Genomic DNA, 229,967 nt, shown 5'->3' with positions numbered 1-229,967 from the left:
GATAAACCAGCCAATGAAGAGAAAGCTTCCGAAAAGCAAAAAGAAAATCCTCCAAAAGCTGAGACTGACCAAGAAACGGATAAGGAAGAAGAATCAAGAAAAGATAAAGAGCCAGACGAGGAAATAGAACCAAAAGAAGAAAAGAAAGAAGACCAGGGTTCAGATTCTGGTGAAGATGAATCTGATGAAGAAGGAAATGAAGAGAATATAGATAAACAAGAAACGGAATCTGCTGTTGAAGAGTAAAAAAAGCCGCCTTTTAAGGCGGCTTTTTCTATGGACTAAAAAGTAACGTTGTCTTCTAATTTATCCCCTTGAGACTCATAACCCTGCATGTACTTAATGCGTCGCTGGGCAGAGGTTTCATTTACCTGCTCATCAGCATGATAAGAAGAGCGTACCATTGGACCGGCTTCACAGTGCCTGAAGCCTTTTTCCATGGCAATTTTCCTAAGTTCTTCAAATTCATCCGGGTGGTAATAGCGCTCGACGTTTAAGTGCTTCTTCGTTGGCTGTAAATATTGTCCGATTGTCATGATATCTACATTGTGGGCTAAAAGGTCATCCATAGCCTGAATGATTTCTTCTTTGGTTTCACCAAGACCGACCATAATGCTTGATTTTGTCGGTGTATTTGGACGGATTTCCTTCACTCGGCGCAGAAGCTCTAAGGAGCGGTCATACATAGCACGGGCCCGGACTTTTTTCGTTAAGCGTCTGACCGTCTCAATGTTGTGGTTGAAAATGTCAGGCTCACCTGACATCAGCGTATGAAGGCTTTCGTAATCTCCCTTCATATCAGACGGCAGGATTTCTACCGTACAGCCTGGTACACGGCGGCGGATGGCTTTCACTGTTTCTGCGAAAACAGCGGCTCCTCCGTCTTTTAAGTCATCGCGGGCTACAGCCGTAACAACCACGTGTTTAAGACCCATAATCTCGACGGACTCGGCGACTCGTTCCGGCTCGCCCCAATCCAGTTCGTTTGGCAGACCTGTTTTAACTGCGCAGAAGCGGCATCCACGCGTGCAAGTATCCCCAAGGATCATGAAAGTCGCTGTTTTACGTTCACTCCAGCATTCGTGAATGTTGGGACAGCGTGCTTCCTCACATACGGTATTCAGTTTCTTTTCGCGCATTAATTTTTTTAAACCTGTGTAGGATTTATTCGTATTGATTTTAATTTTGAGCCAATCCGGTTTTCTTATGTACTCGTCTTTTTTAGCCAATTCGCTCACTCCTTTTTTTATCTGGAAAAGTTCCACTCATCAGTCGCATATTTATTCTGTGCCAAACCTTCTACTTCAGCCCACTGCTCGTCTGTTAATTGAAAAGGTTTAAGTTCAATATTGAGGCCTTTTTCAAATCCGTTTTTAAACGCGGCTTTTGTATCTTCAAAACTGACAGGAGTCTCTAAAATATGGTTAATGGAAACGGCCTTGTCGCCAAAAGCTTCACGGGCCCGCTGCTTAATACGTTCATTCTTATATATAAACATATCAAAAAGCTTCGATTCGTCAACATTGATCGGGATCGAACCGTGCTGGAGGATAACCCCTTTTTTCCTTGTCTGTGCGCTTCCAGCCGCTTTTTTTTCATCGACAATTAATTCATACCAGGAAGGTTCCTCAAAACAGACGGCTGAACCGGTTGTCCCTAACTTTTCTTCAGGGATCGCAAAGTCTGCAGGGATATTCAATTCTTTAAAGCCTTCTAGCAAGCCCTGGGAGATGACGAGGTATGCTTCTTTAACGGAGGCAGGCATATCAGGGTGGGATTCGGAAACGATGACGCTGTAGGTTAATTCATCGTCATGCAGTACAGCTCTTCCTCCTGTCTGCCTTCTTACGAGCTGATATCCATTTCGATTTACTGCTTCAAGGTCAATTTTTCCCTTCACTTTTTGAAAATAGCCGACGGAAAGTCCAGCGGGTTTCCATCCATAGAAACGCAGGACAGGGGGGATCTTTCCTTCACTGTGCCAATTCATAAGAGCTTCATCTAAAGCCATGTTCAAAGCAGGTGTCAGATGCCCTGAATCGACAAAGTACCATCTTTCCATTATTTTGACCTTCTTTCCATTTGTAATCCTTTATCGAATTAAAATTCAAGACAATTCTAACAAGGGATATACCCCCTGTCAAAGCGAGTTCTATACATTTTTCGGAGATCTATCCATTTCTTGCGCTAATTTGCGCGATGCCGCAAAAATAGCTGGAAGAGTCAGTACCGGGTACCGGGAGAAGAAAAAGAGCCAGAACCACCGATTTATCTCCCTGTACCTGGTACCGAAACAGTGGGAATGATTTTAAATTTGTCCGCATAGGATTTATTAAACTTGCGAGTTACGACGGGGAGGTCGTTGAGTGGATATTATTAGAAGAATTCAAGACTACCGAGTACAAGAAGAGGAACTGAAGTGGGAAGGAACATTTAGGGATTATTTAGATTTGTTGAAAGAGAAACCGTACTTGGCCCAGTCTGCTCACTCTCGTGTTTATAATATGATCACGGAAGCTGGAGTAAAAGAGGGCTCTCATCATAAGAAGTATTCATTTTTTGATGAGGATATTTATGGATTAGATGAGGCGATGGAGCGCTTAGTGGAAGAGTATTTTCATCCGGCTGCCCGCCGATTAGATGTAAGAAAAAGAATCTTGCTCCTGATGGGTCCTGTCAGCGGCGGTAAATCAACACTCGTAAATCTGCTTAAACGTGGACTTGAGAAATATTCGCTGACGGATAAGGGTGCCGTTTTTGCGATCAAAGGTTGTCCGATGCATGAGGATCCGCTTCACATGATTCCACATCACCTGCGCGATGAGTTTCAGGAAGAGTATGGCATCCGTATAGAAGGAAGTCTATCACCTCTGAACACAATGAGGCTGGAACAGGATTATGGCGGGCGAATTGAAGATGTTCTTGTAGAACGAGTATTTTTCTCAGAAGATAAGCGGACAGGTATTGGAACATTTAGTCCTTCGGATCCTAAGTCTCAAGATATTGCTGATTTAACTGGTTCTATCGACTTCTCGACTATTGCTCAGTTCGGTTCAGAGTCTGACCCAAGAGCATATCGTTTTGATGGGGAACTGAATAAAGCTAACCGAGGGATAATGGAGTTTCAGGAGATTTTAAAATGTGATGAGAAGTTCCTCTGGCATTTATTGAGTTTAACGCAGGAAGGTAACTTTAAAGCTGGACGATTTGCTTTGATTTCAGCCGATGAATTGATTATTGCCCATACAAACGAAGCGGAGTACCGCTCCTTTATTGCTAATAAAAAGAATGAAGCCCTGCACTCCCGGATGATTGTCATGCCAATTCCATACAACTTAAAAGTAACAGAAGAAGAGAAAATCTATGAAAAAATGATTCGTGAGAGTGATATCCGTGATGTGCACATCGCACCTCATACCTTGAGAGTCGCTGCTATGTTTACGATTTTAACCCGTTTAAAAGAGTCGAAGAAAGCTTCTATTGATATTTTGAAGAAGATGTATTTATATGATGGGCAGGAGGTTGAAGGTTTTAGTGATGTGGATGTAGAGGAACTTCGCAAAGAGTTCTCGGATGAGGGAATGAGCGGCATTGACCCTCGTTATGTGATTAACCGAATTTCTTCTACAATAATTAAAAAAGAAATGAGTTCGATTAACGCTTTAGATGTTCTACGTTCATTAAAAGATGGGCTGGATAGTCACGCTTCAATTTCAAAAGAAGATAAGGAGCGATACTTGGAGTTTATTTCAGTAGCACGGAAACAATATGATGATTTAGCGAAGAAGGAAGTTCAGAAAGCATTTGTTTATTCCTATGAAGAGTCTGCACGCACGCTTATGGATAATTATCTTGATAACGTTGAGGCATATTGCAATAAGACGAAGCTTCGCGATCCATTAACGGGAGAGGAAATGAATCCAGATGAGCGCCTCATGCGTTCGATTGAAGAGCAGATCGGCGTTTCTGAAAATGCGAAGAAGGCGTTCCGCGAGGAGATTCTCATCAGGATTTCAGCGTATGCACGCAAAGGCAAGAAGTTCGACTATCAATCCCATGAGCGCTTAAGAGAAGCTATCCAGAAGAAACTGTTTGCTGATCTTAAGGATATCGTGAAAATTACCACTTCCACGAAGACGCCGGATGAACAGCAGCTTAAGAAGATTAATGAAGTCGTCGCTACATTAGTTGATGAGCATGGATACAATTCTACTTCCGCGAATGAGCTTTTGAAATATGTAGGAAGCCTTTTAAATCGATAATCAACTGTGGAGTGTCAGCCAAAGTGGCTGGCACTCCATTTATGGTATACTGGGCAAAAAAAAGGGTAGGTGAATCTAATGAGTAAACGTTATTATGCGATTATCGATATAGGTTCAAATACGATGCGGCTTGTGATCTATTTAAGAGATAAGGGAGGCCGTTTGCGTGAAGTTGAAAATGTAAAAGCTGTGGCCCGGTTGAGTACATACTTACAAGAGGACCGAACGCTCTCTGAGCAGGGTGTGGCAAAAATGCTTACTATTTTAACGAGCTTTCAGCATGTTCTGGATACATATCAATTGGAAGAGACCATCTGTGTAGCTACCGCAGCTATCAGACAGGCTGAAAATCAAGAAGAAATTATAAAAGAAGTGTTCGTACAGACTGATTTTGATATGAGAATTCTATCGGAAGAGGAGGAAGCGTATTATGGCTATTTAGCTGTTGTAAATTCTACGTCCCTCGAAGAAGGAGTAACTGTTGATATTGGCGGTGGAAGTACAGAAGTTACCTATTTTAAAGACCGCCGTCTCATTCATTCTCATAGCTTTCCTTTCGGTGCAATTACGCTTAAACAGCGTTTCTTTACAGATGAACTGCCTACGGAAAAAGAGTATGAAGAGCTGCGTCAGTATTTAAAAGAGGCGTTTATGTCGCTTGAGTGGCTAAACAAGAAAAAAGTCCCTCTAATTGGGATTGGAGGCGGCGCGAGAAATGTCGCACAGATTGATCAGAATATGAAAGAGTATCCATTAGCTGGTCTTCATCAGTATAAAATGACAGATAGTGACTTAGCATTTATTAAAAATTATTTGTTCACTCTTCCGATCGATAAGCTGCAAAAGGTCGAAGGGTTATCGAAAGACCGCTCTGATATTATATTGCCGGCGATTGAGGTGTTCCATTCCCTGTATGAAACTGTTCATGCTGACGGGTTTATCCTTAGCCGTAAAGGCTTACGAGACGGCGTCTTTTATGAGCAATTGACACGTGGGATGGGAACACACTTATTTCCTAATGTTTTAGAAGAAAGTGTGCAGGAACTTGTCAAAGATTATGACCTCAACACAAAACAGATTTCTCATGTCCACCATTTAGCCTACAAGTTATTTAATCAGCTTTATGATAAAGGAATCGGTGATTTTTCAAAATCTGATTGGAAAGATATTAAAAGAGCCAGCTATGTCTACAACTTAGGCCAATATATCGATGATGAATCGAGTGCTCAGCATACCTTTTATTTATTAGCCAATCGAACGATTGACGGTCTTATGCATATTGACCGTTTGAAGCTGGCATTAATGGCTTCGTTTAAAAATAAAACAATTTTCAAGCAGTTCCTCCGCCCTTATAAAGACTGGTGGGTAAAAAGCGAACAGAAAAAAATCCGGTTGTTTGGCGCCTTTATTAAATTTTGCTATAGCCTTGACAGTACGAGGAGAAGTGCTGTTAAAGATATAAGAATTGAAACAGACGATGATACCCTGTATATGGAGCTGATCTGTTCTAAAGACTATCTGCCTGAAGAATACCAAAGTGAAAAACAGAAAAAGCATCTGGAAAAAACCCTGAAAAAGAGGATAGAACTCTCTTTTTCAAATGTCGAAAATTAACGAAAAATCAACAAAAGAAGTATAGACTCTTAATATGGAAGTAGTAAGTTGGAGATAGCCATCCCTGTCAAAAAGGAAGTGTGTCATGACAAATGTAGAAGGTATTTCTAATTTAGATGACCCTGAATTTTTTATTAACCGAGAGTTAAGCTGGCTTGCCTTTAATGAACGAGTATTGGAGGAAGCGAAGGATCTAAACACACCCTTATTAGAAAGGTTTAAATTTTTAGCGATCTTTTCTTCCAATCTCGATGAATTTTTTATGGTTCGTGTGGCAGGACTGAAGGATCAGGTGAAAGCCGGATACAATAAGCCGGAAAATAAATCTGGCCTTACACCGAAGCAGCAGCTGCACCACATAGCAAAAAACAATCATGAGTTGGTGCATAGACAATATGAGACGTATCAGGAAATGAAGCCCCTGTTAGAAAATGAAAATATTTCGATTATCTCCATCGCTCAATTATCTGAGGAACAGTTATTTGAGCTGGAGGAGTACTTTATTAACGAAGTTTTTCCTGTATTAACGCCTTTGGCGGTGGATACTCACAGGCCTTTTCCCATTTTGTTAAGTAAAACTATTAATCTGGCAGTTGTTTTAGCACACAGCGATCCTCAGAACATGCTGGAAAGAACGGCTATAGTCCAAGTACCATCTGTTCTTCCTCGCTTTGTTCAAGTCTCTCATCCTATTATCCATTGTTATATCCTCTTAGAAGAAATTATCAGTTATTTTATCGATAAATTATTTAGAGGCTACAGAGTGAAGTCAATTACAGAATTTAGAATTACCCGCAATGCGGATATGACCATCGATGAAGAAGATGCACGTGATTTATTAAAAGCAATCGAGAAAGAATTAAAAAAACGAAAGTGGGGGGCCGCCGTCCGTTTAGAGGTGAGAAATAGAAATTGCGATGAGAAAATGGTGCAATTTCTATTAAAAGAGCTTGAGATTTATGAAGATGATATCTATAGGACAGACGGACCTTTAGATTTAACCTGTCTATTTAATTTTTATGAAAAATTAGCAGAGCGGAAAGAAGAACTGAGTTATGAACAATTAATCCCCCAGCCCCTGCAGGACGTTGAAGAAGGTGAGGATATCTTTGAAGCCGCCTTAAAAAAGGATATTTTCCTTCATCATCCTTATGAATCCTTTGAGCCGGTTGTAGAATTTATTACAGAAGCGGCTGCAGATCCGAACGTATTGGCTATTAAACAAACGCTTTATCGGGTAAGCGGGGGATCCCCGATTATGGCAGGACTCAAATTAGCAGCGGAGAACGGGAAGCAAGTTACCGTTTTAGTGGAATTAAAGGCTCGGTTTGATGAAGAAAATAACCTCCAATGGGCCAGGGAATTAGAAAAGGCTGGCTGTCATGTGATTTATGGGATCCCTCACTTAAAGACACACAGCAAGATTACTTTAATTGTAAGAAAAAAGGGAAATTATATTGAGCGTTTCGTTCATCTAGGAACAGGGAACTATAACGACCAGACAGCTAAGCAGTATACAGATATGGGGATCATTACTACTCATGAGGAATTTGGAGTGGACGCTACGAACTTCTTCAATGCACTAAGCGGGTATACCGAACAGCCGGAATATTATCACTTATCTATGGCTCCTTCTGATTTGAGAAACGATTATATTCTTAAAATAGAAGAAGAGATTGCTTTTCATAAGCAGGAAGGTAACGGAAGAATTGTAGCCAAGATGAATTCCCTGACGGACAAATCCATCATTAAGAAGTTCTATGAAGCTTCAAAAGCCGGCGTCCGAATCGAATTGATTGTCCGGGGAATCTGCTGTTTAAAACCGGGAATTAAAGGAGTAAGTGAGAATATTCGTGTTACTAGTATAGTAGGGAGGTTTCTGGAACACAGCCGTATTTTTTATTTTTATCATAATGGAACGGAGAAACTCTATTTATCATCTGCTGACCTAATGACTAGAAACATGGTCAAACGGGTGGAATTGTTATTTCCAGTCCTTGATCAGAGAATAAAAAAGAGAATACTAGGTATATTAAACATTATGCTGGATGATAATGTTAAAGCCAGAGCACTCAGCCAAGAAGGGGTCTATTCATATATTGAAAGAAATTCTGACGAGGAAGTAATAGACAGCCAAATGAAATTGTTTGATCAAGCTTACAAAGTTCTTGAGGATGACGAATAAATTTAGAAAATTGCAAAAGGCGTACCATCTGGTGCGTCTTTCTTGTTATAATTAAAAAGAATTAGAGCTTAAGAAAAAAAGGGATAAATGTTGAATTAAGGAGCGTAACAACTCTATAATAGTAAGTGTGTTTGCAAACGTTTACGTTCCAGCATTAGACAAACAACTACTTGGAGGTATTTCACGTGGCTAATCAAGGTGCCAACGAAAGATTTTGGGAAGAGTTTCACGGCCCTAATATGGGTTACATTGAAGAACAGTACGAATTATACGTAAAAGATCCAGAGTCCGTCGATGCTACTTTAAAAGAGGTGTTCGACCAGCATGGAGCTCCTGAATGGATGAGTGCGTCTGCTTCAGCTTCCGTAAATGGAGAAGCACAAGCTGCATCTGTAGATATAGTGAAAGTCACCTCAGCATTAAAACTTGTTGAGGCTATTCGTCGTCACGGTCATCTAGACGCTAAAATTTATGCAGTCGGAAGTAATGAAAGAGGTCCGACAAATATGCTGGAAATCTCCAGATACGGCTTAACAGAAAGCGATCTGGAAAAAATCCCGGCCGAATGGGTATGGGATAATAAAAAACTGAATTTCAAAAATGCTCTTCAGGTCGTCCGCTACTTAAAGGAAACTTATGCGGGAACGATCTCATTTGAATATGATCACGTAAGCCATGAGAATGAAAGACAATGGCTTCAAAATAGAATAGACACAGCCGAATTTCAGGTTGAATTAAGTAATGACCAAAAGAAACAATTACTTAGAAGACTAGTAGATGTAGAAGGGTTTGAAAACTTTTTAGCTAAAACCTTTGTCGGACAAAAGCGTTTCTCTATTGAAGGATTGGACGTTATGGTGCCAATGCTTGACCATATCGTGCAGGAAGCTTCAGGAGATCGAATTGGCCACATAATGATGGGCATGGCCCACAGGGGAAGATTGAATGTGCTGGCCCACGTGCTCGGCAAGCCCTATGACCGGATTTTCTCTGAGTTCCACCATGCACCGGACAAAGAGCTTGTTCCTTCTGAAGGTTCTACCGGGATTAACTATGGCTGGACCGGAGACGTAAAGTATCACTTCGGTGCCCGCAGAGAGATCGGCAATGGTGAAGAACAGTCTACGAAAATTACATTGAGCCATAACCCATCTCACCTTGAGTTCGTTAACCCTGTTGTCCAGGGCTTCACAAGAGCCGCTCAGGATGACCGCTCAGAGCCAGGTTATTCCCAACTAGATGAGGAAAAAGCGTTCGGTATTTTAGTTCATGGAGACGCTGCGTTCATCGGTGAAGGAGTTGTAGCTGAATCCCTTAATATGAAAGACCTTCCAGGATATCGTACAGGCGGAACAATTCATATCATCGCTAATAACTTGGTTGGTTTTACTACAAACCGTAAAGACGGACGATCGACCCGTTATGCAAGTGACCTTGCGAAAGGGTATGAAATTCCGATTATCCATGTCAATGCAGATGACCCGATTGCCTGCTTATCAGCGATATCTTTTGCTTATCAGTATAGAAAGAAATTCAAAAAAGATTTCGTTATCGACCTCGTTGGTTACCGTCGTTTTGGACATAACGAAATGGACGAGCCTCGTGCAACCCAGCCTAAGCTTTACAAAGAAATCGATGAGCATGAAACAGCTCCTTACGTCTTTGAAAAGCGGCTGATTGAGCAGAATGTGATCAAAGAGGGAACTCTTAAAGATATGTTTAAAGAGGTAGAATCCAACCTTCGAGATATATATAACAATATGAATGAAAATGAAGCAATAGAGGCGGAAGTGAAAGACCGCCCTGGCGCCGTTGAGCGTCCGCTCGATGAAATTGTTACTGCAATTGATTTAGAGCGTTTGAGAAAGCTGAACAAGGAGCTTTTAAAGCGCCCTGAAGGCTTCAACGGATTTAAAAAGCTCGAGCGAATTTTACAGAAACGAAGCAGCATGCTCGAGGACGGTAATAAAGTAGACTGGGCGACAGCGGAAGCCCTGGCTTTTGCATCCATCATTGAAGAGGGGAGGCCTATTCGTATTACCGGACAGGACACTGAGCGGGGTACTTTCGCCCACCGTCACTTAGTTTTGCATGATGTTGAGACTGGTGAAACATATTGCCCATTACATGGTATCGAACAGGCCAATGCCTCGTTTGATATTTACAACAGTCCGCTATCTGAAGCAGGTGTGCTTGGTTTTGAATACGGATACAGCGTACAGGCTCCGGACTCCTTGGTCATCTGGGAAGCTCAGTTTGGGGATTTCGCCAATGCAGGACAGGTTATCTTCGACCAGTTCGTTGCAGCTGGGAGAGCCAAATGGGGAGAGAAATCGAATATTGTATTCCTTCTTCCTCACGGCTATGAAGGACAAGGACCTGAGCACTCCAGTGCACGCCTTGAACGATTCCTGCAGATGGGTGCAGAAAATAACTGGACCGTTGCAAATGTCACATCATCTGCCCAATACTTTCATCTTCTAAGACGGCAAGCGGCGATCAGCAACCAAGAAGAAGCGAGACCGCTTGTATTGATGACACCTAAGAGCCTCTTAAGAAATCAAAGAGTAGCTTCAGAAGGCGATAAATTTAGTGAATTGAACTTCCAGCCGATCTTAAGACAGCTCGGCTTAACGAAGACAAAGAAAAAAGATAAAGAGAAAGTAACCTCCTTATTACTAGGTACAGGGAAAATTATGGTAGAGATTGAAGATGTGGTAGAAAAAGCGAAAGATCAATCTTTTGAAACCATTGATGCAGTACGTATTGAACAAATTTATCCGTTCCCTACACAGAGCTTAAAAGAAATCTTAAAAGAATACCCTAACCTGGAGGAGCTTGTCTGGGTACAGGAAGAACCTCAAAATATGGGAAGCTGGTACTTTGTTGAGGGAATTCTTCACAAGCTGTTAGAAAAAGGACAAATTCACCGTTATGTTGGCAGACCGCATCGTGCCTCTCCTTCAGTTGGTGAACCAAACATCCACAAAACCGAGCAGAAACGAATCATTAACGAAGCGCTACAGTTGTCTAAAGGAGGAAATCAATAATGAAGGAAATTAAGGTCCCTGAATTAGCGGAATCCATCACAGAAGGTACGATTGCCGAATGGCTTGTTAAAAAAGGTGATCAAGTAGAAAAGGGTGACCCAATCCTTGAGCTTGAAACAGATAAAGTAAATGTTGAAGTAAATGCGGATGCCAGCGGCGTTCTTGCGGAAATTTTAAAAGAAGCCGGTGACGATGTAGAAGTAGGCGACGTCATCGCTAAAGTAGATGAAAATGGTGAAGCCGGCGGATCTTCTGATGAAGAAGAAAGCAAGGAAGAAGAGAAAACGGAAGAAAAATCCGCTGAAAAAGCAGAAGAAAAGCAGGCAGATACAACAGAAGAAACGAAAGAAGAGAAAAGCTCTTCTTCACAAAAAGAGAACAAAGGCGATGTGATCGCAACACCTGCGGCCCGCAAGCGCGCCCGTGAGCTTGGAATCGATCTTAGTGAAATCTCAGCGAGAGATCCGCTCGGCCGTATTCGTCCAGAAGACGTAGAATCAGCTGCTAAAGGCGGAGGCCAGAAAGAAGAGAATAAGGAAGCTCCAAAACAAGAGAAGAAGGCGAGCAAACAGGAATCTTCAGAAAAAGTTGAGTTTGACAAGCCGGTAGAACGAATTAAGATGTCCCGTCGCCGTCAGACAATCGCTAAACGCTTAGTGGAAGCTCAGCAAAACTCTGCGATGCTGACTACTTTTAATGAAGTAGATATGACAAATGTGATGAAGCTTAGAAGCGAACGTAAAGAAGCTTTCCAGAAGAAGCATGAGGTGAAGCTTGGCTTTATGTCCTTCTTTACGAAAGCAGCTGTAGGAGCCTTAAAAGAGTTTCCTCTCATCAATGCAGAGATTCAAGGAAACGAAATTATTAAGAAGAAATTCTATGACATTGGTATGGCTGTGTCTACGGATGAAGGACTTGTGGTGCCAGTCGTCCGCGATGCCGACCGTTTAGACTTTGCGGGAATTGAAAAAGTAATCATGGATGTTGCACAAAAAGCACGTAACAAAGAGCTTTCCTTAGAGGATCTGCAAGGTGGATCGTTCACCATTACAAATGGCGGAATTTTTGGATCTATGCTGTCTACACCGATCTTAAATTCTCCGCAAGTCGGTATTCTTGGACTGCATAACATTGAGAAGCGTGCGAAAGTTATGCCGGATGATACGATCCAGGCTCGTCCAATGATGTATATTGCTTTATCTTACGACCACAGAATTGTTGATGGAAAAGAAGCCGTCCAATTCCTGCGCCGTATTAAAGAAATGATTGAAGACCCGTATGATCTTCTTTTAGAAGGATAATTGATTTAGCCCCTGCTTTTACAGCAGGGGCTTTTGTTTGCAGATAAATCTCTTTACGAAAGCTGCTGATAAAGTAGTCGTTTTTCTTTTTGTACTGCTAAATTTGGCTTTCTTGTTTGTGAGGGTAAAGAGAGAAGTTTATAAAGAGGAGAACGCGCGCGCCAGAGCTCCACTTACCATAGTTTTCACTTATTACAAGTGAATAGTCAAATAATTCTTAATAAAATACAAGTCATATTCCATTTAGCCTCATCCATTAGCCTTGTCCTGCATATGATAGAGTAATCCACAAGCAGGAGGGGGAAATTGTGATGAATGAAAAGAAGAACTTTGTCATTGCTGAAGACGACTGGTCCCTCCATCGAAAAGGCTATGATGATCAGAGGCGACATCAGGAAAAAGTAAAAGACGCCATGAATAAACAGCTTCCTGACTTGATTACTGAAGAGAACATTGTCATGTCAAATGGAAAACGTGTTGTAAAGATACCTATTCGGTCACTTGATGAATATAAGATCAGGTATAATTATGAGAAAAACAAACATGCCGGCCAAGGCGATGGAGACAGTCAGGTGGGGGATGTCGTCGGTCAGTCTCAGGAAGCCCAGAAGAAACCTGGGCAGGGAGAAGGAGCCGGGGACCAGGCAGGAGAAGATTATTACGAAGCAGAGGTTTCACTAGCTGAATTGGAAGAGGCCCTCTTTAAAGAGCTTACACTTCCTAATCTTGCAGAAAAAGAAAAAGATACAATCATTCACGAAGACATAGAGTTTACAGACATTCGCAAAACAGGACTTGTTGGCAATATTGATAAGAAGAGAACGATGCTGGAAGCTTTCAAACGAAATGCATTAGCAGGAGAATCATCTTTCTCTCCGATCTATCCAGAGGATATCCGATTTAAAGCATGGACAGATCGAGTGAAGCCGGAATCTAAAGCAGTTGTTATCGCAATGATGGATACGAGTGGATCAATGGGACAATGGGAAAAATATATGGCCCGCAGTTTCTTCTTTTGGATGAATCGTTTTCTTCAAAAGAATTATGAAACCGTAGAAATTGAGTTTGTAGCACACCATACGCAGGCAAAAGTAGTTTCAGAGCATGACTTTTTCTCGAAAGGGGAGAGCGGCGGAACGATTTGTTCTTCAGCCTATAAAAAAGCAATTGATCTGATTGAAGCGAAGTATTCGCCCGACCGCTATAATATTTACCCATTCCACTTCTCAGATGGAGATAACTTAACGTCTGACAATAAAAGATGTGTCTCCTTAATTCATCAGCTTATGGAAGTATCGCAGATGTTCGGGTATGGCGAAGTGAACCAATATAATCGATCCTCAAGTCTAATGCAGGCTTATAAATCGATTGATCATCCGAAATTCAGATACCATGTATTAAGGAAAAAAGCAGACGTATTTTTTGCAATGAAACACTTCTTTAGCGAAGAAACTGAAAATCAGCTCGTCTGACAAAGATAAACCAAGGGATCTTCCTTGGTTTATTTTTGTATTTAGAAATCTTAAGCTTAATTTCTTTTAGGGGAGGGAAGATAACCTAAGTAATTGCCAAAAAGTACATATAAAGGAGTTTCATATATGATTCACGAGATTCTTGAGTCGAATCAGTTTATTACGCTCATCGCTCTGCTGTTAATTATGAGTGTAATTGTAACTAAATTTTCTTCAAGACTAGGAGTTCCTTCGCTTTCCCTATTTATTGGTGTGGGGATGCTGGTAGGGAGTGATGGTCTTAACTTTCTTTCATTCAATAACGCGGAAGTTGCCCAAATGGTAGGTATTTTAGCTCTAATTGTTATTTTATTTGAGGGTGGTATGCAGACAAAATGGTCGGCCATTCGGCCTGTTGCAGCACCGTCCGTTACGCTTGCCACGCTCGGAGTGGTACTGACCAGCGGGATCGTCGGGATAGCAGCAAAGTTTATACTGGATCTGCCGTGGGTTGAAGCCTTTCTATTGGGCTCTATTGTTGGGTCTACCGACGCTGCCGCTGTCTTTGCTGTATTAAAGGGCAAAAACATCCGCAACAAACTCGAAGCCACTCTGGAAGCTGAATCAGGATCCAACGATCCAATGGCAGTATTTTTAACGATCAGCTTTATTCAAGTCATAACGGCTGATGAGACAAATATATGGGGTATGATCGGTTCCTTCTTTTGGCAAATGGGAGGAGGGCTTGTGATCGGGCTGCTCCTCGGCTATGGAGCCAGCTTTGCACTAAACAGAATCAACCTGGACTCCAGCGGGTTATATCCGATTTTTGCGCTTGGGTTTGCCTTTTTAACCTATGGGGCAAGCTCGCTTATTCAGGCCAGCGGGCTGCTCGCTGTCTATGTGGCTGCTGTACTGATAGGAAATGCCGAACTGGCTTACCGTTATTCCATATTACGATTCCACGAAGGGTTTGGCTGGATGGCGCAAATCTTAATGTTCATATTATTAGGTTTATTTGTCTATCCTTCTGAAGTGTTCGCCCTGCCGGTAATCATGGATGGACTTTTAATTTCGTTTGTATTAATCGTCATTGCGCGGCCGGTCGCAACGTTTTTGAGTCTCTTATTCTTTAAATTTGACTGGAAAGAAAAAACATTCCTGTCCTGGGCTGGTCTGCGTGGGGCTGTGCCGATTGTGCTCGCTATTTTTCCTTTACTCGCTGGAATAGAGCAAAGCCCCTTAATCTTTAATATCGTATTTTTTATTGTCCTTGTCTCTACAGTGGTACAGGGCTCCACTATTACCAGGGTAGCTGAACGCTTTAACCTTGTATCCGAGAAAAGCACAAACCCTATTCATTCACTGGAATTAATTTCGATGGGGAAAACCAATGTAGAAATGATGGAATATGAAATAACTGAAAGAAATTATGTCGTCGGACAATCACTGGAACATCTTGAATTGCCGGATAAGGCGTTGATCAGTGCGATCATTCGCGGGGGAGATGTCATTACTCCCTATGGTCAGTCAACGATTCAAGCGGGAGATACGCTTTATATTATGGTTTCCAAGCGTGTGAAAAAAGAAGTAATAGAGTTATTAGAGGCAGGAACGGAGTATAACAAGGTGGAAAAGACAGCTGAAAATGAAAAAAACCGAGCTTGAAGCAGCTCGGCTTTTTTCATAGCAGCTATGATATTTGTGGTCAATCGTTATGATATGAAGAATACACTATTAATTATAGAATAATCTCTCGCCATTTGTAAAGGCTTTATCCGGAAAATATGTATTTTTTACTAGTAACTGGCCCACTTTTGAAAAGGTTTACCAGCCTTGCATTGTCGTTCCCATCAATATCATATACAATTAGATACACACAAGAAAGGGGCTGGGTCAGGTGAAGAGGAAAATAGGGTTTATAGGATGCGGCCAAATGGGCCAGGCCATGATACATGGCATGATACAATCGGAAGTTCTTAAGGCGGATCAAATCTCGGCAACGGCGTTAACCGATGAGACGATTGATTACGTTGCGGAAGAGTATGGAATAGAGATCACAAATGATAATAAAAAAGTAGCAGCGGAAAGTGATATTTTATTTCTCGCTGTTAAGCCATATATTTATCAAGGGGTAGTTTCAGAAATAAAGTCAGCTGTACGGGAAGAAACGATTGTCGTAACGGTAGCTGCCGGCATTACGCTCGAAACGATGAAAAACGCTTTTGGATTTAATGTAAAAGTGATACGGTCTATGCCAAATACTCCTGCTCTTGTAGGGGCAGGCATGAGCGTGCTGAGCCCTAATGAATATGTTACAGCAGATGACTTAGCAATTGTTAGGGAATTGTTCGAGAGCTTTGGCGAAACAGAAGTAGTGGCAGAGGGATTAATGGATGCTGTTCCAGCCGTAAGCGGTTCGGCGCCTGCTTTTGTCTACATGTTTATTGAAGCGATGGCTGATGGGGCCGTCCAGCAGGGCATGCCTCGCGATAAGGCGTATAAACTGGCAGCTCAGACCGTCCATGGAGCGGCTAAAATGGTTCTTGAAACCGGAAGGCATCCAGGTGAATTAAAGGACGCGGTTTGTACACCGGCCGGGACAACCATCGCAGGGGTGACGATGCTGGAGCAGACGGGAATGCGAAGCTCCATTATTCAGGCGATGAATGCCAGTACGCAGAGGGCAAAAGATCTTTCGAGCGGTAAAAAATAGGGGGGGACGTTTGAAGAATGCAAGCACCTACACAGAGAATTTCAGTACGGGCCCGCTCCCTATGGAGAGTCTATGGCATTATTTCAACGATTGTCATAGCCATTTTTGCTATAGGTATCGGAGTGCTTACATATATCTTCAACTGGACGTTATGGCCTGTCATTATTATTTCCACCCTGCTTTTACTAGAAGGTATTGTAAACATTGGAATCCTACCTTCTATCCGGTGGAAAAGGTGGAGGTATGAAGTAAGAGACCAGGAAATCGAGCTTCAGCACGGATTGTTTATTATTAAAAGGACACTGGTCCCAATGGTCCGAGTCCAGCATGTAGATACGGAGCATGGTCCTCTGCTGAGAAAATACCGGCTGGCCACAATCAGCATATCTACAGCGGCCACCACCCATAAGGTGCCGGCGCTGGATGAACAGGAAGCGGAAGAATTAAGACTCTCGATTTCTTCTTTAGCAAGGGTGGCAGAAGAAGATGTTTGAGCCGAAACGTCTCCATCCTGTTTCTGCGTTCATCCATTTTATTAAAGGATTAAAAGATGCAATTCTTCCATTAGCGGCACTGTTGTTTCTTAACCGCAGCCCGGAGGAAGGATTTTTGGGCATGCTTCCATTTATTATTGGCGGTACGCTGCTGCTGTTTATTTTAATATCGGGGATTTTCCGCTGGCTGAGGTTTACTTATCGGATTGAAGAAGGAGAACTGCGGATCGAGCATGGGTTGTTTTTAAAAAAGAAACGGTACATACCTATTGAACGTATTCAGAGTCTGGATTTTTCCGAGAGTGTTTTTCACAGGCCGTTTAAATTAGTGAAAGTGACGGTAGAAACAGCCGGTTCATCGGATCCCCAAAAGTCAGAAGCTGAGCTGACAGCTATAGAGGTAACAGAAGCAAGGAATCTTGAACTGTTGATCGAGCAGCATAAGCGCGGCGAAGAAGAGGGCGAGACTTCTCCTGCTTCCGAGCGAAAGCTTGTCTACCAAATGAGCATGCGTGACATTGTCGTTATGGCTCTTACTTCAGGAGGAGCCGGCGTCGTAATCTCCGGGGTGCTCGTTTTTCTTTCGCAGGGACTTGAGTTCATTCCTGTTGGTGCGATCTATGAAGAAGTCATTGACTGGCTGCAGTTCGGGTTTCTAATAATTGCTGTCGGAATTCTTCTCGTATTGCTTGTTGCTTACGGTATATCGGTTGTCCTGACGATTTTGCGCTATGCTGATTTTTCAGTTTACTTAGAGAATGGAGATCTAATTATTACGAGAGGTTTATTGGAAAAGAGGCAAGTGACAATCCCTTTAAATCGGATTCAAGGATTAAGGATTGACGAAAACATAATCCGTGAGCCGTTCGGCTTTGCTACAGTGACGATCATCAGCGCGGGAGGTTCCCTTCAAGGGGGTCAAGAGCATTCGATGCGTGTCCTTCCTCTAATCAAGCGCTCAAAAGTCGATCAGGCTGTCAGGTCGATCATTCCTGAATATGAAGTGGATATTCCTATACACCACCCGCCGAAACGTTCAATCATCCGATATATATTAAGGTTTACGTGGTTCTTTACAGCTGTATCGATTCCTGTGAGTATTCTGTTTTATCCTCTTGGTTTGCTTTCGCTAGTGGTTATCTTTATCTTCGCCATTCTTGGGTATAATTCTTATCGTCATGCCGGATGGAGCTTAGGCGATCATCAGCTTCTGCTCGTAACAAGGTTTATCGTCAAGCAGACCTACGTCATGAAAAAACACCGGATTCAATCGATGACAAAGGACCAGACGATTTTTCAAAAGAAAGCAGATTTAGCTTCCATAGATGCAACGATGAAATCAGGAGTCGGAGGAGCCAGTGCCCGTGTCTTCTATCTAAAAGAGGAAGATACAAACCAAATCTATAACTGGTACAGTCATTCCAGAGAAAAATGATCCTTTTGTATAAAAAAGGATCATTTTTTTAGGGTTAAATATAAAATCCGAACATTTTAATTAAACTATTGAAATTTGTTCGTGAAAATAATATTATAGTAAATGTTGGTTAAATCAATCGGAAAGACAGGTGTTTCTTTTGTTAAAAAGATTTCGGCTCAGTGAAAATAATACAAGTGTTCGAACAGAACTCATTGCAGGGTTAACGACATTTTTAACGATGGTATATATTGTAGTTGTAAACCCGGCCATCCTTTCCGAAGCGGGACTGCCATTTGAACAGGTTTTCATGGCGACGGTACTCGCTGCTATTATTGGAACATTAATTATGGCTCTGGCAGCTAACTATCCTATTGCAATTGCTCCTGGGATGGGGATGAACGCCTATTTTGTTACAGAAGTTATACAGCAGGATGTCAGTTATTCGGTAATCCTCGGTACTGTATTTATTGCAGGTATATTATTTGTGATACTAAGCTTAACGAGCTTGCGTGAAATATTGATTACGGCTATCCCTCCTTCTTTGAAATATGGAATAACCGCTGGAATAGGCTTGTTTATTGCTTTTCTTGGTCTTCGAATGTCAGGGATTATTGTGGGTAGTGAAGCTACCTTGGTCACACTGGGTGATTTAACGGCACCAGGTACCTTCTTAACTATTATCGGTTTGTTTGTGACATTAATTTTAATTGCAAGAAGAGTGACAGGTGCCTTGTTTATAGGGATGATGGTCACAGCAGTAATTGGCATGTTTACCGGACAGCTTTCCTTTGATAATGGTGTTGTGTCTACACCGCCTGCCCCGGTATTCTGGGATATTGATATCGCTGGTGTCTTCAGCAATGGACTTTATACGGTTATATTTGCATTTTTACTTGTAACGATTTTTGATACAACGGGTACGATGATTGGCGTAGCCGAGCAGGCTGGCTTTATCCGAAAGGATGGAAGCCTTCCGAGAGCCCGCGCCGCACTAATGGCAGATGCTACAGCAACGACTGCCGGTGCTATGTTCGGTACAAGTCCGTCCTCGGCTTATATTGAGTCTTCCTCCGGAGTTGCTGCAGGAGGAAGAACAGGATTGACTACTGTTGTGGTGGCTGGATTGTTCATTTTATCTATTTTCTTTTCACCGCTTGTAGGTGCTGTATCAGGGCTTCCTGCCATCACAGCTCCGGTCCTGATGATCGTAGGCTGTTTTATGATGGAAGGACTTGCGAAGGTGAATTGGAAAACATTTGATGATGCGTTTCCTGCTTTTATTATTATTTTGACAATGCCCCTGACTTCAAGTATTGCAACTGGAATAGCGCTTGGGTTCATTACGTATCCTCTTATGAAGCTGTTCAGCGGAAAAGGAAAAGATGTTCACTGGATTCTTTACTTATTTGGAGCTATCTTTATCATTCAAATGATTTTCTTCCCAGGGCATTAAATACAAAGCCGCCGAGTTCCTGTCAGCGGCTGAGGCTGTCGAGTTATCTCGGCAGCTTTTTTTTGTTTCTTTGTTTTACTAGTAAAGGGCAGCACTTGCTAAATGGGGAAGAGGAATTTTCGGTTACAGGCAATTCCTTGGAAACGAATTCCGCAGAAGGCTTTAACAAAAAGAAGGAGGAAGTTCGATTATACGGATTAACTTCGGCACGTCGTGTGCGAACATCGACCGATCCCGCATCCGCGTATAAGCGAGGGAGAATCACGCCAAGTGAGCTTAACTTCTTATAATCCTTTTATAAGGAATTTCTTCTAAATGAATAAAATACCAAAATTAACTCACTCTAAGTATGGGTGATAACAATGGGATTCTTTAAAGATTTATTCCAAACTAAAAAAAGCCAGGACCGTCAAACAGTAGAAAGTGCAGAAGAGCCTCAGACACCGGCCTCAAGAAAGATGTCGGCTAACATTGACTATATACTTAACAGCTTTAAGAGAACACAGGATTTAAAGGTCCGTGTCTTAAATAAAGGCGAAGCCGCTTTAATGTTCATTGAAACATTAACGGATCAGGGAAAAATTCAAGAAATGATATTTACCCCTTTAGAAACTGGTAAATTCGATTCCATAAATGAAATACCTAACTCGAAAATAACTACGAATATAGATGAAGCAATAAACAGCCTTTTGAAAGGCCATGCGATTTTTTTGGAAGATGGCAGTGATGAGATTTCTCTGTTTAATGTTACGTCCGTCTTTAATCGTTCGGTACGAGAACCTGAAAATGAAAAGGTTGTCCGAGGATCTCACGATGGTTTTGTAGAGAATGTAATGATTAACGTCAACCTTGTGAGAAAGCGAATCGAACATAAGGATTTAGTCGTGAAGTTTTACAAAGTAGGTAAAAAAACCAATACGAATATGGCTGTTATGTATATGGATGGGATTGCTGATCCTGTAATTGTTCAGAAAATGGAAGAGAGAATAAGAGCTGTTAAAGTAGATAAAATTCAAAGTCCCGGGTATATGGAAGAGTTTATTGAAGACTCGCCCATCTCTCCGTTCCCGCAAATGCTGAACACTGAACGGCCTGATAAGGTAGTAGCCAATCTAATGGAAGGAAGAATTGCGCTTATGTCCGAGGGCAGTCCGACGGCTCTGATTGCTCCTTCTACCTTTTTTATGTTTTACCAGTCGCCGGATGATTACAACATGCGCTGGTATAACGGTACTTTTGTTCGGTTGATTCGTTTTTCCAGCTTTTTGATTGCTGTTGGACTTCCTGCTTTATATATTGCGATCGTCAGTTTTCACTTTGAAGTTATCCCTGATGATCTCATAACACCAGTAAAATCATCGATCAATGAAATCGCATATCCCCCGATAGTTGAGGCGCTTGTCATGGTTGTCATTATTGAGTTAATCAGGGAGGCGGGGATTCGGCTGCCTTCCCCTGTCGGCCAGACGATTGGTATTGTAGGTGGTCTCGTTATTGGAGATGCGGTTGTGCGGGCAGGATTAGTATCTAACATCATGATCATTGTTGTAGCATTAACTGCTATTTCTTCATTTGTAGTTCCCTCTAATGAGTTGAGCACGACCTTAAGGCTGTTAACCTTTCCATTAATATTGTTATCGGGAACGCTCGGATTTGTTGGCTTAGTTCTAGGGTTTATGTTTATTGCCATTCATTTAGCAAAGCTGGAGTCCTTTGGGGTGCCTTATTTTTCTCCTGTTTCTCCGCTTTCATTTAGAGATTTAAAAGATACATTTATCAGATTTCCTGTGTTTCTAATGAAAAAGAGGCCAAAAGATGCTCATCCGATGACAGAAACTGCTGTTGAGAGTGGGAGGGAGTGGAAGAAGGATGGAAAATCAGACCAATAGAATATCCAGGCGTCAGTTCTTCTTCATCATCATCCAGACGCAAATTGGAGTGGGTGTCCTCACCATGCCGTTTGAGCTTCATACAGCAGCCAAGCAGGATGGCTGGATGTCTTTGCTGGCAGCAGGGATCATTATTCAAATCATCTTGATCCTTTTTTGGCTGCTGGCCAAAAGACATTCTGAACTTGATTACTTTCAAATTCAGGAAACCGTGCTTTCAAAGTGGATAGGTAAGTTTTTCTCTGTTTTTTATATTATCTATTTTATTGGAGTCGGTGTGTTAATTCTTATTATGTATGGCCGAATGATCAGTTTGTGGGTATTGCCAAATACCCCTTTTTGGGTTTTATCCGGAATGATGGTGTTTGTAAGTCTATATATCGTCTGCTGCCGATTTATCGTACTGGCCAGAGTTTATACAATGTTTTCATTTTTATTAATTTTCATGATTTTCTTTATCTTTTACACTGTAAAAGATATTCAGTACATCTATCTGTTCCCCATGGGGCAGACCGGCTTTAAAAAGATATTGATGGGTATCGACCACGGGATTATAGCCTTGCTTGGGTTTATTGTTTCACTCATGATTTATTCCCAAGTAGAGGGAAAAGCTAAAGATAAGCTGAAAACGATTATTTACGCGCATTGGGCAGTTACGCTATTTTATCTAGCCGTCGTTCTTGTTACTTTTACTGTCTTTAGTACAGCAGAAATGGCACTTGTGTCTGAACCTGTTCTTTATATGTTAAAGTCCTATCAGTTTCCCGTTCTGGCACGTGTTGATTTGTTTTTTATTGCGTTATGGATGGTATTTGTAGCGACCTCTTACTCCTCCTACTTATATATGTCAACTTTAGGAATGAGACGGCTTATCAATAAAAACAAACCAAAGCTGTATATGTTTATTATCGCAATTTTAACATTTATCACCTCACTTTCTATCGGCTATGATGTGACAAAACTGAACGTTTTCAGTACCTATGTGGCGAAATCCGGTTATGTTTTCTCGGTGGGTCTGCCAATCCTAGTATTAATCGTCAGCTTGCTGCGTAAAAAGACTAAGAAGGAGGGAGCAGCGTGAAGAAAGTATTCTTAATTATGGTAAGTTCTTTGCTCCTCCTGACAGGCTGCTGGGATCAGCGCCAGTTTAAAAATGTAAAGCTCGTGTTGTCAGCAGGCTTTGACGCTGGAGAGGACGGGCAGATTATTCAAACCGTTTCTATTCCTACCGTAAGAGGGGGAGAATCTGGCACCCATATGGAAGCGATTCAAACTTTAACTACACAAGCGCCAACACCGTTAGCAGCATCTGACAAAATGGACCGTATGGTAGAGAATACATTAAACCCGGCTAAAATTCAGGTTTACCTTTTAGGTGAAGAGCTGGCAAAGCAGAGCATGTATCCGGTACTTGACGCTGTTTATCGAAACCCAAGCAGTAACTTAAATGCCCATCTTGTAGTCGTAGAAGGCGAAGCGAAAGAGGCTGTTGAATTTAAATCAACAGGAATTACAAAAATCAGCGAATATATCAGCGGGATTATAAGTGCTTCTGCTTATGTTACACATTCCTCCGGAGAAAACTTACAAATGCTATGTGCAGAATTAGTAGAGCCGGGTCAGGATTTTCTCGTACCTTTAATTAAAGTAGATTCAGAGAATGGAGTCGTTAAGTTTAGTGGTTTAGGCCTCATGTATGACGATCGTTATACAGGAGAAAAAATAGAGGCAGATAATGCGACAATGCTCATGCTGCTGCTTGGAAATAAAGGAAATGTAGCACGTATGACAAAAAAAGTCGGGGAATATGAAAAGGAACCGATTCTGGATTACGTTACATTTAATGTGATAAATATGGACCGTAAGATGAAAGTTCGTCCAAAAGGGGAGCAGATCGACGTTGATGTAAATTTGAAATTAGATGTAAGAGTAACGGAATACCCTCATGATCACCTCGTTGATGAGAAGGTTATAGACGAATTAAGCAAAAAGCTTTCGAAAGCACTTACGAAGGACTCCGAGGAGATTATGGCCAAGCTTCAAGAATCCAATAGTGATGTCTTTGGAATAGGAAGAAGAATCAAGGCTTTTCATCCAGATCTTTGGGGAAAATTAGATTGGACCGAAAAATACAAAGAGGTTAATTTCAATCCAAATGTTGAAGTCACGATCCAGCAGCATGGAATCGTTAACTAATAAAAAATTGCTAAAAGATGAAACCTTTTGTTGGGGTGAATCGTCTAAAATGTAGGAGTGCTTTAAAGCGTTAGAGAATGTCATTTTTCTGACGCTTTAGAAGGCTCTCATGAGAAAGCTGGCAACCCTGAAATGGGCTGCGTTTTTCAAACGATATACCTCCCCTTAGGTATAGAGCACCCTTCGTCTGACCACCGAAGGGTGTATTTTTTTGGGAGGAATGCGTCTTGAAATCAAGACATTTCTTTTATTATAATAGTTTGTGAGCCTTTGTTGCTAAATTGACTGATTTAAAAGAATATTCATTCTTTCGTAATTATATTGCAAGACGTCTGACAACCTGTTAAAATCCGTAGTAGCAAGACATAATGAAAGCATTTTCACAAAAATGGTTTCAAGACGACTTTTAACTTTTTAGAGGGGGAGAAGAAACGTGGATATATTGTTAGGCCTTTTGGCGGTTGTTGTTATCCTCGGTATCGCGTTTGTCATGTCTAATGACAGAAAGAACATTAATTATTTCGGTATTGGTGTTATGTTGTTAGCTCAGCTTGTCACAACGTTTATTATGTTTAAAACACAGATTGGCGCCACGATCATTAATGCTATTTCATGGGGATTTAATAAACTGATCGAATATGGTTCAGAAGGGGTTTCCTTTGTTTTAGGCGGCTTTGTTTTTGAAGAAGGCGGAGCTGGAGTTTTCTTCTTTAATGTTCTTTTGTTAATTATTTTCTTTGCAACGATTTTATCTGTTCTTACTTATCTTAAAATATTACCTTTTATCATCAAATATGTTGGACTAGGTCTTTCCTATATTACAAGGCTTCCAAAAGTCGAATCGTTTAACGCAGTTAACAGTATCTTTTTCGGACAGTCCGAAGCGATTATCGCGATTAAGTCCCAGTTCAAACAATTAAATAATAACCGTTTATATATTGTCAGTGCTTCGGCTATGGGGTCCGTATCTGCTTCAATTGTAGGAGCATATATTGGAATCCTTCCAGCTGATTATGTATTAGTAGCTCTTCCATTAAATATGTTTAGTGCTCTTATTGTTGCGTCTCTTATCGCGCCGGTACGAGTACCTAAAGAAGAAGACCATGTTGATATTCAAGATGTTTCTAATGCAAAAAGCTTTTTTGAAGCGATGGGGAACGGGGCTCTTGACGGTGGTAAAATCGCCCTGATTGTAGCCGCTATGCTTATTGCTTTTATCGCTTCCTTAGAATTAGTAAATGCTGCTTTCGCCGGCTTGTTTAACGGGCTGACCCTTCAGCAGACACTTGGTTATATTATTTCTCCAATTGCTATTCTAATGGGGATCCCGGCTGCAGAAGTTATTGATGCCGGAGCAATTATGGGTACGAAGATTGTAACGAACGAATTTGTCGCTATGCTTGAATTTCAGGGCATGCTGGATTCCGTTTCAGAGAAAACAGTTGGTATTGTTACAGTATTCTTAACAAGCTTTGCTAACTTCTCTTCTATTGGTATTATTGCAGGTACAGTTCAGGGAATTGATTCAGAAAAAGGTGCAAAAGTATCCGGATTCGGTATGAAGCTTCTAATTGGTGCTACACTTGCTTCCATGCTTTCCGGTACTATGGCTGGACTTTTCTTATAAAAATAAGCGTCTGAGGAATTTTCCTCAGGCGTTTTTTGTATTGTCTAAAATTCCAAGCTGTGGATATATATGTTTAAAAGAGAGACATCCAGCTCCAGCACCCAGACACTCGCGTCATAAGCAATCCGCCCTGCTAAAAGGGAAGGACACCTTCCTCCGGTCGTTTTGCTTATGCGTTTCGTGTCTGCCAGGGCGCTTTTAGCTTTTGTTATATTCAAATTTTTGGAAATCTCAACAGGGAGAATAATTTAAATAATTAGGGAGATTTAGGACATTCTATCGAGAGAAGAACTAAATGAGGTGTAAGAATGTGAACGAGACTTCCGAAAATAAAGTCAGCCGCTGGTGTTTGATCAGTATGGCTTCAATTCCGCTTGTCATGACACTGGGAAATTCAATGTTAATTCCTGTCCTCCCGATCTTTGAGAAAAAAGTCGGAATTACTTCTTTTCAATCAAGTATGATTATTACCAGCTACTCGCTGGCTGCCATCTTTCTTATTCCGGTAGCCGGATACTTATCGGATCGGTTTGGAAGAAAGATTGTCATCCTTCCGAGTTTAATCCTTGCATTAATTGGAGGACTGATTGCCGGCTATGCCTCGTGGAAACTATCCTCTCCGTTTAACTGGATCATGATTGGCCGAGTGCTGCAAGGCGTTGGAGCTGCGGGAGCTACCCCGATCATCCTTCCTTTAGTTGGCGATCTATATAAAGATGATGATGAAAAAACAAGCTCGTGTTTAGGGATAATTGAAACATCGAATACGTTTGGAAAAGTCCTCAGCCCGATTCTAGGAGCTGCTTTTGCTGCGTTTTTATGGTTTCTCCCGTTTTTTTCGATTTCATTTTTCAGTTTAATATCCATTATTCTGGTGTTCTTTTTTATAAAAGCTCCCAAGCAGAAAGAAGAACCGCAAAAGTTTAAAGCCTTTGTCCAGAAAACGAAGAAGATTTTTAAAAACGAAGGAAAATGGCTTTATACGGTGTTTATTCTTGGAGTTTATTTAATGCTAATCTTATTTGGAGTGCTTTTTTTCTTATCGGATATTTTGGAGAAGACGCACAACCTGCTTGGGGTTAAAAAAGGATTTATATTAGCGATTCCGCTTTTTGCGTTATGCACGGCTTCCTTTATCACCGGAAAATTGATAAAAGGGAATTTGAAGACGATGAAGAGACTTACAGTCATCAGTCTGCTTCTGATCGCAGGGAGTATTGTCTTTACCGGTTATTTAAAAGAACAGCTGTGGCTGCTCTTAGCGGTTACGAGTGTAACAGGGGTGGGTATCGGCATCGTTCTGCCTATTTTAGATGCAATGATTACAGAAGGTATAGAAAAGGAAGAGCGCGGCACGATCAGTTCTTTTTACAGCTCTTCAAGGTTCATTGGTGTTGCTTTAGGGCCGCCTGCCATGTCGCTCGTTATGAAAAACTATTTAAACATCAGTTATATTGCAGCAGGGATTGTTTCTATTCTTTTACTGATTCTTGTCATAATGCTCATTCACCCTGAAACGAAGGAAACAAAAGCCAAAGCTGAGGAAAGTCCGGCGTAAGGTTCGCCGGGTTTAAGTCTCCTTATTTAAGGCAATAAACTTTGTAGACTTAAAGTAAAGGAGATGTCGATATGGCAAGCGATTATCCACTATATATTGACGGTGAATGGGTAAAGACAGACGAGACACTGGAAGTATTAAATAAATACACACAAGAGACTTATGTAAACGTTTCAAAAGCATCGGAAAACGATGTAGACCAGGCCATTGCTGCGGCTGAAAGTGCGTATAAAAATGATGCATTGTCCCCTTACGACCGCTATGAAATTTTAAAAAGAGTAAGCGAACTTTTGATGGAAAGAAAAGAAGAAATAGCGGATATCATTACAATTGAAGCCGGCAAGCCTTTAAAACAGGCCCGTAATGAGGTGGACCGTGCGGCGCAGACGATCGAAATCTCAGCAGAAGAAGCAAAAAGGATTTCTGGGGAAGGGATTCCTGTAGAGGCTGCTCCTGGATCTGAAAATCGTATGGCTTTTACAATCCGCGTCCCAGTTGGAGTCGTCGGGGCAATTAGTCCTTTTAACTTCCCAATAAACTTAGTGACACACAAAGTTGGTCCTGCGATTGCATCAGGGAATGCGGTTGTGTTGAAACCTGCGAGCAACACTCCCGTATCTTCTCTGAAACTGGCAGAGCTTTTTCACGAAGCCGGGCTTCCTAAAGGACTTCTGAATGTCGTTGTCGGATCCGGCTCTACCGTCGGTAATCAAATGATGCAGGATTCAAGGATCCGGCTGTACACGTTTACCGGCAGTACAGAAATCGGTTTAAAACTAAAGCAGGATACGGGATTAAATAAGCTGATTCTCGAACTAGGCAACAACTCGCCGGTCATTATCGACGAGGAGGCGGACATTAAAGCAGCTGCTAAAAATACGGCGGCAAAAAGTTTCGCATTTGCCGGACAGACATGTATTTCCGTGCAGCGTATTTATGTACATGAAGCCGTCCAGCAGGAGTTCCAGGATTATTTCATTCAGGCGGTCAAAGAACTAAAAGTCGGGGACCCGGCTGACCCGCAAACAGATGTTGGACCAATGATAAGTGAAGAAGAAGCCAAGCGGGCGGAAAGCTGGATACAGGAAGCGAAGGATTCCGGGGCGGAAGTGATTTATGGAGGGACAAGAAAAGGTTCTGTGCTGGAGCCGACGGTCCTTACTGGTGCTACAGAAGAAATGAAAGTTGTATGTGAAGAAGTTTTCGCACCTATTGTTACCCTCCTGCCTTTCTCTGATATCAAGCAGTGTATTGATGAAGTTAACGCTTCTCCATACGGGCTGCAGGGAGGTATCTTCACCCAGAATATAGATACCGCCTTTTACGCGGCCAAAAAAGTTGAAGTAGGAGGATTTATGGTCAATGATGCTTCCCAGTACCGTGTGGATTTAATGCCATATGGCGGAGTGAAAAACAGCGGATGGGGTAAAGAAGGACCGAAGTACTCCATTGAGGAAATGACAGAAGAACGATTAATCGTCATGAATTTAAACAAATAATAATCCTTGCTTAAGCGTGTAGAGAATCTACACGTTTTTTCTTTACACTTGGACGCGAATACCAGTTTCCACACCCCCGCATCGTGTGGGGGCGTTCCACCAGAAATACTTCGTTGATTTACATCGTAGAAAAAGACATGGTGTGCCGAACTTAAGTTAAACTTCCGCCTTTTTACGAGACGCATTGGCGAAACCTGTGCTTTGGGGTCTTGGATCGTCCGTTTGTCTTGCAGGAGCCTTGCAGTATTCGCTTTAGGACATCACAGGCAGCCCAACAACTCTTTTCTAGCACGCTATTTCTAGCTTAGTGAAGAAGCAAGGACATTTAAGCCCTTGCTTTTTCCTGTGCTGTTATTTGGTTTTTCTGAAGCAAAACCATCCGGATTAACAGAGTAATAGCTCCGGCGGTCAGGCCGATAATTAAACTCATCCAGTAGCCGTATGGTCCAAGACTTGTATAATTTGCTAACAGGTAGCCGCTTGGAAGCCCGATCACCCAGTAAGAAACAAAAGCCATGAGAAGGGTTATATTTACATCTTTATAACCTCTTAAAATGCCTTGCAGCGGAGCTCCAAACCCATCAGAGAGCTGGAAGAAGATCGCAAAATAGATAAAGCTTGTTGTCAGTTCAATGACCCGCTCGTTAGAACTGTATAAACGGGCCACGGACTCATCAAAGATAAATAAGGTCAATCCGGCAGCCACAGAGGCTCCTGCAGCAAGGAGAATGCCCATATAAGAATAAGTTCTGGCATCCCTATATCTTCTGCCGCCAACTTCAAAACCCACGACAATCGTTAACGTAAAAGCGATGCTTAAGGGGACCATATAAAGCAGTGAAGCGAAGTTTATCGCTGCCTGGTGGGCAGCGAGCGTATAGGTATCGTACGCAGTCATAAAGAAAGTCACGGCAGAGAAAATGCTTGTCTCAAAAAAAATTGCAAAACCGATCGGAATCCCGATTTTTAATTGCTCCGCCCAGCTTTTTAAGGAAGGAGTTATCCAATTTGAGAAAATTCTGTAGTGACGAAGCGGATAGAGCTTATGAATAACGAAAACTGTAATTCCACAGGCCACCCAGTATGTAAGAGCTGTCGCTAATCCTGCTCCAATACCGCCTAATGCAGGAAATCCCCATTTTCCGAAAATCAACACATAATTAAATAAAATATTGGTAGGCAGCGTCAGCAGAATAATAATCATTGATATTTTAGTTTGGCCAAGATCATCAATAAACGAACGCAGCAGATTAAAGATGAAAAGTGGAATGATCCCAAGACCCAGGCTCACTAAATAATATTTAGCAACGAAGCGCACGCGTTCCTCAAGAGAAAACAGATTCAGTACAGGGTCAAGCAGAAAATATCCAATCATACCGATGATGACTGCTATGATAACGGATAAGTAAACTCCCTGTTTGACGCTTTTGGAAATGTCTTTTTCGTTCTTGGCTCCTTTAAGCTGTGAGACAATCGGTGAAATTGCCATCATTATTCCATTTAGTCCCGTGAATACAGGAAGCCATATGTTTGAGCCGATCGCTGCACCAGCCAGTTCATCGGGACCTGCTTGTCCAGACATAATGGTATCGAAAAAGTTCATTGCATACATTCCGATTTGTGTAATTAAGATAGGAATTAAGATAATCATAAATAATTTAATTTTTTCTCGTAATGTATGTGTTTCGTACATAAACGTGCTCCTTTTTGATACAATTCCTTTAGGACATACACGACTTGTTCTAATTTTATTACCGGAACTGGATTTTAAAAATGTGAAAGCTCGCGTCCTGTCCTGTGGACAGACGCATATGAGAAAGGACGTTGAAAATTGAGTAATAAACGAATTTTATTTACAGGAGGCGGAACGGCAGGACACGTAATAGTCAATCTCGCCTTAATTCCTGAATTTCAAAAACAAGGGTATGAAATAGATTATATTGGTTCTTACGAAGGAATTGAAAGAAATTTGATCGAGCAGCTGGACGGAGTGAACTATCACGGGATCTCCACAGGTAAGCTGAGGCGGTATATGTCTAAGGAAAATTTTAAAGATCCTTTTAAGGTGCTGAAGGGACTTTATCAGTCCTTAAATATTATCCGCAAAAGAAAGCCTCAGGTGATTTTTTCAAAAGGAGGGTTCGTTTCCGTGCCGGTCGTGGCAGCGGCTAAGCTGAAAAAAGTGCCGGCTATTATTCACGAATCCGATTATACTCCTGGACTGGCGAACAAGCTATCCTTTCCTTTTGCGCAAAAAGTGCTGGCGACATTTCCGGAGACGATGCAGCATCTTCCGGAATCTAAGGGAAAGTATATCGGCGCAATCGTTCGTGAGGAACTTTTTGAAGGGAATCGCTTAAAGGGACTTGAACTGTGCAAATTTAATCATACTAAGCCTGTTATCCTCGTCATGGGAGGCAGCACGGGGTCTAAAAAGGTGAATGATGCTGTTCGGGATAATTTAGATGCCCTGTTACAAGAAGTACAGATCATTCATATCTGTGGAAAAGGGCATAAGGATCCATCGGTCAGCCGCCCTGGGTATGTACAGTTCGAATACGTCAGTGATGAATTAAAAGATCTCCTGGCTGCAAGCAACTACGTTATCTCACGCGCGGGTTCAAATGCGATTTTTGAGTTTTTAGCGTTAAGAAAACCGATGCTTCTTATCCCGCTGTCAAAGCAAGTGAGCCGCGGGGACCAAATTCTGAATGCCAACTCGTTTGTTAAGCAAGGGTTCGCCCATAAGCTTGAAGAGGAAGAGCTGAATTCAGAGAGTTTATTAAGGGAAGTCCGCCGCTTAATGGATCAGCGTGAGGAACTGTTAAACAACATGCAGAAATATGAAAATAAAAAAACAAAAGAAGAAGTCATTCAGATCATTCAGCAAGCGGAAAAATAAAGAGAAGTCCTGCGATTAATTTTGCAGGACTTCTCTTTATTTACCGGAGAGTTGTTCATCAGCCTTTATCATTCGAAATAAAGAAAGAATGCGATATAATAATTGTATCTTTACTAATTTAAGACAGGGGCTGTGTTATGAAAACTAAAATGTGCCGGTATTGTTATAAACCGATACGTGACCGGGATGAGCTTGTTACCGCGTCCAGCTGGTTTCGTATTCGTCCCTTTCACTATCGCTGCTTTGAACTAGTGGAACAGGATATGCGGACGATCGCCGGGACGTGGACACCGGTAAATGGACGTGCCGGGATGGGAACGGTGATCGTAATGGTGTTATTATCTATATGGATGCTTACAACCACTACTTTAGGAGCTATCGGTGATTTAATTGGCGTATTGGCCTTATACCCAGTGTTACTCCGTGTGGTTTCATTTCTAATATTCGAACGGCCGCTTCCTAAATATATAGAAAATAAAAGAAACGACCATTATTAAACATTTGGTGATGCTGTTTCAGCCAATTAATAAAAACGAGAGGAAGGATACCTTTGACTGAAATACCTTCAATAGAATTACATAATGGAGTAAAAATCCCTCAGCTGGGATTAGGCGTTTATAAAGTTGAAAAAGGTGCAGAAACTTACCAAACCGTTTCTTCCGCTTTAGAAGCAGGATATCGCCATATTGATACTGCTTCTTTCTACGATAATGAAAAAGAAGTTGGAGAGGCAATTAAGGACAGCGGCATCCGCAGGGAAGACCTGTTTGTAACGACTAAAGTCTGGAATGACGAGCAGGGGTATAAAGCAACATTAGAAGCATTTGAGCGCAGTCTACATAAGCTTCAGCTCAATTATGTCGATCTTTATTTGATTCACTGGCCCGTTCCCGGGTTTCAGGAGACGTGGAAGGCTCTTGAGAAGCTTTATAAAGAAGGCCGGGTAAGAGCGATAGGCGTGAGTAACTTTATGCAGCGCCATCTGGAAACTTTATTAGAGAATGCCTCTATAATTCCTATGGTCAACCAGGTCGAGTTTCATCCGGAGTTATATCTTAGTGAACTGCTACATTACTGTAATGATAAACAGATTCAGCTGCAAGCCTGGTCACCGTTAGCCCGCGGATCCTATCTCGATCACGAAACTTTAGCGTCTATAGGAAATAAATATGGAAAAACCCCGGCTCAGGTGATCCTTCGCTGGGACATTCAGCACGGAATCGTCACGATTCCAAAATCAACCCATAAAGACAGACAAATCGAGAATAAGAGGATATTTGATTTTGAGCTGACGCAGGAAGATATGGAGAGGATTAACCGTATGAATAAAAACAACCGCGTCGGTTCAGACCCTAACAAACTCTATTAAGTGTAAATGGCGTCCAGTCTAATGACTGGGCTTTTTTTTAATCTTTTTGAGAAGGGCGGGATGCATTCCTTTCCTCCTCTTTCAAAATTAAAATAAAAGGCAGGAAAACGACCACTATGATAAAGGCAAATAAAATTAATTTGGCTAGAGCATTAAATAAGAAAAAGATAGACAAAAAAAAGAAAAGCAGTAGAAGTAATGGAACTATATAGGCATACAGCATTATTCAGCCTCCTTTATCTTTAGGGTTTCCAAATCGAATAAAATTTATGGGATAGTGAAGAATAATAACCGAATCTTATTGGAAATGCTGACCGGCTGAGGAGATCTCATAATGTGGAAGAAGAAAAAAACACAGAAACGTGAGGAATATATTAAGCAAGAAGAATCAAGAGCTGAAGAGAATCTTCAAGAGCTTTTCTTTGCCATGAAAAAATCAAGTGATTTTAAAACGTATAAAGTTGGATCATCTAATTATCAAATTTCTTATATTAATACCCTGATAGACCATCAACTTCTTAACCACTCCATTTTACCTATCCTTAAATCTAATAAACTGTTCACTTTGGAAGAAGCAAAAGATTATATTCCCGTGCAGCAGCTGAGCATTACAGATGATGTAAAAGAAATAAGAAGAAAAATTATGACAGGACATATAGTTGTTCAGACTGATGAATCCAATGAACAAGTGCTGGTAATTTTCGCGGGAAGAACCGAAGGAAGAGATGTGTCCATACCTGAAGTAGAATTCAGTGTCGTTGGTCCAAAAGAAGCGTTCGTTGAATCTATTGACCAAAACACTCGTTTAATTAGAAAAAGGCTTCCCCTGCCTCAGCTTACCCTTAAAGAATTAAAAGTGGGAAAGATGACGCAGACAAGAATAGGCATTATTTTTTTGGAAGAAATTGCGAGTCAAGAGAATGTGGATACTGTAATTCAGAGAATCGAGGATATTCAATATGACCAAATAATAGACAGTTCTTTTATTACACAGATTATCTCCGACAACTCTCATTCTCCTTTTCCGCAGCTTCTTGATACAGAGAGGCCGGACAGGGTAGTGGAAGGTCTGGTGGAGGGTAAAATTGGGATAATTGTGGATGGATCTCCACACGTCCTTACTTGCCCGACGACGATTGTAGAATTTTTCTCTGCATCGGACGATTATTTCCTTCCATGGCATTTAGCTACAGTATTTCGCTTGATTCGATTGTTTGCCGTCCTATTCTCAGTTTTAAGCACTCCTTTATATGTAGCAATTCTCACCTATCATCATGAAATGATACCGGAAGAGCTGATGACAACAATTGTAGCCTCTAGAGCAGATATTCCTTTTCCGCCTATTCTTGAAGTAATTATATTAGAGATTGCCATAGAACTATTAAGGGAAGCCGGAGCCCGTCTGCCGACAAAAATTGGTCAGACCATAGGTATTGTAGGTGGTATTGTAATTGGAACTGCTGCTGTGGATGCCGGCCTAACAAGTAATGTTCTTCTCATAATCGTAGCACTAGCGGCATTAGCTTCCTTTACCACTCCAGTTTATCAAATTGGTAATACGATTCGGTTAATTCGTTTTCCATTTTTACTGGGGGCTCAATTATGGGGGTTAGTGGGCATAGCAATGGTTATGGCTTTTTACATTGGGCATTTAATCAAACTGAAGTCAATCGGACGTCCATTCTTTGCGCCGATCTATCCTTTAAGATTTCGTGACTTAAGAGATGCATTTATTCGGTTACCCTTTAGCAGGCAGTCTGAAAGGCCCGTTCAAACCCGCCCTCAGAAGTTCAAGCGTTTTAATCAATCCCAGTCTGTAGAGAAGAGGGATATCGATGAATAAAATTGCTAGAACAAAGGCGAAGCTGCCTGTTTCTGAAAATTTTCTCATCACCCCGATGTTTGTATTCTTTATTATCCATGCTATGCAAGTCGGTGTGGGTATACTTGGTTTTGAATCTTATATCGCCCGGTTTTCAGGGTTTGATTCTTGGATCTCGATATTAATTGCAGGAGGGTTCACCCAGATCCTGCTATGGATGATTTATCAGCTTTTACAGGATAGTGAGGGGGACATTGTTTCTATTCACCGAATAGTCTTCGGTAAATATGTTGGCTCTTTTCTTAGTTTATTTTTTAGTCTTTACTTTTTGCTGCTTGGTTTAACTGTATTAAGAACATTTATAGAAGTGATTCAAGTATGGGTGTTTCCCAGCCTTCGAATAGAAATTTTTGCTTTAATATTTATCCTGCTCGTCTATTATTTAGTAGTTGGCGGGTTTCGATTGGTAACAGGTATGTGTTTAATCAGCACAATATTGACGCTTCCTTTACTCTTGCTGAAGTTTTTTCCTATCGAAGTGGGAGTTACTGATTATCTTTTTCCTGTTATTGATCACAGTATTTTAGATTTACTAAAATCGGCGAAAGCGTCTGTATTAGGGTTTTTGGGGATAGAACTGCTTTTAATTTTTTATCCATTCATTAAAAAACCAGAGGAATCCAAGAAATGGGCCCATTTTGCTGTTTTTTATACAGTGCTCATATATTTAGCAACAGCACTCGTCTCTTTTCTTTATTACAGTGAGGAGCAGTTAAAGCATATCACATGGGGAACGATTTCTTTATGGAAAATTGTCCATTTTCCATTTATAGAACGTTTCGAGTATATAGGTATTGCATTATGGGTTTATGTCATTGTTCCTAATATTTGTCTTGCTTTATGGGGGGCCAGCCGCATACCTAAGAGAATGTTTGCGACAAGTCAGAAAGCGTTTATTTTGGCTTTTTGTTTTCTCCTATATATGTCCACCTTGTATATTGATAACCGGGAGGGTGTTGAGAAATTAAACGACATCGCAAATGCAGTTGGTTTTTATGTGCTTCTTTATATTCCTGTGCTATTTCTGCTTATGAAAACCGTTGGGAAATGGAGGAAGAGGAGAAATGCATAAGCTGTCTATCGTTCTAGCGGCAATTGGAATCCTGTTTCTAATGGCAGGCTGTACGGACGTCCAAAGTATAGAAGATCGCGCTATTGTACAAATATCTGGCTATGATTATAAAGATGAAGAGAACATCGTGGGTACAGTGGCGATCCCTCAGTATGGAATGGAGGAAAGCCGAAATCTTGAAGAGCTTACGCTGTCTGTAGAAGCTGGTTCTTTAAATGAGTTTGATTCTAAAATAGAAAGGGAGTCATCTAAACCTCTTTCTATGGGGAAGTTGACGGTTACTTTATTTAATAAAGAATTAACTGCTAAAAACACTATGAAAGATTTTATGGATGTTTTAAGCAGAGATCCAAGAATCGGAAGGAATATATATTTGGCCATAGCAGAAGACAGTGCTAAAGAAATGATAGAAGGGAAGTACAGTCAAAATGTAACAACAGCCAGATACATTAAAGGATTAATTGAGAACAATGCAAAGCGTAATTTCCCAGAGACAAATTTGCACCATTATCTTTATGCTTATTATGGGGAAGGTCTTGATGGGTTTCTCCCTGTTCTCTCTAGGGAAAATGGTCATATCCTTTATTCAGGCATCGCTGTACTTAAAAAAGGAAAGCTTGTTCAAATTATACCGGAATCTGAGGCTTTAACCTTTAAGATTTTAAGAGAAAAGGTTAGAGAAGGCCGGGAAAATATTGAATATAAAAATGGTAAAGTAGGAATTCAAGTTACTAATTCAGATGTTAAATATAAATTAGAAGGCAGTTCCGCAGATCCCCAGTTTACCGTTAATGTTAATATGGACGCATTTATAAATGAAATGAAAAAGCTTGACATTGACAGTAATAAAACCCCCAAATTAGTACACGATGTAGAAAAGAAATTTGAAGAACACTTTGAAGAAAAAATGAACAAGCTTATATTGGAATTTAAAGAAAATAGGACAGACCCCTTAGGGCTCGGATCGATTTATCAAAACCGTACAAGAAAAGCGAACATGGAAAAATGGAATGAAAATTACGCAAGCGTGCCTGTTAAGGTCAATGTAAATATCGAATTGACAGGAACAGGAATATCTTATTAAAAAACCAGCCAGTCTTAAAGACAGGCTGGTTTTTTACATGAATAGTTAACTGGTGAAATGAAAGTATGAGCTTATTAGTAAAAGGGCATTTTAATAATAAAGAACGTCTGATCGGAGGCAATCTAATGAGTCTGCAATTAGTAGAGGTTCACGTACCGCCTTCACACCTAAAGGAATTTCAGAAACAATTAAAAAAGTTTACCTTCCAAACCTACTGGGTGGAAAAGGAAATCGACGGCAGAACCTTGTATCGCATCTTGCTTAAAACAGACAATGTAGAAGAAATTCTTAACGATTTAGAAGAAGTATCAAACATTGTGGATGGTTTTGAGACACTACTTCTGCCTGTTCGTGCCTACTTCTCAAAAGGTTCAAAGGAGAAGCAGAAAGAAGAAGAGAAAGCAAAGCTTCAAAGAGCCAGCCGACATGAGTTATTAACTGCGGTAAAAAAGAATAGTAAGATATCCTGGAATTATTCGCTCTTAATAATTTTATCAGCGATTGTGGCAACGGTTGGGTTTATAAAAGATAGTGAGGCAGTGGTTATTGGAGCTATGGTGATTGCTCCCATGATTGGACCTGTTATCGCAATTGCTTTTACTTCGGTACTGGGAGACTATAAACTTCTGAGCAAGTCGGCTGTTACTTCTATTGCCGGTGTAGCGGCAGTGGTCTTAATATCCATCATTTTTGCTGCTTTTACACAGTTAGAACTTAAAACCGACCAGTATGTAAGCCGGACAAAAGTAGAAGTGATGGATATTATTCTAGGGATTGCTTCTGGTTCGGCTGGAGCTCTAGCTTTTTTAAATCGGCTATCAGGAAACCTCGTAGGAGTGATGGTAGCAGTAGCATTACTTCCTCCAAGTGTAGCTCTGGGCCTATCATTAGGAAATGGGGATTGGATGGCTGCATATGGAGCTTTTTTGCTGGTGACGGTTAATATAATGTCGATTCTTTTAGCTGCTGTAATTATTTTTTCTATTACAGGCATTCGCCCGGTTTTGTGGAAAGAAGTTCAAAAAGCCAATGTGTCCCGCCCTTTATCCATTACTTTTGTGTTAACGATTATTGGTATATTAGCGGTCTTAATCATAATTAGCGGAGGCCGGTTTACTTTGTGAAGAAAAAAACAATTGATAAAATTTTCCGGTAACTATATAATAAATAATCATTAAGAAAAGGAGGTCACGACGATGAAAAAAGTAACTTTGACTCAAAAAAACAATTTTATATGTGTCGTGACCTTTAGGCTGTTTTAACAGCGTTTTAAAATTTTTACAAAAGGGTCACGTGTGTCCGTGACTCCATATGTTTGTTTGTATTTGAAGCATACGTCGAGTGACGTATGCTTTTTTGGTGTTTTGCGGTGAAACCGCTTCACATAAAAATTTTCAGGAGGAAGATAAGATGGAAAAAACAGTGAATTTGTGCAGGACTAAGAAAGAAGATTGGAAGGAAAGCGGCTAGCTGACATTTGCAGAAAGGATTTGGTAACGTGTTTAGTGTTTTATGGAAGTTAAACTGGTTTTTCAAGGAATATTGGAAAAGTTATACCTTTGCGATAGTGGCGCTCATTATCGTGAGTGCAATTGATTTAATACCTCCTAAACTGGTAGGTATGGCGATTGATGAGATTCAGTACAATACAATAACAATAGAACGGCTTGGAGAAATCCTCCTTATATACGGAGGAATTATTGTGTTGAGCTATACGCTGTCTTACTTATGGGATTACACCTTATTCAGCGGGGCAGCGACGCTGGAGCGGCGGATGCGGTCGAACTTAATGAACCACTTTTTAAAAATGACTCCGGGATTTTTTAACCGTAATAAAACCGGGGACTTGATGGCCCGCAGTACCAATGACCTCAAGGCACTTACGATGACGGCAGGTTTTGGAATTCTGACTTTAGTGGATTCTACGGTTTTTATGATTATGATTATTGCAATGATGGGATTTACTATCAGCTTTAAATTGACCTTGGCAGCTCTTTTGCCTCTGCCGATTATGGCTTATGTGATGAACCGGTATGGAAAAGTCATTCACACACGTTTTATGGAAGCCCAGCACTCATTTGGCGAACTCAACAACAACGTTCTTGAATCGGTGCGGGGTGTCCGGGTCATTCGGGCATATGTGCAGGAAGCCCATGACGAAAAGGCTTTTAATCGTATGACTCACGATGTCTACAACAAAAACGTAAAGGTCGCAAAAGTGGATGCCTTATTTGAACCGACGATTACGATCCTGGTCGGGATTTCTTATACGATCGGCCTCGGGTACGGCACATCACTAGTCTTCCAAAATGTAATTACATTAGGTGAGCTCGTGTCTTTCAATGTTTATTTAGGTATGCTGATATGGCCTATGTTTGCGGTCGGTGAACTGATCAATGTTTTGCAGCGGGGAAATGCTTCGCTTGATCGAGTAAATGAAACATTAGAGGAGCAGCCTGACATTTTAGCGCCAAAAGCTCCAAAATCCGTAGAACATCCAAAGTGGATTGAATTCAATAATGTAACCTTTAAATACCCGGAAGCTGAAGGGTGTGCACTTAGAAATGTGAATCTCACCGTTAAACAGGGGCAGACCATAGGGATTGTTGGAAAAACCGGTGCAGGGAAAACGACACTGCTTCGTCAGCTGTTGAGAGAGTATCCAAGTTTCAAAGGAACAGTAGCGATCAATGGTGTGGATTTAAATGATATTGCTCTTGAAGACTCAAGGAGCTGGATTGGATATGTTCCACAAGACCAGGTGCTGTTTTCAAAAACGATAAGGGAAAATATCCAGTTTGGAAAAAATCAAGCATCTGATGAAGAGATTTATAGAGTGATGGAACTCGCTCATTTTCTGGAGGATATTAAAAACCTTCCGCGAGGGCTCGATACCCTGGTTGGAGAAAGTGGAGTTACTCTATCCGGAGGGCAAAAGCAGCGAGTCGCTATCGCCCGGGCCTTCATTATGAATCCAAAGATTTTACTGCTGGATGATGCAATGTCGGCTGTCGATGGAAAAACGGAAGCTAACATTCTCGACCACTTAAGAAAAGAAAGAAAAGGAAAAACGACGTTCATTGCTGCCCACCGGTTATCTGCGGTTACCCATGCAGACCATATTATCGTTCTTGATCAGGGGCGCATCATTCAAGAAGGAACACACGAAGAACTGATTAAGAAAAAAGGGTGGTATAAAGAGCAGTACGAACATCAGCAATTGGAAACTAAGGAGGTGGAAGAATAATGAGACCCCCTTCTACAGAAAAAAGATTATTAAATTATGCACTTACATTTAAGAAGAAAATCTTTATCGGCCTCATCTGCGTTTTATTAGCTGTGGGGTTGGAACTTACAGGTCCATTTATCGCGAAAAGGCTGATAGATGAGCATGTGGTAGGCATAGAGAATCAGTGGTATGAAGTCTCGAAGGAGACGGATTATACCGTCTCTTACAATGATTCTCTGTACGTACGGGCCGACCGAATGGGTGGAAATCAAGAAGTGTTATCCACCGCTACGATCCTGCAGACGGGGAGAGACTACTATTTCATCGATAGTGAGGTGCCAGTAAACGGAAGCCGCTCAGTTGAGAGAAATCTTATAACGATCAATACTCCAGATGCTGAAACAACGGTAGAGGCAGAGAAACTTAACTTAAATGAGCTTTATCGTTTCTTTGTTCCTGAGCAGCGGTCGATCTACTGGCTTTTGGTTTTGTATTCTGCACTGCTGATACTGGCAGCTATGTTCAGCTACTTTCATACATTCATTTTGCAAAAAACATCGAACCGGATCATCCGTAAGATGAGGGATGATTTATTTGCACATATTCAGAGGCTGCCGATCAACTATTTTGTAAATCAGCCGGCAGGCAAAATTGTCGCACGGGTCACCAATGACACAGAAGCGATTCGTGAGCTCTATGTAAAGGTGCTTACGACGTTTGTAACGAGCATTGTTTATATGACAGGGATTTATGCAGCCTTGTTCTTGCTTGATGTGAGGCTCGCACTCTTTTGTGTGATTCTTATCCCTGTGATCTGGGTATGGATGAAAGCTTATAAGCATTGGGGAGGAAAATATAACACGGTCGTCAGGTCGGCTGTCAGCGATATGAACGGAAACATCAACGAATCGATACAGGGAATGTCCGTCATTCAAGCCTTTCGACAAGAAGAGCAAGTATCGAAGGACTTTGAGCAGTTAAATTCCAAGCATTTTATTTATCAGCGAAAACTGGTCAGGCTGAGTGCGTTAACCTCTTTTAATTTAGTCAATGTCCTGAGGAATTTGGCATTTGTGGCCTTTATTTGGTATTTCGGCTCTGGAACGATTGGGGCGGAAGGACTAGTAACTGCCGGGGTCCTATATGCATTCGTCGATTATTTAAATCGATTATTTCAGCCCGTAACGGATCTCGTTAATCAGCTGCCTCAACTGGAGCAGGCGCGAGTTGCTGCAGGCCGGGTTTTTGATTTGATGGACGAAAAAGGGGAAAAAGTTAATAATCAAAAACTCCCGCGTTACAAAGGCCATATTAAATTCGATGAGGTTTCTTTTTCCTATGAGGAAGAAGATTATATTTTAAAGAATTTGAACTTCGTAGTGAAACCTGGTGAAACCGCTGCTTTTGTCGGCCATACCGGATCTGGAAAAAGTTCGGTTATGAACCTTTTGTTTCGGTTTTACGATCCGCAAAAGGGAAGCATTACGATCGATGACCAGCCAATAACAGAATTATCAAGGCAGCAGGTGCGCAGCCATATTGGCATCGTCCTGCAGGATCCGTTTATCTTTTCAGGTACGATCTTGTCGAATGTTACAATGAACGATGAGAACATTTCCCGGGAAATGGCGGTCAAAGCACTAAAAGCTGTAGGAGCTGACCAATTTATTGAAAAGCTGCCGCAGAAATATGACTCCCCTCTAAAAGAAAAAGGCAGCTCGCTGTCGATGGGTGAGCGTCAGCTGATTTCATTTGCGAGAGCGTTAGCGTTTAATCCGGCGATCTTAATTCTTGATGAAGCGACGGCAAACATTGATACGGAGACTGAACAGCTTATTCAAAAAGCGCTTGAAGTTTTGAAAAAGGGGAGAACTACTTTGGTGATCGCTCACCGTTTATCTACGATCCAGCAGGCCGATCAAATCATGGTATTAGATCAGGGTACAATAATAGAAAAAGGAAATCATGCGGAACTTATGGAGATGGAAGGCAAGTATTATCAGATGTATCAAATGCAGCAGGGAGCGGTAAAACAGCCTGCTGTTTAGGTAAGGGGCGGCTTTAAAGTGACGAACGAGGATAACGATAAACGGGATATCATTGATGAAGATTTATATGAGGACATTGATGATGAGAAAATGTATGAACTTGTACAGGAAGAACGAAGAAAAGCGTTGGAAGAAGCGCGGAGGAAAAAAGAAAATCAGAAACCGAAACGCCCTTTTCCGAAGTGGGTCTTCTATTTGATCGCAAGTATGATGGCAATTAACGTCATTGCTGTACTGCCGAATACTTTCTCTATTCCGGCTGTCGATTTTCTTGTTACGTCTGCGAAGCTCTCTGCTGATAAGGAGATTAAACAATACAAAAAGGCGGTCGTAGTCGTAGAAGCGGGCCAAAGTAATGGCACAGGTTTTTCCATTGATTCAAATGGCACGATTTTGACGAACCACCATGTGATCGAAGGAGAAAAACAGATTTCCGTCGGTTTCCCGGATGATGGATTGTTTAAGGCAGAAGTGGTGGAAACCTATCCTTCCATTGATTTGGCGGTATTAAAAATAGAGGGAGAAGCCCTTCCTTTTCTTGAGCTTGCGGACGAAACGAGCTTTCAAGCAGAAGAAGAATTCTTATTTATAGGCAATCCATTAAGATTTACCGGGATTGCTAATCAAGGGGAAATTCTAAAGTATACTGATCTGGACAGCTGGGAGGATCCTGTTCTTATGCTTGATGCCCCGATTTATCGTGGAAACTCCGGCAGTCCTGTGATCAATAGTGAGGGAAAAGTGATCGGTGTTGTCTTCGCAACTCTTCATGATGATGAGGAAGGCAGAGTCGGGCTAGCGGTTCCGATTGAGTATTTTCATCAATCCAGTTAAAAAACCCCTTTTTCGCAAATTGAGCGAAAAAGGGGTTTTTTTTATACTTCAAAGGGTTCGTCGCCTTAACACCGGTATCGGATGAAAGTTTAAGATCTCTGCTAAATTAACTAAGTTTGTACTTGTTTGTACAATTTGTTCGTTCGATGGATCTCCCTCGGTGCAGATAGCGCTGGACTGAGGAGGAATGGTAAAACCAAGCATCCCCAATGAGTATAAAATAGACTGGGCTGCTGATCTTGAACCGCCGTCTCCATGGTCCGAAACGATAACGCCTCCGACTTTATTATAAAAGAGCTGCTGACCTTTCTTATCTTTCATGTCATAGTAGCCTTGAAGCCTTTCAATGATTAAAGTGGCAATACTGCTTTGTTCCCCTAAAGCAATCGGGGTCGCAAATAAAACGATGTCAGCCTTCCGAATGCTTTCGAAAATAAAAGGCCAGTCATCATCACCATCTAAGCTGCTCGTTATTCCAAACGTAATTTGAAAGTCCCTTAAGTGAATCCGTTCCACGTCTACTTTCTCCTGCTGGAAAACAGCTGCCGCCTGATCGAGCAAATTTTCTGTCTCTGTCTCCTGGCATCCTTTTTCCAGACTGCAGTTGAGTAGTAAGGCCTTCATCTCTTTCACCTCCCATTTAACTACAAGTGCCGTATAAAAGAGATTTAACCTTTTCCGAAAAAAATAAACGTATTCTGCATATATAGGTTATTTGAACTAGTTAAATTCCGTTAGTTAAAGGTTCAGATAACCTGAAAATTTTATAGGTCTTTTGAACTGTGTTTTGAAATCATTATTTAACAAAATGTAAATCCCATGTGGTGGTATTTGGATGACTTATTCAGTAAACTTATCTTGCTCGATACAATATTAAACCCATACCTATCTATATAGTTGGTGTTTACAGCTTCAGTTTTATATGGTTGATACGAAATTGTAATCTAATTGAAATTATTTTTTAAAAAAACGCCCAAAGAAAATATCTCTTAATCGAAATAATATGATGGCTGGAGGTGGTAAAGGTTGATGAATCGTCTGTTACAAAGAAGAAACACCTCCCTTGACGATCAAGTCGCTGCTGCTAAGCAGGGGGACGACGAAGCTAAAAATGAAATCTTAAAACAGTATCAACCTTTTATCGCCAAAAGCGTTTCTGAAGTGTGTAAACGCTATATAGACCCTGCAAAAGATGATGAATTCAGTATTGGATTACTGGCTTTTAACGAAGCCATCCATGCATATTCGTGTGACAAAGGAAGTTCGTTTTTATCGTTCGCGAAGCTTGTCATTAAACGCAAGGTGATCGATTATATCCGCAATGAGCAGAAGAGCCTGAAGGTCATATCATTAGATGATGATTATGTCGACGAAGAACAGATGGAAAACCCTTTAGAGGTTCAGGCGGCCAAAGACCGCTATGCTCTTGAGACAGAAGCCTGGTACCGGAAAGAAGAGATCATCGAATTTCAGGCAGAGCTTCAAAAGTATAATCTCAACTTCCATGAACTGACGGAATCCTCTCCAAAACATGTGGATGCCCGTGAGTCGGCCATTGAAGTCGCCCGAATCGTTTATAATAACGAAGGTTTACGACAGCAGGTCCTGGAAAAAGGACGTCTTCCTATGAAAGATTTAGTCAAGCGTGTGAACGTAAGTAAAAAAACGCTGGAGCGAAACCGTAAATTCATCATTGCTATGGTTCTCATTTTGTCAGGGGATTATGTTTACCTCAAAGAGTACTTGAAAGGGGTGGGTATGTGAGAAAAGGTATTGTTTTGGAGCAGACAAAAAAGTTTACCATCGTGATGGCCGACGACGGTTCCTTCCTAAAAGCCAAGCGCTTAAAAAACGCAGATATAGGCATGGAGGTACATTTTCAGGCTTACGAGCCGGGGTCATCAATTGGAAAATTCATGCTCATCCACCGTATGAAGATCGCTGCCGTGACCATAGCTCTATTACTGACATTATTTCCGGTTTATCTTTGGCACGAAGGCAATAAAACATATGCCTTGGTAAATGTGGATATTAATCCTAGTGTAGAACTTAAAGTAAATGAAAAAATGAAAGTCCTGGCCATTAATCCACTGAATGAAGATGCGAAAGAAATGATTGCAAGCCTCGAGGATTGGAAAATGAGCCCGGCCTCTGAAGTGGCCCTTCAAATGATTAACTTCAGCCGCGAAGAAGGTTTTCTAAACAGTGATCACCAGGTTCTTATAGGTGTTAGTTACCTCGAAGGGGACAGTGAATTAAATTTTTCCGATCAGATCGAAAACTATATAGGCGAAAAAATGCAGGACCTTTTATTAGCTTCTTATACAGTTCCTGAGGCAGTCAGGCTTCAGGCGGAAGAAGAAGGTTCATCTGTTAATGAGCTTATGGCCCGCAAAATTAAAGATGAGGAAAATCAGGAAGAAGAAACTCAACCAGCATCTGTTTCTATCGAAGATGATGATAAAGCAATTATTCAATCTTTTTATAATGAAAATGAGTCATCCAAAGAAAATGATGTCGAAAAGGTCGATATTCCTGATGAAAGTTCGAGCAAATTGGAAGAGACCCCCGTGGTGCCGATTCCTGCTCAGCCGAAAAAATCGCCGCATAACGGTCAGGCAGATGAAAAAAAGAATAAAGAATCTCATAAACACCGGTCAGAAGTCTTAAAGGAGAAGGACAAACAGCCTCCTTCTCATGCTTCTTCTCATGCCAATGGAAAGCCGCTTAAAGATAAGAACGATCATCGCAATGAAAAAGCTTCCGATAAAGATAATCCATCACTACCCAAAAACGCTCCCCCTGAGAAAAAAAAACCGAATAAAGAAAAGCATAAAGATCACCCGTCAAATAACGGTCACAAGAATGACAAAGACAACAAGGGGAACGATAAAGGCAGCTACGACGGTCGTGCCAATAAAGGAAATAAAGATTATAAAGCCAAGCCGAATAATAATAAGCACGAAAAGCACCCGCATAAGTAAGCAGCTTATCAGGGTGTTTTTTTATGGATAAAATAGTGAATAAGTATAGAATGAGACATGGAGGTGTTATTTAATGAAAAGAAATTTCATAGGGGTTAGGAATGAGCATTTAGACGCATGTCCTAAGTCTCCTAATTGTGTTTCAACTCAAACCGATCAGAAAGAAAAACAGCTGGAACCTCTCCCTTTTATTAAAACTTTTGAGGAAACGAAACAAATTGTTAAAAAAGTTATTGATACAATGGACAGGACAGTGATTAAAGAGGAAACAGAAGATTACCTCCAAGCTGTCAGTACTTCGAAATTTTTTCGATTCAAAGATGATATAGAGTTTTATTTTGACCATAAAGCCGGGCTTGTCCATTTTCGCTCTGGATCACGCGCAGGATATTATGACTTTAATGTTAATCGCAGGAGAATGGAAGAATTCTCGGTAAAGTATCTCCAGCATAAGGAGAGTAAAACTGCCGATGAATTATGACTATCAGTTAATCGTAATAGGCGGGGGATCCGGAGGTCTTACGACAGCAGCAGGAGCGGCCAGCTTCGGTGCATCGACTGCCCTCATTGAACAAAAAGGGAACTTGGGAGGAGACTGTCTCCATTATGGATGTGTTCCTTCAAAAGCACTGATACAAGCTGCAGAGGAAGCACACATTGCCCGCAAAAACCCCGGTTTAACTAGTACCGACTTCGATGAGCTTTTCAAAAAAGCGATGCAGCGAGTCCAGGATGGCGTAAATGAAGTCCAGTCTCACGATTCCAAAGAGCGATTCATTCAGTTCGGTATTGATATTTATGAAAGTAAGGCAAAATTTATCGATCCGCATACCATTCAATGTGGAGAGCGGACGATAACAGGCAAAAGAATCGTAATAGCTTCAGGTTCATCACCAGTGATCCCTCAGATAGAAGGCATCGAAGAAATAGAATACTTAACGAATGAAACAATCTTCTCTTTAACAAAGCGGCCTGAATCATTAATTGTCGTCGGAGGAGGGGTTGTTGGAATTGAACTGGCCCAGGCAATGGACCGCTTAGGGGTGAAAGTTACCGTTATCGAAAGGTCTTCGGTGGTATTGGATAAGGAAGATGAAGAGATTGCCCGTCTTGTTCAGAATGAACTCAAAAAAGAAATGATGATTCACACCAATTCAAGGGTTGATCGCGTCGAATCTATTGATGGTAACGTCAAAGTCCGCTTTAACGAAGATAATCAGCCTAAAAGTATAGTGGCACAGCATGTGCTGTTTGCTGTTGGCCGAAAAGCCAATATTGAAAGCATGGGTGTACAAAATGCCGGGATAGAGACGAACAACGGTGCTATTGCTGTGGACAAACAGTTAAGGACTTCCCAGAAACATATATATGCTGTTGGAGACTGCAACGGCTCTATGCCTTTTACACATGCTGCCGGCATGGAAGGGAAAATAGCCGTCTCGAATGCCGTTCTTGGACTAACACGAAAAGTTTCCTATGAAAAAGTGCCTTGGGTCGTCTATTGCTCACCGGAAATATATCATTTAGGCAAAACCGAACAGGAAGCAAGAGACCAATATGGTGAAAGCTTTTTAACCTTTAAAGTTAAGCTTGATGAAAATGATCGGTTTATAGCCGAAAGAAACAACTCCGGCTTAGTAAAAGTATTGACGACAGAAAAAGGTAAAATCATTGGAGCGCATGCTGCAGGACCGGGAGCCGGAGAATGGATGCAGGAAATTGGGACACTCATGGCTCTGAACAAGAAATTCCAGTCATTATCAAATGTCGTGCATCCCTATCCTGCCCGAAATAATATCGTGGTACAAGCAGCGGATTTATATTGGCGCAAAAAACTTTTTAACAGCAAGTGGAATGGTTTAATTTCCTGGTATGTCAAAAAGCTTCGTTAAGATAGACAGATGTTCAGATCATTCTGTACGATAGTAACATCACAGAGTTTAGTACAATTACAGAAAGGAATTATGCAATGTCTAAGCTTGATTTGTCTCAATTCGAGAAAAAAATGATTGTACGAAATACACAGGAACGCGATATTGATCAGATATTTAAGCTTCAGGAAGCCTGCTTTCCTAATATGGAGCCGTGGAAACGGGAACATTTAGAGAGCCACTTGCGCCATTTTCCACAAGGACAGTTTGTCGTGGAATTTGATGGCCAAATCATCGGCAGCTGCTCAAGTTTAATTGTCAATTTCGATGAATATGATGATAAACATACATGGGATGATATTACGGATGAAGGCTATATTACAAACCATGACCCCGACGGCTATAACTTGTATGGAATAGAAGTAATGGTTCACCCGGAATTCAGAGGTATGAAAATTGGCCGTCGTCTTTATGAGGCACGTAAAGACCTGGCCAGAGAATATAATTTAAAAAGTGTAATCATCGGCGGAAGAATACCGAATTACCATAAGTATGAAAAGGATATGTCGCCAAGAGAGTATGTAGAAGAAGTAAGAAGTCAGAACATCTACGACCCTGTGTTAACTTTTCAAATTATGAACGGCTTTACGGTTATGCGGATTAACCCTAATTATTTGCCGGACGATAAAATGTCTTCTAAATATGCAACGCTTATGGAGTGGAACAATATCGACTACCGGGCTCGTACGAAGCGGCATTTTAAGACGAGCCATCCTGTAAGAATTATGGTTATTCAGTATATGATGAAAACGATCGACTCTTTTGAAGAATTCAGCCGCCAGTGTGAGTACTATGTTGATGTGGCCGCAGATTACGGCTCTGACTTTGCCGTCTTCCCGGAAATTTTTACAACGCAGCTGATGTCATTTCTAGAGGAGAAAGTGCCTTCAAAAGCGGTAAGACGTTTATCCGAGTATACAGAAGAATATATTGAAATGTTCACTCACTTAGCGGTAAAATACAATGTGAATATTGTCGGAGGCTCTCATTTTGTTGAAGAAAATGAAAAGATCTACAATATATCATACTTATTTAGAAGAGATGGAACGATTGAAAAACAATATAAAATCCACGTAACTCCAAATGAGCGAACATGGTGGGGGATTCAGCCAGGGGATGCTGTCAAAGTATTTGATACGGATTGCGGAAAAATTGCAATCCAGATCTGCTATGACATCCAATTTCCTGAATTAGCCCGCTACGCGGTTGATCAGGGCGCCAACATTATCTTTGTTCCATTCTGTACAGATGACCGTCAAGGCTATCTGCGAGTCCGTTACTGTGCCCAGGCTCGTGCCGTTGAAAACCAGGTGTATACGGTAATCGCAGGAACCGTAGGGAACTTAACACAAGTGGAAAATATGGATATCCAGTATGCACAGTCTGGAATTTTTACACCGTCTGACTTTGAATTTGCACGTGACGGGATCGTAGGAGAGTGTAATGCCAATGTGGAAACGGTAGTTGTCGGCGATGTAGACCTCGAGATTCTCCGCAGGCAGCGCAAGTCCGGAACCGTAAGGCAGCTGCGAGACCGAAGACGCGACTTATTTGATTTACATTACAAAGTAAACACGGAATATAAACCGGAAAGAACTTAAGAAAAACAATCGTGTTCCCATGGGTGATTTTCAGGATGACTATACCATGAGACGTCTGTTTAAAAAACGGACGATTCGAGACCCCGAAGTGTGTTTTGCGCGAGGAGGCTCCTATGAAAGTGAAGTTCGATTAATGTCGGCACGTCATGTGCCAACATCGAAGAGCCTGCATCGTGTGAGCCCGTGGGATAGTTCTCCTGCGGAGGGTTTCTGAAAACTAAAAATCACCCGTAAATCTACGGGTGATTTCTTAATTATACATACAGCTCAGTGTTTGTCGTAGCATGAGCATGGTCGATATAGTGTAATAAGCTTTCATGACTTAGATACAGCTCGGACTCTCTGGTTGAGTAATGGTAAGCATGGAGGAAAGACTCAATCTTTTTTGCGAGAAACTGGTCCCGCGTCCGGACCATTAGGACTAGCAAGTCGTCCCATTGGCCCCAGATCATAAAGTGAAGAGCCTTTTCATAATCATCAGGGTACATACATTCACTTCCTTTAAACAAGGAGTGTTTTTATTATCTCCCGTGAGGGTAACAAAGAAACAGAGAGTTCCTCACATTATTGGAAAAATCGACATTTAGTTGATTCTTTAGGAATCCGCCAGCTCAAAAAAACACAGTTCTCATGAGCTAAATGAATACAGCAGCAGGTAAGGGAGGTAGAAGTTTCAGTCATGACAGAAAGACAGTGGTTTTTGGGGAATATAGGAGGCATTTCCTTATTCGGAACATTTTTACTGCTAAGTTTTTTAACATTTGGAAACAGAGTCATCATTCTAATGACAGAGACCATCGGTTTTCTTACGCTGACTTTAGCTGGGATCACTCTTTATTACATAAGAAATCATAAGAAGTGGCTGATGATTTCAATCATCGCTTTTTTAACGCCATGGCTTATCTTTTCCATTGGGTATGAAATCGGAATAACAGAAAGCACGAACTCATATTGGATATGGTTTGTTTTATTTTACCTTGGAACCATTGCCGCGTTTGTTCTAATGAAGAAAAGCTACCTGAAAATTGAAGGGCTGTATAAATTATTTCCGGTCTTTTTTATATTTTTTAATTCCATGTTATTTATATACATGGCCGTTTTAAATTTTTGGTGGTTTCTTCCCGTCTAGACCTCTTATAAAAAAGAGGTCTTTTTTTATGCTTATTACCAAATCGCATATTTCAGGCTTCCTTACACATACTACGGTTATAAAATAGAAGGAGGGAGTTTCAATTATGAAATGGAAGTTAATAACGGCGGCTTTACTGGCATCATTATCACTTGTCGCTTGTCAAGCCGAGCAGGAAGCCGGCGATAATAACAATGCAAATTATGACGGAGTAGAAAATACTCGTTTTGAACGTACAAGTGAGCAGGATAACAGGGAAGCCCCGCAAAACAATCAGTATGACAATGATCGAGGGATGCAGCACAATACGAACTATAACGTGGAAGAAGAACTCGCAAATAAGATTGCTGAAAATGTTAAAGGAGTTGACAAAGCCTACGTTCTAAAAACGCGCGATAATGCATACGTGGCAGCTGTTTTAGATAATCAGAATGGGGGTTCTGAAGAACTGCCAGACGATGTAGAAAAGCAAATTACAGATCTTGTGAAGAAATCAGATCAGGATATTAATAATGTCTACATCTCTACTAACCCTGATTTTGTGGATTTAACTAAAAACTATGCAAGTGACGTCGAAAACGGTGAACCTGTTCAAGGTTTTTTTCGCGAATTTGGAACGATGGTAGACCGAATTTTCCCGGATCGGGAATAATAATAAGTCAGGATTCTCTTAAGTGAGAACCCTGACTTTATTTATGGATATGAGGATTTACGAGAAAGAGGTTCATTTACTCCTTTATTTTTCATATAAATAACTATGAATTTAAAGGAGGGGGCAACTTGAGGGCGCAGGACCACACAAAATTGCAAAAGGCCATTGAAGAAATTACAGAGATAGCTGACGGCTTTGGACTGGACTTTTACCCGATGCATTATGAAGTTTGTCCGGATGATATTATATATACTTTTGGTGCTTATGGAATGCCGACAAGATTTTCGCATTGGAGCTTTGGAAAGCAGTATTACAAAATGAAGCTTCAATATGATTTAGGCTTAAGTAAAATTTATGAGTTAGTCATTAATTCGAATCCTTGCTACGCTTTTCTTCTGAATTCAAATACCTTGATTCAGAATAAATTGATTGTCGCTCACGTACTGGCTCACTGTGACTTTTTCAAAAATAATGCCCGCTTTCAAAATACAAAGCGGGATATGGTAGAAAGCATGGCGGCCACCGCCGAGCGGATTGCCAGCTACGAGAAAAAATACGGCAAAGAAGAAGTAGAATCCTTTCTTGATGCAGTACTCGCTATTCAAGAGCATATCGATCCGTCTCTTGTCAGGCCAAAGCTTTCCTGGCAGTCCGATCAGCAGGAAGAGGGGAGTCCGAAAAAACGCAGAACGCCTTATGATGATCTTTGGAGGATTGGGGAATCACCGGATGCGCCTGAATTTAAAAAAACGAGAAAGATCCCGCCGCAGCCGGAAAAAGATCTGCTGCTGTTTATTGAACAATTCAGCCGTGAACTCGAAGACTGGCAGTGCGATATTTTAACGATGATGCGTGAAGAAATGCTGTATTTCTGGCCGCAGCTTGAGACGAAGATCATGAACGAAGGCTGGGCGTCTTACTGGCATGCACGGATCATCAGGGAATTAGACTTAACGAGTGATGAAGTGATTGATTTTGCTAAGTTAAACGCGAGTGTCGTGCAGCCGTCCAAAACGCAGTTAAACCCTTATTACTTAGGCTTGAAAATATTTGAAGATATTGAAGAGCGTTATGATAATCCAACAGAAGAAATGATCCGTCATGGCATTAAGCCGGGGTCGGGGCGGGAAAAAATGTTTGAAGTCCGTGAAGTTGAGTCCGATCAAAGTTTTATCCGGAATTATTTAACGAAAGAACTTGTGCGCCGCGAGGACCTTTATTTATTCCAGAAACAGGGGCAGAAATATAAAATTACCGATAAAGACCATGAAGCTGTTCGAGATCAGCTCGTAACGATGAGAGTAAATGGAGGATTCCCGTATATCACAGTAGAAGATGGCGACTACATGAAGAGCGGCGAGCTTTATTTAAAACATCACTTTGAAGATGTAGAGCTTGACCTGAAATATTTAGAGAAGACGCTGCCGTATATTTATCAGCTGTGGGGCCGTCCGGTTCATATGGAAACAAGGGTAGAAGACAGAGACGTCGCTTTTAGCTATTCAGGAAAAAAAGTTCAGAAGAAATACTTGTAGACTAAGGTCACCCTCTGGGCAAACATCCTATATTCGCTGATTTCTATTATGCCGGTTTATTTTTTGGTAAACTAGTCGTAATATAGAGTAACCTAGAGGAGGCTGTTAGCGATGAGTATATATGATTACTTATTAACCCACGAAGATTTTGTCCATAAAGATGAGTTAAAGTATCCTTTTGAAGAACGCGGGCTTCAGTTTGGCGATGGTATTTACGAAGTGATTCGCGTGTATAAAGGAAAATATTATTTAATTACTGAGCACGTTGAGCGCCTGTTTCGTTCAGCGGAAGCAATAAAAATTGAGATGCCTTTTTCAAAAGAAGAAGTGTACCAGCGGCTCGGTGAGTTATTAGAAAAGAATAGCGTTCAATCGGACGCAAAAGTCTATCTCCAAATTACAAGAGGCTCTGCTCCAAGAGACCATGCGTTTCCAACAGGAACGAAAGCGAACCTTTATGCATATGCGCAGGATCTGCCTCGTAAAACGGAATTGATGAGAAGCGGCGTTAAAGCTGTGACGAAACCGGACGTCCGCTGGGACTGGTGTTACATTAAGAGCTTAAACCTGCTTCCAAATGTGATGGCAAAGCAGGAAGCAAGTGAAGCCGGTTGTTTTGAAGCCATTTTACACAAGGATGGGGAAGTGACCGAGTGCAGTTCCTCCAATGCCTACCTCGTTAGAAATGGAAAAGTTTACACACATCCGGCGAAGAAGAATATTCTGCATGGCTGTGTGCGAATGAGAGTAGAGCAGTTCTGCAAAGACGAAGGGATTCCATTTATTGAGGAATCGTTCCAGGTTGAAGATATCCAATATGCGGATGAGCTCTTCCTATCCAGCAGTACTGCTGAGGTCATGCCAATTATCGAAGTTGATGGGATGAAGGTGGGCAGCGGCGAGCCTGGTGAAGTCACCCGCAAAATGCAGGAGAAGTATGAAGCTGATGCAGGTATTGAAGCGTCTATTTTCGCCAAGTAGAGGAAGCTGATCGTTCTATGCTATAATAGCTCTGTTTCAATAGAACAGGAGGGCTGTTATGACAAAAATACATTTGGAAATGGATCAAAACCAGTATCAAAAACTCGTTGAAGCTGTGTTTTTAGGTACTTGGATGGTCAATTCCACAAAACTTGAGCTCGACGAAGATTTTGAAGAAATAAGAGAGCTCGTACTCTCTAAGTATAAAGAAGCAGGGCTGGAAGATAAGGTATCTTATCTTGAGGCGTTTGGGATCCATGATTTAGAAAAGGATTATGAAAAGCAGCTGTTTCAAGATTACGTCGATGAATACGAAGAACACAGTTTTTGGGATATGCTGATCGAAAAGTTATCGGAGAAAAAGCTGAAAGAGGAATATGGTACTATTCCAACTCCTTTATCTGACGAAATGATTGAGCGCCGCCTTCAAATCGAAGAAAAGATTGCGCAGGTGCTTGAGGAAAAAGGGTTAACCCATTTAGATTTTAATAAGTAGAAATATGAGGGTATGTGTCTAATGACGCATACCCTCTGTATTTGATTGACATTTTATTATGTGAAAATTATGATAATAACAAGAGGACAATTTACTATAACTTAAATATATAAATTTGTTTTAAAATCCATGGATTTAAGGTAAAATAATGATTACCTGAGTGTGTGAACTTTCTTCACATTTATGGAAGCTCGTTTGATTTGAATTGTACATAACTATGGCGAATTTAGATCGAACGATTCAATAAAAAATTAATAGGGAGGAATTATCATGTTCAATAAGAAAGGGTTTTTAGTTTCTGCATTGTTGTTAGCGCTTTCTCTTTTTCTCATTGCTTGCGGCGGCGGAACAGCTGACAATGACGGCGGAGAAGAGGCTGAAGGAGAGGGTGATGGCCAGCAGTTTATCCAAATTCTAACTGGTGGTACAGAAGGAACTTACTATCCTCTAGGTGGTACTTTCGCCCAGGTTATTAATGATAATGTAGATAGTGTAGAAGCAAACGCTACCTCTACCGGTGCTTCCGTAGAAAATATGAATTCCATTAGTTCAGGAGATGGAGAAATTGCTTTTACTCAAACAGACATCGCTTCTTATGCAGCTGAAGGAGAGGTAATGTTTGATGAAGCAAATGAAGATTTTTCAGCTATTGGAACTTTATATCCAGAAACCATTCAAATTGTAACTACTAAAGATAGTGGAATTGAAAGCGTAGAAGACCTTGAAGGGAAAACAGTTTCTGTTGGAGCTCCGGGATCCGGTACAAATGCCAACGCTGATAATATTTTAGAAGTTCATGGGCTTGATATTAATGAAGATATAACAGCTCGTGACTTGGACTTTGGCGATTCTACAACAGGTATTCAAGATGGTACGATTGATGCAGCTTTCATCACATCTGGTACCCCTACTGGAGCCGTGGAAAGCTTAGCAGCTTCTATTGATGTAAACATCGTTCCAATCGAACCTGAAAAAGCTCAGGAATTGATGGATCAATACAGCTATTATTCTGAAGATGAGGTTCCTGAAGGGACTTATGGTTTAGAATCTGCCGTGCCAACAGTAGCCGTACAAGCTATGTTGGTTGCCCATAATGACCTTAGTGAAGATTTAGTGTATGAAATGACAAAAGCGATTTTCGATAACACCGATCAAATTTCGCACGCTAAAGGAGAAGAAATCTCTGCCGATACTGCTCTTGAAGGGGTAGGCATTGATATCCATCCTGGTGCACAGAAATATTTTGATGAGGCAGGCGTAAGTGCCGAGTAATGCAATTTAATTAGAGTCTTACGGGACTGTCCCGGGATTGATTTCACTTATGTAGTGGATGGTAATGCCGGGGGAGTCCCTTCTCATGTAACGGCCTCTAATAAAGCCTATGAAAATAAATAAAACATAGGGTGGATGAGGATGAAACTTTCTAGAATAGGTATATATATACTGGGCCCATCCGTGTTTGCTATTCTCCTGTTTTGGGGGTTCTACCCCTATCAGTCGGTCATTTCCTTCGAGGTATTGGATGAACAAGAGGAAAAAACTTATTTGAAAATACCGGAAGGAGACCATTTTCAGCTTACATTTACACACTCTGTCCATCTTTCTGATGTAATTGAAGAATATAAGCTCAAGAATGACCGTTTATATCCTGTTCAGCTTATCTATGAAGATACTGCTGTAGGTATGCCTTCAAACGGGCAGGAAGGAGAAACATTCACCGTAAAAGATGGGAAGTATTATATCACGGAGTTGCAGGGTTTCCATGAATCGATAACTTTATCAGTCGGACAAGTAAGGGCCAATCATACGATTCTTTATAATGATGAATCTTATTTATTAAAGGATTTTGTAGGAGCTGGATCTGTCATTAAGATCAAGCCAGGTCATGAGTCGAATTGGAACTTGATGAGAGGAGTGACTTTTAATGAGTGAAGAAAATCACAACATTTCAACAGAAAAACAGCAAGAAATTATGGAGAAATATGACCCAGACGCCGGGGGAAGGCAGCTAACAGGCTGGATAGGCAGAATTGCATTTATCGGACTGCTTGTATTTTCATTATTCCAACTCTATTCTTCCACTATAGCTAACCCTCCTGCTCAAATTCTTCGTTCGGTACACGTTGGGTTTGGTTTGGTGCTCATTTTCTTGTTATATCCAGCAACAAAGAAAAATAGAGCGAAGGGAAAAGTAGCTTGGTATGATTTTATTCTTATCGCACTTAGCTTTTTTGTAGGAACTTACTGGTTATTTAATTATGAGCAAATCGTTCGAAGTGCAGGGTCTTTAACCACTTTAGACTTTTATGTAGGGGTACTGGCGGTCCTTCTAGTTTTAGAAGCCACACGCCGCGCCGTAGGGGTTCCAATTACTGTAATTGCAGCTGCGTTTCTCGCTTACGCTTATTGGGGAAGGCAGATGCCGGGATTTCTCGTCCATCGAGGTGTTGATCTGGATAATATTGTTCAATCCATGTTCTTTACAACGGAAGGTATTTTAGGTACACCTATTGCCGTATCAGCGACATTTATTTTCCTATTCTTATTATTTGGAGCCTTCCTCGTTAAAACAGGGGTTGGGCAATATTTTAATGATTTAGCGGTTACATTGGCAGGAAAGCGTACAGGAGGCCCCGCTAAAGTAGCCATCTTCTCTAGTGCTCTGCAAGGCACCATTAGCGGAAGCTCGGTAGCCAACGTTGTAACTTCTGGTGCCTTTACCATTCCTATGATGAAAAAGTTAGGCTATCGAAGAGAGTTTGCGGGGGGAGTCGAGGCTGCTGCCTCTACAGGCGGTCAGTTGATGCCTCCAATTATGGGTGCCGCAGCGTTTCTGATGATTGAATTTATTGGAATCGACTACTGGTCGATTGCGAAAGCAGCCCTCATTCCAGCCATTTTATATTTTACCGGGATATGGATTATGACCCACTTTGAAGCTAAAAGAACGGGCTTAAGCGGATTAAAGGATGAGGAAATGCCTGATCGCAAAGAAGTCTTTAAGAAGCTTTATCTTCTATTGCCGATCGTTGCCATTATTCTGTTCCTAAGCAGTGGAATTAGCGTTATGCGTGCGGCTTTATATGGTATTTTAACAACAATATTAGTAGGCCTTTTAAGAAAAGAAAAGTTCCGTAAACTTTATATTGTAGCTTTTGGCGGAGGATTTTTAGGTCATGCTATTTACAGTAGTTTTACGGCAGGATTCAGTGTAGTCTCTTCTTTAATCTTCGCCACAATTGTTACAATAGTAGTAAGCTATTTATTCGATGGAAATTTTGTTGAATCTATTGAGGCTTTAGTGGACGGTGCGCGAACAGCGCTTGGAGTTGTAGCGGCAACTGCGGCAGCTGGTATTATTGTGGGAGTTGTAACTACTACGGGTCTTGGTTTAAAACTGGCAAACAGCCTGGTTACTTTAGCCAATGGTCAAATTTTGTTAACCCTCTTCTTTACGATGGTTGCAGCGATTATCTTAGGAATGGGTTCACCGACTACTGCGAACTACGTTATTACATCTACAATTGCGGCACCCGCGGTTATTTTACTTGGTGTTCCTGATTTAGCTGCCCACTTATTCGTATTCTACTTTGGTATTATTGCGGATATTACGCCACCTGTGGCATTGGCTGCTTTCGCTGCTTCAGGCGTTGCTTCATCAGAACCGATACGAACCGGTCTGAACGCCGCCAAGCTCGCTATCGCTGCCTTTATTATTCCATACATGTTTGTTCTAGAACCTCAGCTGCTTATGATCGATGTAAGTGCTCCAGAGCTTGTATGGATTCTAATAACAGCGATTTCGGGTATGATTGCAATAGGTGCAGGGCTTGTCGGCTATTGGTATCGAAAAGTGGAATGGTATGAACGTATACCTGCAGTCATAGGGGGGGTATCATTAATTTACCCTACAACTATGAGTGATATAGCAGGGGTTACCATTTTTGTCATCTTATTAGGTATGCAATTCCTATTTAAGAGAGATAAAATTGGCGTTCCGGTTTATAAAGCAAAACCAAAATCATCAGCTGAAGCTTAACATAAACAAAGCGTGATCCTTATAATGGATCACGCTTTACTTCTTTGCTGCGAGGATTCATGCCATAAATAGGCTATCGGCCGAGCCAAGCTATAGGACAATTGAATAAATGGCCCTAGTCCTAAAGCGACAATCAGAGTACCTATGCCAACAGGCGCTCCCAATAGGAATCCGATCAAAGCAAGAACAGATTCTGTAAAAATCCGGACACTGCTTTTAGACTGCTTGGATCGTTTGTTCATGATCATCATAAAATGATCGAGTGGGATCCTCGGAAATGGTGTACGCAAATACACAGCAATTCCTACTGCCATCGTTATTAATCCAAGAGAAAATATTCCCCATTGCGAATACCAGGCATCATACTGAGCGTCTCCGAGTAAATCATAGAGAAAATAATCCACCGTTAGTCCGCGAATCAAAATGGGAATTAAAGATTCGTATTGTGGTCTTTTGTGTTCTAATTTAGCATTAACAAGCAGTAATATCACAAAGGCAATAATCAGGATTGTTCCTACACTCAACGGCGTGTGCATAGAGAGACCTACAGCGACGCTGTCCCCGGGTCCCACCCCTAAGCCGGACCGAATGACTAAGGCAATTCCGAGGCTCGAGAGGACAAGCCCGAAAGTGAAAATAATAAATAAGTATAGATATTTCATGGCTGACTCCTTCATGGCGTTGACTATAACCATCATCATATACGTTCGCTTTTTTAATGTAAAGTATCCTTAGGATTTGATGTTTTTGTATAATCTATGAAGGGAACTAGAATAATCTCAATAAAGGAGGATGCAAATAGGATGAAATATGCTATCATAACCGGCGATTCCCGTGGAATAGGGGAAGCAATTGCCGGTCAGTTTATAAAAAAAGGTATACATGTCATAGGGGTTTCAAGAAACAGCAATTCCGAACTAGAACAGTCCGCAAAAAGCCAGGGGGTCTCTTATACACACGTCCGCTGCGATTTAAGCAATGAAAGCGAGCTTATGGATGGAATTGAACAAGTTATGAACCTCGCCACAAAGAATGAAGCCGATAAAATATATTTAGTCAATAACGCCGGTGTGATTGAACCTATCAATCCAGTTGGAAGCCTTGAGGCATCAGCTGTCACCCGGCATTTGCAAATTAATGTGAACGCACCAATTCTGCTTGTGGACAGACTGCTTAAGGAGGCTAATCAAAACGATATAACGGCTGTAATTGTGAACATTACATCAGGAGCTGCCGAAAAAACTGTGCACGGCTGGAGTGTATACAGCAGTGGCAAAGCAGCGATTAACCGCTTTACCGAAACTGCGTCTTATGAACAGGAGAAAGCAGGGAATAAGCATACCATTATAGCTTTCAGTCCAGGGGTTGTGGATACAGATATGCAAGGAGAGATTCGGTCATCCCGTGAAGAAGATTTTGCAGATGTAGAAAATTTTAAGAAGCTGAAGGAAGAAGGCGGGCTGAGGTCTCCTGAAACGGTCGCTCAAGTCCTGTTGAAACTTTTAGATTCACCTGAAACTATTCAAAGCGGGCAAGTATACAAACTCTATGATTTAGTGGAAGATTAATAAGACCCTCTCTGTCTCAGCAGAGAGGGCTTTGTTTATATTGTCTGATAACATTGGAGGGCAGCAGGAGGAATATAGTGAAATAATCGAGAAGTTATAAAGGAGCAGACAGTAAAGGAGATGTTAGTATTGGTTTTCCCGTTTTTTGACGGTCATAATGATACAATATTAAAGCTTTATATGAATAAAGACATGGATTTTTTTAAAGAGTCCAATCAGGGACATCTGGATGAAGCAAGAGCGAAAAGAGCAGGATTTTCCGGAGGTTTCTTCGCTATTTTCCCGCCTCCACATGCAGATTTGTCCGTTCCTAATCCTGAAGAACATTTAACTGAAAAAGGGTACGATGCTCCGTTAGCAGAGCCTGCGGATCATGAGGCCTGTCTAAAAGTCACCAACGATATGGTCGAGCTTTTATATAGCATAGAGGCTCAATCGAACGAGCGTCTTAATATTGTAAAAAACATTACAGAACTGCGGAAGACCTTGAAGAATGAGCAGATGGCCGCCATTTTACACTTCGAAGGAGCCGAAGCGATTAAGCCGGATCTATCCAATCTGGAAAGCTTTTATAAAAAAGGTCTCCGCTCAATTGGCCTTGTATGGAGCCGTCCAAACAGTTTTGCGCAGGGTGTTCCTTATCGTTTTCCATCCACGCCTGATATCGGGTCGGGTTTAAGTGAAGCTGGTGTGAATTTAGTGAAGAAATGCAATAATCTTGGAATCATGCTTGATACTTCTCACTTAAATGAAAATGGGTTCTGGGATGTGGTAAAGCATTCTGATGCTCCAATTGTTGCCACACACTCCAACGCTCATTCGCTCTGTCCAATTTCACGTAACCTTACCGATGAGCAGCTTGAAGCTGTAAGGGAGTCCAATGGAGTAGTCGGCATCACGTACAGTGTTAATATGCTGCGCACTGATGGCAAAATGAATCAGAAGACCTCTCTGGATGAGGTCGCAGCTCATATCCGTTATATAACTGACACTATCGGGATTGACCACGTGGCTCTAGGTTCGGATTTTGACGGCACGACATTGCCTTACGATATGAAGGATGTCACAGGTGTTCCAAAAGTATTTGAACTCTTAAAGGAGCAAGGATTTTCGGAAGAAGATTTAAAGAAGGTTGCGCAGGATAACTGGATTAGAGTCCTTAATGAAACATGGAAATCATAAAGAAAAGGGATGGTCTCTTCATTCATTTATCGGAATAGGGCAGTGTCATTTATGTAGAGAAACCTCGTGCTTTTAAAAGGACCAACTTCCTTTCAAAGGATAAGATGCAGCGAAGGGCTCCGGGAAACGGATCGCTTTCCATGGGCGTACGGTGAGCTTCCTTAAGGCTTCGCCTTTTAGGGATCTCACCCTGTACGTTCCTCCCATAGGAGTCTCCCCGTTTCCCTTCGCCCTTTAATAATAAGTTTTTCTCTCTCGTTCTATTAGCTCTCTTCCCGGGGTCTACACTCTTAAGGATACAGGGTACCTGATGAAAGGTTAGCTGATTCCTCTTCTCGCATGAGGAGGGTTCCATTCACCTTTTTCTTGTAATGGGAAGGGAAGCACCGAGACTCCTGCGGGAGACGCAAGACTGCCAAGCCTCCACAGGGCTTAAAAGCCCGAGGAGGCTTGCCGTCTTCCCCGTGGAAAGCGAGGTGGTTCCCGGTCCATTCATCCCCTTTTATGGCCAATGGAATCCTGCCTGCCACACTAGCTTTAACAGGAAACTCCATGAGAAAAAGCTGTTGAGACTTTCTCGACAGCCTGAGCGATTGTCTAAACAGAGACAATCGCTTTTATTTAGGAGACGGCTTCTTTTGCTTCTTTATTATTTCTTATGAACATATACAGAGAAGCTCCGAAAATAGTAAAGTAGCCTACGATACTGAGCCAGTCTGGTACCTGCCCGAATAAAAAAATACTGATCAAAGCGGAGTAAACGACAGTTGAATAAAAGAAAATAGATATCTCGCGGGCAGGCGCAAATTTATAGGCCATCGTCAAACCAAATTGTCCAATCGTTGCAAAAGCGCCGGCCGACAGTAAATAAATCCACTGGCTGGATGACATGGGCTCATAAAATGCAATTGTAAAAGGGGTTAAAGAAACCGTCGTAAAAAAAGAAAAATAAAAGACAATCGTATAAAATTTTTCTTTATCCCCTAATACTCTCAGCAGGGTGTAAGCGCCGGCAGCGAAAACAGCGGAAAAGAACCCGGCCAGATAGGGTACCAAATCAATTGAAAACTGCGGTTTAATAATAAATAAAGTTCCAATAAAGGCAATAATAATAGAAATGACTTGATACGGGCGTGCTTTCTCTTTTAGAAATATCGCCGAAAAAATAATTAATAGAAAAGGGCTTAACTTATTTAACATATCCGCATCTGACAAAACGAGATGGTCAATCGCGTAAAAGAATAAGACCATTCCAACAGTCCCAAGCGCAGAGCGGGAGAGGAGAAGACCTTGATTTTCTTTTTTTCCAAACAGCCTCTCTTTATGGTAAATCACTAATATAAAAGCAATGACAGCGGACACTGCGTTACGAAACAACGTTTTCTGTACGGTAGGAACATCTCCGGACAGCTTAACGAAGCCAGCCATCATAGAAAATCCAAACGCAGAAATTAATAATAAAATAATTCCTTTATTACGGTTGCTCATCATACTTCCTCCAATAAGGTTATCTTTTGCAAAATCACCTGTACTATCCTAATACAAAAGGCTGGAGGATGAAAGAGAAAGGCACCAGGTTTGACGTAAAAACTTTAATTCTATACGCTTAAGGGAAATGAGGTGAAGAAATGATTTGTTCCCAGCCGATTGTGTGGACGGTGCGAAAAATTGAAAGTAATCAGCAGAAGTATATAGAAAAGGAGTCGGTTATCGAGCTGCATGACGATGTAGTGATCACTCCTACAGAGCGATTTGATCTTCACGAGGTTCATGATGCTTCCTATCGCTCACTGACGGGTTCATTTGGTTTTTTCTATTTACACACGATCCGCGGCGTTTTTTCCTATCGTGTGAAAGTCTCTCCTTCTCAATGGATATCGGAATTTAAAAAAGTACAGATTAAATAAAGGTCAGCCCGAAAATAAACGGGCTGACCTTTTTATCTGTCTAATAAAGTATAAAAATATTTAGCTGTTAATTTATTAAGTAAGACATGACTGGCAAAGGTGAGAACTATTAATATGACCAGCAGTGTAAACGTAGTACTCCACAGTCCTTGAATAAGATCTGTTCTCCAAATGATGAGAACGGCCAGGCCGAAGATGGCAACTTCGATAAATAAGGAGAGGAAACCGATCAGCCGCCCTTTAAAGACCTCCCGCTCATCCGTCCACTTTAAGTGAGGAGTGTAAAGGTCTAAAGCCGTACCGGTGATTGTTGTAATCCAATTAATCACTAGGGACAGAAGCATCCAGATTAGCGTTAAGACTATAGGGATTTTTATAAAAATTAAGCCGACGATCCCAATGAGTATCAAGGACAGGAGGTTAATAGTAAAGGCAGCCAGTAATTTACTCGTCATCACGGTTCGTGCCGGAATCGGCATGTATAAGTGGTTAAACCAGCTCTTTCCATCTCTTGATACAGACGATATCGAAGCCGGGCTTATTCCCAGGGCAAACACGGTAAAACCTGTCATAATCAGCATCAATTTTTTCTCATCCGTCTGTTCAACAAGGGCTCCCATGTTTTCGCCTGTATTCCCTGTATCAAACAGGAAAATGATAATAAACAGTACTGGAAACACAAGGGATTGAACGACAATTTGAGTAAAAAAAGTAGGGGTTCGAAAGATAATCCTCATCTCCCGAAGCCAGCTTATCCACAAGACGGAATGCTGCTTTACCTGTTTGAGAACCTTTTCTTCATTAAAAGTCTTTTTCGCCCCCCCGGATAATCCAAGTACTCCTTTAAAATAAAGCTTCTGTCCGGCAGTTAAATAAATTACAAAAGCCGTGGCAGTTATCGCAAGGGTTATAAGCAGCGAGCCTGCCCCAGCCCAGGCAGCTTGTGAAACTAAACTGATCGAACTAAAGTAAGCAGTCGGAAAAAGGGCTGCTGTCATTTGCAGAAGTCCGTTTTCATCATTTAACAGACGAGCCAGCTCTTCTCCGGTTTCCACAGGGGACGTGTTCAGGCGCAGAACAATATTTAAACCAATAATAAAAATAAACATGAATAAACCGGCAAAAATTTTCATCCGGTCTTTATTTTTGGAAATGTTAAGGAACCTCATAAAAAACATGATAACAATAGAAGTTACTACAAAAGGCAGAACTGGCGCACTCAGCCATAAAATAAATGCGTATATATAATAAAGGAATCCTGCTTCGCTATGAAGGCCAAAAATAACCAGGGCTGGAGCGAGCAGAATCAGATTCGTAATATAAAGGGTTAAAAAAGGAGCCGCCGATTTACCGACCATGATTTGGTAAGGATGAAAAGGTAAACTGATAAACGACTCAATGTCTTCTGCAAAATAAAACGAGCTCAAAATCGATCCGATACTTACAAAAATAAAAAGTATGAAGACGAGCATAAAGAGTAAACCAACAATAAAGCTTTCATTTCCTGAAGGGGCAAGCCCGTTATACATTCCTCCAATCATGCTGTCCATGGAATAAAAGATAAGCGCAGAAAAAGGAATCGCGAAAATAATCAGGAAACCATAAACAGCGATCTCACTTTTGCTTTTGCCTGCTAAGGAAAATTGCATTTTTAGCATAATGCGAATTAAATTCCACGACCTACTCATTTTGCGTCAGCTCCAGGAAGACTTTTTCGAGGTTCTCATCGTTCTTGAACTCCTGTTTCATTTCAGACATCTGACCATGGAATTCAATCTGCCCGCGGTTAATGATCGCTACTTCATCACAAAGCTGTTCGACCACTTCAAGCACGTGGGTGGAAAAGAAAACAACGTTGCCTTTATCCGCATGTTCCCGCATCAGGTTTTTTAAAGTATACGAAGACTTCGGGTCTAATCCCGTCAACGGCTCATCCAGAATCCAAATGTCCGGCTCGTGCAAAAGAACGCCGCATACTACGATTTTCTGCCGCATGCCGTGAGAATAAGTCTGAATATAATCGTTCAGTGACTCATAAATGTCAAAGACCTTCGTATAACGTTCAATTCTTTCCTGCCGCACATCTGCAGGAACCCTATACACATCAGCAATAAAATTTAAGTATTCGATTCCTTTTAAGCGTAAGAAAACATCTGAACGATCAGGCACATAGCCAATCATCTGTTTTGCTTTTAAAGGGTCTTTCATTATGTCAAAACCATTAATAGTGATCGTACCTTTTTCAACAGGCAGAATACCTGTCATCATTTTAATAGTAGTTGATTTGCCGGCGCCGTTTGGACCAAGAAAGCCGAAGATTTTGCCGTTCTCAACTGTAAGGGTCAAATCATCTACTGCTTTCTTGCCGGGGAATTCCTTTGTAATATGGTTAATGTCAATCATAAGATTCTCGCTCCCTTCCCTTTTACCTACGAATGAACGAAGAATCCGTTTCAGTTCTCATCTGTAAAATATTCCATCCAGTGCTCATCCATGTAGCGGTCGGCAATTTTTACAGCTCGGTGCTCTGTGCCATAAATGGAAAAACCGGTGGATTTGTAAAGCAGAAGGGCGGGCTGATTATCGGTAACAACAGCGAGCTGAAGTACTTTGATTTCACGTGCTTTAGCTGTTTTTATACATTCTTCAATTAACAATTGAGCGACTTTGTTCCGGCGGTGGGAAGGGGTGACGTATACACCAACGATCGAGGCTTTATGTTTATACTTAGGGTGGGATTCAAACAGCAGAGTCGCGTTCCCGACCAATCTTTCATCTGCAAAACAGCCAATTGTTTTAGCCTGGCTGCCCACGAGCCGATTTGCTGTGGATTCAATTGGGTTAGGGCGCTGTTTTTCTTGCTCATAAGTTGTTATAAAAGCGTCTGGACTGTTAAGCAGTGCTTCGAGACGGAGTTCACGATACGCTTTCGCATCTTTTCCAGTAAGTATTCTAAAGTTCATCTATTTTCCCCCTTAATTGTACTTATGTTATCTGATCCTTATGATAAAGTAAATAATAAGAAACTTAATGAAAAAGGTGAATATATATGACTGAAAAAGAAAAAATGTTAGCAGGGGAACTCTATAAAGCATGGGATGAAGAACTCGTATTAGATAGAAACAGGGCAAGTCAGCTGCTTCATACATATAATTTATCGAAAGTAACGGATACCTGCCCGAGGGAGCAGCTATTAAAGGATATCCTAGGCTCAACAGGGGAAGATGCATATATTGAACCATCTTTCCAATGTGATTATGGATATAATATTCATGTAGGAGATAAGTTTTTCGCAAATTACAACTGTGTCATGCTGGATGTCTGCTCAATTACGATTGGTGACCGCGTCATGTTTGGGCCCGGCGTTCACCTCTATACAGCCACTCATCCCCTGGATAAAGAACTGCGTGCAACTGGATTAGAAGCAGGAAAGCCCATTACCATAGGGGATGATGTATGGATTGGAGGAAGTGCTGTCATTAATCCAGGCATCACGATCGGAGATGGGGCTGTGATTGGTTCAGGGGCTGTAGTAACAAAAGATGTGCCTGCCGGAGTATTTGCGGGCGGTAATCCTGCAAAAATTATAAAAGAAATTTAATGGCCTGCGGTAGTTTTCCGGCGGTTTTTTCGTTATGATACTAAGGGACTAAGTTTGAAGAGAGGGATCGGATCTATGATTAAAAGAAAGAGCAAGCGCGAAATAGAATTAATGCACGAGGCTGGTAAATTGCTGGCTGGCGTCCATAAAGAGCTGCGGACTTTTATTAAGCCTGGGGTAACTACCATGGAGGTTGAAAAATTCGTGGAGAGCTATTTGGAGAAGCACGGAGCTACAGGTGAACAGAAGGGCTATCAGGGCTATGAGTTTACAACCTGTGCGTCTATTAATGATGAAATCTGCCATGGCTTCCCTAGAGATGAAAAATTAAAGGAAGGCGATATCGTAACGATTGATATGGTCGTCAACTTAAACGGATTTCTGGCTGATTCAGCATGGACGCATCCTGTTGGTGAGATTAGTGAAGAAGCTCAGAAGCTGCTGGATGTTACGAAAACTTCCTTATATAAAGCGATTGAAAAAGCTCAAGTCGGCAACCGAATCGGAGACTTAGGTCATGCTATTCAGTCTTATGCTGAAGGAGAAGGTTATTCTGTGGTCCGCGACTTTACCGGTCACGGCATTGGAGAGACGATCCATGAAGACCCTTATATTCCTCACTTTGGCCAGGCGGGAAAAGGGGCTCGGTTGAAAGAAGGAATGGTTATTACCATTGAGCCTATGATCAATATAGGCACGTATGCAAATAAGATGGATGAAAATAACTGGACAGCACGCACGCTAGATGGGTCCCTGTCTGCCCAGTATGAGCATACGATCGCTATTACAAAAGACGGACCGCTTATTTTAACAGAACAGGATGATATTTAAGCAAAGAAAAAAGCTCCCGTAACGGGAGCTTTTTTTATATTATGCTTTTTGTACGTTAGCTGCTTGAGGTCCGCGTTGACCTTCTTGGATTTCGAAGTTTACTACTTGTCCTTCTTCTAAGCTCTTGAATCCTTCTTCTTGGATAGCAGAGAAGTGAACGAATACGTCGTCTTGACCTTCAACTTCGATGAAACCGAAACCTTTTTCTGCGTTAAACCATTTAACTGTACCTTCTACCATGAAAATACCTCCTGCGTGGGATTGCCCACATTGTATTACTATTCTTGCTCTTCACACAATCAAGACTAAAATTACTATGAAGCAATTCTTTCTTTGAATCGATCCGAACAACAATAACTAATACCTAGTATAACAGACAGCACATTAAATTGATATGATTTTCACCAATAAATTGGCTGAAGTCACTTGAAAGTTTTGTCGTATTTTAGCGAATCATTAGAAGGCGGAAGTCATAAAAAAAGCTCCCATACATGGGAGCTTTTTTGCTTAAGCATTTATTATGCTTTTGTAACGTTAGCAGCTTGAGGTCCGCGTTGACCTTCTTGGATTTCGAAGTTTACTGCTTGTCCTTCTTCAAGGCTCTTGAATCCTTCTTCTTGGATAGCAGAGAAGTGAACGAATACGTCGTCTTGACCTTCAACTTCAATGAAACCGAAACCTTTTTCTGCGTTAAACCATTTTACTGTACCTTCTACCATGAAAATACCTCCTGCGTGGGGATTGCCCACATTGTATTACTATTCTTGCTCTTCATATTCAATCAAGACGAACTCACATAACGCTACCTTCTCTGTTATGAATCTTATCGAACAACAATAATTAATTTTCATTATATCAGAAAAAATACGGAATGCAAACCCCCTTCTAATCTTTTAAGAAATATACGTCGATTCCTCAATGACCCGATGAAGCGTCTGCTCTACAAGACTGGTGATTTTTGAATCAGGAATTTCCACTAACTCTGATAATTTATCATCATTTCTTAACAAGTGATGGACGACATTCCAGCCGGCGAAGCTCGCTTCATTTAAATAGCCGGAGGCTCCCGTCCCTTTTGTAAAAGAGTAGAGGGCTTTGTAGTCTGTACGTCTTGTATGCGGCAGCAAATTAATCATAATCCGGTTTGGCTCTTTATTACAGGAGGACATCCATGGATACAGGGCAGTGGTTTGAAATTCAGCCGATGTAATCTTAATAGCTGTATGTAAGGACAGTCCTTCCATAAAAATAGCGTGGGCTATATTTTTCGGCGGATAAGGATTAGCTTTGGTCTGATTCAGATAGATGGCTTTAGCAAGCTCCTGGGCAAGGTGAACATCCTGCCACTGTTTTTCAATTGGAAAATATAAGATGTACGATTCACTCGTAGCTTTTTCAATAAAAGGATCAGTGTCAAAGTCTCCTACGAAAAATACGACAGATAAGTGTAAAGGCTCATAGCATTGTAATTCATCCTGAACTAAAGAGACGAGGTGCATGATCTTTTCTTCATTTGGCTGAAACTGCTCAATTTTGGGGACGACCGCACGGTATTTAGGAAAAGCACGCTTGACCATCTCTTTTGCCAGCTGGTTCTTCGGGTCTTCTTTTAAATAAGGATTGAAGCCGTAATGCTTTTTCCAAAGATTAAAAAGTCCCTTTTCCTCCAAGTGAGGGATCTGGGTTGAGCGATAAAAGGCAAGGAACTCATTTATATAGTGAGAGATCTGGATGACATTCAAAGTCTTTCCTCCTTTTTAAAACTTTATCGATTTAAGAATTCCAATCTTTTGTTCCAAACATGAGGGGCCTGTTTTCCTATCCAAATAAGATGACTGTTTGAAGGTACATCGTAGATTTCACATTCAGGCACATTGGATTGCAGCAGCAAAGCGTTTGAATAGGAAATGCTTTTATCTTTCTGGGCATACATTCCAAGTACCGGCGCTTTGACCTGACTGAGCTCAGGAACCCGGTGTTCCCTGTCGATAAGAAGACCTTTGCCTGCCTGTGAGGTTCTGATCATCTCGTTAATAAACCTTCTGTCATTTGGAGTCAGGCTCTTCATATAATCTTCGGCTGACTCAGTTGTTAAGGATTTCAGCACCTGCTTCATCGCAAAGTTAGGAGAAAGTCTTAACAGCCATCGCCTGCTTTTCCATATAAAGCGATCCAAATTGCCTGACACCCAATTTTTCCTTTGCTGTAACGGAAAGTGTAAAGGAGAAGTTAAAGCGGCTTCCAAAATTAATTTCCTCACCCTGTCAGAATGGCGAACGGATAAGGCGATCCCTGTAGGGCCGGCTGCGGAAATGGCAATGACATCAACTTGATCAATATTTAAGTGATCGAGAATTTCCACAATGGTATCAGCAAATTCTTCAGAACTTCTGCCGGCAGAAGTTTCTGTACGGTCATATCCAGGCCGGGATATGGTTAAAAGGGAATACCCTTCATAAATCAGACTGCTGTGTGACAAATCGGTGCTCCGGGAAGAATAACCGCCTTTTAAAAGCAGGATTACAGGCCCGTTTCCGGTATAAGAATACTCTACTAACCCTCTGGACGAATCGAATAAAACGGCTGCCACACTGTTCACCCTTTCTATCTTTTTCCTAACCTAAATATAAGCTATAATGAATGAAATTGAAACATCAGAGGATTCTGAAAAAAGAGGTGGTCTTATTCGAATAGTGTCGATTTGCCCTAGTAACACTGAAATTGTCGCCTATCTTGAGCTTGATGAGTTGTTGATTGGTGTCGACAATTATTCTGATTTTCCCAAGAAGGTGAAGGAACTTCCGCAGCTTGGCCCTGACCTGTCGATCAATATGGAAAATTTAGCTGAATTAAATCCTGATCTTGTGCTGGCCTCCTTGTCCGTTCCAGGGATGGAAGTAAATATTGAAGGGTTAGAGGAGCGCGGGATTCCCTACATAATTTTAAATCCCGGTTCATTAAAGGAGATTGCCGAAGATATAGAAAGAGTAGGAGAAGTATTAGGGTTCAAGGACCGCGGGAAAGAGAAGGCCAGGCAGTTCCTGCAAGAGATTGAAAATTATAAAGAGAAGAATAAGGACATCAAAGAACGGCCGGCACTTTACTGGGAATGGTGGCCTAAACCGATTTTTACTCCAGGTGGTGGGAACTGGTTAACAGAGATCAGTGAGCTGGCCGGAGGAAAAAATATTTTCGGGAAGAAGCAGGAGGCGAGCCTGCAGATGGGATGGGATGAAGTTCTAGAGGCAGATCCTGCTCATATCTGCATGGTATGGGTTGGGGTGAAAGAAGAAAAAATGAACCCGGAGCTTGTGAAAAAGCGTCCGGGATGGAGTGAAATGAAAGCCGTGCAGAACGGATATATCCACGTATTGGAAGAATCTTTATACTGCCGCCCAAGCCCAAGGCTGTTAGAAGGATTGAAAAAGCTTGACCGTTTGCTGGATTTCTATTAAAAAGACGCTAAAAAAGCAGGCTGTCGAGAAAGTCTCAACAGTTTCTTTTCATAGAGTTTCCTGTTAAAACCTAGCATGGCAGGCAGGATTCTATTGGCCATAAAAGGGGACGAATGGGGTGGGAACCGCTTCGCTTTGCACGGCGAAGCCTTAAGGAAGCTCACCGTACGCCCATGGGAAGCGATCCGTTTCCCGGAGCCCTTTGCTGTAGCCGATCCTTTGAAAATAAAGTCTGTCGCCGAAAAAGCATGAGGTTTCTCTACAAGCTGAAAAAAAGCAGGCTTCTGCCTGCTTTTTTAGTGATAGTGATGTTTTGGTATCGCCAGTTCTTTAAAGTTCAATGCTAATTCGCTCAGCTGATGTTGTAAGTCTTCACCGCTCATAGGAAGCCCATGGCCGGTCACTGCGGTTTTTGGATTTAAAGCTGCCAGTTTTTTAACAGACCGCTCCGCGTCCGTCCAATTGTGAGTGAAATAGGATGGCGGACCATGGACGTGCTGATGCTGAATAAATACCGCCAGGCTGGACTCCTGTTTGACCGTAATAAACGCATCACCGGAAATCAACGTGCGATCACTGTCTCTGAAAAATGAGACGTGGCCCGGTGTGTGTCCGGGTGTATGAATATACCGCCATTTTTCTAAAAAAGGAACTGTGCCGTCTTCTGGTAAAGGATGGACCCACTTTTTTAAATTAGGGGGAGTTGTCGGGAAGAAGGGGGAGAGAATAGTGAAAAGTCCTCCGCCGATTGTGGAATCACCAACAGGATAAGACCTTTCTCCGGTCAAATACTCCATTTCCTTCGCGTGTGCATAGATCGGTACATCCCAATGTTGTGCTAACTTCTTTGCCGACCCTACATGATCAAAATGGCCGTGTGTAAGAATGATCGCTGCGGGAGGGTTAGAGCCGAATCGTTTCTCGGCTGCCTCAATAATTCTTTGGGCATAGTGACCAATTCCACAGTCTATAAGCACCCAATTTTTACTGTCCGGCTCACCGATGAATATAACGTTGACCATCAGAGTCCGATAATAGGCTATATCATCAAGTATCTCGTCAGCGACAGCTTGTTCCATATCCCAATGCTCATCCTGCAGCTGATCGAGTGGTTTATCTTCCATGAGTCGCCCTCCTTTTTACCCCTTAGTTTAAACACGAATAAAGGTTCTATTCAAAAGGCGAATTTAATTATTCTTTTCCCTCGGAGTGAATACCGCTCGCTTTCTTATAACAAAAGAACGCTGATGAGAATTTAAAAGCCAGGAGTAATCCTGGCTTTTAAGAAACTTTGCTAGTATGTGTTAATGTTTTTCCTGTCAGACCAAATAAGATCGTTAAAATCGGAGAGAGCAGGCAGAAGAAAGTAAAAGGAAGATAGCTTAAGACAGACACTCCAAGTACTCCAGACAGGAATACCCCGCAGACACTCCATGGGACAAGAGGGTTAATTACCGTTCCCGCATCCTCTAAGGTACGCGATAAGTTCTTACGGGCAAGTCCGTTCTTATCATACAGGTCCTGGTAGGCTTCTCCGGTAAGCAGAATGGAGAGGTATTGTTCTCCAATGGATATATTGATACCAATCGCGGTAAGGGCTGTGGAAAGAGTGATTGAACGAGCAGACGACAGCGCATGCTGAACCTTAGCGAGAATGGATGGAATGACTCCAGTTGTGAAAAAGAGTCCTCCTAAGGCCAAAGCTAAAATAACAAGTGCAACGGTGAAGAGCATGCTGTTCATTCCGCCTCTTGATATCAATTCTGAAACCGCTTCGCTGTTCGTTTCCATCGCAAAACCGTCAAACCATATGGTCCACAGCTCGTTCCAGGGAAGAACCGAGCGGAATCCAGCAATTGCGGTGGCAGTAATACTTGTAACAGCGAGAGATAAGAAGGCTGGCTGCTTGCTTATCGTAAAGATAATCAGAACAACAAACGGAATCCATGAAGACCAGTGCATCAGGCCTGTTGATTCAAGCCCTATCTTAAAGGCTTCTAAACCTTCCCCGCTCGTAGATCCGGCAGGTGATAATATAGCAAAGATAATAAAACTGATAATAAAGGCCGGTATTGTCGTCCACATCATATTTTTTATATGATCGAACAAGTCAACTTTAACAACCGTTGAGGCAAGGTTCGTCGTATCTGATAAAGGAGACATTTTATCACCAAAAAAGGCCCCCGATACGACGGCTCCTGCTGTAATCGCTAAGGAGAAGTCTGCTGAATCAGCCACACCAAGCATGGCCACTCCAACGGTTGCAGCCGTTGTAAAAGAGCTCCCAAGAGAGATTCCAATGATCGATGTAATGGCAAAGGTAATTGCGAAAAAACAAGGACTGCCCGCTAATGCGAAAGCTGTATTCATTAAAACAGGAATCGTTCCACTGGCCATCCAGCTTGAGATTAATATCCCAATTAAGAAAAACAGGAGAACAGCTCCTAACCCGGTCTGTGCTCCTTGTACCATACCATTCTGCAGTGTCTGATATGGAATCTTCTTAATTAATCCGTAAGCTATAACAAGAAATACGCTTAGTAAGATCGGAATATGAGGAACGATCTCCAGCCCGATAATACCGTAGCTGATAACTGCCAGCGCAATGAGAAGAATGATTAATGATTCTCCTGCGCCAGGCAGTTTGGAAGGCTGTAACTTTAACATATAAATTCCCCCTAAAAAATTAAAAACTTCGTCCCCCTAAAAAAAGGGACGAAGTTCTACTCCGCGGTACCACCCCAGTTGATGATATCAATCATCCACTCGTGTTGATCATCGCTTATACGAACCTTGTAATTCGAAAATCAAGGGACCTGGATTTCCACCACCCATCCAGTCTCTATCGGCTGTCGCTCATGAATTCTACTTTGAGGCTCACGATTTTTATTCTTTTTTGCTTAAATGCTTTTACGCGCTAAAGATATATCAGTATTTTAATCGACAAATCCCTTGATGTCAATGGATTTTCTTTCATAATTTAATTGTGTATAATAGTGAAAAATTTGACGTTTTAGAAAGGAAAGTCATCATGCAGACAAGCAGTCTCCAAAATGAATCTTTAAGCCGTTTAGAAATGATCAAAAAAGGAACAACCGCAGGGTTTCCAATCATGATCGGCTATATTCCAGTCGCACTGACATATGGAGTGCTTGCCGGCCAGTCAGGTCTGTCTAATTTAGAACTGACCTTAATGAGTGTGCTCGTTTTTGCAGGAGCCGCCCAGTTTTTAGCTATTAGTATGGCGGCCTCCGGTGCAGGAGCCATAGAAATAATTACAGCTACGTTCGTTCTTAACTTCCGTCACTTTGTAATGAGCTTATCGTTTATGAATCGGTTAAGAAAGATCACGCTTCGGGCAAAAGTACCTTTATCCCTTGGTCTTACGGATGAGACGTTCACTATGGCTTCCTTACATAAAGAAGAATCCAAACAGCCTTATGGTGCTTACTTTTATGCTTCCTTAATGCTTACGGCTTACGCTTCATGGATAGGCGGGTCTTTTCTTGGCGGTTTTTTAGGAGATATAATTCCCGCCCGCTTAAGTGAAAGCATGGGGATTGCCCTTTATGCCATGTTTATCGGGCTGCTCATTCCCTCTATAAGAGGTTATTATCGAATCTTCTGGATTGCGTTTACCGCCATGCTTGTTAATTATATCTGCCAGCTTTTCGGCTTAAGCCAGGGTTGGGCTATAGTGGCAGGAACGTTAATAGGCGGCTTGAGCGGTATTTGGGTATTAGACGATGAGGAGGAAGAGTTATGATCATCTGGATCATTATAGGGATGGCCGCCGTTACAGCAGTTCCTCGTTTTCTGCCGGCTTTTATTGTCGATAAAATTTATTTTCCTTTATGGATGGACCGCTGGTTGAATGCCATTCCATATGCGGCACTTGGAGCACTAATCTTCCCGGGAATTCTTACTGTAAAGCCCGATGCACCGCAAATTGGGATAATCGCCGCAGGTGTGGCTGTCCTTCTGGCCTGGATGAAACTGAACATTATCATAGTTGTAATGGGGGCAATTGCCGCTGTTTATCTCATGACTTTTTAGCACCCAAATAGAGATAAAGCATAACGTATATAGTGACTTCATAAGAAGGGAATGGACGTTATGCATAGACAATTTGGAATTCCAGGCTTTCCTGGAGGCCCAGGCTCACCACCTCCAGGGGGTCCAGGCGGAGGATTTCCAGGATTTGGACCCGGAGGCCCGGGCGGTCCCGGGTTCGGCCCTGGTGGAGGATTTCCAGGGTACGGTCCAGGTGGCCCAGGCGGCCCTGGTTTTGGCCCGGGCGGTCCAGGAGGTCAGATATCACCAGGCCAGCTCCCGCCGCCACCAAGCAGCCCGCCTGTTGGAGCCGGAGGCCCACAGCTTTATGCGGTTGACCCTGGGTCATTCTTTGGATGCCTGTACAGGTATACTTGGGTAAGGCTGAATAACGGCAATCGATTCTGGTTTTTCCCTACCTTTATCGGCAGAACTTCTGTAGCCGGTTACCGCTGGCGTCCAAGGCAGCGACGCTGGGTTTACTTCGGAATCGATACGAATAGAATTGCAAGTTTTCAATGCTAGTAAAAAATTAACACATACTTTTATAGTGGTGCCACAAGCGTGGTGCCGCTTTTTTTGATAAAATATAAATATCACCTGGTAAAGGAGAGAACGATATGGTGCAAGTAAGAGAAGCTCGGTTTGAAGATGCTGAACAAATAGCAAACATTCATATTGAAAGCTGGAAATCTACATATAAGGACTTAATTGATGAACAGGATATGAGCAATATCACGTTAGAAAATAGAATTGCCTTATGGGAAACCATTTTAAAATCTCCAGTTAACGGACAGATTGCATTAGTCATAGAGAATGATGAAGGTGAACTGGTCGGTTTTATCTCAGGGGGAAAAGAACGGACGAAAAACTATAACTACGACGGCGAAATCTATGCCGTATACCTTCTGGACAGTTATCAAAGAAAAGGGTACGGCAGCAAGCTGCTTCAGCGGTTTGGCGAGGAAATGAAAAACAGCGGATATGAATCTTTGCTTGTCTGGATTCTAACGAGAAACCCTTCGACTGACTTTTACAGAAAGTTTGGAGCCGCCCCTGTAGAAGCTGAGGAAGTGACCATTGGACAGGGAACTTATGAAGAAACGGCTTACGGATGGGAAGACCTTTCTGAACTGCTGAACCAATTTTAAATGATCTTATAAAAAGAGCAGCTGCAGAGACTCTTCCTCTTGGTAGTGACCCCTAAAAGTTAGAGTTTTTATTATGCAGCTGATTGGCTGGTTTGAGTTCGGTATTGTATGGGACTTAAACCAGCCAATTTTGCTTTTACGCGTTCATGATTATAGTAGTCCACGTAGACCTCGAGCTTTCTTTTAAGCGCTTCATAAGAAACCACTTCTTCTCCGTAATACATTTCTTGTTTGAGGATCCCGAAAAAATTCTCCATGGCCGCATTATCTGCGCAGTTTGCTTTCCTGGACATACTTTGAAAGATTTGATGTTTCTTTAATGTTTTCACCCACGTGTTGTGTTGATAATGCCAGCCTTGATCGGAGTGGATGGTTGTCCGGTATTCGGCTTCCGTTTGAATGGTATCCAACGCTTCCTTCAACGGCTTTAAAACAAAGTTCAGGGTTGGCCGTTTGGAAATGCCAAAAGAGACAACTTCTCCGTTGAATAAGTCCATAATCGGACTTAAATAAAGTTTCTCATTTCCTGCACATTTGAATTCCGTCACATCTGTGACTAATTTTTGGAGCCGAATGGGCGTATGGAATCTGCGTTTTAATCGATTATGAGCCACTTTCCCGACCGTACCTTTGTACGATTTATACCTGGATTTACGGGTGAATTTTTCACATTTCAATCCGAGCGTACTCATGATCCGTTGAACTTTTTTATGGTTGATGATATACCCCTGGTTTCTAAGTTCGAAGGAAATGCGGCGATAGCCATAGGTTCCGTTGTGCTTATGGAAGAGGTTCGTAATCATTTCTTTCCACTCTTTATTCGGATCTTCCTTCTTGAACTGCTTTCTCTGGTAATGATAAGTGGCTTCAGGAATGTCCACTCTTCGTAAGGCATCTTTTAATTTGAATCCTTCTTTTTTGAGTTCGAATACCAGCGCTGTTTGTGCTTTTCGAGATAGGCATTCGGATTCTCCTGAAAAGCTTTTAACTTTTTTAGATAGGAATTCTCTACACGTAGGAGTTCATTTTCACGTTCTAATTGTTCTTCACGAGTTAATTCTTTATCTGATTTGGTTGACTTTTTCTTATGATTTTTTGACATAGAGGGCCGTCCTTTCGCTTTTTCTTGGAGGCCTCCGATCCCTTCCTTCCGAAAAATGTTGGACCAGTTCGCAATTAACGCAGGGTTGTTCAATTGGAAGGCAATCGCAGTCTCCTGATGAGAAGCGCCTGTCTGTTTCATAAAGTTTAATACATCCAGCTTGAATTGGACAGGGTAGACTTGTTTCGAATGCTTCCTTTTTAAACCTTCTTCTCCGAAGGCTTGATAAGCACGAACCCAGCGTAAAATTTGAACATCACTAGGGATCGAGTACTTCTTAGCTAATAAAGCGTACCCTAGATGACCTTGGAAGTACTCCGTTACCACCTGTAATTTAAATTTCTCACTATACTTTGACATACAAAAACACCCCGGAAGTTAGATTATTAACTCTAACTTCTGGGGTGCACTACCCTTCAGCTGCTCTTTTATTTTTCGAAAGGCTCAATGTGAATATGAGCGTAACGAATATTTAATTTATTTTCTAATATAATCTCCACTTCATCCGTAATGTTATGGCCGGCCTGAATGGTGATCTTAGGATTCACATGGATCGTTGCTTCAATAAGTGCTCTGTTCCCTTGCAGTCGGCCCTTTACGTCTTTAACAGCCATGACTTCGGGATGGGCTTCAATCAATTCTCGAATTTCTTCAATCTCTTCTTCATCGAATCCATCGGTTAAATGGTGGGTGGCATCCTTAAAGATATCCCACGCTGTCTTACAAATAATTAGGCCGACAATAAAGCCTGCCAGAGGATCAAGCCAGTAGATACCGAACTGGGCCCCGAAAATCCCTACTGCCGCTCCAACACTGACTAAAGCATCGGACCTGTTATCCTGAGCTGCCGCCTGGAGGGCCTTACTATTAACCTTCTGAGATAAATTCAAATTATAACGATAGACGCCGTACATAAAAGCAGCTGCTGACAAAGCTGTCCAGCCGGTGATTAAAGATGGTTCGCTGGCTTTCTGCTGAATGATATTTGAAAAAGTAGCCCCTAAAACTTCTAAGCCGATCACAAACATAATAAAAGCAGCAATTAATGAAGCAATGATTTCGGCGCGAAAATGACCATAGTGGTGATCTTCATCAGGAGGCTTTCTAGAGATTTTTAAGCCGATCAAAACGGCAACAGAGGCGATGATGTCCGTCGCATTGTTCAGCCCATCTGCCCGTAAGGCTTCAGAACCGCCGGCAGAGGCAATGATCAGCTTAACTGAAGCTAGTATTAAATAGGCAATAATACTGACCCAGGCACCTCTCTCACCCCGCTTTAAATTTTCCATTTCGCCCATGTAATCTCCTCCGCTCCTAGTTTATAGCACGGTATAGCTTATCAGATTGTAACTGAGTGGGTCTAGAGAAAAAAAGCTAACCTTATACATATCCCTTGTAGGCGGGTAGCTTAGTTGAGCTTACTCAACTTTCGAAGGGTTAATTCTTCAATGACTGGGGTAGATATAAGTAAATTGTCTTCATTATTATTGACCAGAGAGGGGAAATAATTATGATTGAGGAGAAAATCGTTATTGAAGGTGTCATTAAAGGGATGAAATTTTCCAAGACACTTAATGTGAAGTATGATCCCGAAACAGAAACGGTGGAAGAAGCCCTTATTCATTTTTACAACAGCCGTGCTCTTACTTTTGAAGAGCTGGCAGTAGAGCAAAGGTGGCAGAACTGTTACTGGACATATCCAGCTTCAATGGATTTAGTAGGATGAAACGGCCTCTTCGCAGGTCTTTTTCTCGCCTTTTTATCTCGAATTAAAAACTCTTTAGTTTGAGGTATACAGGTTAAGGGTATGTTTATAATTGAATCAGCTATTGTCAGTCAGGTTAGACTAAGGGAATAACTTTATACTTAAGGAGTGTTTATGAATGGCAAATGTAAAGCTAGCGATTATTTATTACAGTTCGACAGGGACAAACTATAAGATGGCTCAATGGGCTGAGGATGCGGCAAAGCAGAAGGGAGCCGAAGTGAAAGTAGTGCGGGTTCCTGAGCTTGCCCCGATGTCAGCGATTGAACAAAACGCTGCCTGGAAAGACCACTACTTAGCTACCAAAGATAAAGTACCTGAAGCACAAATAAACGATTTAGACTGGGCAGATGCAATTATCTTTAGTTCTCCGACCAGGTTCGGTACATTGCCGGCGCAAACGAAACAATTCATTGACCAGGCCGGCGGACTATGGGCGCAGGGCAAGCTTGTGAATAAAGTGGTCAGTGCGATGACATCTGCTCAGAACCCTCACGGAGGACAGGAAGCTACTTTGTTAAGTCTCTATACCAGCATGTTCCACTGGGGAGCAATTATCGCCGCTCCTGGTTATTCCGATAACTCTATCTTCTCTGCAGGAGGCAATCCGTACGGAACTAGTGTGAGTGTCGATGGAGAAGGAAATATGAAGGAAGATATAGAAGAGGCGGTTCGCCATCAAGTCAACCGTACGCTGGAAGTAGCAGGTAAAATTGCCAACGGCTAAATTTTTAAAAGATCCCGGGTGCGGGGTCTTTTTTTTTCGTAAAGTACGGTGAGATTAATATGGATCAGCTGGTTTGATAGAGAAGATAGATAACACTTCGCAGGCTTCAAAAGGGAGCGAATTCCTATCTGAGAAGCTGAAATCTGGAAAAGGATATAAAAATTTTTATCCGTGGAAAACCAGTGATACCAAGGTTTAGAACAAAAATATTAGGGAATTATATAACTAAATATTCAGAATATTGTTGCGTAATGCTTGGAAATCCTGCATAATGAAAAAAAGCAATTAGGGGGTATTCTCATGAGAAAGCAAAAGCTCGTATATGTTCTGCGTCGAGATCCTGGCTTTAGAAATCGTGAAATTACTGCTAAAAGAGAATTGTCCTTTGGAATTAAGTTGGCCTCAAGATTGTTTATGGATGAATTAAGCTATCAGTTTAATAAGGAACGTTTAGATAAAGAAATCAATATGGCAATTGAAAATAACGACCGTGAAGAGTTTCAACGGTTAAGTACAAAATATCAGCCCTATACGTGGGAGTAATAAAGCAAAAGTGCCATTCGTAAAATGGCACTTTTTTTTATGTACATTATAAATTGAACAATGTTATAGTGATACAACAAGAACTTTCAGGAAGGTATGTATGGCATGCGATCAAGAGAAATTATATCCCTATTATGTATAAGCCTCATCCTATTCTTATCCGCTTGTTCACTCGATGAGTGGACGAATCAGCAGGAAAATTCAGAAGAAAAATCTTCATCAGAACAAAAGGAAGCACCAGCAGAAGAGAAACAGCCGCAAGATAAGCAGGATGCGAAAGAAGAAGCAAGCTATGCTTATGCTCAGCAATTAGATGAAGAAGTAGATAAAGATGGACTGACCATCATAGACAATCCAAACGTAAAAGAAGTAGTTGTTAATAAACAAAGAAAGCTGCCTGTAGGTTATGAACCTGAAGAATTAGTGATCCCTGACGTTCCTTTTCCATTTGAAGGGGATCATCCAAAAAAATATTTGCAGCCTGAAGCTGCTGAAGCTTTAGAAGAGCTGTTTAAGGGTGCAGAGAATGCAGGACTTGAACTATATGCAGCTTCCGGGTTCCGTTCTTACGAAAGGCAAAAAAGTATTTACGAAAATAATGTAAAACAGCGCGGGCAGGAAGAAGCCGATAAATTTTCCGCCCGTCCTGGTACAAGTGAGCACCAGACTGGCCTTGCAATGGATGTCACCTCGCCGGAGATGTCTTTTAAGCTTGAACAGTCCTTTATAGAAACTAAAGAAGGAAAATGGCTCGAAGACCATGCTCATGAATACGGATTTGTTGTCCGATATTTAGAGGGTACAAAAGATATTACAGGATATGAATATGAGCCGTGGCATTTGCGTTATGTGGGCAAAGGCCTTTCCACTGAAATTCATGAAAGCGGCGGAACCTTAGAAGAGTTCTTCGGTTTTTATGAAAATTAAAAGAAGTCTCCATAAAGGAGGCTTCTTTTTTTAATGACTCTGCTATTTGGTTTTTTAGGTAAACTTTTTAGTAAGAAATGCCGACTCTCGTATTGAGAAACCTTTGGCTGATGAGTTCACCGTAAGCAAATTGAGCCGTGTCTTCCACCGTAATCTTCTTCCCGCCCTCAGGTAATAAGTTTTCTTCATAGCGCACTGGACCTTGTGACTCTCCATCCGGTAAATAGGTCGGACAGATGATCGTCCAGTCTAAAGGGCTCTCCTTAAGTAATGAATAGACTTTCGCATGCTCTTCTGCAGCGAACGTAGACCGGCGTTTGGATTCACTTGTCTGAAAGCGGAATTTCCCTTCTTCAAAGCGGCTGTTTAAGATTCCAGCGGTTCCAATTGTAACGATACGGGGAATCTCAAGAGCTCTCATTTGCTCGATAATAAGAGGAATAGATTCTGTCAGCGTATATGCTTTATCTGTACTTAACGCGCTGAACACAAGATCACAGCCTTCTAATGTCTGTCTTACAGCTTCTTGATCGGCAGCATCTCCTGCAATAAGGCGAGCACCGGGGATTATTGTTTCTGATTTACTAAGGTCTCTTACTAAGGACTGAACGTGATGTCCATCCTCTAAGGCTAATTGGGTAACACGAGATCCTACTCTTCCGGTAGCTCCAAATACAGCAATTTTCATAAAACTACTCCTTATCTCATAAAAAATATTATAAAATTCAAACTATTTTACTCTTTCTTTTGCTAAGCTTAACATAAGACAGAGCATTATGAGGATGGGGGAAGGTTATGAAAAAGAAACCGGTTATGAGCTGGGTATTGTACGACTTTGGAAACTCAGCTTTTGCTACAACGATTATGGCAGCAGTACTTCCCGTATTTTATTACGACGTAGCTGCCAAAGGGGTAGATCAATCATTAGCAGCCAGCTACTGGGGCTACTCTCAATCGATTGCTGTTCTGCTTGTAGCCGTGCTGGCTCCTGTGCTTGGAGCAATAAGCGACTATACTTCGTCTAAGAAGAAATTCCTTATGTTTTTCGCTTTTCTGGGCATGCTGGCGAGTGTTTTTCTCGTTTTTGTAGGGGATGGCGATTACCTGCTGGCTTCTCTCCTCCTCATCATCGGAACAATAGGTTTTTCCGGGGGAAACGTTTTCTATGATGCTTTTCTGCCAGAAGTAGCTGACCATAAATCAATTGATAAGGTTTCCTCGTGGGGATTTGCTTTCGGTTATATTGGGGGAGGCCTTTTGCTCGCGGTTAATTTGCTGATGATCATGAAATATGAATGGTTTGGCCTTCCTGATACTTTAGCAGGGACCAGGCTCGCTTTTGTTTCAGTTGGCGTATGGTGGCTGATTTTCTCCATTCCTTTATTTAAAAATATAATAGAAGTAAAGAAACAAAATCCTGTCCGGACGAAATCTTATCCGTCCATAGGCTTTACGAGGGTGAAGCAGACTTTTAAAGAAATCCGGCAATTTAAACATTTACTGTTATTCCTGTTGGCCTTCTGGCTGTTTAATGATGGGATCTCGACCATTATAAAAATGGCTACTATCTACGGCCGCGATATTGGCATCGACAGCTCGTCATTGATTTTAGCTCTTCTGATTACTCAGTTCGTTGGAATTCCATGTACGTTTTTCTTTGGCTTTCTGGCAGGGAAAATATCCGCAAAGAAAGCATTGACTATATCCTTGTATGTATATTTGGCTATTATAGGACTCGGGTATTTTATGACGTCGGCTTTCCATTTTTACATGCTGGCGATATGTGTCGGCATCGTTCAAGGCGGAGCCCAGTCGCTCAGCCGTTCGATATTTGGGAGAATGGTACCAAATGACAGGCACGCAGAGTATTTTGGCTTTTATGGCATATCTGCAAAGTTCTCAGCTATTTTCGGTCCGTTTATCTTCGCCCTTGTTGGCCAGTTAACCGGCTCAAGCAGGCTGGGCATTTTGTCGCTGCTCGTCTTTTTTATCGCAGGAATTGTACTGCTGAAGTTTGTGAATGTAGAAGAAGGGGAGAGGCAAGCTAAGGAGCAAACCAATCCGCTTCATGAAACTACAGTTGAGACGTGAGGGTTTAGACGATAGGATTAGAATAAACATTTTTTAATTGAAGCGATAAAGGCTTGCCGGTGTCATAGGAATCGTTTTTCACCAGGCATTTAATCTTCTCCCACTCATTATCACTGGGTGAACTCCAGTAAGAAAGGATCTCTTCTACTAATGGAGCGGCTTCCTTTAAAGCACCATTATATAATTCCTGAAATGAAGCGAATTGTGGTTCATTTGTTGCTGAATGACGCCATTCGCTTTTCTTTTCGTTTAAATAGTCGACCGGGTCAATAATTGGTTGGTGTGAATAAGGAGAAATGTACGCTCCTATGGTCCGTTTTTTCCATCCGTATGGATCATAAAAGATACTCTGGGCAATGGTAATATCGCGAAAAGATTTAGCCAGATAGTTATTAGGGAGCTTTTCCACATCGTAATGCTTGGTGATCAATGGTGAAAGCCACGCTGATACAAGCTTTCTTTCCTGTTTCATTAAACGGATTTTAGTATGCACGGGTTCAGACCATGGTTCGATATGGCGGTGCTTCTCCAGCATAAGTGTATCGATCGCTACTTCCAGTTTTTGATGATTGTGGCCTTCATAGCCCGATTTGTAGTGGACGTAAGGATGTGTATTGCGATCCAGTATATGATGGGTGACGAAGCCGAGAATGTAAGCCTGGCCCTGGTTTTTTAATGACTTGCCGGCCGCGATTAATTGTAGAAGAAACGCCCCGCAGTTTTCCGTGTGCATTTTCGTTCCGAGCTGAGGTACGCCGCGATCCGGCAAGTTGGGCCAGAAATTATAATAAAATAAAGGGTCCGGTCCCTGGGCCCCCAAATATAAATAGCGGGAAGACGTGTTAAGCACATCATATCTGTCCAATTTTTTACATAAGTCTTCGGCAAAAAGTATATGAGTCCAAATGTTCGGCATAAAGCTTCCTCCCTTAAATCCGTCCATAAAAAAGAGCCTACCCAAAGGCTCTTTTTTAAAACCATTTACCCATTTGGAAAAGATCAAGCAAAAACAGCTGTTACTCCCTATCCCTCCTTAGATGGCGTATGTAGTACGGACTGTTTCTGCCTCCTTTCTTTAAGTTAAAATTATCATACATTATAATTAGAAAAATGTAAATACTCTGATTATTTAAAAAGGAGATTTTTCGACAGTTTTCCGGCGGCTGGGTAATGATTCTTTGTAAGAATATTGATACAATTAGGCTGAAGTTTATTTACAAAGGGAGGAACCTCATGAGCTATCGTATTGAGAAAGATACATTAGGTGAAATGAAAGTACCAAGTGATAAGTACTGGGCGGCTCAAACCCAGCGAAGTAAAGAGAACTTTCCAATCGGACAGGAAAAAATGCCGAAGGAAGTCATTGAAGGTTTTGCTATTTTAAAGAAAAGTGCAGCATTTGCCAATGCTGAGTTAGGATTGCTTGAAAAAGAAAAAGCAGAGGCTATCGGACGTGCAGCTGACCTTATTTTAAAGGGAGAACTTGATGAGCATTTTCCTTTAGTGGTATGGCAGACAGGAAGCGGTACTCAGTCCAATATGAACGTGAATGAAGTGATTGCCTATGTTGGTAATGAATACTTAAATTCTAATAACAGTGACCTTCGTCTTCATCCAAACGATGATGTCAATAAGTCACAGAGCTCTAACGATACTTACCCGACAGCTATGCACATTGCTTCTGTCCGTAAAGTCGAAGAAGTGCTTCTGCCGTCCCTTGGCCAGCTGAAGAATACATTGAAAGAAAAAATGGAAGCGTTTCAAGACATCGTGAAGATCGGCCGTACACACCTGCAGGATGCGACTCCGCTAACTTTAGGACAGGAGATCAGCGGCTGGCATCGGATGCTTGAAAAAACCGATAATATGATTAAAGAAAGCACAAGCTATGTAAAAGAACTGGCGATTGGTGGAACAGCGGTTGGAACAGGGTTAAATGCCCATGTCGACTTTTCCGAAAAAGTGGTTGAACATATTAATATAGAAACATCCAACTCGTTTATATCAGCTCCTAATAAGTTTCACGCTTTAACTTCACATGATGAGCTTGTGCATACGCACGGCGCGTTAAAAGCACTGGCAGCTGATGTGATGAAAATCGCCAATGATGTACGCTGGCTGGCCAGTGGACCTCGCTGCGGCATTGGAGAAATTACGATTCCTGCTAATGAGCCGGGAAGCTCCATTATGCCTGGAAAAGTAAATCCGACTCAAAGCGAAGCGATTACAATGGTTGCCGCACAAGTGATGGGAAATGATGCAACGATTGGTTTTGCAGCGAGCCAGGGGAACTTCGAACTTAATGTCTATAAACCAGTTATTGCCTATAACTTCTTGCAGTCAGCCCAGCTTTTAGCCGACAGTATGGTTTCCTTTGATGAACGCTGCGTAGCAGGCCTTGAACCGAACCATGAGCAGATTGAAAAATACCTGCGTGATTCATTAATGCTTGTTACTGCTTTAAACCCTCATATCGGATATGAAAATGCAGCCAAAATTGCGAAAACAGCCTTTGAAAAAGACCAGACTCTGAAGCAGACTGCTGTTGAGCTGGATCTTCTAACAGAAGAAGAATTTGATCAGTATGTAGATCCTAAAGCTATGACAAAACCTAATGCTTAATTGCTAAATACGCTATGTTTGTCTCATGATTTAAATACCTGTATTTACCATTAAATTTTTGTGATAAAAAATTTAGTGAGTGATCATACTAGAATTACACACAGGAGGTGAGACAAACATGGCTAACAACAACAGATCAAACGAGCTACTTGTACCTGGTGTACAACAAGCTTTAGACCAAATGAAATACGAAATCGCTCAAGAATTCGGAGTACAACTTGGTGCTGATTCTACTTCCCGTGCTAACGGTTCTGTAGGTGGAGAAATCACTAAGCGTCTTGTACAAATGGCTGAACAGCAGTTCGGTGGACAACAACAACGTTAATAAATTGAAGGAGGAGAAAGGGTGCGCCCTTTCTCCTTATTTATTTCCCTTTTTAAAAGAATCAATTAAGCATACATAAATAAGACTGGCCTGCTCATTGAGGAAATTCCATTACTCCAAGTTTTTTAATAATATGTCTATATAAAAGGGTACCGGTGGCGTTTATATAAAAAAGGTGAACGGGCTGAGTGAGAGCGAGTGATTCCCTGCCCTTGTTCATCGATAAAGGGAAGATTGTATAATATCTCTAAATGAATTATATAGATGAAAGAAATCCCAAAAAAGCAGCTTCCCGTTAAGGGAAGCTGCTTCTTGTTTTATTAGCGGATGCGTTCTTCTGTTTCAGCATCGAAGAAGTGGGCTTTGTTCATATCTAAAGCAAGGTCAATCTTATCGCCGCCATTAATATCAGAGCGTGAATCAACACGAGCGATAAATTCCTGGTCGCCAATACGGGAGTATAGGTACGATTCAGCACCCATTAATTCGGCAACTTCGATATCTGCTTTAATCGTCTTGTCAGGGTTAGCATCGATAAACAGCTGCTCATCATGCATATCTTCCGGACGAACACCTAAGATAACTTCCTTGCCAAGGTATCCTTGGTCACGAAGTGTTTTTAGTTTACCTTCAGGTACTGCAAGTTTTGTACCTGCAAGGTCTACATGACCTTCCTCCAGAGTACCGTGGAAGAAGTTCATCGCAGGAGATCCAATAAATCCGCCTACAAATACGTTTTCCGGCTTATCGTACACTTCTTTTGGAGCACCAACCTGTTGAATAATTCCATCTTTCATAACAACTAGGCGTGTCGCCATTGTCATCGCTTCTGTCTGGTCGTGTGTTACATAGATAGTAGTCGTCTGCAGGCGCTGGTGAAGCTTTTGAATTTCCGCACGCATTTGTACACGCAGCTTAGCATCAAGGTTGGATAAAGGCTCGTCCATTAAGAATACTTTAGCATCACGTACAATCGCTCGTCCCAGTGCTACACGCTGACGCTGACCACCTGACAGCGCTTTCGGTTTACGGTCTAAAAGAGCTTCAAGGCCAAGGATTTTGGCTGCATTCTGTACACGCTGATCAATTTCTTTCTTATCCATTTTACGAAGCTTAAGACCAAAAGCCATGTTATCGTAAACATTCATGTGCGGGTAAAGAGCATAGTTCTGGAATACCATTGCGATGTCGCGGTCTTTAGGAGCAACGTCGTTCATTCGTTTCTCATCGATTAGGAAATCTCCGTCAGTAATTTCTTCAAGACCGGCAATCATACGTAGAGTTGTTGATTTACCACAGCCAGATGGGCCTACGAATACGACAAACTCTTTATCGCCAATATGCAGGTTGAAGTCATCAACCGCTTTTACTTTTTTGTCATATACCTTATCAATATTTTTCAGTTGTAATTCTGCCATTTTAAAATCCCCCTATATGAAATCGCTTTCTTTGATAATTTAAGTCTAGCGAAGATAAAGGGAGAGGTAAATGGACAAAGTGCACAAAGAATTTTTAGAATCTTTGTGCACTTTGTTTAATGGTTGAGATCGGCAAGTAATAAATAAATAATGGCCGCGCGGTCAAATTGTTTAATATCTACACCAGTTTTCTCAATAAATTTATCCACACGATACTGAAGACTATTACGGTGCATGAAAAGCTGTTTAGCTGCCAGCGTCGTATTGGATCCTGATTCAAGAAATACTTCAATTGTCTGCAGCAGTTCAGGATCTTCGGCTACTTCTTTAAGAAGGGAATGTGTCAACTGATCACGGTCTTCCGGAGAGAGGGCATCGATATAGAGATATGGAACGACCTCTTCCAGAGTTGTAACCTTGCCGGCCAGATACTTTTTAGCGAGGTGAAAGCATTTTTTGGCCCAGTCAAATTGGGCGGGAGCTTTTTTAAGATCATACACATCCTCACTTATATAAAGCTGGATATTTGTATAAAAATCGCTCATCAGTACATCAACCACTGAGCCGAAGGGGATTGGATCCTGATCCGCTTCCGTATATTCTTCAATCACTGCCCCTTCATGATGGTTATCCCATAAAAAAGGCATAGGTTGTGGAAACAGGGACTGCATCGCTTCCTGAAAGGCCTCCAGCTCAATATTTTGGTCTGAGATGGAGAAAAATATGAAACGAACCTTCGTAGGAAGGGGGGCAATCTGCAGGGTGTCCTGATTTTGCTCGAGGAAGTGCTTCCATGCCTTTTCTTTAGCACCAAGGGCGGCTTCCCCAGTATTAAAAGGCTTTAGAATAATATGTAAAAGTTCACGTTCGCGATTGTTCAGTTCATTATGGGCGATACCGATAATTTCGTCAGAAGGAGTCCGAAACAATTCATAAGATTCCTTATCCTTAGCAGTCCCTTCTTCAAATACAGTTAAAGAAAGGTAATTCTTTTTTAATTGTTCAAGTAGTGACATTAAGATCTTCCTTTTTTCATTAAAATTTACTAATATGATAATATAAAATTAAATCATCTGATTCACTATTAATCATATTATACATGATTTTTATTAAGTGGGTTTAGGAGGAGAAAATGTGTCTGACGTTAAAAATAAATATGAATATACCCAAGAAACGAAAAATCGCTTGAAGCGTGTAGAAGGTCAAGTACGCGGTGTGTTAAAAATGATGGAAGAAGATAAAGAATGTAAAGACGTCATTACTCAGCTTTCTGCTGCTCGTTCGGCTATAGACCGTGCGATCGGATATATCGTAGCGAAGAACTTGGAAACGTGCATTAAAGAAGCTGAAAAAGGCGGTGAGTCCGCCGAAGAGTTAATTAATGAAGCGGTAAGTATGATTGTAAAAAGCAGATAATGATGATGCCTTATTAAAGGCATCATCTTTTTTTAATCTTTCTGTTCGGGGATGAGATGAGTCTCATCAATCTGTTCCCGTCCTTGTGTCACTATCGGCCTGCCGCCTGCCATTCCTTCATTGATCATCCGGTCCACATCGAGCTCAAAACGGTCTTTTCCTTCAGCAGCTTCCTGTTTTCTTTTTTTCATAAAAGCACACCTCCTTACTTATATTATTTTCGAGAAGCTTCAAAACAAGTGATCCAATTATTGGATGATCCATGAAGCAGCCTTTAAACTATTGGCTTAGCTGCAGGGATTCCTCTATAATGGATTTCAGTGCACCACGTGAAATGAGGGAAAACCATGAATACATTTTTAACAATACTTTTAATGGTAGTGATTGGAGCAGCGATTGGCGGAATCACTAATTCGCTGGCTATTCGTATGCTGTTTCGTCCATATCGTGCTATTTATATAGGAAAATATCGGCTGCCATTTACGCCGGGACTTATTCCAAAGCGGCAAAACGACTTAGCGAGGCAGATGGGGCGAACGGTCGTTGAGCATTTACTGACAGCTGAAGGAATAAAGAAGAAGATCGAGGGGTCGAAGTTTCAGAACAAACTGACCAGTTTTGCCCAGAGAGAACTTGAAAGGGCGCTCTCATCGTCAGCAAGCGTAAAGGATGCTCTTGAAAAAGTAGAGCTCTCGATAAGTAAGGAGTCAGTCGAAGATTCATTGCAGCTTTTTATCGAGAAAAGATATGACCAAGTCATGGAAGACATTCGCCATCAGAAAGTCGAAGATGTCCTGCCGCCAGAGTGGAGAGCAAAAGCAGAAGCAGGAACAAGCGAGCTGGCTTATTATCTGCAGGAAAAAGTGTATGAATTTCTCGTCAGTCCCGAAGGAAAATGGAAAGTAGGAGCCTTAATAGATAACTATTTAGAAAACCAGGGATTCCTTGGAAACATGGTCCAATCTTTTATGGGCTCCGAAAGAGTAATCGATCGAGTACATCCAGTGATTCTTCGTTACGCAACAGCGCGGGAAACGACGGAATGGCTTCAGACTATGCTGCAAAAAGAGCTGCACGCAGCCCTGAAGCGGCCGGTCGGTGAATACGAACAAAAAATAGGAAAAGATCATATCCAAAGTGGACTTTCACAAGCGTTATCCAAAGCACTGCCTCTTCAACAGTGGCTTGACCGCTCAATCACAGAGTGGGCAGCCCCTTTTAAATCCCGGCTCCTCTTGGACGTCATCCCTGCTCTGATGCCTAAGGTGACAAACCTGTTAGCTGAACGTATCGAACGTATGATGCAGTCGATGAAATTATCAGAAATCGTCCAGGAGGAAGTCGAGTCCTTTGACGTCGGCCGGCTTGAGGAAATGGTTCTCGGCATCTCCAAGCGCGAGTTCAAAATGATTACGTATCTCGGTGCCTTATTAGGAGGTACGATAGGGCTGATGCAGGGGATTCTTGTCCTGTTTCTTTAAGCAGCCCTTAAGTCTATACATGAAAGTTGATGTTTGTTATAGTGGGGAAGGAGTTCAACACTCAACAAACTAGGAGGTACTTTTAATTTATGGCTAACATGTATGATTACGCGTATGATCTTGAAAAAGCAATTCGCGAAAGCGACGAATTTACTGGACTTAAAGAATCTTATGAAGCAGTAATGAATGACGAAGCAGCTAAAGGAATGTTTGAAGATTTCCGTCAAACACAAATCAACCTTCAGCAAAAGCAAATGCAAGGTCAAGAAATTACAGAAGAAGAAGTTGAGAAAGCTCGCCAAGTCGTTGAACTTGTGCAGCAGCATCCACAAATTTCCAAACTAATGGAAGCTGAACAGCGCCTCAACACTGTTATCAATGACATCAGCAAGATTATCACGAAGCCTCTTGAAGAGCTTTACGGTAATCCTGAAGAACCACAGCAATAATAATTAGAAAGGGCTGCCTTTAGGGGCAGCTTTTTTTTGTGATTTTGGGGCTGAGCGAACACCTTAAAAGTTTGCGGAGCACTGAAAAAGTGGTGTTGAACAGAAAGAGTGCAGAGAACCGCCGAAAGAGACTTCCCGCTTTCTTTCAAAGTTAAAAAATCTTAAATAATAAGCAGGAATATTATCACCAAATGACGAAAATTAAAAGCATAGATTCAAATGAGGGGGATCTTTATGCGTTTTTTTGAAATAGAAGAAAGTCGTCAGATCATCCATATCCGTTTAAATCGTCCAGAAAAAATAAACGCGCTACATGGGGATATGCTGAGAGAGTTTGCTTCCATAGTGAAAGATACAAAAAATAAAGAGCAGCAAATCGTCATCCTGTCAGGTGCAGGAAAAGGATTCTGTGCCGGTGGAGACGTGTCCATGATGAAGGAAGTCGGAGATCCTGAAGTTTATGATCGAGTGATGGATGAAATAGAAACGATTGCGGCAGGGCTTTATACGATGCCGAAACTGGTAATTGCAGCCCTGCACGGACCAGTTGTGGGTTTAGGACTTAGCATTGCACTTGCAGCAGATTATTTAATTGCGGAAGAGAACACAAAGATCTCGATGAATTTCATAGGAGTCGGCCTGGCACCAGATGGAGGCGGACATTTCTTTTTAGAACAGCGGCTGGGAACACATCGGGCGAAACACTTCGCCTGGAAAGGGGAACAGCTGAGTGCTAAGGAAGCGCAAGAGCTTCAGTTGGTTGACTTGGTGTTTCAAGGAGATATACACCAGGCTGCGGAAAAACTAGCTGCGGAATGGACGGCAAGACCGCTTCAGTCGATGATTGCTACAAAGAAAATTTATAATAACTACAGTTTGGGCAGGCTGCTTCAGTATTTATCGAAAGAAAGACAATCCCAGTGGAAGCTTCGTCATACGGCGGATCATAAAGAAGGGATTCAGGCATTTTTAGAAAAAAGGAAGCCCAAGTTTTCCGGGCATTAAAAAAGTCGCTTTAAAGGCGACTTTTTTGTGTTTAGCGGTGAAATAAAACGAGATGTCCTTCTGGAGCTGCACAACGATGAGTATGTTCTAAATATCCTTTTTCTTCTAATTTTTGAGTACCAATCTGCTTCGCATCTTTATCGTTTTCAGCTTCAAATGATTCATCTAGAAGGTTTGTACCGTTCTTTTCAAATACTGTTAAGAAATATTTTTTCACTAGGATAGGCCTCCTTAAGGTAAAAATGAATGACTAATCATATTATTACATTAGATGAGCCTGTCGTAAAATCCTGCTTGTTTATTCAAGAAAAATGAAACTATTTATCTAATTCAGCCGTATAAATCGACGAAGGGGGAAGGAAGCTGTGACTTTAAAACTACATAATGTAACGAAGCAGTTTGGAGATTTTACTGCTGTAGACGATTTATCAATTGAAATTCCCGAAAAGCAGATTTTCGGTTTTTTAGGGGCGAACGGAGCCGGGAAAACAACAACTTTCCGGATGATCCTTGGACTGATTGAGGAAACAGCTGGAACGATTACGTGGCAGGACGGGGATATTGGCTATGATCAGAGCCATTTAATCGGCTATCTTCCCGAAGAGCGCGGGCTTTATCCAAAGATGAAGGTCCAGGACCAGCTCGTATATTTGGCGAAGCTTCGGGGGATGAGCAAGAGTGAGGCCTTAAAAGAACTGGACATTTGGCTGGATAAATTTAAAGTTCCTGATTATAAAACAAAAAAGGTAGAAGACTTATCAAAAGGGAATCAGCAAAAAATTCAGTTTATCTCTGCCGTTCTGCATAAACCGAAGCTTCTAATATTGGACGAGCCGTTCTCAGGACTTGATCCAATAAATGTTGAAATGCTGAAAAAAGCAGTGGTTGAGCTGAAGGAAGGAGGAACTTCGATCGTTTTTTCTTCCCACCGTATGGAACACGTGGAAGAGCTGTGTGAGCATTTATGCATACTGCATCACGGAAAACCGGTCGTTCACGGAAGTCTTAAAGAGATTAAGCGCTCATTTGGGAAGAAAAATGTCCGCTTAAATGCTGAGTTTGATTTAGAGTTCGTTAAGGATATTCCGGGCGTGACTAAATTTAAAGAGTTCAGTGAAGGCTGTGAAGTTCAAGTAGAAAGTGAAGAGGTCTCCCAGAAGATCTTTGAGGCGCTAAATGGGCGGGGGTTTGTGCGCACGTTCGATCTGGAGGAACCTTCTTTAAATGATATCTTTATTGAGAAGGTGGGGGATTCGTATGAATAAATTCCTAATTATGGTAGGACACACGTTTGCTTCACGCGTGAAGACGAAGTCGTTTATTATTACGACGATCGTCACGCTGTCGCTTATTTTTCTAATCACTAATATCCAGACGATTATGGAAGCTTTCGATAGCGGGGAAGGTGAATCCGATCAAACGAGCATAATGGTATTAAGTGAGAATGAAGAATGGGCTGACGGTCTTGTCGAAAGTTTAAATGCTAGTGAATCTTTCTCAGCTGAAGTAGCAGATCAGCCTGTTGATGAAATTAAGCAGGAAGTAGAAGAAGGAGAGGGAGATACTGCGGCCCTTGAGCTGATTGAAGGGGAGAGCGGTCTTCCGGAGGCGAATTACTATACTGTGGAAAGTCTGCCGCCGATGGATAATGAGATTGTTCAGCAGTCACTTCAACAGGTAAAAATGGGGGCGATCTCGAGTGAAGCGGAAGTAGATCCGGCCGTATTAGCCGCTCTTCAAACGCCGCCTGCTTTTAATGAGGTTTCTTTAGGTGAGGAAGGAAGCACAGCTGAAGAAATGGCTCAGACGCAGGGCGTTGTATATGTCATGCTGTTTTTACTTTATTTATCGGTATTGCTTTACGGCAATATGATTGTTACAGAAGTAGCGACAGAGAAATCAAGCCGCGTGATGGAAATTCTCATTTCAAGCGTTTCTCCGATTGCGCAGATGTTCGCAAAAATTACCGGAATTGCTTTATTAGGCCTTCTGCAGTTTTCATTAATTATTGGTGTAGGCTACTTGGGCATTCAGCAGAACTCGGGCGAGGGCTCCTTTTTAAATGCGGTAGGTCTTACTAATGTAAAGTTGGATATAATCGCTTACGGGCTGCTGTTCTTCATCCTCGGCTACTTCTTATATGCGACTCTGGCGGCTACTTTAGGCTCACTCGTCAGCCGTTTAGAAGATGCACAGCAAATGGTGGCGCCGATGACTTATATGATTATTATCGCGTTCTTTATTGCCATTTTTGGTCTCAATGAACCAGATGCCACTTTTATTACTGTTACATCCTATATTCCATTTTTCTCTCCACTGCTTATGTTTTTACGAATAGGTATGCTGGATATCCCTGTGTGGGAAGTGATTTTATCCGTTGGAGTTCTAGTGGCTTCTATTGTTTTACTGGCTGTTATTGGTGCGAGAATTTATAAAGGCGGAGTACTTATGTATGGTAGAACATCTTCCTTAAAAGATGTAAAAAAAGCGATTCAGATGACAGGAAAAGATAAATAAACTACAGGCGCTTCTCTACAGGAGAGGCGCTTTTTTGAATGTCTTTAATCGAACGTGCATTCGCTCTTTTTCTCTGCTAAACTATAAGTAAAGCAGAACAGGAGGGGGACGAAGAGGATGTCATCCTTACGATTTATACATAGTGCGGACTTACACTTAGACAGTCCGTTTAAAAGTAAAAGCCACTTGCCGAAAGAATTACTTGCCAAATTGCGTGCGTCTACATTTGAAGCCTTTGACCGCTTAATACAACAGACAATTAATCATCATGTTGATTTTCTGGTTGTGGCTGGTGACCTATTTAATGAAGAAACGCGTAGTTTAAAAGCCCAGGTGCAGCTTCGTGATGGCTTTAATAGGCTTAAGCATTACGGCATTCAGGTGTTTATCAGCTATGGAAACCATGATTATATGAAGGGGGCTCACTACCCGCTGTCTTTTCCAGACAATGTTCATATTTTTGATGAACAGGATGTTACGGTGCTTCCCTTTTACAGAGGGGAAGAGCATATTGCCAACCTTTATGGATTCAGCTATGTGGAGAAATCAGTTACTGAAAATAAAACCTCTCAATATAAAAAGACAGGTAATCCTGCTTTTCACATCGGTACCCTTCATGGAAGTGTAGAAGGAGCAGATGAACATGAGTCTTATGCTCCGTTTAAAATCCATGAACTTCAGAATGCTTTGATGGACTACTGGGCGCTTGGCCACATTCATAAGCGCCAGTTTCTTGCAGATAACCCATACATCGTTTATCCCGGCAATATTCAAGGCCGATCGATTAAGGAGCCGGGTGAAAAAGGCTGTTATTTAGTAGAAGCGGAAGGAACAAATTTCAAATTAAGTTTTCTTCCTTTGCATTCTTTTACGTACGAATCAGCAGTGCAGGAATGCGGAGCCATCCAGCATCCGGAGCAGCTTGAAGAAATTCTGATTAAGGCAAAACAGCAGGTTTCTAAAAAAGCCCCTGCCATACTTACAGTGACGTTAAAAGCTGAGCAGGGGCAATTAACCAAATGGCAGTCAGAGGGACTTGTCGGCCAGTGGGTGGACATCCTCAATGAAGAGGAGGAATTCGATCAGCCGTGGATTTGGATCGATAAAGTCCTCGTGGAAGATAAGGTGACGTGGGACGAACAGGAATTAAAGGAGAGTCCGCATTTCGCCGGGGAGTTTCTGCGGCATTTAGATGAAATGGGAGAGGATGGTTTCCATGATTATTTATCGCCATTATACAGGCAGAGACGTGCTTCTAAAGCAATTGATCCGCTGACTGAAAGTGACAGAAAGGAAATTATGGAAGCCGCTAAGGTATTGGTCCTTCAGCAGCTGTTAAAAGGAGAGAAGAAGTGATGCGGATTAAATCGTTGCATATTTACGGATTTGGTAAATGGAAAGATTACTCGGTGACTTTAGACGAGTTTCCACTGACGGTTATAATGGGCGATAATGAAGCGGGGAAATCAACGATTCAGCAGTATCTTCTTTTCATTCTTTTCGGCCTTCCGCCTAGAAAAAGAGAATTTTACCAGCCAAAGTCCGGCGGCTCTGTTGGAGGAAACATAACCGTAGAAACAGAGAAGCATGGCGAGGTTATAGTAGAAAGAATTCATGACCGGGACCTCGGGGAAGCCATCTGCCGGCTGGAGAATGGCGAGCAGCATGGGGAAGTTTTTTTGAAAGAACTTCTCGGAGGAATCTCTAAAACTGTTTATCAGTCGATTTACAGCTTTAATGCGGAAGATCTGCTCCAGCTGCAGCGGTTAACTGGCGATGAACTCGGCGAAGTCTTATTAAATGTCGGGCTCATGGGCTCTGACCAGATTTATGAAACGACGAAAACATTAGAAAAAGAGTTAGATTCACAGTTTAAACCAAAAGGAAGAAACCCAAAATTGAATCAGCATCTCGAGAAGATTGAACAGCTTACGAAGCAGCGGCGTCAAGCTGAGCAGGAAGTAGGAAATTACCAGCAAACTCTTGAAAAAACAGAGGCTTTAAATAAGGAGATCAACGAATTAAATGAGCGGGTTGAAAAGGAAAGAGGATATGCCAGTCAATTATCCCAACTGAAAAAAACCCTGCCTGTTATTCAACGCTTCCATCAGCTTAAAAACGTTAGTCAGCCGGAAAATCAGCTGCCGGACGATGCTTATGATCAAATGCGCCACCTTCAGGAAACGATCCTGCCGCTTAAAAGCAGACTAAATGCCGCAGCGGCTCAGCTTCAGGAAAATAGGGAGGAAGCGAAGTATATCACTTCAAGCCGGGCTGACTATTCTTACGATGAAGCAGAAGAACTGTTAAAACTTAAGACAGAATATGAAAGGAATCTCGAAAATAAAAACAGGCTCGAGCAGCAAATCAACCAGTTAGAAGGAGAGCTTGAAACAGAACTCACTGGCTCCGGTATTTCACTCGACTTAGCTGCTTATGAGTTCCCGTTCTATTTAGAAGAGAAGTGGCGAAGCTTAAGGGAAGAAACTCGTAAACTCCAAGCAGACACAGTGCAGTGGCATGAAAAGGAACGAACCCTCAGTCAACAAAAAGCCCAGACGAAACGCCAGCTGGAGGAATTAAAAAACGAGTCCATCAGTGAAAAAGAAGCAGAAAGGAATTCTGAACTAATTGACTTTTACATTCATTCACAGACGGCTGCTTCTTCTTTAGCTTCTAAAAAAAGTTCAACACTTTTTTATGCGGGCGCTGGCTTAATCTTTTTGACAGGCTGGCTATTGACGTTTCTGACATTGGAAACGATTTGGCTGTTGTCAGGAGGAATATTAAGCTTGGCCGTTCTTGTGTCCATGAAGCTTCAAAGCAAAGAGCAGGGAAAGTCAGCCAGTCAGCCTGTTTCTAAGGAAGCTTACAACGAGGCGAGGGAGAAACTTCAGAAGTATGAACAGACAAAAGGTGAATATCTGTATCTAATGGAGAATTGGAAGTCGGTTCAACAGGAGGAAGTCCGGATCGAGGAGCGCCAAAAGCAGCTGGATGACCGGCAGAACCAGCTTGGCAATACGATAGATGAGCAATACAGAGATTACCCTTTTCTTACGAAGCTTCATATCGATCATTGGGAAAAGCTGTACCACCTCCTCAGACAGCTTAAAGGAAAACAACAGTCCATTGAAAAGATAAAAGAAGAGCTGCATACCTGTTATAAGCAACTTACTGGAATAGAAGAAAGGCTTGATGGGTTTTTCCGGGCCTGTAATTGGGAAGATGGTCAGCAAAGCCATTTACAAAGGTTCACAAAATTGACTGATTTCCATGAGCAGGAAGTCCAAAAAACGAAAGAGCTAAAGAGACTGGAAAAGGAAAGTATGCTGCTGACTGCCCAGAAAGAAAAATTAGAGGAGGAATTAGCTCCTCTATATGATCAGCTGGACTCCCTTCTCCATAAAGCCGGCGCGGTGGATGCGGAGCATTTTTATAAAATAGTGGAACACCACCAATCTAAAAGTAAAGATTGGCAGGAGAAGCAGTCCGTCGTTCAGCAGGTCCAACTGATGCTGACTGAAGAAGAGCAGCACCTGTTTAATGTATGGGATGCTCCGATCCGAGAGTCAGACGTTCTTATGGAAGCAGACAAGCAGGAAAAAGTAATCGAAGAGCTTAAAGAAAAATTAAGCGATTGTCAAAAAGAGAGAGCTGATGCAGAACACCAGCTGCAGCAGCTTGAAAGCTCTGAAAGATTGTCTGAACTGAATCATCAATATGCTGCAGAGCGGGAGGTTTTTCAGGAAGAAACGAAACGCTGGGCTGCACATAAAGTAGCCTTAGAAGTTCTAAAGAAAACGAAAGAAGCTTATCAACACAATTATTTACCTAATGTGCTAAAAGAGGCGTCCGCTTACTTTTCCCGATTAACGGCGGGAAGGTATACTGCAATAAACCTCGATAGGAATGCGGGTAAAATTAGGGTGAAAGACGCAGCAGGACAATATTACTTAACAAATGAACTGTCGCGCGGCACTGCCGATCAGCTCTATATATCTTTAAGGCTGGCGCTAGCTAAGGTTCTCTCCGGCCATCAGCAGGTTCCTTTTATTGTTGATGATGCTTTCGTACATTTTGATAAATCGAGGTTGAATGTAATGCTTGAAATAATCGAAGAGCTGGCAAACACGCAGCAGGTTATTTTATTTACTTGGCGGCGTGATTTGCCCGAACAGCTTGAATCGCCTCAGTCTGTATGGCTAAACTCATAAGGCTAGTCGCAAAATATGTGGAAAAATGATAAAATGTTTGAAAAATTAATACATCTTTGACTGCTCCCTGGCTTTAGCCAGGACAGTCTTTTTACCTTATAGAAATAAGCGATTAAAGAAAGGTGAGGAGAACGAATGAAAAGAGGCATTGCACAGTATCAGGTAGGGGAGGTATTCGATTATTTTTTGCTCATAAAGACAGCCGCCAAAAGTGTAGCAAGTAATGGGAAACCCTTTCTTACCCTTTTGCTCAAAGATACGACAGGCGAAATTGATTCGAAGTTATGGGAAGCTACACAGGAAGATGAGGAACTGTTTAAGCAGGGAGAACTGGTCAAAGTACATGGAGAAATCGGTCAATTCAGGAACCGTCCCCAATTGAAAATCCATAGCATCCGCCCCGTACAATCTACTGATGGCGTGCAGGTTTCGGACTTTATCGAAAAGGCTCCAGTTCAAAAAGAAGACCTTATGGAAAGAGTGACTGAGGCTATTTTTGAAATGAAAAACGCTAACCTTCAGCGAATCACACGCCACTTCGTCAAAAAATATCAGGAAGAATTTTTTACTTACCCTGCGGCTGTAAGAAACCACCACAATTACGTATCAGGGTTAGCCCATCATATCTTTTCTATGTTAAATATCGCCCAGCAGCTTAAAAATATGTATCCAGAGATTAACAAGGATCTGTTATATGCGGGCATCATTCTGCATGATCTCGGTAAGATTAAAGAATTGTCCGGAAGTACCTCACCTTCCTATACACTGGAAGGGAAACTGATCGGCCATATCCCTATAATGGTCGAAGAGATCCAGACCGTGGCCAAAGAACTGCAGATCGAAGGGGAAGAAGTCACTGTCCTTCAGCATATGGTTATAAGCCATCATGGAAAAGCCGAGTGGGGAAGCCCTAAACCGCCTTTAATAAGAGAAGCAGAGCTTTTACATCAAATCGATATGATTGATGCTCAGATGAATACATTAAATCGGGCGTTAAAAAAAGTGGGACCCGGCGAATTTACAGAAAGAATTTACTCCCTGGATCAAAGAACTTTTTATAAGCCAAGTTTTGAAGAATAATCATAGGGAGACAAGTTCGCTCATAGACTAGCTGTATAGAACCGACAGGGGAGGATATAGTCCATGATCTTTGGTCTTCCGATTTGGGTATTTATGTGCATTCTTTTAATCTTTGTTAGTGGATATATGGCTTTTCGAGCCATGAAAGCCGAGCGGAAAATTGAACAGCAGTTTATTGAGCGGGAAGGTCGTGTCTATATATCTAGGATGGAAGAAGAAAAGGAAAGACGTGAACGTGTCCGAATGTATTAAAAAAGCAAGGTAGACGAGTAATCTACCTTGCTTTTTTTATTATCCTTATTCATTGCTGCTTTCTTCGCCCTCACTGCCTTCTTCATTACCAGATTCTTCGGAGCTTCCTTCGCCGCCTTCATTGGCAGGAGCTTCAGGCTGCTTAAATAAATCTTTGTATTCTTCAATCTTCACATCAATTTCGGAGTCCTGAATCAGCTGATTTATTTTTTCCTGAAGCTGCTGCTGATCAATGTTCTGGCTGACCAGTGTACGCTTGATTTCGGCTTTAGAATCTTCATAAGACTCTACGTCTTCAGCTTCCCTCTTGTCCGTTACTTTAATAATGTGGTACCCAAACTGGGATTGAACCGGGTCGCTGACTTCATCGACTTCCAGGCTGTAAGCTGCTTCTTCGAAGGCCTGATCCATTTGGCCAGGGCCGAAGAAGCCAAGGTCTCCGCCATTTTCGGCTGTCCCGTCAGAAGAATATTCTTTGGCTAAGTCTTCAAAGGATTCTCCATTGTTCAGCTTTTCTTTTACTTCATTAGCTGTTTCTTCATCTTCCACTAAAATGTGGCTGGCTTTAATTTCAGTCTTCATACGTTCATAATATTGCTTCATTTTTTCTTCAGAGATGTCGACTTCTTCCGCTGCTGCTTGTTCTTGAAGCAGGCTTAAACGGATGGATTCTTTAAAGTCTTCTTCATCTTCATAAGGACTTTGCTCAAGAACCGTATCGAATTGATCTCCGTATTGCTCTTTTAAGTTGTTAAATTCTTCTTCTACCGCTTCATCGGATACTTCATAATTTGCTTTAAGCACTTCTGCAATAACGAGCTGCTGAAGGACTTGTTCGCCTGAACTTTTCTTCAGCTCCTGATAAAATTCTTCCTTTGTGACGTCTCCGCCGCTTGTTTCAACCACCGTTTCTGAATCATCGCCTGAATTACACGCTGATAAAGTAAGTACACTTGCTGCTAAAGCAGCGGACACTAAAATTTTTCTCATTTTCTCGTACACTCCTCAAAACCTTTATATATATGGTCCATGAATAAATATAACATATTTTGGTTCATCTGTTCTATAAGTAGCAAAAAAATAGATCAAACGATAGGTAATTGCCCATTCAGATCACTTTTAAAAGGCATATGATGTGTTATGTCTTAAGCATGGGGGTGAAGATATGGGTTACGGATATGGTGGAGGATTCGCGTTGATCGTAGTTTTGTTTATTCTACTCATCATCGTAGGTGCAGCTTGGCTATAAGATGAAAAACAGGCTATGTTTTTTTATAACATAGCCTGCAAGTTACATATGATTAATGACATCCACGTATGAGGAAATTAGAAGTATAGTGATAAGGACATTGATCGTCCGGAAGACTTTCGATTGTTTTTCGGTAGACATTTTTGTTTTTTCACATAAGGAATGGGTGAGAGAATTGAATATGAATAAAACGATGAGTCCGTATACGAGAAAGAGTATGGCGATAATTGTAAAAACCTCCTTTATTCCCTATGCAACTACTTTACCAAAGTTTACGCATGTTGAACAGCAGAATCCATTAAAAACAGCGTTCTCAGATAGAGAACGCTGTGCTGTTATATTTTTTGTCTGCGGACAAGGATGTCATATCCATCCTTCGCGTTTTCAATTACACATTGCCGCGGCGCCTTCATGAACTGATTTAAATAAAGAAAATCACTGAAGGACAAGCCGATATTAACAGACGCAAAAATAATGAGATAAGCAAAGTAATTAGGGAATACAAAGCTCATCATCAGTGCAGGAAGTGTAATCAAGAAAGTCGGCGCCAGCGCCATTACTATTGAAACCTGCTTTGATAATTTTGATTTACACTGATAGGAAAAAGTAGGAGTTAACCTGTTTTTTGATCTAAACTGAACTCTCACTTTTTTATAAAAAAGAATAAGCGGCAAAATGTGCATTAATCTATGCATAGCCGGGAGAAAAAATAAGATGACCAACAAGGGTAGAAAACCGTGGTCTTTCAAATTATGAGTCCCATGCATGATAGAAAAAGGCAGATATAATAATAAAAATGATAACAACGCTGTGAGTAAGGACATAAGGTAAACACGATTAAGACCGAATTCCTTGTTGATGTTTACTGATTTCCAGCAATTCATCTTAGAATCCCCCTTTGCTGTAAAAGTTACGGTGTTATTAACTATAATTTCGGGTATGATGGTAATTGTTTGTTTTTTATGAGCACAAGACGAATAATAGTACGTTTTGTAATAAAAAGCAATAGGTTTTTTGTAAAAAATCCCCCTATAATTACGAATGCTGCAAAAACAGCGTCGTTATAGGGGGTGAGAGGTATATAAGGAGGAAGAAAAACTTGTCAGAACTTGAGGGAACAAACATCAGCCGCTTTCATCCGCGTTTTACAAAAATGCTCAGCTGTAGAAAAACCTCATGCTTTCGGACAACTGACTTTTCTTTCGAAGGATAGTGCGAAGGGCTCCGGGAAACGGATCGCTTTTAAGTGGGCGTACGGTGAGCTTCCTTAAGGATTTTGCCTTGCGGGATATCACCTTGTACGTTTCTCCCTAAGGAGTCTTACAGTTCCCCTTTGCCTCTATCCTGATAAGTTTTTCTCTCTCGTTCTATTGGCTCTCTTCCCGGGGCCTGCGCTCTTAAGGAGGCGGGGTACCGGGTGAAAGGTCAGCAGATCCCTCTTCTCAAATGAGCAGGATTCCATTCACCTTTTTCGTCGTAATGGGATGGGAAGCAGCGAGACTCCTTACAGTGACCAGCTTTCCCGTAAGGAAAATCGTATAATTGAGACAAATATAAAAAACCCTTCCCAATGCGGGAAGGGTTTTGGGTTTTAAGATGATTGTGGCTGCGTTTTTTGCTTATAAGCTTCTAAGTCGGCAGGCTCTTCGACAATGGACTGTTCATCTTGAATGCTTTGAAGGGAACGTTCGAGAATGTCGATATATTCGTCGCCATAGATTTCCTTAATAAGGGCAGACAGATCAAGAAATTCAGGAAGTTTACCGTATACTTCCGCCATCGGAAGAACGCCTTTTAGTACAGAATTATTGCTTGGTTCATAATTATTTAGTGTGTCTTCCAGAAGTTCCGTCCCCATTGAAGTCAGCTCGATATACGTGTTTCGCTTATCGTTTTCTCTTTTTGAAAACTTAAGCAGCCCCCGTGCTTCAAGCTTCTTTGAAAAGTTGAAGGCTGTCGATACGTGCATAACTCCATATTTAGAGATCTCGGAAATACTGGCTCCCTTTAAGTGATAGGCGATCCATAAAATGTGATGCTCATTTATATTTAATTGAAAAGGTTTGATCCAATCCTGCCAATCTTTCTCAATAGCTTTCCAGAGGGCCTTCGATAATTGAGCCATTTTGTGACTGTAAAAAATAGCCTCTTGTTTGGATATCTTTTCTTTCATGTCTGTCACCTACTTTTTTAAGTTTAGGTTCCTTTTCATTTAGTTCCCCTGATAATAGACGTTTCAACCGTCTCATATTACAAAAGTATTACCTACATTACATTTTAGACTAGAATCAATATAATGCAAGAATTAATGTGCTGAAAATTGTCGAATATATTATTTTTGTAAAATTTATACATGGTAGGTTCTATTAACCAGCTGATGCGCGCTCTTCCTTTTGCTGTTTTGGAAAAATAATATGGAAGAAGAATGCTTGGAAACGATCGGCAGAAGAAGAGGTGGGCAGTTACAGAGCTTTAGGGCTATTAAAAAATCATCAGAGGTTTTGTCTCCTCTGATGATTTTTTTACTTGCGTTTCTTAATGTTCGGTACGGCTCTCATTCTCCTCGGAATCTTCCTGAGACTTCGCTTTTTCTTCTAATTCTTTCAGGCTTTCTTCAATCTGCTGTAAGTATTTTTGAATGTTTTTCTGGTGAGGTTCTACGGTACGCTTCCAGCTTTCTACTGAGTTTTTAACATCTTCTGAAAGTTCTTTAATCAGCTCAGCCCCTTCTCTAGAAGTTTGGGCGATCTGGTCTTTCAGCTGTATCCCCTCATCTTTTAAGTTAAGTACGGTTGTTTTTAAGTTTTCACTTTTAAGGCGGGCGTTTTCCCGGAAATCTCTTCCCGAAGAAGGGGTATTAAGTAAAGTGTAAGCGGCTCCTGCTACTCCTCCTACAACAATTCCAATAATAAGTGATTTAGCATTTGGCATGGAACTACTCCTTTCAAAGTCGAGACTATTTAGTATTATTTTCTCTTAATATTTACGTTTGAAACCTCATTCTAGAAAGAAAATAAAGAAGACCCCTACTTATGTGCTGTAGAAGTCTCGTGGAGTATGATGCGAGTACATTATTGAAAACTCATCGTTTGAGCTGTATTTGACCTTTTCATGATTGATTGTGCCAGTGGATAAATGACAAGCATTGCAATTGTATTGACAGCGGCTGTCGGCAGCACAATGGTTGCAAACATAATACCGAAGCTTGCTTCCATCATTCCAATTACAAATAAGACAAGTCCTAAAAAGATTGCTCCGCTAATTAATGTGCCTGCAGCTGTTAAGACAGGTGCAGCTGCTCGCTTTAATAAACGTCTTAGAGCAAGATATATTCCAAAAAACACAACAGCCGTGATTGGCTTTTCAATCATGTTCGCCAATTGTCCTCCAGGTACGGTGGTTGTCAGTGCGGAAATAAGTCCTGTAGCAGCGCCAAGGATTCCTACATATGAAAGCTTTGGAAACAGAATAATTCCAAGAAACATCATAGCCAGCATCATGTCAGGCCGCATTCCTAAAAAGAATGGCGGTAAAACCGCGTGCAAGACAGCACCCATTCCAACAAGCAGTGAAAGTAAAACTAAAACTCTAGTATTCATTTTTACCTCTCCTCATCTCTTCTAAACTAAATTCCACTCACCAAGTATATCCTCGTGATTACTTGCGTAAGCCTATCGTTATTATAGCAAAACCAAAAGGGAATACAAGGTGTTAAATATTATTCTGAATACTGGATGCGATTTCCTGTAAGTCTTCCGGCGTATAATCGTCGGAATGAACCGTCCATTCAGGTTTAAATCCATCTTCCTTACCGTATCTTGGAATCAGGTGAATATGTAGGTGAAAGACAGACTGTCCTGCGGGTTCTTCGTTATTGTTCAGCAGGTTAAGCCCAGCCGGCTGATACGTTTTCTTAATGGCATTTGCGATTTTTGGAACCCGTGCGAATAATTTCTCAGCAACCTCATCATCCGTACTGTAAATATCTTTTGTATGTTTTTTCGGAATAACGAGTGTATGACCTTTAGTCACCTGGCTGATATCGAGAAAGGCGTAGACTTCCTCATCCTCATATACCTTCGCTGAGGGAATATCTCCGTTAATGATCTGGCAGAAAATACAGTTATCACTCATGTACTACACTCCTTCAAAGGTTTTGTATAATTGTATCATAATTTAAGTGGTTTTCTCGATTACAGTCCCAATTGTGTATGGCTGCTTCAGATTATGATAAAATTTATGGGAATGAGTTCATGAAATGAGGGATAAAGTTGAAACCATTGTTACATATAGATGAATTACATGGAGGCTACACTCATAAAAATGTGCTCCATGGCATTTCTTTCGATGTTTTTCCTAACGAAATCGTCGGGCTGATCGGCTTAAACGGAGCCGGAAAGAGTACAACGATAAAGCATGTCATCGGCATGATGCAGGCGATAAAAGGAAGAGTGGCGATTAATGGAACCACTTTTGATGAGAATCCGGACGGCTATCGCCAGCAATTTGCTTATATTCCGGAAATGCCGATTTTATATGATGAATTAACTTTGTATGAGCATCTCCATTTAACAGCGATGGCTTACAATATTCCTGAAGAAACCTTTAAAAAACGCCTGGATCCTTTATTAAAAGAATTCAGACTGACGAAAAAATTAAATTGGTTCCCTGTACACTTTTCAAAAGGGATGAGGCAGAAGGTCATGATTATGTGCGCCTTTTTAATTGAACCTGAACTCTATATTGTAGACGAGCCATTTGTGGGACTTGATCCATTGGGGATTCAATCGTACTTAGAATGGATGGAGGAAATGAAGAAAAATGGAGCCGGTGTCTTAATGTCGACTCACATTTTAGCAACAGCGGAGAAGTACTGCGATCGCTTTGTCATCCTGCATGACGGAAAGCTGCGGGCAGCCGGAACTCTGGATGATTTGAGACGTTCTTTCAATAAACCTGGCGCTTCATTGGACGATCTTTATATTCAGCTGACAAAGGAAGAAGACAATGTTTAAGGCAGGAGAGTTTTGGAACCGCCGTTTTCAAGAACATGTTAAAGAGACGAGCCGATATTTAAAATACATTTTTAACGGTCATATCGCAGTTGCAATGTTTTTCTTTATTTCTGCTCTTGCTTATTACTATCAGCAATGGCTGCTGACAGTTCCAGAAGACTTTCCGACAGAGTGGGTCGTCGGGATTGCTTTTGGATTAGTTGCTAGTTACAGTCCAGTGCGCACGCTGCTCAAAGAGCCGGACTTAGTGTTTCTGCTTCCGGCTGAACATAAGCTTGGAGAATACTTTAAAAGGTGTCTTGTTTACAGCTTCTTCGTCCAGCTTTATTTAATTCTGCTCGTGGCCGCAGCGTTAGGACCACTTTATTTTACCACGTTTCCAGAGCTGGGCACGAGATACTATTTGGGGATGATAGCTCTGACTCTGGTCATTAAGCTGCTCAATATGATGGCCAACTGGTGGATGCTTAAGGAGCGAAATGCGAATATCCGCCACACAGATCTGTTCGTACGGATCTTGTTGAGCATCGTTTTCTTCTTTTTCCTATCCCAGGGAAATCAGCTGTTTTCAATCATTACCGGAGTATTACTTCTCCTAGTAGTTGCTTATATTTATTCGCTGGCCCATAAAAAAGCCGGCCTCGTTTTTGATCTTCTCGTTGAAAAGGATCAGGCCAGAATGAGAACTTTTTATCGGATAGCCAATATGTTTACCGATGTTCCGCATTTGAAGAACCCGGTTAAGAAAAGGCATGCCTTAGTCCAGCTTTTAGCTCAAGGTGTTCCTTTTCGTCAGTCAGAAAGCTTCACATATCTTTACCGGATTACGTTTGTCCGCAGCAGTGATTATTTAGGCATGTACTTCCGGTTGATCGCGATCGGCGGGTTAGCGGTCTGGTTTGTCCCTAATGTTTGGATCAAAATTGCCTTTGCGATACTGTTTCTTTATTTAAGCGCGTTTCAAATGATGTCGCTTTGGAATCATCACCGCACCATTGCGTGGGTCGATATTTACCCTGTGAACAAAGAAGCGAAGCAAAAAGCGATGGTCCGCTTTTTGAAACAGCTCATGCTTTTTCAGACCTTTTTGTTCACGGTGCTTTTTATCGTGCAGTGGAATGTCCTGGGCATTTTAATTACAGCGTTAGGTGGTACATTGTTCAGTCTTGCTTTTATTAAAACCTATATAAAACCGAGAATTGTATAAAAATCAAGCGGTTCCTCTTCCGTAAGGGAACCGCTTTTTTAGGAGGTTTTTTGACATGAACTATGAAGAACAGGTTTATAAGGAAGCTGTTAAATGGAGCCGCTCCCTGGAAAAACGCTCAGGATTTCTGCAGCGAAAATCAAAAGGGCTTCAGTCCGCCATTAATAAGAAAATTCCTGACCTGGTTCATCAGGTGGTAACGGAGAGCATCAAGCGAATGATCGAACTGTCGTTAACAGGTTCTCAGTATATTTTACCGATTGAACAACAAGGGGACTGGACATTTCAACAGAGGGAAGAGCTTGTCAGGGAAAAATTAAAGCAGTACAAACGCTCAGCCTCGTGGGAAGGAGCCGGAACAGGGGCGGGAGGATTCTGGCTCGGGGCAGCTGATTTTCCGCTGCTTCTCAGTATTAAAATGAAGTTCCTCTTTGATGCTGGGCAATATTACGGGCTGAATGTGGAGAGATATGAGGAGAGGGTATTTTTGCTGCATATTTTTATGCTGGCTTTCTCAAGTGAAGAGGAGAGGGGCCGTGTCAAAGAAATTCTCTTAAATTGGGACAGCGTGCCTAAAGAGAGAAAGCAAATTGACTGGAAGTCTTTGCAGATTGAATATAGAGACACGATTGATTTTGTGAAAATGTTTCAGCTTCTCCCTGGGATTGGGGCGGTGGTCGGGTATGTAGCCAATGGCCGTTTATTAGAACAATTAGGGGAGACGACGATGAACGTTCATCGCCTCCGCCTGTTACATTCTCATTTTTCCTGATAAGAACGATAAGCCTGGAGAAGCGTTTTTGCCGCATGAGGCAGAGCTGCTTCATCAAAATCGAACTTAGGATGATGATGAGGATAATAATGGTCGGGAATCTGTGCTCCTGTAAAGTAGAAAGCGCCGGGCTTGTTTTCCAAGTAGTAGGCGAAATCCTCGCCTGCCATCACCGGAGGAATTTCTTCTGTTTTTAAGCTTGGATCTGCTTTACTGGCATCCTGCAAAATCAGCTCGGCTTCTTCTTTATGATTAATAACCGGCGGATAGCCTTTATAATAATCAAAGTCATAATCTGCCCCGCAGCCTTCACACGTGCCTTTAATGATTTTCTCCATTTCTTTAATGATCGTATCCTGGACCTGCGGATCAAAAGTCCGGACAGTACCCGTGATTTTCGCAGAGTCTGCTATGACATTAAAAGCATCGCCGGCTTCAAATGTTCCAACAGTTAAAACGGCTGTACTTAACGGGTCAAGACGGCGGCTCACAATCTGCTGCAGTGACGTGACGAGCTGGGAAGCAATGACGATTGCATCTTTCGTCTGGTGAGGGATTGCCCCGTGACCGCCTTTTCCTTTAATCGTAATGTGAAAGCGGTCGGCGCCCGCCATAAATTCCTGCTTCGACGTTTGAATCACTCCTGTAGGAGCGTCCACCCATAAGTGTGTACCGAAAACGGCATCCACATCATCCAGGACTCCTGATTCAATTATCGGTTTTGCACCGCCGGGAGCGTATTCTTCAGCATGCTGGTGAAGGAAAACAACAGTCCCTGGAAGCTCTTCCTGATAAGGAAGGAGGGCTTCGGCTAGGCCTAACAGTGCAGCTGTATGACCATCATGACCGCATGCGTGCATGACGCCGTCGACCGTGGATTTATAATCTGTCTCATTTTCTTCGTGAATGGGAAGAGCGTCAAAGTCGGCGCGTAAAGCTACTTTCTTTCCTGGTTTTCCGCCTTTTAAGGTTGCAACGACTCCATTGCCGCCGACTTCTTTTTGATAAGGAATCCCCAGGCGTTCGTATTGGTCCGCAATGAACCCGGCTGTTTTTGTCTCTTTAAAAGAGAGCTCCGGATTTCTATGTAAGTGTCTTCGGGTTTCTAGCATTTGAGCGTATTGCTGATCTATGGCTTCAAATATTGATTCCCACATTATAATTCCTTCTTTCTTCTAGTATTTGTTATCATTCTCTGTTGATTTACGGGGAACCCGCTTGCTTTTTCGCGGACAAACCGCCAATCCTCTTTCGTCCCTGACTGCGGGGTTTTAGCAGGCTCATTTTTCCGCGAGGAGTCACGCAGTTTCCTTACGAATCAACCATTGTATTATTTCAAGTTGAATATTGTTCCAATATATCAGACTATTTTTAATATTAAAAGAGAAGGTGGCTTTAGCCCACAGTAAAAAACCCCTCCTCCTAAGAAAGGAGAAGGGGCTGAAATTTCAATTGTGTTTATTCGTGTAAACGGGAGTCCTGCAGTAAACGATCGATCTCTTCCATATGACCGGTTTCGTCAGCAATTAGATCATCGAGTTTAACAGAAAGCTCTGTAAGATTTAATTCTTCCGCCTGAACTTTACGTTCTTCATACCGTTTAATCGTTGCATATTCTGCTTCGCGAGCTTCTCTCAGCATCGCTTTTACATCAGTATGCTGCTTGACTTCCGCTGGAGTTGTTGTCGGTGTTCCGCCTAAGATGCTGATTTTCTCAGCCAGGTACATTGCATGTCCCTGCTCATCGGCAACTTCACTTTCAAAGAAAGGTTTTAACACCGAACGATATAAGCCAGAGACAACGGCAGCATTATATGTGTACATTATGGAAGCCGCATATTCATTCGCTAAGTCTTCATTTAGTCCATCAATAAGTTGTTGCATTTTTTCATCCATTTCATTCATCCTTTCCATAAATAGTAGCACATTAAAAAATATTCCCTTATTTTCCTTCTTTAAACGTAAAACCTTGGAACTGAATTTGGAGCAGATAAACTGTTTTGCTTTCATATAAATACCTAGTATAATTGCAGATGGGAGAGGTAGAAAGGAACGGTAAGTATGAATAAACAAAGCGAAACTTGGTTATTTGTGGCATGGGCTGCCGCTTTAACGGCTACAGCAGGGAGTTTGTTTTTCTCAGAAGTAATGGGATACGTTCCATGTGAAATGTGTTGGTTTCAGAGGATATTTATGTATCCATTAGTAGTCATTTATGGTGCCGCAATGCTTAAGAAAAATACTTCGATCGCTTATGCCGGTTTGTTTTTAAGCGGGATGGGCGGGTGTATTTCGATTTATCATTACTTAGTTCAAAAGGTTCCTGCTTTTCAATCAGCAGGTGACGCCTGTGGAGTCGTACCTTGTAATGCGGAGTATATTAACTACTTAGGTTTTATTACGATCCCATTTTTAGCAGGTACAGGTTTTATTATTATTTTTATCAGTCACATTCTAATGATCCGTGGACAAAGGAGATAACGTCTTATGAAGAAAAAAATGATTATCTTTGGTACCGTGTTAGTAATCCTAGTGGTGGCCTTAACTTTTGTAGTAAATTATCAAAACTCACAGCAAAGTGAAGATAATCCTTATGGAAAAGAAAACTTAGAGCAGGGCACAATTGAACAGTTGGAGGACCCTAACTATCAAAATCAAATCCTTCCTGATGAACTGCGGGAAAAAGTAGAATCAGGTGATCCGGTAACCGTGTATTTCTACAGCCCTGATTGCGTACACTGTCAGAATACTACGCCAGATCTGGTACCGCTTGCACAGGATATGAATGTTGATATGAAAAAATTGAACTTATTAGAATTTGAAGATCAATGGCAGGAATATCAGATTCAATCCACTCCAACGCTTGTACACTACGAGAATGGAGAAGAACAATCCCGGATTGTTGGAGCACAGGATATGAGCAATTTCGAAGCTTTCTTTGAAGAAGAAGTTCTAGCCTCTGAATAAAAGAGAAGCGTGGTTGGTGATTGACCACAAAAAAACTTGCAGGGATACTCTAGAGTATCCCTGCAAGTTTTTTTTTCTACCTAGGTATAAAAAACCGCTCTCTTTTTTATTCTTCCGGCTGTATCATATAATATTTCGTAATATAAGGCTTTCCGTCAATAAAAGAAGGCTTTTGTTTATGCTGTGGTCCGGAGTTGGCATGTGCCTTCTCGAATTCTTTAGAGTTTTTCCAGTCTTCAAAATCCTGTTCATTGCGCCACTGAGTAAAGACGACGTAAGTATTGCCTTTCTTTGGCCTTAAGATGCGAATCGCCTGAAATCCTTCCATATTCTCCACCTGGCCGACCCGTTTTTTGAATCGGTCTTCAAAAACAGGGCGTCCTTCATCAGATACAGGAATGTTATTCATAACGACAAACCCGGAGGACTGAACCTGACCTACATTTTCAACTACTTCATAATCGCGGCCTTCTTTGAAGAAAGAAGGGTGGTCCCCTTCATAATAGGCGACTGTTTTGTCCCGTTCCTGCATTAATAGGAGGTTGTCCTCCTTGTGTTCAGCAGCTAGCTTTACTAAATAATTTAAGGTACCATTTGTCATAGATACGTTCATATGGAAAACTCCTTTCCTTATTAAGTAAAGTGTAGCAATTGACTGTATGATACCGCAAGTTTAGAGAGAGGATGCACAACGGTTGAAAACTATAAAACTATTCAGGCCCCCAGAATGGTCGAGAAAAGCTAAATGGGCCGCAGGTACTTTCGTTATTTTCACACTACTGGCTTTTACTGGCTTTATGATCATCTTCACTGGAGGGTATTTTATCGTTTCTGAGGAAAAGCTCGTGTTAAACTCAGCTACGACTATAGAAACAAAAGACGGACAAATCATAGAGCGGATGTATACCGAAAATCGGACGCTCATTTCTTTAGAAGATATTCCGGAGCACGTGAAGCAGGCTTTTATTGCTGTAGAAGATGAACGTTTTTATCAGCATGAAGGACTTGATCCGAAAGCTATTTTACGGGCGGTCTATCGGGATATCATCGCTATGGGGAAAGTTGAAGGCGGGAGCACAATTACCCAGCAGCTTGTTAAAAATCTTTTTTTAACGAATGATAAGTCGTGGATGAGAAAGACAAAAGAAGTGATGGCGGCTATATATTTGGAGCGCCATTATTCGAAGGATAAAATATTAGAATTGTATTTAAATACGATTTATTTCGGGAAAGGTGTTTATGGGGTGGAAGAAGCCGCAAAAACTTACTTTAACACTTCTGTTCGTGAGCTTTCCATATCTCAAGGGGCGTTATTAGCAGGGCTTCCTAAAGCACCCAATAATTATTCACCATTTGAAAATCCAAAGCAGGCTCTCGAACGACGAAATATTGTGTTATCCCGAATGGAAGCAGCTGATGTGATAGAAGCGGAAGAAATGGTTAGTCTGCAGGGAGCGACACTTGGTGTGGAGAGAGGCGAAGAGAACACAGAAACGTGGAGTAACAGCTACGTGGATGCGGTTATTTCAGAAGCAGCAAAGAAATATAACATAAGCCGTGATGAGTTAAAACGCGGTGGTTATCAAATCATTGTAGAGATAGATCCTGAAATCCAAAAGCTTTCGGCACGACATATGAAAGAAGGCAAATTCGCTCCTGGTTCAAATGGTAAGGCAGAAGGAGCTTTTACGTTAATGGACCAGGCCACCGGTGCTTACAAAGCGATCGTTGGGGGTAGGGATTATAAGCATGGCCAAACCAATCATGCCTTGACTAGGAAGCAGCCGGGATCTGTCATTAAACCGCTGGCTGTATATGGACCGGCTCTTATGGACAAAAAGTATATCCCGTATTCACTGCTTGTTGATGAAAAACAGAGTTATGGTGGTTATACACCGACTAATTATGATGGGCAATATGACGGGATGACCTCAATTTACAAGGCAATTGTTGATTCGAAAAATGCTCCAGCAGTATGGCTGCTTGATCAAATGGGCATTTCTTATTCAAAAGAGTACTTAGACAAGTTAGGATTGCCTACAGAGGATGAAGGTTTAGCAATAGCTCTTGGCGGGTTATCTAAAGGGTATACTCCGATGCAGCTGACAGAAGCGTATCGAACGTTTGCAAATAACGGCAAACAAACAGACGGCCATACCATCGAGAAGATTATCGATAGAAATGGGAGAGCCATTCATGAGCACAAGCAGAGCGAAAAGCAGGTTTTTAATCAGCAGACAGCGTGGGAAATGACACAAATACTTGAAACTACAGTCGATTCCGGAACGGCTCAGGCCGGAAGCTATTCGAAAGCATTGGCAGGAAAAACAGGCACCCAGCAGCATCCTACTGTAGAAGGCCAGAATAAAGATGTCTGGTTTACCGGCTATACGCCTGATTATGTAGGGACGTTGTGGATGGGATACGATTCTTCAGCGGAAGATTCCTATTTAACCGGCGGAAGTGAATATCCAACAGCGCTCATGAAAACCATTTTATCGGACATTGATGAAAAGAGAGATTTATTAGAAAGCTTTAAAAAACCAGAGGGGCAAAAAGAACTGCCAGTACCAATTACCCTTCCGGAAATCACTGATGCTTCAGGTTCAGGGGGATTTGGGGGCTGGAGTTTATTCTCTGATCAAATCACGTGGACACCTGGGGAGGATAAACGCGTCATTTACCGTATTTACCGGCTTGAGGAAGACAGCCGTCAAATGGTAGGCAGAGTGACTGGAAAAGGGGAAGTTAATGTAAGCGGCACCGACGTTTTTGGAGAAACGAGTTATGTGGTCGTTCCGTTCGACCCGCTTACAGGACTTGAAGGGGAAGCTTCCAATGTCGTGACGATAAATTAGCGTTCTGTGAAAATAAGCACAATCTCGTGACAACTATATCATTTTTCTATACATTGCGGACATTTATAGGTATAGTTGAAGTCGGAAAAAGGTTGAACGTGAATAAAGGAGTTATGCAGGACTATGAAACCATTTAATGACACAATTTTAAAAGCATTCAGAGGCGAAGAAACGGACCATACCCCTGTCTGGTATATGAGGCAGGCCGGGCGTTCACAGCCTGAATATCGTAAGCTGAAAGAAAAATATTCTCTATTTGAAATTACACACCAGCCTGAGCTGGGCGCTTATGTCACACGACTTCCGGTGGAACAGTATGGAGTCGATGCCGCAATTCTTTATAAAGATATTATGACTCCCCTGCCGGCGATCGGGGTAGACGTTGATATTAAAAAAGGAATCGGCCCTGTAATCGCTAACCCGATCCGTTCTAAAGCCGATATTGATAAACTTGGCACGATCGATCCCGAATCCGACGTTTCCTACGTCATGGATACGATCCGTCTTTTAACAAAAGAACAGCTCAATGTCCCATTAATCGGATTTACAGGGGCTCCATTTACACTGGCAAGCTATATGATTGAGGGCGGCCCTTCAAAAAATTACAATAAGACTAAAGCTTTAATGTACAGCGAGCCGGAAACATGGTTTGCGTTAATGGATAAACTCGCAGACACATCGATTTCTTACGTAAGAGCTCAAGTTGAAGCAGGCGCGAGTGCGATTCAGGTCTTTGATTCCTGGGTAGGAGCCTTAAATGCAGAGGACTATCGCACCTTTATTAAACCGGTTATGGAACGAATTTTTAATGAGCTTCAATCGCTTGAGGTTCCTTTGATTATGTTTGGTGTCGGCGCGCGTCATCTGGCGCTTGAGTGGAACGATCTGCCATTAGACGTTATGGGGCTAGACTGGCGAACATCGATTACAGAAGCTCGAAACTGGGGCATTACGAAGCCTTTACAAGGAAACCTTGATCCATCCATTCTTTTAGCAGACTGGAGCGTGATTGAAAAACGCGCGAAGCAGATCATTGATGAAGGGAAACAGCACCCAGCCCACATTTTTAACTTAGGGCATGGAGTCACTCCTGATATTCAACCAGACACGTTAAAACGATTAACACAGCTCATTCACGAATATTCTAATAAGAATTAAGAGGTGACGATAATGGAAAAAAGGCAAGTAGGGTTACTCGTTATGGCATACGGAACGCCGTATAAAGAAGAGGATTTAGAAAGATATTACACACATATTCGCAGAGGGCGTAAACCGTCTGATGAAATGCTTCAGGACTTACGAGACCGCTACAATGCGATTGGAGGCATCTCTCCTCTTGCGAGAATTACAGAAGATCAGGCGGCATCCCTTCAAAACACGCTTAACGAAGAGCAGGATGAAGTGGAGTTTAAAATGTACTTAGGCTTAAAGCACATTGAGCCGTTTGTTGAAGATGCTGTCTCTCAAATGGCTGAAGATGGTATTACTGAAGCCGTATCGATCGTTCTGGCTCCTCATTATTCCACTTACAGTGTTAAGTCTTACAACGGACGCGCGAAGGAAGAAGCCGATAAGCACGGTATCACCATCCGTTCAGTAGAAAGCTGGTATGAGGCTCCTGGTTTCATCGACTACTGGAGTGAGCAGATTCTCAGCGAGTACGGTAAAATGAGTGAAGAAGAAAAAGCAGAAGCTTGCTTAATCGTTTCTGCCCACAGCCTGCCAGAAAAAATATTAGAAGGCGGAGATCCATATCCTGATCAGCTGAAACGTACGGCTGAATTGATTTCTGAAGAAACAGGCATTACCCAATATGAAATTGGCTGGCAGAGTGAAGGGAATACCCCAGACCCCTGGATTGGGCCCGATGTGCAGGACTTAACCCGCGATCTTTTTAACGAAAAAGGCTATCGCTCTTTCGTTTATGCTCCTGTCGGCTTTGTTTCCGATCATTTAGAAGTTCTTTATGATAATGATTACGAATGTAAAATTGTCTGCCACGAATTAGGTGCCGAATACTACCGCCCTGAAATGCCGAACACTCATCCTAAATTCATCCGGACATTAGCCGGTGTCGTCCTGGCTAAACTGGAAGAACGGGAGTAATTATGGATAGAAGAAAAGTAGTCATTGTCGGCGGTGGAATTGCCGGCTTAACAGCAGCTTACTATTTACAAAAAGAAAAGCGGGAGAAACAGCTCCCGCTTGATATTCATTTAATAGAAGCGGGTGAAAAGCTTGGCGGTAAAATTCAAACGGTAAAGCGCGACGGCTTTACAATTGAGCGGGGCCCCGATTCCTTTCTTGAAAGAAAGAAGAGCGCGACAAGACTCGCCGAAGAACTGGGATTAGAAGGCGATCTTGTACCAAATGGGACGGGTCAGTCTTATATTCTTGTCGGTCAGAAATTGCATAAGATGCCGAGCGGCTCGTTTATGGGCGTTCCAACCCGTATCCGCCCGTTTCTTTTTTCAGGATTGTTTACACTTGCTGGTAAAGCACGCGCAGTATTAGATGTAGTGAAATCGAAAAAAGAAACAGAAGGCGATCAATCGCTTGGTTTATTTTTCAGAAGACGTCTAGGAAACCAAGTCGTCGAAAATCTGATCGAACCGCTGTTGTCTGGAATCTATGCCGGAAATATTGACGATCTCAGCCTGCAGGCTACATTTCCTAACTTCTATCAGCTCGAGCAGGAATACGGCAGCTTAATCAAAGGATTAAGAAAGACTGTACCGAAGCCGCAGAAAAACAAACCGAAGCCAAGTATGTTCCGTACGTTCCGCGGCGGATTGGAATCTCTTGTTGAGGCGATTGAAACACAAATGGATGAAGGCACTTTTATAAAAAATATGGCTGTCGATCATATCGAGAAAAAATCCGACGTGTACCACTTGCTGTTAAGTGATGGCACGGTCCAAAGAGCTGATGCTGTTGTGCTGGCAGCGCCTTATTTTTCCGTGCAGCGGATGCTGTCCCAATACGATTTCTTTGATACGTTTAAAGGAATGAAAGCCACTTCAGTCGCAAATGTGGCGATGACATTTGATGAATCAGCCATTAAGAAGGATATCGATGGTACAGGATTTGTCGTTTCAAGAAACAGTCCATTTCGGATTACGGCTTGTACATGGACCCATAAAAAGTGGCCGCATACAACACCTGAAGGTAAAGTCATGCTTCGCTGTTATGTCGGCAAGCCTGGCGATCAGGAAGTCGTGGACCTGTCGGATGAAGAAGTTACGGACATCGCCCTAAATGATTTAAATCAAATTATGGATATCACGGAAAAACCTGATTTCTCAATAGTGACACGCTGGTATGATTCTATGCCGCAATATTCAGTTGGTCACAAAGATCGAATGGATGAAGTAGACAGGAAGATGGACGAGCATCTACCGGGAGTTTATTTAGCCGGAGGATCCTATCGCGGAATCGGGCTTCCTGACTGTATTGATCAGGGAGAAGCAGCCGTCGAACGTGTATTGCAATACTTGCACCTATAAGAGGAAACCTGCAGACTGCCTGCAGGTTTTCTTCTTTTATCTCTCGGTACCAGGTCCACAAAATCCAGCTTTCGGTACCTGACACCCTCCGTCGGAAATGAAAAGGGTTGCATAAATGCAGGAGTCTTAGTATGATTTGTTATGAAAACGATTTCAAATTGTGCCAAACAGGGGGAGTAAGGATGGCGACAATTGAAGATGTGGCAAAGCTGGCGGGGCTGTCACGTACGACGGTATCCCGGGTCATAAACGATCAGCCTTATGTTACAGAAGAGAAAAAAGAGAAGATTTTAGATGCGATGAATCAGCTTGGGTATGTACCGAATTCTTCGGCCCGCCGTCTTCGGAGTCAGCGGACGGAAACGATTGCGGTGCTTTTGCCGAGGGTAACGAACCCGTTTTTTGGCCGTCTTATTGAATCGATTGAAGAACAGGCTTCTGATTATGGCTATCAGGTGATTGTCTGTCAGACGCATGATAATAAGAAAAAAGAGCTGGATTATCTGAATTTGTTAAAAACCAAGCAGGTGGATGGGATAGTCTTAGCTTCTTTAGCAAATGACTGGAAGGATATTGAGCCATTTTTAGCTTCCGGTCCCATTGTTCTCTGCAATGAATATTTGGAAAACGACCATATTTCGATGATACATATTGATCATCGCCAAGCGGCTTTTGAAGCAACACTTCATTTAATAGAACAGGGCTGCCGCCATTTGGCATATGCCACGGGCGGTCATCACACGCATATCACCCAAGAGCGGAAGCTTGGTTTTTTACATGCTTTACAACAGCACAACATTGAATTTAATCCGGATCTCGAAATCAGCCATACACTGAATGTGGAAGAGGGAAGAAAAGCTTTTTATTATATAAAAGAACATCATCCATACGTTGATGGAATTTTTACTGGTTCAGATGAAGTGGCAGCCGGAGTCATCTATGCCGCGACACAGGAAGGGTGGAGAGTTCCAGAAGATTTGGCTGTCGTAGGGTTCGATAACCAGATGCTTTCCCTGCTCATGGTTCCAGCTATTACGACAATTCAGCAGCCGGTTGATGATATGGCGGTAAAAGCTATTCAAGTACTTGTAGAAAAATTACGTAATAAGCATACGGCGCATGAACATAGATACGTCTATCCTTATGAGCTGTTTAAGCGAAAATCTACAGGGGTGCAAGCTGTTGTACCTTCAGCCTCTAAGTAAGAGGCTTTTTTTATGGCGAAAAAAGCTGTTCCGTGAGAGAATCTGCTCCTTTCCTTGTCCTCTTTTTAGACAAAAAAAAACAGCTGGTCAGCTGTTGAAGAAACCATGTTCCACTGTTGTCTTTTTGTGGAATACTATTATTAACGAGCAGGGTGGCTGCATTCGTGGCAGACATTACCGTAGCAGTCGGCCTGCTCCTTGATATCATGGCCACACTTTGTACATTGTTTTTTAGGCAGGTTACGGAAGAATTCAAGAACGTTCATCATGGAAAATCGCCTCCTAAGAAATATTGTATTGTCATTGTATTATAACAATATTCAAAAATCAATAATCTGTTATAAAACAATTAAAAAATAGTTAAAAAGAACTAAGGAGGATTTCTTTTATGAAAGTAACGACAATCGGGTATTGGGGCGGTTACCCAGGGGTAAACAGTGCCACATCCAGCTATTTAATTGAAGAGGGCGATTTCAGCCTGCTTGTTGACTGCGGCAGCGGGGCACTGGCCAGAGTGCAGCAGAAACTTGAAGTTATGGATCTTGATGCGGTGATTCTCTCGCACTATCATCATGATCACGTAGCAGATATCGGAGTACTTCAATACGCGTGGCTTGTGCAGAATACGATAAATGAGTCTTCTGATATCCTGCCTATTTACGGGCATCAGGAGGATGGGCAGGCATTCGAAATGCTGACTCACCAATATACAGAAGGAATTGCCTACGATCCGTCTCAAACCCTGGAAATAGGACCGTTTACGATCGAATTTTTAAAAACCAAACATCCTGTACCATGCTATGCGCTGAAAATCTGTAATGGTACAGAGACAGTCGTCTATACAGCAGACACGAGTCACTTCGAAGAACTCGGTACATTCGCCGAAGCTGCCGATTTACTCATCACTGACACGAATTTTTATAAAGGAATGGATGGTGAAAAGCCTGGCCACATGACGAGTGAAGAAGCTGCATCAGTGGCCGAAAAGGCAAACGTCGAAACCTTATGGCTCAGTCATCTGCCTCACTTTGGAGATTTAAATATGCTGAAGCAGGAAGCGGCAGATGTTTACAATGGAAATATTGAGCTTGCGGAGGAAGGATTAACCTGGAGTGGAAAGGACCAATAAATTGTTTAATAGCGTCTGATTTTATACAATGGGGGGTGGAGAGAAACGAGAACGAAAGGATGAGACGATGTTATTTATAGATGAGGGGATTAATGATCCGCGAATTAACTTAGCCATTGAGGAATATGCTTTGAAAAATCTCGACATTAATGAGACGTACCTGCTGTTTTATATTAATGAGCCGTCGATCATCATTGGAAAAAACCAGAATACGATCGAGGAAATTAATACAGATTACGTAGACGAGCATGGTATTCATGTCGTTCGCCGTTTGTCCGGAGGCGGTGCGGTTTACCATGATCTTGGGAATTTAAACTTCAGCTTTATTACAAAGGACGATGGGGACAGCTTTCATGACTTTGCAAAATTCACGGAGCCTGTAACTGCGGCCCTGCAGAAACTTGGAGTGAATGCAGAACTTTCCGGGCGTAATGATGTTACTGTTGAAGGAAGGAAAATTTCAGGAAACGCGCAATTTTCTACTCGCGGACGTATGTTCAGCCATGGAACTCTAATGCTGGATTCCGAAATAGAAAATGTGGTATCAGCTCTTAATGTTAAAACAGAAAAAATTAAATCTAAAGGCATTAAATCGATTCGAAGCCGCGTGGCGAATATTTCAGAGTTTCTGGATGAGCCAATCACAATGGAAGAATTCAAGAGCTTAATTTTGCGCTTTATTTTTGATGTGGATGATGTAAAAGATGTACCGCAGTATAAGCTGACTGAAGAAGACTGGAAAGAAATTTATAAAATTGCGGACGACCGCTATAGAAACTGGGACTGGAACTACGGAAGGTCTCCGAAGTTTAATATTCAGCAGACAAAACGCATTGAAGGAGCGGGCACCTATGATATTCGCTTAGATGTCGCTAAAGGCTATATCCGCAATGTGAAAATTTATGGAGATTTCTTCGGGGTCGGCGATATATCCGAAATCGAGGAAATCCTGATTGATACCAAGTATGACCGTGAAGCAATTTCCGAAGCGTTGGGAGATAAAGAGATTTCCCATTATCTTGGTAAAATTACAAAGCAGGACTTCCTGGAAATGATATATTAATTTGGTGCGGTTTATAAACGTTATTCATTTTTAATAGAAAAGGAAGGGGTTCTGTAAGACTCCTGCTTAAAAAACGGGCGGTTGAGACCCCACAGCGAGGAGGATTGACCGTTTGTCCGCGAAAAAGCGAACAGTCTCCCTTTTTTCACCCCATTAATATAAAAAGCCGGCACAAAAATTAGAGTGCCGGCTTTTTTAATACACGTTTGTTGCTAAAGTACTGGCTATAATTTATAATTAAACTGAAAATTTTTTATATTCATAATGAATGACTATTCATTCATTAGATGAAGGGGGAGCACCATATGAATTTAAGTGATCAACTGACAGTAACAGCTCAGCGCGATCCAAAGAAGGAGGCTTACATATTTCAAGGTCAGCCGGTAAGCTATCAGGAATTCGATGCTTCAGTCACTAAATTTGCTTCACAGCTCAATAAGCTAGGTTACAAAAAAGGGGATCATATCGCCTTAGTCAGCGGAAACAGTCCACTGTTTATGATTGGTTTGTATGGGGCGCTGCGAGCTGGGGTTACCGTCATTCCGATTAACCCTACGTACACAGCAGATGAGATGATTTATATTTTGAAAAACGGGGATGTCCGGGGTGTGATTACGCTTGATGTCCTGTTGGAAAAGTTCGAAAAGATGGATGAAGAATTAATGGTGGAAGACTACTTTGTCGGCCCTTCAGGTGCAGCTTCGAGCGAATCTTCTTTAAACTATAAAATGAAACCGTTTGCAAAAATGGTCGAAGCAGGAGACATGTCTTTTAAAGGGCCTGACTTGCAGGAGGAAGAGGTAGCGGTCATTTTATATACGTCCGGAACGACAGGTAAGCCTAAAGGTGCGATGCTGACCCACAAAAATTTATATTCCAATGCCACCGATGTAGCGGATTATCTGCGGATTACTTCAGATGACCGTATCATCGCCACATTGCCGATGTTTCACGTTTTCTGCCTGACAGTGGCGCTTAATGCTCCAGTAATGAATGGTGGAACTGTTCTTATCGTGCCAAAGTTTTCTCCAGATGAAGTGTTCAGCGTAGCAGGAGAGCATAAGGCGACATTTTTTGCCGGTGTGCCGACGATGTATAATTATCTGCTGCAGACAGGAAGAGAGAAAGTGGATACATTTAAAGATATGAGGATTTGTGTTTCAGGGGGTTCGTCTCTGCCAGTTACACTGCTGTATGATTTTGAAAACATGTTTAATGTAAGGATATCAGAAGGGTATGGTTTGTCTGAAGCTTCGCCTGTCACTGCCTTTAATCCTTTAGACAGGCCCCGCAAGCCTGGATCCATCGGAACAAATATAATAAACGTCGAAAATAAAATAGTTGATGAGCTGGGTGAAGAGGTGCCGGACGGAGAAGTCGGGGAATTAATCGTCCGCGGGCCGAACGTAATGAAAGGGTACTATAAACTTCCGGAAGAGACGGAGATTTCTATACGTGATGGCTGGCTCTATACAGGCGATATGGCAAGAAAAGATGAGGAGGGTTACTTTTATATCGTAGACCGGAAAAAGGATATGATTTTAGTGGGCGGGTATAACGTATATCCGCGGGAGGTCGAGGAAGTGCTGTACAGTCACCCAGACATTACAGAGGCTGCCGTTGTAGGAGCACCTGACCCGCAGGCAGGAGAGGCGGTCGTCTGTTTTGTAGTATCAAAAGATCCGGATCTGGACGCGGAATCTTTAAAAGAGTTCTGTGCTAAATCACTGGCGAAGTATAAACAGCCCTCAGAGATTCACTTTATGTCGGAGCTTCCCAAAAACACTACAGGGAAGATATTGAGAAAGAATCTGCGTGAGCAGGTAGCCCAGCGTTAGGCGGTTTTTGTAAAATTTGAAAAATGAGCGCAATTCTTTGCGGTCTTCCGCAAAACATTTTCGGTGAATATTTGTAAGAGATATATTACAATAAGAATCAGATAAGCGATCATGCTTATTGTTACCACTTATGATTCGGTTTCATAAGTGGGTCAGTAATGTACATTACTGATGAGTGTTATTGTTGGAAAAGCATTTTGCTTTTTCATACATTAATTCCCTCACTCAAAAGTTAACCAGTCGTCTCATTGGCCAATGCTCACTGCGAGCATTGGCACTTTTTTTGCCTTAAGCTGGGTTAACTATTAGTAGAAAAGGGACGAATTCACACCTAATCTTCTTCTAAAACGGCTTTTCTTATTTCGGTTTTTGATAAGTAATTAAAAACTCTTCATTGGTTATATAGAAGTCCTGATCCGGGCGCTGTGGAAGAAGATTTAACTTTTCAAGCTTAAAATAGCTTACACGCTTATACGGATCGACATCAATGACAGGGAGTTCATTTGTCTGCTGAATATATTTATCTACAGCCTGCTGGACCATATCGAGATCTTTCGCGAGCTGAAGGTCTTCTTCTTCAAACAGTTCATACGTTTCCCGGGACATATAATATTTCTTTTTTGGAATGCCGTCGATATAGGGGGATAATAATTGATAATCAAGAGTGAGATCTTCGTTAATGATGACACTCAGCGGTACTCCTTTTGGCTTGTGATCCGCATAGCGGTGAACGGCACGGCGGACATCGTGAATCGATAAATCTTTGATTTCGAGCACTTTTCTATCTTCTGCTTCTTCTCTCCGTTTTCTTTTCCACATAAGAACTCCTCCTTGTATTATTAATGCTTCTGTTCAATTTTATTGGTTGATGGGAAGGAATCCGCTCACAAGACTCCTTCCCATCAACCCCATCATTTAACAGCGCCTTTTTCTAATAATTATATCAGCTTCGCATAAAAATAAATTTATTTTTAAGAATTTTTAGACTTTTTTATCGGAATTTGGTAAATTTATAGAGTAACACTTGTCTCAAGAATAAAGTACTGGAAAGGATGCTGATGAATGGATGTATTTCGCAGAAAAGAATACGAAGTGAACCCGCAGACCATGGCTCTGGTCGCTCATTATGATGAGAGAGGGCAGATTGTCACTGAGGTTGTAGAAAGTGGTGATACTTTCTATTTACCCGATTATCCCGGCAGAGTAATCGATCAGTCGTGCCGTTACTTTGCCAGCAGTTTAGAAGGCCGCTTGTCTGGAACAAAGCAGGTTGCCGGATTTACTCATAAACCCCCAATTGTCATCTCCCAGGCGATGGGCATGTATTTCTTCCCTATTATTTCCCCAAAACGACGAGAATGTTCGTGGATTGCTCATAATTATATTCGTGATTATGAAGGCGGACATGATCATACTACTACTATCCACTTCACTAATGGAATGTCCATTAATGTTCCCGTCTCCAAAGGAATGGTTGCTAATCAGGTTCAGCGTACTGCACAATTCCGGTTTATCCTCGAAGACCGATTAAAACATACTATAATCAGCCAAAACGAGTCGGTTGCTGAGACTTACGCATGAGTTCAAACAAGATGGTTTCCACTTTTTTTCGAATGGCCGGGTTAAAATAGTTGCGTTTTTCTTCATAACCGTGAGCTAAGAAAAGGAAGGAAGTAAATGAATCATTGCGGCCGGATTCTACGACATGAAGCTTGTGCTGATCCATTTTAGTTTTCAGCATTCTTCTTTCTTCTCTGGCGGCAAGCTCCATCTTGCCAAGGAGCTCCAAATATGGCTCTTTTATTTTAAAATCCCCTTTTTCAAAATGCTTGCGGTCCTGACGGATAACGGCGATCGCCATGGATAAGAAGAGGTATCGAGAAGAAATCTCTAATTCTTTCTGTCTTAAGTTACGCATAGTGTCCCCTCCGAATGCGAACGTTTGTTCTATATTATACCACGTGATACAATTATGTATGCAACCTTTTTTTGGAATCTGTTCATCGACGTCTTGTGTACTGTCCCGCTCTTTTTCGTTTGAAAGTTAACAGAGCACCGGGGTTTAAAAGTACTTCAAGAGGAGAAACTGTATTCTAGTAGGCAGGAAGCCCGCTTTCTATTAAAATGAAAGTAGAACTGTTTGAATAGATGAGGGGACAGATGATGAAGCTGCTAACGATGGACTTCGATACATTAAGGTATATGGCGGAAAACGACCGGCTGTTTGATTATATTATCAACCAGCTCGAGCAGTTAGAGCGTTTAGGTCCTCTGCCCGGTATATTACTGCCGTTAATTGAGGCATTTCTGCCGATTCTGCCGCTCGTAGCTTTTGTACTGGCTAATGCAGTTGTGTATGGCCTGTTTAAAGGCTTTCTCTATTCCTGGATAGGAGCGGTCAGCGGGGCCATTCTCGTATTTCTTCTTTCGAGAAAATTAGGACAGCAGCGGTTTTTCAATTTTGTGAGCCGCCACCCACAGGTGAAAAGGGTGATGACCTGGCTGGAAGAACATGGATTTGGTCCGCTGTTTTTGCTGATGTGCTTTCCATTTTCTCCATCTTCGATCATAAATGTGGTATCAGGATTGTCCAATGTAAGCCGCCAGCAGTTTATTCTTGCTGCCATATTAGGGAAATCAGTGATGATATTTACAATTTCATATGTAGGCAGCAGTATTGCCTCTTTTGCTCAAAACCCTGTAAAATCAATAGTTGTAGGTGTTTGTATTCTGGCATTTTGGATTGTCGGAAAATTCGTAGAAAAACGGCTTCAGAAGACGGCAAAGACAAAGCCACATCGAAACGGTTTATGATAGCTTTAAACGGGTAGATGGTTATTAGAAATTTACCTGGAGGCAAAAGCTATGAGAAAATACCGCACGATTTTACGAACTTTGTTATTTGCCTTATTACTGGCATTTGTATTTAAAACGTATCTGTTTGCAAGTTATATAGTAGATGGAGAGTCAATGGAACCTACTCTATACGATGGAAATCTTCTAATGGTTAATAAACTGATATATGATTGGCGCGACATCGGTCATTCAGATATTATTATATTTCATGCGAATCCGAAAGAAGATTATGTGAAGCGCGTCATCGGGCTTCCTGGTGACAGTATAAAGTTTGAAGATGATCAATTATATGTAAATGGCAAAGCAGTCGATGAACCGTATTTAGAAGAACTTCGTCCTGAGGACGGGCAGCCGTTTACAGAAGATTTCACATTAGAAGAGGTAACCGGTGAGCAAGTTGTTCCGGAAGGCAAAATGTTTGTTATGGGGGACAACCGCCGCGACAGCTTAGACAGCCGATCATTCGGCTTCGTTTCGAAAGAACAGATCGTTGGAAAAGTAGATATGCGCTACTGGCCATTTCCCCAGGTAGCGGTTCAGTTTAAATAAGGTAAAGCCGTCCGATTAAGGGCGGTTTTTTCCATGTTTACAAGTATTGATAAATTGACCGAAACAGTGAAAGTGATAGTATTAAAAATAGATATATTATGAGGAGAGGAAAGTTGCCATGGGGCTACAATTTATACTCGGCCGTTCAGGGGCAGGGAAGGGGACACGCTGCCTTGAGGAAATTCGAAGCAGGCTTAAGAAAGATCCGACAGGTCCCCCTATTCTTTATATCGTTCCTGACCAGATGACATTTCAGCAGGAATATACGTTATTAAAAAATGGGGATGTAGACGGTACGATCCGTGCCCAGGTATTCAGCTTTTCCCGTTTGGCCTGGAGGGTGCTTCAGGAAACCGGGGGAGGCACGAAGAAATTCATTACCTCGACTGGTATTCAGATGATGCTTCGAAAGATTGTCGAAGAGCGGACGTCCGACTGGCGCGTATTTCAAAAAGCAATCGAGAAGCAAGGGTTTATTGAGCAGCTTGAAGGAATGATTACAGAATTTAAGCGCTATAAAATAGAGCCTGAGCATATCCATGCCCATCTGCAGACGATGGAGCAGTTCTCCCACTTAACGAGCCATGAACAAGGGCTTCACGATAAGCTTGAGGATCTGGTCTACATTTATGACCGCTTAGTCGATGCTACACGGCAGCAGTACATAGACAGCGAAGACCAATTACAGATGCTGGCAGAAAAAATACCTCAAGCTTCTTTTCTGCAAAGAGCGGAAGTTTATATCGACGGGTTTCACAGCTTCACTCCACAAGAGTATGCGGTCATTGAAGCTTTATTCTCTAAGTGTTCAAATGTCCACGTTGCTCTAACAGCAGATGATCCGAAGTCTGATGAGAACGAGGAGCTTGACCTTTTTCATGAAACGAAAGAAACGTACTTCACGATTAGGCAGATGGCTCGCGAATCCGGCTGTCCTGTAGCTGAAGATATTGTACTTGATCCTGCAAACGGGCGGTTTCAGGAACGTCCCGCACTAAAGCATTTAGAGAGGTATTTCGATGAACGGCCGGCTCCCGCTTATGAAGGGAGTGATGTGCCGATACAGCTCGCGGAAGCTGTCCATCCGCGGGCAGAAGTGGAAGGTGCAGCCCAACAGATCCTTCACCTTGTCAGGGATAAGGGCTATCGATATAGAGATATCGCGATTCTTGTGAGAGAACCGAATGTTTATCACAACCTCATTGAAACGCTATTTGAAGATTACGGCATCCCTGTATTTATCGATGAAAAACGGACGATGCTTAATCACCCGATGATTGAGCTGATTCGCTCAGGACTTGACGTAATTGAAGGAGACTATCGGTATGACGCGGTCTTCAGGCTGTTAAAAACCGGATTTATTCCAGTTACCGACAGTAAATATCCTTTGGATGAAGAAGCGATTGATGAGCTGGAGAACTATGTGCTTGAATATGGCATTCGTAAGCGTGAGCGCTGGTTCAGTGAAGAGCCATGGGTGTATCAGCGCTTCAGAGGATTTGATCAAGCTGCTCAGACAAATGAAGAAAAAGCGAAGCAGGTCCGTATCAACGCCTATCGAAAACAGGTGGTTGATGCGCTCGAGCCATTTGACCATGAGCTTCGTGAAGCGAAGACGATCGCCGAACGGGCAAAAGCTATATATTACTGGCTCGATCGCATGGATGTACCTGTTCAGCTTGAAAAATGGCGCGACTATTATGATGAAAATGGAGAGATTGAACGAGGCCGTGAGCAGGAGCAGGTATGGGATGAAGTTCTTCAGCTTTTAGACGAAGTTGTTGAAATGGCCGGTGATGAAACGATCTCGCTTCAGGTATTTAGAAGCACGATAGAGAGCGGGCTTGAAGCTCTTACATTTGCCCATGTACCGCCGAGTATGGATCATGTCGTCGTCGGTAATATCGACCGTTCAAGAATTACAGGCATTAAGGCTGCCTTTTTGTTAGGTGTGACTGATGGCATTTGGCCGATGAAGCCGGCAAGCGACGGAATGATTTCTGAGAAAGAACGCTCGCTCTTATCAGAAGGAGGACTTAAGCTTGCAGACGGAAGTACCCGCCAGTTATTAGATGACCGCTTTTACATTTATCTGGCCTTAACAATGGGGAGAGACTATGTCTGGCTCAGTTATCCGCTGAGTAATGAAGAAGGGAAGTCGAAGATTCCTTCTCAGGTGGTTCAAAGATTAGAGGAACTCTTCCCGGCTGCAGCAAACCGTCTGCTGCTGCAGGACCCTGATGATGTCGCAGATGCTTCAAGGTTTATCACAACCCCTATGAAGACGAGATCTGCCTTAACGGCTCAATTCGCCCGTTATTTAAGAGGGTACCCAATTGATGACGTCTGGTGGGATGTGCTCTATTGGTATATGGATCATGAAAGCAGTACAGGGCTTACGAACCGGGTGCTTCGAAGCTTGTTTTATCAAAGCAAGCCTGTCAATTTATCAAAGTCGACGACGGAGCGTTTGTTTACAGGGCCGGTTAAGACGAGCGTTTCTCAAATGGAAACGTATCACCGCTGTTCCTACCAATACTTTTCAAGGCATAGCCTGAAGCTTGAGGAGCGCAGAACATACAAGCTTGATGCACCGGATATCGGCCAGCTTTTCCATGAAGCCTTAAAACAAATTACTGAATGGGTTAAGCAGGAAGGCCGGGATTTTGCACAGCTGAATCAGGACCAGACGAACCAGTATGCGGAAAAAGCAACAAATCAACTGGCACCTATTTTGCAGAACCAGATTTTACACAGTTCCAACCGTCACCACTACATTAAATATAAACTGCAGGCTGTCATTGCCCGGGCAGCGTTTATTCTTAGTGCACAGGCAAGAAAAAGTCACTTTTCACCCGTAGGCCTGGAGTTAGGGTTTGGCACAGGTCCTGATACCCAGCTGCCGCCTTTAACACTGCCGCTAAATAACGGACACGACTTGATGCTGCGAGGACGAATTGACCGTGTCGACCGGGCGCTGGCAGAAAACGAAATATTCCTGAGAATTATAGATTACAAATCAAGTTCCAGGGATTTAAATTTAGTCGACGTTTATTATGGACTGGCTCTTCAGATGCTTGCCTACTTAGATGTCGTTCTTACCAATGCAAAGCAGTGGCTCGGAGCTCCTGCCACACCTGCGGGGATGCTGTATTTCCACGTTCATAATCCGATGATTTCTAAGCCGTCGTGGCTCTCAGACGATGAAGTGGAAAAAGAGATCTTTAAGAAGTTCAAAATGTCGGGCTTGCTGCTAGAAGATGAACAGCTTGTCTCCATGATGGATACGACCCTTGAGAAAGGCCGCAGTGAGATCGTGCCTGCAGGAATTAAAGCCAATGGAGGCTTTTACAAAGGATCAAAGACGATGGAAAAAGGTCGTTTTGATGACTTGCGTTCCTATACGCGCTCACTTATGGTGCAAGCTGGTGAGAATGTAACAGAAGGAGAAGTGAAACTCGATCCGTTCCTCAAAGGTGATCAAGCGGCGTGTGATTATTGTCCGTTTCGGTCGGTCTGCCAGTTTGACCCGTCCATTGAGGAGCACCAGTACCGCAAGCTCAGGGATTTAAAAGAAGATGAAGTCATACAGCAAATTTCTAAACGAGAGGAGAGTACCCGTGGTTAGCTGGACGAAAGAGCAAGAAAAAGCGATATATACTGAAGGAACGAACGTACTAGTAGCCGCGGCTGCCGGGTCTGGGAAAACCGCTGTTCTCGTCGAACGAATTATCCAGAAGCTATTAAATAAAGACAACCCTTCTGATATTGATTCACTGCTTGTCGTTACGTTTACAAATGCGGCAGCACAGGAAATGAGAAACCGCGTAGGGGCGGCCTTAGCGAAAGCGTTAGAAAAAAACCCCGAATCGCGGCACTTAAAGAAGCAGCTTTCCCTCCTTCAAAATGCTTCGATTTCTACGCTTCACTCATTCTGTATGGATGTTGTGCGGCGCTATGCTTATCTGCTGGATCTTGATCCGGGATTTCGGATTGCCGATGACGTTGAAGCAGATTTAATTCGCCAGGAAGTACTAGAAGACTTGTTTGAAGACTGGTACGGCAAAGAAGGAGAAGAACAGCGCCGCTTCTTTGACATGGTCGATCGTTTTTCAAGTGACCGTAACGATTTAGACGTTGAGCAGCTGATTTTAGGGTTATATACTTTTGCTATGCAAAACCCATGGCCGTACAAGTGGCTGGATGAAATGGCCGCCATGTATAAGAATGCGGAAGGCGATGAGACGAATATTTCCTGGCTCCAACTGTTAAAAAGGGAAGTTGACAGCCAGCTTATGTCGATGGAGTCTGAGATTCATCAGTTCATCGCTTTAACACGTGAAGCCGATGGACCATCAAGCTATGGAGAAACCGCAGAAGCTGATTTAGAAATGGTTCAGCAGGCTAAAGGAGCTTTGGCTGTGTCATGGGAAGAACTCCAGGCGTATATAAGCACGAGTAAATTTGCTGCCCTTTCCCGTAAAAAGATGGAGTGCGATGAAGCCAAGAAAGAGCGGGCTAAGAAAATAAGGGATCGTTATAAAAAGCGCTGGATGAATATGAAAGAAGAGTGGTTCCAGCGCCGGCTGGACAGTTATTTAAGCGACATGCACGCGCTTTACCCCGTAATGGAGCAGCTCACTGCCGTCGTCAAAGATTTTCACGAACGGTATCAGGAGTTAAAGCGTGAGAAAGCGGTCGTGGATTTTTCCGACTTAGAGCACTACTGCCTGCAAATTTTACTGGACGAGTCGTCAACAAAGGAAAACCCTGTACCTTCTTCTGTGGCAAGAGGTTTTCACGAACAGTTCTCGGAAGTCTTAATCGATGAATACCAGGATACAAACTTAGTTCAGGAAACACTGCTTCGTCTTTTAACGGATGCTCCGGAAGCCGGCCGCTTATTTATGGTAGGGGATGTAAAGCAGAGTATCTACCGTTTCAGGCATGCAGAACCTGCCTTGTTTTTAAACAAGTACCGGACTTATGGGAAGGATGAACAGCAGGGTGAGAGAATTGACTTAGCCCGTAATTTTCGCAGTCGCAAGCAAGTATTAGATGCGGCTAACTACGTGTTTCGCCAAGTGCTTGATGAAGAAGTCGGCGAAATGAATTACGAGCCTGAAGCTGAGCTGATTTACAGCAACTTGATGTATGACGAGGCACCTTCTGAAGAAGCTCAGACCGAGCTTTTGATAATCGATAGAGAAGGAAAAGAAGAAAGTACGCCTAGTGATGAAGAAGGATTTGAAGACTTGGAAAAAGCGCAGCTGGAAGCCCGGGCTTACGCAGAGAAAATCCGAACATGGCTTGGTTACGGCGAGGAGCCCCCTCTTGAAATCATTGATAAGGAAAAAGGCGTGAGGCGGCCGGTCCAGTTCCGCGATATCGTAATCTTAATGAGATCGATGACGTGGGCTTCTACGATCGTTGATGAATTAAAGCAGCAGGGGATCCCGGTTTACGCCGAGCTTTCGACAGAATATTTCGAGGCGATTGAAGTGAAGATCATGCTGAACCTTCTTAAAGTAATTGACAATCCAAGGCAGGATATTCCGCTCGCTTCGGTTCTAAAATCGCCGATCGTAGACCTCAATGAAGATGAATTGATGCAGCTTAGATTAGAAGATCAGCGGGTTACTTACTATGAATCAATGAAAAAAGCGATTGGACCGTCTCCACTTGGCCAGAAAATTAAACAGTTCACCGATAAACTTGACGATTTTAGAGAGCGTGCCCGCCAAGGAGCGCTGTCTGAACTAATCTGGCAGATTTACCGGGCAACAGGCTATTATGATTTTGTCGGCGGAATGCCGGGCGGACGCCAGCGGCAGGCCAACCTTCGGGCGCTTTATGACCGGGCGAGAAGCTATGAATCCACTTCATTCCGCGGCTTGTTCCGTTTCCTGCGCTTCATTGAACGAATGGAAGAACGCGGCGATGATTTAGGAGCCGCCCGTGCTCTCGGTGAGCAGGAAGATGTCGTCAGGATCATGACCATCCATAAAAGTAAAGGTCTTGAATTCCCTGTAGTTATTTTGGGAGCGATGGATAAATCGTTTAACATGATGGATTTACGAGACCGTTATTTGCTTCATAAAGATTATGGCTTTGGCTCGCGTTACATTGATCCTAAGAAGCGCTTAATGTTCCCTACGCTTGCGTACCATGCGATAAAACGGGTGAAATTACGGGAACTGCTGGCTGAGGAAATGCGCGTCCTGTATGTTGCTTTAACGAGAGCGAAGGAAAAACTCGTCATGGTAGGAAATGTTGCTTCTTTTGAAAAGAAACGAGAGAAGTGGCTGAGCTATGTCGAGGAATCGAACTGGGTCCTTCCGCCTCATGACCGACTGGAAGCAAAGTCTTACCTTGACTGGGTGGGTCCTGCTTTAATCCGTCACCAGGATACAGCCAACCTTCGCGGGGAAGGGGTGGAAGTGAAAACAGCTGGTGAGATTCAATATGATGCCTCTCAGTGGGAGGTTCAATTGTCTCATGGCAGTGATTATTCCCATATAGAAGAAATCGAGAAGCTTCGGGATGAGAAGCTTCAGGAGCAAATCGCCAAGTGGGATGGTGAAGAGAGAGAACAAAGCCCGCTTGTTGAGAGGCTCAATTATAAATACCCACACGAACAGGCAGCTCATGCGCGTGCGAAACAGACCGTTACTGAAATTAAGCGCCAGCGAGAGTCCATTGATGAATATTCGAGTGACCAGCTGTTAGTTCCATATCGGGCTCCGCTCGTGAAAAGGCCGAGGTTTATGCAGGAAAACCAAGGGCTCTCAGCAGGAGAGATCGGAACAGCGATGCACACCGTCATGCAGCACATTCCTTTAAATGAAGCGAAAAGTGCGGCAGAAGTTGAAGAATTCGTCGAACACCTTTTCTCTAAGGATATTTTGCGAAGAGAAGAAGCGGATGAAATTAATCACGAAGCGATCGCTTCCTTTTTCACAACTTCAATAGGAGAACGAATCCTTGAAGCCGAAGAAGTTCACCGTGAAGTGCCTTTTAGTTTAACACTGCCGGCCCATAAAGTTTACAACGACTGGGAAGGAGCAACCGATGAAAAAGTCTTTATCCAGGGAGTTATTGATGCGGTTATTCCTTATGGAGAAGGCTGGTTAATACTCGATTATAAAACTGACTCAGTTCCTGAAGGAGAAGGGGCGGCTGAAAAGATGAAAGATCGCTACCGTACTCAGCTTCATTTATATCGGACGGCTCTAGAGAAAATATGGAATCGCCCGGTCGAGAGAAGCTATCTCTTCTTCTTTGATGGTCCTCACGTCGTGGAGGTTGGGGATCATGAAAGATAAAACGTGTGAGCTGTGCTTAAGAACTCCTGTTCAGACAACAGAGCATCATTTAATTCCTAAGCAGCATGGAGGTGCAGAAGGCCCGACAGTTATGTTATGTGGAGCCTGCCACCGGCAAATTCATGTGCTGTTTACGAATGAAGAGCTTGCACGCTTTTACCATACCCCGGAGCGTTTGGCGGATCATCCGGATATGAAGAAGTTCTTAAAATGGGTGAAAAAGCAGGACCCGGAAAAAAGAATAGTAACTCGTCGATCTTATCGGAAGAGGCGATAAAGAGGTATGGCCCCCGGGCCATACCTCTTTTTTAAGTGCCGCTGACAATATTTCCTTCGCTGACCGCAGGTTCAATTGGCTTAGTTTTGCTAAATCCGCTGTTTGTGCAAATGAAATCCCCTGTGTTATTCGAACCTGAACCTGATACAGATTCCGAAGTGCTTCTTGGCGAAATATAAAAAGAATCTCCCATATTCACAACTCCGCCGCTAATACTGTTGATGCGAAAGGGTCCGATGATGGCTGGCATACTTGGAAGCCCTCCTTCTTGTATTTATACTAACTTAGCTTATGTGAATAAACCCCTTATCGTTCCTGACGAAGAATTCGTACATGTTTCACCCGGGAGGAGCCTGCAATCGTTTGAAGGCTTCCGATCTGAAAGGTGGCTGCTGTGGATATCCCTTTTACATCTACATGATCTACATGTATAGCAGGGTGATGATCAACGAAGCGGCTGTTTATAAGAATAGGAGGTTTACCAGGAGGCAAGGTGCGCTTGAATAAAGGAAAATCGTTAAATTCAAACTTCTCGCTTAAGAATTGGGTTTCTTCTTGAACAGCAAGTGCTCTAGAATTAGCGCGAAGGCGGGTGGTATCGCCTATATAAAATCCTGAGGAGATCGTTAGACTGGTTACTTTTACATGCCCCACTTCTGCAAGGCGTCTATTCAGCATCTGACCTCTCCAATTCAGCATCAACTTCGGTCGGGACATAAGGACCGATGATTAGTGATTCCGGCGGTGTATCAAAAAAAGAACGAAGTCTTACGGTTTCATTATCACCAATTAAAAAGACCGATGATGTTGTAACACTTCGCACTTGGACATGCCCAATGTGAAACCCATAATTATGAACCGTAAAATTCATTGAGGACCCTCCTTATGATACTTATCCAAATATTGAGTGACAGAATTTCTGATCTCTTCAGATATGCGCTCTGTAATTAACTGGTTATTAAGATTCGGGTTCTGCTGTTTATAAAGCATAAAACGTTCAGGAAGCTGCTGGTTGATATCATTTATAATTTTTTCGCGGTGATCTTTTGTTAGGTTTAGGTTAAGAGAAGCTGAATACTCATCTACATGTTTAGGCACGATATCATTCATGAGCTTCTCGACTTCAAAGTCTTCCATTTGTCCTGTATATAAATCCTCGATTCCGTTCTCGGCCATACCTTGGGGCGTTAATCCGATCTGCAGGGTGCCTTCTAAGGTTTCAATCTTAAGTTGGTCAAAATGGTATTCGATTTTCTCGATAACTGTTCGCGGCGGAGGCTCTTGAGATTGAAGGTGCTCAATTTTTTGGGTGAGTTGCTCGATCAATTGCTGCTGTTCCTTCATTTGCTGCATCATTTGCTGTATCCACGTATTCCAATCGTTGTAATTAATGTAATTATTATAATTGCTGTTCATTTAGTATCACCCCTTACTCAACCTATGCATGAGTTATGCTATTTATTTTGACTATATGATGGAAAGAGGAACTAGTGATCCTTCATCAGCGGTTTCCGGTATAATTACTTCACCATCCGCTGGCTGAGGCTCCATTGCAGGGGTGGTGAAGCAGCCGGTATTATATAAATCAGCCTGAGCTTGGATCACACCAGAGCTGCCAATTTGCACCACAGATGAGTTGGCAACCGTCCCGATTTTAATAAGGCGTATGGATATGGTCTGATAAATAGTCAAGCCCATTTTTAACACCCTCCTTAATTGACAATATTTTGATCTTTGACATCCTTGTCATAAACATATGTGCTTGAACTGTTCAAGCGAATTCTAATTCCATCACCAGTATTAAATGATCCGCCGCCGGCAAAAGTCTTAGCAGTGGCTTGCGGAGAAACATTATAAACATCACCTATATTAAACACAGAAGAAGAAGAGATACTGATCACTTTTACATAACCTACTTTGGCGGGCATCAGAAATCTCCTTTCTATATCTATATGATTCAACATTGTGTAAATATCGTAATAAAAGTAAAATGAAGTTAACAAAAGGGGGAAGTCACATGACAGAGAAGCCAACACCTCTACAGGAAGCCGAGCGGTTAAATTGGATTGATGCAGCACGCGGCCTGGCGATCCTCGGGATATTTATGGTGAATATGCCCGCTTTTAATGCTCCTTTCTTCCTGTACGGGGGAGAAGATCAATATTGGACTTCTGCGTCGAGCCAGCTTGTGCAGAGCATCATTGATATCTTTTTTCAAGCCAGCTTTTACACATTGTTTTCTCTTATGTTCGGCTTTGGCTTATATATAATGAAAGAACGGCTTTCGTTAAAAAATATAAATTACCGTTTGATTATTTTTAGAAGATTAATTGTTTTAATCGGCTTCGGGCTGGTACATGCATTTTTTATCTGGCATGGCGATATCTTGTTATCATATGGTGTGTTGGGCCTTGTCATGCTGGCGTTCTTTAACGTTTCACCGAAGGGGCTGCTCGTGTGGGCGTTTAGTATGCTTGCTGTTTTAGTCGTACCTTTTAGTCTCGGTTTATATGCGGTACGAAATCATCTGGGAGGATTGTATAATCAGGAGGAGACACAAGCAGCCTTTCAAAACTACGGAGATGGCAGTCTGATCGATATTTGGCAGCAAAATTTTAATGATTGGACGTATGCCAATAACGCAGGAACGATTCCTTTTCTCGCTTTATCGTTAATCCCTATGTTTTTAATTGGTACTTACATTGCTAAGAAAAGGTGGCTTCACGAGCCGGCGGAACATGTAAGCTCGATTAAAAGGTGGTGCGTCATTACTGGTCTTCTCTTTATTTTATTTAAAGCAGGCCCATATGTGATTGGAAATCCGGAATGGTTTCAGCTCCTTCAGGATAATGTCGGCGGTTCGGCTTCGGCTGTTTTTTATCTTTTATCCATAACGCTCGCCTTTAGGACCGATGCGGGCAGGAAATGGCTTCAGCCGTTAACGTGGGTCGGCCGGATGTCATTATCGAACTATATTTTTCAATCGTTTGTCAGCTTCTTTTTGTTTTACTCCGTAGGTTTAGGGCTGTATGGCCAGGTTTCACCTTTAACCAGCGTGCTGCTTGTCGTGTTTGTGTTTAGTCTGCAGGCGGTGATCAGTAAAGCATGGCTGAAAAAGTTTCGCTATGGACCGTTGGAATGGCTGTGGCGCTCGCTGACCTATGGCAAGAAGCAGCCGCTCAAACGGTCGGTTCACCAGGCATCATAAGAAGGGAACGATGGGGATGAAACGGAATCAGTTAGAGAAGGAGTCTTCCCGCTGGGTAGCATCAGGAATTATAAATGAAGAACAGCGCGAAAAAATTTTAAAAGGCTATGAACACGATTCAAAACATCCGATTCTATTAACGTTTGCTGCTCTATTTGTCGGGCTGGGATTTCTTACGTTTATTGCGTCAAACTGGCAGGCTATGGATGACCTATTCAAAATGGCCGTCTTGTTATTTTTCCTGCTGGCTTTCTATATAACGGGAGATCAGATGTACAGAAAAAGAAATCAGGCGGTTGGCATGTCCCTCATTGTTATCGGGCTCTGTATCTTCGGGTCGGCGATTTTCTTAACAGGGCAGATGTATTATTACACTTCATTTAGTGCCTCGCCATTCCTCATATGGTCCCTGGCATCATTTGGATTGCTTCTATACTATAAAGAGTCATTATTGTTTCTAAGCACTCTTGTGATTATAACGTTAGGGCAGATTTACAGCGGGATGGTATACGAAAGCTTTTACGTACCGTTAGGTCTATTGTTTATGATCGGCCTTGGCTGGGTGCTTTATAGGGAAGGGAACCGTATATTAACCGCTTTGTTTGCTTTAAGCTATGTTATCCAGTCACTCGTTTTAGTATTTGCCAACAACTGGTCCTATTACTGGCTGATTCTGCTTTTCCTGCTGCTTTATATCACCAGCCACATTCCTTACGGACAGATTCATTTAAAAACGTTTGGTTCAATTGCGGTATTATCGATTTTTATTATCGACATTTTACAAGTGTTCCTGCTCGGCAATAAAAGTGAAACCGTGGAGTATCCTCAGATTTTCTTTCTTATATGGTCGATCTTATTTATATACGCCGTCATTCAGTCGGCTTTAGAATCTACAAAGTTCAACTGGATTGATCTCGTATTATTTATCCCTGTGTTTCGAATCGGTATGGGAGACTGGTTCTCGTTAATCGTATTGTTCAGTTATTCTCTTGGCTGGCTTGTTGCGGGTTACCGGAAAGAGCGAAATGACTGGGTTACTAAAGGGACGGTCGCTTTTATTATCACTACCTTTGTCGCTTACTTCCAATTAGCTTGGGCATTTATGGACCGCTCGATCTTCTTTTTTACCGGCGGTGTACTATTGTTTGTCCTCAGCTACTTCCTCGAGAAAAAACGCCGTCAGGTTAGACAAGGGGGAGAAGCGTTATGAAGCGCTGGATATTTTATCTCATCATCGGTCTGCAGGCTCTTTTTCTAATCGGCATGTCAGTCTCTTATTATGCCATGGATCAGTTTAGTGAAACCATTCTGTTAGAAACGGAACCCGTGGATCCGCGCGACCCATTTTATGGAGATTACGTCGCCCTCCACTACAGTATTGAACAAGTACCTGAAGAGAAGTGGAAGAGTAAAAAACAGCCCGAGCGCGGAGATATTGTATATCTGCTGATTGAAGAAAAAAAAGGAGGACTCTATGAATTAGTCAGTGCCTCTGATCAAAAGCTAAGCCCTAATGAAAATCAAGAGGAGCTGCAGGCAAAGTTTGACTGGCATTTAGAACAAGAAGGGATTTATCAGGTAAATGTCGGCTTAGACCGTTATTTTGTAGAAGAGGGAACGGGGCAGGCGATCGAAAGGCAGTCTGAACAAGTGGTTAAGATACTCGTTGCTCCGTGGGGTCAAAAGAAAATTGTTTCTGTAGAATCAAAATAATAAAACTAGAAAGATTTCCCTTAGAGAGAATTTCGCTTATTGCACAACAAAAGAACGAATAAGTAAGATAAAAAAGCTTCGGCCATCAAGGCCGAAGCTTTTTTATTATTATTTAAGTACTTCTTTGATTTGATCGATGGCCCATTGAAGGTCGTCTTTTTCAATAACAAGCGGCGGAGCGAATCGAATCACATTTTCATGCGTTTCTTTACAGAGAAGTCCTCTTTCTTTCAAGGCTTCACAGTAAGGACGGGCTGCTTCGGTCATTTCAATTCCGATAAATAGCCCTTTGCCGCGTACTTCTTTGATTTTTGGATTATCGATCTGTTTCAGTTCTTTCATCATATAATTTCCAAGCTCAAGCGACCGGTCGGCCAGGTTCTCTTCTTCAAGTACATCAAGAGAAGCAACAGACACGGCACTTGCGAGCGGGTTACCGCCGAAAGTGGAACCGTGAGAACCAGGATTGAAAACTCCCAGTACATCTTTGTTGGCCATCACACAGGAAATAGGGAATACTCCACCGCCGAGCGCTTTTCCCAAGATCAGTACATCAGGGGAAACATTTTCCCAGTCGCAGGCAAACATTTTGCCGCTGCGCCCGAGTCCTGCCTGAATTTCATCCGCGATGAATAGTACGTTTTCCTTTTTACATACGTCATAAGCTTCCTTCAGGAAACCTTCTGGAGGCATAACAATTCCAGCTTCTCCTTGAATCGGTTCAAGAAGAAATCCCGCGGTGTTTTCAGTAATCGCTTCTTTTAAAGCTTCTACATCACCGTAAGGAATCAGCTTGATGCCTGGAAGAAGAGGACCGAATCCACGCTGGTACTCTTTTTCAGAGGAAAGGGAAACGGCAGTTAGTGTACGTCCGTGGAAGTTCCCTTCACATGCAATGATTTCAGCCTGGCCGTCTGGAACGCCTTTGACATCATAGGCCCAGCGTCTGGCTGCTTTAACAGCTGTTTCTACAGCTTCGGCTCCTGTGTTCATCGGCAGAGCCATTTCTTTATTGGTCAGTTTGCAGATTTTTTCATACCAAGGACCGAGCTGGTCATTATGGAAGGCGCGGGAGGTAAGTGTCACACGGCCGGCCTGGTCATTAAGCGCCTGGATGATTTTTGGGTGGCGGTGGCCCTGGTTAACTGCTGAATAGGCACTGAGCATATCCATGTAGCGATTTCCTTCCGGGTCCTCTACCCAAACTCCTTCAGCTTTCGAAATTACAATCGGTAAGGGATGGTAATTTTTCGCACCATACTCCTGTGTTTGATCAATGATTTGCTGACTGCTGACTGTCATGCTATCCCTCCAATTTCTTTGAAAAAATATCCTCTTTAGTATAACAGGTTTACCTGCAATTTTCTCACACAGAAAAAACAGATGAGAGGTTTTTCTTAGGAAAAAGTCGAATCATCGTGGTATTATGTAGGAAGATTCTTGTAATAAAGGAGGAGAAGTATGGCGCACTTACATATTACCTCTTGGGTAATCGCCTTTGTAATCGTAGGATTAGCTACTACTTTCACACGAAATGGAAATGAAAAAGCTGCAAAAATTGCTCACATGATTTTAAGAGCGGATTATCTATTGATTCTTTATTCCGGAGGATCCCTGTTTGCCAACTATATGAATGGAGCAGACCAAATGGGGCTGGCAGTCGTCAAGATGCTCATTGGCTTATGGGTGATTGCCGCAATGGAAATGGTGACAATCAAGTATAAGAAAAAAGATAAAGCCGGTGCCTGGTGGGGGCAGCTGTTTGTGGCTGCTGTTATCGCATTAATTCTAGGATTCGGCTTCCTGCCATTAGGTATATTGCCTCAATAAAAAGAAACCAGCATGCTGTAATCAGCTTGCTGGTTTCTTTTATTTATTAAGGGGGGTATACGCAAAAAAACAGTTCCACTGGCATTGGGGTCTAGTGAAATCTATTATCAATAATAATGATAATCATTATCAAATAAAAAGTCAATAGTGAATTTTAAAAAACCTCATACAAATCGAGCGGACTTTCATATCCTGTATTATGATGCTTTTTTTAAGAAGGATGGTGAAGGCAGATGTGTGGTTTTGTTGGCTGGATTGATTATAAATCCAGAGAAGATGAAAAGCAGCAGGTCATTAATGAAATGGCCCAGAAGATCCAGCACAGGGGCCCGGACGACTACCAGAAATGGGTGAAGGGACCGGCAGGGTTTGGTCATCGCCGCTTAATCGTTGTCGACCCGATGGGAGGCATTCAGCCCATGGTTCGGTACGCTGATGGTGAGGAATACATTTTATGCTATAATGGCGAGCTATATAATACGGATGAAGTGAGAGATCAATTAAAAGCCAAAGGGTGGTCTTTTAAAGGACATTCTGATACAGAGGTCGTTCTCGTCAGCTACATGGAATGGGGAACGAAGTGCGTCGACTATATGAATGGGATATTTGCCTTTAGTGTATGGGAAGCGAATAAGGAAAAGCTTTTTATCGCTAGAGACCGCTTAGGGGTAAAGCCCCTATTCTACAGCGAGCATGCCGGCGGTTTTCTCCTATCTTCTGAAATTAAAGGGATATTATCACATCCTGATGTGGAAGCAAGTATTGCAGAGGAAGGCATTTTAGAGGTTCTTTCATTAGGACCTTCGAGAACACCGGGACATGGGGTTTTTGAGAATGTTCATGAACTCAGGTCTGGGCATTGGGCTGTTTTTGAAAAAGGGAAGCTGTCCATAGAAAGATACTGGAATGTGAAAAGTGAGAAGCATACCCATTCGTTCGTCGAAACCGTAGAACATGTAAGAGAGCTGTTTATGGATGCGGTGCAGCGCCAGTTAGTCAGCGATGTGAAGCTTGGCACGTTTTTATCCGGCGGTGTAGACTCCAGTGCAATAACAGCCATCGCGGCTGAACATTATAAGAATGAGAATCTCGGAAGCCTGCAGACATTTTCGATTGATTATGAGGATCAAAGCAAATATTTTCAAAAGAATGCCTTCCAGCCGGACCGCGACATGGAATACATCAATTTGGTGCACAAGAAACATCAAACGAAACACGTTACACTTGAAGCAAGTGTAGAGGACTTAGTCCAGCGGCTGAAAAGATCGGTGGAATTAAGAGACCTGCCTGGCATGGCGGATGTTGACTCCTCTCTGCTTTGGTTCTGTGAAAAAATAAAGAATCATGTAACAGTAGCCCTATCTGGCGAATGTGCGGATGAGATCTTTGGAGGATATCCGTGGTATTACCGTGCAGAGGACCGTGATCGAAAAGGATTCCCATGGATTCGCTCGGTAGATGAGCGACAGAAGCTTGTGAAAAAAGAGATTAGCGACCAGTTTGATATGCCTGCCTATATGATGAAGAGATACAGTGATACCGTGAGTGAGGCACCATTATTGCCTGGCGAAAGTGAGGCCGCTATGAAGCACAGGCAAATGTTCTATTTAAACATGAATTGGTTTATGCAGACTCTGTTAGAGCGCAAGGACCGCATGAGTATGGGAGCAAGCCTTGAAGTCCGTGTACCTTTTAGTGACCACAGGCTCGTCGAATATGCATGGAATATTCCCTGGGAAATGAAGCATTACCGTGATCAGGAGAAAGGACTTCTGCGGGAAGCTCTGAGAGGGGTTTTACCGGGTAAAGTCTTATTCAGAAAGAAAAACCCTTATCCAAAAACGTTCCACCCTGATTATACGGAGGCTGTCACGGCTTGGATGGACGATATCCTGCAGAGGTCTTATTCACCTCTCTTTGAACTATTTGATAAAGAGCAAGTACGGAAATTAAATGAATCGAAAGGAAAAAGCCTTGATACACCTTGGTTTGGCCAGCTGATGACGGGACCTCAGCTGATAGCGAACTTATGCCAGGTGAATCACTGGCTGCAAACCTATCGTATAAGAATCAAGCAGTGATGATTTTATGCCTTAAGCTGTCGAGAAAGTCCCGACAGCTTTTTTGTTCTTTTTATGATTATGAAAGGAGGAGAAAGAATCAGTCTGTGATAATTGGTGTTCAAGGGCATAGGGTGCGAAGATCGCGGGACTCCTGCCTTCAAAAAAGACCATGTCTTTTTCTGCGAGGTAAAATCAACGAAGTGTTTCTGGTGTGCCAGCATAAAACGGCCCCACATCGTTTGGCGCCGCGGCACGAAGTGGACTTCACTCCGAAGCCACGTCAGAGAAGATGGTACTAAGATTGTCATAAAAACTCTTCAAACCTGATTGACTAATGTATGCAGAAAGGGATAACCTTAAGAACGAGTGTAATTTTATGGAGGGGGCACGGGTATGAGAAGGTGCTATCAATTTCTCATGATCATTCCGTTTCTTCTTTTTTGCAGTTTTGAAAAAGCGGAAGCTGCTGAAAAAGAAGAACGACAATGGCAGGATGAAAGTATGTATTACATAATGATCGACCGCTTTATGAACGGCGATTCGGGGAATGATAATAATGTAGATACTGAAAATCCGGAGGCTTATCACGGAGGCGATTTGCAAGGTGTGATTAAGCAGCTCGATTATATAAAGGATATGGGATTTACTTCGATAGTTTTAAGTCCGATTATGGAGAACGAGGAAAGTGGTTTCCATGGCTATTGGACGGAGGACTATCAGGCCGTTGAAGAAAGCTTCGGTACGATCGAGGATGCGAAGCGGCTTGTGGAAGAAGTGCATGAACGAGATTTGAAGATTGTTTTTGATCTTGTCGTCAGCCATACAAGCAGAGATCATAAGTGGCTGCAGGAAAACGAGGACTGGTATTTAGAAGACACATCCGAAACGGACGGACCACTATCGGGGCTTCCTGAATTAAATACAGAAAACCCGGACGTGCAAAATTATTTTATTGAGACGGCTGAATGGTGGGTCGAGCAGACAAATGTTGACGGGTTCCAGCTGCAGGGGACTCCTAGTGATGAATTTGTGGAAGAGTTCAGCTTGGCATTGCTTGAAATAGATGAGAATGCGATCGTGATGGCTGGTGCAGAGGCGGATGTAGAAAATGTCAGCTATACAATTCCTGAATTTCAGGAAAATGCGGCAGAAGCTTTTAATACACCTGACACCAGTCTGGGCAATCTCTATGAACCGTGGGTGCAAATAAAGCAGCAAGGCACGTCTGCCTATATGGCCAACCATTATATTGACAAGCCGTTTTCAGACCGGCTGACACGCCTGGCAGTTAGAGAAGGAGAAAACCCGATCACCCGCTGGAAGCTGGCATTGATCCACTCGTTTACCTATCCGGGTATACCTGTTACTTTGTATGGTACAGAAATCCCTTTAGATGAAGGGAAAGACATGGAATACAATCAATTGATGAGCTTTAAAGGCGGAAATGATGAAATAAGCCAGATGATTGAAAAGCTGAACTCCATACGTAATGAATTTCCTGTCTTAACTCGGGGAAGTTATAAAGAGTTGTATAATGAAAATGGATTGATAGTTTATGAAAGGAAGCTTGAGGATCAGACGATGATCATAGCCATTAATAACGCAACAAAAACACGTGCGACGGAGCTCAAACATCTTTTGGATGATCGGCAGCTGCGCGGACTAATTCAGGATGGGATGATCAGGCAGTCTGATGACGGCAGCTATCGAATTGCAATGGAAAGAGAAACTAGTGACATATTTATAGTAGAAGAAAATGCAGGGTTTAACTGGCTGTTTATCGGATTTGTAGGAGGAGTGCTGCTTCTTTTTGTTATAGCTGTCATAGCCATAAGCATTAGGAGTAAAAAGAACGTGACAAATTGAATCTACACTAGAAGGTGAAACCATGGGAGTAACAATTAAAGACGTGGCGAAAGCGGCCGGTGTCGCCCCCTCTACGGTGTCCCGAGTCATAGCGGACAGTCCGCGCATCAGCCCGGCAACTAAACGAAAAGTTAAAAAGATTATGAAGGATATGGGCTACCACCCAAACGCCAATGCGAGAAATTTAGCAAGCCGGTCGACGCAATCTCTAGGGATTGTGATGCCTTTTAGTGCAGATAAATCTCTGCAGAATCCATTCTTCCCTGAAGTGCTGCGAGGAATCAGCTCCATTGCGCATAAGCAGAACTATTCAATCTCCATCTCTACAGGAGAAACAGATCAAGAGATGTTAGAAGGCGTTGAACGGATGGTCTACGGAAATTGGGTCGATGGTGTCATTTTGCTCTATTCCCAAGTAAACGATCCGGTTCTTCAGTTCCTCATCGAAAAGGATTTTCCATTTGTAATTATCGGGAAGCCGACAGAGCGGACTGATGAAATTACGCATGTAGATAACAATAATATCCAAAGCGGAAGCGAGATTACGAAACACTTAATCGATTTAGGCCATGAACGGATTGCTTTTATCGGCGGTTCTCTTGATTTGATGGTGACCGTCGACCGGCTAAAAGGTTATCAGGAAGCTTTAGAAGCAGCGTCGCTTCCTTTTTTAGAAGAATATCGCGTTCATACCGAATTTCTAAAATCGGGAGGGAGGCAAGCGGTCCATCAGCTGTTTCGCCTGCCTGAACCGCCGACTGGTTTAGTCATTGCAGATGATCTGATGGCGGTTGGGGTCATTCATATGCTTGAGGAATTAGGACTGATGGTTCCAGAGGACGTATCAATCGTCAGCTTTAATAATGTCTATCTTTCTGAAATTACAAGGCCGCCGCTAACGACGGTCGACATCAAAATTTTTGAATTAGGCTATCAAGCAGCGAGGTGCTTAATTGAAAAAGTGAAACATAAAGAAGAGCCGGCGAAACGTATTATTGTCCCTTATTCAGTCGAACATCGGTTGTCGACCCAAAAAAGAGAGAATATAAAAGAACAAGCCTGACGGGCGGCCGGGCCGTTCCATCAGGCTTGTTTTTTATTTTGGAGGCTGGTTTAAAAAGAAGAGGGCAATGGTTCCAGGACCGGCGTGGGCACCGATGACAGAACCGACCATTTCAATCTCGATCTGCTTTGTTCCGAATTCTTCCCGGATTAAATCTGCCAGCTTTTCAGCGTTTTCCAAGTCATCGCCATGGCTGATGGCTATACGCTGCTGGTCAAGAGACGAACCACGTTCCTTCATGACTTCGACCATGCGCTTTAATACTTTTTTAGCGCCTCTAATTTTTTCAAGGGGGATGAGTTTTCCATCCTCCACATGTAAAAGTGGCTTTATTCTTAAGAGGCTGCCGACAAAGGCGGCTGATTTACTTACACGCCCTCCCCGGTAAAGGTACTCTAAATCATCGACAGTAAAGATGTGCTCCATATGATTTCCAAGATATTGGCCGATTTCTAGAATTTCATCAAAGCCTTTACCGGCCGCAGCCAGTTCAGCTGCACGCATGACAATAAGGCCATATCCCATTGAGACTGCTTTTGTATCAATGACTTCAAAATGAGCGTCCGGGAAATCCTCTTTTACTTCCTGTTCGATCATTTTAGCGGTCTGATAGGTTCCTGAAAGCTCGGAAGATAAGGCAAAGTAAATAAAAGGCTGATTTTCTCTGGCAAACGATGTAAAAGCATCGCGAAACGCCTGCGGGGAAACTTGCGACGTCTTAGGGGCTTCGCCGTCTCTCATTAAAGAGTAGACCTGGTCGGGAGTAATCGTCTTTCCATCTTCAAATTCTTCGCCGCCTATCGTAACACCAAGAGGCAGGCAGTAGACATTTAATTTATGTAGCGTTTCAGTGGGCAGATCACAGGCGGAATCACTTACAATTTTTACGTTCATACCATTCACCTACTGTCATATATTTTATAGTTCTAAGTTTAGGCTTATGGAAGGACTTAGTAAAGCAATATCTTTTACCTTCCTATGATTATTGGTGTGAATTTGCGGGTAGCACTAAACAAGTACTTGATTTTCCAAATTAGTGGTGATAAAAAAAGAGTAGTATTTATTGCCAAGTAAGGAGGTAGCTATGTTTTCATTTGAGGTTAAGAGAATATTAATAGTTGTTTTTGGGGCGGTCCTGAATGCTCTTTCACTGAACCTGTTTTTAATAGAAGCCAATGTATACGCCAGCGGATTTACTGGGGTTGCACAGCTTCTTACTAGTATCTTTCAAGATTTCTTAAATATTCAGGGTGTAAGTACAGGTCTTATTTTATTCATACTTAATATTCCAGTTGCTATACTCGGCTGGTTCAAAGTCGGTAAAGGATTTACGATTTACAGTGCTCTATCTGTTGCATTTACGACATTATTCCTGGAATTGATTCCTATTCAGCAGCTGTCCGAAGATATTATATTAAATGCAGTTTTCGGTGGAGTCATTGGTGGATTAGGTGTTGGAATAACGCTTAAATGGGGTGCTTCTACAGGCGGCCTGGATATTATCGCGATGATTCTATCCCGCTTAAAAGACCGTCCGATCGGAATTTATTTCTTAATTATTAACAGTGTGATTATTGCATTTGCCGGTATTTTATATCTGCCGGAGAACGCTTTGTACACGTTATTAACTCTTTACGTTACGACTAGAGTCATTGATGCGATTCATACACGTCACGAGAAACTGACAGCTATGATCATTACAACAAAAGCACCCGACCTGGAAAAGGCAATCCATGCCCGGATGGTGCGCGGGATTACAACGCTTCCTGCTAAAGGAGCTTTTACTCAGCAGGATAAAAACATGCTTGTGATGGTTATTACCCGTTATGAACTTTATGATTTGCAGCATATTATCTCTGAAGTAGATCCGCAGGCCTTTACGAATATTATTCAGACCACCGGCATATTTGGCCTGTTTAGAAAAGATGACAAGTAAAGATAACGAAAAAGGGTGTGTGGATATGAAGAAATGGCTTCCTTTTATGGCGAGCTTACTGGTGGTTTTCCTAGTCGCTTGTTCAAGTTCAGACGAGAATTCGGAAGGAGAAGACAATATGGAAAACGATAAAAGCTCCAATGAAGAGACGAATCCAGAGAATATTGTTTCACTTATTGAACAGCTGACTTTTGATGGACAGGCTCATCAGAGTGAAAATGGCATCAGCTTTGATTTTTTCATTACGAATGATTCAGAAAAACCAATTACTTTAGGTTTCAGTTCAAGTCAGAAATATGAAATTATTCTTAAAAACGAGGCAGGCGAAGAAGTTTACAGGTATTCAAAGGATCAGATGTTTGCCCAGCAGCTGACGACCGAAGAACTGGAGCCGAGAGGCCAGCTGGCTGCCAGTGAAACGATAGAAGAAGACCTTCCGCCGGGTGAATATGAGGCTACGATGTCCTTTTTAGTAAAAACCGTTAATGATCAGCCGTTAAATACAAAACCATTTGTAATAACAGATACGGTAACTATTGGCGGTGAAGGAGGAGAAGAATCTTCTCCACACCAGGGAGAGAATGCAGATGCTTCTTCCGCTGAACCTCAATATGGAGAAGTGTTCCGAGAAATGACGATGTCAGGGGAAAATGGCCAATATTCCGTTTCAGGGGAAGCTAACGTGAACAAGGGTGAGTTTTACTATACAATTGACGACGGCCATAATATTTTTGTGGAAGATGAGCCAGTAAAGGTAGACGATCCGCAAGCTGAGTGGTCGCCATTCAGCTTAGAGATTGAACTTAATCCGGACAAACTGCCGGACTCAGGGGCGCTCGTTATGACGATTTATGAAAAAGACGAGAACGGAGAGCCGGTTAATATGAACTATGTCCCGCTTGAGAACTTCGACGCGTAAAAAAAAAGCTGACACAGGGTAGTGTCAGCTTTTTTATTAATATCCGTGGTTCGTTAAGACTTCTTCGACTTTAGGAGTCAAAGCTTCCCAGTCGGCATCCGGTAATTTATTAACCGTAATAAAGTTCTGGAAGCCAAATACGTTGTCTACGCCTTTAAGTTCCATTAATTCGTTCATAATATCATACTCACTTGTCTGACCCGGCATTACGGATACACTTCCGTCTCCTTGGAAAATTAAAGAATCAGTCGTGAATTTACGTGCATTCGGATTTGGTGTTTCATCTACAGTAATCGCCATAATTGTTTCCTCCTCTTCAACTGCTCTACTCTATCTTAGCAGAAAATTTATAAACTCTAAATAGATAGGGCATGAAGGCAGGATGCAGAGAGTGGAAAAGTATTGAAATAAATAATTAAGGGCGTTTAATATAAAAGAAATAAATCAGGCGGGGGACCATGTTATGTGGAAAAAAGGCTTTTGGATAGGAACAGCCTCAGGCTTAGCCTTAGGTTTTTATATGTGGATTATCGAAAGTCTGACAGAGATAAAAATTTATACGCTGTTAATGAATGTGGATTTCATCCCTGTGATAGGAGATATTGACTGGCCGGTTTTTATAGAATGGCTTTTTCATATGATCATCTCCTGGGGCATTGGAATCTTCTATTGCTTTCTCCTTAGAAACAGGCAGACGAATACGGTGCGCCTGCAGTGGATGGCGGCCTATGTACTGTCGGCCATCGCAGCCAGTACATATTTTCCTTTAACAATCCTCGCCATTAAAGAAACTCCTTCAGTCACCAACATAGCTGCGATAAGTTTTTGGCTTGCTGGCCATATCCTATACGCCACTATATTAAAAGCATCATACAGCATAAAAAGATAGCTTTCGCCAAATGAGAGAGCTATCTTTTTTAGTAAGGACAAACACCGTTACCAAACGTTCTATCCCCTCATAGACATACTATAAATCTTATCTTGAGGTGATGGAATGTTTGGTTATTCTATGATTAAAATGGTGCGCAGCCACGCGGTTAAAATAGATCATCCTCTTAGAAATTTACTTGTGGGAAGCTATAAACCGTTTAAATGGGTGCCTTGTTTTATGCACAACATGCTTGAAGGCTGGATCAAGAGCAGAAAGAAAATCGAAGTAGTGATTGAATTCGATAAAAACTCTCCTTCTTTTATGGACGCAGCGCAGGAAGTCGTGACCGTAAGTGCCAGCCATAAGAAATGCAGGGTGCATAAGATGTTTGCTCCAGTTTCCTGTATTAGTGCCCACGTGACTCCTAAAGGGCTTGAGGATATCTTAAACAACTGCAGCTGTGTCAAAAGGGTGTATTTAAACAGAGATGTTCATGCTTTCTTGGATGTGGCGATTCCTTCTGCCCGTGCAGCTAACATTGTTCAAAATAAAACGAACCTTACCGGAAGAGGGGTAAACATTGCCGTAATCGATACCGGGATCTATCCGCATCAGGACCTGGAAGAGAGAATTATTGATTTTGCTGATTTTGTTAACGATCGAACAGATCCCTATGACGATAATGGGCATGGAACCCACTGTGCCGGAGATGCGGCCAGCAGCGGATTTGCTTCTGATGGAAAATATAGAGGACCTGCACCTGAAGCCAATCTTATTGGCGTAAAGGTACTTAATAAAATGGGGGCCGGCTCTCTCGTATCTATGATGGAAGGACTGGATTGGTGTATTCAGTATAACGAGGATCCAAATAACACGTCTAAAATAGACATTATCAGTATGTCGTTAGGAACAACTGCCGGATCATATACCAGTGAAAATGACGATCCTATGGTTCAGTATGTCGAATTAGCCTGGGAAAGCGGCATTGTCGTCGTGGTAGCAGCGGGGAACGAAGGCCCTGATGCCCAAACGATCGCAAGTCCGGGAATCAGCGACCGGGTCATTACGGTCGGGGCACTGGATGACCGTAATACGCCTGATACAAGAGACGATGATGATGTAGCCGGATTTTCGAGCCGTGGACCAACACTTTATGGGGTGGCGAAGCCGGATATTTTAGCGCCGGGAGTGAACATCATTTCCTTACGATCTCCGAATTCCTACTTAGATAAGCTGCAGAAATCAAGCCGAGTGGATACTCATTATTTAACTTTATCGGGGACATCTATGGCTACTCCGATCATAGCCGGCATCGTGGCGCTTATGCTTGAAGCCAATCCTGAATTAACACCCGATGAAGTAAAACAGGCTCTGATAAATGGAGCGGACCTGTGGCAGGACCGTGAGAACAATATTTACGGAGCGGGTTACGTAAACGCCGAAAGATCGATCGGCCTTATTTCAAAATAGCAGCAGTTTCTGAACTTGAAAGGAGTGAATGTATGGCTCAAAAATATGCAATTACCCAAAAGTTTATTGATGAAGAATGGAATCAGCGACCGGGCGGGACTCGTATTCCGCGTTATGTCGTTGCTCACGATACAGGAAATTCTGGTTCAACGGCGAGGCAGAATCGTGAGTATTTTAATTCTCGTACACTAAGTGCCTGGCTCACGTATTTATTGATGACCTTGTAATCCTTGTCATCATCCCGGTTACAGAAAAAGCCTATCACGTACGTCAAAATGTTTCCGATGCCAATGACTGGGCGATTGGGGTGGAGCTTTGCTATGGCGGCAATATCAATTTTACCGAATCTTATAATCGTTATGTCTGGTACATGGCTTATCTCTGCAAAACTTATAACTGGAATCCGCGAACCCAAATAATTGGACACTATACGCTCGATTCATCACGCAGAACAGACCCGATCAACGCCTTTTCCCGTAATGGAAAAACGTGGAGTGCATTTATCAATGATGTGGTCAAAGAATATAATGCGCTCGCAAGCACAGTCCCGACTTTTATTTCCCTCCGTGAAGGATCTAGGGGCGAGCGTGTCACGAAGCTGCAGACAGATCTGGCTGCTTTAGAATTTTATAAAGGCAAAGTTGACGGTATCTTCGGTCCAGTGACGAAAACAGCGGTAACTAACTTCCAAAGGTCGGCTAAGCTTACAGCTAACGGAATTTGCGACGCTAAAACCGCCGGTGCTCTTGAAAATGCCTTAAGAAATAAGCAGAACAGAGATGTTCTTCAAAGGGGAGACAGTGGAGACGGTGTCCGTAAAATACAAGAACAGCTCGTTTCACTCGGCTATAATCCAGGGACAGTGGATAGCATTTTCGGCCCAAGAACAGAGACAGCTGTCCGGCAATTCCAGGGAAAACGTAAGATTTCAGTGGACGGAAAAGTCAGTCCTGTGACGATAAGGGAGCTTGATGCCGCTCTGAGAGAAAAAATCAGCCAGAATCCTAAACCGACTCCTCCAGTACAAGGACCAACTCCGAAGAACCTTTATCGAGTACAAATTGGAGCATTTAATGATCGAAACAACGCAGAAAGGTTAAAAAACGAAGCGATTAAAAAAGGTCTTCCTGCAACCATTATTATTGAACCGCTGGACTAAGTGCGATTTAGGGACTGCCCTCCAAATTTTTAAGTGAAATTGGAGAGCAGTTCTTTTTTGGAGTGGAGGAGGGAATTTTTCCAGCATTCGTGGCTGATAACCCGGTGTTCGGTCTCGATTCTGGAGCTTGGGCGAGTAATTCCGGGGCTTACGTCTCTCAATCCTGCGCTTCACAAACTTTATTAACTCTTGTCCTCTCAGCCGTCCGGTCTCTCTTTTAATATAAATGAATAACCTGAACAGCATTTTAAAATAATGAAGAAGAAGGGAGAGAATAAACATGATAGAAGATGCCAGAAGTTTAATTTTTGATTTAGACGGCACTTTATACGAAGACACTGACCATTTTGAGTTCTATGCTCATTTACTTAAACAAAAACTTCCAGCTGATAAGCAGGGACTTTTTCAAACCGACTATGAAAAAGTTCTTCAAGGCCTTCACCCTCTTACTATAGGAACAGCTTATGACCTGCGGGAAAATGTGATTCTAACCATTGATCCTTATACAAACAGGGCAGCCTCTGTTTTGAACTGGGAAGGAGAGGAGTGGCTGGATCAGCAAGTCCAGATTAAATATCCTGATCCCGTGGAATTTGATTTCGAACATATCATTGCGATTGGGGATGGATGGTGGCTTCCTTATTCGGTAGCCGTCCATTACGGTGTGTCTCTTGAGGACTGCCATAAATGCTATATGCAAACGAAAGATTATATGGTTTCTGATCAGTTCAGCCTCACTCATACACACGGACTAAGAGAAGCGCTTGAAGAATGGAAGAAGGATAAAACTTTAATCCTTTTAACGAATAGTGAGGAATATGATGTGCAAAATTTATTAAGTGAGCTTGGTTTAAAAAATATGTTTCACGAAACGATAACATCAGCCAAAAAGCCGGCCTTAACGCTGTCTCACTTCAAGCGTATCTTAGAGGGGTATAATCTGCTGCCAGAGCAGGCTGTCTCAATTGGCGATAATTTTATGAATGAAATAGCACCTGCGCTTATCACCGATATGAAAGGAATTCTTATTCAGCCGACGACAGTTCCCTATAAGCATCCGAACTTACAAGTGGTATCCACTCTTCGGGAAATAATTCCTCAAATAAAAAGATCAGACTCATATTGAGTCTGATCTAATGGTTTACCGTAGTTGGTTGTGTTCAGCATCAAGCTTACGTTCTAATTGCTGTAGCTCTTGCTTCTCTTCTTGAGAGCACTGGCTATATGCAGATTGAATCGCTTGCTTAGCAGCTTGTATGTCTTCTTGACTTGGCTGATGACCGCGTTCGCGGTTCTGTGTCATACGATTAATAGCATTACGCGCATTTTCAAATAGAGAATTCACTTTTAAAACCCTCCTACCGTGTGTTGATCAGCTTCCTTCTCTTTGCGCTCGGCATCAGAGAGGCGCTTTGGTTCCATTTCGCGTTCGTCGAAATCACGAACCTCAACCCATCGTTTTTGATCTTGCTTTTGCTTATCCATGACAAAGCCTCCTGTCATAAAAAAAGCCTGAACGCTTTTTGCGTCCAAGCTTAGTATGGCTGGCCTCAACAGTTATACTCAAGGAAAAATATAACTTACATGGCTTTCCTGTTTAATTTTAAAAAATCGGTTAAAAACTCGCCGATTCCATTGTTTTCGTTTGTGTCAGTTACATGGTTGGCTAAATCCTTCAGTTCGTTAATCGCATTTCCCATCGCAACCCCTACACCGGCGTATTCAATCATTTCAAAGTCATTATCTTCATCGCCAAAAGCAATGATCCGGCTTTGCGGGATATTATAGTAGTGGGCAATTTTCTTCAAACCGACCGCTTTATTCATGCCAGCTCTGACAATCTCTATTACGTGCCAGGGAGCTCCCCATTTACGGTGATCGATTAATTCAGCATGCACATCTAATTCTTCGCGCAGTGCCTTAATCTTTTCTTCTTCTGGATGAATCAGGATGGAGGTAGGATCAACCTTTAAGTTGGCCTGAAGGCGTCCTACAGTGACCGGATTATCGTCTTGCGTATGGAAAATCTCCATAATCTCATCGTCATGCTGATCTAAATAGACATGGTCTTTCACTTCAGCGAGAATATTTTTAACGCCCAGTTCATGGCACTTGTGAATAATCTTATGAGCTGTGCGGATGGAGAGAGGGGAGTGCAGAACATCCCAGCGGTTGTCTTTCGGGTGGTGAATGAGAGCCCCGTTGAAGTTCACCATTGGAGTCTCAAGCTCCAGCTCGTTATAAAAATTAATGCTTGCCCTGTGAGGGCGTCCGGTAGCTATACAGACGATATGGCCATTTGCCATCGCGTCTCTGACAACTTCTTTCGTCTCTGCGTGAATTTCTTTATCATCTGTCAGCAGCGTACCATCCAGGTCGAGTGCTATTAAATGTTGTTTTTTCATCGTCTTTCACCTCAATTTATATTTATTAGTTTAGCGGGTATATAGTTGGATTGCAAAGAAAGTCAATTAGCCGATATCTAATCCTTTCCAAGACTGAACCTCAAGTGATACGATTACATTATACTTCAAAAAATGTAAATTCCATGATTGGGAAATATTAAAGTTTGTAAGAAGGGACCAAACCACATGATAGTCATATATAGGGAATCATTTAAAAATATTCCAACCTTAGTCTTAGCAGATTCTGCAAAAGCTGATCAACCGCTGCCGGTTTTTACATATTTTCACGGCTTTACGTCAGCGAAAGAACATAATTTGGCACAGGCCTATTTATTAGCACAAAAAGGCTATCGGGTCGTCTTACCAGATAGCTTGCACCATGGAGACCGGGATGATAACTTATCACGGCAAGATTTAAGTTTTAAATTTTGGGAAATCGTGTATCAGAATTTAAAAGATATCCAAGATATAAAAGACGAGCTTGATCAGCGTAACTTAATATTAGACCGTCGTTTTGGTATTGGCGGAACTTCCATGGGTGGAGTGACTACAGCTGCAGCGGTTACGATGTATCCCTGGATTCAGGCAGGAGCCGTGATGATGGGATCGCCAAAGCCGGTTGAGTTTGCCAAAAAGCTGATTCAGGACGTGGAGCAGACAGGGATCCAGCTGCCAATTCCGCCTGACGAGCTTGAGGAGCTCTATCAGTCACTGGCGAGCATCGATTTGTCACTTAACGCACATAAGGTCAAAGAAAAGCCGCTGTTTTTCTGGCATGGGGACGCCGACCCAGTTGTACCGTTTGAGCATTCATATGATTTTTACAATGAAATTGTGTCACAATACAGAAATCCTGAAAATATCCGCTTCCTCCGTGAAACAGGAGCGGGACACAAAGTCAGCCGTTTTGCTATACTAGAAATGGTTAATTGGATAGAGATTGTACTTTAAAAATCCTCAGCGGTTTATTCTGGCAGAAATATTGTTTATAATAGATAATGAATTAAAGTGAAGGGGGTACTACTATGGATACAGCGCTTGAAGAAAATATCATGGGCGCCCTTGAGAATGTAATTGACCCTGAATTAGGTATTGATATCGTGAATTTAGGTCTCGTTTATGGTGCAGATATAGACGAAGATGGCAATACTACAGTGACAATGACATTGACAGCAATGGGGTGTCCATTAGCTGGGCATATTGAACAGGACGTAAAGCGTGTACTTGCTGACCTCCCTGAGGTTAACGAAGTAAACGTTAATATTGTTTGGAATCCACCATGGACGAAAGACCGCATGAGCCGTTATGCGAAAATCGCTCTTGGTATTCCGGATTGATGTAAAAGAACCCCTTTCCTAGTTGAAAGGGGCTTTCTTTTTATTAGGTTATATCAATTATCTGAAATTGGGGAGCCTGCCCGCTTTTAAGCGGACGAACGCTCAAGCCTCCTCGTTTGTGACCTCTCTGCGGGGTCTTAAGCATCCGTTTTTTAAGCAGGAGTCTCGCAGAACCCCTATTGCCTTCAGTGTGTAATCAAAAGGAGCTATGTGTATGAGGCCGATTTTTCAAGTTACAGGATATAAAAACTCAGGAAAAACGACAGTAATCGAAGATCTGTCCCGCTTTGGCAAGGATTCTGGAGATCGGGTAGCTGTGATTAAACACCACCCTCATACTGATCCTCTGCAGCCATTAGCAGCTGATAATGACAGTGAAAGAATTTTTAACAGCGGAGCAAGTGTATCGAGCGTGATCAGCCCCAGGGGCATTCATATCCATACAGAGGAAGAAATCCTCCTGGAGCAGATGATTCAATGGTACGAGTTATATGACCCGGATCTAATTTTAATTGAAGGTTATAAAGAGAAAAACTATCCGAAAGCCGTAATTTTAAAAGAAGAAGCCGATCAAGAGCTGCTGATGCTTTCAAACATCCAGCTCGTTATCACGTGGGGAAATGTCGATACTTCTCAAATCTCCTGTCCTGTCATTGAAATGGCTCATCTACATAAAGATTTACCGATGATTTATTCGGCCGCAAAAGAGGAGAGAGAATGATGACGAAATTATTTCAAATTACAGACCAGCCAATCTCTATTGAACAAGTTACAAATCAGGTGGCAAGAAGAGAAGCTGGTGCGATTAATACGTTTATTGGAACTGTGAGGGAGTTTACAAAGGGAAGAAGGACACTTTATCTCGAATATCAAGCCTATGCTTCCATGGCCGAATCGAAGTTAGCGGAAATCGGCAAAGAAATCTCCGATCGCTGGCCGAATACGAAGACTGCCATCACCCACCGGATTGGAAAGCTTGAGATTAAGGATATCGCTGTTGTGATCGCAGTTTCATCACCGCACCGGGCGGATTCATTTGAAGCCAGCCGTTACGCGATTGAGCGGATCAAAGAAATAGTGCCAATTTGGAAAAAGGAACACTGGGAAGACGGCGAAGCCTGGATCGGCAATCAGAAAGAAACGAAAGCCTATGAAACAGGAGAGCCAAAAGAGGAGGATCTCACATGAATAAGATCTTATTTTTTGCAGGACTGCAGGAGAAAGCGGGGAAAGAATCAGTAGAGGTTGAAGTAAGCGGCCAAACTGTATATCAGGTCAAGGAACTTCTAGAAAAGGAATATGGACTTACGGATATCCATGAAGCGATGACGGCGGTTAACGAAGAGCTTGCCGCAAATGATGTCATCATTAAAGAAAAAGATACAGTAGCTTTTCTCCCGCCAGTTAGCGGAGGTTAATAAAAAGGCTGTCTACCGAATCCGGAGACAGCCTTTTTTATTCGTTATGTTAAATTGATTGCGTAATAAAAGCGAACCGCTCCAGCTAAGAGCGCCTATAAGAAAAAGACAACAAGGCCGCCGACGATAAAGCAGTAAAACGCGAAATACTTTAGGTTGCCGCGCGCCATAATCCCCATAAACCATTTAAGCGAAAAGTATGAGGCAAAAACTGAAGCCGCAAAGGCGATCAAATAACTCAGCCAGAATTCGCCTAAGTTCGGATCTTCAATTAAGTCGCCAATCGACATAAGCATCGTTCCGAGGCTGATCGGAATAAATAGCAGGAATGAAAAGCGAAGAGCTGTCTCCTGCTTCATGCCAAGCAGCATAGCGGCCACAATTGTCGCACCGGAACGGCTGATGCCTGGAATTAATGCGACAGATTGGGCCAGACCGACGATGACAGCATCCTTAAAGGTAAGCGCACCATCACCGCGGCGCCCCCTTAAATTACGGATAATCCATAGTGCAATCCCTGTAACGATTAACATAAGACCGACCATTTCCACCGTTTTCAGTCCTTCAAACTGATCTTCAAATAATAACCCGATCACACCAGCAGGGATCGTTCCAATAATTAAGTAAATGATAAATTCGAAATCATCTTTCTGCCGGACATCTTTTGTCCAAATGTATCCTATCCCGTTCTGGATTAACCGAAGAATATCCTCTCGGTAAATAAGTAATACAGCAATTAACGATCCAAAATTAACAAGGACCTCAAACTGAAGGCCTTCGATTTTTAAATCCATCATCTGCTGGACAATAACAAGGTGTCCACTGGAAGAAATAGGGATCGGTTCAGTGAACCCTTGAAAAATCCCCAAAAATAAATATTTTAATAACAGCCACATCTCTTCCATTTTTTTATATCCCCCTTGCTTCAATTTCGAAGTTATACGATTCGTGAAAAATTATTTATATATGTACGAGTATGGAAAAATTTTTACTACAACTTTATAGACGCATCTATCGTCTGTTGCCCTACAAAAAGCATTAAAAAAACGCTGCTATCTAGAAAGATAGGTAGCAACGTTTTTTCGTAAGTTAAGCCTCTTTTTCAAGAATTCCTTCACCAAGTACAAATACAGCACCGCTAAACAAAATGGTCATGATGATCACTTGAGCAGCAGAGAATGATGCACTCGACATGTTACTTACTACATAAGCTGTCATTAAGCTTAAGAGAAACGCCCACACAATTGTCCAAATAAACTTCACTATACCACACCTCATTTTTACACATTCTTTGTTCATTCTATCAGAACCCTATCGAAAAATAAATATGAAATCGTTTTATTAGACATGTTATTTCGAGTGCAGGAATAAAATGTAGGAAAAAGAGCAGGTGGTGAGAAAGAATGGTCATTGTCTTATATAATTGTTTCCACTGGGTAGGCTACCATTGTGCACGCCAGTTACTGCACAGAGGACATGAAGTGATTGGTGTTGATGAGATTGACAATGAGAAGAAAGAGGAGCTTTATTTATATGTTGGCCGAAACAGCCATTTTCAGCATTTTACAACAACAGAACAGCGGCTGAATCATTGTCATTCTTCTGAGGAAGAAGTTCAGGTGCGGATTCATGATTCTTATATAGAAGTTAAAGGTCAGGATGGTGCGGCTCAAAAGATAGAGGTACCGGCTTTATTTGGGGAATGGATGGAGATTGATTCAAGCGAAATAGTAACGATTGATGACTTGCAGTTTTGGATCATCCAGCATCACGCGGTTCATGTTGAAGATTTTTTGGAAAAAGTTATCTATTTTCTCGAACAAGGGGAACTGCCTGAGGAAATTGAACGTAAAGCAGAGGAGGCCGAACCTCAAGAAGTGGTAGATCGAATTTGGGAAATTTATAATAAAGGCGGTGAACGCTTCGAATAGCATACTAACCATTTAACTTTTGCAGCTAAGAACCCTATAATGTAAAAAGGAAGCTATACATAGGGGTGCTTAGCATTGAAATCATATACTTTATTGTTTTTTATAGTTGTTATTGGGCTGACGGGCTGTGACTATCAGCAGGCTTCAAGCACTCCCAAAACAATCGGCTGGCTTGTGGAAACATCGGCAGAAGATCAGGCATGGGGAGAGAAGGGGTATGAAGGGATTAAAGCAATTGAAGAGAAATATGACACCAATGTGATCGTAAAGGAAAACATAAACACTACGTCTGATACCGAGAGTGCAGTTGATGAGCTGGCTGAACGGGGCGCCGATATAATATTTGGCCATGGAAATTTTTATAGTCAGACCTTTCAAAATGTGCATCAAAGCTATCCAGACATTCATTTTATCTACTTTAACGGCGAATTCTCTGCTGAAAACGTGACCGCACTAAATTTCAGTTCAGGAGCCATGGGCTTTTTTGCGGGGATGGTTGCGGGAGATATGACAGAGACAGGGAGGGTAGGCTTGATTGCTGCCTACGAATGGCAGCCTGAGGTGGAGGGTTTTTATGCAGGGGTGATGCATCAGAATCCTCAGGCTAAAGTGTCCATGTCTTACACAAACAGTTGGGAGTCGGTCGGACGCGCTAAGGCAATCTATGATCAAATGGTACTTGACGGTGCTGATGTCTTTTATCCAGCGGGTGATAATTTTAACCTGCCGATCATAAAAAGGGCAGAAAGGGATGAACTTTATGCAATCGGCTACGTGGAGGATCAGCTGAAGAACGCAAAGAATACAGTGTTAACGAGTACTGTTCAGCGTGTCGATCATCTGTACGTGCAGGCCATTGAGCAATACATTAATGGTGACTTAAAAGGAAAAGTCATGGAGTATGATTTTCAAGAAGGCGCTATTGAACTTGGTGAATACAGCGAAGTCGTGGATAAAGAAGTGATTACAGAAGTCAATGAAGCAGTGGAAGTGTACAAAAATACCGGGAAACTTCCCTTTAATTAGAGAAACATAAGAAGCCTTGCTTCTTGTGTTTCTTTTCATTTCAAAGGCTTGCTTAAAAAACAGAGATGAATTAATATTAGTACCAAGTCATAACATTTGATATAAACACTACCTTAAGGGGATGAATATATGAACGCTGGAATCATAGGGACAGGACATTATGCGCCGGAGAGAGTTCTTACCAATAAAGATTTAGAGAAAATCGTCGATACTAGTGATGAGTGGATTCGCACGCGTACAGGGATTGAAGAAAGACGTATTGCGGCAGAAGGTGAAGATACTTCGGACATGGCTCTTCGTGCTGCTCAAAATGCGCTCGATGATGCTGATCTCACAGCTGAAGAGATTGATTTGATCCTTGTTGCGACCGTGACACCCGATCATCCTTTCCCTTCAGTAGCTACCGTGCTGCAGCATAAGCTGGGAGCTAGAAAAGTAGCAGCAATGGATATTAGCGCAGCTTGTGCCGGTTTTATGTATGGTGTAATTACGGCTAAGCAGTATATCGAAACAGGTGCTTACAAAAATGTGTTAGTTGTAGGAGTGGAAAAGCTTTCAAAAATTACCGACTGGGAAGACCGCAACACATGTGTTCTTTTTGGTGACGCAGCTGGAGCAGCCGTAATTGGCCCGGTAAGTGATGGGAAAGGAATCCTTTCCTTCGAACTTGGAGCTGACGGAAGCGGCGGTCCGCACTTATATCAGGATGAATACTTGTTTATGAATGGTAGAGAAGTATTCAAGTTTGCTGTTAGACAAATGCCGCAGTCTTCAGTAAATGTTGTGAAAAAAATCGGTCTTAATGAAGAAGATGTCGATTATTTAGTACCGCACCAGGCAAATATTAGAATTATGGAAGCAGCCAGGGAGCGGCTTGGAATTCCGAAAGAAAAAATGTCAGTTAAAGTTAATAAATATGGAAATACTTCATCAGCATCTATCCCGCTTGCTTTGTCAGAAGACGTAAAAGCGGGTAAAATTAAAGATAATGATCTAGTCGTACTTGTCGGGTTCGGCGGCGGACTCACTTGGGGAGCCGTTGCCCTCCGATGGGGTAAGTAATCAAGGAGGAATTGTGTAATGGAAAAAAGACGTGTCGTAATTACCGGTCTTGGAGCTGTAACGCCAGTCGGTAATTCAGTAGAAGAAACGTGGAACAATATTAAGAGCGGTCAATCAGGTGTTGGCCCTATTACGAAAGTAAATAAAGATGAATATCCGGTTCATGTGGCAGCCGAGCTGAAAGATTTTGACCCTTCCACTTATATTGATCGTAAAGACGTCCGCCGCATGGATCCTTTCGTTCAGTATGCTATGGTCGCTTCCCATATGGCTGTAGAGGACGCGAACCTTACCATTAATGAAGAAAATGCCAGCCGTATCGGCGTATGGATTGGTTCAGGAATCGGCGGCATGAACACGTATGAATCGCAATTTGAAACTTTCCAGAAAAAAGGCTACCGCCGTGTAAGCCCGTTCTTCATCCCGATGATGATTCCAGATATGGCAGCTGGACAAGTTTCGATTGCCCTTGGTGCTAAAGGAATTAATTCGTGTACGGTAACAGCTTGTGCATCAGGAGCTAACTCAATTGGGGATGCCTTCAAAGTTATTCAGCGCGGGGATGCGGATATTATGGTTACAGGCGGAACGGAAGCGCCAATGAACAAAATGTCCTTTGCCGGATTTGCTTCAGCCCGTGCTCTATCCCTGAACGAAGACCCTAATACAGCAAGCCGTCCCTTTGATAAAAACCGTGACGGATTCGTTATGGGTGAAGGAGCAGGAATCGTGATTCTTGAAACGCTTGAATCCGCTCAAAAACGCGGAGCTAAAATTTACGGTGAGCTGACTGGCTATGGTGCTACTGGTGATGCTTACCACATTACTTCTCCAGCACCAGAAGGAGAAGGAGCTACACGTGCAATGAACCAAGCGCTTAAGGATGCAGGTATTTCCGCAGAACAAGTGGATTATTTAAACGCCCATGGAACATCCACAGACCTTAACGATAAATTTGAAACTATTGCAGCTAAATCTGTATTTAAAGATCATGCTTATAAGATGGCGATTTCCTCAACGAAATCCATGACAGGTCACTTACTTGGAGCTGCCGGCGCGGTAGAAGCTATTATCTCTCTTAAAGCTATTAATGAAGGAATTATTCCGCCGACAATTAATTATGAAACTCCAGACCCTGAATGTGATCTTGATTATGTTCCAAATGAGGCGAGAAAACAGGAATTAACAACTGTTATGAGTAACTCGTTAGGATTTGGCGGCCATAATGCAGCCTTGATCTTCAAGAAATATTCTGAATAACGTTAAAGCGAGCCTTCTGCCCCGGCCCTTTCGCCATAATAGCAACATTTAACCTAGCTAATAAAGTAAATAATCCATAAAAAATCCCCTGGCCTCTTATCCAGGGGATTGATATTATTGGAGAAATTCTTGTAAATCTTCGGCACTTTTCTGCTCATCGTGCTGCAGTACCAGACCGACCGGATAAGGCATTCTTGCATTCCATACATTATCTTCAGTCGGTAAATTAAAGGTATCTATATTATTTACCGGGTTAAAAATAAAGTCTTTTCCTAAATTGAGGTACTTTCCGCTGCCAATGTTGGTATCTACATAAGGCTGCAGCGTTCCCATAAGCCTCGGAGCCTTCATAACACCGCTAAATGAAACAAGCTCGTCTTTCAGCAGTTTAATGACTTTCTGCTGACGTTCAACTCGCCCGAAGTCACCTTGGGAATCACTTCTATATCTTGCGTAGCCGAGCAGTTCTTCTCCATCTAATGATTGCGTTCCCTGCTTAAGATCGATATTGGTATCGCCGGCTTTATACTGCATGTTTTTTTCAATATTAACTTCAACGCCGTTAGGAGCCAGTGTGTCTACGATTTGAGTAAATCCGTTGAAGTCAACAATTGCATAATATTCGACATCGACACCGAAGTTTTCTTTAATCGTCTGTCTCATAAGTTCAGGCCCGCCAAAGGCGAAAGCGGCATTAAGTTTGTTATAGCCGTGCCCGGGGATATTGACGTACATATCACGCATCAGTGAAGCCACTTTGGCTGTTTCCCCGTTTTCATCATATTGGGCAATCATAATCGTATCAGATCGTGGTGTTTCATTTTCACGCTGATCGACACCTAAAACCAGGACGTTGGTTTTACCGTCGTTATTATCGACGCCTTTGAATTCATCCTTATACTTACTGGACATATCCGAAAGGGAAACTTCACTTCCCTCATCTCCGGAAACTTTATTCTGGGATTCTTGTTTTCCCATCATATATTCATAGCCTACATAGCTGAGAGAGGTAATAAATAATAAAAATATAAGAGCTATAAAAAGCCGTTTCTTACGTTTGCGTTTACGCTGCTTACGTAAAGAGCGTTTAGCAACCATGCTTAATCATCCTTTCTATTGAAAAGCTCCTCTACTAAATTTACCTGTAATTTACGTTTAAGTAAAGAGGAATTATGTAGGAACAGCTCGACTATTGGGAGGCATGTCCATCTGAGTGTAAACATAAACTCTATAAAATGGACAAGGAGGACAAGAAGATGTGGCAGTGGATGGTGTTCTTAACAGGCTTTGGACTTACTGTAGCAGGCGGAACGGTGACCATAACCTATTTGAATTTTGTCCCTGCAGGATTAACATGGATTGAGTTTCTTCTTGTTATAAGGTCTCGGCCTGAATGTTATCTATCCGGGCTTGGTTTATTCATGATTATTGTGTCTCTTTTATGGATGAAAGAATAATTTACTAAATGATGGATGTTAAGAATAAAAAAACCAACATTGGTCATAATGTAACCTAAAGAGTCTTCGGGTAAGAAAGTGAGGTTGCGCTATGTTATATATGCACGATTTATGGGTCAATTGGTTTGAAGGAGAAGAGAATGGTTACAACGTTTGTCAATTTCACGAATGGCGTAAAGAAGATGGCATTGAGCTGGTGGACCAGATTCCATTACTTTATATTGAAGAAGATCTCTACGAGTTTATAGAAAACGATTTACAAGAACTTCCAAGATCCTTGCTGGATGACATTTACAAACGCACCTATGTAAAAAACAATCAGGAACGCCGCACCATAGATTATGCAGCCGTAGTTACAGACGGAAAGAGGGTACTCGTATTTGATACATTAGGATATTCGCTTCCCGTGAAAAAAAGCCGACTGATTCCCCGACAGGAACGCCTCGTTTTCGACATGGTAGAAGGAAAGCGGCCGGCTGTTTATATGATCGAAAGTGTCTCACCGAAAGAACATCACATTTTGTCCTTGTCCCCTGAAAAAATGGCAGGACTGACAAGAAGAGAGCGGCAGTTAAAACAGCTGCTTATGATGGCTTTAGATCAGCTGAAAAACACGGATCATCCGGAAGAAGTCGGGTACTGGCTGACAGAATGGGATCCGGCCCAGTATCAGGATATTAAGCACATCACAACGGAAGATGCCTGGCAGCGCCTGTACTATGGCACGATTGAAGGATGGAGTAAACAACACGAAGAACTGTGCGGAAAAATTATAAAGGGCCAGCCATTTTTTGAAACGATGTGGCAGGCGGAGAACCATAAAGATCAGAAGCATTTAAAAAGCCAGAATTGAGGGGGCTCCTCAATCCTGGCTTTTTCTTATTTTTTCTTTCTTACACGGCCGAGACCCATCGCTTTTTTCGCTTTCATCAGCATTTTGTTCGCTTTAAACGAAGCAGCCTCTGCCCCTTGATCTAAAATTTCATCTAATTCTTCAGAATCTATCAGCTGCTCGTAACGTTCCTGAATTGGCCCCAATACCCTGACAACGGATTCAGCAACGCCTGCTTTAAAGTCTCCATAACCTTTTCCTGCATATTTATTCTCCAATTCTTGAATGGACACCCCGCGGCAGATGGATTCGATCGTCAACAGGTTAGAAACTCCCGGTTTGTTTTCCTTATCATATTTGACGACACCCTCTGAATCGGTTACGGCACTTTTTATTTTTTTTGTAATCTTCTTCTCATCATCCAGCATAGAGATGAAAGCTTTTTGGTTGGGATCGGACTTGCTCATTTTTTTCAGAGGGTTCTGAAGCGACATAATACGCGCTCCTTCTTTTGGAATCCTTACTTCAGGAACCGTGAAAATGTCATTGTACTTATTATTAAAACGCTGAGCCAAGTTACGCGTCAGTTCTAAGTGCTGTTTTTGATCCTCACCGACCGGCACGATGTCCGTTTGATAAAGCAGTATATCTGATGCCATGAGTGGAGGGTAAGTCAGCAGTCCTGAGCTGACAGCTTCTTTACCATCTCCAGACTTATCTTTGAACTGGGTCATTCGCTCTAATTCACCGATGTAGCTGACACATTGAAGCATCCAGCCCAGCTGGGTATGTGCCGGCACTTCTGATTGAATGAATAAGGTTGCTTTATCAGGATCAATCCCTGAAGCCAAATATAATGCAGCTAACGACTTAATATTTTTTCGTAAGGCCAGACGGTCCTGCGGTACAGTGATCGCGTGCTCATCTACAATACAAAAGTAGCACTCATACTCATCCTGCAAATCAACAAAATGAGTCATTGCGCCTAAATAGTTACCAAGCGTAAGTGTTCCACTTGGCTGAATTCCGGAAAATAATGTTTTCATCTTTCTCACCTCTTAGATATATTTGATAAGCTGAATTTTCATCCGCTTAAAAGCGAGCAGACCTCCTATTTTTATAGGAAAAGGAAGTTACTCTTTTTCCGTCAGCTACACTAATAAACAAAAAACCAATCGGCCTTCCTATATGGAAGGGACGATTGGTTCGCGGTGCCACCCTAGTTACTTTTACATGCAAATAAAAGTCAGCTCATATTCGTTAACGCCGAATCTACGGTTCTGCTCCAAAGTCCCATTTCGCTTCATTGCGCTTAGCTGCTCACACCGACCGCAGCCTCTCTGGAAAGCTTGCAATAAAACTACTTTTACTTTTTCTTCGCATTCGTTATTTAGAATCTTGAACAAATTATAGAGCAAACTGAAGAGCATTTCAAGCCATATAATAAACGACTAATAGAACAGCCATTCCTGCGAGCAGCGATATGCCCTGAAACAGAAAAAAACGGACGACGTTTCTCTTAAACATTTGAGAAGGCAGCGGCTTTTCCTCAAAATCATCAATGTCTTCCATATAATCTTTATTCTTTCCGATTCTGTTGGATACCCTGCGGAAACTGTAAGTAATTGCATCAAAGAACCCGCCTTTTATAATCCACAGGATCAATCCAATAAATAAATAAAAGAAGCAAAGGTAAAATAAGAGATCGATAAAATGAAGCAGACTGTACGCTGGAGAAAAAATCAAAAAGTATAATAAAAGAACAACAAAATTAATAGCCAAAAATCCCCACTTATTTCTAACAAATTTCATGATCACTTCACATCCTAAATCTTTCATAAATCTACAAAAAATATTATAACATGTAAAAACATGATGGGAATTATATAAATGTCATTAAAATTACTGAAAATTCAAAATTAAAAGACATAATTTTTTATTTATAAATTCATTAGTACTTTATTATATTTATCTAGCATAAAAGACCACTGTAACCCTTTAAAGTGCGTCAGTAAAGGCATCGCAAAAGTCAACACAATTTTCAGTAAAATAAACTAGGTATTTTTACCTGTTTTATGTTACTTGAACGTAATAAAATAAGGGATTTTATAAAATTATTGAAAAATAATGAATGCAAAATAGTTAGAAAACTTGTATAATTCGATATGTGGACAAGACACCACGAAATTTTAAGACTTTTTAGGGGAGGTCATTTTCTAGATGAAAAAGAAAAATTGGTTTTTGCTTGTGCTCGCACTGGCACTAAGCATGTTCCTTGCTGCTTGTTCCGGTGGAGGCTCAGACTCAGGGTCTGAAGGCGAAGCTGAAGGCAGCGAAGGATCAGAGGGATCCGAGGAACAAATACTTAACTTAGCAGAATCTTCTGAGATTCCAACAATGGACGCTTCATTGGCTACTGATGCCGTTGCATTCCAATGGCTTGGTTCCACAATGGACGGTCTTTACCGTTTAGGTGAAGGCGGAGAACCAGAACCAGGTATTGCTACAGAGCACGAAGTAAGTGAAGACGGTCTTACATGGACGTTTACACTACGTGAAGATGCTGTCTGGTCTAACGGTGACCCTGTTACAGCTAACGATTTCGTGTATGCTTGGCAGCGTGCTGTTAATCCAGAAACTGGATCAGAGTACGGTCCATACATGATGGGCGGCACTATTGAAAACGCTCAATCTATCGCTGATGGCGATGCACCTGTTGAAGAACTTGGTGTGAAAGCTGTGGACGACTATACATTAGAAGTTCAACTTGAAAAACCGACTCCATATTTTGAGTCTCTAACTACATTCGGTACATTCTTACCTTTAAACAAAGACTTTGTTGAAGAACAAGGCGATGACTATGCACTTTCAGCTGAAAGCCTGCTCTCTAACGGACCATTTGTTATTACTGATTGGGGTACTGATGGCTGGACTCTTGAAAAGAACGAAGACTACTGGGATGCTGAGCAAGTTAAACTTGATCAAATCAACGTAAAAGTAGTTAAAGAAACATCTTCAGCTGTTAACCTTTACGAAACTGGCGAAATTGATCGTACTAGTCTAACATCTGAATTCGTTGATGAGTACCGTACATCTGAAGAATTCCGTATCGAAGAAGAGCCTACTTTATTCTACTTAAAGATGAACCAAGAGAATGAAATTCTTAAGAATGAAAATGCTCGTAAAGCGATTCAAAAAGTAATCGACCGTGAAGCTATGGTTGATACAATTCTTAACAACGGATCAATTGCTCATTACGGTAACATGCCGCAAAACTTTGTTACCCATCCAGAAACTGAAGAAGATTTCCGTGAAATAAACGGTGATCTAATTGAAACAAACGTTGAAGAAGCTCAAGAACTATGGTCTAAAGCAAAAGAAGAACTAGGAATTGAAGAAGCTGAAATCGGTTACCTTGGCGGTGACACAGAAACTTCTAAAAACCTAGATGCTTACCTTAAAGACCAGCTTGAACAGCTTGAAGGTCTTACTGTAAATGTACAAGGTGTACCTTTCCAGGAACGTCTAGACCGCGATACAGCAATGGAGTATGATCTTCAAAATGCTGGATGGGGTCCTGACTACATTGATCCGAACACATTCTTAAACCTATGGATCACTGATGGTGGAAACAACCATACTGGATATTCCAGCGAAGAGTACGACTCGCTAATTGAAGAAGCGAATGCTGACCTTGCACAAGAGCCGGTTAAGCGTTTTGAAAACTTCCTAGAGGCAGAAAAACTTCTTATCCAAGAAGATGCAGTACTTGCACCACTTTATCAGCGTGCACTTGCTCAACTTTGGAAGCCTTACGTGAAGGATGTAACAGTTAACCCAATGGGACCTGATTACACTTACAAGTATGCTTATATTGAAGGCAAGTAATTAAACAAGCCAAACATAGGCTACCTTTATAGGGGAGAGAGTATATGTCCATATGGCGGCGTATACTCTCTTTTTCCCTGTTAACAGAATTGTCGGATAATAGACAAATTTCAGTTAATTTAAACGTTTTTTGACATTGGTTTTACTTTTTAGGAGGTGTTAGGATGGCGCGTTATATTACACAGAGATTAATTTATATGGTCATCACGATGTTTTTAATCGCAACATTTACGTTCTTCTTAATGAAATTTCTTCCGGGTACACCTTTGAGTGCTGCAGATAAGCTTTCTGAAGAACAGCAAGCCATTATTTTGGAAAAGTACGGATTGGATGATCCAGTACCCGTTCAGTATTTCAATTACATGGTGAACCTGGTGCAAGGTGATCTTGGTATTTCTTTCCAATTTGACAACAGGGAAGTTTCCACAATTATTATGGAGCGTATCGGCCCATCTATGCAGTTAGGTATTCAGGCAATGGTAATTGGGACGGTTCTAGGTATGCTGTTAGGGCTGGTTTCAGCACTTTATCATAATGGAGTCTTAGATTACGGTTCCACATTTACTGCTGTACTAGGTCAATCCATTCCATCCTTCGTATTTGCGGGGATTCTTCAGTATTATGTTGGCGTAAAGCTAGGATGGTTCCCAGTGGCTCTTTGGGGAACGTGGCAGCATACAGTTTTACCAACTGTGGCATTAGCTATTTTCCCGCTTGCAATATCAGCCCGCTTTATGCGAACAGAAATGCTTGAAGTTATGGGGTCAGATTATATTACGACTGCTCGTGCCAAAGGAATCAACAAATTTGGTGTTGTTCTTAAACACGGTGTACGTAATGCTTTAATTCCATTAATTACAGTGTTAGGACCGCTTGCGATTGGTTTAATGACAGGTACTCTCGTAATCGAAAACATTTTTGCGGTTCCTGGTATTGGCGAACAGTTTGTTAAATCTATTAATACAAACGATTTCCCAATTATCATGGGCACGACATTGTTTTTCGCATTCTTTTTCATCGTAATTGTATTGGTGATTGACTTGCTTTACGGAGTCATCGACCCAAGAATTAGATTGGCAGAAGGAGAGTAGTACCTATATGGAAAATCACAAACCAAATAAAGACTTATTTGTACCTGTTGATACACGAGATGATGATAGTGAACAGATAACGAGACCCAGTATTTCCTTCTGGAAAGACTCCTTTATTCGTCTTCGCAAAAACAAAGGAGCCATGGCAGGGTTAATAACGTTAATTTTATTGATATTTTTCGCTTTAGCCGGACCTTCCATGACCCCTTATGGAGAGTTCGAACAGGATTTATCCCGTGCTAAAATGCCTCCGAAAGTAGAAGGCTTAGAATGGCTCGGATTTGATGGGATGCTGATTTCCGTACAAACGGGAGATACGCTGGAGCAGGCCCAGGAGAAAGCGCTGATGCGTTTTAATAATGATGAAGAGTTTATTACCACCACTGTCTTAGATGAAGGCGGTAATGGTGAAGAAGCAAGAGTAGAAGCACAATACGATGTTTACGCAGCTAAAGACATGCAGGAGAATTTCTGGTTCGGTACCGACGGTCTTGGGCGTGATCTTTGGACAAGAGTTTGGAAAGGGACACAAATTTCCCTTTACATTGCCTTTTTAGCAGCCATGATAGATATGCTTATTGGTGTAGCTTATGGCGGTATTTCAGCTTATTATGGCGGCCGTGTTGATAACTACATGCAGCGAATTATTGAGATTTTAATTGGAATTCCAAACCTCGTTATTGTTATTCTCATGATCCTCATACTGGATCCGGGGATACTATCGATTACGATCGCTTTGGCCTTAACCGGCTGGATATCGATGGCCCGTATTGTACGTGGACAGATCCTCAAACTGAAAAACCAGGAATTTGTTTTAGCTTCGAGGACACTAGGCGCTCCTGACGGCCGAATTTTAAGAAAGCATTTAATTCCAAACGTGTTAGGGTTAATCATCATTAATACGATGTTTACGATTCCATCTGCCATCTTCTTTGAAGCCTTCTTAAGCTTTATCGGACTTGGTCTTCCAACACCTCTGGCTTCACTGGGTACGCTTGTAGAAGATGGATTCCAGTCCCTGCAGATTTATCCACATATTTTATTATTCCCGGCAGTTGTTATTTCCCTCATTATGATTGCATTTAACATGCTGGCTGATGGTCTTCGAGATGCCTTTGATCCGAAGATGCGCGAATAGGAGGTAGGTGTACAAAATGGAAAAATTACTAGATGTTAAAAATTTACATGTATCCTTTGACACCTATAGTGGTGAAGTAAAAGCAGTACGTGGTGTAAACTTCAGTATTAATAAAGGTGAAACCTTAGCCATTGTAGGAGAGTCAGGTTCAGGAAAATCAGTTACAACTAAAGCGTTAATGAAGCTAATTCCCATGCCGCCTGGAAGAATTAAAGAAGGTGAGATCTTCTTTGAAGGCCGCGACTTAGCTAAACTTAGTGAAAAAGAAATGGAAAAAATTCGTGGTAAGGAAATCTCAATGATCTTCCAGGATCCAATGACATCGTTGAACCCTACGATGAAGGTTGGAAACCAGATCATGGAAGGTTTAATTAAGCACCAGAAAGTGAGTAAAGATCAGGCGAAGAAGCGTGTAATTGAACTGCTTGATCTTGTTGGTATTCCAGATGCGCAAAACCGCATGAAACAATACCCGCACCAATTTTCCGGAGGGATGCGTCAGCGTGTGGTTGTCGCGATTGCGCTTGCTTGTAATCCAAAGCTGTTAATTGCCGATGAGCCCACAACAGCTCTGGACGTTACGATTCAAGCTCAGATTCTTGAGCTGATGAAAGACATTCAGAAAAAGACCGACTCAGCAACAATCTTTATTACCCACGATTTAGGGGTAGTTGCTAACGTAGCGGACCGCGTGGCGGTTATGTATGCAGGTAAAATCGTTGAGATCGGAACTGTTGATGATATTTTCTATAACCCTAAGCACCCGTACACTTGGGGGCTGCTTGGTTCCATGCCATCACTTGATAGTACAGATGATGAGCTATACGCGATACCGGGGTCACCGCCGGATCTGCTTAATCCTCCAAAAGGGGACGCATTTGCCGCTCGTAACGAATTTGCTATGCAAATTGATAAAGAGCAGGAGCCGCCAATGTTTAAAGTTTCCGATACTCATTATGCTGCCACATGGTTACTGCATGAGCATGCGCCGGACATAGACCCGCCGGAAGCTATAAAGAAGCGGATGGCTGCCATGTCTACGAACAGTGGGAAAGGTGATCGTTTATGAGTCAAGAAAAACTAGTAGAGATAAAAAACTTAAAACAGCATTTTAAAACTGGGCGGCACAGTGTGGTGAAAGCCGTCGACGGTATTACTTTTGACATATACAAAGGAGAAACCTTCGGCCTTGTAGGTGAATCAGGATGTGGGAAGTCTACAACAGGCCGAACGATTATCCGCTTATATGACGCAACCGACGGAGAAGTTATTTTTAATGGAGAAAATGTTCACGGCAAAAAGAACAAAGAAGAACTGAAAAAGTTCAACCGTGAAATGCAAATGATTTTCCAGGATCCTTACGCTTCTTTAAATCCGCGTATGAAAGTAGCCGACATTATTGCAGAAGGTATGGATATTCACGGTCTGGAAAACGCAGATGCCAGAAAGTCAAAAGTGCATGAATTGCTTGAGACAGTAGGCTTGAATAAAGAGCATGCCAACCGCTACCCGCACGAATTCAGCGGCGGTCAGCGTCAGCGTATCGGTATTGCCCGTGCTCTGGCGGTTGATCCTTCCTTCATCATTGCCGATGAGCCGATCTCTGCCTTGGACGTATCCATTCAGGCCCAGGTCGTTAACCTGCTGAAACAGCTGCAAAAAGAAAAGAACTTAACGTATTTATTCATCGCTCACGATCTGTCGATGGTTAAATATATTAGTGACCGAATCGGGGTTATGTACTTCGGACGAATGGTCGAGCTTGCGGATGCAGATGAGCTTTATAAAAATCCGATTCATCCGTATACACAGTCGCTATTATCAGCGATTCCTCTTCCAGACCCGATTTACGAGCGTTCACGTGAACGTTTCACTTATGATCCAAATGATCATGATACAAGTGAAGAACCTGAATTCAGAGAAGTACGTCCAGATCACTGGGTACTTTGTACAACTAAAGAATTCGAGCGTTATCAAAAAGAATACGCTGTTCAAAAATAATTGGAAGATCCCCTTTTAGGAGGGGATCTTTTTTACGGCTTGACCGTTCGTCTGCTTACCTTAAAGAGATTGGATTCCTCTCCTTTTAAGATTAAGGTTGCTTCAAATCTAAACCTCTGCCAGCCTTATTAGGTAATTTGGTACATTATGAAAAAAATGGCTAAAACATGAGACTTATGTCTATTCACAGCCATATTTTTTCTTTACAATTAATAGTAGAAATTAATAGAGTAGGAGAAGGATTTACTATGGGAAAATTTCATTTTAGGAAGATCATCGCAGCTGGACTTTTTTTATTGGCAGCATCCTTACCATTGAACCACGCGGAAGCTGCTGAAAACGAAGTCCAAATGCACACTGGAAAAGAGATAGCCGTCCAGCCAATTAAGCTCCCCGACCGGATGGCCCGCTTTGTTTATGATTCGGGACTGGATTTTAAATATCCGGATGCCGTACGAGGCATCTATGTTACTGGGCCTTCAGCTGGGGGAGCAAAGATGGAAAAGCTGACAGAGCTTGTGGAAACAACTGATTTAAACGCCATGGTTATTGATGTTAAGGAAGACCACGGAAACATATCATTTGAGCCGCCGGAAGACTCGCCTTATGCGGATATTGCTGAACCATACATAGACGATCCTAGAAAGATGCTTGAAACGCTTGAAGAAAAAGGGATTTATCCGATTGCACGTGTTGTTGTATTTAAAGATAATTTATTAGCTAAAGAGCGTCCTGACCTTTCCTTTACACAAAATGGCCAGGTATGGAAAAATGGCAAAGGCGAATCCTTCGTCAATCCTTTTGAAAAAGAAGTGTGGGAATACAATTTAGAAATAGCGAAGATGGCGGCAGAGCTTGGCTTTCAGGAAATTCAGTTCGATTACGTACGTTTTCCTGAAGGCTTCGATTCGCGTGATGATATCCTTGAATATGGACAGGGCGATTACGCTGATTCTGAAGAAAGCAATGTGAAAAAGCGCGTACAGGCAGTTACCGATTTCGTAGCTTTTGCTCGTTCAGAACTCAGTACTTATGACGTTGACGTGTCTGTAGATATATTCGGGTATGCGGCAACTATTGAAGAAGCGCCGAACATTGGACAGAATTTTTCTAAGATCTCTTCGAATGTCGATGTGATCTCATCCATGATCTATCCAAGTCACTGGGGTCCTTATTTTGGAATTGATAAACCGGACACTGAACCGTATAACACAATCGCCGAGTATTCTAAGGTTGAAAATCAGGTGATTGAAAAGCTCGAAGATCCGCCGGTATCACGCCCGTGGCTGCAGGACTTTGAGGCTCCATGGCTATACAGCGGCCCTACCTTCCAATATGGTAAAGCCGAAGTAGAAGCTCAAATAAAAGCTTTATATGATAATGGAATTGAGGAATATTTGCTCTGGAATGCGGGTAATAACTATACAGAAGGTGTCGATTATACACCTTAACCGAAGAAAGCACTGTTTATCAGTGCTTTTCTTGTGGATATTGGCATATATGTCTATATTTAACTTTAAAATCTGTATCAGGTATAATGAAAATATACTTATGTAAGGGAGTAGATCAATGAGTTGGTATAAGAAACTAAAACAGTATTTCCCTGTAGAGGAAATGAAATCACAAGAACACATGGAAACTTTACTTAAGGAAAAAAGCGACGTTTATTACAAAGATGAAGGTGAAAATCATGTGTTAATGTATGCAGAGTTTGAATCTTTTATTTTTATCGACTATGTATACGTTTCCGCGAATGCCAGGGGTCAGGGTCTGGGTCATCAATTGATTGAGAAAATGAAAGCTAAAGGAAAACCGATCATTCTTGAGGTCGAACCTGTAGACTATGAAGATACAGATACTGCTAAACGACTGCACTTTTACCAGCGTGAAGGGTTTAAGCATGCCCAGTCCATCGGTTATACGCGCCGTTCACTGGCAACAAACGAACCTACCCCAATGGAAATCCTCTATTGGTCTCCGGAAGATGCAACTGAAGAAGAAATCTATGATCAAATGAAAAGAATGTATGAAGAAATTCACACGTACAAAGATAAAGATTTTTACGGCAAGTCTTACCAGCCGGTAGATGAAGTATTAACGATTGATGAAGAACGTGAAACGGACGATATCCTAAAAGGTTTAAAAAAGCATAACTAATGGAGAACCCCCACCTATAAACAGGTGGGGATTTTCACTTTTTATGCCGTAATTGAAAATAAAATACTTCACAAATTTTTATGGAAAACAAGTTTAATGGACAGTCATATGTGGTAAATACAAATATATTGCATTAATTACGGTGATTTAACCGTTTTGAAAGCCTTTTACTTAATGTGTTATAGATTTTAGTTGACAAATGTGGTATAGTTATAAATGAAGATTAGTTTATACTAATTTTAATTTAAGAATCATCAACAATGTATCATAAATAAATTTTCGAGGAGTGAAGTTTCTGTATGGTAACACTTTATACCTCACCAAGTTGTACATCATGCCGAAAAGCCAAAGCTTGGCTGGAGGAGCACAACATTGAATACACGGAGAGAAACATTTTTTCTGAACCGTTAACGATTGATGAAATAAAAGAAATATTGAGAATGACGGAAGACGGAACGGAAGAGATTATCTCTACTCGTTCTAAGGTATTCCAAAAACTGAAAGTCGATTTTGACCAGCTTCCAATGCAGGATCTGTTTGATCTTATTCAAGAGAACCCTGGATTGCTGCGCCGTCCAATCATTATTGACGATAAGCGTCTTCAAGTAGGCTACAACGAGGATGAAATCCGCCGCTTCCTTCCAAGAAGCGTACGTACATTCCAGCTTAAAGAAGCCCAGCGTTTAGTCAACTAATCAATTATAAAAGTTCCGATGACCTTAAGAGGCCGCCGGAACTTTTTTATTTTGCCTCCGCCTGCCGGTTGAAGAAATAACCGATGCTGACCGTAAGTAAAACGAATAGGACAGGCACAGCAGGCAGTATTGGTGCGATCGATAGAGAGAGTTCTTTCACATGCGGATCTTCAAGCATCATTTCTGCGGCGGTAAAGGCCAAAATTCCGGCACCAATATAAACGAGCATTGGAAATTTTTCCATTAAAGATAAAATAATTCGGCTTCCCCAAATAATAATGGGGACAGATACCAGCAGGCCCATGATGACAAGAGTGATATTACCGTGGGAAGCGCCGGCGATTGCCAAAACGTTATCAAAGCCCATGACGATATCGGCGAAAACAATAGTCTTTATCGCAGTGAACAAGCTGTCCCCGCTTTTGATATCATGACCGTCTTCGTCATCGAGCAGCAGCTTAATCGCTATGTAGAGGAGAAGGAGTCCGCCGACAAGCCTTAGCAAAGGAATATGCAGCAGGAACAGGGCGACCATCGTTAAGAGGATTCGGCATATCACGGCAAGGCCTGTCCCAAGCAGGATCGCTTTATTACGCTGTTTTTCAGGCAGATTCCGACTGGCGAGAGCGATGACAACGGCATTGTCGCCGCCAAGAATAATGTCGATGCTGATAATAACCAGTATAGGTTCAAGCAAGTCCCAATTCATGAAAAAACTCCCCTTTAAGTAGTGACAAATTTCAAAAAATAAGCTAGAATAAAAAATCACCAGCCTCTCAGAGAAAAAAGTAATGGCTTGGTTTCTAGTTATCCGCTGATTCGAAGCAATTTGTTTTCCATTTTCGAATTCCTGTCATACAATAGAAGTACATCAATCCTTACGCTGCAACACATCACGATGGTTGAGAATTTGACCTTTGGGGTAAGGTAATATTAAGCGATTTAGGGTACGATCCCTTCCGCCTACTAAATGATAGAAGGGAGAGAGAGACATGGAAATCGAACGCATTAATGAGAACACCGTTAAATTTTATGTTTCATATCATGACGTTGAACAGTTAGGCTTCGACCGCGAAGAAATTTGGTATAATCGAGAACGAAGCGAACAGTTATTCTGGGAAATGATGGATGAAGTAAACGACCAAGAGAACTTTCAAGCAGACGGTCCGCTATGGATTCAGGTTCAGGCTATGGACAAAGGACTTGAAGTGATCGTTACTAAAGCGCAGGTTTCCCAAGACGGGCAAAAGCTCGAACTCCCTAGTGATGATGGTAAATCAATTGATGTACCTGTAGACGAGAAATTAGAGAACTTACTTGACGATAAATATACTAATGAAGACACTTCACATGACAACAGCGATTATGATGACGAAGAGGATGAAGAGGATTTCGCACCTCTGCAATTTACTCTTCGCTTTAAAGAATTCGAAGATATCATTCAATTGAGTCATTATATGGATGAAAAAGCAGAATTTGTGGAGAACAAGCTTTTCCACTTTGAAGATGCCTATTATTTATATATTCAATTCAATGATGAAAATATGAGTGATGACGACCAAGAAAATATTTTAAGTCAGCTCATGGAGTTCGGCCACGAGTCGTCGATTACAATTTATAGACTGCAGGAATATGGGAAACCAATCTTTGACAAGCAGGCACTTGGCCAGGTGAAAGATCATTTTCCAGCGAACTAAGCACACTACCGTATGTAGTGTGTTTTTTTGTGTGAAAGTATATAAATAAATGAAGAGTTCTGAGAGACTCCATTAGGAATAAAGGGTTCTCACGTTTACTGTCGAATATATTATGATGGAGGTGATTTATGTTTCATGCCCTTAATGAAAAAGATGAACTGTTAACGATTTATCAGCTGGCCCCCGACGATATATTACAAATGAAGAAAGAAGCTTCTTTCTATTGTCCTGACTGCCGAGAAGCTTTACTGCTAAGGTCCGGACCATTAACTACCCCGCACTTTGCTCACTTTCCAAGCAGCTTATGCACTCGCAAGAGAGGAGGAGAAAGTGAGGTGCACGAAAAAGGTAAGCTATTGCTTTATGACTGGCTTTATCACCAAGGATACCGCGTTGAGATGGAGCCTTATCTTTCTGATATCAGCCAGCGTCCCGATCTGATGCTGACGATAGGAGAAAAAAGGATAGTTCTTGAACTGCAATGCTCAACCATTTCTCCTGAAGAAGTTAAAAAGCGAAGCGAAGGTTATCATACCATGAATATTTTTCCCCTGTGGCTGTTAGGCGGCCGCCAGTTTTTCCGCTCTGGCCGATCACTTCTTAAAACGAATTCCTTCCATAGAGTTCTCCACTACCATTTCCACAATCAGTACTTCCTGTATTTTTTTGATGTCACTCAAAGAGCGATTGTTACAGCTAGTCCACTTCAAAGTCTTTCTCCTTCTATGAATATCTCCGCTTTCTCCCATTTTCCCTTAAGCAGCTCTCGATTCACTCAGCTCTTTACGGCTTGCCATAAGAAGAATCCTTCCTTTTACAGCCTCTGGCTTAAGCAGATGTCCCGGTATCGAACCACTTACCGAAAGAACGCGGGCAGTGAGGAACGCCAGCTGAGACAGCTGCTTTATTTAAGAAGCATGCACTTTTCATTAATCCCAAGCCTCTGCTATTTGCCGGTAAAGAGCCAGCTCTTAAGCGCAAAACCCGCTTATATCTGGCAGACCCGTTTTGTTGTGGATCATTTTATGAAAAGGCCGTCTGGGGCACAAATTTACGTGCCGCCATCCATGAAATTGTCTGCACTAAACGACTATGAGGCTGATCTTCTTGAAGAATATTTAGCGGCACTTTCTGTATTTAACATAGTAAAAAAAATAAGTCCGTTTAAATGGGTTAAGCTAAAGGATATAAACTGGCCAAAACACGTGGAGGAAGCTCTAAAAGAGGATGAGAAGGTGATAAACCATTTGAAAAAATCCACGTATATGGCAGGATTTTAGCTGGAAAATCGAGAAATGTTTAGGGTGACGAATTTATTGCCTGAGGAGGATGAATGATGGGAACGAAACAGCTGCCTAAAAGAGAAGAAGTGCCTAAAGAGCGTACTTGGGATTTAGAATCAATTTTTGCAACTGATGAAGAATGGTATAAAGAATTAGAAAATACAAAAGAAATGGTGCCTGAAATTGAAAAGTTTAAAGGAACACTAGGTGAGTCAGCGGCTCATCTTTATAAGCTGCTCAAACTGCAGGATCAAATATCAAATAAGATGGGCTTGCTCTTTACGTATGCCCATATGCGCAATGATCAGGACACCACGAACTCCTACTATCAGGAAATGAATGCTAAAGCAGAAAGTCTGTATACAAAAGTAGCTTCATCGATGAGTTTTATTGTCCCTGAAATACTTTCACTGCCTGAAGGGAAAGTGGATCAGTTTATCAATGAATTAGATGATTTGAAAGGGTACGAGCATGCGTTAAAAGAAATTACCCGCCGCCGGGATCACGTGTTAAGTGAAAAGGAAGAAAGGCTGTTAGCCGGATTTTCCGAAGTGGCTTCAAGTCCATCTCAAACGTTTGGAGCTTTAAACAATGCCGACTTAAAATTCCCGACGATTAAGAATGAAGAAGGGGAAGAAGTCGATCTTACCCACGGACGTTATGTAGGGTTTCTTAAATCGCAAAACCGTGAAGTGAGAAAGAACGCATTTCTAGCGATGTACGAGACGTTTGGTCAATTTAAAAATACGTTTGCGTCCACTTTAAGCTGCAATGTGAAAAAGAACAATTACTTCGCGACTGTAAAAAATTATGAGCGGGCTCGCGAGAAAGCGCTGGATAATAATAATATTCCAGAGTCTGTGTACGATAATTTAATTGAAGCGGTCAATGAGCGCCTGCCTTTGATGCACCGTTATGTAGAGGTTCGCAAGAAAATTCTCGAACTTGATGAACTGCATATGTATGACATGTATACACCGCTCGTGCAGGATGCTGAAATGGAAATTTCGTACGAAGAAGCACAGGAGCTTGTCCTTGATGGCTTAAAGCCTCTTGGTGATGAGTATGTGAGCATCGTTAAAGAAGGGTTTACTAACCGATGGATTGACGTGGAGGAGAACAAAGGGAAACGCAGCGGGGCTTATTCCTCCGGTCATTACGGCACCAACCCGTTTATCTTAATGAACTGGCAGGATGACGTGAATAATTTATTTACACTGGCCCATGAATTAGGCCACTCTCTGCACAGTTACTACACTCATAAAAATCAGCCGTACCGTTATGGCAACTACTCGATTTTCGTAGCAGAAGTAGCCTCTACATGCAACGAAGCACTGTTAAATGATTATATGCTCAAGAAGACAAATGATAAAAAAGAGAAGCTGTACTTACTGAACAACTTCTTAGAAGGCTTCCGAGGTACGGTGTTCCGTCAGACGATGTTTGCGGAATTTGAGCATGAAATTCATATCCAGGCCCAGAATGGCGAAGCCTTAACGGCAGAAAAATTAACGCAGATCTATTATGATTTAAATAAAAAATATTTTGGCGATGATATCGTCATTGATGAAGAAATCGGTTTGGAATGGGCGAGGATTCCACATTTTTACATGGGTTACTATGTGTATCAATATTCTACAGGCTATGCGGCAGCGACAACCCTGGCGGAGCAAATATTGACAGAAGGAGAGCCAGCTGTTGAGCGATATAAGAGCTTTTTAAAAGCCGGCTCAAGCGATTACCCAATTGAAGTGCTGAAACGTGCAGGGGTAGATATGACTTCGAAAGACCCTATCTATGAGGCGCTGGATGTATTTGAGCAGAAGCTTGGCGAGATGGAAGAATTATTAAAATAATTACATCGTGTGGGGCCGAGGAAAGCTGGCAGGGTCCCTTTTTATGAAATAAAACAAATACATTAACAGTGGAAGGTAAACAAAAAAAGTTCCGCAGGTTATAAGAAACCGCGGAACTTTTTCTTATGAAAGACAATCGTTGGAAAGAAATAGAATCCTGCGACCAGCAGGGGAATGGATATATAAATAGGAAACATCCTCATTAAAGCGAGCAAATGGAGCCCGCAGAGGAACAGAAGAGCAAGCATATATAGAATAACTAAGCTGATTTTCATCATAATCCCCGCTCCCTGTCAGGTTTTTATATAAAAACTTATGCAGGAAGCGGAAAATTATGAAAGCTTGTTTAGACATAAGAAGGCGCCACTTTAAGCGTATAACTTGAAGTGACGCCTTCCTATGATATTAAGCTTCGATATATTCCCAAAACGCCCCATGTTTAACCGGTACTTCGCGGGCTTTTTGTTTTAATACGAGCTTGCCCATTTCACGGCGGGCCTGCTGTTCCGTCCAGTCATAAACGACGGCTACTTCTTTATTCGCAACAAACTTATAATGATTTAAAAAGTCCTCTAAGGATGGCTTTTTAGCCGGTTTAGGATCTTTCTGGAGCATTTCTTTTAATACTTTTACATACACATCATAGCTGTACGAGCCGGTGATTTTAAGTCCTGCATCTTCTTCCGATTCATTGAAAAGCACGATAGAAGGCGCTGAATCGACGTCCATTTCTCTCGTTAACTTAATATCACACTGCAAGGCTTTTTGGGCAGATTCAGAGTGCAGGTCTTTTTTAAATTCGCTAACATCCAGCCGGCTCTTCTCAGCGCATGAAATGAGCACTTCTTCATTGGAGATATCCTGTTTTTCTAAAAAAACGTACTCCTGGATCTTACGAAGAAATCTCATTCCTGCTTTTTTCCCTTGCAGCTCGGCAGCTTTAACCGCGAGTGCAGTAACTAAAGGGGAAGAAACCGGGTTTTCAATCCAGACATCACCGTCACAGCACATGCCGGTGCGCGATGCTGTATTATCCCAGACTTTCTTAAGCTTCTCCGGCTTTCCTGAAGAACATTTCTGGAGGGAGGCTAAGTTTCCGCTGAGAATCGGGCGGAGAGTAAAGAACCGTCCATATTCGATGGTAAGCTTTTTAATAACTGGTTCGAGTGACCAGCATTCGGGGCAGAGCGGATCAATGAAAACGTACATCTCAACCGGTCTTTTTAACAAATCAAAGAAGCCACTAGATGTACCCGGCTGCTCATTCGAGCTATTTAAGCTTTTCCAGCTCACAACGATTCTCCTTTCTCATCCTCTGGCGTATTCATCATGTGGTTGGCGGTCATCGTCAGACGATCGAGCATAGCCGTTCGGTATGGTTCCTCGATTTCCGCGTCCCTTAGAGCTTTATCCATGCAGGAAAGCCACGCATCCCTTCTTGTCGGGGTGATGGCAAACGGCATGTGACGTGCTCTTAGCATGGGATGTCCGTGCTCCTGAATATAGAGCGGCGGCCCTCCAAAAAACTGAGTTAAAAATTGTTTCTGTTTTCGTCTTGTTTCTGATAAATCATCCGGAAAAATCGGGATGAGATCAGGATGCTGACTTACATAATTATAAAAATGATCGACGAGTTCGTTGAGCTTCTGCTCTCCGATCGCTTCATATATAGTGCCTGGTGTCGGTTGCATAAAATCCCTTCCTGTCTGTTTATATATTTTAGCAACGGTCCATTGACTCGGCAACTAATCTGATTTAGCTTGAAAGAATCGTTTAATCTTATTATCGGTTTTTCTCCGTGGAATATGATAACGATCGAGAAGTTCCTGAAAGACCTTTTCGCCAGTTTCTCTAGAATCAGCTTCGAGCTCCAGTTCATAGTCGTCTTTTCCATAGTAAAAACTGTGATCTAAGACAACGGTCGTGTTTTTATAGGGCTGTTCTTTCCTTCGTGTCGTGAGTGATCCCATATAGTTAAGATCCTCATAGGAAATACCGAGCTCTTCAAGCTGGGGGCCTACGTGTTCAGCCTGTGTAGGACGGCCGATGATCCACTGATTGACTTCCTCCTCTGTTAGAGAATCATGAGTTTCAAGTAATCCTTCAGAATGAGGCTGTTTTAGAGTTAAGGTCCACGTCTCCTTTTTCCTGCGGATTCTTAAGGCGGCTCCCTGTTCTCTTAAGCGGAAGTCATCCGTTTCAAAATAATAGTTGGTCTGTTCAATAAGTGCAACTGATTCAAATTTTAATTGCTGATAAAGCGTGTTAAACTCTTCTTCAGCCAGAAGGTTTTTAAATTCGATTTCAATTTCTTGGGCCATATGATTCACCTCTATAGTTAATTATGATTTAAATAGGATGTTAATTGCAAAGATTAAACATTCTCAGTCAAGATATTTCTGGTAGATATGATACAATACAAGGGATACATAGGATGAAAGATGTATGAATGAAGGATACATAAAGGTGGTCTCGCAGAGCATGAATTGGGATATTTTTATAGCACCTTATTCGCAGGTAGTTGAAGAGCTTAAGGTTAAATTAAAGGGAATGAGGCAACAATTTGAATATGAGCGTGATCAATCCCCGATTGAATTTGTTACAGGACGGGTAAAGCCTAAATCAAGCATCATTGAAAAATCACGCAGAAAAGGGATTAAGCCTGAGCAGATTGAAGAAGAGCTTCAGGATATAGCCGGAGTCCGGGTTGTCTGCCAGTTCGTCGATGATATTTACGCGGTCGTTGAAATGCTGAGGAACCGCCATGACTTTGATATTGTCGAAGAAAAAGACTATATTTCAAAGAAAAAAGACAGCGGCTACCGTTCGTTTCACGTCATTATCCGCTATCCCGTTGAAACCATTCACGGGGAAAAAATTGTACTGGCTGAAATACAGATCAGAACGCTGGCTATGAATTTCTGGGCGACGAATGAGCACTCCTTAAACTATAAATATGCTGGACAGATCCCTGCGCAAATTAAAGCAAGGCTCCAAAGCGCGGCAGAAGCAGCTTTCCAGCTGGATGAAGAAATGTCGAAGATAAAAAATGAAATCCAGGAAGCTCAAAAAATATTTACAGTTAAAAAAAGCAGGGAAAAGAAGTAAACACAACAGCAAAGGAGTTGAAATACATGAAGTTTGCCATTCTCTCTAAAGGGGATAAGAAATCAAACGAAATCCGTACAAAAATAAAAAATTACTTGAGTGAATTTAAGCTTGAATATGATGAGAAGGAACCGGACCTTGCCATCTCGGTCGGAGGGGACGGGACGCTTCTTGAAGCTTTTCATACGTATGTGCATCGGCTGGATGAAACGGCATTTATTGGTGTACATACCGGCCACCTTGGGTTTTATACGGATTGGACCCCGGATGAATTAGAAAAACTGATTATCGAAATTGCCCGCACCCCCTACCAGGTGGTGGAATACCCGCTTCTTGAAGTCATCATCAGGCCAAAAGGCGATGGCGAAGAAGCGCGCTACCTAGCTCTTAATGAGTGTGCAATTAAGACACCTGAAGGCTCTGTGGTGCTCGATATTGAAATTAAAGGCGAGCATTTTGAAACCTTTAGAGGAGACGGTCTTTGTATTTCAACTCCATCGGGAAGTACGGCGTACAATAAAGCGCTGGGAGGAGCGATTTTACATCCTTCCTTAGAAGCGATTCAAATAGCAGAAATGGCCTCCATTAATAATCGTGTCTTCCGGACGATAGGCTCTCCGCTGATTCTGCCGGGTCATCACACGTGCTTATTGAAGCCGAAGAATGATAAAAGCTTTCTATTTATGATTGATCATATTACGAAAACGTATAAAGACGTTAAATCCATTCAGTGCCGCGTGGCTAAAGAAAGAGTCCGCTTCGCGAGGTTCCGTCCGTTTCCTTTCTGGAAGCGGGTGAGTGATTCTTTTGTGGCGGATGGGTATAAACAATGACCCCGTTAGTGAAGAGATGGCAGGTGCCTGAAAATACGACGATCAATAACTTTCTAAGAAAGAAAGCTTTATTTTCAAGGCAGCTGCTTAAAAAGGTAAAAGTGGAAGGATCCTTCTTGATTAACGGTGAACCTGTTCCTCACTGGAGCTCTTTACAATCCGGAGATACGCTTGAAGTAAGGTTTCCAGAAGAACAACGGGGCGATCGAATGGAAGGGGAGCCGAACACGTTGAAAATTGTTTATGAAGATGAGGATATTATTGTTCTTAATAAACCGGCACAAATGGCGGTTTCTCCGGGAAAGGATCACGAATCCGGCACACTCGCTCAAGCTCTGCTGTACCATTATGATCAACAGAAGCTTCCATATACGGTTCACATCGTCACAAGGCTTGACCGTGATACGACAGGACTCATCTTAATAGCGAAGCACCAGTACAGCCACAGCATACTTTCAAGCTCGCTTGGTAAGGTGGAAAGAAGGTACACGGCCCTCGTTGAAGGGAGACTGCTTAGTAAGGGCGGCATTATTGACCGGCCGATCAAGCGCCAGCCAGATTCGATTATCCGGCGTCAAGTGGACCCGGACGGCAAGAAGGCAGTCACAGAATTTAAAGTTAAAAGAATAGGACGGCGTCTGACGAAAGTGGAATGTAAGCTGCATACAGGCCGTACCCATCAGATTCGAGTCCATATGGCTTCGATCGGCCACCCGGTAGCCGGGGATCGTTTATATGGCCGTGGTCCGATGAAGGGGTTTGAAGATGGACAGGCTCTGCACTGCCACCAGCTTGTGCTGCAGCATCCTTGGACTGGTAAACAAATGATGTTTACTGCAGACCCGCCCGCCAAATGGAAGTTATAAAAAGCAGGCTTTCGAGAAAGTCTCAACAGTTTTTCTCATGGAGTTTCCTAATTAAAGCTAGCATGGTTGGTGGATTCCATTAAAGGGGTCGAATGGGGCGGGAACCGCTTCGCTTTGTAGCGGACGAACGCCCAAGCCTACCCGAGAAACCCATTCTGCGGGGTCTCGGATCGTCCGTTTTTTTAGCAGGAGTCTCGCTCCTTCCCTTCCCATTACGAAGAAAAAGGTGAATGGAATCCTGCTCAGAGGAATCAGCTAACCTTTCACCTGGTAATCTTGCATCCTTAAGAGTGTAGACCCCGGGAAGAGAGCTAATAGAACAAGAGAGAAAAACTTATGAGGATAGGGGCGAAGGGAAACGGGGAGACTCCTGCGGGAGAAAAGAACAGGGTGAGATCCCTAAAAGGCGAAGCCTTAAGGAAGCTCACCGTACGCACAGGGAAAGCGATCCGTTTGCCGGAGCCCTTTGCTGTATCCGATCCTTTGAAAGAAAAGTCGGTCGTCCGCTGCATGAGATTTTCTCTACAAGCTGAAAGCAGGCTTCGAAGGAAGCCTGCTTTTTTTGTGAAATCCTCTGAAAAGCGACTGGTACTCGTGGCTGTTCAGTAAGGATGAGAGTTTTTGCGTTAGGAAGAAAAAGTATTGAATTTTTCTTCGACAAGCGGCATGGAAGAAGGAACAGTGACTACTACTTCTTCCGGCATGCGAAAAGCGGTCAGCTTATTGCCAAACACACAGCCGGTATCAATATTGACCGTTTGATTTACGAACCTTGGTTCATATACCGGAGTATGCCCGTAAACGACCCACCGATCTCCTCTATAATGCTGGGCCCAGTCTCTTCGCTCCGGGCGCCCATCAGGCAATTTCGCTCCTGTTATATCCCCGTAAAGGACAAACGTTTTTACGCGCTTGTTTGTTAATCCGATATCTTCGTGGCGGATCCCGGCATGAGCGATGACGGCATTCGCTTCAGGAAGCTCCCAGTATAAGGGGGACTGATCGACAAGCTCAAGAAACTGGTGTTTGACTCTCTTCTGCTCTCTTGGAGAGAGACTTCGGTATTCGGCTGCCGTTGTTTCTAAACCGTGCTTTTCTTGGACAGGGTTTCCTTTAAAAAAACGGTACAGCTTGTTACAGTGGTTTCCGGGTACATAAAGAGCAAGCTTTTCTTGAATGACCAATTTATGGACTAAGCGGATCGTTTCAATCGATGCCGGCCCTCGATCTGTAATATCCCCTAAAAAAACGGGGGTGCGTTTTTGCGGATGGACAGGGAGGCCCTCCTTCCACTCATAGCCCATCTTCATGAAGAGGTCTTTAAGTTCGTCCAAACAGCCGTGAACATCACCTATGACATCAATTTTCAAAGCAACCATCCTTCCATTCCAGCAGGGAGTTAAATACCGTGTCGTTTGTTTCATTTATTATTAAAAAACTTGTGGTGAATTTAGAGTTCTGCTATATTCTGATAAACCGCAGAATTAGCTGTACCACCATGATTCTTCCCAATTACTTAAAGTTGTAATCATCAGGCAGTTCTCTATCGTTGACAAAAAGAAAACAGGCGATTATTATAAAACGGTCTTTTTATACAGGAGAAGGAGGGAGTAGAATGGAGCATTTAGATGATCAAAGCCGCAGGGAACTATGGAGCAACATCCAGGATGCCCTTTTTAACGAGCAAATTGATCAGTTCAGAGCAGAATTTTTAGAATTGCACCCTAATGATCAGGCGAAAATTTTCGAAGAAGTAGATGATAGTGTCCGCCTGCAAATCTACACCTACTTATCTCCTGAAGAAGTAGCAGACGTGATGGAACATATCGATTATGAAGAAATCGAGCCTTTCTTCTCGGAAATGGATCCGAGATTTGCCGCACAGATCTTAGCAGAAATGTCTACGGATGATGCGGTCGATATTTTGAATGAACTCGACAAAAACAAAGTAGCAAGCTTTTTAACGATAATGGATGACGATTCAGCGGATGAGATTAAAGATCTTCTCCATTATGAAGAAAAAACCGCCGGATCGATCATGACTACGGAATTTGTTGTCGTCAAAGCGGCGATGACGATTCGTGAAGCAATGCTTCATTTAAGAAAAGAAGCACCGGATGCAGAAACGATTTATTACACGTATGTCATTGATGACGATAAACGGCTGGTTGGAGTAATTTCTTTAAGAGATCTGATCATCTCTGAAGAAGACTGGCTGATTTCTGATGTGATGAGTGAACGTGTCGTGTCCGTATCAGTTGGAGAAGACCAGGAAGAGATTGCACGTATGATGAGGGACTATGATTTCCTCGCACTTCCTGTTGTTGACTTTCAGCACCATTTGCTTGGGATTATTACGGTCGACGATATTATGGACGTTATGGAAGAAGAGGCGAGCGATGACTATAACAAATTTGCCGCCATTTCTGATGTCGACAGCCCGGACGATCATGCGTTTACTTCCGCGAAGAAACGCCTTCCATGGCTGATTATCCTTTTATTCCTCGGAAGCTTAACAGCCAGCCTGATCGGACGTTTTGAGAATACGCTCGACCAAGTAGCGATCCTGGCTATATTTATACCTTTAATCGCTGGGATGGCCGGTAACACAGGTACCCAGGCCTTAGCCGTTGCCGTGCGCGGTATTGCAACAGGCGAAATTGATAAACAAGGAAAAGCCCAAATGATCATGCGAGAAGCAGGCACGGGGTTGATTACCGGAGTAAGCTGTGGTGTCATTATTACCTTTGTCATATATTTCTGGCAGAATAATTTCTATTTAGGTTTATTAGTCGGACTTTCCATTATGTCGACATTGCTTGTTGCTACATTAGCAGGAGCACTCGTTCCGTTAGTGATGCACAAATTTAATATTGACCCGGCTGTAGCCTCAGGGCCGTTCATTACGACGATTAATGACATCATTTCTATCCTCATTTATTTCGGTATGGCTACAGCATTTATGAATCTATTAATTTGAAAGGAGGAACGGGCTTATGGAACACGGAGCTTCCGTTACTTCACTCGTTATAGTAATTATCGCCGCATTCCTTACACCAATCCTGCTTCATCGCTTTAGGCTGAAAATGATTCCAGTCGTAGTGGCTGAGATCATTGTTGGACTGATTATCGGTCAGAGCGGGCTTAATATCGTACACCCAGACGAGTGGCTTGAGATCTTATCTACTCTTGGGTTTATATTTCTTATGTTTCTAAGTGGTTTGGAAATTGACTTCTCTTTATTTGGGAAAAAGAAAAAAGCAGCACAGGAAATCAAGGGTGGCGATCCGCCAAGTCCAGTAATGCTGGCTTCCATTGTTTTCGTAGGAATCTTTATCCTGTCTCTTGGACTGTCTTATATATTCGTCCTGGCAGGGTTCATAGATAATGCCTTCTTAATGACGCTGATTATTTCAACGATTTCTCTTGGGGTCGTCGTACCGACCTTAAAAGATGCAAATATGATGAAATCAGAGATTGGGCAGACCATTCTGCTGATTGCTGTAATTGCCGACTTGGCAACAATGATTCTGCTGGCCGTATTTGTTTCGATTTACGGCGAAGGCGGAGGAAATATGTGGCTTCTGCTCGTTCTGTTTGGAGCAGGCGTTCTGTTGTATTCATTAGGCAGAAGATTTAAAAACCAGTCCTTTATTGAATCAATGACCAAAGGTACGATTCAAATTGATACACGCGCCGTGTTCACCTTGATTATCGTACTCGTCGCTGTTTCAGAAACAGTAGGAGCAGAGAATATTCTTGGTGCGTTCCTGGCGGGGGCTCTCGTATCCTTGCTGTCCCCTAACCAAGAGATGGTGAAGCGTCTCGACAGCTTCGGTTATGGATTCTTAATTCCGATCTTTTTCGTAATGGTCGGTGTTGAGATTAATCTATGGAACTTATTATCAGACCCTAGGATTCTTATTCTCATTCCATTATTATTCATAGCCTTGCTTGTTTCTAAGCTTGTGCCCGTTTTCATCATGCGTAAGTGGTATGATATGAAAACCGTTGTGGGCTCTGGTTTTCTATTAACTTCTACGCTGTCGCTTGTAATTGCCGCGGCTGCGATTGCCGAGCGTGAAGGCATGATTGATGCTCAGATGGAAGGAGCGCTCATATTAGTAGCCGTTCTGACGTGTCTGATTACGCCAATTGTCTTTAAGCGAATCTATGGAAAAGCAGAAGACGGAGAGCATGTGCAATCCGTCGCATTTATCGGTTCTAATCAAATGACGCTTCCTGTTGTTCGCGAATTAGATAATCATCTCTTTGAAACCCATCTTTATCATACGAAAAATGATAAGATCGACGAAAAAGTCTCCAGATCATCTTTTGATATTAAAGAGCTTGAATCATATGATGTGGAGGCGATGAAAGAAATTGGCGTGTTTAATGTTGATATTCTCGTTGTATCGACAGGAGATGAAGAGCGTAATGCATCGATCGCTAAGTTTGCTAAAGACATGGGCGTTGATCGTGTCATCGTTCGTGTGGAATCGCCAGCGTTAAGTGAAGAAATGAAGGAACATGATATCCACATCTTTTCGGTTCTCATGTCAACTAAGATTCTTCTAAAAGCTATGATTGAAGCACCGAGCGTTATTGATATTATGACCCAGCAGGATAATGCGCTATACCAAATCAATATGAACAACCCGATTTTCAACGGCATTTATTTACGAGAGTTTCCTTTTACAGGAGACGTGATTATGGTACGGATTTTCCGCGGCACGGATTCGATCGTTCCCCACGGAGATACCGAACTGAAGCTTGGTGACAGGCTGATCGTCACCGGCACGCACGAATATGTCGATGAGCTGCGCACACAGCTTGAATATGGCAGTTAATAAAAGCAGGCTTAAAGCTGTCGAGAAAAACCTCGACAGCTTTTTTAGGCCAATTTGTATTTTAGAACCGGGTATTATAGAATGAGAGCAGGTATTAAGAACAAATGCTAACCTCAAGGAGGATGTTAAATGAATTTATCACTCGAAGGCCGTACATACGTTGTTATGGGTGTTGCGAACAAGCGAAGCATTGCCTGGGGGATTGCCCAATCTCTTAATAAAGCAGGAGCCCGTTTGATTTTTACATATGCTTCTGAGCGTTTTGAAAAATCTGTACGTGACTTGGCAGAAACGCTGGAGGGTCCGGAATCTCTTTTTTACGAATGTGACGTAACGAATGATGAAGCGATCATTCAAACATTTGAGGACATCCAAAAAGATGTAGACGTTATACATGGACTGGCTCACTGTATCGCATTTGCCAACCGTGATGAGCTCAAAGGCGAGTACTTAAATACGAGCCGTGACGGCTTTCTAACCGCTCACAATATCAGCTCCTATTCTTTAACAGCCGTAGCCCGTGCGGCTCAGCCGATTATGTCTGAAGGCGGTGGCATTGTTACTATGACTTATCTTGGCGGTGAAAAAGTCGTAGAAAACTATAACGTCATGGGTGTTGCAAAAGCAAGCCTTGACGCCAGCGTTCGTTATTTGGCGAACGACTTAGGAAAGCACGGAATCCGCGTCAACGCTATTTCCGCAGGCCCGATTCGCACCCTGTCTGCTAAAGGGATCGGCGATTTTAACAAGATTCTTAAAGTGATCGAAGAGCGTGCTCCGCTCCGCCGTCCCGTTACACAGGAAGAAGTCGGCGACACAGCCTACTTCCTTATGAGCGACCTTTCAAGAGGAATTACAGGCGAAATCATTCACGTGGACTCTGGTTTCAGTACAGTAGGATACTAAAGAAAAAGCGCTTCTGCCATAGCAGGGCGCTTTTTTTGTTGCTTTTTTTCGTACATGAAAACTTTTCTAAGCATATACATAGAATGATGATATTAAAAGGAGAGATGAGTCGTGGCGAATAAAAAACAAATCGCTAAACCGCCTATGCTGTACATCACTCAGCCGAACCTGCCGCCAGCTGAAGTCTCGATGCAGACTAGTTTTCGTACGGCCCCTGCGAGAAACACTTCCCTCCAGGAAAAGGAGCTGCGTTTGAGAAATCAGCTGAAGCTTAAGGAGGAAGAAGAAACAGCTCAGAAAGAAGAAAGCCCAGCTCAAAGCAATAATGAGAGTCCAAAAGCAGCTTTGACCAAAGATTTCACGAGATCCAACAGGGAAGAGCGAAGGGACCGCAGGCAGAAATTTAGGGACATGTCTTTAGAAGAAAAAGTTCACTATTTTGTAGAGCTGCCTTCCCAGGTTCCGAAAATGAAGTGTCAGGTCACCGCTTTTGAGGCCAATGACACATTTAAAGGCTACATCAATATGTATGAAGATGGAGTCGTCCACATGAAGACGTTTCAAAAGCCGTTTCAGCAGGAAATTCCTTTTGAAGAAATTAGGGATATCCGCCTGATTGGATTTTAAGAAAAAAACCGCGGCCCTTTTAGGCCGCGGTTTCTTTGATAACTTAGGATAATGCTGTAATTGCCGGTAAGCAGGTTACGTGGCAGAAACAGTTTAAGTCGACTGTGATACAAATACCAGTAGCTCTTAAGTGCTTCGTGAATTGTTTTACTGGAGAGTCTGGATCTTTGCAGTCATCTTTAGGGTCGCGAAGAAGCTCTAATGTAGCACAGCAGTCTTTATCTACGTCTTTTACCCGGAAGTAAAAGCTGGCTTTGATGTCTTCGATGGAGTTGCGTCGAGCTCCAAATCCTTTAAATGGTTTGCAATTTCCTTTGCAGTAAAGAAGCACAGGCACCGTGTCACGTCCTGATCCACCTGTGTCCCCTAGTAACTCTCCAATCGATTGCTCACAACTTGTATCGCAATCAGAAAGTACATCATTTTGTGCCGCAACAATTTCGCTTAAGATGTCGCACACACAATTTCCTGAATCATGATGTTTTCCACAGCTCATTATTTGTTGCCCCTCTCAATACGTATTGACGTAATGTCTTTAATAGAATATGTAGATACCCATATCCGGTGTGGGCATTTGCCATATATGCAAAAAAACAAGGGAATGATTCACAGTTAGGCGATTGACTACACCAAATGGACATTTGCACCATAAAGTAACAATGACTATTAAGAAGGAGATGAAAGGAATGTCTGAAAAAGATAAGAGAAAAGAAAAAGTCATCTACGTTAAAGACTTAGTGATAAAAGCAGACAATGTCATCATTCAGCCTGAAGATCATCATAAAAAAGACGACCGCAAGAAGAAAGAGCACCACAGAGGGTGGGATCCATTCTTCGGAGGAAGACGGGATTTTGATGACGAATCAAAAGACGGTTCCAAACATAAACATAAAAAACACGACGATGAATCCAGCAGCTCTCGCGGAGGGTTTTCCTGGTTTTAGTTAGTGAAAAGGTCACTACCACGTAGTGACCTTTTATTTTAGAACGGGAGGGTACATGCATGGCAGATTGGCTGAACATATTCATACTTGCTTTTGCGTGCTTTCGGCTTACGAGGCTTGTCGTCCAGGATGTGATCTTTGAACCTCTTAGGGCTCCTTTTTTTACAGTAATTAAAGAAGACGGAGAGGAATGGATCGAGCCTAAAGGAGTTATTGGAGAACTGTTAAGCTGCCAGTGGTGTGTTGGTGTATGGATGGCACTTGCTGTTGTCTTTCTTCATTTATTTGTACCTTACAGCGAGCTGTTTCTGCTCGTAATGGCCGTTGCGGGGATGCAGTCGCTGATCTACACATGGAGTGAGCGGGAGTGAAATTGCCGGTGTAAGGGTATGTATAGGTAGAGAGGGAGGGGATTAAATGGGCTATATACTTCCAGTTTCTCAGTTCCAGTATCAGGATTATCAGCAGCGCATTACTCCAGATTCACGCTCGTCTTTCTGCCTTGAGCGTATTTACCCTGTCACTTTAAGAGAGTTTTTCCTGATCTAACGAAGAACAGGAGAGAAGATATCTTTCTTATTTCACACAGCCCCTACACGTCCCGAAAACCGTACATTATAAAAAGGTAAGAAAAAATCAAAAATTAAAGGAACAAGTTTATTCAGAAATTACAGGAAAAGGCCGGCGCTTTAGCGAAACTATATAGAAAGTAAAAAAGCAGGAGAAATTTTCTATGACTTTTAAAAATATCAATCAACATTGTTATATTTACGAAAGCGCGGTTAACGTTGGATATGTAACAGATGGAAAAACCGGTTTGTTAATCGATACAGGCATTGATAAATCATCCGTCAAAAAGGTGGTCAAGGAGCTTGAGCAGCACAAGCTTCCTTTGACACATCTTTTTATTACCCATGCCCATGCCGATCATTATGGCGGAGCTGCCTACCTGCAGAGTCATTACGATATACATACGCTCGCGCCTCATTTAGAGGAGGCTATTTTACGCAATCCTTCTTTAGAACCGCTATATTTATTCGGGGGAAACGACCCTCTGCCTGAGCTGCACAATAAGTTTCTGCAAGGACCTGAGATGCAGGTGGATGAAACGGCTGAAGCAGGGGAACAGCTCATTGGCACCATGCAGGTAGAAGCCATTAGGACCCCCGGCCACAGTTATAATCAGCTCTCGCTATTAGCTTACGATACACTTTATGCAGCTGATGCGTATTTTGGTAAAGACCAGCTTGATAAGCACCGTATTCCTTACATTACCGATGTCGAAAAAACTCTTCAGTCGCTCGAAAAGCTAAAAGGGCTGGACGCCAAAGGAGCGGTTCCCGGCCACGGCAGATATGAGACCGACTTCAAAGATACCCTTCAGGCTAATATCGATTACCATATGAGCATCCTTCATTCTTTAGAAGTGCTTATATACAAGCATCCTGGCGGGATTACTCATGAAGAAGCGGTATCGAGGATGTGTGCCAAATATAAAGTGAAGGCTTCAAAGCTGCCTCAATGGCTGTTATTTAAAACAGCTGTGACCGCTTATCTGACAGGATTAATCCACACTGAAAAAATCACCCACGCCGTGAGTGATTTTAAATGGACGTTTTATCCAGTTCGTTCATAACCCATAATAAAAAGCTCTTCGCCCGGCGTGTATTCTGCAATAAGTACGTCTTCTACCTGAAAGTAATTTTGCAGCCTGAGTTCGGACTCGAGCCAGTTTTTATCCAGGTTCAGTTCTTCTAGATTGTCCCATAGGACCTCTCCATCGCTTATGAGAAGTCTTGGCAGCGTCTGCCTTGTGAGGGGTAAGTTTAAATCAGAGCGAGTAGGAGTATCTGCCGCGGGCTTTTTCATGGCTGAAATCGTTCCATTAGTTTCTAGGACCGCAAACAAAACATCCTGTAGGGAAAAGATGTCTTTTTGCCGCAGCAGATGCTGCAGCTGATTGATATCCAGCTTGCTTTTTTTCATCACTTCAAAGTCAAGCTGCCCCTGTTTAATAAGGACGACCGGGTTCCCCTCAAGCAGGCTGCGAGTTCCTTTAAACTTTTCTGTAATAATTTCTGTTACATAGATCATTGTACCCCATAAAAAAACCGCAAAAGCAATTTGAGTAATTCCTACTTCTTTATCATACAAACCATTGCCGACTAATTCCCCAAGTACAAGCGCAGCGATAAAGTCAAAAGCTGTAATTTGAGTGATTTCGGTTTTTCCAAGCGCTTTCGTCAAAACAAACAAGGCGCCGAAACCAAAGAGGGACTCCACAAGTATTCGCATATAATCCATAAAATCCCCGCCCTTAGTCAATAGTCTTTTAGCATTGTAGACGAGGAAGGGGTCTTTTATACAAAAAGACCTGTTGAATTTCAACAGGTCTTTGCTTTTTTATAAAGTTTTCACCATCGTTACGTGAGGGATGCCCGCATCCATAAACTCATCAGAAACAGTTTCATAGCCTAAATTCTTATAAAATCCTTCGGCATGAGTCTGGGCGTTCAGCTTCGCTTTGGTGTAGCCGGATTCCTTCGTGACGCGTTCCATATGGGCAATCACCTGTTTGCCAAGAGACAAACCGCGGTGAGAGGAAAGGACACAGATGCGCTCGAACTTCCCGTATTCACCGACAAAACGGAGACGCCCGGCAAGCAGCGGTTTATCCTTATCGTAGCCGACGATATGGGTTGCTGTCTCGTCGAAATCGTCGTGCTCATCTTCAGGAGGAACCTGCTGTTCATGAATAAACACGGTTTCGCGGACAGAAAAAGCATCCTTCTTTTCACCATCGTTCGTTACTGTTCGAATCTCCACATCCATGCAGATTACTCTCCCAGACGGAACGTTTCATATACGCTCCAGGCCCCATTTTCGAGCTGGTATAGAAGCTGAAAGCGATCGAGCTTATCCTCAATGTCAAAGTCCAGCATTCTCATACTGCCGTAAACATCAGAGAACTCTTCGTCCGACAGCTTCTGAGCAATTGTAATATGAGGGACAAATGAGTATTCCTGGTTATGAGGGAGGGCCCCTGAATTCAGCTTGTCATTTAGCGTATCAATATCATCATTGTGCTCGATTTTTAAGTAAATCGTGTTAGTCACCGGCGTAAATGAGCTCACTTTACGGATATGAATTTTAAAAGGATGAGATTCCCTGGCAACCTTCTTAAGTTCTGGAATGATTTCGGTTTCCAGCTGCTCTTCGTCAGCCTCAAAAGGTTCTTTTACTGTGATGTGTGGTGGAATTAATGCATAATGCGGGTCATAACGCTTCCTGTAAGAATTAGCCTCATCCTGTACTTTTTTTGATGGAAAGATAGCAATACCGTACTTCATTTTCCGTGACCTCCTATTCTTCCTTAGAAAATATTGATAATAATGCTCTTTTAAAATCCTTCTGCCATGTGCCCCATGTATGATCGCCATCCAGCTCATGAAACTCATAAGAAAGAGGCTGATCACTTAAATAATCACGGAGCTTTAAATTAGGCTCAACAAAATCTTTGACCTGGCCATCCGTAGTTTCCACTTCAGTTTCCTGACTCCCGATCGTGTGGTAGATCGTCAGGGACGACAAATCAGAAATCGACTGAATATAATCCAGTACATCCTCATTAACATAAGGACTCTGCATAATTACATTTCCAAAAATATTCGGGAATCTGGCCGCCGTCATTAAAGCGAGAGTACCCGCAAGAGAATCACCAACAAGCGTCCGGCCCCGTCCCATGCTGTACCCAGGAAGTGTCTCATCAAGAAAAGGTACAACCTCACGAACGAGGAAATTCACATAATCGCCCTGTTTTTCCCCATCCGGATGATACTTCTCCCTGCGGTCATATTTATCATTATAATGGATCCCAATAAATATTGTATTTTCAATTTCCCGTTCAGCGTGCAGCTGATCACTCAGCGTTGCTGCACGCCCCATCTGGAAATAGTCATTGCCGTCCTGCATAATACAGAAATGGTACTTATACAGCGGTGAATAATTCTCCGGGGTATAAACTTTCAGCGTCATTTCTTCATCTAAGTATCGACTAGAAATCGTATAATCCTGCATATTTCCTTTACGTCCCATAAGCTGCCTCCTAACGCCCAACCATTTTTTCGAAAAGATCCTGTCTGCCAAAAAACGGTTTCACCCTTATTTTATCACATTATTCAGGAAAAGGTACTACCGATACACGAAGTGACAGAAAGCACCAAACTTCGACATGTTTTAAAAACATCTCGAAAATTCGTTGACAACATCTTCATGGCGTTGTATATTAGTAATTGTTCGAACAACTTAACACCAGATTTACATAATGATTCCGTAGCTCAGCTGGGAGAGCGCCACCTTGACAGGGTGGAGGTCGTTGGTTCGAGCCCAATCGGAATCATCCATACAAAGTGTTGCGCCATGAGTCGCTTTAAATAGCGGTTTGTGGCGCTTTTACATTTTCGGGGACTTTTATCGTTAACTAAACGTTTCATATACAAGGTTACGGCGCCATTCCAACGAGGGGATGGTGCTTTTTTTTTATGCGAGAAATCGATCAACTATTTCAAACGTTCCTATCGATCAAGTCGGCTGAGGGACGTGCAGACTCGACGTTAAAGCAGTACCGGGATAACTACGGCTATTTTTCGACATTCCTGGCCGACAACACCGGCAGGGCTATCGATAAGAAACTGTTTCGGGAGTACGTTTTATACATGCGTGAGGAATTACATTTAGCCCCGAGTACTATTAACACCCGATTAAAGACATTACGTGTTATGTTTCGGTGTCTGTATGACGAGGAGATTATCAATGCCTACCCGTTAAAAACGTTCCTGACCCCCGTGAAAAGATCGACGTCCTAAACAATGACGAGTTAAAACGATTACTTAAAGCGCCTGACAAAGAATCTTATGCAGGTTACAGAGATTACGTACTAATGCACGTGCTACTAGATGGCATGATGCGGGTTAGCGAGGCGATTAATACCACCGTTAATGATTACAGTATGCACGATAACACGGTGACTATTCGTGCTGAAACAGCTAAGTCACGTAAGACTCGTACGTTACCGTTAAAGCCGATTACTTTACGTCTACTGAAACGTCTAATCGAAGCAAACGAGGATTTCGACAACCCGTACGTTTTTCTAACTAACTACGGCGAAAAGATCACAAGGGATCACTTTAGGAAACGTTTGAATGATCACGCTGAAGTAGTAGGAATACGTAAAAACGTGTATCCGCACATCTTAAGACATTCGGCTGCAACGGCATTTCTCGAGTCAGGCGGGGACATGCGGCACTTGCAGATGTTACTGGGACATGCAGATTTACGTATGGTCGTAAGGTACACGCATCTGTCGAACAAGGCATTAAGGGCACAACACACAAAGTACAGCCCAATCAATAATGTATCGGCAAAGTTAAGTCGACCACGTAAAAGGAAGTTGTAAACAAGCAAATAAAAAAAAAAGAGCGCACCGCCTAACGTACGGACTTGCCGTAGCCAAACGATATGCACTCATCACCTAAATGAAAGTATATCGAAAAAAGGAAAGGCTGTCAAATTCGGCAAGTATGTCTATTTAATCGAACGTACGTTTGTGTGAGGTGTGCCCAATCGGGAGGACACGACATGACCATATACTTATCGGACTATTCCACATTTAACAGTACGCAGGAATTAAACTACCACGTCAAGCAACACGAGGTACATAACCACGAGCATTTAACGGCAAGTGACCGGCAGGTGCTACGATTCATTTCACGTTATTCAGTAAAGTACGCAGGAGCATCGCATCTAAAGGCAGTCACAATCGCTGAGGGTGTCGATAAGTCAGACCGCACTGTACGTAGGATCGTTAGTAAACTCGAAGCGCTCGACATCATCGATAGGGTGCGATTTATACGTCCGAAAAGCGGGGGCACAGGCGCGAATATCATCGTAATAAAACCTTTCGTGACCTCACGTATGACAGAGCGTGAAGTAGACGATAAAGCCCGCAGTAATGCCGAGAATAAGGCATCAAACGACAATGAACCTTTACATAAGCGAGATAAACCTAGTAATACAAATGAGACGCTAGTATTAAAGCATTCGTTGCCACGGGAACTCTATCAAGCGTTTTCTCCGTTCTTTAACGCAAAGGACTTATATAAAACGATAGGAACTCTATACAAAGCGAAGGGATCGATAGATTCAACGTTGAAGGCGGAGGAGAACCCGGAGTATGTAGACGCCTTCTTATCGTGCATCAGACGTTACAAAGAGGGCAAGGTACGTAATCTCCAGAGCTATCTGTACGCAGCATGGAAGAAGGTTAGTCGAGGGCTTTATTTGCGAGAAATGGCTAGACTATATTCCCAATAAGAAAAACGCCACTAATTAGCAGTAGCGTTTTAGGATGGATTATAGGTTTTCCAACATTTCTTCCAATTCTTCGTCGGTTAGTTTGTTAGTTCTTTTTTCGTCGAGAAGAATATCAGCTATACCGTCTCTGAACTGTTGAATTAAACCTCTTTCCTGTTCAGTAATTTCTCTTACGTATTGTTTTTCACTCTTACCAGGGTCTTTTATCTCCTGTTCTCGAATGTCTTTTTTGTAAACTTTAGGGATTACTTCACCTTTTTTAGTGGGCTCTCTTCTTACTAAGCCAGTATCGTTAGCTAAATGATAGTCTTTGCGTCTGGTTAGAACGAAGTGGGTACAGTATTGACTAGCATTATATTTGTAATTTTTCACGGCAATAGTTTTAGGGACGAGTAAGATATCTTTGTTGTGTATTACAAGGGGGCTTCGGTTACATTCTTGCCAACTGTGGGTTTCGGTGTTCCAATAGTGAGCTAACTGTCTCTCTTCTTGGTTTATGTCAATCCCATATTTTCTGCATTGTTCCTCTGTAAACTCTACAAGGTGCATTCTAATTATGTTGACCACTAAATCTGACAATCTGTCCTGTCCAAAATCTTCGACAAATACATGGATATCCTCTAGGCGTTCAATTAGACCTTGGTCAATCATTTGTGCTTCTAGGATGTTATCAAAAACTTTCTCAAGCATTTCAGGGGATGCACCAGTACCTTCTGGAGCATTCGTGGAGAGTCCGAAGCAGATTTCATTAGGTTCTTGGGCATAATGAAATAACTGTTTTGCTTCCTTGTATTGTCGATTTTCGTAAAGGTTGAGAATATGGTTGAAAAAATCCTCAATAGTAGCGGTAGCCTGTCTAAACCATGGTGTGTTTATTGTATGAATCCAACACGGGTCAACATATAATTCAACATCTGTATCGGTATTTACATCGACAAAATCTAACTCACTCTGCCTGGCATTTAACTCCCAAAACTCACTAACTCTCAAATGAATAACCCCCCAGATTTAATTTAACAGTTCAATAGTATCATATATTGTAAATTAATGTAATTAATAGGTGAAATTTACTTTAAAGTTAATAGGAGGTAGCGCTTGAAGAAGGGTGTAAAGCGTATCATTCATCGGCAGCACAACAGGCATACGACCACAAAAAAGACCTTTACCTCCCTAGCAAAGGGGGAAGGTCAAGCGTTTTTTACGTTTAACCTCGATCAACTTTGTCGAAAAATTTTGCGTGTAGGGAAGTTAGAGATTCGAAGGGATTTGTTAGTCAATCGTGAGACATCGACTTGTGAGATTTCTGGCGGAAATGTTTATCACCCCGGCAGGCGCGTTTGCACTTATATGCCCCCCGGGGGGTGTGAACATCAGAAACAGCAAACGTACGGTCGCGTATCACGGTATTTAACGTACGTGAGTTCGTATGACACATAGTCAGATAGTCCCGTTATTGTTCGCATTGCACCCGAATGACATCAGCATAATCACGGTAAATCATCGAGTGACCAACGAGAACCCCGTCATATCAACGTTCATAATGTTCGATGGAACACGAACACTAGTAAACATAATGTATGTTAACGGAAGTAGTTACGGTAATATACCCCCGTTGATTACATCGATAGTCACACGTTGCTTATATGCCGTTGTATGAAGTCGTAGGGGTAACTGGAGTGCGGGGATATTACGTCCATACCCTGGCTTTACGTGGCTTATACGGGGTGTGTGCGTATGGCTAACGTGCCTGGACGGCTGCAAACGGGTGGAATTGCGCTGCCCCTCGATCTGAGGAAGGTGTACACGTGATGAACGCCGTGCCCGGTAATTGACGAGGTGTGACGTGAGTGAGACGAGGGCATCGATAACCTATGTATGACTATCGTTAACCTAACTAAACTATACGTTAACATATACGTGTAAAGTCGTTTACCTCTCCAACGCTAGAATAACGAGTTTCTACAATACACCGTTTACCAGGGTAGGGGCACGTTACACACGAGGCACGAGGCGTAAGAACGTTGCAACGGGGCACACACGTTAACATGTCGCACCTGGAGCCCGATTAATCACTCGTTAGCATTGTCCTCATCGGCAGGTACTAACGTGAATCCGCGAAGGGTGATTACAGCGAGTCAGACGTCGAACATATGGTATCGGAAGTACGTCGAGCCCCTGTTATATAACAACCGTGTGACTTCGTTAAAACCTCGGGGGATATTCGTGTTTTTTAATCGGCATTCTCCGGGATTTTTCGTCTGTATCACCGCATAAAACGAATGAATATGCGGTATTTTGTATAAAGATTCGTAAGTTTGCAGGGGTTAGTCGTTGTGGTCGCTGTATCCGCCGTGGTCATAACCGCCCGTAAAACGGCATGCGTCGTTTAAAGGCTTTTCAGCGACCATGTGAGCGTTTCTTAAGGTGAGACCTCCGTTGCCTCTCGAAGACTACGAAAACGTCTAAGAGACCTACTTATGGACGTCAAAACGGCATGTAAACGTAGAGGCAATGGTCGAATGTGCGATCGGGTGGGATTAACGTGTAGATGGTGCACTTACTCGCAAGCTCCTAAGTGTCCCTACAAGTCCTCATTTCCATCCTTCCAGATTTCCCTCACAAGAACCCCTGTACGTTGGTGAAGGGGTGTCTTGATGCGAAAAATCTATCAGGATGTAAATGGCCCGCGGCAGCGGGCGAACTTGACAAATGGTGTTGGTGATTCTCGAAAGATGGGGTTTGCCTGTAAGAATTGCTAAAAGGGGTGAAAGGAGAGGGGGGATTATAGGGGGGTGAGGATAGCGGGGTTTAACGGTTTTACGGTTTTATACGTTTTTAACGGGTTCTAACGATTGTCTTTACGTGTTATTACGAGTGAAACGAGTAGTAACACAGGGCTACGGAGTGAAACGGAGTAGAGATAACCCCACTCGGTCACTTCGTTCCCTCCGCAGGTCACTGCGTTCCCTGCAAAGCTGACAAGTTATAAAACCCTTAAACGCTTATACGTCTGGTACGAGAAATAGACCCCACGATTCCAACGAGAAGACACGAGTGGACGGCAGGGGGCGTACAGGACGTACAGGGCGTAATCAAGACGCAGTTTTGGACGTGGCACCGTTTACCTGCGGTCATACACGTCTTTTAAGGCGTCTTAGAGCTTCGCAGAGACGTTCTAGCGTCAATCGAGGGTCATAGGTCTCCTTCGTCTCAAACGCGTCTCTACGGTTGCGAGAGAGGCCTTAAACGCTGTGTGTGCTTTGACGGTAGGTGCGATGTTCCGGCTAACTATGACGCTAGCTCGTCGTTTAAGGCGCCTCAGAGCCTCTTGTAGACGTTTTGGGGATCTTCAAGAATCACCGGTAAAGGCAGGCTGGAAACGTGCTAAGGCGGAATGGAGCGATGATGCACGTCGGACATAGGCGTGTAAGCGTCATACGTACGCCTCTCAGCCGTTTTGCTAGCTTTCGAAGTAAAGGGGGGTGCCGAACGCCTCAAAAACGCTCGCAAAGCCTTTGAAACGACTTTAAACGGCATGCAGCCCGAACAGGGGGCGCAGGCAGTTTGTCGTTGGGCAAGCGAGATCAAGCGAAAGTCAACACCGGCATCATTCGTGTTTTATGCAAAATTTATGCATTGTTAGAGAGTGTTGTATAACAGGTCGATAAACAACTAATGTTCGTGTTTTAGCGATCTCACAAATCAAACAAGAGGAGAGATAATGATGGGGAAGGCATATGTAAAAGAGGTACAGGACGTAATTAACGAAGGCTTAACGGATGAGGTAGCTGTGTTGTTGTATCAAGTGTTAGTCGAGCGCTTCGAGCGCATGTCGGGTCACGCTGAAACCGAGGAATTTCAAGCAAGCCTCGCGGAACTGCACAAGACAGAGCGCAGGTTTTTTCGTGATTGGATTTTTAGATTTCCGTTACCTGTTAGTCTAACGTGGCGCGAGGTAAAATTCAAGCCTCAACGTGTCAGACGTTGTGAGATATGCGGAGATTACTTCTATAACGCGTCTCGTAACGGTAAAAGAGTAACATGCTACAAGGGGGATCGATGCGAACGAGAATACGAGGTACGTAGAAAGCGCCCAGGCACCGTGATTGACCCGATTTACAAGCGTAGAGTACACGAGGTACCCGTAGACATGGCGCCGGATAAAAGAGACAACGTAGGAAACGCGATTCTAACCGAAATGGAGTTAACCGCATGGGAAAGCGGTCAAACGTACGGCATTCCTGATCCCTCGATGTTCGATAAGCTGAGGTAAAAAATAAAGTTTCGAGAAACACTCGAAAACTATTAATTCAAACGTCTCGTTCATTCTTAATATAGAGGGACAATTAAGGGCACACTGCCCGAGCTTTTTTTTAAAAGCCTAGAATTGACAAATTGTTCAAAAAGGGGAGGTATCGAATGGACGCAAGGGTGTTTAAGACGCTGAGACGGTTAAACGATTGGACGCAACACGAAGCAGCCGACAAACTAGGGGTGTCTCGGGCACTATTAGCGATGGTGGAAACGGATAAAGCGCCAATCAGTTCGAGGCTGGAACGTAAAATTAACGATGCATTCGGGACGGATCGAATTGATCTAGTAAAGAAGTCGATTGATCTGTTCGAAGGCAAGCGAGGGTTCAAAGAATGACCGGCAAGCATTACGTAAGCAACCCGATTGAAACCCAGTTTCTACTATTAAATGGGCGCATAAACGTACGACTGGATATGTCGGTAAGTTACGTTGGTAAAAGCGACCCATTACCCGGGTTTGATAATGAAATAAAGCGATTGATCGAAGGCACTGAAGTATTCGCGACGGATACAGGTAGCCTTTTTATTATGGCGCGGTAACCGAACGCCTGTTCGAACCGCGGTCAAAGTGGAAGGGCGTGAAGCACAGTAACATACTTAAATGAAGCGAGGTGATGAGATGAGAGACGAGAAATTGCAGGCAATGGCAGCATATACGCTGGCACTTGCTATAACGGAACAGACCGGCATGACTCAAGTATCCTACGAGTTACGTTCGGTCATCAAAGCAATGCAGATTGAGTTAGGGCTAGACGACGGCAAACGAAAATAATTACGAGAATAGAAAAAGGAGACGTGAAGAGAAATGACAGAACAACAACGTATGACAGGTGAAGTATGGGCAGCGGTGAAAAGCATTACGAAGTCACTCGATAAGATTGAGGAACGTTTGGGCGGTATAGAAAGCGAGTTACGCGAGTCGAACGAAAGATTAAGTGAAATCGAGTCGAATACGCGCCCAGGTGGTCGTTACTAATGCCAACGATCAAGACGTGTACAAAATGTGAGCAAACGAAGCAGATAGCCGAGTTCCACAAGAAAGCATCGAATGCAGACGGGTACAGTAGTTACTGCCGAGCATGTCAGACGGAATACAACCGACAATATAAGTCGTCGCAAGTTGGCCGTGCAGTACAGACTTTAAGTAAAACACGCTACGAACGCAGGCAAGCCGAGAAGGAACTAGGCTACGAGATAGAAGACACGTTACTACCGTTTCATATCATCATGATTCAAGCGAAAAGTGAGTGCTTGTACTGTCGATCAGAGTTACAGCCCCACGAGGTTACAGTCGACCACGTGAGGAGCTTTCGAAATGGAGGCACCAACACGTACGATAACTTACTACCGTGCTGTAGACGTTGTAACTCGAGAAAAGGCGACAAACCCCTTCTATCATTCCTCAGACAGCACGCTGCATCAGATTTACAATTACGTCGAGTCGTATTCGAACTAGCACAACGTCAAGGGCGAGGGTACTACGATGTATGGCGATCCCTGCAGGACGACGTTGAGGCGGTGATGAACGATGAGCAAGCAAGTATACAGCGATAGTCAACGCATGATAGCGAAACTGCTTAATGATGACAAGTACGAAATTATAGTCGAATGCTACAAGGACTCGGGGCGTTTAGTCGCGGGTCTATTCGATCGCAAAAAGGAGTGAGCCGGATGACAAAGTTAAATGGAGTCAAGGTAGTAGCGAAACCTCCGAAAAAGCTGTACGAGGACGCCGACACGCACTCGAAATCATCGGATGTCACAATGTACAACTTATTCGAACAAGACTACGAGGTGCTGCAAGCGAACAGTCTGGACCGGTACTTCGAGAATGAATACGATTTTAAACGTAAACAGGCGGAAGCTGAGGCACAGGCACAGGCAAACGAAGCACAAGAAACGGGGGACGAAACATGCAACGAACAGAAAGAAGACGGTACAAAGCAACCACAGTTAAAACTCCCGAGGGCGTGGGCATCGGGATTGTCGAGCATGAACATACCGAAACCCTAGCGATCTACTCGTTATACCGCCAGGCGCCCGTATCTAACCGAGACATATTTAGTTCTATCGTACATGCAATCGGGGTCGACGAAGGTAACGAAACGCTAATACAGGTCAATAGCGTTGCCTACAAGGTCAACTGGATCAGCGATTACAGCGACTTGATCGTTAGGTATAAGCCGGACAAGGGTGGTACGAAATTCGAGGAAGTTAAAAAGTTAGCACACGATGCGATGCGCAGGCAATCGGATATCAGTGAGCGACTAATTTAAACGAAATGGAGAGGTAAAACGATGGGACGTAGGAATGACGGTCACAAATACTTTAGGGAGCAGGAAAATAGATTCAAGGCAAAGCCAAATGACAGTGTTGAACGTTGGCTGCAGGAACTATTAGAGAGCGACGAGGAATTATCGGGCTTGGCCCCGCCAAAACGTACATGGCAAGCACCGCGCAGGTATTCGATCATCCACAGCCGGCAGACGCCGGAGCATTTAGAGTACTTTAAGCAACAAAGCAGACGATTTAAACGTAAGAAAGGCGGTCGGCGATAGTGGGAGCATGGGGGCAATGGTTCGGAAGAGACGACGATAAGGATACACCACGAGGGCAAGCGTATGAGAGCGACAAAGCAACCGAGGGTCAAGTATTAACGAGGATCACGGTGGATCGAGTCAACCGGCATGAATGCAAGGTTCGAGCGATTGTAATGCGGTACAGCGATGGGAAGACCGTTTACAAGTTACGATACAGCACCGATAAGAACGAACAACGTGCCTACTACGATGCACGAGCGCAGTTAGACACGTTTCTAAAGGCTGAGGATTATATCGAAAAGCAAGTGATGAGTAACGTAGACCTGCCGTATGTGCGCACGCTTAACAAGCGCACTAAATAAGAAACCAACACTAAGTACAAAGGGGAAATTCAAATGGATAAAAGAGAACAACTAAAAAAAGAAGTAGAGAAGCTAACGAAGGACTTTCGTAAGAACGTGGACGCGATCAACACGAGTGATAACCCGTACTACAAAGACGCAGAGGTACGAGAATACGAGATCAACAAGCTGAAAGGCGAACTAGATACGAAGGTAGGCGAAATCAACAAGGAATTTCATGCACATATCGACGCTGACATTGAGCAGGCAGAACGCGAGGCAGCCCGTTCCTCTTTTCGAGTGATGCCTAGTGATCGAGACTTAGCGAAGCAATTTGTAACCGACTTAAAGGCAGAATTAACATTCGCTATGACCGACAGTGATAAACGTCAAGCAATCGAGAGATTCGAGGAAAAAATGGGCCACTTCGAAACAGAGGGTGGACTTTATGCGGTTAAACAGCAACTACCAGACGTAGCACAAGCCGTCCAGGACGATGAGTTCGCAATGAAGAAGCTACGTCAAGTAAACAACACGTTTAACGCACTACAGACGCCTGAGCAAGAGAGATTAACCGAGTTGCAAGACGCCAAGGTATCGGGTGTTACTCATAAGTACCGTACTTTACAAATGACTCACCCGGCATTCAGCTACAAGCCTAAGAGTTACTAAGCCTCAACCCCCCGAGTGCACGGCAGTATCGATCGTCGTGCGGATCGGTGGCACGGCGGAGGGGCAAGGAAACGACTCATCAACGGGTAAGCAAGGCACCCGGCATCGCGCTAAAGCCTTGCTCAATTACAAAGGAGGAAATATAAATGGAAATCAATATCATGTACAGGGAACACGAAGGCAGACACGGGGCGGATTACCGAGCACTAACGGCTAAGGACGCATCAGGGAATACGTTAACTAACGATACCTCAGGTATGACCGTCGTCGAGTTTATTGAGAAAGTCGTTAGCAAGGTTATTCAACGTAATGTATCTAAAGGCCATACAGCCAACGACATTACGGTTAACCTGCCGGCTGAGGTAACGTTATCTAGTACGCTGCAGACGCATCTAGTCGCCAAGTTTACGGCTGATCCACTAGTGAACAGCGTTACATTTGCATAATCGATAGAAACGTAGACACGGGGAGCCTCGAATCATCGGGGTTCCTTTTTAATACACGAAGGGGGACAACGTTACATGGAAATTATGACAACGAAAACACAACGAGTACACAGTACCGAGGAATACAACGAACTTGAAACGCATAAAACAGCAGGGCGGGCGTATCTTATACACACATTCGTTTAGTTTACGAGTCTATCGGTGCAATACGAAATACCAGCGAAGAAATAGAAAATGACATATAACAAAAAATTTCATATAAAATGATAAAGTAGCCCTTATGTTAGGGGCAAACCTTGTGGTGTGATATTTTTAATGTTAGTAGTGTTAGTATTTTGAAAGAGTTATTTTCCTCTCAAAGTTTAAGGGTTATAGGTTATAAAAAATTTCAGGGTACTTCCTTAAATGGTAAAATAAGTGTAAAATATACATAAAATGTAACTAATTAGGGGAGATATCATGGAGATAGAGACAAAAATAAGGCTTTATGATTATAAGTTTCGCTTATTAAGAAATTTTGGGATACAACAATTAACGAAATTATTGGAAGGCCATATCCCAAACTATACGAAGTTAATAAAGGCAGCACCAGGGAGCAATAACTACCAAAAAATTCGCGCTTTGTTAAATGAAAATGTTAAAAAAGGACTTAATGATACTATAATTGACAATGTTCTTTTTGATTCGATAGTTCATCTATTTCCAGAACGGTGTTACTATTTGAAAATTAATACGGACTTAACAGCAGAAAAAGCTTTTAATGAATTGTTTATTTCTAGCAAATATTGTCCTTATATTAACCGAAAACTTTCATTAGTTGTATCGGAGGAAGAAGAATTAATATCTATTCGAAAAGAAGGAGAAAAATTAATTTTCCTATTTAAATTGGGAGAAGCTGAACTTGGATTGAAAAAAGAAGGATGTAATTTCTATGTATCATGTATTCTTGATTTTAGACAAAATCATATGGAAATTAGATTAAATCAATATTTGTTGAGGAATGTTAGTAAGCCGAGTACACTCAGGTTAAAAGAGGTAATTGATTATATAATAAATATAGTAAATGTTCAGTTACCACTTGCATTAACTACTGCTAAGTCTGGAGAAGCAAAAATCCATAAAGGCTTATATAAACTATTTCTAGAAGAGTCTAATAAATCATTAAAATTAATAAAAAAGGAAGTTGCCAAAAGCGAAAAGGAAAGTGTAGAGGTAACAGAGAAGTCCTTTAAAGAAAACATTTCAAAATATCTTAAAGAGGAATTACATATATTGAACCCAGAACCTTTTGTCGAGAAAGTAATGACGGTAAAATATCAAGATACAGCTAAAAGCATGGAGCATGAAAAGTTTATTCGAGATGGCGGATACATTTTTAGCTTTAGTTTTATTGATCGAAGGATAACAAGGTCAACTAACAGAAATGAAGAACATAAACCAGTTTATTACTCTAAGATTTATTGGAGTTTAAAAGATGTAGTTAAAGAGTATGGAGAGGTTTCTGAGTTAGGGATTTACTGGAAATTTTTGAAAGGTAATTATTTTCAAAGGCTCTCTGGAAAGGAAAAAGATAGAGAGGTTTCTTTCGTTGAGATAGCATTAAAAGAAATTCATAGCGTTTTAGAAATTCATTATTACGTAGGTGATACTCATTCAGAACTACTAAATCATTCTGTAAAGGAGAGGAGAATAAGGGAAGAGTATGTTATACAAAAGATTAAACGCTTTATACACTGAAAATGAAGTAATAGCTGAAGAGTTCCCTTTTAGCGAGTATTTTCCTCTATTACAGCAATTTATATCAAATGAAGTTGAATTAGGAGCAGAGTATCTTAGTCCATATAGATTCGCCTTATCTTTTTCAAAACCGCCTAAAGCAGCTATAAGGTTTTTTTTAGGGTTAACTGATAGTGAAGAAATACTACGACAGTATTATAAATATCAGTGCGATGAATGTGATGCTATTAATATCATAAAAGATGAAAAAGCATTAGTGAACTTTAAATGTAAAAGGTGTGGTTTTGAGGATTATTTAGAGACTTCGGATTACTTAAGCGAAGTCAAACTAATGTTTAAAATAGAGGATAAGTTATTAGAAGCTGTAAACGATAATTTAAAGATAAATCCCCTTTCTAGTATAAATACAATATCTTCAGCTGTAACTGATGAGAGGGGAGATCTAGAGAACGTCAATTTTAATACAGCTGAAGAATTAATTATCAAGGATGGGAAAATGATTAGTAAAGTCTCGTTTGAACGCTCAAAAAGAATTAGAAAATATAGAAATTTATTGTAGGGAATATGGTAGATGTTAAAAACTAAAAAGAAAAGAAGATTTACTACATTTAGTTTATTGCTAGTTGTTATTTCATTGGCGATATTTTGTGCTTTTTCATTAGTCTTACTCCTAATAACTAATAAAGTTATAATTGACCACAAAAGTATAGATTTATTAGATATGTATATACGAGCAAGTTTTGTATTAATTGGTAGTACTTTGTCGGGCCTAGTTGCATTTTTTATATATCAACTCCAGGAAAGGGGAAAAGAGAAAGAAAAAGAGGAAAATGAAAACAAACATTACGAGAGTATTAAGGAAGAATATAAAGATAATTTAGAGGCTTTAGATAAAATTTCAAAAATGATAAATCAATCATCTATAACAGAGTTAGCTATTGATATTGCTGAAGGTCAAGAAGTTAAAGAGATTTTTCTAACGATTTATACTCAGGTCGACTTTACTTTTTACTCGGATTTCTTAAATGAGTTAAGAACACAAAAATTTAATAATGATATAAAAGCATTTAAGAAATCATTTCAAATATACAAGTATTTAAAAATAATTGTTTTTGAGATAGAGGATAAAGAAAATATAGAGAAAATTCTTGAATTAATTAAAGGGGAACTCATAACAATGAAGGAGCTTTATAGGGGGACTCTAACCAAACCTGAATAAATTCATACCTTCTTCAATACTGAAAAATTGAGCCCTTGCACTTATTGTTAAGGGCTTTTCTTAGTTTTCAATGATCCGTCCAAAGAAAATTTAATTATATCCTTACTTTAGTAACATACTACAATAAAGTTTTCCTCAAAGGAGACTAAACCTTTAATTTTTAAAGCGATTTTTGTATATTACAAATTACTGTAACTTCGACGGGGAACGGTCAACTCGATGCAACACAGAGCGCAAAAAAAAAGACGAGCTAGACGCCCGCCTTCGATTAATCATTTATTGTAACGTAATAGTTTCGGTTACTGTGCCGAATATGCCTTCCTGTGCTTCTACGCTTAAATCGTCAGCATCCGCAATCTCAGGCGCTACGTCAAAAACAACGTTACCGCTAATCTCAGATCCTGGATTAAGTTGCTCCAGGAAGAACGAATTTTCGATAGATCCATCTTCAGCTTGGTTGGCTGATGTACTTGCCATCGTATCCGCCTCAAACGTTTTATCGTTTTGTTTCAGCTTAAAGTAAGTACCGTCGACTGTAACGGCCTCGTCACCGTTGTTTTTAACAGTAACGTTAAGTACAACGTATTTACCGCTTGCTGTTTCGGGCATAACACTCGGTCCGACTTCATCAGCGGTAGACTTTTCGTTTATCGTGTATGTCATAGCACCGACTTCTACCGTGTCACCGATCCCATATGTTTTTTCCTCTGCTTCATCGCTTGACTCATCTTTTGACGCTTCTTTACTTTCGGAACCTTCAGCTTCAGCACTTGCCGGTTCTGAGTCGGTGCTTTCCGCCGTATCCTCGCCTCCAAATACCGTTGCAACAACACCGAGTACAATAATGGCTAAAAATGCGTAGAGACCAAACTTGAAAATTTTCTTCATGGTGTTAACTCTCCCCTTTTGTAATGATATAGTAATAAAAATAACACCTTCTACATATTAAGTCAGATTATGGAATTTTACAATAGCTTCAAGACAAAAAGTTTCGATTCGAGATAATTCTTTAACAGGAGAACGGGAGACACGCTGAAATACCGCGCTTATTTTCGCTTGCAAGGTCACGTGAATATTTCACTCAGAGAGAACCACTTTCTCGGACATTTTGAGCCCGCGTCACGGAAATATAGAACCATCTTCTCGGAGGCAGAACCACCCTCTATAATAAAAGCACACTGAATATTCAGTGAATCTTTTGTTATAGGGGGTATTTTTATTGGTAAAATACCGGGAGATCTTACGGCTATACAGCCAGGGAATGAGTAAAAGAAGCATTGCTGCTAGTTGTGGGTGCTCCAGGAATACGATCACATCAGTTCTTGACAGAGCTGCAGTTTGTGATATTTCCTGGCCATTGTCAGACGAAGTAACGGATGGTGACTTACAGAATTTTCTCTTTCCAGAGAAGTCCAAAGTTCAAAACCATCGTATGCCTGATTATGAATACGTTCATACTGAGCTGGCGAAAAAAGGAGTGACATTGACTCTCTTATGGGAGGAGTACTGTAGAGTTTGTTATCAAGCTGATGAAACGCCTTATATGTACACTCAATTCTGTTTTCACTATCGAAAATACGCAAACACAACGAAAGCTACTTTAAGGATCAAACGAAAGCCTGGAGAGTTGATGGAAGTTGATTGGGCAGGTCAAACAGCTTTTCTAAAAGATAATATTTCAGGAGAAAAAATACCAGCCTATATTTTCGTCGCTAAACTTCCTTGTAGTCAATACACATATGTGGAAGCATTTCTGTCACAGAACCTCGAAAACTGGATTACAGCTCATATTCATGCCTTTCAATTTTATGGAGGGGTAACGAATATGATTGTGCCAGATAATTTGAGGACAGGGGTGGATCGATCTAACTATTGGGATCCCAAAATTAATCGCTCTTATTATGAGATGGCAGAGTATTATGGAACCGCAGTAGTTCCTGCTCGAGTCCGACAACCCAGAGACAAAGCTAGTGTAGAAGGAAATGTAGGTGTTGTATCAACTTGGATTATCGCGGCTTTAAGAAATGAAACCTTCTTTTCACTCAAAGAGTTGAATTTAGCCATTCAAATGAAATTGAAAGAGTTCAATGAAAAGTCATTTCAGAAAAAAACAGGTAGTAGACAAATTGCTTTCCATGAGGAAGAAAAATTTGCTCTACTACCACTACCGTTTAAACAGTACGAACTAGCTACCTGGAAAACAGCTACCGTACCTCTTGATTATCACATAGTCGTAGACGAAATTCATTACTCGGTTCCCTATGAATATGTCAAACACAAAGTGGACATCAGAGCGACCACAACGGTGATTGAAATATTCTTTAATCACCTTCGTATCGCCTCACATATGAGAAAAACAGGATTAAATAAAGATCCTTCCACTATTCCTGAACATATGCCTGACAATCATCGAATGTATGTAGAGTGGGATAAGGCCCATATATTCGATTGGGCAGATAAAGTCGGAAATCATACCAAGCTTGTAATGGAATCTGTATTTAAGTCCTATAGGGTGGAACGCCAAGCCCAAAAAATTTGTATGGGGATTGTTAAACTTGCCGATCGCTATTCGCTAGAACGTTTAGAAGAGGCGTGCCGTCAGGCACTGACTTATTCACCTTCTCCAAGATTAAACAGTATAAAGACTATTTTAAAACAAGGAACAGATAAAAGTTTTAATACCTCAAATACGAAGAAAACAACTAAACCGTCTGGTGCTTTTGGCTTTACTAGAGGTGCCGAATACTTTGGAGGAAAACAAAATGACAAATGAAAATACAATAATGAAATTGAATGAAATGAGGCTAAATGCCATGGCCGATACTTATATTAACCAACGTTCAAATCCGGATTATCAAGACTTATCATTCGATGATCGTTTTAGTTTATTAGTCGACATTGAGTATTCTAAAAGAAAGAGTAATAAGATGGATCGTTTAATCAGAAATGCAAACTTTCGATATAGCCAGGCGTGTGTCGAAGACATCGAGTATCATCCAGATAGAAAATTAGATAAGCCCTCAATTCTTCGTCTTGCCGATTGCCAGTATATCGAAGATAATCATAACGTCATGATCTTAGGAGCCTCTGGAAATGGTAAGTCTTATCTTTCTAATGCTTTAGGAGTTTCTGCTTGTAGAAAGTACTATAAGGTTAAATATGTTAGACTCCCAGATTTATTAGAAGAACTTGCCGTAGCCCGGGGACAAGGCATCTTTCAAAAGACGATCAAGCAGTATAAAAAAGTCGATTTACTAATATTAGATGAGTGGTTATTGTCACCTTTACAAGATACACAGGAAAGGGATTTACTAGAAATTGTAGAAAGTAGACATCAATCGGCTTCAACAATTTTTTGTTCCCAATTTGCGCCTGAAGGATGGTATGAACGCATTGGAGAATCAACGATAGCAGACGCTATATTAGACAGAATTGTTCATGATTCCTATTCAATACTTATCGATGGGAAAGTATCCATGAGAGAGCGACATGGTATACAGAAATAAGCGTATTCAAAGGGTGGAGAGTTTCTCCACCTTTTCTTATGTGGTTCTGGCTCCGTGAAAGTGGCTCTATTTTCCCGAGATGAGTGCGCAATTTATCCGAGAATGTGGCTCTTTTCAAACAAAATACTCAGTCACGCGTCTATCTGTATAATGAACGTAAATTAATACGGAATGGCGTAGTACTTAACGTTGACTTAACGGTAAACTAAACGATTCCCACGTTGTGGCGTATACTCCTCGCACCTTGACAGGGTGGAGGTCGTTGGTTCGAGCCCAATCGGAATCATCCATACAAAGTGCCGGAGTGGCGCGGTTTCCCAGCAGAGGGGAGGCCGCGTCATTTCTTTTGTTTTTGGCACTTGTTGATGAAATTTTTAATTAGCCATTTTTACGCTCTGTAAAGATACCGCAAATTTTGTTTGCTGCTTCCTGATCTGCTGTTCTAATAGCATGACCATAATTATCCATAGTAATCCAAATATCAGAGTGGCCGAGCCGTTTAGATATAAAGTTATTACTCTAGTTACACTTAATGATTAAACTGGTTTTATGTCTACACCAATAGATGGGAGAGTAGTGAATTTGTCAACTACAGTATTTTCGTCGTTATTGACACATTATACGCGAAGAGACGGAAGTATAATCTGTTTAATATACTTACAATAAATAAGCGCATCTTTCTTCGGAAAATCGAAGAAAGATGCGCTTATATGATAAAATTTCGGTTTAGGAGGCTCTTATTTTATAAAATGACCGTATTCTTTAGAGCGGCAATGAGGCGCTCGAAGTCTTCATTCACTTGGTTTGAGAATTCAGGTTTTTTATAATTTCTCTCTTGAGAGCTCGATAAACCTGGCTCAATCAATAACGTCCTTCCACCCATAAGCTCAACTTCTAATTTTCTAGGAGGCGTATTGTCTGACATGCTGTAATCCACAAACCATTCTTTCATGGAAATGATTCTTTGAGTAAATAAAGTTTCCTTGGTAACAGCCATATCTTTTGAAATTGCCAGAATCGTCAATGTCCGGTCGTTTCGGTTCACGATATACAGTTGTTGTTCGTCTGGAGTTAGTACCTCTAAAGAGCGAAAGTTGTCTGACTCAAAAACTTCTTCCGTGAATTCCAAGACAGCAGCTTGACGCAAATTTTCCTGACTAGAAGAATTTAACCTTTCTTTTAGTTCGATGGACAATTTCATTCCTCCTTAATAGTATTCAGAGGTAAAGTCCCCGCTTTAGAACACATAAAAACTTAAATTGGATAAAATAAACATTAATAACTATATTTAGTATGGGGGCCCCTATACAAAGATCGATTCTCTCGACATAAACTAAAAATATACGCTAAGAGAAAAGTCTGAAAAAGAAAAAAGTATAAAAAATCCGTAGAATGTCTCGGATCTGAGAATTCTAGATAAGGGGTTTTAATGAAATAAGAACAAAAAAGCTTTTGAGGCAGAAAGTGGGGCAGAATTTTATTATTTCTGCCCCACTTTTATTTCAGTTAAATACCAGAGATCGTTCATTCTAATATACTCTTTTCTTTATGAAGCCTGGTAATTGAATTGTAATCGAATAATATGTTTCCATTTATACCCGCAGAGGTACATAGATAATAAGTAATCATAAATAAACAAGGAGGAATCTATTATGGCGGCAAAGGTTAACACGAAAATGGCAGATGTAGAACGTAAACAGGAAAATGTTGAAGTGATCGATGTACGCACAGACGAGGAAGTTGAAGAAGGCATCATTCCGAGTGCTATTCATATTCCATTAGATCAAGTAGAAGATCAAATGAATCAGTTAGATAAGGAAAAAGAATATATCACTGTGTGCGGCTCTGGAAAACGCGCTGATAAAGCGGCAGATATGTTAAATGACCATGGTATTAAGGCCAAGACCATGGAAGGAGGCATGAAAGAATGGGACGGAGAAGTTAGATAAACAGCTGGCAATCCGCCAGCTGTTATTTTTTTATACAGCAGTTTTTACTGACTTATCTCTCTCTAACTAAATTCTAATAAACAAGGAGGACAGCAGATGAAAGAAAAACAAACCGAGACGATAAAACGCAGGTATAATCGGATAGCAGGTGTTTTTGACATCATGGACCACATGATACGTGAACAATGGAGAAAAGACCTGCTTCAGCATGCTTGCGGAGACGTTCTGGAAGTAGGGGTGGGAACAGGGGCTAACCTTAAATATTACCCGGCCCATGTCCAGGTTACTGGAATAGATTTCAGTCCTTCAATGCTGAGAAAAGCTATAGAAAAAGCATCCAGTCTGCCTCAAACTCTTGAACTGCTGGAAATGGATGCCCAGGAGTTGGAATTTCCAAATAACACGTTTGATACGGTAGTATCTACTTGCGTCTTCTGTTCTGTCCCTGATCCCGTGCAAGGGTTAAAAGAAATCAGGCGGGTTACAAAGCCAGATGGAAAGATCCTTATGCTGGAACATATGCTCAGCGATAATAAAATTATCGGAAAAGCGATGGACTTTCTTAATCCTATAGGTCTTCATATTGTTGGAGCCAACATTAATCGAAAGACGTTAGAGAACATTGAACAAGCAGGCATGAAGGTTGAAAGCCAGGAGCTGTTAATGTCTTCAATTATGCGGAAATTTATTCTTTCACCAAATAAAAAGAAAGCTGATTTTTAGTTTGGAATCAGCTTTCTTTTATTCTTGATGAAAATAGATTCCAATTTTACACTTTTCCACACGCTTCCGCCAGTTTATCTACCTGCTCTTGATAATACTCCTGATCTAATCCGTTTTCTTCCAAATCCACAGCTTTCATCATATACTGAGCAAATTTCCATACATCGTATTTTACGTCGTCATCATTAACAAGGGCTATTTTATACAGCGCCTCAAGAACACCGTTCATAACGGAGATGTCGTGATGGCCGTAGATGCGGATTTGATAAAAGCTTTTATATAGGTAATCTTTAAATGGTATAGGTTCCATGATCAACCTTAGCTTCCCGTCTTTATCCGAATAATATTGGACGGGACGGTACTGACTGCCAAGTTCTGAAAGAGAGGATCCAATCCGGTTAATACAGTTGATTGCTGTGTGGGGGTCATTGATGCCGGGGGATATCGCTTTGACGGCAATTTCCACTAGCTTCTGGATAGAGAATTCAATATCCTGCTGGTCGACTCGCTCATTTCCGATCAGCAAATAATCCTCGCATTTTTCTTTTGCCTCCATCTTACGGGCGCACCAGCACTTAAACAGCGTCATTCCTTTTTGAATATAATCTCCAAATTGAAACTGGGCTTGAACAATTGCTTCTTCGTCTTTGGCCCAATTTATTAAGTAGTTCATCTGCAGCTGCTGAATATAGCCGGAGTCTTTTGCCATAATCATCTGAGGCTTCTTGTTATTTAACTCTTCTAATACATTTATATCCCATTCAGTATCCGATTGAAAACTTTTTTCGCTAAAAACTTTACTTATGACTTTTGAAGTCCTAGTGCGTATTTCTCCTATAAGATTATTGACTTGAACGTAGCGGGAAGAGTGATGGATAAACAAAACGAAGAAGGCTAAACAGACGATAGAAACGATCACTGTAAAAAAGGGACTCGCCATCGGCCGGTTCTTATCTTCCGTTAATAACAGCAAGTTCAGTAACGCGAAAATAAAGCTGAACGAATAAACACCGAGCACGTGCTGGGTCATTCTGTTTTTCATAAAGTCCTGAAGTGTACGTGGGGAGAACTGTGTTGTATAAGTCGTCAAAACAACCATGATCGTAGAAAAGCTGATCGTCGTCATCGTTAAGATAGCTGTGATTAAAGCACTATATAAAGATTTAGCAATATCCTGTTTCATCAGGACAATGGTCGGTATGAAATCCTGAAGAATCGGCAGTAAATAGAGATCTGCAATTGTCATAATGATCACGGAGAGAATGGAAATGGTTCCATAGACAGCGGGCAGGAACCAGAAACTGTCGCGTACATTTACCCAGAATCTTTCCGAATAGGAGGTCGATTTCATTTGTGATCATCTCATTTCTTTTTCTTCGTTAGGCTTATTATACCAATAAACATTTGGGTTAACTCCTATATCTCGACATAACTCTACATATTTAAATACCTGCTTTAAGAATAATTAAGGTATATAGTTGTATAGACCACTATAACCCTTGCTGGTAAACTAAAGATATGCTTTTTCTATAATATGGAAGGGAGAAGTGGTTTTATTGGACCGAAGAAAGGTAATGTCCTGTTTTGGCATTGTTGTCCTTATGGTTCTCAGTATGTTTGGAAATTCTGGCAGCATTTTCGCAGAGGAAGCAGTGGGCAAAAAGGTAGACGTAAGGGTCATGACTTACAACATCGCAGCCGGGATTGGTTCTGACAGAGTGTACGACACAGAAAGGATTGCTCAAGTTATTGAGGAGTCCGGCGCTGAAGTCATTGCTTTACAGGAAGTCGATGTTCATTGGGGAGCACGAAGCAGCAATGACGACATTCTTGCAGATTTAGCCGAGCGTTTGGACATGTTTTCATTTTTTGCCCCGATTTATGACATGGATCCTTATGTTGAAGGAGACCCAAGAAGACAGTTTGGTGTAGCGATTTTAAGTAAGTATCCAATTGTACAAGCCAAAAATCACAACATCACTAGACTTTCCACACAAAATTCCACCCCAGAACCTGCTCCAGCACCAGGATTTGCAGAAGCTGTCATTAATGTGAAGGGTGCCCTGGTTCCTTTCTATTCCACTCACCTTGATTATCGCGGAGATCCAACCGTAAGAACGATGCAAGTTGCCGACATGATTGAAATTTTTAATGAGCAAGAGGGAGAAAAAGTACTGATGGGGGATATGAACGCAACTCCTAATGCTTTAGAGTTGGCCCCATTATTTGAAAGCTTTAACGATGCCTGGAGTGAAGTCAGGGATGATGCAGGCTATACTTATTCTGCTTTATCGCCGAGCAAACGGATTGATTACGTGTTTGTCTCAGAATCAGTTAAAGTCAAGAATGCCGAAGTGGTCGGGTCTCTCGCTTCTGATCATCTTCCTGTCGTTGCTGACTTGACTCTGAACCGAGGTAAAAATGGCCATATTATGGAGAGGAGTGAAGAGTAGTGAGAAAAACATTTTTGAAAGCGTTTACTTTAATGGTGGCTTTAGTTTTGTTGCTGCCTGGTTTTGCCCAAGCCTCCTGGGATGATCCAGTCAAGCCGGGATGGGATGATGAAAAGGCGCGAAAAGGCTGGATCCAGAGTAAGATTCAGCATATGACTCTAGAAGAGAAAATCGGTCAGCTGTTTATGATCCATGTGTATGGTAAAACACCAGCTGATCCAAATTATGAAGATATTAATATGCGGCAGAACCGCGGTGTGAAGAATTTTAAAGAAGCTATTGAAAAGTACCATATTGGAGGAGTTATTTATTTTAACTGGACCGACAACATTGGTACACCAATCGACTTCGCGCAGGTGAACGCACTCTCTAATGGCCTGCAGGATATTGCGATGGATCAAAGAATGCCGATTCCATTAATGATTGCTACGGACCAGGAGGGCGGAGTCGTCGCGCGGGTGACCGAACCAGCCACAGTTTTCCCGGGAAATATGGCACTAGGAGCAACCCGTTCCACGGAGTATGCCCGCCAGTCTTCTGAAATTATGGGCATGGAATTAATGAGCTTAGGAATTAATATGGACTTAGCCCCAGTGTTAGATGTTAATGTGAACGCTGAGAATCCTGTCATCGGGGTACGTTCTTTCTCAGAAAACCCTGACCTTGTAGCAGAAATGGGAGCTGCTCAAGTCGAAGGTTATCAGAACGAGAACGTCATGGCGACAGCTAAACACTTTCCTGGGCACGGGGATACCAATGTCGATTCCCATTACGGCCTGCCTATTATTAACCATGATTTAGAAACTTTACATGAAGTAGACTTAAAGCCATTTAAAGAAGCGATTAATGTGGGAATCGATGCTATCATGCCAGCACATATCGTAGTTCCGGCATTAGACGATTCCGGTCTTCCGGCCACTTTATCTAAACCGATACTTACGGATCTGCTTCGAGAAGAAATGGGCTTTGAAGGTGTAATAATAACGGACAGCCTTGGCATGTCAGGAGCAAATGTTGTCCCACAAGACCGCGTGCCGGTAGAAGCATTCAAGGCGGGTGCTGATATTTTACTGAATCCGCCGAATGTTCCGCTTGCTTATAACTCTATGCTGGAAGCAGTAAAGAGCGGGGAGATCTCAGAAAAACGAGTTGATGAATCTGTCTTCCGTATTCTTGAAACAAAATTCAAACGTGGACTTTTCCACGAACCAGGTGTTTCTTCTGATGCCATCCAAAATATCGGACTTGAGGAGAATTTAGCGTTAGCCGATCAAATGACAGAAGACAGCATTACCCTTGTGAAAAATGATGGGGTCCTGCCGCTTTCTGAAGGTGAGAAAGTCTTTGTTACGGGACCATCTATCGCAAATCCGCTTATGCTTGCAGATTTGCTGGGAGAGAAGGGGATGGAAGCTGAATCTTACTCTACAAATACAAGCCCATCTTCCAGTCAAATTGCTAACGCGGTGGAAAGGGCAGAAGGGTTTGATAAGGTCATCGTTACTGCTTATACAGCGAATACAAATTCTGCACAGCAGCGGCTGGTGAATGAATTAAGAGAAGCGGGCAGCAAAGTTATCGTTGCATCCATGCGTAATCCATACGACATCATGGCCTTCCCTGATGTAGAAGGCAATGTGTTAACGTATGGTTTTAGGGGAGTTTCCGTAGAAGCACTGGCGAAAGTATTAAGTGGAGAAGTAAATCCAACAGGCAAGATGCCGGTTACGATTCCAGAGCTTTATCCGTACGGTCATGGTCTGTCTTATTAATTAAAAAATGACGCGGCTTCCTTTCTTAGAGGAAACCGCGTCATTTTATTTGCTCACTTTTTGATAATCCATTTTTTCTTCATAAAATTGATGGGCTTCTTCGCGCTGCAGACCTGACGACAAAGCCACAGACTCATAACCGTGGGTAGCGGCCCACTTATGTACAAAAGATAAAAGCACCTTGCCATAACCTTTAGACCTTATGTTTGAATCGGTAACTAAATCACATACCCAGATAAACCGCCCGTAATAAAGAGTGGTCTGCGGCATAAAGCCAATGACAGAGGCGATCTGATCACCTTGATAGAGTGCAAACATTTTATAACCTTCATGTTTTTGCGCTTCTCCTACAATGTTTAGATAGGATTCCTGACTATGCTGGGAGCGCAGCTGCTTCATAACCGGAAAAGCTTCGATCCATTCTTCGCCCGTTTTCAGCTCTTTAATCTCAACCATTTGATTCCTCCTCTGTTTTCCTTGAAGTTATTATAGTGAACTATGGAAAGATGGGGAAGGGGGTTCTTGCTTAAAGTAACGGGTACTTCTGTTATTTGGATCAGAAAGGGGGAAGTCGTCCTCCTATGGGGTCTTGTTTTCTCGCAGGAGTGTTTGCGAATTCCATTACCGTATCATCAAATTCATTTAACCAAGCCTGAAAAATAAAAAAGGAAGCAAATGTCCACTTCCTTTATTAATTCTTTAATTTAATTTCTTTAAGGCGCTGCCGCTGTTCATTGGGCCACCAGGCTCCACAGTCGCTGGACACGACACAAGCTGCGCATGTTTCAAGATCATAGACTTTCATTCCTCGTATCGGCGGAGAGTATAAATGAAGAGTAACGAGCGGATCGTCTCCGTTTCGTTTCATTTTGTGTACTCCTCTTCTCGGAGCGAAAAACATTTTTCCTTTTTCTTTATACTCTGTAAAAAGGGGAAGTGGGAGGGAGTCTCCTTCGGCTTTATAAATCGTTTGTTTGGTTTCCCCTTCTATCACTTGAATCCAACCGACAGACTGGCCGTGGTCATGCGGGGCACATTCGATGGCGGCCCAGTTCATTACAATCATTTCAACATGCTCGTCTTCATAAATCATCTGCCTGTAATAAGGCTTGCCTTCTGGTGATTTTAAGTATTCCTGCAGTTCATGAATCGATACATCGAGTTCTGTGAGAATCGATTTTAAATCCTCACGTTCATAAGAGTTTACCTTTTGAAAAGCTTCTTGTACACGCTGCTTTAACATCATACCGCTGCACCTCTCCTATTTTTTAATAAAAGGGATTTTTCCCTGCACTATAATTACTCCTGCAATAATCAAACAGCCGCCAATCAGTGAAGCAGCAATAAATTTTTCGTGTAAAAGAATCATTGCTGAAATCAGTGTGGCTAAAGGTTCGAAATACAAAAACACGGATACTTTTGAAGCTTGCATAACTTCCAAAGCTTTCGCCCAGTACCAGTAGGCGATCGCTGAAACGAAAATGCCTAAAAACAAGAGGTGAGCCCAGTGTTCTGCTTCTAAAGAAGCCAGCTGCATAAGCCCCTTGTTCCTTATGAAAAAAGGCAGAGTCATGCAGAATCCAACGAGGCTCATATAAAAAGTAATGACGACAGAAGGCATAGGAATGGCGAGTTTTTTCAATAAAACAGAATACACCGCCCAGTTTAAAGTGCTTAAAATCATCAGGACATACCCGATACTTAAAGTGAAACCAAGCGTTCTCCCACTGCCTAACGTGGTGATCATGATTACACCTGATACGGCAGCTGTAATCCCGATAACTTTTCCTGCGGTGAGTTTCTCCTGAAGAAAAAGAAATGACAGGATTACAGTAAATATAGGCGAAAAGGAGATCAGCCATCCGGCGTCTGAGGCGTGAATCGTCAAAAGTGCGGTGGCCTGGATCACCTGATGGACAAAGACACCTAAGATGCCGAGAATCAGCAGGTGAGGGAGGTATTTGATTGGGATTCTTAATGGATACTTAAATAAAAGAATTATCAAAAATAGGAAAACAATGCCTATGCTAAATCGAACGACGAGAAGAGAGAAGGGATCCATTTTCTCTAACACGGCTTTAGTGGAAACGAAAGAAACTCCCCAAAAGGTAATCGACATCAATGCATAAAGGGAAGCGCTTACTTTTAACGGAGATAAACTCATGTGCTGTGTCCTTTCTTAACGGCCTTCCTCTAAATATATGTAAGAATAGGACGGGCATGAGTCATGTGTTTCATCTCTATATTCATTTTAGATGAGCTTTAGTGTTTAATAGAACTCAGTATTCAATGGGATTGATAGGTATTTAAGTGAACCTTGAGACGGAAGAAAATCTATGAATTACCTCATTTTTTTCCTAATATCTGATTCTATAGGTTTAATATTATGCCAATGTATAGTGATTTACTTCATGAACGGAGTGATAATGTTCAATTATCACTTTACATTCTCTTTAAAGAACATTATTTTGTGAGGGTTAAAATGACCAATCAATATAATAGACCCATATTAGTGTTTAGAAATAGAAAAGTATGGAATTAAGTCAACAGGTTGTCCTAGAAAAAATGAGTATGTTCGGACTGTGTTGAGTACTATCATTGTTTGCTAATATTTTATTTATGATAATTCTCGTCCTTCTTATTTGAAGGGCGTTTTCTTTTTGTGAACTTTGTAAACGCAGAGTTAAAAATTCGTTAATTTTAAATATCGACAAAGTACTGTGAAATAGGATGTGATGAAATCATGCTGAAAAAAGTGATCGGTTTAATCATAGTAGTTTTAATTTGTACGGCCGCAGCTGATAAACCATTAAAAGCTGAGACTTATACAGTGCAAAAAGGAGACACGCTATCGAAAATAGCTGACAGATTTGGAGTATCTGAAGATAAGATTGCTAATTTGAACAAATTACTGTCCACACAGCTTGAACCAGGAAGACAATTAGAAATCCCTGTTGATATTCCTCATTTTGCTGCTAAAAAGCTGGGTGTTTCTTTACCCGAATTACTAATAGGTCCAAGCATCTCTTCCAAACATTTGATAAAAGCGGAATCTGCAAATGGAGCTGTATATATGGGAGATTCCAGTAAGAAGCGTATTGCTTTGACTTTCGATGATGGACCAGAAGATCAGTACACGCCAGAAATTTTAGAGATTCTTAAAGAAAAAGATGTAAAGGCGACATTTTTTGTTACGGGCAAACAGGCTAAGGAGTATCCTGCGCAGTTAGAGAAAATTCACGAAGATGGCCATGTAATAGGAAATCATACATGGAATCACCCGAATATAACTGAACTTACCGATAAGCAGCTGAACAAAAATGTTGAATCGACAGCAGCAGAAATTAAGAAAGTTACGGGGTCCAGACCTGACTTATTTCGCCCTCCCTTTGGAGAAATGGAAGATCGCCAAGTAAAACTGTTGGATAAAGACGGGTATCATTCGATTTTATGGACCGCTGATACAAAAGATTGGATGGGGGTATCCTCAGAAGAAATCATCACCAGAGTGAAGCAGGATGCCAGCCCCGGAGTTATCGTGCTTCAGCACAACTACCATTCATTGGGTCAATTTGAAACTGTCGAAGCTCTGCCTCAAATTATTGACGATTTACGAGCGGACGGCTATGAGTTCGTTACCGTTACTAAGCTTTTAGAGAGTAAGTAATCTTGAGGTAGACATAGGACTTAATGAAAAATTTCAAATAAAGGAGTGATACTTTGGATATATGGATTACGATTTTTTTCTTAGTTAGTGTGACATTTCCGGTTTTACACTTATACCATTGTCTCCCTTTTTTCCGTGACACTAATACTAAACAAAGTGTTCAGGGAGATGACAAAGAGCAGGGGGTCAGTATTTTAGTTCCGTGTTTCAATGAACAAGGCATCATTGAAACCTCAGTGGAGAACATGAAATCACTGCCTTATTCTCAATTCGAAGTTCTCTATATAAATGACGGATCTACTGATAATACCATGACCTATTTAGATGATTTCCTGAAGCTGAAACCTTGCTCTTTGTCCCCGCACTGTAAAATATCCCATGAGAAAATTGAGGGGATATATCAATCGGAACTATACCCGCATATCTTCGTCCTAGATAAAGTGAACGGAGGAAAAGCGGATGCCTTAAATGCGGGAATTGAGTATTCCGCTAAAGACTTAATCATCACTTTAGACGCAGACACTATTTTAACGGACAAAGCTTTAACTGCCGTTAACCATGAGTTTAAAGATGAAAATGTCGTGGCAGCAGGGGGAATGGTCCACGTGCTGCAGACCAAAACCAACAATCCTTTAGAGCGTCTGTCTCTTAGGCATGCAAACATGCTGGTAAGAGTTCAAGTACTTGATTTCCTAAAAGCCTTTTATATTTCAAAGTTGTCACTTGTACGTTTTAAAGCTTTGGCTGTTATTTCAGGAGCTTTCGGTATTTTTAACAAACAAGTGCTTTTTGATGTGGGAGGATATAGGAAAACGATAGGAGAAGACATTGACATTACACTGCGTATCCAGAGGTACATTGCGAAACATAAAAAAATGAGAATCAGTTTCATAGAAGATGCGGTAGGCTACACGGAACTGCCTGAAACATGGAAGGATTTAACCAAACAACGTTTACGCTGGCAGAAAGCCTATGTTGACTGTGTCATTCATTTCGGATCGTTTTTTGGAAAAACTCTATTTAGTAAAGCCGTTTCTTTCTTTTATATATTTGAAACTTTCTTAGTAGGGACCCTCGCTTCATATGCGATGACAGGGATAGTGATATATAACATGATGGAAAATCCGGAAAATTCCTTTTTAGACTATGCGTTCTTTTACCTGTTCTTTATTTTCCTATTTGGAGTAGTGTACGATTTGGTCGCACTTGGAATGAACAAACATCACGGATTCTCCTTTCAGAAGAAAGATATACTTCGTCTACTATCCGCTATTCTTTTTGATATATTTATCTATCGGTTTGTATCGATGTATTTCGTTATGTATGGAAGTATCTCTTACTTCTTCAACAAAAAGTGGAACAAAGTTGCACGGACTGGCAGGAGCTATCATCAGAAGGATTCAAAAAGTGCAGCGTAACTGCAGCTTAATTTCAAACTATAGTTGCGGCCCAAAAGGTAACAGGTTTTATAGAGGGGGACAGGAGAATGGGTAAAAAAGTTCTGCTTTTTACTTTAACCTTTTTTACTGTATTGGTTTTAGGAGTCATTAGCTATGCGTTTAATTTTATAACATCTACCTCCTCAAGCATACATGAAGATATCGACAGGAATCCCAGGTTTGCAGAAAGGTTGGAACACATCGATTTAGACTCTGGCGATCCTATATCTATATTGGTTATGGGTCTTGACACTCGTGCTGGTGAAAAAGGCGGACGAGCCGATACATTAGTGCTCGTAACGATTAACCCTCAAACTCAATCTACGCATATGGTGAGTATCCCGCGTGATACGTACACGAAGATAAAGGGAGCTAAAGACAAGATTAACAGCTCTTATCAAGTGGGAGGGACGGAGATGACGATTTATGCGATTGAAAATCTCTTAGATGTCCCTGTTGATTATTTTGTTAAAGTCAACATGAGAAGTTTTACAGATATAGTAGATACGCTAGGCGGGATTGAAGTAAACAATGAGATCGAATTTAATAGTAATGAATTAAAATTCACAAATGAAAAGAATTTGTACTTCCCTAAAGGTCAAATTGAATTAGACGGGAAAGAAGCTTTAATTTATGCTCGAATGAGAGAATTGGATCCAAGAGGAGACTTTGGCCGGCAAGAACGGCAGCGTCAAGTAATAGAAGCTGTGATTCAAAAAGGAGCAAGTATTTCTTCTTTAACGAAATTTAGAGAATTAAGTAAAGTAGTAGAGAAGAACGTAAAAACCAACTTAACTTTCAATGATATGTGGAAGGTTCAATCAAATTATAAAGCTGCTCGAAAGAATATAGAGACACACAAAATCGAAGGAACGGATAAAACAAGATTCGGAACTTACTATTATATGCCGGATGAAAGAGAACTTCAGAAGCTTACGAATACCTTGAGAACTCATCTAGAGTTAGAGACTAAAGATTTGGATGCTGATGATTCTTCAAAAGAAAGTAAGAATGACGAATCAGAAAAAGAAAATATCAAAGAATCAGATAAGAACACCAAGGATGAAGACAGCTCGGAAAAAGAAACTAAGGAAACCAGCGAATCTGGTACGGAAAAAGAAAGAAATAAAGACTCTAATAACACCAGCAAAGATGAGTCCAATACAGTAGAAGAAAAGACAAATGAACAGAGAGAAGATAAAGATTCAAGTAAAGAAATCTTAAGAAAATCAGATCAAAAAGAAAGCAAGAATTCTAACGAAGAAAGAGAGTCAGTAACTAAGCAAGAAGATAGTAAGGATAGTAATAGTGACAAGCCAAATGTAGAAAAAGTGATTACTAAAGATTGGTCTGCGGTACCTACTAATCAAGAAAACCACTCGATCGTGACTTTTGAAAAAGGTACACAGGATTGGGAAGAGATGACCACAGCTATCGCGAAAGGGGCCGGCTTATCAAAAGATAATATGATCTTATGGTGGGCAGAAGGCAGCGGTACAAAAAGTGCGATTGCCACAGTGACAAATAAAGCACAAACCCAAAACTATCGCGTATACGTGACTTGGATAGATGGAGCAGGCTATACGCCTACTAAAGTAGAAGTACTTCACGAAAACGATAAAAAATAACGAATACTTTGATGGGCAGGTACATTAAAGAGTTGAACGAAAACTAACGCGGTTCCTAATGACGGGAACCGCGTAATTTTTTTGTCAGCTAGATAAAAAAGTAAGGGTTCTGCGAGACATCCTGCAAAAAAGACGGATGTTCGTCCGCTTAAAAGCGAGCGGGTTCCCCTGTTTAATATGTAATCAAAGATAATAAAAAAAACGTGCTGGGTTCCACGAGCCGTGGAACCTAAAGCACGCATCAATCCCATTAGCTGCAATTAGATAAATCACTTTCTATTTTAGAACCAGGAATCAAATAAACTGCCGCCGCTTCTATTTCGTTTTCTGTTATTGTTATTATTACTGGCTCCCATTACATCATTTCTTAAGCAGCGGTTTACCGCACGGCAGAAATCCTCTCCGTCGATATAAGATCTAACAGGTACTCTGAAGTTATTGTCGGAGGCTCCTGCTACATCATTCCCATTACAGGAAGAAGCACCTGCTACGTTATTATTGTTGCAGCTTCTATTATTATCAGAAACTCCTGCAATGTTGTTGCGTCTTCTATTGTTAGAAGCACCGCCCACGTTATTGTTTCGATAGCGTTCCATACTTATTCACTCCCTTTGTTCGCAAATAGCGATACACTATATTTTATGTAGTTGATGGAAATCTGCTAAGACAACCTCCTACGATTCTCACAAAATGTGCGTTTGATTTAACCGGTGTTCACTAATGAGGCCTAATCTGCTGTGTTCAGCCATGCTGGAGTTGCAAGCATCGTAAATCAAATTGAACAGTTAGGTGAAGGATAAACCGATCAAAAGCACAATTCCAAAGGAGTTGTGCTTTTTCTATATGTTCCAGATTAAATGGTGTAATTATACCTTAATGGGGTAATATATTTATACATGCATTTGAAATCATAAAAATAATCAGGTGATATGCGTGTTTATTTAAATATAGGAACTATTTATCTTTTGACTGAATATACCTATACGGGGTATAATCTTTTAAAGATAGGAGGTGTATGTACATGACTGATGATCAAATCCTGCCGGAAGTCAGTGATAAGAAACCTGTCACACCACGAACCAATAAAGAAAAAGATGCAGTACTTAACCGTTTAAAACGAATTGAAGGTCAGGTAAGAGGGATACAAAAGATGGTGGAAGAAGAACGCTATTGTGTTGATATTCTCATCCAGATTTCTGCGATTAACAAAGCATTAAATAAAGTGGGATATAACCTGCTTGAACGTCATACCCACCATTGTGTGGCGGGTGCGATTAAAGACGGAAACGGTGAAGAAGCCATCGATGAGTTAATGAAAGTCATTCAGCAATTCTCTAAGTAAGGAGGGGTATTTATGAGCGGACAAAAGAATATGCACATCGGCATCACTGGAATGACTTGCTCTGCCTGCTCAAACCGGATTGAAAAAGTACTTAATAAAATGGACGGCGTTGAAGCGAGCGTGAATTTAACAATGGAAGATGCCGCTGTCAGATATGATGAAAGCCGGGTTCAGCCGCGTGAAATAACTGAAAAAATAGAAAAACTCGGCTATGGAGTACAAAAGGAACAAGTGGAGCTTGATATCCACGGAATGACGTGTTCCGCCTGTTCTACAAGGATCCAGAAGGTTTTAAATAAAATGAATGGAATTGAAAATGCGACTGTGAATCTGACAACTGAAACCGGATACGTTGAATACCAGCCTGATCAGGTTTCCATCGACGATATTATTGAAAAAGTGAAGAAACTCGGATATGAGGCGGTTATCAAGCAGGACCGCGAGGAAAAAAAGGATCATAAAGAAGAAGAGATTAATAAAAGGAAACGCCAGCTATGGATATCGGCCATTCTTTCTTTCCCATTACTGTATACGATGGTTGCCCACCTGCCATGGGATCTTGGAATACCAGTGCCGGGTATCTTGATGAATCCGTGGTTTCAATTTCTGCTGGCGACTCCCGTTCAATTTTATATCGGAGCTCGTTTCTATGTCGGGGCATACAGGGCATTGCGAAATAAAAGTGCCAACATGGATGTGCTCGTAGCTTTAGGAACGTCAGCCGCTTACTTTTACAGCCTCGTAGAAGCTATTCGCTGGCAGCGGAATCCTGAGATCATGCCCGAGCTTTATTTTGAAACAAGTGCGGTTCTTATAACGTTAATCTTAGTGGGTAAACTGTTTGAGTCCCTGGCCAAGGGGCGCACTACGGCAGCTCTTACCAAAATGTTGAATTTACAGGCCAAGGAAGCAATAGTCCTGAGTGATGGCAAAGAAGTGAAAGTGCCTGTTGATCAAGTTCAAGTGGGAGATATTTTAATAGTTAAACCAGGTGAAAAAATTCCGGTCGACGGAAGTATTATTCGCGGAGCCACGTCTGTGGATGAAGCGATGATTACAGGGGAATCTATCCCTGTTGAAAAAAATGAAGGCGACCCCGTT

The 229,967-nt window shown here is 42.0% G+C and carries 235 protein-coding genes, 1 tRNA gene, 2 pseudogenes and 1 other annotated feature (2 of these 239 running past the window's edge); of the genes and pseudogenes, 163 read left to right on the top strand and 75 right to left on the bottom strand.

Annotation, left to right across the window (positions count from 1 at the left end; genetic code table 11):
* Positions 1–246: the 3' end of a hypothetical protein gene (locus HUS26_RS10420; RefSeq protein ID WP_173917102.1), read on the top strand. It extends 411 nt beyond the left edge of the window; 246 of the gene's 657 nt are visible here — the last part of the coding sequence; its start codon lies beyond the left edge, outside the window; the stop codon is at positions 244–246.
* 35 nt (positions 247–281) lie between these two features.
* On the opposite strand, the gene lipA is transcribed toward HUS26_RS10420, so the two are convergent.
* Positions 282–1,229, bottom strand: a complete 948-nt coding sequence (gene lipA / locus HUS26_RS10415) for a lipoyl synthase (RefSeq protein ID WP_173917101.1) — start codon at positions 1,227–1,229, stop codon at positions 282–284.
* A gap of 17 nt (positions 1,230–1,246) precedes the next feature.
* Positions 1,247–2,062, bottom strand: a complete 816-nt coding sequence (locus HUS26_RS10410) for a biotin/lipoate A/B protein ligase family protein (RefSeq protein ID WP_173917100.1) — start codon at positions 2,060–2,062, stop codon at positions 1,247–1,249.
* Between the two features lie 304 nt (positions 2,063–2,366).
* Here HUS26_RS10410 and HUS26_RS10405 point away from each other — a divergent pair, with 304 nt between their 5' ends.
* From HUS26_RS10405 to HUS26_RS10325, 17 genes are all read left to right on the top strand, one after another.
* On the top strand, positions 2,367–4,262 hold the full coding sequence (locus HUS26_RS10405; protein ID WP_173917099.1) for a PrkA family serine protein kinase: 1,896 nt from the start codon (positions 2,367–2,369) through the stop codon (positions 4,260–4,262).
* Between the two features lie 78 nt (positions 4,263–4,340).
* A complete protein-coding gene (ppx, locus tag HUS26_RS10400) occupies positions 4,341–5,876 on the top strand; it encodes an exopolyphosphatase (protein ID WP_173917098.1) in 1,536 nt (511 codons plus the stop codon).
* 85 nt (positions 5,877–5,961) lie between these two features.
* On the top strand, positions 5,962–8,061 hold the full coding sequence (locus tag HUS26_RS10395) for an RNA degradosome polyphosphate kinase (protein ID WP_173917097.1): 2,100 nt from the start codon (positions 5,962–5,964) through the stop codon (positions 8,059–8,061).
* A gap of 239 nt (positions 8,062–8,300) precedes the next feature.
* Entirely contained in the window at positions 8,301–11,111 is a 2,811-nt protein-coding gene (locus tag HUS26_RS10390; protein ID WP_254434281.1) for a 2-oxoglutarate dehydrogenase E1 component, read from the top strand.
* On the top strand, positions 11,111–12,412 hold the full coding sequence (gene odhB, locus HUS26_RS10385; protein WP_173917095.1) for a 2-oxoglutarate dehydrogenase complex dihydrolipoyllysine-residue succinyltransferase: 1,302 nt from the start codon (positions 11,111–11,113) through the stop codon (positions 12,410–12,412). Before HUS26_RS10390 ends, odhB begins: the two co-directional genes overlap by 1 nt.
* 311 nt (positions 12,413–12,723) lie before the next feature.
* A complete protein-coding gene (gene yhbH, locus HUS26_RS10380) occupies positions 12,724–13,884 on the top strand; it encodes a sporulation protein YhbH (RefSeq protein ID WP_173917094.1) in 1,161 nt (386 codons plus the stop codon).
* A 126-nt stretch (positions 13,885–14,010) separates the two neighbouring features.
* On the top strand, positions 14,011–15,531 hold the full coding sequence (locus HUS26_RS10375; RefSeq protein ID WP_173917093.1) for a potassium/proton antiporter: 1,521 nt from the start codon (positions 14,011–14,013) through the stop codon (positions 15,529–15,531).
* A gap of 232 nt (positions 15,532–15,763) precedes the next feature.
* Positions 15,764–16,579 carry a pyrroline-5-carboxylate reductase gene (proC, locus tag HUS26_RS10370; RefSeq protein WP_173917092.1) on the top strand — a complete coding sequence of 272 codons (816 nt, stop codon included), beginning with the start codon at positions 15,764–15,766 and terminating at the stop codon, positions 16,577–16,579.
* A gap of 17 nt (positions 16,580–16,596) precedes the next feature.
* A complete protein-coding gene (locus HUS26_RS10365; protein ID WP_173917091.1) occupies positions 16,597–17,073 on the top strand; it encodes a PH domain-containing protein in 477 nt (158 codons plus the stop codon).
* Complete coding sequence (locus HUS26_RS10360) at positions 17,066–18,508, top strand: PH domain-containing protein (protein ID WP_173917090.1); 1,443 nt, start codon at positions 17,066–17,068, stop codon at positions 18,506–18,508. Before HUS26_RS10365 ends, HUS26_RS10360 begins: the two co-directional genes overlap by 8 nt.
* A 139-nt stretch (positions 18,509–18,647) precedes the next feature.
* Positions 18,648–19,943: an NCS2 family permease gene (locus HUS26_RS10355; protein WP_173917089.1), complete on the top strand. Its 1,296-nt coding sequence runs from the start codon at positions 18,648–18,650 to the stop codon at positions 19,941–19,943.
* 362 nt (positions 19,944–20,305) lie between these two features.
* Positions 20,306–21,832 carry a spore germination protein gene (locus HUS26_RS10350; RefSeq protein WP_173917088.1) on the top strand — a complete coding sequence of 509 codons (1,527 nt, stop codon included), beginning with the start codon at positions 20,306–20,308 and terminating at the stop codon, positions 21,830–21,832.
* Positions 21,813–22,913, top strand: a complete 1,101-nt coding sequence (locus tag HUS26_RS10345; protein WP_173917087.1) for an endospore germination permease — start codon at positions 21,813–21,815, stop codon at positions 22,911–22,913. Before HUS26_RS10350 ends, HUS26_RS10345 begins: the two co-directional genes overlap by 20 nt.
* Positions 22,910–24,028: a Ger(x)C family spore germination protein gene (locus tag HUS26_RS10340; protein WP_173917086.1), complete on the top strand. Its 1,119-nt coding sequence runs from the start codon at positions 22,910–22,912 to the stop codon at positions 24,026–24,028. Before HUS26_RS10345 ends, HUS26_RS10340 begins: the two co-directional genes overlap by 4 nt.
* Before the next feature lie 433 nt (positions 24,029–24,461).
* Positions 24,462–25,655, top strand: coding sequence for a NupC/NupG family nucleoside CNT transporter (locus HUS26_RS10335; protein ID WP_173917085.1), 1,194 nt, complete (start codon positions 24,462–24,464; stop codon positions 25,653–25,655).
* A gap of 358 nt (positions 25,656–26,013) precedes the next feature.
* Positions 26,014–27,213: an MFS transporter gene (locus tag HUS26_RS10330; RefSeq protein ID WP_173918812.1), complete on the top strand. Its 1,200-nt coding sequence runs from the start codon at positions 26,014–26,016 to the stop codon at positions 27,211–27,213.
* Positions 27,214–27,284: 71 nt separating this feature from the next.
* Positions 27,285–28,712, top strand: a complete 1,428-nt coding sequence (locus HUS26_RS10325; RefSeq protein WP_173917084.1) for an aldehyde dehydrogenase family protein — start codon at positions 27,285–27,287, stop codon at positions 28,710–28,712.
* A gap of 325 nt (positions 28,713–29,037) precedes the next feature.
* On the opposite strand, the gene HUS26_RS10320 is transcribed toward HUS26_RS10325, so the two are convergent.
* Positions 29,038–30,405, bottom strand: a complete 1,368-nt coding sequence (locus HUS26_RS10320) for an MATE family efflux transporter (protein ID WP_173917083.1) — start codon at positions 30,403–30,405, stop codon at positions 29,038–29,040.
* A 138-nt stretch (positions 30,406–30,543) separates the two neighbouring features.
* Between HUS26_RS10320 and HUS26_RS10315 the strand changes: the two genes are divergently transcribed.
* The 3 genes from HUS26_RS10315 (at position 30,544) to HUS26_RS10305 (ending at position 32,983) form a co-directional block, all read left to right on the top strand.
* A complete protein-coding gene (locus HUS26_RS10315; RefSeq protein ID WP_173917082.1) occupies positions 30,544–31,614 on the top strand; it encodes an undecaprenyldiphospho-muramoylpentapeptide beta-N-acetylglucosaminyltransferase in 1,071 nt (356 codons plus the stop codon).
* A gap of 137 nt (positions 31,615–31,751) precedes the next feature.
* A complete protein-coding gene (locus HUS26_RS10310) occupies positions 31,752–32,111 on the top strand; it encodes a hypothetical protein (RefSeq protein ID WP_173917081.1) in 360 nt (119 codons plus the stop codon).
* A 53-nt stretch (positions 32,112–32,164) separates the two neighbouring features.
* On the top strand, positions 32,165–32,983 hold the full coding sequence (locus tag HUS26_RS10305) for an aldo/keto reductase (RefSeq protein WP_305792002.1): 819 nt from the start codon (positions 32,165–32,167) through the stop codon (positions 32,981–32,983).
* A 37-nt stretch (positions 32,984–33,020) separates the two neighbouring features.
* On the opposite strand, the gene HUS26_RS10300 is transcribed toward HUS26_RS10305, so the two are convergent.
* A complete protein-coding gene (locus HUS26_RS10300; protein ID WP_173917080.1) occupies positions 33,021–33,206 on the bottom strand; it encodes a hypothetical protein in 186 nt (61 codons plus the stop codon).
* Between the two features lie 111 nt (positions 33,207–33,317).
* On the opposite strand from HUS26_RS10300, the gene HUS26_RS10295 reads away from it, so the two are divergent.
* The 7 genes from HUS26_RS10295 (at position 33,318) to HUS26_RS10265 (ending at position 43,132) form a co-directional block, all read left to right on the top strand.
* The gene (locus HUS26_RS10295; protein WP_173917079.1) at positions 33,318–34,826 is read left to right on the top strand and encodes a spore germination protein; all 1,509 of its coding nucleotides are present in this window, start codon (positions 33,318–33,320) and stop codon (positions 34,824–34,826) included.
* A complete protein-coding gene (locus HUS26_RS10290; RefSeq protein WP_173917078.1) occupies positions 34,819–35,937 on the top strand; it encodes a GerAB/ArcD/ProY family transporter in 1,119 nt (372 codons plus the stop codon). The genes HUS26_RS10295 and HUS26_RS10290 overlap by 8 nt, the downstream gene beginning before the upstream one ends.
* A complete protein-coding gene (locus HUS26_RS10285; protein WP_173917077.1) occupies positions 35,930–37,021 on the top strand; it encodes a Ger(x)C family spore germination protein in 1,092 nt (363 codons plus the stop codon). Before HUS26_RS10290 ends, HUS26_RS10285 begins: the two co-directional genes overlap by 8 nt.
* Positions 37,022–37,086: 65 nt before the next feature.
* Positions 37,087–38,145 carry a TIGR00341 family protein gene (locus tag HUS26_RS10280; RefSeq protein ID WP_254434172.1) on the top strand — a complete coding sequence of 353 codons (1,059 nt, stop codon included), beginning with the start codon at positions 37,087–37,089 and terminating at the stop codon, positions 38,143–38,145.
* A 374-nt stretch (positions 38,146–38,519) separates the two neighbouring features.
* Entirely contained in the window at positions 38,520–40,268 is a 1,749-nt protein-coding gene (locus tag HUS26_RS10275; RefSeq protein ID WP_173917076.1) for an ABC transporter ATP-binding protein, read from the top strand.
* The gene (locus HUS26_RS10270; RefSeq protein ID WP_173917075.1) at positions 40,268–42,298 is read left to right on the top strand and encodes an ABC transporter ATP-binding protein; all 2,031 of its coding nucleotides are present in this window, start codon (positions 40,268–40,270) and stop codon (positions 42,296–42,298) included. Before HUS26_RS10275 ends, HUS26_RS10270 begins: the two co-directional genes overlap by 1 nt.
* Positions 42,299–42,316: 18 nt before the next feature.
* The gene (locus tag HUS26_RS10265; protein ID WP_254434171.1) at positions 42,317–43,132 is read left to right on the top strand and encodes a S1C family serine protease; all 816 of its coding nucleotides are present in this window, start codon (positions 42,317–42,319) and stop codon (positions 43,130–43,132) included.
* A 48-nt stretch (positions 43,133–43,180) separates the two neighbouring features.
* Here HUS26_RS10265 and HUS26_RS10260 read toward each other — a convergent pair whose 3' ends face one another.
* Positions 43,181–43,756 (bottom strand): flavodoxin family protein, encoded by a 576-nt coding sequence (locus HUS26_RS10260; RefSeq protein WP_173917074.1) that lies wholly within the window; start codon positions 43,754–43,756, stop codon positions 43,181–43,183.
* Positions 43,757–44,161: 405 nt separating this feature from the next.
* Here HUS26_RS10260 and sigI point away from each other — a divergent pair, with 405 nt between their 5' ends.
* The 5 genes from sigI to HUS26_RS10235 all read left to right on the top strand — a co-directional run bounded on the left by sigI (position 44,162) and on the right by HUS26_RS10235 (position 49,648).
* Positions 44,162–44,896 (top strand): RNA polymerase sigma factor SigI, encoded by a 735-nt coding sequence (sigI, locus tag HUS26_RS10255; protein ID WP_173917073.1) that lies wholly within the window; start codon positions 44,162–44,164, stop codon positions 44,894–44,896.
* Positions 44,893–46,116 (top strand): anti-sigma factor domain-containing protein, encoded by a 1,224-nt coding sequence (locus tag HUS26_RS10250; RefSeq protein ID WP_173917072.1) that lies wholly within the window; start codon positions 44,893–44,895, stop codon positions 46,114–46,116. Before sigI ends, HUS26_RS10250 begins: the two co-directional genes overlap by 4 nt.
* Positions 46,117–46,189: 73 nt before the next feature.
* Positions 46,190–46,597 carry a DUF1499 domain-containing protein gene (locus HUS26_RS10245; protein WP_173917071.1) on the top strand — a complete coding sequence of 136 codons (408 nt, stop codon included), beginning with the start codon at positions 46,190–46,192 and terminating at the stop codon, positions 46,595–46,597.
* Positions 46,587–48,008 (top strand): NAD(P)/FAD-dependent oxidoreductase, encoded by a 1,422-nt coding sequence (locus HUS26_RS10240; RefSeq protein WP_173917070.1) that lies wholly within the window; start codon positions 46,587–46,589, stop codon positions 48,006–48,008. Before HUS26_RS10245 ends, HUS26_RS10240 begins: the two co-directional genes overlap by 11 nt.
* Before the next feature lie 77 nt (positions 48,009–48,085).
* Positions 48,086–49,648, top strand: a complete 1,563-nt coding sequence (locus HUS26_RS10235) for a GNAT family N-acetyltransferase (RefSeq protein ID WP_173917069.1) — start codon at positions 48,086–48,088, stop codon at positions 49,646–49,648.
* A gap of 254 nt (positions 49,649–49,902) precedes the next feature.
* On the opposite strand, the gene HUS26_RS10230 is transcribed toward HUS26_RS10235, so the two are convergent.
* Positions 49,903–50,136, bottom strand: coding sequence for a YhdB family protein (locus HUS26_RS10230; RefSeq protein ID WP_173917068.1), 234 nt, complete (start codon positions 50,134–50,136; stop codon positions 49,903–49,905).
* 191 nt (positions 50,137–50,327) lie between these two features.
* Here HUS26_RS10230 and HUS26_RS10225 point away from each other — a divergent pair, with 191 nt between their 5' ends.
* The 8 genes from HUS26_RS10225 to HUS26_RS10190 all read left to right on the top strand — a co-directional run bounded on the left by HUS26_RS10225 (position 50,328) and on the right by HUS26_RS10190 (position 58,480).
* Positions 50,328–50,777 (top strand): hypothetical protein, encoded by a 450-nt coding sequence (locus HUS26_RS10225; RefSeq protein WP_173917067.1) that lies wholly within the window; start codon positions 50,328–50,330, stop codon positions 50,775–50,777.
* 106 nt (positions 50,778–50,883) lie between these two features.
* Entirely contained in the window at positions 50,884–51,429 is a 546-nt protein-coding gene (locus HUS26_RS10220) for a YhcN/YlaJ family sporulation lipoprotein (RefSeq protein WP_173917066.1), read from the top strand.
* Positions 51,430–51,557: 128 nt separating this feature from the next.
* Entirely contained in the window at positions 51,558–52,964 is a 1,407-nt protein-coding gene (locus HUS26_RS10215) for a SpoVR family protein (protein WP_173917065.1), read from the top strand.
* 111 nt (positions 52,965–53,075) lie between these two features.
* Entirely contained in the window at positions 53,076–53,945 is an 870-nt protein-coding gene (gene dat / locus HUS26_RS10210) for a D-amino-acid transaminase (RefSeq protein WP_173917064.1), read from the top strand.
* Between the two features lie 58 nt (positions 53,946–54,003).
* Entirely contained in the window at positions 54,004–54,441 is a 438-nt protein-coding gene (locus HUS26_RS10205; protein ID WP_173917063.1) for a hypothetical protein, read from the top strand.
* A gap of 270 nt (positions 54,442–54,711) precedes the next feature.
* Positions 54,712–55,713, top strand: coding sequence for a TAXI family TRAP transporter solute-binding subunit (locus HUS26_RS10200; RefSeq protein WP_173917062.1), 1,002 nt, complete (start codon positions 54,712–54,714; stop codon positions 55,711–55,713).
* A 141-nt stretch (positions 55,714–55,854) separates the two neighbouring features.
* Positions 55,855–56,373, top strand: coding sequence for a DUF1850 domain-containing protein (locus tag HUS26_RS10195; protein ID WP_173917061.1), 519 nt, complete (start codon positions 55,855–55,857; stop codon positions 56,371–56,373).
* On the top strand, positions 56,366–58,480 hold the full coding sequence (locus HUS26_RS10190) for a TRAP transporter permease (RefSeq protein ID WP_173917060.1): 2,115 nt from the start codon (positions 56,366–56,368) through the stop codon (positions 58,478–58,480). Before HUS26_RS10195 ends, HUS26_RS10190 begins: the two co-directional genes overlap by 8 nt.
* A gap of 29 nt (positions 58,481–58,509) precedes the next feature.
* Here HUS26_RS10190 and HUS26_RS10185 read toward each other — a convergent pair whose 3' ends face one another.
* Positions 58,510–59,142, bottom strand: a complete 633-nt coding sequence (locus tag HUS26_RS10185) for a YitT family protein (protein WP_173917059.1) — start codon at positions 59,140–59,142, stop codon at positions 58,510–58,512.
* Positions 59,143–59,283: 141 nt separating this feature from the next.
* Between HUS26_RS10185 and HUS26_RS10180 the strand changes: the two genes are divergently transcribed.
* Positions 59,284–60,048 carry a (S)-benzoin forming benzil reductase gene (locus HUS26_RS10180; protein WP_173917058.1) on the top strand — a complete coding sequence of 255 codons (765 nt, stop codon included), beginning with the start codon at positions 59,284–59,286 and terminating at the stop codon, positions 60,046–60,048.
* 129 nt (positions 60,049–60,177) lie between these two features.
* Positions 60,178–61,230, top strand: coding sequence for a dipeptidase (locus HUS26_RS10175; RefSeq protein WP_371809575.1), 1,053 nt, complete (start codon positions 60,178–60,180; stop codon positions 61,228–61,230).
* A gap of 621 nt (positions 61,231–61,851) precedes the next feature.
* Here HUS26_RS10175 and HUS26_RS10170 read toward each other — a convergent pair.
* Entirely contained in the window at positions 61,852–62,718 is an 867-nt protein-coding gene (locus HUS26_RS10170; RefSeq protein WP_173917056.1) for a DMT family transporter, read from the bottom strand.
* Positions 62,719–62,858: 140 nt separating this feature from the next.
* Here HUS26_RS10170 and HUS26_RS10165 point away from each other — a divergent pair, with 140 nt between their 5' ends.
* Complete coding sequence (locus HUS26_RS10165; protein ID WP_173917055.1) at positions 62,859–63,137, top strand: hypothetical protein; 279 nt, start codon at positions 62,859–62,861, stop codon at positions 63,135–63,137.
* A 32-nt stretch (positions 63,138–63,169) separates the two neighbouring features.
* Here HUS26_RS10165 and HUS26_RS10160 read toward each other — a convergent pair whose 3' ends face one another.
* The 3 genes from HUS26_RS10160 to HUS26_RS10150 are packed head-to-tail and all read right to left on the bottom strand — an operon-like array spanning position 63,170 to position 66,100.
* Complete coding sequence (locus HUS26_RS10160) at positions 63,170–64,825, bottom strand: ABC transporter permease (RefSeq protein WP_173917054.1); 1,656 nt, start codon at positions 64,823–64,825, stop codon at positions 63,170–63,172.
* Positions 64,818–65,540 carry an ABC transporter ATP-binding protein gene (locus tag HUS26_RS10155; protein ID WP_173917053.1) on the bottom strand — a complete coding sequence of 241 codons (723 nt, stop codon included), beginning with the start codon at positions 65,538–65,540 and terminating at the stop codon, positions 64,818–64,820. Before HUS26_RS10155 ends, HUS26_RS10160 begins: the two co-directional genes overlap by 8 nt.
* A 50-nt stretch (positions 65,541–65,590) precedes the next feature.
* On the bottom strand, positions 65,591–66,100 hold the full coding sequence (locus HUS26_RS10150) for a GNAT family N-acetyltransferase (RefSeq protein WP_173917052.1): 510 nt from the start codon (positions 66,098–66,100) through the stop codon (positions 65,591–65,593).
* A gap of 86 nt (positions 66,101–66,186) precedes the next feature.
* Between HUS26_RS10150 and HUS26_RS10145 the strand changes: the two genes are divergently transcribed.
* Positions 66,187–66,738, top strand: coding sequence for a sugar O-acetyltransferase (locus HUS26_RS10145; RefSeq protein ID WP_173917051.1), 552 nt, complete (start codon positions 66,187–66,189; stop codon positions 66,736–66,738).
* Between the two features lie 75 nt (positions 66,739–66,813).
* Complete coding sequence (gene map, locus HUS26_RS10140; RefSeq protein WP_173917050.1) at positions 66,814–67,569, top strand: type I methionyl aminopeptidase; 756 nt, start codon at positions 66,814–66,816, stop codon at positions 67,567–67,569.
* A 39-nt stretch (positions 67,570–67,608) separates the two neighbouring features.
* Here the strand turns inward: map and HUS26_RS10135 are convergent, their stop codons facing one another.
* The 4 genes from HUS26_RS10135 to HUS26_RS10120 form a co-directional block, all read right to left on the bottom strand.
* Entirely contained in the window at positions 67,609–67,809 is a 201-nt protein-coding gene (locus tag HUS26_RS10135; RefSeq protein WP_079529279.1) for a cold-shock protein, read from the bottom strand.
* A 278-nt stretch (positions 67,810–68,087) separates the two neighbouring features.
* On the bottom strand, positions 68,088–68,288 hold the full coding sequence (locus HUS26_RS10130; protein WP_082234753.1) for a cold-shock protein: 201 nt from the start codon (positions 68,286–68,288) through the stop codon (positions 68,088–68,090).
* A 174-nt stretch (positions 68,289–68,462) separates the two neighbouring features.
* Complete coding sequence (locus HUS26_RS10125; protein ID WP_173917049.1) at positions 68,463–69,311, bottom strand: hypothetical protein; 849 nt, start codon at positions 69,309–69,311, stop codon at positions 68,463–68,465.
* 23 nt (positions 69,312–69,334) lie between these two features.
* Positions 69,335–70,159, bottom strand: a complete 825-nt coding sequence (locus HUS26_RS10120; RefSeq protein WP_173917048.1) for an alpha/beta fold hydrolase — start codon at positions 70,157–70,159, stop codon at positions 69,335–69,337.
* Positions 70,160–70,253: 94 nt separating this feature from the next.
* Here HUS26_RS10120 and HUS26_RS10115 point away from each other — a divergent pair, with 94 nt between their 5' ends.
* On the top strand, positions 70,254–71,024 hold the full coding sequence (locus HUS26_RS10115; protein ID WP_173918808.1) for a cobalamin-binding protein: 771 nt from the start codon (positions 70,254–70,256) through the stop codon (positions 71,022–71,024).
* Between the two features lie 296 nt (positions 71,025–71,320).
* Here HUS26_RS10115 and HUS26_RS10110 read toward each other — a convergent pair whose 3' ends face one another.
* Together HUS26_RS10110 and nhaC are read right to left on the bottom strand one after the other, a co-directional pair.
* Entirely contained in the window at positions 71,321–72,148 is an 828-nt protein-coding gene (locus HUS26_RS10110) for an MBL fold metallo-hydrolase (protein ID WP_173917047.1), read from the bottom strand.
* A gap of 157 nt (positions 72,149–72,305) precedes the next feature.
* Complete coding sequence (gene nhaC / locus HUS26_RS10105) at positions 72,306–73,691, bottom strand: Na+/H+ antiporter NhaC (RefSeq protein WP_173917046.1); 1,386 nt, start codon at positions 73,689–73,691, stop codon at positions 72,306–72,308.
* Between the two features lie 364 nt (positions 73,692–74,055).
* Between nhaC and HUS26_RS10100 the strand changes: the two genes are divergently transcribed.
* From HUS26_RS10100 to HUS26_RS10085, 4 genes are all read left to right on the top strand, one after another.
* Positions 74,056–74,790 (top strand): AzlC family ABC transporter permease, encoded by a 735-nt coding sequence (locus HUS26_RS10100; protein WP_173917045.1) that lies wholly within the window; start codon positions 74,056–74,058, stop codon positions 74,788–74,790.
* On the top strand, positions 74,787–75,080 hold the full coding sequence (locus tag HUS26_RS10095; protein WP_173917044.1) for an AzlD domain-containing protein: 294 nt from the start codon (positions 74,787–74,789) through the stop codon (positions 75,078–75,080). Before HUS26_RS10100 ends, HUS26_RS10095 begins: the two co-directional genes overlap by 4 nt.
* Before the next feature lie 60 nt (positions 75,081–75,140).
* Positions 75,141–75,602 carry a hypothetical protein gene (locus tag HUS26_RS10090; RefSeq protein ID WP_173917043.1) on the top strand — a complete coding sequence of 154 codons (462 nt, stop codon included), beginning with the start codon at positions 75,141–75,143 and terminating at the stop codon, positions 75,600–75,602.
* Between the two features lie 95 nt (positions 75,603–75,697).
* Positions 75,698–76,228 carry a GNAT family N-acetyltransferase gene (locus HUS26_RS10085; RefSeq protein WP_173917042.1) on the top strand — a complete coding sequence of 177 codons (531 nt, stop codon included), beginning with the start codon at positions 75,698–75,700 and terminating at the stop codon, positions 76,226–76,228.
* A 71-nt stretch (positions 76,229–76,299) separates the two neighbouring features.
* Here HUS26_RS10085 and HUS26_RS10080 read toward each other — a convergent pair whose 3' ends face one another.
* The 3 genes from HUS26_RS10080 to HUS26_RS10070 form a co-directional block, all read right to left on the bottom strand.
* On the bottom strand, positions 76,300–77,163 hold the full coding sequence (locus tag HUS26_RS10080) for an IS3 family transposase (protein ID WP_173918712.1): 864 nt from the start codon (positions 77,161–77,163) through the stop codon (positions 76,300–76,302).
* Positions 77,127–77,690, bottom strand: a complete 564-nt coding sequence (locus HUS26_RS10075) for a helix-turn-helix domain-containing protein (RefSeq protein ID WP_173917041.1) — start codon at positions 77,688–77,690, stop codon at positions 77,127–77,129. The genes HUS26_RS10080 and HUS26_RS10075 overlap by 37 nt, the downstream gene beginning before the upstream one ends.
* Before the next feature lie 68 nt (positions 77,691–77,758).
* Complete coding sequence (locus HUS26_RS10070) at positions 77,759–78,628, bottom strand: cation diffusion facilitator family transporter (protein ID WP_173917040.1); 870 nt, start codon at positions 78,626–78,628, stop codon at positions 77,759–77,761.
* Between the two features lie 212 nt (positions 78,629–78,840).
* On the opposite strand from HUS26_RS10070, the gene HUS26_RS10065 reads away from it, so the two are divergent.
* The 4 genes from HUS26_RS10065 to HUS26_RS10050 all read left to right on the top strand — a co-directional run bounded on the left by HUS26_RS10065 (position 78,841) and on the right by HUS26_RS10050 (position 81,292).
* Positions 78,841–79,056 (top strand): hypothetical protein, encoded by a 216-nt coding sequence (locus tag HUS26_RS10065; protein WP_173917039.1) that lies wholly within the window; start codon positions 78,841–78,843, stop codon positions 79,054–79,056.
* 157 nt (positions 79,057–79,213) lie between these two features.
* The gene (gene wrbA / locus HUS26_RS10060) at positions 79,214–79,822 is read left to right on the top strand and encodes an NAD(P)H:quinone oxidoreductase (RefSeq protein WP_173917038.1); all 609 of its coding nucleotides are present in this window, start codon (positions 79,214–79,216) and stop codon (positions 79,820–79,822) included.
* 300 nt (positions 79,823–80,122) lie between these two features.
* The gene (locus HUS26_RS10055; RefSeq protein ID WP_173917037.1) at positions 80,123–80,365 is read left to right on the top strand and encodes an IDEAL domain-containing protein; all 243 of its coding nucleotides are present in this window, start codon (positions 80,123–80,125) and stop codon (positions 80,363–80,365) included.
* Between the two features lie 105 nt (positions 80,366–80,470).
* The gene (locus HUS26_RS10050) at positions 80,471–81,292 is read left to right on the top strand and encodes a D-alanyl-D-alanine carboxypeptidase family protein (protein ID WP_254434170.1); all 822 of its coding nucleotides are present in this window, start codon (positions 80,471–80,473) and stop codon (positions 81,290–81,292) included.
* A gap of 67 nt (positions 81,293–81,359) precedes the next feature.
* On the opposite strand, the gene HUS26_RS10045 is transcribed toward HUS26_RS10050, so the two are convergent.
* Positions 81,360–81,980, bottom strand: coding sequence for an NAD(P)-dependent oxidoreductase (locus HUS26_RS10045; protein WP_173917035.1), 621 nt, complete (start codon positions 81,978–81,980; stop codon positions 81,360–81,362).
* Positions 81,981–82,087: 107 nt separating this feature from the next.
* Between HUS26_RS10045 and HUS26_RS10040 the strand changes: the two genes are divergently transcribed.
* A complete protein-coding gene (locus HUS26_RS10040) occupies positions 82,088–83,383 on the top strand; it encodes an MFS transporter (RefSeq protein WP_173917034.1) in 1,296 nt (431 codons plus the stop codon).
* A gap of 4 nt (positions 83,384–83,387) precedes the next feature.
* Here HUS26_RS10040 and HUS26_RS10035 read toward each other — a convergent pair whose 3' ends face one another.
* Positions 83,388–84,299 carry a zinc dependent phospholipase C family protein gene (locus HUS26_RS10035; RefSeq protein WP_173917033.1) on the bottom strand — a complete coding sequence of 304 codons (912 nt, stop codon included), beginning with the start codon at positions 84,297–84,299 and terminating at the stop codon, positions 83,388–83,390.
* A 317-nt stretch (positions 84,300–84,616) separates the two neighbouring features.
* Here HUS26_RS10035 and fumC point away from each other — a divergent pair, with 317 nt between their 5' ends.
* Together fumC and HUS26_RS10025 are read left to right on the top strand one after the other, a co-directional pair.
* Entirely contained in the window at positions 84,617–86,005 is a 1,389-nt protein-coding gene (fumC, locus tag HUS26_RS10030) for a class II fumarate hydratase (RefSeq protein ID WP_173917032.1), read from the top strand.
* Between the two features lie 118 nt (positions 86,006–86,123).
* Positions 86,124–86,330 (top strand): alpha/beta-type small acid-soluble spore protein, encoded by a 207-nt coding sequence (locus tag HUS26_RS10025; RefSeq protein WP_173917031.1) that lies wholly within the window; start codon positions 86,124–86,126, stop codon positions 86,328–86,330.
* 320 nt (positions 86,331–86,650) lie between these two features.
* Here HUS26_RS10025 and HUS26_RS10020 read toward each other — a convergent pair whose 3' ends face one another.
* Positions 86,651–87,748: an ABC transporter ATP-binding protein gene (locus HUS26_RS10020; RefSeq protein WP_173917030.1), complete on the bottom strand. Its 1,098-nt coding sequence runs from the start codon at positions 87,746–87,748 to the stop codon at positions 86,651–86,653.
* Between the two features lie 116 nt (positions 87,749–87,864).
* Complete coding sequence (locus tag HUS26_RS10015; protein WP_173917029.1) at positions 87,865–88,764, bottom strand: CdaR family transcriptional regulator; 900 nt, start codon at positions 88,762–88,764, stop codon at positions 87,865–87,867.
* 118 nt (positions 88,765–88,882) lie between these two features.
* Here HUS26_RS10015 and HUS26_RS10010 point away from each other — a divergent pair, with 118 nt between their 5' ends.
* Positions 88,883–89,164 (top strand): metal-sensitive transcriptional regulator, encoded by a 282-nt coding sequence (locus HUS26_RS10010; protein WP_173917028.1) that lies wholly within the window; start codon positions 88,883–88,885, stop codon positions 89,162–89,164.
* A gap of 32 nt (positions 89,165–89,196) precedes the next feature.
* On the opposite strand, the gene HUS26_RS10005 is transcribed toward HUS26_RS10010, so the two are convergent.
* On the bottom strand, positions 89,197–89,355 hold the full coding sequence (locus HUS26_RS10005; protein WP_173917027.1) for a hypothetical protein: 159 nt from the start codon (positions 89,353–89,355) through the stop codon (positions 89,197–89,199).
* 156 nt (positions 89,356–89,511) lie between these two features.
* On the opposite strand from HUS26_RS10005, the gene HUS26_RS10000 reads away from it, so the two are divergent.
* The 3 genes from HUS26_RS10000 (at position 89,512) to HUS26_RS09990 (ending at position 92,099) form a co-directional block, all read left to right on the top strand.
* A complete protein-coding gene (locus tag HUS26_RS10000; RefSeq protein ID WP_173917026.1) occupies positions 89,512–90,645 on the top strand; it encodes a DUF445 domain-containing protein in 1,134 nt (377 codons plus the stop codon).
* An 89-nt stretch (positions 90,646–90,734) separates the two neighbouring features.
* Positions 90,735–91,094, top strand: a complete 360-nt coding sequence (locus tag HUS26_RS09995) for a YlbF family regulator (RefSeq protein ID WP_173917025.1) — start codon at positions 90,735–90,737, stop codon at positions 91,092–91,094.
* A gap of 234 nt (positions 91,095–91,328) precedes the next feature.
* Positions 91,329–92,099: an enoyl-CoA hydratase gene (locus HUS26_RS09990; protein ID WP_173917024.1), complete on the top strand. Its 771-nt coding sequence runs from the start codon at positions 91,329–91,331 to the stop codon at positions 92,097–92,099.
* Between the two features lie 31 nt (positions 92,100–92,130).
* Here the strand turns inward: HUS26_RS09990 and HUS26_RS09985 are convergent, their stop codons facing one another.
* Positions 92,131–92,316: a YhzD family protein gene (locus HUS26_RS09985; RefSeq protein WP_173917023.1), complete on the bottom strand. Its 186-nt coding sequence runs from the start codon at positions 92,314–92,316 to the stop codon at positions 92,131–92,133.
* Between the two features lie 148 nt (positions 92,317–92,464).
* Between HUS26_RS09985 and HUS26_RS09980 the strand changes: the two genes are divergently transcribed.
* From HUS26_RS09980 to HUS26_RS09955, 6 genes are all read left to right on the top strand, one after another.
* Positions 92,465–93,364, top strand: coding sequence for an ABC transporter ATP-binding protein (locus HUS26_RS09980; protein WP_173917022.1), 900 nt, complete (start codon positions 92,465–92,467; stop codon positions 93,362–93,364).
* Positions 93,357–94,616 (top strand): ABC transporter permease, encoded by a 1,260-nt coding sequence (locus HUS26_RS09975; protein ID WP_173917021.1) that lies wholly within the window; start codon positions 93,357–93,359, stop codon positions 94,614–94,616. The genes HUS26_RS09980 and HUS26_RS09975 overlap by 8 nt, the downstream gene beginning before the upstream one ends.
* 117 nt (positions 94,617–94,733) lie before the next feature.
* The gene (locus HUS26_RS09970) at positions 94,734–95,972 is read left to right on the top strand and encodes a DNA repair exonuclease (protein ID WP_173917020.1); all 1,239 of its coding nucleotides are present in this window, start codon (positions 94,734–94,736) and stop codon (positions 95,970–95,972) included.
* A complete protein-coding gene (locus HUS26_RS09965) occupies positions 95,972–98,833 on the top strand; it encodes an AAA family ATPase (RefSeq protein ID WP_173917019.1) in 2,862 nt (953 codons plus the stop codon). Before HUS26_RS09970 ends, HUS26_RS09965 begins: the two co-directional genes overlap by 1 nt.
* Positions 98,834–98,968: 135 nt before the next feature.
* A complete protein-coding gene (yhaM, locus tag HUS26_RS09960; RefSeq protein WP_173917018.1) occupies positions 98,969–99,913 on the top strand; it encodes a 3'-5' exoribonuclease YhaM in 945 nt (314 codons plus the stop codon).
* 63 nt (positions 99,914–99,976) lie between these two features.
* Positions 99,977–100,165: a sporulation YhaL family protein gene (locus HUS26_RS09955; protein WP_173917017.1), complete on the top strand. Its 189-nt coding sequence runs from the start codon at positions 99,977–99,979 to the stop codon at positions 100,163–100,165.
* A gap of 45 nt (positions 100,166–100,210) precedes the next feature.
* On the opposite strand, the gene HUS26_RS09950 is transcribed toward HUS26_RS09955, so the two are convergent.
* Entirely contained in the window at positions 100,211–101,155 is a 945-nt protein-coding gene (locus HUS26_RS09950; protein WP_173917016.1) for a peptidylprolyl isomerase, read from the bottom strand.
* Between the two features lie 175 nt (positions 101,156–101,330).
* On the opposite strand from HUS26_RS09950, the gene HUS26_RS09945 reads away from it, so the two are divergent.
* Positions 101,331–101,414: a YjcZ family sporulation protein gene (locus HUS26_RS09945; protein ID WP_101844812.1), complete on the top strand. Its 84-nt coding sequence runs from the start codon at positions 101,331–101,333 to the stop codon at positions 101,412–101,414.
* A gap of 42 nt (positions 101,415–101,456) precedes the next feature.
* Here the strand turns inward: HUS26_RS09945 and HUS26_RS20010 are convergent, their stop codons facing one another.
* From HUS26_RS20010 to HUS26_RS09920, 6 genes are all read right to left on the bottom strand, one after another.
* Positions 101,457–101,639: a hypothetical protein gene (locus HUS26_RS20010; RefSeq protein ID WP_254434279.1), complete on the bottom strand. Its 183-nt coding sequence runs from the start codon at positions 101,637–101,639 to the stop codon at positions 101,457–101,459.
* 110 nt (positions 101,640–101,749) lie between these two features.
* Positions 101,750–102,298, bottom strand: coding sequence for a DUF3267 domain-containing protein (locus tag HUS26_RS09940; RefSeq protein ID WP_173917015.1), 549 nt, complete (start codon positions 102,296–102,298; stop codon positions 101,750–101,752).
* A 707-nt stretch (positions 102,299–103,005) separates the two neighbouring features.
* Positions 103,006–103,587 (bottom strand): HTH-type transcriptional regulator Hpr, encoded by a 582-nt coding sequence (locus HUS26_RS09935; protein ID WP_173917014.1) that lies wholly within the window; start codon positions 103,585–103,587, stop codon positions 103,006–103,008.
* 362 nt (positions 103,588–103,949) lie between these two features.
* Positions 103,950–104,345 carry a YtxH domain-containing protein gene (locus HUS26_RS09930; protein ID WP_173917013.1) on the bottom strand — a complete coding sequence of 132 codons (396 nt, stop codon included), beginning with the start codon at positions 104,343–104,345 and terminating at the stop codon, positions 103,950–103,952.
* Positions 104,346–104,485: 140 nt separating this feature from the next.
* On the bottom strand, positions 104,486–105,013 hold the full coding sequence (locus HUS26_RS09925; RefSeq protein ID WP_173917012.1) for a tryptophan transporter: 528 nt from the start codon (positions 105,011–105,013) through the stop codon (positions 104,486–104,488).
* A 112-nt stretch (positions 105,014–105,125) separates the two neighbouring features.
* On the bottom strand, positions 105,126–105,548 hold the full coding sequence (locus HUS26_RS09920) for an HIT family protein (RefSeq protein WP_173917011.1): 423 nt from the start codon (positions 105,546–105,548) through the stop codon (positions 105,126–105,128).
* 137 nt (positions 105,549–105,685) lie between these two features.
* Here HUS26_RS09920 and HUS26_RS09915 point away from each other — a divergent pair, with 137 nt between their 5' ends.
* From HUS26_RS09915 to HUS26_RS09905, 3 genes are read left to right on the top strand one after another with little or no spacing between them, the layout of a single operon-like run.
* A complete protein-coding gene (locus HUS26_RS09915) occupies positions 105,686–106,429 on the top strand; it encodes an ABC transporter ATP-binding protein (RefSeq protein ID WP_173917010.1) in 744 nt (247 codons plus the stop codon).
* Complete coding sequence (locus HUS26_RS09910; RefSeq protein ID WP_173917009.1) at positions 106,422–107,636, top strand: ABC transporter permease; 1,215 nt, start codon at positions 106,422–106,424, stop codon at positions 107,634–107,636. The genes HUS26_RS09915 and HUS26_RS09910 overlap by 8 nt, the downstream gene beginning before the upstream one ends.
* 55 nt (positions 107,637–107,691) lie before the next feature.
* Positions 107,692–108,408 carry an EcsC family protein gene (locus HUS26_RS09905; protein WP_173917008.1) on the top strand — a complete coding sequence of 239 codons (717 nt, stop codon included), beginning with the start codon at positions 107,692–107,694 and terminating at the stop codon, positions 108,406–108,408.
* On the opposite strand, the gene HUS26_RS09900 is transcribed toward HUS26_RS09905, so the two are convergent.
* Positions 108,396–109,565, bottom strand: coding sequence for a M20 family metallopeptidase (locus HUS26_RS09900; protein WP_173917007.1), 1,170 nt, complete (start codon positions 109,563–109,565; stop codon positions 108,396–108,398). The genes HUS26_RS09905 and HUS26_RS09900 overlap by 13 nt on opposite strands.
* 301 nt (positions 109,566–109,866) lie before the next feature.
* On the bottom strand, positions 109,867–110,304 hold the full coding sequence (locus tag HUS26_RS09895) for a ferritin-like domain-containing protein (protein WP_173917006.1): 438 nt from the start codon (positions 110,302–110,304) through the stop codon (positions 109,867–109,869).
* 165 nt (positions 110,305–110,469) lie between these two features.
* Here HUS26_RS09895 and HUS26_RS09890 point away from each other — a divergent pair, with 165 nt between their 5' ends.
* Both HUS26_RS09890 and HUS26_RS09885 read left to right on the top strand, forming a co-directional pair.
* The gene (locus HUS26_RS09890) at positions 110,470–110,889 is read left to right on the top strand and encodes a disulfide oxidoreductase (RefSeq protein ID WP_173917005.1); all 420 of its coding nucleotides are present in this window, start codon (positions 110,470–110,472) and stop codon (positions 110,887–110,889) included.
* Between the two features lie 6 nt (positions 110,890–110,895).
* On the top strand, positions 110,896–111,375 hold the full coding sequence (locus tag HUS26_RS09885; RefSeq protein WP_173917004.1) for a co-chaperone YbbN: 480 nt from the start codon (positions 110,896–110,898) through the stop codon (positions 111,373–111,375).
* A gap of 106 nt (positions 111,376–111,481) precedes the next feature.
* On the opposite strand, the gene HUS26_RS09880 is transcribed toward HUS26_RS09885, so the two are convergent.
* Entirely contained in the window at positions 111,482–111,988 is a 507-nt protein-coding gene (locus HUS26_RS09880) for an antibiotic biosynthesis monooxygenase (protein ID WP_173917003.1), read from the bottom strand.
* An 82-nt stretch (positions 111,989–112,070) separates the two neighbouring features.
* On the opposite strand from HUS26_RS09880, the gene HUS26_RS09875 reads away from it, so the two are divergent.
* From HUS26_RS09875 to HUS26_RS09855, 5 genes are all read left to right on the top strand, one after another.
* Complete coding sequence (locus tag HUS26_RS09875; RefSeq protein WP_254434169.1) at positions 112,071–114,233, top strand: transglycosylase domain-containing protein; 2,163 nt, start codon at positions 112,071–112,073, stop codon at positions 114,231–114,233.
* 123 nt (positions 114,234–114,356) lie between these two features.
* Complete coding sequence (gene hemE, locus HUS26_RS09870; RefSeq protein WP_173917002.1) at positions 114,357–115,391, top strand: uroporphyrinogen decarboxylase; 1,035 nt, start codon at positions 114,357–114,359, stop codon at positions 115,389–115,391.
* 12 nt (positions 115,392–115,403) lie between these two features.
* Positions 115,404–116,339 carry a ferrochelatase gene (gene hemH / locus HUS26_RS09865; RefSeq protein ID WP_173917001.1) on the top strand — a complete coding sequence of 312 codons (936 nt, stop codon included), beginning with the start codon at positions 115,404–115,406 and terminating at the stop codon, positions 116,337–116,339.
* Between the two features lie 2 nt (positions 116,340–116,341).
* Complete coding sequence (gene hemY / locus HUS26_RS09860; protein ID WP_173917000.1) at positions 116,342–117,739, top strand: protoporphyrinogen oxidase; 1,398 nt, start codon at positions 116,342–116,344, stop codon at positions 117,737–117,739.
* 182 nt (positions 117,740–117,921) lie between these two features.
* Positions 117,922–118,944 (top strand): LacI family DNA-binding transcriptional regulator, encoded by a 1,023-nt coding sequence (locus HUS26_RS09855; protein ID WP_173916999.1) that lies wholly within the window; start codon positions 117,922–117,924, stop codon positions 118,942–118,944.
* A gap of 140 nt (positions 118,945–119,084) precedes the next feature.
* On the opposite strand, the gene yhfH is transcribed toward HUS26_RS09855, so the two are convergent.
* Positions 119,085–119,213 carry a protein YhfH gene (gene yhfH / locus HUS26_RS09850; protein WP_173916998.1) on the bottom strand — a complete coding sequence of 43 codons (129 nt, stop codon included), beginning with the start codon at positions 119,211–119,213 and terminating at the stop codon, positions 119,085–119,087.
* 119 nt (positions 119,214–119,332) lie between these two features.
* Here yhfH and HUS26_RS09845 point away from each other — a divergent pair, with 119 nt between their 5' ends.
* The 3 genes from HUS26_RS09845 (at position 119,333) to HUS26_RS09835 (ending at position 122,974) form a co-directional block, all read left to right on the top strand.
* The gene (locus HUS26_RS09845) at positions 119,333–120,073 is read left to right on the top strand and encodes an MBL fold metallo-hydrolase (RefSeq protein ID WP_173916997.1); all 741 of its coding nucleotides are present in this window, start codon (positions 119,333–119,335) and stop codon (positions 120,071–120,073) included.
* 67 nt (positions 120,074–120,140) lie between these two features.
* The gene (locus HUS26_RS09840) at positions 120,141–121,136 is read left to right on the top strand and encodes a lipoate--protein ligase (protein ID WP_173916996.1); all 996 of its coding nucleotides are present in this window, start codon (positions 120,141–120,143) and stop codon (positions 121,134–121,136) included.
* Positions 121,137–121,441: 305 nt separating this feature from the next.
* Positions 121,442–122,974, top strand: a complete 1,533-nt coding sequence (locus tag HUS26_RS09835) for a fatty acid--CoA ligase family protein (protein ID WP_173916995.1) — start codon at positions 121,442–121,444, stop codon at positions 122,972–122,974.
* Between the two features lie 357 nt (positions 122,975–123,331).
* On the opposite strand, the gene HUS26_RS09830 is transcribed toward HUS26_RS09835, so the two are convergent.
* Complete coding sequence (locus HUS26_RS09830) at positions 123,332–123,793, bottom strand: DUF3939 domain-containing protein (RefSeq protein ID WP_173916994.1); 462 nt, start codon at positions 123,791–123,793, stop codon at positions 123,332–123,334.
* A gap of 243 nt (positions 123,794–124,036) precedes the next feature.
* Here HUS26_RS09830 and HUS26_RS09825 point away from each other — a divergent pair, with 243 nt between their 5' ends.
* Positions 124,037–124,555, top strand: coding sequence for a competence protein ComK (locus tag HUS26_RS09825; protein WP_173916993.1), 519 nt, complete (start codon positions 124,037–124,039; stop codon positions 124,553–124,555).
* Here the strand turns inward: HUS26_RS09825 and HUS26_RS09820 are convergent.
* Entirely contained in the window at positions 124,518–124,892 is a 375-nt protein-coding gene (locus HUS26_RS09820; protein ID WP_173916992.1) for a hypothetical protein, read from the bottom strand. The genes HUS26_RS09825 and HUS26_RS09820 overlap by 38 nt on opposite strands.
* A gap of 245 nt (positions 124,893–125,137) precedes the next feature.
* Here HUS26_RS09820 and HUS26_RS09815 point away from each other — a divergent pair, with 245 nt between their 5' ends.
* The 5 genes from HUS26_RS09815 to HUS26_RS09795 all read left to right on the top strand — a co-directional run bounded on the left by HUS26_RS09815 (position 125,138) and on the right by HUS26_RS09795 (position 133,981).
* Entirely contained in the window at positions 125,138–125,788 is a 651-nt protein-coding gene (locus HUS26_RS09815; protein ID WP_173918806.1) for a TVP38/TMEM64 family protein, read from the top strand.
* Positions 125,789–125,839: 51 nt separating this feature from the next.
* A complete protein-coding gene (gene lepB / locus HUS26_RS09810) occupies positions 125,840–126,379 on the top strand; it encodes a signal peptidase I (RefSeq protein WP_173916991.1) in 540 nt (179 codons plus the stop codon).
* A gap of 118 nt (positions 126,380–126,497) precedes the next feature.
* Positions 126,498–130,007 carry a helicase-exonuclease AddAB subunit AddB gene (gene addB, locus HUS26_RS09805; RefSeq protein ID WP_173916990.1) on the top strand — a complete coding sequence of 1,170 codons (3,510 nt, stop codon included), beginning with the start codon at positions 126,498–126,500 and terminating at the stop codon, positions 130,005–130,007.
* Positions 130,000–133,704, top strand: coding sequence for a helicase-exonuclease AddAB subunit AddA (gene addA / locus HUS26_RS09800; RefSeq protein WP_173916989.1), 3,705 nt, complete (start codon positions 130,000–130,002; stop codon positions 133,702–133,704). The genes addB and addA overlap by 8 nt, the downstream gene beginning before the upstream one ends.
* The gene (locus HUS26_RS09795; protein WP_173916988.1) at positions 133,694–133,981 is read left to right on the top strand and encodes an HNH endonuclease; all 288 of its coding nucleotides are present in this window, start codon (positions 133,694–133,696) and stop codon (positions 133,979–133,981) included. The genes addA and HUS26_RS09795 overlap by 11 nt, the downstream gene beginning before the upstream one ends.
* A gap of 31 nt (positions 133,982–134,012) precedes the next feature.
* Here HUS26_RS09795 and HUS26_RS09790 read toward each other — a convergent pair whose 3' ends face one another.
* Genes HUS26_RS09790 through HUS26_RS09765 form a run of 6 tightly spaced genes read right to left on the bottom strand, consistent with a single transcriptional unit; the run spans position 134,013 to position 135,909 of the window.
* The gene (locus HUS26_RS09790; protein ID WP_173916987.1) at positions 134,013–134,231 is read right to left on the bottom strand and encodes a spore germination protein; all 219 of its coding nucleotides are present in this window, start codon (positions 134,229–134,231) and stop codon (positions 134,013–134,015) included.
* A 56-nt stretch (positions 134,232–134,287) separates the two neighbouring features.
* Positions 134,288–134,659 carry a spore germination protein GerPE gene (locus tag HUS26_RS09785; RefSeq protein ID WP_173916986.1) on the bottom strand — a complete coding sequence of 124 codons (372 nt, stop codon included), beginning with the start codon at positions 134,657–134,659 and terminating at the stop codon, positions 134,288–134,290.
* A complete protein-coding gene (locus HUS26_RS09780) occupies positions 134,649–134,852 on the bottom strand; it encodes a spore gernimation protein GerPD (RefSeq protein ID WP_173916985.1) in 204 nt (67 codons plus the stop codon). The genes HUS26_RS09785 and HUS26_RS09780 overlap by 11 nt, the downstream gene beginning before the upstream one ends.
* Positions 134,849–135,397, bottom strand: a complete 549-nt coding sequence (gene gerPC / locus HUS26_RS09775; protein ID WP_173916984.1) for a spore germination protein GerPC — start codon at positions 135,395–135,397, stop codon at positions 134,849–134,851. Before gerPC ends, HUS26_RS09780 begins: the two co-directional genes overlap by 4 nt.
* 51 nt (positions 135,398–135,448) lie before the next feature.
* Positions 135,449–135,679, bottom strand: coding sequence for a spore germination protein GerPB (locus HUS26_RS09770; protein WP_173916983.1), 231 nt, complete (start codon positions 135,677–135,679; stop codon positions 135,449–135,451).
* Positions 135,680–135,693: 14 nt separating this feature from the next.
* Positions 135,694–135,909, bottom strand: coding sequence for a spore germination protein (locus HUS26_RS09765; protein ID WP_173916982.1), 216 nt, complete (start codon positions 135,907–135,909; stop codon positions 135,694–135,696).
* 89 nt (positions 135,910–135,998) lie between these two features.
* On the opposite strand from HUS26_RS09765, the gene HUS26_RS09760 reads away from it, so the two are divergent.
* From HUS26_RS09760 to HUS26_RS09750, 3 genes are read left to right on the top strand one after another with little or no spacing between them, the layout of a single operon-like run.
* The gene (locus HUS26_RS09760) at positions 135,999–137,189 is read left to right on the top strand and encodes a DUF418 domain-containing protein (RefSeq protein ID WP_173916981.1); all 1,191 of its coding nucleotides are present in this window, start codon (positions 135,999–136,001) and stop codon (positions 137,187–137,189) included.
* Positions 137,190–137,205: 16 nt separating this feature from the next.
* Positions 137,206–138,399 (top strand): DUF2157 domain-containing protein, encoded by a 1,194-nt coding sequence (locus HUS26_RS09755; RefSeq protein WP_173916980.1) that lies wholly within the window; start codon positions 137,206–137,208, stop codon positions 138,397–138,399.
* Positions 138,396–138,902: a GDYXXLXY domain-containing protein gene (locus tag HUS26_RS09750; RefSeq protein ID WP_173916979.1), complete on the top strand. Its 507-nt coding sequence runs from the start codon at positions 138,396–138,398 to the stop codon at positions 138,900–138,902. Before HUS26_RS09755 ends, HUS26_RS09750 begins: the two co-directional genes overlap by 4 nt.
* A gap of 108 nt (positions 138,903–139,010) precedes the next feature.
* Here the strand turns inward: HUS26_RS09750 and HUS26_RS09745 are convergent, their stop codons facing one another.
* Positions 139,011–140,204, bottom strand: a complete 1,194-nt coding sequence (locus tag HUS26_RS09745; RefSeq protein WP_173916978.1) for an ornithine--oxo-acid transaminase — start codon at positions 140,202–140,204, stop codon at positions 139,011–139,013.
* Positions 140,205–140,363: 159 nt separating this feature from the next.
* Here HUS26_RS09745 and HUS26_RS09740 point away from each other — a divergent pair, with 159 nt between their 5' ends.
* From HUS26_RS09740 to HUS26_RS09725, 4 genes are all read left to right on the top strand, one after another.
* The gene (locus HUS26_RS09740) at positions 140,364–140,732 is read left to right on the top strand and encodes a YisL family protein (protein WP_173916977.1); all 369 of its coding nucleotides are present in this window, start codon (positions 140,364–140,366) and stop codon (positions 140,730–140,732) included.
* A gap of 233 nt (positions 140,733–140,965) precedes the next feature.
* Positions 140,966–142,813, top strand: a complete 1,848-nt coding sequence (asnB, locus tag HUS26_RS09735; RefSeq protein ID WP_173916976.1) for an asparagine synthase (glutamine-hydrolyzing) — start codon at positions 140,966–140,968, stop codon at positions 142,811–142,813.
* A gap of 375 nt (positions 142,814–143,188) precedes the next feature.
* Positions 143,189–144,661: an alpha-amylase family glycosyl hydrolase gene (locus HUS26_RS09730; RefSeq protein WP_173916975.1), complete on the top strand. Its 1,473-nt coding sequence runs from the start codon at positions 143,189–143,191 to the stop codon at positions 144,659–144,661.
* A gap of 22 nt (positions 144,662–144,683) precedes the next feature.
* Complete coding sequence (locus tag HUS26_RS09725) at positions 144,684–145,724, top strand: LacI family DNA-binding transcriptional regulator (protein WP_173916974.1); 1,041 nt, start codon at positions 144,684–144,686, stop codon at positions 145,722–145,724.
* Between the two features lie 33 nt (positions 145,725–145,757).
* On the opposite strand, the gene HUS26_RS09720 is transcribed toward HUS26_RS09725, so the two are convergent.
* Positions 145,758–146,618, bottom strand: a complete 861-nt coding sequence (locus tag HUS26_RS09720) for a DegV family protein (RefSeq protein ID WP_173916973.1) — start codon at positions 146,616–146,618, stop codon at positions 145,758–145,760.
* Positions 146,619–146,808: 190 nt separating this feature from the next.
* Between HUS26_RS09720 and HUS26_RS09715 the strand changes: the two genes are divergently transcribed.
* Together HUS26_RS09715 and HUS26_RS09710 are read left to right on the top strand one after the other, a co-directional pair.
* Positions 146,809–147,660, top strand: coding sequence for a YitT family protein (locus HUS26_RS09715; RefSeq protein WP_173916972.1), 852 nt, complete (start codon positions 146,809–146,811; stop codon positions 147,658–147,660).
* Between the two features lie 25 nt (positions 147,661–147,685).
* Positions 147,686–148,579: a BsuPI-related putative proteinase inhibitor gene (locus tag HUS26_RS09710; protein WP_173916971.1), complete on the top strand. Its 894-nt coding sequence runs from the start codon at positions 147,686–147,688 to the stop codon at positions 148,577–148,579.
* A 36-nt stretch (positions 148,580–148,615) separates the two neighbouring features.
* On the opposite strand, the gene HUS26_RS09705 is transcribed toward HUS26_RS09710, so the two are convergent.
* Complete coding sequence (locus HUS26_RS09705; RefSeq protein WP_173916970.1) at positions 148,616–148,879, bottom strand: NifU N-terminal domain-containing protein; 264 nt, start codon at positions 148,877–148,879, stop codon at positions 148,616–148,618.
* Positions 148,880–149,042: 163 nt separating this feature from the next.
* Between HUS26_RS09705 and HUS26_RS09700 the strand changes: the two genes are divergently transcribed.
* From HUS26_RS09700 to HUS26_RS09680, 5 genes and pseudogenes are all read left to right on the top strand, one after another.
* Positions 149,043–149,468 (top strand): hypothetical protein, encoded by a 426-nt coding sequence (locus HUS26_RS09700; protein WP_173916969.1) that lies wholly within the window; start codon positions 149,043–149,045, stop codon positions 149,466–149,468.
* Positions 149,469–149,573: 105 nt separating this feature from the next.
* On the top strand, positions 149,574–150,920 hold the full coding sequence (locus tag HUS26_RS09695; protein ID WP_173916968.1) for a S8 family peptidase: 1,347 nt from the start codon (positions 149,574–149,576) through the stop codon (positions 150,918–150,920).
* 32 nt (positions 150,921–150,952) lie between these two features.
* Positions 150,953–151,458 (top strand): annotated as a pseudogene (locus HUS26_RS20240) (N-acetylmuramoyl-L-alanine amidase family protein); the annotation flags it as partial.
* The gene (locus HUS26_RS09685; protein WP_371809624.1) at positions 151,432–152,079 is read left to right on the top strand and encodes a peptidoglycan-binding protein; all 648 of its coding nucleotides are present in this window, start codon (positions 151,432–151,434) and stop codon (positions 152,077–152,079) included. The pseudogene HUS26_RS20240 and the gene HUS26_RS09685, both read left to right, overlap by 27 nt.
* A gap of 280 nt (positions 152,080–152,359) precedes the next feature.
* Complete coding sequence (locus tag HUS26_RS09680) at positions 152,360–153,205, top strand: HAD family hydrolase (RefSeq protein WP_173916965.1); 846 nt, start codon at positions 152,360–152,362, stop codon at positions 153,203–153,205.
* Positions 153,206–153,220: 15 nt separating this feature from the next.
* On the opposite strand, the gene HUS26_RS09675 is transcribed toward HUS26_RS09680, so the two are convergent.
* The 3 genes from HUS26_RS09675 to HUS26_RS09665 all read right to left on the bottom strand — a co-directional run bounded on the left by HUS26_RS09675 (position 153,221) and on the right by HUS26_RS09665 (position 154,484).
* Entirely contained in the window at positions 153,221–153,424 is a 204-nt protein-coding gene (locus HUS26_RS09675; protein WP_254434168.1) for a DUF3813 domain-containing protein, read from the bottom strand.
* Between the two features lie 2 nt (positions 153,425–153,426).
* Positions 153,427–153,564 (bottom strand): hypothetical protein, encoded by a 138-nt coding sequence (locus HUS26_RS09670; RefSeq protein ID WP_173916964.1) that lies wholly within the window; start codon positions 153,562–153,564, stop codon positions 153,427–153,429.
* Positions 153,565–153,659: 95 nt separating this feature from the next.
* A complete protein-coding gene (locus tag HUS26_RS09665) occupies positions 153,660–154,484 on the bottom strand; it encodes a Cof-type HAD-IIB family hydrolase (protein ID WP_173916963.1) in 825 nt (274 codons plus the stop codon).
* A gap of 186 nt (positions 154,485–154,670) precedes the next feature.
* Here HUS26_RS09665 and HUS26_RS09660 point away from each other — a divergent pair, with 186 nt between their 5' ends.
* From HUS26_RS09660 to moaD, 5 genes are all read left to right on the top strand, one after another.
* Positions 154,671–155,435: an alpha/beta fold hydrolase gene (locus HUS26_RS09660; protein WP_173916962.1), complete on the top strand. Its 765-nt coding sequence runs from the start codon at positions 154,671–154,673 to the stop codon at positions 155,433–155,435.
* Between the two features lie 74 nt (positions 155,436–155,509).
* Positions 155,510–155,821 (top strand): metal-sulfur cluster assembly factor, encoded by a 312-nt coding sequence (locus HUS26_RS09655; protein ID WP_173916961.1) that lies wholly within the window; start codon positions 155,510–155,512, stop codon positions 155,819–155,821.
* 214 nt (positions 155,822–156,035) lie between these two features.
* Positions 156,036–156,542 (top strand): molybdopterin-guanine dinucleotide biosynthesis protein B, encoded by a 507-nt coding sequence (gene mobB / locus HUS26_RS09650; RefSeq protein ID WP_173916960.1) that lies wholly within the window; start codon positions 156,036–156,038, stop codon positions 156,540–156,542.
* Positions 156,539–157,009 carry a molybdenum cofactor biosynthesis protein MoaE gene (locus HUS26_RS09645; protein WP_173916959.1) on the top strand — a complete coding sequence of 157 codons (471 nt, stop codon included), beginning with the start codon at positions 156,539–156,541 and terminating at the stop codon, positions 157,007–157,009. The genes mobB and HUS26_RS09645 overlap by 4 nt, the downstream gene beginning before the upstream one ends.
* Positions 157,006–157,239 carry a molybdopterin converting factor subunit 1 gene (moaD, locus tag HUS26_RS09640; protein ID WP_173916958.1) on the top strand — a complete coding sequence of 78 codons (234 nt, stop codon included), beginning with the start codon at positions 157,006–157,008 and terminating at the stop codon, positions 157,237–157,239. Before HUS26_RS09645 ends, moaD begins: the two co-directional genes overlap by 4 nt.
* A 95-nt stretch (positions 157,240–157,334) precedes the next feature.
* On the opposite strand, the gene HUS26_RS09635 is transcribed toward moaD, so the two are convergent.
* On the bottom strand, positions 157,335–158,144 hold the full coding sequence (locus HUS26_RS09635; RefSeq protein ID WP_173916957.1) for an undecaprenyl-diphosphate phosphatase: 810 nt from the start codon (positions 158,142–158,144) through the stop codon (positions 157,335–157,337).
* 184 nt (positions 158,145–158,328) lie between these two features.
* Complete coding sequence (locus tag HUS26_RS09630) at positions 158,329–158,502, bottom strand: DUF2929 family protein (protein ID WP_173916956.1); 174 nt, start codon at positions 158,500–158,502, stop codon at positions 158,329–158,331.
* Between the two features lie 140 nt (positions 158,503–158,642).
* Between HUS26_RS09630 and HUS26_RS09625 the strand changes: the two genes are divergently transcribed.
* From HUS26_RS09625 to fabF, 4 genes are all read left to right on the top strand, one after another.
* Entirely contained in the window at positions 158,643–159,170 is a 528-nt protein-coding gene (locus HUS26_RS09625; RefSeq protein ID WP_173916955.1) for a hypothetical protein, read from the top strand.
* A gap of 75 nt (positions 159,171–159,245) precedes the next feature.
* Entirely contained in the window at positions 159,246–160,196 is a 951-nt protein-coding gene (locus tag HUS26_RS09620; RefSeq protein WP_254434167.1) for a BMP family ABC transporter substrate-binding protein, read from the top strand.
* A 129-nt stretch (positions 160,197–160,325) separates the two neighbouring features.
* On the top strand, positions 160,326–161,258 hold the full coding sequence (locus tag HUS26_RS09615) for a beta-ketoacyl-ACP synthase III (protein WP_173916954.1): 933 nt from the start codon (positions 160,326–160,328) through the stop codon (positions 161,256–161,258).
* A gap of 18 nt (positions 161,259–161,276) precedes the next feature.
* Positions 161,277–162,518, top strand: a complete 1,242-nt coding sequence (gene fabF, locus HUS26_RS09610) for a beta-ketoacyl-ACP synthase II (RefSeq protein WP_173916953.1) — start codon at positions 161,277–161,279, stop codon at positions 162,516–162,518.
* A 114-nt stretch (positions 162,519–162,632) separates the two neighbouring features.
* Here fabF and HUS26_RS09605 read toward each other — a convergent pair whose 3' ends face one another.
* Entirely contained in the window at positions 162,633–163,616 is a 984-nt protein-coding gene (locus HUS26_RS09605) for an LCP family protein (protein WP_173916952.1), read from the bottom strand.
* A gap of 158 nt (positions 163,617–163,774) precedes the next feature.
* Here HUS26_RS09605 and HUS26_RS09600 point away from each other — a divergent pair, with 158 nt between their 5' ends.
* On the top strand, positions 163,775–163,975 hold the full coding sequence (locus HUS26_RS09600; RefSeq protein WP_173916951.1) for a hypothetical protein: 201 nt from the start codon (positions 163,775–163,777) through the stop codon (positions 163,973–163,975).
* A 91-nt stretch (positions 163,976–164,066) separates the two neighbouring features.
* Positions 164,067–164,828 (top strand): YjbA family protein, encoded by a 762-nt coding sequence (locus tag HUS26_RS09595; protein WP_173916950.1) that lies wholly within the window; start codon positions 164,067–164,069, stop codon positions 164,826–164,828.
* Between the two features lie 26 nt (positions 164,829–164,854).
* On the opposite strand, the gene trpS is transcribed toward HUS26_RS09595, so the two are convergent.
* On the bottom strand, positions 164,855–165,853 hold the full coding sequence (gene trpS, locus HUS26_RS09590; RefSeq protein ID WP_173916949.1) for a tryptophan--tRNA ligase: 999 nt from the start codon (positions 165,851–165,853) through the stop codon (positions 164,855–164,857).
* Positions 165,854–165,997: 144 nt separating this feature from the next.
* Positions 165,998–166,194, bottom strand: a binding site (T-box leader).
* 44 nt (positions 166,195–166,238) lie between these two features.
* Positions 166,239–166,619 carry a DUF3899 domain-containing protein gene (locus tag HUS26_RS09585; RefSeq protein WP_173916948.1) on the bottom strand — a complete coding sequence of 127 codons (381 nt, stop codon included), beginning with the start codon at positions 166,617–166,619 and terminating at the stop codon, positions 166,239–166,241.
* A gap of 408 nt (positions 166,620–167,027) precedes the next feature.
* On the opposite strand from HUS26_RS09585, the gene HUS26_RS09580 reads away from it, so the two are divergent.
* From HUS26_RS09580 to spxA, 8 genes are all read left to right on the top strand, one after another.
* On the top strand, positions 167,028–168,695 hold the full coding sequence (locus HUS26_RS09580) for a peptide ABC transporter substrate-binding protein (RefSeq protein WP_173916947.1): 1,668 nt from the start codon (positions 167,028–167,030) through the stop codon (positions 168,693–168,695).
* 164 nt (positions 168,696–168,859) lie between these two features.
* Positions 168,860–169,786, top strand: coding sequence for an oligopeptide ABC transporter permease (gene opp3b / locus HUS26_RS09575; protein WP_173916946.1), 927 nt, complete (start codon positions 168,860–168,862; stop codon positions 169,784–169,786).
* A 7-nt stretch (positions 169,787–169,793) separates the two neighbouring features.
* Positions 169,794–170,924 (top strand): oligopeptide ABC transporter permease, encoded by a 1,131-nt coding sequence (gene opp3C / locus HUS26_RS09570; protein WP_173916945.1) that lies wholly within the window; start codon positions 169,794–169,796, stop codon positions 170,922–170,924.
* Positions 170,925–170,940: 16 nt separating this feature from the next.
* On the top strand, positions 170,941–171,993 hold the full coding sequence (locus HUS26_RS09565) for an ABC transporter ATP-binding protein (RefSeq protein WP_173916944.1): 1,053 nt from the start codon (positions 170,941–170,943) through the stop codon (positions 171,991–171,993).
* Positions 171,990–172,925 carry an ABC transporter ATP-binding protein gene (locus HUS26_RS09560; protein WP_173916943.1) on the top strand — a complete coding sequence of 312 codons (936 nt, stop codon included), beginning with the start codon at positions 171,990–171,992 and terminating at the stop codon, positions 172,923–172,925. Before HUS26_RS09565 ends, HUS26_RS09560 begins: the two co-directional genes overlap by 4 nt.
* 248 nt (positions 172,926–173,173) lie before the next feature.
* A complete protein-coding gene (locus HUS26_RS09555; RefSeq protein ID WP_173916942.1) occupies positions 173,174–174,376 on the top strand; it encodes a putative glycoside hydrolase in 1,203 nt (400 codons plus the stop codon).
* Positions 174,377–174,494: 118 nt separating this feature from the next.
* Entirely contained in the window at positions 174,495–175,082 is a 588-nt protein-coding gene (locus tag HUS26_RS09550) for a GNAT family N-acetyltransferase (protein WP_173916941.1), read from the top strand.
* A gap of 299 nt (positions 175,083–175,381) precedes the next feature.
* Positions 175,382–175,777: a transcriptional regulator SpxA gene (spxA, locus tag HUS26_RS09545; protein ID WP_173916940.1), complete on the top strand. Its 396-nt coding sequence runs from the start codon at positions 175,382–175,384 to the stop codon at positions 175,775–175,777.
* Positions 175,778–175,823: 46 nt separating this feature from the next.
* On the opposite strand, the gene HUS26_RS09540 is transcribed toward spxA, so the two are convergent.
* Positions 175,824–176,486 (bottom strand): TerC family protein, encoded by a 663-nt coding sequence (locus HUS26_RS09540; protein ID WP_173916939.1) that lies wholly within the window; start codon positions 176,484–176,486, stop codon positions 175,824–175,826.
* Between the two features lie 283 nt (positions 176,487–176,769).
* Here HUS26_RS09540 and mecA point away from each other — a divergent pair, with 283 nt between their 5' ends.
* The 3 genes from mecA (at position 176,770) to pepF (ending at position 180,613) form a co-directional block, all read left to right on the top strand.
* A complete protein-coding gene (mecA, locus tag HUS26_RS09535) occupies positions 176,770–177,474 on the top strand; it encodes an adaptor protein MecA (RefSeq protein ID WP_173916938.1) in 705 nt (234 codons plus the stop codon).
* 128 nt (positions 177,475–177,602) lie between these two features.
* A complete protein-coding gene (locus HUS26_RS09530) occupies positions 177,603–178,754 on the top strand; it encodes a competence protein CoiA (protein WP_173916937.1) in 1,152 nt (383 codons plus the stop codon).
* A 53-nt stretch (positions 178,755–178,807) separates the two neighbouring features.
* Positions 178,808–180,613, top strand: a complete 1,806-nt coding sequence (gene pepF, locus HUS26_RS09525) for an oligoendopeptidase F (RefSeq protein ID WP_173916936.1) — start codon at positions 178,808–178,810, stop codon at positions 180,611–180,613.
* Positions 180,614–180,711: 98 nt separating this feature from the next.
* On the opposite strand, the gene HUS26_RS09520 is transcribed toward pepF, so the two are convergent.
* From HUS26_RS09520 to HUS26_RS09505, 4 genes are all read right to left on the bottom strand, one after another.
* Positions 180,712–180,891, bottom strand: coding sequence for a hypothetical protein (locus tag HUS26_RS09520; RefSeq protein WP_173916935.1), 180 nt, complete (start codon positions 180,889–180,891; stop codon positions 180,712–180,714).
* 127 nt (positions 180,892–181,018) lie between these two features.
* A complete protein-coding gene (locus HUS26_RS09515) occupies positions 181,019–181,906 on the bottom strand; it encodes a ClpXP adapter SpxH family protein (RefSeq protein ID WP_305792001.1) in 888 nt (295 codons plus the stop codon).
* On the bottom strand, positions 181,903–182,304 hold the full coding sequence (locus HUS26_RS09510) for a globin (protein WP_173916934.1): 402 nt from the start codon (positions 182,302–182,304) through the stop codon (positions 181,903–181,905). The genes HUS26_RS09515 and HUS26_RS09510 overlap by 4 nt, the downstream gene beginning before the upstream one ends.
* A 54-nt stretch (positions 182,305–182,358) precedes the next feature.
* Positions 182,359–182,934, bottom strand: a complete 576-nt coding sequence (locus tag HUS26_RS09505) for a CYTH domain-containing protein (protein WP_173916933.1) — start codon at positions 182,932–182,934, stop codon at positions 182,359–182,361.
* Between the two features lie 160 nt (positions 182,935–183,094).
* Here HUS26_RS09505 and HUS26_RS09500 point away from each other — a divergent pair, with 160 nt between their 5' ends.
* Genes HUS26_RS09500 through HUS26_RS09490 form a run of 3 tightly spaced genes read left to right on the top strand, consistent with a single transcriptional unit; the run spans position 183,095 to position 185,420 of the window.
* The gene (locus tag HUS26_RS09500; protein WP_173916932.1) at positions 183,095–183,721 is read left to right on the top strand and encodes a GTP pyrophosphokinase family protein; all 627 of its coding nucleotides are present in this window, start codon (positions 183,095–183,097) and stop codon (positions 183,719–183,721) included.
* Positions 183,722–183,747: 26 nt separating this feature from the next.
* Positions 183,748–184,554 (top strand): NAD kinase, encoded by an 807-nt coding sequence (locus HUS26_RS09495; protein WP_173916931.1) that lies wholly within the window; start codon positions 183,748–183,750, stop codon positions 184,552–184,554.
* The gene (locus HUS26_RS09490) at positions 184,551–185,420 is read left to right on the top strand and encodes an RluA family pseudouridine synthase (RefSeq protein ID WP_173916930.1); all 870 of its coding nucleotides are present in this window, start codon (positions 184,551–184,553) and stop codon (positions 185,418–185,420) included. Before HUS26_RS09495 ends, HUS26_RS09490 begins: the two co-directional genes overlap by 4 nt.
* Positions 185,421–186,046: 626 nt before the next feature.
* On the opposite strand, the gene prpE is transcribed toward HUS26_RS09490, so the two are convergent.
* Positions 186,047–186,790 carry a bis(5'-nucleosyl)-tetraphosphatase PrpE gene (gene prpE, locus HUS26_RS09485; protein WP_173916929.1) on the bottom strand — a complete coding sequence of 248 codons (744 nt, stop codon included), beginning with the start codon at positions 186,788–186,790 and terminating at the stop codon, positions 186,047–186,049.
* A 245-nt stretch (positions 186,791–187,035) separates the two neighbouring features.
* Here prpE and mgtE point away from each other — a divergent pair, with 245 nt between their 5' ends.
* The 4 genes from mgtE (at position 187,036) to HUS26_RS09465 (ending at position 191,803) form a co-directional block, all read left to right on the top strand.
* Entirely contained in the window at positions 187,036–188,400 is a 1,365-nt protein-coding gene (mgtE, locus tag HUS26_RS09480) for a magnesium transporter (RefSeq protein ID WP_173916928.1), read from the top strand.
* A 16-nt stretch (positions 188,401–188,416) separates the two neighbouring features.
* Positions 188,417–190,270 (top strand): monovalent cation:proton antiporter family protein, encoded by a 1,854-nt coding sequence (locus HUS26_RS09475; RefSeq protein WP_173916927.1) that lies wholly within the window; start codon positions 188,417–188,419, stop codon positions 190,268–190,270.
* Positions 190,271–190,399: 129 nt separating this feature from the next.
* Positions 190,400–191,176 carry an enoyl-ACP reductase FabI gene (gene fabI / locus HUS26_RS09470; protein WP_173916926.1) on the top strand — a complete coding sequence of 259 codons (777 nt, stop codon included), beginning with the start codon at positions 190,400–190,402 and terminating at the stop codon, positions 191,174–191,176.
* 111 nt (positions 191,177–191,287) lie between these two features.
* Positions 191,288–191,803 carry a CotO family spore coat protein gene (locus HUS26_RS09465; RefSeq protein WP_254434166.1) on the top strand — a complete coding sequence of 172 codons (516 nt, stop codon included), beginning with the start codon at positions 191,288–191,290 and terminating at the stop codon, positions 191,801–191,803.
* A 43-nt stretch (positions 191,804–191,846) separates the two neighbouring features.
* Here the strand turns inward: HUS26_RS09465 and HUS26_RS09460 are convergent, their stop codons facing one another.
* Positions 191,847–192,299 carry a CotY/CotZ family spore coat protein gene (locus HUS26_RS09460; RefSeq protein ID WP_173916925.1) on the bottom strand — a complete coding sequence of 151 codons (453 nt, stop codon included), beginning with the start codon at positions 192,297–192,299 and terminating at the stop codon, positions 191,847–191,849.
* A gap of 190 nt (positions 192,300–192,489) precedes the next feature.
* On the opposite strand from HUS26_RS09460, the gene HUS26_RS09455 reads away from it, so the two are divergent.
* From HUS26_RS09455 to HUS26_RS09445, 4 genes are all read left to right on the top strand, one after another.
* Positions 192,490–192,747: a hypothetical protein gene (locus tag HUS26_RS09455; RefSeq protein ID WP_173916924.1), complete on the top strand. Its 258-nt coding sequence runs from the start codon at positions 192,490–192,492 to the stop codon at positions 192,745–192,747.
* Positions 192,748–192,806: 59 nt separating this feature from the next.
* Entirely contained in the window at positions 192,807–193,118 is a 312-nt protein-coding gene (locus tag HUS26_RS09450; RefSeq protein ID WP_173916923.1) for a DUF1360 domain-containing protein, read from the top strand.
* A 46-nt stretch (positions 193,119–193,164) separates the two neighbouring features.
* Entirely contained in the window at positions 193,165–193,296 is a 132-nt protein-coding gene (locus tag HUS26_RS20145; RefSeq protein ID WP_256371063.1) for a hypothetical protein, read from the top strand.
* A gap of 184 nt (positions 193,297–193,480) precedes the next feature.
* Positions 193,481–194,383 carry an MBL fold metallo-hydrolase gene (locus tag HUS26_RS09445; RefSeq protein ID WP_173916922.1) on the top strand — a complete coding sequence of 301 codons (903 nt, stop codon included), beginning with the start codon at positions 193,481–193,483 and terminating at the stop codon, positions 194,381–194,383.
* Here HUS26_RS09445 and HUS26_RS09440 read toward each other — a convergent pair.
* The 4 genes from HUS26_RS09440 to HUS26_RS09425 all read right to left on the bottom strand — a co-directional run bounded on the left by HUS26_RS09440 (position 194,365) and on the right by HUS26_RS09425 (position 196,842).
* A complete protein-coding gene (locus tag HUS26_RS09440) occupies positions 194,365–195,051 on the bottom strand; it encodes a DUF421 domain-containing protein (RefSeq protein WP_173916921.1) in 687 nt (228 codons plus the stop codon). The genes HUS26_RS09445 and HUS26_RS09440 overlap by 19 nt on opposite strands.
* 99 nt (positions 195,052–195,150) lie before the next feature.
* Complete coding sequence (locus HUS26_RS09435) at positions 195,151–195,579, bottom strand: GNAT family N-acetyltransferase (protein ID WP_173916920.1); 429 nt, start codon at positions 195,577–195,579, stop codon at positions 195,151–195,153.
* Between the two features lie 5 nt (positions 195,580–195,584).
* Complete coding sequence (locus HUS26_RS09430; RefSeq protein ID WP_173916919.1) at positions 195,585–196,097, bottom strand: YjcG family protein; 513 nt, start codon at positions 196,095–196,097, stop codon at positions 195,585–195,587.
* A gap of 13 nt (positions 196,098–196,110) precedes the next feature.
* Positions 196,111–196,842: an esterase family protein gene (locus tag HUS26_RS09425; protein WP_173916918.1), complete on the bottom strand. Its 732-nt coding sequence runs from the start codon at positions 196,840–196,842 to the stop codon at positions 196,111–196,113.
* Positions 196,843–197,073: 231 nt separating this feature from the next.
* Between HUS26_RS09425 and HUS26_RS09420 the strand changes: the two genes are divergently transcribed.
* The 3 genes from HUS26_RS09420 to HUS26_RS20230 all read left to right on the top strand — a co-directional run bounded on the left by HUS26_RS09420 (position 197,074) and on the right by HUS26_RS20230 (position 198,202).
* Positions 197,074–197,146: transfer RNA gene (locus HUS26_RS09420), tRNA-Val, on the top strand.
* Positions 197,147–197,288: 142 nt separating this feature from the next.
* Positions 197,289–197,612: a phage integrase SAM-like domain-containing protein gene (locus HUS26_RS20235; RefSeq protein WP_173916917.1), complete on the top strand. Its 324-nt coding sequence runs from the start codon at positions 197,289–197,291 to the stop codon at positions 197,610–197,612.
* Positions 197,600–198,202, top strand: a complete 603-nt coding sequence (locus HUS26_RS20230; RefSeq protein WP_173918801.1) for a tyrosine-type recombinase/integrase — start codon at positions 197,600–197,602, stop codon at positions 198,200–198,202. Before HUS26_RS20235 ends, HUS26_RS20230 begins: the two co-directional genes overlap by 13 nt.
* A gap of 956 nt (positions 198,203–199,158) precedes the next feature.
* On the opposite strand, the gene HUS26_RS09405 is transcribed toward HUS26_RS20230, so the two are convergent.
* Positions 199,159–200,109, bottom strand: coding sequence for a hypothetical protein (locus HUS26_RS09405; protein ID WP_173916916.1), 951 nt, complete (start codon positions 200,107–200,109; stop codon positions 199,159–199,161).
* A gap of 3,160 nt (positions 200,110–203,269) precedes the next feature.
* Between HUS26_RS09405 and HUS26_RS20140 the strand changes: the two genes are divergently transcribed.
* The 13 genes from HUS26_RS20140 to HUS26_RS09345 all read left to right on the top strand — a co-directional run bounded on the left by HUS26_RS20140 (position 203,270) and on the right by HUS26_RS09345 (position 210,387).
* Complete coding sequence (locus HUS26_RS20140; RefSeq protein ID WP_256371062.1) at positions 203,270–203,392, top strand: hypothetical protein; 123 nt, start codon at positions 203,270–203,272, stop codon at positions 203,390–203,392.
* Positions 203,393–203,538: 146 nt separating this feature from the next.
* Entirely contained in the window at positions 203,539–203,769 is a 231-nt protein-coding gene (locus HUS26_RS09400) for a helix-turn-helix domain-containing protein (protein WP_173916915.1), read from the top strand.
* Between the two features lie 282 nt (positions 203,770–204,051).
* Entirely contained in the window at positions 204,052–204,204 is a 153-nt protein-coding gene (locus HUS26_RS09395) for a hypothetical protein (RefSeq protein WP_173916914.1), read from the top strand.
* 33 nt (positions 204,205–204,237) lie between these two features.
* The gene (locus HUS26_RS09390; protein ID WP_173916913.1) at positions 204,238–204,408 is read left to right on the top strand and encodes a hypothetical protein; all 171 of its coding nucleotides are present in this window, start codon (positions 204,238–204,240) and stop codon (positions 204,406–204,408) included.
* A complete protein-coding gene (locus HUS26_RS20225) occupies positions 204,408–204,986 on the top strand; it encodes an HNH endonuclease (RefSeq protein ID WP_371809574.1) in 579 nt (192 codons plus the stop codon). The genes HUS26_RS09390 and HUS26_RS20225 overlap by 1 nt, the downstream gene beginning before the upstream one ends.
* Positions 204,987–205,103: 117 nt before the next feature.
* Positions 205,104–205,445, top strand: a complete 342-nt coding sequence (locus HUS26_RS09380; protein ID WP_173916912.1) for a hypothetical protein — start codon at positions 205,104–205,106, stop codon at positions 205,443–205,445.
* Between the two features lie 284 nt (positions 205,446–205,729).
* Complete coding sequence (locus tag HUS26_RS09375) at positions 205,730–205,990, top strand: hypothetical protein (protein WP_173916911.1); 261 nt, start codon at positions 205,730–205,732, stop codon at positions 205,988–205,990.
* A 155-nt stretch (positions 205,991–206,145) separates the two neighbouring features.
* Positions 206,146–206,334, top strand: coding sequence for a hypothetical protein (locus tag HUS26_RS09370; protein ID WP_173916910.1), 189 nt, complete (start codon positions 206,146–206,148; stop codon positions 206,332–206,334).
* A gap of 33 nt (positions 206,335–206,367) precedes the next feature.
* Positions 206,368–206,985 (top strand): hypothetical protein, encoded by a 618-nt coding sequence (locus HUS26_RS09365; RefSeq protein ID WP_173916909.1) that lies wholly within the window; start codon positions 206,368–206,370, stop codon positions 206,983–206,985.
* Positions 206,986–207,131: 146 nt separating this feature from the next.
* Positions 207,132–207,431, top strand: coding sequence for a hypothetical protein (locus HUS26_RS09360; protein ID WP_173916908.1), 300 nt, complete (start codon positions 207,132–207,134; stop codon positions 207,429–207,431).
* Between the two features lie 459 nt (positions 207,432–207,890).
* Complete coding sequence (locus tag HUS26_RS09355; RefSeq protein WP_173916907.1) at positions 207,891–209,168, top strand: hypothetical protein; 1,278 nt, start codon at positions 207,891–207,893, stop codon at positions 209,166–209,168.
* The gene (locus HUS26_RS09350) at positions 209,134–209,727 is read left to right on the top strand and encodes a hypothetical protein (RefSeq protein WP_173916906.1); all 594 of its coding nucleotides are present in this window, start codon (positions 209,134–209,136) and stop codon (positions 209,725–209,727) included. The genes HUS26_RS09355 and HUS26_RS09350 overlap by 35 nt, the downstream gene beginning before the upstream one ends.
* A gap of 12 nt (positions 209,728–209,739) precedes the next feature.
* Positions 209,740–210,387: a hypothetical protein gene (locus HUS26_RS09345; protein WP_173916905.1), complete on the top strand. Its 648-nt coding sequence runs from the start codon at positions 209,740–209,742 to the stop codon at positions 210,385–210,387.
* A gap of 276 nt (positions 210,388–210,663) precedes the next feature.
* Here HUS26_RS09345 and HUS26_RS09340 read toward each other — a convergent pair whose 3' ends face one another.
* Positions 210,664–211,275 carry a DUF4352 domain-containing protein gene (locus HUS26_RS09340; RefSeq protein ID WP_173916904.1) on the bottom strand — a complete coding sequence of 204 codons (612 nt, stop codon included), beginning with the start codon at positions 211,273–211,275 and terminating at the stop codon, positions 210,664–210,666.
* A gap of 331 nt (positions 211,276–211,606) precedes the next feature.
* Between HUS26_RS09340 and istA the strand changes: the two genes are divergently transcribed.
* Together istA and istB are read left to right on the top strand one after the other, a co-directional pair.
* Positions 211,607–213,160 (top strand): IS21 family transposase, encoded by a 1,554-nt coding sequence (gene istA / locus HUS26_RS09335; RefSeq protein WP_173916903.1) that lies wholly within the window; start codon positions 211,607–211,609, stop codon positions 213,158–213,160.
* Positions 213,150–213,893 (top strand): IS21-like element helper ATPase IstB, encoded by a 744-nt coding sequence (gene istB, locus HUS26_RS09330; RefSeq protein WP_173916902.1) that lies wholly within the window; start codon positions 213,150–213,152, stop codon positions 213,891–213,893. The genes istA and istB overlap by 11 nt, the downstream gene beginning before the upstream one ends.
* A gap of 742 nt (positions 213,894–214,635) precedes the next feature.
* Here istB and HUS26_RS09325 read toward each other — a convergent pair.
* Positions 214,636–215,094 (bottom strand): hypothetical protein, encoded by a 459-nt coding sequence (locus HUS26_RS09325; protein WP_254434165.1) that lies wholly within the window; start codon positions 215,092–215,094, stop codon positions 214,636–214,638.
* A 451-nt stretch (positions 215,095–215,545) separates the two neighbouring features.
* Here HUS26_RS09325 and HUS26_RS09320 point away from each other — a divergent pair, with 451 nt between their 5' ends.
* Positions 215,546–215,842, top strand: coding sequence for a rhodanese-like domain-containing protein (locus HUS26_RS09320; RefSeq protein ID WP_173916900.1), 297 nt, complete (start codon positions 215,546–215,548; stop codon positions 215,840–215,842).
* A 96-nt stretch (positions 215,843–215,938) separates the two neighbouring features.
* Positions 215,939–216,565 carry a class I SAM-dependent methyltransferase gene (locus tag HUS26_RS09315; protein WP_173916899.1) on the top strand — a complete coding sequence of 209 codons (627 nt, stop codon included), beginning with the start codon at positions 215,939–215,941 and terminating at the stop codon, positions 216,563–216,565.
* Positions 216,566–216,611: 46 nt separating this feature from the next.
* Here HUS26_RS09315 and HUS26_RS09310 read toward each other — a convergent pair whose 3' ends face one another.
* Positions 216,612–217,916, bottom strand: a complete 1,305-nt coding sequence (locus HUS26_RS09310; protein WP_173916898.1) for a DUF2254 domain-containing protein — start codon at positions 217,914–217,916, stop codon at positions 216,612–216,614.
* A 205-nt stretch (positions 217,917–218,121) separates the two neighbouring features.
* On the opposite strand from HUS26_RS09310, the gene HUS26_RS09305 reads away from it, so the two are divergent.
* The gene (locus HUS26_RS09305) at positions 218,122–219,018 is read left to right on the top strand and encodes an endonuclease/exonuclease/phosphatase family protein (protein WP_254434164.1); all 897 of its coding nucleotides are present in this window, start codon (positions 218,122–218,124) and stop codon (positions 219,016–219,018) included.
* Positions 219,018–220,790 (top strand): glycoside hydrolase family 3 protein, encoded by a 1,773-nt coding sequence (locus HUS26_RS09300; RefSeq protein ID WP_254434163.1) that lies wholly within the window; start codon positions 219,018–219,020, stop codon positions 220,788–220,790. Before HUS26_RS09305 ends, HUS26_RS09300 begins: the two co-directional genes overlap by 1 nt.
* Before the next feature lie 45 nt (positions 220,791–220,835).
* Here the strand turns inward: HUS26_RS09300 and HUS26_RS09295 are convergent, their stop codons facing one another.
* The 3 genes from HUS26_RS09295 to HUS26_RS09285 form a co-directional block, all read right to left on the bottom strand.
* Positions 220,836–221,246 carry an N-acetyltransferase gene (locus tag HUS26_RS09295; RefSeq protein WP_173916897.1) on the bottom strand — a complete coding sequence of 137 codons (411 nt, stop codon included), beginning with the start codon at positions 221,244–221,246 and terminating at the stop codon, positions 220,836–220,838.
* A gap of 235 nt (positions 221,247–221,481) precedes the next feature.
* Positions 221,482–222,036 (bottom strand): cysteine dioxygenase family protein, encoded by a 555-nt coding sequence (locus tag HUS26_RS09290; RefSeq protein ID WP_173916896.1) that lies wholly within the window; start codon positions 222,034–222,036, stop codon positions 221,482–221,484.
* A gap of 15 nt (positions 222,037–222,051) precedes the next feature.
* Positions 222,052–222,954 (bottom strand): DMT family transporter, encoded by a 903-nt coding sequence (locus HUS26_RS09285; protein WP_173916895.1) that lies wholly within the window; start codon positions 222,952–222,954, stop codon positions 222,052–222,054.
* A gap of 579 nt (positions 222,955–223,533) precedes the next feature.
* Here HUS26_RS09285 and HUS26_RS09280 point away from each other — a divergent pair.
* The 4 genes and pseudogenes from HUS26_RS09280 to HUS26_RS20215 all read left to right on the top strand — a co-directional run bounded on the left by HUS26_RS09280 (position 223,534) and on the right by HUS26_RS20215 (position 227,524).
* Entirely contained in the window at positions 223,534–224,457 is a 924-nt protein-coding gene (locus HUS26_RS09280; protein ID WP_173916894.1) for a polysaccharide deacetylase family protein, read from the top strand.
* A gap of 53 nt (positions 224,458–224,510) precedes the next feature.
* Positions 224,511–225,875 (top strand): glycosyltransferase family 2 protein, encoded by a 1,365-nt coding sequence (locus HUS26_RS09275; protein WP_173916893.1) that lies wholly within the window; start codon positions 224,511–224,513, stop codon positions 225,873–225,875.
* Between the two features lie 50 nt (positions 225,876–225,925).
* Positions 225,926–226,861 (top strand): annotated as a pseudogene (locus HUS26_RS20220) (LCP family protein); the annotation flags it as partial.
* A gap of 366 nt (positions 226,862–227,227) precedes the next feature.
* Positions 227,228–227,524 carry a YrrS family protein gene (locus HUS26_RS20215; RefSeq protein ID WP_371809623.1) on the top strand — a complete coding sequence of 99 codons (297 nt, stop codon included), beginning with the start codon at positions 227,228–227,230 and terminating at the stop codon, positions 227,522–227,524.
* Positions 227,525–227,805: 281 nt separating this feature from the next.
* On the opposite strand, the gene HUS26_RS09265 is transcribed toward HUS26_RS20215, so the two are convergent.
* The gene (locus HUS26_RS09265) at positions 227,806–228,120 is read right to left on the bottom strand and encodes a hypothetical protein (protein ID WP_173916891.1); all 315 of its coding nucleotides are present in this window, start codon (positions 228,118–228,120) and stop codon (positions 227,806–227,808) included.
* Positions 228,121–228,545: 425 nt separating this feature from the next.
* Between HUS26_RS09265 and HUS26_RS09260 the strand changes: the two genes are divergently transcribed.
* Complete coding sequence (locus tag HUS26_RS09260; RefSeq protein ID WP_173916890.1) at positions 228,546–228,866, top strand: metal-sensing transcriptional repressor; 321 nt, start codon at positions 228,546–228,548, stop codon at positions 228,864–228,866.
* Positions 228,867–228,878: 12 nt separating this feature from the next.
* Positions 228,879–229,967 carry the 5' end (the start) of a heavy metal translocating P-type ATPase gene (locus tag HUS26_RS09255; RefSeq protein ID WP_173916889.1) on the top strand. Its footprint extends 1,311 nt past the window's final position, so only the first 1,089 of its 2,400 coding nucleotides appear in the window; it begins with the start codon at positions 228,879–228,881; the stop codon falls past the right edge of the window.

It is taken from the genome of Halobacillus sp. Marseille-Q1614, from assembly GCF_902809865.1.
GTDB lineage: Bacteria > Bacillota > Bacilli > Bacillales > Halobacillaceae > Halobacillus_A.
The sequence above is the reverse complement of the archived record's forward strand: the minus strand, read 5'-3'. Positions and strand labels throughout refer to the sequence as shown.

Excerpts from the sequence above, each read along its gene's own strand:
- HUS26_RS10410 (WP_173917100.1), bottom strand. The coding sequence starts at position 2,062 with ATGGAAAGATGGTACTTTGTCGATTCAGGGCATCTGACACCTGCTTTG.
- ppx (WP_173917098.1), top strand. The coding sequence starts at position 4,341 with ATGAGTAAACGTTATTATGCGATTATCGATATAGGTTCAAATACGATG.
- HUS26_RS10395 (WP_173917097.1), top strand. The coding sequence starts at position 5,962 with ATGACAAATGTAGAAGGTATTTCTAATTTAGATGACCCTGAATTTTTT.
- HUS26_RS10390 (WP_254434281.1), top strand. The coding sequence starts at position 8,301 with ATGGGTTACATTGAAGAACAGTACGAATTATACGTAAAAGATCCAGAG.
- odhB (WP_173917095.1), top strand. The coding sequence starts at position 11,111 with ATGAAGGAAATTAAGGTCCCTGAATTAGCGGAATCCATCACAGAAGGT.
- yhbH (WP_173917094.1), top strand. The coding sequence starts at position 12,724 with ATGAATGAAAAGAAGAACTTTGTCATTGCTGAAGACGACTGGTCCCTC.
- HUS26_RS10375 (WP_173917093.1), top strand. The coding sequence starts at position 14,011 with ATGATTCACGAGATTCTTGAGTCGAATCAGTTTATTACGCTCATCGCT.
- HUS26_RS10365 (WP_173917091.1), top strand. The coding sequence starts at position 16,597 with ATGCAAGCACCTACACAGAGAATTTCAGTACGGGCCCGCTCCCTATGG.
- HUS26_RS10360 (WP_173917090.1), top strand. The coding sequence starts at position 17,066 with ATGTTTGAGCCGAAACGTCTCCATCCTGTTTCTGCGTTCATCCATTTT.
- HUS26_RS10350 (WP_173917088.1), top strand. The coding sequence starts at position 20,306 with ATGGGATTCTTTAAAGATTTATTCCAAACTAAAAAAAGCCAGGACCGT.
- HUS26_RS10345 (WP_173917087.1), top strand. The coding sequence starts at position 21,813 with ATGGAAAATCAGACCAATAGAATATCCAGGCGTCAGTTCTTCTTCATC.
- HUS26_RS10330 (WP_173918812.1), top strand. The coding sequence starts at position 26,014 with ATGGCTTCAATTCCGCTTGTCATGACACTGGGAAATTCAATGTTAATT.
- HUS26_RS10325 (WP_173917084.1), top strand. The coding sequence starts at position 27,285 with ATGGCAAGCGATTATCCACTATATATTGACGGTGAATGGGTAAAGACA.
- HUS26_RS10320 (WP_173917083.1), bottom strand. The coding sequence starts at position 30,405 with ATGTACGAAACACATACATTACGAGAAAAAATTAAATTATTTATGATT.
- HUS26_RS10310 (WP_173917081.1), top strand. The coding sequence starts at position 31,752 with ATGAAAACTAAAATGTGCCGGTATTGTTATAAACCGATACGTGACCGG.
- HUS26_RS10300 (WP_173917080.1), bottom strand. The coding sequence starts at position 33,206 with ATGCTGTATGCCTATATAGTTCCATTACTTCTACTGCTTTTCTTTTTT.
- HUS26_RS10295 (WP_173917079.1), top strand. The coding sequence starts at position 33,318 with ATGTGGAAGAAGAAAAAAACACAGAAACGTGAGGAATATATTAAGCAA.
- HUS26_RS10290 (WP_173917078.1), top strand. The coding sequence starts at position 34,819 with ATGAATAAAATTGCTAGAACAAAGGCGAAGCTGCCTGTTTCTGAAAAT.
- HUS26_RS10285 (WP_173917077.1), top strand. The coding sequence starts at position 35,930 with ATGCATAAGCTGTCTATCGTTCTAGCGGCAATTGGAATCCTGTTTCTA.
- HUS26_RS10280 (WP_254434172.1), top strand. The coding sequence starts at position 37,087 with ATGAGCTTATTAGTAAAAGGGCATTTTAATAATAAAGAACGTCTGATC.
- HUS26_RS10270 (WP_173917075.1), top strand. The coding sequence starts at position 40,268 with ATGAGACCCCCTTCTACAGAAAAAAGATTATTAAATTATGCACTTACA.
- HUS26_RS10260 (WP_173917074.1), bottom strand. The coding sequence starts at position 43,756 with ATGAAGGCCTTACTACTCAACTGCAGTCTGGAAAAAGGATGCCAGGAG.
- sigI (WP_173917073.1), top strand. The coding sequence starts at position 44,162 with ATGAATCGTCTGTTACAAAGAAGAAACACCTCCCTTGACGATCAAGTC.
- HUS26_RS10245 (WP_173917071.1), top strand. The coding sequence starts at position 46,190 with ATGAAAAGAAATTTCATAGGGGTTAGGAATGAGCATTTAGACGCATGT.
- HUS26_RS10240 (WP_173917070.1), top strand. The coding sequence starts at position 46,587 with ATGAATTATGACTATCAGTTAATCGTAATAGGCGGGGGATCCGGAGGT.
- HUS26_RS10235 (WP_173917069.1), top strand. The coding sequence starts at position 48,086 with ATGTCTAAGCTTGATTTGTCTCAATTCGAGAAAAAAATGATTGTACGA.
- HUS26_RS10230 (WP_173917068.1), bottom strand. The coding sequence starts at position 50,136 with ATGTACCCTGATGATTATGAAAAGGCTCTTCACTTTATGATCTGGGGC.
- HUS26_RS10225 (WP_173917067.1), top strand. The coding sequence starts at position 50,328 with ATGACAGAAAGACAGTGGTTTTTGGGGAATATAGGAGGCATTTCCTTA.
- HUS26_RS10220 (WP_173917066.1), top strand. The coding sequence starts at position 50,884 with ATGAAATGGAAGTTAATAACGGCGGCTTTACTGGCATCATTATCACTT.
- dat (WP_173917064.1), top strand. The coding sequence starts at position 53,076 with ATGAGTATATATGATTACTTATTAACCCACGAAGATTTTGTCCATAAA.
- HUS26_RS10205 (WP_173917063.1), top strand. The coding sequence starts at position 54,004 with ATGACAAAAATACATTTGGAAATGGATCAAAACCAGTATCAAAAACTC.
- HUS26_RS10200 (WP_173917062.1), top strand. The coding sequence starts at position 54,712 with ATGTTCAATAAGAAAGGGTTTTTAGTTTCTGCATTGTTGTTAGCGCTT.
- HUS26_RS10195 (WP_173917061.1), top strand. The coding sequence starts at position 55,855 with ATGAAACTTTCTAGAATAGGTATATATATACTGGGCCCATCCGTGTTT.
- HUS26_RS10190 (WP_173917060.1), top strand. The coding sequence starts at position 56,366 with ATGAGTGAAGAAAATCACAACATTTCAACAGAAAAACAGCAAGAAATT.
- HUS26_RS10185 (WP_173917059.1), bottom strand. The coding sequence starts at position 59,142 with ATGAAATATCTATACTTATTTATTATTTTCACTTTCGGGCTTGTCCTC.
- HUS26_RS10180 (WP_173917058.1), top strand. The coding sequence starts at position 59,284 with ATGAAATATGCTATCATAACCGGCGATTCCCGTGGAATAGGGGAAGCA.
- HUS26_RS10170 (WP_173917056.1), bottom strand. The coding sequence starts at position 62,718 with ATGAGCAACCGTAATAAAGGAATTATTTTATTATTAATTTCTGCGTTT.
- HUS26_RS10165 (WP_173917055.1), top strand. The coding sequence starts at position 62,859 with ATGATTTGTTCCCAGCCGATTGTGTGGACGGTGCGAAAAATTGAAAGT.
- HUS26_RS10160 (WP_173917054.1), bottom strand. The coding sequence starts at position 64,825 with ATGAGTAGGTCGTGGAATTTAATTCGCATTATGCTAAAAATGCAATTT.
- HUS26_RS10155 (WP_173917053.1), bottom strand. The coding sequence starts at position 65,540 with ATGATTGACATTAACCATATTACAAAGGAATTCCCCGGCAAGAAAGCA.
- HUS26_RS10150 (WP_173917052.1), bottom strand. The coding sequence starts at position 66,100 with ATGAACTTTAGAATACTTACTGGAAAAGATGCGAAAGCGTATCGTGAA.
- HUS26_RS10145 (WP_173917051.1), top strand. The coding sequence starts at position 66,187 with ATGACTGAAAAAGAAAAAATGTTAGCAGGGGAACTCTATAAAGCATGG.
- map (WP_173917050.1), top strand. The coding sequence starts at position 66,814 with ATGATTAAAAGAAAGAGCAAGCGCGAAATAGAATTAATGCACGAGGCT.
- HUS26_RS10135 (WP_079529279.1), bottom strand. The coding sequence starts at position 67,809 with ATGGTAGAAGGTACAGTTAAATGGTTTAACGCAGAAAAAGGTTTCGGT.
- HUS26_RS10130 (WP_082234753.1), bottom strand. The coding sequence starts at position 68,288 with ATGGTAGAAGGTACAGTAAAATGGTTTAACGCAGAAAAAGGTTTCGGT.
- HUS26_RS10110 (WP_173917047.1), bottom strand. The coding sequence starts at position 72,148 with ATGGAAGATAAACCACTCGATCAGCTGCAGGATGAGCATTGGGATATG.
- nhaC (WP_173917046.1), bottom strand. The coding sequence starts at position 73,691 with ATGTTAAAGTTACAGCCTTCCAAACTGCCTGGCGCAGGAGAATCATTA.
- HUS26_RS10100 (WP_173917045.1), top strand. The coding sequence starts at position 74,056 with ATGCAGACAAGCAGTCTCCAAAATGAATCTTTAAGCCGTTTAGAAATG.
- HUS26_RS10095 (WP_173917044.1), top strand. The coding sequence starts at position 74,787 with ATGATCATCTGGATCATTATAGGGATGGCCGCCGTTACAGCAGTTCCT.
- HUS26_RS10090 (WP_173917043.1), top strand. The coding sequence starts at position 75,141 with ATGCATAGACAATTTGGAATTCCAGGCTTTCCTGGAGGCCCAGGCTCA.
- HUS26_RS10085 (WP_173917042.1), top strand. The coding sequence starts at position 75,698 with ATGGTGCAAGTAAGAGAAGCTCGGTTTGAAGATGCTGAACAAATAGCA.
- HUS26_RS10075 (WP_173917041.1), bottom strand. The coding sequence starts at position 77,690 with ATGTCAAAGTATAGTGAGAAATTTAAATTACAGGTGGTAACGGAGTAC.
- HUS26_RS10070 (WP_173917040.1), bottom strand. The coding sequence starts at position 78,628 with ATGGGCGAAATGGAAAATTTAAAGCGGGGTGAGAGAGGTGCCTGGGTC.
- HUS26_RS10065 (WP_173917039.1), top strand. The coding sequence starts at position 78,841 with ATGATTGAGGAGAAAATCGTTATTGAAGGTGTCATTAAAGGGATGAAA.
- wrbA (WP_173917038.1), top strand. The coding sequence starts at position 79,214 with ATGGCAAATGTAAAGCTAGCGATTATTTATTACAGTTCGACAGGGACA.
- HUS26_RS10055 (WP_173917037.1), top strand. The coding sequence starts at position 80,123 with ATGAGAAAGCAAAAGCTCGTATATGTTCTGCGTCGAGATCCTGGCTTT.
- HUS26_RS10050 (WP_254434170.1), top strand. The coding sequence starts at position 80,471 with ATGCGATCAAGAGAAATTATATCCCTATTATGTATAAGCCTCATCCTA.
- HUS26_RS10045 (WP_173917035.1), bottom strand. The coding sequence starts at position 81,980 with ATGAAAATTGCTGTATTTGGAGCTACCGGAAGAGTAGGATCTCGTGTT.
- HUS26_RS10040 (WP_173917034.1), top strand. The coding sequence starts at position 82,088 with ATGAAAAAGAAACCGGTTATGAGCTGGGTATTGTACGACTTTGGAAAC.
- HUS26_RS10035 (WP_173917033.1), bottom strand. The coding sequence starts at position 84,299 with ATGCCGAACATTTGGACTCATATACTTTTTGCCGAAGACTTATGTAAA.
- fumC (WP_173917032.1), top strand. The coding sequence starts at position 84,617 with ATGAGCTATCGTATTGAGAAAGATACATTAGGTGAAATGAAAGTACCA.
- HUS26_RS10025 (WP_173917031.1), top strand. The coding sequence starts at position 86,124 with ATGGCTAACAACAACAGATCAAACGAGCTACTTGTACCTGGTGTACAA.
- HUS26_RS10020 (WP_173917030.1), bottom strand. The coding sequence starts at position 87,748 with ATGGCAGAATTACAACTGAAAAATATTGATAAGGTATATGACAAAAAA.
- HUS26_RS10015 (WP_173917029.1), bottom strand. The coding sequence starts at position 88,764 with ATGTCACTACTTGAACAATTAAAAAAGAATTACCTTTCTTTAACTGTA.
- HUS26_RS10005 (WP_173917027.1), bottom strand. The coding sequence starts at position 89,355 with ATGAAAAAAAGAAAACAGGAAGCTGCTGAAGGAAAAGACCGTTTTGAG.
- HUS26_RS10000 (WP_173917026.1), top strand. The coding sequence starts at position 89,512 with ATGAATACATTTTTAACAATACTTTTAATGGTAGTGATTGGAGCAGCG.
- HUS26_RS09995 (WP_173917025.1), top strand. The coding sequence starts at position 90,735 with ATGGCTAACATGTATGATTACGCGTATGATCTTGAAAAAGCAATTCGC.
- HUS26_RS09990 (WP_173917024.1), top strand. The coding sequence starts at position 91,329 with ATGCGTTTTTTTGAAATAGAAGAAAGTCGTCAGATCATCCATATCCGT.
- HUS26_RS09975 (WP_173917021.1), top strand. The coding sequence starts at position 93,357 with ATGAATAAATTCCTAATTATGGTAGGACACACGTTTGCTTCACGCGTG.
- HUS26_RS09970 (WP_173917020.1), top strand. The coding sequence starts at position 94,734 with ATGTCATCCTTACGATTTATACATAGTGCGGACTTACACTTAGACAGT.
- HUS26_RS09965 (WP_173917019.1), top strand. The coding sequence starts at position 95,972 with ATGCGGATTAAATCGTTGCATATTTACGGATTTGGTAAATGGAAAGAT.
- yhaM (WP_173917018.1), top strand. The coding sequence starts at position 98,969 with ATGAAAAGAGGCATTGCACAGTATCAGGTAGGGGAGGTATTCGATTAT.
- HUS26_RS09955 (WP_173917017.1), top strand. The coding sequence starts at position 99,977 with ATGATCTTTGGTCTTCCGATTTGGGTATTTATGTGCATTCTTTTAATC.
- HUS26_RS09950 (WP_173917016.1), bottom strand. The coding sequence starts at position 101,155 with ATGAGAAAAATTTTAGTGTCCGCTGCTTTAGCAGCAAGTGTACTTACT.
- HUS26_RS09945 (WP_101844812.1), top strand. The coding sequence starts at position 101,331 with ATGGGTTACGGATATGGTGGAGGATTCGCGTTGATCGTAGTTTTGTTT.
- HUS26_RS09940 (WP_173917015.1), bottom strand. The coding sequence starts at position 102,298 with ATGAATTGCTGGAAATCAGTAAACATCAACAAGGAATTCGGTCTTAAT.
- HUS26_RS09935 (WP_173917014.1), bottom strand. The coding sequence starts at position 103,587 with ATGAAAGAAAAGATATCCAAACAAGAGGCTATTTTTTACAGTCACAAA.
- HUS26_RS09930 (WP_173917013.1), bottom strand. The coding sequence starts at position 104,345 with ATGCCAAATGCTAAATCACTTATTATTGGAATTGTTGTAGGAGGAGTA.
- HUS26_RS09925 (WP_173917012.1), bottom strand. The coding sequence starts at position 105,013 with ATGAATACTAGAGTTTTAGTTTTACTTTCACTGCTTGTTGGAATGGGT.
- HUS26_RS09920 (WP_173917011.1), bottom strand. The coding sequence starts at position 105,548 with ATGAGTGATAACTGTATTTTCTGCCAGATCATTAACGGAGATATTCCC.
- HUS26_RS09910 (WP_173917009.1), top strand. The coding sequence starts at position 106,422 with ATGTTTAAGGCAGGAGAGTTTTGGAACCGCCGTTTTCAAGAACATGTT.
- HUS26_RS09905 (WP_173917008.1), top strand. The coding sequence starts at position 107,692 with ATGAACTATGAAGAACAGGTTTATAAGGAAGCTGTTAAATGGAGCCGC.
- HUS26_RS09900 (WP_173917007.1), bottom strand. The coding sequence starts at position 109,565 with ATGTGGGAATCAATATTTGAAGCCATAGATCAGCAATACGCTCAAATG.
- HUS26_RS09895 (WP_173917006.1), bottom strand. The coding sequence starts at position 110,304 with ATGGATGAAAAAATGCAACAACTTATTGATGGACTAAATGAAGACTTA.
- HUS26_RS09890 (WP_173917005.1), top strand. The coding sequence starts at position 110,470 with ATGAATAAACAAAGCGAAACTTGGTTATTTGTGGCATGGGCTGCCGCT.
- HUS26_RS09885 (WP_173917004.1), top strand. The coding sequence starts at position 110,896 with ATGAAGAAAAAAATGATTATCTTTGGTACCGTGTTAGTAATCCTAGTG.
- HUS26_RS09880 (WP_173917003.1), bottom strand. The coding sequence starts at position 111,988 with ATGAACGTATCTATGACAAATGGTACCTTAAATTATTTAGTAAAGCTA.
- hemE (WP_173917002.1), top strand. The coding sequence starts at position 114,357 with ATGAAACCATTTAATGACACAATTTTAAAAGCATTCAGAGGCGAAGAA.
- hemH (WP_173917001.1), top strand. The coding sequence starts at position 115,404 with ATGGAAAAAAGGCAAGTAGGGTTACTCGTTATGGCATACGGAACGCCG.
- hemY (WP_173917000.1), top strand. The coding sequence starts at position 116,342 with ATGGATAGAAGAAAAGTAGTCATTGTCGGCGGTGGAATTGCCGGCTTA.
- HUS26_RS09855 (WP_173916999.1), top strand. The coding sequence starts at position 117,922 with ATGGCGACAATTGAAGATGTGGCAAAGCTGGCGGGGCTGTCACGTACG.
- yhfH (WP_173916998.1), bottom strand. The coding sequence starts at position 119,213 with ATGATGAACGTTCTTGAATTCTTCCGTAACCTGCCTAAAAAACAATGT.
- HUS26_RS09845 (WP_173916997.1), top strand. The coding sequence starts at position 119,333 with ATGAAAGTAACGACAATCGGGTATTGGGGCGGTTACCCAGGGGTAAAC.
- HUS26_RS09840 (WP_173916996.1), top strand. The coding sequence starts at position 120,141 with ATGTTATTTATAGATGAGGGGATTAATGATCCGCGAATTAACTTAGCC.
- HUS26_RS09835 (WP_173916995.1), top strand. The coding sequence starts at position 121,442 with ATGAATTTAAGTGATCAACTGACAGTAACAGCTCAGCGCGATCCAAAG.
- HUS26_RS09830 (WP_173916994.1), bottom strand. The coding sequence starts at position 123,793 with ATGTGGAAAAGAAAACGGAGAGAAGAAGCAGAAGATAGAAAAGTGCTC.
- HUS26_RS09825 (WP_173916993.1), top strand. The coding sequence starts at position 124,037 with ATGGATGTATTTCGCAGAAAAGAATACGAAGTGAACCCGCAGACCATG.
- HUS26_RS09820 (WP_173916992.1), bottom strand. The coding sequence starts at position 124,892 with ATGCGTAACTTAAGACAGAAAGAATTAGAGATTTCTTCTCGATACCTC.
- HUS26_RS09815 (WP_173918806.1), top strand. The coding sequence starts at position 125,138 with ATGAAGCTGCTAACGATGGACTTCGATACATTAAGGTATATGGCGGAA.
- lepB (WP_173916991.1), top strand. The coding sequence starts at position 125,840 with ATGAGAAAATACCGCACGATTTTACGAACTTTGTTATTTGCCTTATTA.
- addB (WP_173916990.1), top strand. The coding sequence starts at position 126,498 with ATGGGGCTACAATTTATACTCGGCCGTTCAGGGGCAGGGAAGGGGACA.
- HUS26_RS09795 (WP_173916988.1), top strand. The coding sequence starts at position 133,694 with ATGAAAGATAAAACGTGTGAGCTGTGCTTAAGAACTCCTGTTCAGACA.
- HUS26_RS09790 (WP_173916987.1), bottom strand. The coding sequence starts at position 134,231 with ATGCCAGCCATCATCGGACCCTTTCGCATCAACAGTATTAGCGGCGGA.
- HUS26_RS09785 (WP_173916986.1), bottom strand. The coding sequence starts at position 134,659 with ATGCTGAATAGACGCCTTGCAGAAGTGGGGCATGTAAAAGTAACCAGT.
- HUS26_RS09780 (WP_173916985.1), bottom strand. The coding sequence starts at position 134,852 with ATGAATTTTACGGTTCATAATTATGGGTTTCACATTGGGCATGTCCAA.
- gerPC (WP_173916984.1), bottom strand. The coding sequence starts at position 135,397 with ATGAACAGCAATTATAATAATTACATTAATTACAACGATTGGAATACG.
- HUS26_RS09770 (WP_173916983.1), bottom strand. The coding sequence starts at position 135,679 with ATGGGCTTGACTATTTATCAGACCATATCCATACGCCTTATTAAAATC.
- HUS26_RS09765 (WP_173916982.1), bottom strand. The coding sequence starts at position 135,909 with ATGCCCGCCAAAGTAGGTTATGTAAAAGTGATCAGTATCTCTTCTTCT.
- HUS26_RS09760 (WP_173916981.1), top strand. The coding sequence starts at position 135,999 with ATGACAGAGAAGCCAACACCTCTACAGGAAGCCGAGCGGTTAAATTGG.
- HUS26_RS09755 (WP_173916980.1), top strand. The coding sequence starts at position 137,206 with ATGAAACGGAATCAGTTAGAGAAGGAGTCTTCCCGCTGGGTAGCATCA.
- HUS26_RS09750 (WP_173916979.1), top strand. The coding sequence starts at position 138,396 with ATGAAGCGCTGGATATTTTATCTCATCATCGGTCTGCAGGCTCTTTTT.
- HUS26_RS09745 (WP_173916978.1), bottom strand. The coding sequence starts at position 140,204 with ATGACAGTCAGCAGTCAGCAAATCATTGATCAAACACAGGAGTATGGT.
- HUS26_RS09740 (WP_173916977.1), top strand. The coding sequence starts at position 140,364 with ATGGCGCACTTACATATTACCTCTTGGGTAATCGCCTTTGTAATCGTA.
- asnB (WP_173916976.1), top strand. The coding sequence starts at position 140,966 with ATGTGTGGTTTTGTTGGCTGGATTGATTATAAATCCAGAGAAGATGAA.
- HUS26_RS09730 (WP_173916975.1), top strand. The coding sequence starts at position 143,189 with ATGAGAAGGTGCTATCAATTTCTCATGATCATTCCGTTTCTTCTTTTT.
- HUS26_RS09725 (WP_173916974.1), top strand. The coding sequence starts at position 144,684 with ATGGGAGTAACAATTAAAGACGTGGCGAAAGCGGCCGGTGTCGCCCCC.
- HUS26_RS09720 (WP_173916973.1), bottom strand. The coding sequence starts at position 146,618 with ATGAACGTAAAAATTGTAAGTGATTCCGCCTGTGATCTGCCCACTGAA.
- HUS26_RS09715 (WP_173916972.1), top strand. The coding sequence starts at position 146,809 with ATGTTTTCATTTGAGGTTAAGAGAATATTAATAGTTGTTTTTGGGGCG.
- HUS26_RS09710 (WP_173916971.1), top strand. The coding sequence starts at position 147,686 with ATGAAGAAATGGCTTCCTTTTATGGCGAGCTTACTGGTGGTTTTCCTA.
- HUS26_RS09705 (WP_173916970.1), bottom strand. The coding sequence starts at position 148,879 with ATGGCGATTACTGTAGATGAAACACCAAATCCGAATGCACGTAAATTC.
- HUS26_RS09700 (WP_173916969.1), top strand. The coding sequence starts at position 149,043 with ATGTGGAAAAAAGGCTTTTGGATAGGAACAGCCTCAGGCTTAGCCTTA.
- HUS26_RS09695 (WP_173916968.1), top strand. The coding sequence starts at position 149,574 with ATGTTTGGTTATTCTATGATTAAAATGGTGCGCAGCCACGCGGTTAAA.
- HUS26_RS09680 (WP_173916965.1), top strand. The coding sequence starts at position 152,360 with ATGATAGAAGATGCCAGAAGTTTAATTTTTGATTTAGACGGCACTTTA.
- HUS26_RS09670 (WP_173916964.1), bottom strand. The coding sequence starts at position 153,564 with ATGGATAAGCAAAAGCAAGATCAAAAACGATGGGTTGAGGTTCGTGAT.
- HUS26_RS09665 (WP_173916963.1), bottom strand. The coding sequence starts at position 154,484 with ATGAAAAAACAACATTTAATAGCACTCGACCTGGATGGTACGCTGCTG.
- HUS26_RS09660 (WP_173916962.1), top strand. The coding sequence starts at position 154,671 with ATGATAGTCATATATAGGGAATCATTTAAAAATATTCCAACCTTAGTC.
- HUS26_RS09655 (WP_173916961.1), top strand. The coding sequence starts at position 155,510 with ATGGATACAGCGCTTGAAGAAAATATCATGGGCGCCCTTGAGAATGTA.
- mobB (WP_173916960.1), top strand. The coding sequence starts at position 156,036 with ATGAGGCCGATTTTTCAAGTTACAGGATATAAAAACTCAGGAAAAACG.
- HUS26_RS09645 (WP_173916959.1), top strand. The coding sequence starts at position 156,539 with ATGATGACGAAATTATTTCAAATTACAGACCAGCCAATCTCTATTGAA.
- moaD (WP_173916958.1), top strand. The coding sequence starts at position 157,006 with ATGAATAAGATCTTATTTTTTGCAGGACTGCAGGAGAAAGCGGGGAAA.
- HUS26_RS09635 (WP_173916957.1), bottom strand. The coding sequence starts at position 158,144 with ATGGAAGAGATGTGGCTGTTATTAAAATATTTATTTTTGGGGATTTTT.
- HUS26_RS09625 (WP_173916955.1), top strand. The coding sequence starts at position 158,643 with ATGGTCATTGTCTTATATAATTGTTTCCACTGGGTAGGCTACCATTGT.
- HUS26_RS09615 (WP_173916954.1), top strand. The coding sequence starts at position 160,326 with ATGAACGCTGGAATCATAGGGACAGGACATTATGCGCCGGAGAGAGTT.
- fabF (WP_173916953.1), top strand. The coding sequence starts at position 161,277 with ATGGAAAAAAGACGTGTCGTAATTACCGGTCTTGGAGCTGTAACGCCA.
- HUS26_RS09605 (WP_173916952.1), bottom strand. The coding sequence starts at position 163,616 with ATGGTTGCTAAACGCTCTTTACGTAAGCAGCGTAAACGCAAACGTAAG.
- HUS26_RS09600 (WP_173916951.1), top strand. The coding sequence starts at position 163,775 with ATGTGGCAGTGGATGGTGTTCTTAACAGGCTTTGGACTTACTGTAGCA.
- HUS26_RS09595 (WP_173916950.1), top strand. The coding sequence starts at position 164,067 with ATGTTATATATGCACGATTTATGGGTCAATTGGTTTGAAGGAGAAGAG.
- trpS (WP_173916949.1), bottom strand. The coding sequence starts at position 165,853 with ATGAAAACATTATTTTCCGGAATTCAGCCAAGTGGAACACTTACGCTT.
- HUS26_RS09585 (WP_173916948.1), bottom strand. The coding sequence starts at position 166,619 with ATGAAATTTGTTAGAAATAAGTGGGGATTTTTGGCTATTAATTTTGTT.
- HUS26_RS09580 (WP_173916947.1), top strand. The coding sequence starts at position 167,028 with ATGAAAAAGAAAAATTGGTTTTTGCTTGTGCTCGCACTGGCACTAAGC.
- opp3b (WP_173916946.1), top strand. The coding sequence starts at position 168,860 with ATGGCGCGTTATATTACACAGAGATTAATTTATATGGTCATCACGATG.
- opp3C (WP_173916945.1), top strand. The coding sequence starts at position 169,794 with ATGGAAAATCACAAACCAAATAAAGACTTATTTGTACCTGTTGATACA.
- HUS26_RS09565 (WP_173916944.1), top strand. The coding sequence starts at position 170,941 with ATGGAAAAATTACTAGATGTTAAAAATTTACATGTATCCTTTGACACC.
- HUS26_RS09560 (WP_173916943.1), top strand. The coding sequence starts at position 171,990 with ATGAGTCAAGAAAAACTAGTAGAGATAAAAAACTTAAAACAGCATTTT.
- HUS26_RS09555 (WP_173916942.1), top strand. The coding sequence starts at position 173,174 with ATGGGAAAATTTCATTTTAGGAAGATCATCGCAGCTGGACTTTTTTTA.
- HUS26_RS09550 (WP_173916941.1), top strand. The coding sequence starts at position 174,495 with ATGAGTTGGTATAAGAAACTAAAACAGTATTTCCCTGTAGAGGAAATG.
- spxA (WP_173916940.1), top strand. The coding sequence starts at position 175,382 with ATGGTAACACTTTATACCTCACCAAGTTGTACATCATGCCGAAAAGCC.
- HUS26_RS09540 (WP_173916939.1), bottom strand. The coding sequence starts at position 176,486 with ATGAATTGGGACTTGCTTGAACCTATACTGGTTATTATCAGCATCGAC.
- mecA (WP_173916938.1), top strand. The coding sequence starts at position 176,770 with ATGGAAATCGAACGCATTAATGAGAACACCGTTAAATTTTATGTTTCA.
- HUS26_RS09530 (WP_173916937.1), top strand. The coding sequence starts at position 177,603 with ATGTTTCATGCCCTTAATGAAAAAGATGAACTGTTAACGATTTATCAG.
- pepF (WP_173916936.1), top strand. The coding sequence starts at position 178,808 with ATGATGGGAACGAAACAGCTGCCTAAAAGAGAAGAAGTGCCTAAAGAG.
- HUS26_RS09520 (WP_173916935.1), bottom strand. The coding sequence starts at position 180,891 with ATGATGAAAATCAGCTTAGTTATTCTATATATGCTTGCTCTTCTGTTC.
- HUS26_RS09510 (WP_173916934.1), bottom strand. The coding sequence starts at position 182,304 with ATGCAACCGACACCAGGCACTATATATGAAGCGATCGGAGAGCAGAAG.
- HUS26_RS09505 (WP_173916933.1), bottom strand. The coding sequence starts at position 182,934 with ATGGCCCAAGAAATTGAAATCGAATTTAAAAACCTTCTGGCTGAAGAA.
- HUS26_RS09500 (WP_173916932.1), top strand. The coding sequence starts at position 183,095 with ATGAATTGGGATATTTTTATAGCACCTTATTCGCAGGTAGTTGAAGAG.
- HUS26_RS09495 (WP_173916931.1), top strand. The coding sequence starts at position 183,748 with ATGAAGTTTGCCATTCTCTCTAAAGGGGATAAGAAATCAAACGAAATC.
- HUS26_RS09490 (WP_173916930.1), top strand. The coding sequence starts at position 184,551 with ATGACCCCGTTAGTGAAGAGATGGCAGGTGCCTGAAAATACGACGATC.
- mgtE (WP_173916928.1), top strand. The coding sequence starts at position 187,036 with ATGGAGCATTTAGATGATCAAAGCCGCAGGGAACTATGGAGCAACATC.
- HUS26_RS09475 (WP_173916927.1), top strand. The coding sequence starts at position 188,417 with ATGGAACACGGAGCTTCCGTTACTTCACTCGTTATAGTAATTATCGCC.
- fabI (WP_173916926.1), top strand. The coding sequence starts at position 190,400 with ATGAATTTATCACTCGAAGGCCGTACATACGTTGTTATGGGTGTTGCG.
- HUS26_RS09460 (WP_173916925.1), bottom strand. The coding sequence starts at position 192,299 with ATGAGCTGTGGAAAACATCATGATTCAGGAAATTGTGTGTGCGACATC.
- HUS26_RS09455 (WP_173916924.1), top strand. The coding sequence starts at position 192,490 with ATGTCTGAAAAAGATAAGAGAAAAGAAAAAGTCATCTACGTTAAAGAC.
- HUS26_RS09450 (WP_173916923.1), top strand. The coding sequence starts at position 192,807 with ATGGCAGATTGGCTGAACATATTCATACTTGCTTTTGCGTGCTTTCGG.
- HUS26_RS20145 (WP_256371063.1), top strand. The coding sequence starts at position 193,165 with ATGGGCTATATACTTCCAGTTTCTCAGTTCCAGTATCAGGATTATCAG.
- HUS26_RS09445 (WP_173916922.1), top strand. The coding sequence starts at position 193,481 with ATGACTTTTAAAAATATCAATCAACATTGTTATATTTACGAAAGCGCG.
- HUS26_RS09440 (WP_173916921.1), bottom strand. The coding sequence starts at position 195,051 with ATGGATTATATGCGAATACTTGTGGAGTCCCTCTTTGGTTTCGGCGCC.
- HUS26_RS09435 (WP_173916920.1), bottom strand. The coding sequence starts at position 195,579 with ATGGATGTGGAGATTCGAACAGTAACGAACGATGGTGAAAAGAAGGAT.
- HUS26_RS09430 (WP_173916919.1), bottom strand. The coding sequence starts at position 196,097 with ATGAAGTACGGTATTGCTATCTTTCCATCAAAAAAAGTACAGGATGAG.
- HUS26_RS09425 (WP_173916918.1), bottom strand. The coding sequence starts at position 196,842 with ATGGGACGTAAAGGAAATATGCAGGATTATACGATTTCTAGTCGATAC.
- HUS26_RS20235 (WP_173916917.1), top strand. The coding sequence starts at position 197,289 with ATGCGAGAAATCGATCAACTATTTCAAACGTTCCTATCGATCAAGTCG.
- HUS26_RS20140 (WP_256371062.1), top strand. The coding sequence starts at position 203,270 with ATGGCGCCGGATAAAAGAGACAACGTAGGAAACGCGATTCTAACCGAA.
- HUS26_RS09400 (WP_173916915.1), top strand. The coding sequence starts at position 203,539 with ATGGACGCAAGGGTGTTTAAGACGCTGAGACGGTTAAACGATTGGACG.
- HUS26_RS09395 (WP_173916914.1), top strand. The coding sequence starts at position 204,052 with ATGAGAGACGAGAAATTGCAGGCAATGGCAGCATATACGCTGGCACTT.
- HUS26_RS09390 (WP_173916913.1), top strand. The coding sequence starts at position 204,238 with ATGACAGAACAACAACGTATGACAGGTGAAGTATGGGCAGCGGTGAAA.
- HUS26_RS20225 (WP_371809574.1), top strand. The coding sequence starts at position 204,408 with ATGCCAACGATCAAGACGTGTACAAAATGTGAGCAAACGAAGCAGATA.
- HUS26_RS09380 (WP_173916912.1), top strand. The coding sequence starts at position 205,104 with ATGACAAAGTTAAATGGAGTCAAGGTAGTAGCGAAACCTCCGAAAAAG.
- HUS26_RS09375 (WP_173916911.1), top strand. The coding sequence starts at position 205,730 with ATGGGACGTAGGAATGACGGTCACAAATACTTTAGGGAGCAGGAAAAT.
- HUS26_RS09370 (WP_173916910.1), top strand. The coding sequence starts at position 206,146 with ATGCGGTACAGCGATGGGAAGACCGTTTACAAGTTACGATACAGCACC.
- HUS26_RS09365 (WP_173916909.1), top strand. The coding sequence starts at position 206,368 with ATGGATAAAAGAGAACAACTAAAAAAAGAAGTAGAGAAGCTAACGAAG.
- HUS26_RS09360 (WP_173916908.1), top strand. The coding sequence starts at position 207,132 with ATGGAAATCAATATCATGTACAGGGAACACGAAGGCAGACACGGGGCG.
- HUS26_RS09355 (WP_173916907.1), top strand. The coding sequence starts at position 207,891 with ATGGAGATAGAGACAAAAATAAGGCTTTATGATTATAAGTTTCGCTTA.
- HUS26_RS09350 (WP_173916906.1), top strand. The coding sequence starts at position 209,134 with ATGTTATACAAAAGATTAAACGCTTTATACACTGAAAATGAAGTAATA.
- HUS26_RS09345 (WP_173916905.1), top strand. The coding sequence starts at position 209,740 with ATGTTAAAAACTAAAAAGAAAAGAAGATTTACTACATTTAGTTTATTG.
- HUS26_RS09340 (WP_173916904.1), bottom strand. The coding sequence starts at position 211,275 with ATGAAGAAAATTTTCAAGTTTGGTCTCTACGCATTTTTAGCCATTATT.
- istB (WP_173916902.1), top strand. The coding sequence starts at position 213,150 with ATGACAAATGAAAATACAATAATGAAATTGAATGAAATGAGGCTAAAT.
- HUS26_RS09325 (WP_254434165.1), bottom strand. The coding sequence starts at position 215,094 with ATGAAATTGTCCATCGAACTAAAAGAAAGGTTAAATTCTTCTAGTCAG.
- HUS26_RS09320 (WP_173916900.1), top strand. The coding sequence starts at position 215,546 with ATGGCGGCAAAGGTTAACACGAAAATGGCAGATGTAGAACGTAAACAG.
- HUS26_RS09315 (WP_173916899.1), top strand. The coding sequence starts at position 215,939 with ATGAAAGAAAAACAAACCGAGACGATAAAACGCAGGTATAATCGGATA.
- HUS26_RS09310 (WP_173916898.1), bottom strand. The coding sequence starts at position 217,916 with ATGAAATCGACCTCCTATTCGGAAAGATTCTGGGTAAATGTACGCGAC.
- HUS26_RS09295 (WP_173916897.1), bottom strand. The coding sequence starts at position 221,246 with ATGGTTGAGATTAAAGAGCTGAAAACGGGCGAAGAATGGATCGAAGCT.
- HUS26_RS09290 (WP_173916896.1), bottom strand. The coding sequence starts at position 222,036 with ATGATGTTAAAGCAGCGTGTACAAGAAGCTTTTCAAAAGGTAAACTCT.
- HUS26_RS09285 (WP_173916895.1), bottom strand. The coding sequence starts at position 222,954 with ATGAGTTTATCTCCGTTAAAAGTAAGCGCTTCCCTTTATGCATTGATG.
- HUS26_RS09280 (WP_173916894.1), top strand. The coding sequence starts at position 223,534 with ATGCTGAAAAAAGTGATCGGTTTAATCATAGTAGTTTTAATTTGTACG.
- HUS26_RS09265 (WP_173916891.1), bottom strand. The coding sequence starts at position 228,120 with ATGGAACGCTATCGAAACAATAACGTGGGCGGTGCTTCTAACAATAGA.
- HUS26_RS09260 (WP_173916890.1), top strand. The coding sequence starts at position 228,546 with ATGACTGATGATCAAATCCTGCCGGAAGTCAGTGATAAGAAACCTGTC.